The organism is Variovorax sp. OK605 (genome assembly GCF_900115445.1).
Classification (GTDB): domain Bacteria; phylum Pseudomonadota; class Gammaproteobacteria; order Burkholderiales; family Burkholderiaceae_C; genus Variovorax.
In genome coordinates this window covers 279,767-455,364 of record NZ_FOWL01000007.1, presented here as the reverse complement: position 1 = coordinate 455,364, position 175,598 = coordinate 279,767, and the positions used below count along the sequence as shown (strand labels likewise).

Sequence of the window (175,598 nt, the reverse complement as noted above, 5' to 3'; positions counted from 1 at the left end):
AGCGACATCGCGAAGATGCCCGAGGGACGCGCCAAGGCCAGAGCACGCAAGAACGAATATGAGAAGGCCAGCGTGCGGGCAAAGGTGGAGCATCCGTTCCGCGTGATCAAGCGCCAGTTCGGTCTCGCGAAGGTGAGGTTCAAGGGACTGGCCAAGAACACGGCGCATGTGATCACGCTGTTTGCGCTGTCCAACCTGTGGATGGCGCGCAAGAAATTGATGGCGATGATGGGACAGGTGCGTCTGCAAACAGCGTGAGTGCGCTGGATCAGGGGCAGACCTCGCCGATTCGGGGCATCTGGCGGGGCGATCCATTTCCGTGCACGCCATTGACCTTCATCACGCGCCGATTGATGACCTGTTCAGACCTTCCCTTGCGTGTACCGTCCAAGAGTCGGAACGTAGGTTCTGTACCCGTTGTAGAACAACCCCGACTTCTCATCCGCATACTGCCCCGGATACCTCAGATTGAACTTCACTTCGGAGACGTTGGTCGTACCCGGGTTCGGTGTCGCCTCCAGATTCGCAAACCGGTTCTTCACAACCGTCGGCTTGTCTTCCCCGAACGCGCTGTAGCTCCACTGCCAGACCGCCTGGCCGTTCGCGTTCGTCAGCTTGCGTGGCGTGTTCAGGTGGTCACTGTGAATGGCGTAGGTGGCGCCATTGATCACTGCCGCGATCGGCATCGGTCCGTTGGCCGTGGGCAGGTAGATGTACCGACTCTGCCCCGCACTGTTCGTCCCCCCACTGCCCACCTCCGCAATCAAGGTGCCCTGCTCGTCGTATGTGTAGGCATAGCCCAACTGCTCGGCCTGGCTGGTCGAGGGACTCCACAGCTTCGTGAAGAACGCAATCAAGCTCTGCATGAAGGTCGGGTTGCTCTCATCCCCCTGCGCCGGCGGATACAGCGGCTCCGTCTCGAACACCCGCTGCCCCAACGCGTTGTGCGCGTAGCGCGTGGTCGAGCTGACATCCGTTGCGCCGGTCGTCGCCGCGGCCAGCCGCCCTTCGGCGTCGTAGGTGTAGGTGCGCAAGCCATCGTTCACCAGATCGCCGTTGGCGTTGTAGCCGTAGGCGACGCTGGTGTTGCTCGCGCCGTGAACTCAATGGCAGTGAGACGACCTGCGGTGGCAAAAGAATTGGAATCTGACCCCTGTTCTACAGGAGCGGTTAACTGGACGCCCGGCGCGAGCCCTCAATCGTCAAATGGCTTTAGGAGACTTTCCACCTCTGACGTGCGCAGATGGCGCGAGAACAACTCCGTGCCGTTCATCAATTGCTGAGCGTCAATTTGGAACGCTTGAACCACCCGAGAAAACTCCCAGTCCAATTGATCGCCATTTTCCGCTTTGTACGAGATCTTTTTATCTCTAACCAACTCCGTGGCCTTTCTCAAAGCCTCTTCCGCCGAGGAGGCTTCAATCAAGACGATTGATTCCTCCCACAGATTTTCGGGACATAGTTCCCCGTTTCTCAATGAGTGAAAGAGTACATTAACAGCGAAGAGATCATTTTTTGAATCGGTTGTCATTTAGTAACTTCCAAGCTTTTTTCGCGACGCTATCACCCGACTTCGACTGGTCCATGATTTCCTTCAGCGTCTTTTCTCGGAGTTCTCCCGGGAACTCGCGGTTGATTGAACCCCTACAGTTCTTTCCAATCCAGTCCGTCGCGCGTGAACCAAATTTTTCGATTCCACTGCGAATGGTTGCGGCCTGCGATGGATTGGCGGCTTCCAGCAAAGTCTCCAGTTCAGCAATGTCCCCCTTCCCGAGCGCGTTCCGAATAGCCGCGTCAACGGTGGTTTGCAGCCCGAGTGGATCAGTGAAGCTCAACGGATTCTGGTCTACGTACCCGAACCGGTTCCACCCTCCATCCAAGCCGATGGGATCAGGCTGACTGTACCGCCCGGTGGTCGCGTTGTAGCTCCTGAAGTAGTTGTAGAACAGCCCCGACTCCTCATCCGCATATTGCCCCGGATACCTCAGGTTGAACTTCACCTCCGAAATATTGGCTGTGCCCGGATTCGGCGTCGTCTCTAGATTCGCAAACCGGTTCTTTGCAATCGTCGGCTTGTCTTCCCCGAACGCGCTGTAGCTCCACTGCCAGACCGCCTGCCCATCCGAATTCGTGAGTTTGCGCGGCGTGTTCAGGTGATCGCTGTGCACCGCGTACGTGGCGCCGTCGATCACCGCCGCAATAGGCATCGGCCCGTTGGCCGTGGGCAGGTAGATGTACTGCGCCTGTCCCGCGCTGTTCGTCCCCCCGCTGCCCACCTGCGCGATCAAGCTGCCCTGCTCGTCATAGGTGTAGGCGTAGCCCAGTTGCTCCGCCTGCGTCGTGCTCGGGCTCCACCGCTTCGTGAAGAATGCGATCAAGCTCTGCATGAACCCCGGGTTTGGCGGCGAGTCTTTTTCGAGGGTGCTACCGACGGTTTCCGGAAGGGCATTCGTCGATGCTTGCCACGAGCCAAGCTCACAACACTGAGTCAACGAGAGTCAGTCACACCACAAACCGAGCTCCGGCTTAAACCACTCTCTTTGGCCCAATTTAGACAGTGACGACCTCCAGAACTACCCGCAGACAGTGAAGTAGTTTGCCGAGGCGCGTGGTTTGCTCCGCTGTATCGGGAGCGGCCTGCCCCTCTTTACGACTTTCAAAGTTCCATTTCGCGCCAGTCAGGCCTCAGTTCCCAAGACCGAATGCAGCGCCCGAACCGTCGCATCCGCCACCTCAATCCGCCGCAGCAAATCGTCATTCACCACCCCCATCAGCGCCCCCAGTTCCGTCCGACTCGGATAAACCTCCTCCGCGTCGTTCACACGTTGCGGCGCAATGAGCTTCTCGATGCACGCAACCGCGCGCTGCACCACGCGAAGACTCTCGACGTCATCACACGCCTGCAGCGCAAGCGATTCCGCGCTGGCGGATTCAGGAGATTCGGGGAACGGGGGAACGTGAGCCATGAATGGCCTCCAAGGGGTTCGGTTTGCCAAAACCACCGCACCCAACGCCAATTGGAGGCGGCAGCTCGAACAGGTTGGCGTACCGGGAACCCGCTTGCGCGAACCGGCGAGCCTTGCGGCTCCCTGCTCGAGCCGCCTAAAAGGAGGCACGAACGACAAAGCCGCAGAGTCTCTGCGAAGAAATCTGCGGCTTGCGTCGCAGCGGGTTACACGGGACGCCAATCCCGATCACGCCTCTTTTTGACGTGACGGCCGCAGTATAGCCACGCAGGTATCCGCTCTCGCAGGGCGCAAATGCCGCCGATGCCCCCGCAAAAAACCCCGAATCCGGAAGCTGGAACAATCCGCCCACTTATGGACGGCCTCGACCTCATCAAAACCTTCCGCGAAGTCGCGTTCCGGCGCAGCTTCTCCCGCGCGGCGATTTCGCTGGGCATGTCGAAAGCCACGGTGAGCCGCTACGTGGCCGAGTTGGAAACCCGCAGCGGGGTGCGCCTGCTGAACCGCTCCACCCGCTCGCTGAGCCTGACCGACGCCGGCCAGGTGCTGCTGGAGCGCAGCACCGAGCTGGTGACGATGGCCGAGAACACGCTGAACGACCTGCAGGCCCACGGCTCGCATCCGCGCGGGCGGCTGCGCATGAGCGCGCCGCACGGGCTCATTGCGGGCTGGCTGTCAGACGTGATCGCGGAGTTCATCAAGCGCTACCCCGAGGTGTACGTGAGCCTCATGTTCACCAACGAGAACCTCGACCTGATCGAGGAAGGCATCGACATCCACCTGACCGGCGGGCGCATCGACGACATGAACCTGATCGTGCGGCGGCTGGTGCAGTTCGACATGGTGGTGTGCGCGTCGCCCGGCTACTGGGCGCAGCGCGGCATTCCGCAGGTGCCCGACGACCTGGCCAAGCACGAGGTGCTGAGCTACTCGGCGCAGCCCACCACGCACCTGCCCTTCGAGACCAACGGCCAGCCGCACGACGTGGCGGTGCACAGCCGCATGGAAGCCAACGACGCGATTGCGCTGATCGAGCTGGCGCTGCGCGGCGTGGGCGTGGCCTATGTGCCGGAGCCGCTGGCGCAGTCGCACCTGGAACGCGGCGCACTGGTGCCGGTGCTGCGCGAGCACATGCCGCACGAGCACTGGCTGTATGCCGCGTACTCGCAGCGCCGGCACAACAGCGCCGCGATGCGCGCGATGCTCGACTTCCTGGAGCAGTCGACGGGGCCGAACGGCGAGTTCCCGCAGGTGATGCCCGCCGCCCAGCCGGTGGCGCCGCCTACATGCGCCCTTTCCAGGGAACAAGCCGTCTTTCGAGCCACCGCATCAGCAGGTCGAACAGATACGCCACCACGCCAATGACGATGATGCCCATGATGACGATGTCGGTGCGCAGGAAGTTCGACGCGTTCAGCACCATCTGACCCAGCCCCATGTTGGCCGCCACCATCTCGGCGGCCACCAGCGTGGTCCAGCCGAAGCCGATGGCAATGCGCATGCCCACCAATATGTCGGGCAGGGCCGAAGGCAAGATGACGTGGCGAATGACCTGCATGTAGCTCGCGCCCATGGAGTACGCGGCGTTGATCTGCTCCTGCGACGCGCTGCGCATGCCCGAGCGCGCGGCCAGCGCCAGCGGCGCAAAGCAGCTCAGGAAGATCAGCAGCACCTTGGGCAGCTCGTCGATGCCGAACCAGATGATGATGAGCGGCAGGTACGCCAGCGGCGGCAGCGGCCGGTAGAACTCCAGCGGCGGGTCGAAGATGCCGCGCCAGAAGCGGCTCATGCCCATGGCAATGCCCACCGGAATGGCCGTGACGCAAGCCAGCAAAAAGGCCGAGAACACGCGGAACATGCTCGCCAGGAAGTGCTGCCACAGCGGCTTGTCGTTGGCCTGCCCCGTGAGGTATTCGTAGAACTGCTGGAACACGGCCTGCGGCGTGGGCAGGAACAGCGGCTTGACCCAGCCCATGTTGGTCACGATGAACCACAGCGCCACCAGCGCCACCACGGTGACCACGCTGATGGTCACGCTGGAGCCTTCGCCCGGCACCTTGAAGGCGCTGGTCTTGAGCTTGGTGCCGGGGGCCGGCGAAGCAGCTGCAGGTGTCGGCGCGGCGGGCTTGGAAGGAGGCGTCATGACGGCGACGGGCGATGCGATGGTGACGTCAGGCATGGGCGGCCTCGCGATGGTGAATGATCGACAGCACTTCTTCACGCATGCGGATGAACTCGGGCTCCGACTTCACCTTGCGCGAATCGCCGTGCGACAGGAACTGCCGAGAGAACGGCACGTTGTCGTACACATGCGAGATGCGCCCCGGGCTCGGGCTCATCACGATCAGCCGGGTGGCCAGGAACAGCGCCTCTTCCACCGAGTGGGTGATGAAGAACACCATCTTGTTGGACTTGGACCAGGCCTGCAGAAGAATCTCCTGCACCTGTTCGCGCGTGAACGCGTCGAGCGCGCCCATGGGTTCGTCCATGAGCAGCACGGCCGGGTCGCTGGCCAGCGCGCGCGCAATGCCCACGCGCTGCTGCATGCCGCCCGAGAGTTCGTACACCGCGCGGTCGGCGTACTTCTGCAGGCCGACGAGGTTGAGCTTCTCTTCGGCAACGCGGTCGCGCTCGGCCTTGCCGACGCCGGCCAGCCGCAGGCCGAGCGCCACGTTGTCGCGCACGTTGAGCCAGGGCATGAGCGCGTGCTTCTGGAACACCACGCCGCGGTCGGCACCCGGGCCGGCCACGGGCTTGCCGTCGAGCAGGATCTCGCCGGTGGAAGGCGGCAGGAAGCCCGCGATGCTGTTGAGCAGCGTGGTCTTGCCGCAGCCCGAGGCGCCGAGCGCCACGACGAAATCTCCGTCTCGCATGGTGAGGTTCACCGGCGCCAGCGCCTGCAGCGTGCCGCCCTTGACGGCGTAGTTGACCGTCAGGTCGCGAATGTCGAGCGTGGGCATGCGTGGCCCCCGTTCACTTGCCCATCGCCTTGTCGACGTAGGCCGTCGTCACGAAGGCGCTGTAGTCGGGCTTGACCTCCTGCACGCGGCCCTGCTCCTTCAGGAACGCGGCCGTGTTGGCCATGGCCTTTGCCGCGCCGCCGCCCAGCCAGGCCGGCGAGACCTGCTCGGCCATGGTGGGGAAGGTGTAGAGCGACATGGCGGCCGACACGTCCTTCGGGTCGGCCTTGGTCCACTTGGCCATGGCCTTGGTCTGCGGCGAGTCGGGCGTCCAGCTCTTGCCGGAGGCCTTGTACTCTTCGTTGGCGCGGTTCAGCGCCTTCACGAAGGCGACCATGAACGGCTCGTTGGCCGCGGCCCACTTGGCGTTGACCACGATGCCTTCGAACGTGGGCGCGCCGCGCTTGCCGATGCTGCCCGACGTGGCAATGGTCTTGCCGTTGGCCTTGATCTTGGAGAGCACCGGGTCCCAGATGAACGTGGCGTCGATGTCGCCGCGCTCCCAGGCGGCCGCGATTTCCGGCGGGCGCATGTTCATCACGTTCACGCTCTTGGGGTCGACGCCGTCCATCTTCATGCCGGCCATGAGCTGGTAGTGCGCGGTCGACACGAAGGGTGTGGCCACCTTCTTGCCGGCCAGGTCCTTCATGCTGTTGATGCCCGACGCGTTGCGCGCGATCAGTGCCTCGGCGTTGGCGATGTCGGCGGAGATCCAGAACAGCTTGATGTCCTGCCCCTGGCTGGCCGCGGCCGTCAACGGGCTGGAGCCGGTTTCGCCCATCTGCACGTCGCCCGAAGCCATTGCGCGGATCACGTCGCCGCCGCCGGAGAACATGCGCCAGTTGATCTTGTAGCCCGTGGCCTTCTCGACCTCGCCGGACTCCATCACCAGCCGCAGCGGCACCAGCATGTCCTGGTGGGCGAAGGTGACTTCCTTGGTTTGCGCGAGCGCGGCACCGCCGAGCGTGAATGCCGCCACGAGGGCTGCGCACTGGAGGGAAAGACGTCGGTTCATGGTCATCGTTTTCTCCTGGAGGTTGAATCTCGGGGGCGACTTTGCACCGATCCCCTCCAGCCAGGAAGTACCAGCCACCGCATGGCCGTGGAGCCAGTGGATGGGGACTTACCCTCGTTCTGGTGCGTCGCGCACGCGTGAGGTGCGCCGCAAAGTCTCAAGCCGAGCGAAGCAATGGCCCGACCGGTTCCCCCTCCCTTCTGGCCGCGCCGAGGAGCGGAGCGTTTCGCGGATCAGGGCCCACGCTTGTCCGAGCGCAGCGAGTTTGGGTGGGGCCCCGCGAAACGTGAGCACCGCGGGTTGCCCGCAGCGAAGCGCAGGGACGCGGAGGGACGCGGAGGGACGCGGGCAGTGGGGTCGCCTTTCTTTTGCCTACTTTTCTTTGGCGAAGCAAAGAAAAGCAGGTCGCCTGCCGGGGCGAGTCCCGGCCCCGAAAAGTCAAAAGATTCAGTGCGTCCGACCGCCAGCAGGCCTCTTCTCGCCACGCGCCAAAGCCAGCTCTTCCACAGCCATCCCCAAAGCCCGAATCCCCGCAGGAATCTGCGCCGCAGCAATGGAAGACAAGCGCAGCCGAAAGAACGGACAAGGATAAGGAGGCCGCGCAAAAAACACGTCCCCCGCCTCGATCAGCACCCCATGGTTGCGCGCCATCAACGACAGCTCGGTCGCATCCACCCAGGTAGGCGCCTGCACCCAGATGGAGGCCCCGCCGGAAGGCAGCCGAAACTCGAAGTCGGGCAGATGGTCACGCAGCGCCTGTGCCGCCAGGGCCAGCCGTTCCTGCATCGCATGGTTCACCCGCCGCGCATGCGACTCGTGGTGCCCCAGCGAAAGAAACAGCGCATAGGCGTGCTGCAGGAAAGCACTCGGGTGCCGCACCATCGCATGCCGAATGACGCGCAGTTCCTTGATCAGTGCACGCGGCGCCACGATGAAGCCCAGCCGCAGCGCGGGCGACAAGCTCTTCGACACCGACCCCACGTAGATCACCCGCCCCGTCTTGTCCAGGCTCTTGAGCGCAGGCATCGGCGTGCCTTCGTACAGGTTCTCCGCCTCGTAGTCGTCCTCGATGATCACGAAGTCCTGCAGCTCCGCCTTGCGCAGCAGCCACTGGCGCCGCTCCAGGCTCAAGGTGGCCGTGGTCGGGCTCTGGTGCGAAGGCGTCACGAACAGGTAGTCCGCGGCCGGCAGTGCGTCGACCACCAGCCCGTCTTCGTCCACATCCACCTCGACCCACTTGGGTTGGCGCAGCGAGAAGCTGTTGCGCGCATGCGGGTGCCCCGGCTCCTCCAGGCCCACGCGCGTCTGCTCGTCGAACAGCGCCTCGGCCAGCAGGTAGTAGGCATGCTGCGCGCCCATCGTCACCAGGATCTCTTCCTTCAGCGCGAACACGCCGCGCTTGGGCAGCAGCCGCGTGCGTATCTGCTCGATGAGGTCGGGCACGTCGTCGGTCTCGAAGTCCGGCGTCCAGTGCGGCAGCTGCGAGCGCGCCAGGCTGCGCGCGCAGCACTCGCGAAAGTCTTCGGTGGGAAACAGCTGCGGGTCGTAGTTGCCGTAGACAAAGGGGTAGGGGTAGTCGCGCCACCGGTCGGGCTTGGACAGCGTGGGCTTGTCGAGCAGCGAGCGCAGCACGCGCCCCGACCAGTCGGGCGGCTGGCTCGCCTGCCCGCTGCGCCCCACCAGCGGCTCCGCGTGCACGGCGGAGACCGGCCGCGCATTGCGCGCCACGAACACCCCGCTGCGCGGACGCGCTTCAAGAAATCCTTCGTCGATCAGTTGCAGATAGGCCGAGGTGACGGTGTTGCGGCTCAACCCCAGCAACGCGGCGAGCTCACGCGACGAAGGCAGCGGCGCCCCCGGGCTCAGGTGTTCTTCAAGAATGGCCTGCACCACGGCAGACCGCAAACGGGCCTGCAGGGGCAACGCCGGCTGGTCGGGCAGCGCAAAGAGCTGCGCCCATTGGGTGGCTCGCGGGTTGGGCATGGTGCGCCGCAGTTTAGGGCAGCGCGCGCCGTTCTTCACGTTCCGGTTGCGTTCTGGCTCGGTCGAATCCCCGCAACTGGCCCTATCGCGCGGCCAGCGGGCTGCCTACGCTTGCCCCATCAATTTCCGGAGCTTCCGCGTGACCGCCTCTTCTTTCTCTTCCTCGTCTTCCTCTTCCTCTACCTCGGTGACCACCGACACCCTCGCCGCCTTCAGCGACGCCTGGAACCGCCACGACATCGACGCCCTCATGAGCTTCATGACCGCCGACTGCATCTTCCAGACCGCCGCCGGCCCTGACGCCTGCGGCACGCGCCACGTGGGCACCGAGGCGGTGCGCAAGGCCTTCGCCACCGCGTGGGCCGCCGTGCCCGACGCGCAGTGGGTGAACGGCCAGCACTTCGTGCACGGCGACTTCGGCACCTCGCAGTGGACCTTCACCGGCACCGCCGCCGACGGCAGCCGCATCGAGACCGACGGCATCGACGTGTTCACCTTCAGGGGCGACAAGATCCACCTGAAGAACGTGTTCCGCAAGGCCCGCCCCAACCTGCCCGCCGCCAAGTAAGCCCCGGCGCGCACAACCCGCACAGCCCGGCCTTTCTCTTCCTCTCTTGGAGCCCTTCATGACCATGACAGGCACCGTGCCGTTCGCCACCGCGAGCGCGGCCATCGACAGCGCATCGCTCCAGCAGCCATCCCCGTCGCACCAGGCGCCGTTTCGGCCCTACGACCCGCAGTACGACCCGCTGCACGCGCCCGACCCCGGCGCGGGCCGCGCCTACGCGCCCACCTGGTGGGTGGCCAGCGCCGGCGAGCCGCCGGAGGACGACGGCCCGCTGGTGCGCGACATCGATGTCGACGTGGCCATCATCGGCTCGGGCGCCACCGGCATGTCGACCGCGCTGTACCTCGCGCAGGAACACGGCATTCGCGCCACGGTGCTCGAAGCCAACCAGGCCGCGTGGGGCTGCTCCAGCCGCAGCGGCGGGCAGGGCCAGAACGCGAGCGGGCGCCTGAAGCGCTCGCAATGGATCCAGCGCTGGGGCATGGACACCGCCAAGCAGCTCGACGCCGAGATCCGCAGCGGCTTCGAGAATTTTCGCGAGCTCACGCGCCAGATCGACTGCGACGCCTTCGACGGCGGCCACCTCTACCTGGCGCACCGGCGCGAGAAGCTGCCGGTGCTCGCGGCCGAGGCGCAGCTCATGCGCGAGAAGTTCGGCTACGCCACGCGGATGATGAGCGCCGAAGAGGTGCACGAAGGCTACTGCGACGAGCGCGAGACGGTGGGCGCGATGTTCGAGGCCGAGGGCATCGGCATCCACCCGCTGAAGTTCACCTTCGGGCTGATGCAGCGCGCCCGCGCGCTCGGCGTGACGGTGCACACCTCGAGCCCGGTGCAGGGCTGGCACACGGTGGACGGCGTGCACCATCTGCAGACACCGGCCGGCGTGGTGCGCGCGCGCCGCGTGGCGGTGTGCACCGGCGGCTACACGGGGCAGGCGCTGAGCCCGCTGCTGAAGAACCGGATCATGCCGATCCTGTCGAACTCGGTGGTCACGCGCCCGCTGACCGACGCCGAGCTGCAGGCCACCAACTTCAAGTCGCAGACCTTCCTGACCGACACGCGCACGCTGCGCTTCTATTACCGGCTGCTCAAGGGCAACCGGCTGCAGATCGGCAGCCGCAGCTCGGTGAGCGGCGCCGACGCCGAGCACCCGGTGCACCTGAAGCTGCTGACGGACGCCATTGCGCGCAAGTTCCCGCCGCTGGCGGGCATCCGCATCGACTACTCGTGGTGGGGCTGGGTCGACATGAGCCACGACATGATGCCGCGCATCACGCAGCCCGAGGCCGACAAGAAGGTCTGGTACGCGGTGGGCTACGGCGGCAACGGCGTGTCGTTCTCCACCTGGGCGGGCAAGCGGCTGGCCGAGCGCGTGGCCGGCAAGGACACGGGCAAGGACGTGTTCGAGCTGCCCATCTACGGCTCGCCGCTGCCGTTTCCCAACGTGCTGGGGCTGGTGGAGTCGCGCGCGTTCGCGCCGTTCCGGCGCGTGGGGCAGCGCATGCTCTACAAGTGGTACTGGCTGCGGGACGAGAAGTAGCGTTTTCGTGCATCGGGGAAGGCACCGCGCAAGCACCTTCCGCGGGCATTCCCCAAGGCATTCCCCGAAGTGGCGCACCACCCCGCCGCACAACGGGGCAAACCCGCCCCCTCTGGCCCTGTGACTCGCGCCGCGTTGGCTCTTCGCCAGCGGGCCGCAAGCACCTATCTTCGACACCAAGGTGCCGCATGCCGATGCGCACCGAATCCCGATTGCCTGTGTCGAACTCTCCGAGGTCCTGCCATGTCGCTTCCCGTTTTCACGCGCCGCACCACCCTGCTCTCCGCCACCTTCGCGGCGGCGGGCACCCTGCTCCCGCTGCCGAGCTTCGCGGCCGACGAGCCCAAGCGCGGCGGCACGCTGGTCATCGGCAGCACGCAGACGCCGCGGCATTTGAACGGCGCGGTGCAGTCGGGCATTGCCACCGCCATGCCCTCCACGCAGGTGTTCGCCAGCCCGCTGCGCTTCGACGACAAGTGGAACCCGCAGCCCTACCTGGCGGAGTCGTGGAAGCTGGCCGACGACGCCAGGTCGCTCACGCTCAAGCTGCGCAAGGACGCGGTGTTCCATGACGGCAAGCCCGTCACCTCGGCCGACGTGGCCTTCTCGATCATGGCCATCAAGGCCAACCACCCCTTCGCCACCATGATGGGCCCGGTCGAGAAGGTGGACACGCCCGACGCGCAGACCGCCGTCATCCGCATGAGCGTGCCGCACCCGGCCATCGTGCTGGCGATGTCGCCCGCGCTGTGCCCCATTCTTCCCAAGCACATCTACGGCGACGGGCAGGACCTGAAGAACCACCCGCGCAACAGCACCGACGTGATCGGCTCCGGCCCGTTCCGTGTGACCGAGTTCAAGCCCTCGCAGCGCATCGTGCTGGAGCGCTTCGACAAGTTCTTCCTGCCCAACAAGCCCTACCTCGACAAGGTGATCTTCAACGTCACGCCCGACATGGCCAGCCTGGTGCTGGGCCTGGAGCGCGGCGACGTGCAGATGCTGCCCTTTGCCACGCTGCCCACCGACCTGAAGCGCCTGGCCAACGACCCCAAGGTGTCGCTCACGCCCAAGGGCTACGACGGCATCGGCCCGCTCAACTGGCTGGCCTTCAACACCGCGAAGAAGCCGCTGTCGGACGTGCAGGTGCGCAAGGCCATTGCCACGTCCATCGACAAGAACTTCATCACCAAGGCGCTGATGGGCGGCTTTGCCACGGTGTCCGACGGTCCGCTGGTGGCCAGCAGCCCGTTTGCCGTGACCGACCTGGTGCGCTACCCGCTGGACCTGAAGAAGGCCGGCGAGATGCTGGACGCCGCGGGCTACAAGGCCGGTGCGGGGGGTGTGGGCGGGGAGCGCTTCAAGCTCACCATCGATTACCTGCCCGGCGGCGACGACCAGCAGAAGAACGTGGCGGAGTACATCCGCGGGCAGCTCAAGAAGGTGGGCATCACCGTGGAGGTGCGCGCCTCGGCCGACTTCCCGGCCTGGGCCAAGCGCCTGGCCACGCACGACTTCGACATGTCGATGGACGCTGTGTTCAACTGGGGCGACCCGATCATCGGCGTGCACCGCACCTACCTGTCGACCAACATCAAGCCGATCGTCTGGACCAACACGCAGTCGTACGCGAACCCGAAGGTCGACGAGCTGCTCAATACCGCCGGCAGCCTGACCGACCCGACGCAGCGCAAGGCCTACTACGCCACGTTCCAGAAGATCGTGACCGACGAGCTGCCCATCGAGTTCATCAACCAGGTGCCGTACCACACCATCACCAGCAAGAAGGTGGGCAACGTGCCGACCACCATCTGGGGGCCGCTGTCGCCGCTGGACGAGGTGTACCTCAAGTAAGGCGGGCAGCTCATGGCCACGCTGCGTTATGCCGCCTCGCGACTGCTCCAGGCCCTGGGCCTGGTGCTCGCGGTGGTGGTGCTGAATTTCGTGCTCGTGCACGCCGCGCCGGGCGACCCGGTGGAAACCATTGCCGGCGCCAGCGGCGGCATGTCGCCCGAACTCATGGCGCAGCTGCGCACGCAGTACGGGCTGGACAAGTCGCTGCCGGTGCAGCTGGGCATCTACCTGGGCAAGGTGGCGCAGGGCGACCTGGGCTACTCGTACTTCTTCAACCTGCCGGTGACGAGCATGATTGCCGAGCGCGTGCCCGCCACGCTGCTGCTGGTGCTGAGCTCGGTGCTGCTGGCGTTCTTCGTGGGCACCGCGCTGGGCGTGCTGTCGTCGCGCAAGCCGAACGGCTGGCTGTCGCAGTTCATCACGGTGCTGTCGCTGGTGGGCTTCGCGGCGCCGGTGTTCTGGCTGGGGATCATGCTGGTGATCCTGCTGGCGTCGGTGTTTCCCATCCTGCCGGTGGCGGGCATGCGCGCCATCGACTCGTCCGGCACCGGCGGCCTGGCCGACATGCTCGACGTGGCGCACCACCTGGTGCTGCCCACGCTCACGCTGAGCCTGGTGTACCTGGCGCAGTACAGCCGGCTCGCGCGCTCTTCGATGCTCGACGTGCTGGGCTCGGATTTCATCCGCACCGCGCGCGCCAAGGGCCTGGCCGACCGCGTGGTGCTCTACAAGCACGCGCTGCGCAACGCGCTGCTGCCGGTGGTCACGGTGCTGGGGCTGCAGTTCGGCAACGTGCTGGCCGGCGCCATCCTGGTGGAGACGGTGTTCAACTGGCCGGGCCTCGGCCGGCTGGCCTTCGAGTCGGTGCTGCGGCGCGACTACCCGACCATCCTGGGCGTGCTGCTGTTCTCGTCGGTCGTGGTGGTGGTGATGAACCAGCTCACCGACCTGTGCTATCGCTTCATCGACCCACGGATCAAGGCCTCATGAGCAAGGTGATCACGATGCCCCCTGTTGCTGCTGCATCTTCCAAGGCCAAAGCCAGGTTGCCTACGGCACCCATGCCACCCACAGCGCGCGCCGTGCGCGTCGAGCACCCCGGCATGGAGGCGATGCGCATGTTCCTGCGCAACCCCGCCGCCATCGCCGGCATGGTGATGCTGCTGGCGGTGCTGCTGGTGGCCATTGCCGGGCCCTGGCTCTACCCGGCCGACCCGTTCGAGATCAAGGCCGCGCCGCTCACCCCGCCCTTCAGCGAGGACGCCTGGCTCGGCAGCGACTACCTGGGCCGCGACGTGCTCACCGCGCTGATCTACGGCGGGCGCGCCACGCTGCTGGTGGGCGCGGTGGCCGCGCTGCTGTCGGTGGTGATCGGCATCACGCTCGGGGCCTTCGCGGGCTACTACGGCGGCAAGGTCGATGCGGCGCTGATGAAGCTCACCGAGTTCTTCCAGGTGCTGCCCGCGCTGCTGTTCGCGATGGTGGTGGTGACGCTGTTCTCGCCCACGCTGGTGACGGTGACGCTGGCCATCGGCATCGTGAGCTGGACCGGCACCGCGCGGCTCACGCGCGCCGAGTTCATGAAGTACCGCGGACTGGAGTTCGTGCGCGCCGAGCGGGCCATCGGCGCGCGCGACGCCCGCATCATCTGGAAGGTGATCCTGCCGAACGCGCTGCCGCCGCTGGTGGTGTCGGCCACGCTGGCCATCGGCGCGGCCATCCTGTTCGAGGCCGGCCTGTCGTTCCTCGGGCTGGGCGACCCGAACCAGATGAGCTGGGGCCTGATGATCGGTTCGAGCCGGCAGTATGTGCTGTCGTGCTGGTGGGCCGTGGCCTTTCCGGGCGTGGCCATCTTCATCACCGTGCTGGCCGTCAGCCTCATCGGCGACGGGCTGAACGATGCCCTCAACCCCAAGCTGAGGGAACGCTGATGGCCGCGACCCATGCAACCAACGAAGCGCTTCTGCGCGTGCAGGACCTGCACGTCGAGTTCAAGACCCGCCGCGGCCAGGCGCTGGTGCTCAACGGCGTCGACTTCGAGATCCGCGCCGGCGAAACGCTGTGCGTGGTCGGCGAGTCGGGCTGCGGCAAGAGCATGACGGCGCTGGCGCTGCTGCGGCTGATTCCGTCGCCGCCGGGGCGCATTCGCGACGGCCGCGTGCTGTTCCAGGGCGAAGACCTGGTGCAGGCCACCGACGCGCGCATGCGCGAGGTGCGCGGCAACCGCATCTCGATGATCTTCCAGGAGCCGATGACCTCGCTGAACCCGGTGTTCACGGTGGGCGACCAGATCGGCGAATCGCTGCAGCTGCATGCCGGCATGAACGCGCACGCGGCGCGCCAGCGCGCCATCGAGATGCTGCGGCAGGTGGGCATTCCGGCGCCCGAGCGGCGCGTGGACGAGTACCCGCACCAGCTCTCCGGCGGCATGCGCCAGCGCGTGATGATCGCCATGGCGCTGGCCTGCCGGCCCGACATATTGATTGCCGACGAGCCCACCACCGCGCTCGACGTGACGGTGCAGGCGCAGATCTTCGACCTGCTGCGCGACCTGCAGCGCGAGAAGGGCACGGCCATCATGCTCATCACGCACGACATGGGCGCGGTGGCCGAGATGGCCGACCGCGTGATGGTGATGTACGCGGGCCGCGTGATCGAGCAAGGCACCACCGAGCAGGTGCTGTCCGAGCCGGGCCACCCGTACACGCGCGGGCTGATCGACTGCCTGCCCGAACTCGGCAGCAGCGCGGCCTGGGACGGCGACGCGCGCGAAGACCTGGCGGAAATTGCCGGCGTGGTGCCTTCCATCTGGGAGCTGGGCACGGGCTGCGCCTTTCGCGAGCGCTGCCCGCGCGCCATGGCGCGCTGCGCCGAAGAGGTGCCGCCGATGTTCGCGGTGCACGGCCAGGTGGCGCCCGGCCTGCCGCACGGCGCGGCCTGCTGGCTGCATGCCGAGGCGCTGGACGCGCACGGCCAACGCCAAAAGGAGGCCGCATGACGTTCATCGGCAAGACCGACACGCTGCTGGCGGTCGACGACCTGAAGGTGCACTTTCCGCGCGGCAGGGCCGGCTGGGGCCGCACGCCCGAGGTGGTGAAGGCGGTGGACGGCGTCTCGTTCGAGGTGCGCCGCGGCAGCACGCTGGCGGTGGTCGGCGAATCAGGCTCGGGCAAGACCACCACCGCGCTGGCGGTGATGCGGCTCGCGCCCGTGACCTCGGGGCGCATGCGGCTGGGCGACACCGACCTGGGCGCGCTGCAGGGCGAGGCCTTGCGCCAGGCGCGCACGCGCATGCAGATCATCTTCCAGGACCCGTTCTCCTCGCTGAACCCGCGCGAGCGCGCGGGCGCCGCCGTGCGCGCGCCGCTGGACCTGATGCGCGTGGGAACGCCGGACGAGCGCACGCGCCGCGTGGCCGAGCTGTTCGAGGCGGTGGGCCTGCGGCCCGAGCAGCAGCACCTGTTTCCGCACCAGTTCTCGGGCGGGCAGCGCCAGCGCATCAACATCGCGCGGGCGCTGGCCACCAACCCCGAGCTGGTGGTGTGCGACGAGCCGGTGTCGGCACTGGACATTGCCATTCGCGCGCAGATACTGAACCTGCTGGCCCGGCTGCAGCGCGAGCTGGGGCTGACCTACCTGTTCATCTCGCACGACATGGCGGTGGTGGAACACATCTGCGACGACATCGCGGTGATGTACCTCGGCCAGATCGTGGAGCGCGCGCCGCGGCGCAGCTTCTTCGCGCGGCCGCTGCATCCGTACAGCGTGGCGCTGATGTCGGCCGTGCCCACCGTGAGCGGCGGACGCAGGCGCGCGGCGAACCGCATCAAGCTCAGCGGCGACCCGCCGAGCCCCATCGACCCGCCCAAGGGCTGCCGCTTTGCCGGCCGCTGCCCGGTGGCGGAGCCGGCCTGCGCGGCCGAGCTGCCGCCGCTGCGCGAGGTCGCGCCCGATCACTGGGTACGCTGCAGGCGCGTCGAGCTTGTCGACGGCCTGCCGCGCCCGCCTCTTTCGATTCCAGAGTCGCCATGAGCCCAAACAAGACCCCAACCAACACCAACACCGCCGCGAGCACCACGGTCTACACCGCCCGCAAGATCATCACCATGAACCCCATGCAGCCGCACGCCACCCACGTGGCGGTGCGCGACGGCCGCGTGCTGGCCGTCGGTTCGCTGGCGGACATGCAGGCCTGGGGCCAGTTCACGCTGGACGAGCGCTTTGCCGCCAAGGTGCTGATGCCCGGGTTGGTCGAAGGCCACTGCCACCTGAAGGAAGGCAGCATGTGGGACTGGACATACCTCGGCTGGTTCGACCGCCGCGACCCCGCGGGCAAGGTGTGGAGCGGCCTGCGCTCGATGGACGAGGTGGTGTCGCGCCTGAGCGACGTGGCCGCGCAGATGATGGCCGACGGCGTGCCCGACACCGTGCCGCTCATCGCCTGGGGCTTCGACCCGATCTACTTCGGCGGCGAGCGCATGACGGTTCGGCACGTCGACCGCGCGAGCGCCACGCGGCCCATCGTCATCGGCCATGCCAACGGGCACCTGATGAACGTGAACAGCGCGATGCTGAGCATTGCGCAGATCACGCGCGACAACGAGGTGGAGGGCGTGGTCAAGTTCGCCGAGGGCGCTGCGAGCGAAGGCGAGCCCACCGGCGAACTGCAGGAACCGGCCGCCATGTTCCTGGTGCTGCGCAAGATCGGCAACGCCGGCCTGCTGGCGCCGATGACCGAGGCGGGCGTGCGCTCGTTCGCCAAGCTGGCCTGCCTGCAGGGCGTGACCACGGCGACCGACCTCGTCAACAAGCTCACGCCCGAGGACTGCGGCGTGCTCGAGAAGACGACGGCCGACGACGCTTTCGGCGTGCGCATCCTCCCCGCGTTCCAGGCCTTCCACGGCACGCACGGTGCGGCGCAGGGTGCCGAGCACGTGAAGGCGCTGATGCCGCGCAACACCGACCGCCTGCGCTACGGGCTGGTGAAGATGATGCTCGACGGCTCCATCCAGGGCTTCTCGGCGCGGCTGCGCTGGCCGGGGCATTTCAACGGCGCGCCCAACGGCATCTGGGTGACCGCGCCCGCGCAGTACGAGACCGACTTCGAGACCTACCACCGCGCGGGCCTCACCATCCATACGCACACCAACGGCGACGAGGCCAGCGAGGTGGCCATCGACGCCATCGAGCGCGTGCTCACGCGCGCGCCGCGGCCCGACCACCGCCACACGCTGCAGCACGGCCAGATGATCGACGCGCCGCTGTTCCGCCGCATGGCCCAGCTGGGCCTGTGCGCCAACCTTTTCGCCAACCACATCTGGTACTGGGGCGACCAGCATTACGAAATGACCATGGGCCCCGACCGCGCCAACCGGCTCGACGCCTGCGGCAGCGCGCTGGCCGCGGGCGTGCCGCTGGCCATTCACTCCGACGCGCCCGTCACGCCGCTGGGCCCGCTGTTCACGGCCTGGTGCGCGGTGAACCGCGTGACGCCCAAGGGCCGGCTGCTGGGCGAGGCCGAGCGCATCACCGTGGCGCAGGCGCTGCGCGCCATCACGCTGGGCGCGGCCTGGACGCTGAAGCTCGACGGCGAGGTCGGCAGCATCGAGTGCGGCAAGCGCGCCGACTTCTGCGTGCTGGAAGACGACCCGCTCGAGATGGACCCGATGGCGCTGAAGGACGCGCGCGTGTGGGGCACCGTGCTGTCGGGCCGCGTGTTCGAGGCGCAGCGGGGACAGACCGCGTGACCCTGAAGAAGCGCCTGCCGCTCACCGTGATCGGCGGCTTCCTGGGCGCGGGCAAGACCACGCTGCTCAACCGCTGGCTGCGCGAGGCCAACGGCCTGCGCATGGCGGTGCTGGTGAACGACTTCGGCGCGCTCAACATCGACGCCGAGCTGATCGCCGCCACGCACGGCGACACCACCGCGCTGACCAACGGCTGCGTGTGCTGCCAGATCGGCGACGACCTGGGACGCGCGCTGGTGGAGGTGATCGACGCGAAGACGCCGTTCGACGCGGTGGTGATCGAAGCCAGCGGCGTGTCGGACCCGTGGCGCATTGCGCAGATCGGCATGGCGGCGCCGGAGCTGAGCCTGGAAGGCGTGATCGTGCTGGTGGATGCGAGCGCGGTGGCGCAGCAGGCGAAAGACCCGCTGCTGGCCGACACGCTGGTGCGGCAGCTGAAGTCGGCCGACCTGGTGGTGGTGAACAAGGCAGACCTGGCGACGGCCGATGCGCTGGCCGGGGCGTTGGCATGGGTCGAGGCGACGGCGCCCGGCACGCCATGCATCGAGACCACCGAATCGGCGGTGCCGCTGGCGTTGCTGTCGGGCGTGCCGCATGCGGATGCCGCGCCGCACGTGTGCGGACCTGGCTGCCACGATCACCATGGCCACCATGGCCATGCTGCGCCCGACCACGGCGCGCTGTTCGAGACATGGAGCGCGCAGCCCGATGCCGTCATTCCCGCGGCCACCTTGCGCGCCTGGCTGCGCGAAGTGCCACCGGGCGTGCTGCGGCTCAAGGGCCTGTTGCGCACCGGCGAAAGCGATTGGTCGGAGGTGCAGTTCGCGGGCCGCCACGGCAGCCTGCGCAAGGCATCGGCGCCGGCGGGCGATGCGCGTGCCGGCGTGGTCGCCATCGGCCTGCGCGGCCGGTTGCCCGACGCTGCACTCAAGGATTTCTTCGTGCCCTGATCTCGAGGCGGCCCGAGTCATGTTGCAATCGCGCGTTTTCCCTTCAACGCGCAGGCTGCAGACGCATGACGACTTCCACACTCCTGATCCGCCCACCGGTGGCGGACGACTTCGCGGCATGGAAGCCGCTTTGGGACGGCTACAACGCCTTCTACGGCCGCGAGGGCCCGACCGCCCTGCCCGGCGAGATCACGCAGGCCACGTGGCAGCGCTTCTTCGATGCCTACGAACCGATGCACGCGCTGGTTGCCGAGCGCGACGGGCAACTGGTCGGCCTGACCCACTACCTGTACCACCGCAGCACCACGCGCATCGAGCCCACGTGCTACCTGCAGGACCTGTTCACGCTGCCGTCGGAGCGCGGGCGCGGCGTGGGGCGGCAGCTGATCGAAGGCGTCTATGAGCGCGTGAAGCAGGCCGGCGGCCACCGCGTGTACTGGCAGACGCAGGTGACCAACACGGCCGGGCGCGCGCTGTACGACAAGGTGGCGACGCACGACGGCTTCATCGTGTACGGCACGCTGGTCTGAATCAACGCGCGGACCTGAAGCGCGCGTGCACGACGAGCGCTCCGAAGACGATGCCCGCCGCCAGGCTGGTGTGCCCGCTGAAGCTCACGAGACCGAGGCTCCAGCCCTGGCCGCGCACCGCGCAGGCCAGCGCCGCGCTCGCGGCCGGCGACTACGAGGCAGACGAGCAGCAGCAGTGGGAGGCGGTGTACGTGTTCGGCACCGCCCAGGGCGTGGGGCGTCGGAGCGTGCGCGGCGGCACCGCTGGCGCCGTGCCGGCAGCGCCCAGAGCGCCTTTCAATCGAAAGAGTGCCTCATGAGGTCATCACCCATCATTCCCTGGCTGGGAGGCAAGCGCCGCCTGGCTGACCTGCTGCTTGGCCGCTTCCCGCCGCATTCGTGCTACGTGAAGGTGTTCGCCGGGGGCGCTGCCCGGTACTTCCTTCGGCACCCCGCCGAGGTCGAAGTGATCAACGACGTCACGGCGGCCTGGTCAACCTGTACCGGGTCGTGAAGCACCACGTGGAGGAGTTCGTTCGGCAGTTCAAATACGCGCTGTCGAGCCGGCAGATCTTCAAGTGGACCCAGGCCACCCCGCCCGAGGTGCTGACGGACGTGCAGCGCGCGGCGCGCTTCTTCTACCTGCAGCAGCAGGCCTTCGGCGGCCGAGTCCAGGGCCAGACCTGGGCACGGCCACCACGGCACCGGCCATCAACCTGCTGCGCATCGAGGAGAACCTCAGCGCGGCCCATCTGCGCCTGGCCAGCGCCTACATCGAGCAGCTCGACTGGGCCTGGGCCACCACCTGCATCGACCGCTATCGAGTGGTGCCATCGCTTAGAAAATGCGATTCAGCACCTGCGCAACGGCGGAGTAACCGGCAGGCTTCCAAAGCCGTACTCCCGTCGCACCGTCCCTGAGTTTCTAGTTGATCTTCGAAGGCTGGGCCAAGGTGTCGACCAGGATTTTCGGGTGCGGGTGAATCGGCCGCCGTGAGTTGTCCGAACGAAAACACAGCCAGCCGTCAGCCATCGCAGGCCCACTTTGAGCAGCGGTGCAAATGGCGTAATTCCATTTCGAGCTGTGCAACGAAGGGCAACCCGATTTATCACATGCACAGAGCCGGACTTGTCGCGGCGCGCTTCAGGAACGACCAGGAAAGCGGCCCGGCGCCGGCCCTCAGTACCGGATCTTCACGCCGGCCTTCACGCCGTTGTTGTTCTTGCCGTCCGACGACACGCCACCCATGAACGACACGTTGCCGCCCGTGCTGGCGCCCAGCGAATACGTGGGCCGCTGCAGGGAGGTGTCGGTACCGATGTAGCCGCCGCTGCCGTCCTTGCGCTCGACACCGACGATCCCACCCGTGGTGTAGGCCGAGTCTTCCGTGGAGTTGACGTTGGGGGCGACGTAGTACGTGCCCTTCTCGTTGGTTTCCACCGGCACCTTCACCGGTTCCGCATGCACGAGGGGTGCGAAGGCGCAGGCCGCGCCCCACCCCAGCGTCGTCAAGACAATCAATTTACGCATTGCACCCATGCTTGGGGAAGCCACGGCCGGCCCACGTAGGACGAAAGGAGATTCCCGGCGTGAACTGCAACTGCAAATGTCAAAGACTATGCTTTGACAAATTCCAGCAAAGGACAGACCCATGAGCACGCCCACCGCGCCCGGCCCCTCCCCCGACGCCCTCGAACGCCTGCTGGCCGCGGGCCGCGACGGCGCGCTGCTGCGCATGAGCCTCGCGCTGGCCCATCACCGCCGGGACGATCCGCAGACCGCCCTGTTGCATCTTGCAAAGGCCCTGGCCTTCGATGCGGACTTCACCGCGGCGCACCGGCTGCAGGGGTTGATCTCGCTGGAGCTCGGCGACAAGGCCCAGGCCGAGGCCGCGTTCGCCAAGGGCCTGGAGGTGGCGCAGCGGCGCGGCGAGATGCAGCTGGTGAAAGAGCTCACGGTGCGGCTGCGGCGCCTGCGACCCGCCGCGCCGCCCGCGCCGCCCGCGCATTGAGCCCGACAGCCGACCGCGGCCCACCACAGCCGATGGCGTTCAGCCCTGCACCGTCGCCATGTCGATCACGAACCGGTACTTCACGTCGCTCTTGAGCATGCGTTCGTAGGCTTCGTTGATCTTCGGCATGGCAATGGTCTCGATGTCCGAGACGATGCCGTGCGCAGCGCAGAAGTCGAGCATCTCCTGCGTCTCGGCGATGCCGCCGATCATCGAGCCCGCGATGCGGCGGCGCTTGGTGATCAGGCCGAACACGCCGGGCGACGGGTGCGGCGTGCCCGGTGCACCGACCAGCACCAGCGTGCCGTCGAGTTTGAGCAGCTGCACGAACGGGTCGAGGTTGTGCGACACCGCCACCGTGTTGATGATCAGGTCGAAGCTGTTGCGGTGCACGGCCATCTCGCTCTCGTTGCGCGACACCACCACCTCCTTGGCGCCGAGCCGCCTGGCGTCTTCGCTCTTGCCGGGCGAGGTGGTGAACAGCACCACGTGCGCGCCCATGGCCGCGGCAATCTTCACGCCCATGTGGCCGAGCCCGCCCAGGCCGACCACGCCCACCTTCATGCCCGGCCCGGCCTTCCACTGCCGCAGCGGCGAATAGGTGGTGATGCCCGCGCACAGCAGCGGCGCCACGGCGGCCAGCTGCTTCTCGTCGTGCGAGATCTTCAGCACGAACTTCTCGAACACCACGATGTGGTCCGAGTAGCCGCCGAGCGTGTTGACGCGCGACACCTGTTCCTGGCTGTCGTAGGTGCCGGTCATGCCGTTGTCGCAGTACTGCTCCAGGCCGTCCTTGCAAGGCTGGCAGTGCTGGCAGCTGTCGACCATGCAGCCGACGCCCACGAGGTCGCCGACCTTGAACTTCGACACCTCGCTGCCCACCGCGTGCACCCGCCCCACGATCTCGTGGCCCGGCACGCAGGGGTAGGCCGCCGGCCCCCATTCGCTGCGCGCGGTGTGCAGGTCGGAGTGGCAGACGCCGCAGTAGAGGATGTCGATCGCCACGTCGCGCGCGGCGGGCGCGCGGCGCTCGAAGGTGAAGGGCGCGAGCGGCGTGGTGGCGGACTGGGCCGCGTAGGCGTGGGCTGTGGTCATGGTGGTGGTGCGGTGAGATGGATGACGGGGGTGCCGTGAAAGGCTGGTGATGGTCGCAAGGTCAGCCGGCCACCCGGCCTTCGACCGGATAGCCGGGGTCGGAGTAGCCGGGCGTGGAGGCATGCCCCGGCGCCACCAGGCTATCGACGAGCGTCTCGTCGTCCGGACCCAGTTCCAGCCGAAGCGCATCGGCGTAACTGTCCCATTGCGCCTCGGTGCGCGGCCCCGCGATGGTGGCGCTGACAAGGCGGTTCTTCAGCACCCATGCCAGCGCAAACGCGATCGAGGTGGTGCCGCGCGCAGCGGCGTGCGCGGCAATGGCCTGCGCGATCTTCAGCGATTCGGGCCGCCACTCGGTCTGCTGCATGCGCTTGTCCCCACGCCCGGCACGGCTGTCGGCCGGCGGCGGTGCGTCCACCGCGTATTTGCCGCTGAGCACGCCGCGCGCCAGCGGGCTGTAAGACACCACGCCCAGGCCGTAGTGCGCCGCCGCGGGCAACTGCTCGACCTCGGCCGTGCGGTCGACGATGTTGTAGAGCGGCTCGCTGGCCACCGGGCGGTCGATGCCGAGCTGGTCGGCAAGGCGCGCGATCTCGGCGATGCGCCAGCCGCGGAAGTTCGACACGCCGAAGTAGCGCAGCTTGCCCTGGCGCACCAGATCGCCGATGGCGCGCACGCCTTCTTCGAGCGGCACGTCGGCCAGCGCCCGGTGGAAGTAAAGGATGTCGATGTAGTCGGTCTTCAGCCGGCGCAGGCTCGCTTCGACGGACTGCACGATCCACTTGCGCGACTGGCCCTGTGCGTTCGGCCCCGCGTCCGCCGCCGCCGGAAAGCCGAACTTCGTGGCCACCACCCAGCTGTCGCGCCGCGCAGCGATGGCGCGCCCGACGATTTCCTCGGAGCGGCCCGCGTGATAGACGTCGGCCGTGTCGATGAAGTTGATGCCCTGCGCGAATGCCTTGTCGATGATGCGCGCCGAGGTGGCCTCGTCGGTCTCGCCGCCGAACATCATCGCGCCCAGGCACAGCGGCGACACCTTGAGGCCGCTGCGGCCAAGTCTTCGGTAGTCCATGGTGGGTTCCTTGTGTATTGCGTGTGTTGCGTGTGTTGCGTGTGTTGTGCGTTTCGCGCGCGTCGCGCGCATTCCGCTTGCTGGGCAGGATTCTCGGCACAGACTGCTTGCGCGACTAGACACTTGAATGCGCATTCGCTCATGAGCACAATTCATGAATGGCAAGAGAGAACATCAACGACATCCTGGCTTTCCTCGCGGTGGCGCGCGAGCGCAGCTTCACACGCGCCGCCGCGAAGCTCGGCGTGTCCCAATCGGCGCTGAGCCACACCGTGCGCGGCCTGGAGGCCCGCATGGGCCTGCGCCTGCTCACGCGCACCACCCGCAGCGTGTCGCCCACCGACGCCGGCGAGCGGCTGCTGAACACCGTGGGGCCGCGCTGGGACGAGATCGAGGCGGAGCTGTCGGCGCTGGCCGAGCTGCGCGACAAGCCCGCGGGCACCATCCGCATCACCACCACCGACTACGCGGCCGACATGATCCTGTGGCCCAAGCTCTCTCGCGTGCTGCCCGGCTACCCCGACCTGAAGATCGAGATGATCGTGGACTACGGGCTTGCCGACATCGTGGCGGACCGCTACGACATCGGCGTGCGCTTCGGCGACCAGGTGGCCAAGGACATGATCGCGGTGCGCATCGGGCCCGACGTGACCATGGTGATCGTGGGCTCGCCCGGCTACCTGGCCCGCCAGGCGCCGCCGAAGAAACCGCAGGACCTGCTCGCGCACAACTGCATCACCCTGCGCCTGCCCACGCGCGGCGGGCTGTACGCATGGGAACTCAAGAAGGGCAAGCGTGAACTGCAGGTGCGCGTCGACGGCCAGCTGACCTGCAACGGCGTCTACCAGATGATCACCGCGGCCGTGTCTGGCGCGGGCCTGGCCTTCGTGCCCGAGGAGCTGGCGCGGGAGCACATGGCCGCCGGCCGCCTCCAGCGCGTGCTCGCGGACTGGTGCCCCACCTTCCCGGGGCTGCACATCTTCTACGCGAGCCGGCGCGAGTCTTCGCGCGCGATGGCGGTGGTGGTCGACGCGCTGCGGTACCGGCCCTGAGCGGTTGTGAAGGCAGGCAGGTGCGCAGGTAGGCGCGTGTCGCGAGACTCATGAGCCCGGCTCATGAGCTTTTGCGGTTCCAGATGGCTAGTGCGGGCAAGGGCCCGTCGGTAGATTCGTCGGCAACAGATCCGAAAGCCGACACCCATGAAACTGCGCACTGCCCTCCCCCTCACCCTTGCTCTTTGCGGCGCGCTGTTCGCGCCGCTCTGCGAAGCGAACGACGGCATGACGGTCAGCCGCGGCGGAACGCAGGCGTCGGCCAAGGGGCCGGCGCAGAACTTCACGGGCGCCGTGCGCGTCGATCCGCTCTTCGCGCCCCGCGAGCCTTCGCGCGTGTCCGGCGCCTACGTGACCTTCGAACCCGGCGCGCGTTCGGCATGGCACACGCACCCGCTGGGCCAGACGCTGGTGGTGACCGCGGGCACCGGCTGGGTCCAGCAGGAAGGCGGCGCGCGGCAGGAGATCCGGCCCGGCGACGTGGTCTGGACGCCGCCCGGCGTGAGGCACTGGCACGGCGCCACGGCCACCACCGGCATGACGCACATGGCCATCCAGGAATCGCTTGCCGGCAGGAACGTCGAGTGGATGGAGAAGGTCGGCGACGGGTCGTACGGCCGATGAAGGAACCGAAGAAATGAAGCTCTTCTCCACCGCCCTCGCCTCGCTGTCGCTCATGGCCACGTCGGTGGTGCAGGCCGACCGTGCCTCCAGCCTGCCGCGCGTGTCGCCCGCGCTCGAGCGCTACGCGCAGGACACCGTGCTCGGCGAACTCTGGAAGCGCCCGGGCCTGTCGCCGCGAGACCGCGGCATCGTCACCGTGGCGGCGCTCGTGGCGCGCAACCAGACGACCGAAATGGCGATGTACTTCCAGCGCGCGCTGGACAACGGCGTCACGCCGGCGGAGCTCTCCGAGATCATCACGCACCTCGCGTTCTATGCGGGCTGGGGCAACGCCATGGGCGCGGTGGCCGTTGCCGCTGACGTGTACGCCGCGCGCAAGATCGGCGCGGACCAGTTGCCGCCCGCGCGCCCCGAGCTGCTGCCGCTCGACGAAGCCGCCGAGGCGCAGCGCGCGGCCCGCGTCGAACAGGACGCGGGGCCCGTGTCTGCGGGCGTGGTGCAGTACACCGGCGACCTGCTCTTCAAGGACCTGTGGCTGCGCCCCGCGCTCGCGCCGCGAGACCGCAGCCTGGTCACGGTGACCGCGCTGATCGCCGCAGGCCAGGTCGCGCAGATTCCCTATCACCTGAACCGCGCGATGGACAGCGGACTGACGCGCGCCGAAGTGTCGGAAACGCTCACGCAACTGGCCTTCCATGTCGGCTGGCCGAACGTCTTCACGGCGATCCCCGTGGTCAAGGCTGTGCTGGAGAAACGCCCCGCCTGAGAACTTGCGTACTCAACAGTTTCCCTTGGCTGGCAGGTTCTCGCGGCGCGCCCTACGATGCAGCATCGGCAGCTGCATTTCGGCAGCGCCGACGACCACGTCAAACCAGCCAGGAGAACTGCCCCATGCCATCAACCGAAGTCGTCATGCCGGAGCAGTTGCTGAATGCGCTCGATGTCCAGAGCCACATGCCGATCGCCCGGATCGGCGAAGCACTGACCTCGCTCGGCATGGTCACCGACGAGCAGTTGCGCGCGGGCCTGGCCCAGCAACAGCGCCAGCCCGGCGTGCCGCTGGGCGAGACGCTGGTGCGAATGGGTGTCGTCACCCAGGGCCAGCTGCAGACCGCGCTGGTGCGCAAGATGGGCTACCCGCTGGTGAACCTGCACCTGTTCCCCGCTGCCGCCGAAGCGTTGCGCAAGATCAGCCACGGCGTGGCGCGGCGGCTGCAGGTCATGCCGCTGATGCTGCATGAAGGCCGGCTCATCGTCGCGCTGGACGACCCGACGAGCCGGCATTCGGCGCTCGACGAAGTGGAATTCATCGCGCAGATGAAGGTCGTGCCGGTGGTCGGGCAATGCCTCGACCTGGACAACGTGCTGAACGCGGCCTACGAGAAGATCGGCGAGCCGGCTGTCGGCGCCGCGGGCGTCTTCGCCGCCAACCTCGATCCGAGCCGGCCGCTGGAGTTCGACATGGCCGGCACCACCGAGCTGCTGCAGACCCTCGAGCGCGAGGGCCCCGCGTCGGCACCGCCCGCCGAGGCGCCGATCGAGCAGTCGGACAACTCGCTCGTGCGCATGATCAACAGCATGATCCTGGAGGCGCACCGCGAGGGCGCGTCCGACATCCACATCGAGAGCTATCCCGGCCAGGAGAAGACCCGCATCCGCTTTCGGCGCGACGGCCTGCTCTACACCTACCTGGAGCTGCCGCCGAGCTACCGCAACGCGATCGTCGCGCGCGTGAAGATCATGTGCGACCTGGACATCAGCGAGAAGCGCAACCCGCAGGACGGCAAGATCAACTTCGCCAAGTACTCGCCGCAGCACCGCATCGAGTTGCGCGTGGCCACCATTCCGACCAACAACGGCCTCGAGGACGTGGTGATGCGGATCCTGGCGTCGGCCAAGCCGATTCCGATGCGCGACCTGGGCCTGTCGCCCAACAACCTCGCGCAGCTGACCCGGGCCGTGGAGCGCCCCTACGGCATGGTGCTGTGCGTCGGCCCCACGGGCTCGGGCAAGACCACCACGCTGCACTCGGCGCTGATGCACATCAACACGCCCGAGCGCAAGATCTGGACCGCCGAGGACCCGGTCGAAATCACGCAGACCGGGCTGCGCCAGGTGCAGATCAACCCGCGCATCGACTGGACCTTCGCCAAGGCGCTGCGCGCCTTCGTGCGCGCCGACCCCGACGTGATCATGGTGGGTGAAATCCGCGACGGCGAAACGGCCAAGACCGCGGTCGAAGCCTCGCTGACCGGTCACCTGGTGCTCTCGACCCTGCACACCAACAGCGCGCCCGAGACCGTGACGCGCCTGCTCGACATGGGCATGGACCCGTTCAACTTCGCCGACTCGCTGCTGGCCGTGCTCGCGCAGCGGCTGGTGCGCCGGCTGTGCAGCAGCTGCACCACCAGCCGCCCCGCGAGCGCCGAGATGGTCGAGGAACTGCTGGACGACTACATGCATTCGTTCGGCGCGCAGCCCGACGCCGCAAGCCCCATCCCGCAGCGCCAGGCCGTGCGCAGCGACTGGCTGCAGCGCTACGGCCGCGACGGCCACCTGCACCACTACACCAGCACCGGCTGCAAGCAGTGCAAGAACACGGGCTTCAAGGGCCGCGTGGGCATCCACGAGCTCATGACCATGTCGAAGACGCTGCGCCGCCTGGTGCAGACCGGCGCCCGCGCGGAAGAGCTGCAGGCCGCGGCGCTGCAGGAAGGCATGCGCACCCTGAGGCAGGACGGCATCGAGAAGGTACTGGCCGGCAAGACGACCATCGAGGAAGTGCGCGCGACCAGCAACGTGTAAGGCAGCGCGGCAAGGAAGCGAGGGAGCTCGGCCACGGCGCCCGTGCGGCGCAACGAGCGGCGGGCGCTGCTGCGCCGGAAAAGCGCCGTGGAGTGCCGGGGAGTGCCGGGGAGTGCCGGGGAGTGCCGGGGAGTGCCGGGGAGTGCCGGAGAAGTCGCGCCGATGTCAACATTAGTGCAAACACCATGGTCGACAAAACACTTGTCGCACACCATCTGGACGCGTCATCGCACGCCGGACCCGACATCCGGATGGCACGTAATTTGCACAGGGCCCGCCATGACTGCCACTTCGCCTCGCCTGCCCGCCAAAGCCACCAAGGTCACCCGCATCGACCGCGACAACGACAGCACGGTGCAGTCGCTCACGCGCGCCATGCAACTGCTGGAGCTCCTGGCCGAGGACGACGAGGGCTTCAGGCTCGTCGACATCGCGGCGCACAGCGGACTGTCCTCCTCGACGGCGCACCGGCTGCTCACGACGCTCGAGCAGCGGCGTTTCGTGCAGTTCGACCGCGAGACGAGCCTCTGGTATGTCGGCGTGCGCTGCTTTTCCGTCGGTGCCGCGTTCGGGCGCCGGCGACGCATCGCCCACCTGGCCCTGCCGGTGATGCGCAGGCTGCGCGACAGCACCGGCGAGAGCATCAACCTCGGCATCGCCGACCTCGGCGACATCGTGTTCGTCACGCAGGTCGAGAGCCGCGAGCTGATGCGCGCGATCGGCAAGCCGGGGTTTCGCGCGCCGCTGCACGGCACTGCGATGGGGCAGGCGATCCTGGCCGCGATGCCCGAGGACGACGTGCTGCAGTACCTGCGCACCTACGGCCTGCCGAAGCTCACCCACAACACCATCGCGCGCGCCTCGCGGCTGCATGAAACGCTGGGCGAGGTGCGCCGCGCGGGCCATGCGATCGACGACGAGCAGAACGCGGTCGGCCTGCGCTGCATCGCGGCCGCCGTTCGCGACGAGCACGGCCAACCCTTCGGCGCGATCTCGCTGGTCGGGCCGACGCAGCGCATCAAGAGCGCCGACTTCCCGCAGCTCGGCGCCACCGTGCGCGCCGCGGCCGACGAGATCACCGCCGCCTACGGCGGGCGCGCCCGCTAAGGCCTGCGTCTTCCGCTGGCGCGGCGCGCCAAGTACTTGATTTCCAAGCTCTTTTTCCGGCTGTCCCACGCAGCGGGATAGTCCGCTGCGCGCCGCCGCCGCGGGATTCAATGGCACATCTTTCTTTCGATGCCGCCCCGTTCCCTCACCTTCCTTGCTGGAGTCTTCATGCCGTTTCACCTTCGCCTCAAGTCATTCGCCACAGTTGCCCTGGCCGTGGTGCTCGCGTTGCCCGCGGCCCACGCACAGGACCGCACCCGGATGAAAGCCATCGGCCAGCCGCTGGCCACCGGGCTGATCCAGAAGAACAAGGAGCAACCCTTCTTCGAGAACTTCGCGGCCCGCACCGGGCTGCCGATCGACGTCGACTACAAGCCCATCGACACGCTGGGCATCAAGGACACCGAGCAACTGCGCGTCATGAAGGCGGGCCTGTTCGACATCGTCTCGCTGCGCGTGTCGCAGAACTCGCGCGACGAGCCCACCATCCTGGGCCTGGACCTGGTGGGCGCGGCGCCCGACTACGCCACGGGCCGCAAGGTGGCCAAGGCCTACTTCGACACGGCGGACACGCGGCTGCAGGCGCAGTTCGGCGTGAAGCTGCTGGCCGTGTGGCCCTTCGGCCCGCAGATCCTGTTCTGCAAGAAGCCGATCGCCAAGCTGGCCGACATCAAGGGCCTGAAGGTCCGCGTGTACGACCAGAACCTGGCCAAGTTCATCGAGATGGTGGGCGGCACGCCCGTGCCGGTGTCGTTCGCCGACACGCACCAGTCGCTCTCGCTGGGCGTGGTCGACTGCGCGATCACCGGGCCGAGCTCGGCCAACTCCGCGGGCTGGCCGGAAGTGACGACGCACCAGATGGCCATCGGCTTCCAGATGGCCCTGAACGGCTACGGCATGACGATGAAGGCCTGGAACGCGCTGGCACCCGACGCCAAAGCCAAGCTGCTGAAGGCCTTCGACACGCTGAGCGACGACATGTGGAAGTACTCCGAAGAGATCTTCCAGGACGCGCTGAACTGCAATGCCGGCAAGGACCCGTGCACGACCGGCAAGAAGTTCAACCTCGTCAACGTGGCCGTCACGCCGGCCGACGTCGAACTGCTGCGCGGCGCGGTGAACAAGGTGTCGCTGCCGGTGTGGGCGGAGGTCTGCAACAAGTCCAACCCGAGCTGCCTGAAGAACTGGCAGGCGACGGTGGCGCCGGTACTGGGCCTGCAATGAACAGCGGCACCATGACCCGCGACCGGCAGCCCCTCGCGCCGCCCGGCGCCACGGCGTCCCCCTCTGCGCGCGCCGGCTTCAGGGCGCGCCTGGAGACCGTGCTGGCCACGGCGTTCGGCGCGATCTTCCTGGGCCTGGCGGCCGTCGTCGCCATCGAGACGATCTCGCGCAAGCTGTTCAACGTCTCGCTGCAGGGCGCCGACGAACTGGGCGGCTACGCGCTCGCGGTCGGCTCGACGCTCGCCTTCAGCCTGGCGCTGCTGGGGCGCAACCACATCCGCGTGGACGTGTTCCACGACCGGTTCCCGCCGCGCGTGCAGGCGCTGCTGAACTGGATCTCGATCGTCTCGCTGGCGGTGTTCGCGCTGTTCATCGCCTGGGTCGCGTTCAAGGTGATCCAGGACACGACGGCTTACCGCAGCACCGCGCAGACGCCCTGGGCCACGCCGCTGATCATTCCGCAGGGCGTCTGGTACGCGGGCCTGGTGATCTTCGCGCTGGTGGCCTGCGCGCTGGCATGGCGTGCCACGCGGCTGCTGCTGGGCGGCGACACCCGCACGCTGAACAGCGACTTCCATCCGAAGAGCGCGAAGGAAGAACTCAAGGAAGAACTCGACGACCTCAAGGCACGGCAGCACGCCGAAGGAGCCGCACGATGAACATCGCCCTGATCGGATCCGCATTCCTCGCGATGCTCGCCCTGATGCTGCTCGGCATGCCGATTGCCGTGTCGATGGCGGCCGTCGGGATCATCGGCGGCATCGCCGCCTACGGCGCGCCGTTCATGGACTCGATCGCGCCGGTCGTGTGGGGCGTGCAGAACGAGAGCCTGCTGACCTCGGTGCCGCTGTTCGTGCTGCTCGGCGAACTGCTGCTGCGCTCGGGCATCGCCGACCGCATGTACATCGCGCTGTCGGCCTGGCTCGGCCGGCTGCCGGGCGGGCTCCTGCACACCAACATCGGGAGTTGCGCACTGTTCGCGGCGACCTCGGGCTCGTCGGTGGCCACCGCGGCCACGGTCGGGACGGTGGCGCTGCCTTCGCTGCAGCGGCGCGGCTACCCGATGCGCGCGTCGCTCGGCAGCCTGGCCGCCGGCGGCACGCTGGGCATCCTGATTCCGCCCAGCGTGAACATGATCGTGTACGGCTCGCTCACCAACAACTCGATCGGCAAGCTCTTCGTCGCCGGCATCGTCCCGGGGCTGCTGCTCACGCTGTGCTTCATGCTCTGGATCGCGATCTCGAGCCTGGCTGGCGGCAACGCGATGCGCGAGCCCAAGGTGCCGATGGCCGAGCGGCTGCGCGTGCTGGTGCACCTGGTGCCGCCGGCGGTGGTGTTCGGCATCGTGATGGGGAGCCTGTACTTCGGCATTGCCACGGCGGCCGAGAGCGCGGCGCTGGGCGTGATCGCGGCGCTGGGCTTCGTCTGGCAGTCGGGCAAGCTCAACTGGGAGCTGCTGCGCAACTGCTTCATCTCGACGGCGCGCGTGAGCGGCATGATCCTGCTGATCGTCGTGGCCGCCTTCATCCTCAACCTGACGGTGAGCCTCACCGGCGTGGCCGAGTCGATGACGAAGTGGGTCGCGAGCCAGGGCCTGTCGGCCACCGGGCTGATCCTGGCGCTGATCGTGTTCTACCTGGTGCTGGGCATGTTCATGGACGTGCTGTCGATGCAGGTCGCGACGATCCCGATCACCTACCCGATCGCGATCGCGGTCGGCGTCGACCCGATCTGGTTCGGCATCTTCATCGTGCTGATGTGCGAGTTGGGCCTGATCACGCCGCCGGTGGGCATGAACCTGTTCGTGGTGCACGGCATCCGTCCGGACAAGGGCGGCATCCAGGACGCGATCTGGGGCGCACTGCCCTACGCGCTGATCATGATCCTGTTCACGCTGCTGCTGATGGCCGTGCCGCAGCTGGTGACGTGGCTGCCGGCGCACATGTGAGGCCGGCCCGATGAACCGACACACACCGCTCTGGCAACTCGACGCGGCGCAGCTCGCGGCCGGCTTTCGCGAGGCCGCGTTCACGCCGACCGACGCCCTGCACGCCTGCATGGCGCGCAGCGCCGAGGTCAACCCGCGCCTGAACGCGCTGGTCGCGCTCGACAGCGAAGGCGCCGCGCACGCGGCCGGGCAAAGCACCGCGCGCTGGCGCGACGGCCGGCCGCTGGGCGCGCTCGACGGCGTGCCCGTCACCATCAAGGACAACCTGCAGGTGCGCGGCCTCGCCACCCACTGGGGCAGCCGTGCGCTGGCCGGCTTCGTGGCCGAGCGCGACGAGCTGCCGGTGGCCAGGCTGCGCCAGGCAGGCGCCGTGATCTTCGGCAAGACCAACGTGCCCGAGTTCACGATGCAGGGCTACACCGACAACCCGGTGTTCGGCCCCACGGGCAATCCTTGGGACCCGGCGCTCACGCCCGGCGGCTCGTCCGGCGGCGCGGTGGCGCTGGTGGCCGCGGGCGGATGCCCGATCGCGCTGGGCACCGACGGCGGAGGCTCGATCCGCCGGCCGGCCTCGCACACCAACCTGGTCGGCTTCAAGCCGTCGCGCGGACGCGTGCCGCGCGGCGACGGCCTGCCGCCGATCTTTCTCGGCTTCGAGGTCGCGGGCCCGATCGCGCGCAGCGTGGCCGACGCGGCGGCGGTGATGCAGGTGATCGGCGACCGGCCGGTGGCGCAAGACTGCCCGCAAGGCGCGCGCATTCTCTTCATTCCACGTTTCGGCGACCACCCGGTCGACCCGCAGATCGCGCAGCTCACCGAGGCGGCCGCGCGCCGCATGGCCGCGCTCGGCCACGAGGTCACGACGGCGCAGGACTTCGGCCTCGTCGAGGCGGTCAACCAGCGCTGGCCGTTGCTGGCGCAGGTGGGGCTGGCCTGGCTGGTGGCGCACCCGCAGGAGCTGTCCGGCCGGCCCTTCGACGCGTCGCTGTTCGGACCCGCGATGCAGGCGAATGCCGAGACCGGGCGCAAGGCCTCCGGGCCCGAGCTGTTCGAGCTGCTGTTCGAGGCCGAGCGGCTGCGCAACACGCTGTCGCAGCTGTTCGAGCGCCACGACTTCCTGTTGACGCCGGCGGCCGCCGCGCTGCCCTGGCCCGCGGGCCAGACCCATCCGACGCGCATCGACGGGCGCGAGGTCGGCCCGCGCGGCCACGCGGTGTTCGCCGGGTTCGCGAACGCCGTGGGCCTGCCGGCCATCGCCGTGCCCTGCGGCTTTGCCGGGCACCTGCCGGTCGGCATGCAGCTGGTGGCACGCGAAGGCGCGGACGACGCCTTGCTCGCGCTGGCCAGCGCGTTCGAACAGGCCCACCCGTGGCAGCGCTTCCCCGCGCTGTGACGCCGGCCGAGGCCGCGGCGGTGCGGGTCACGCTCACCGAAGCCGCACAGGCGCTGCGCCGCGCGCGGCGCGAAGGCCGGCGGGTGCTGTCGTCGCTGCTGCAGCCGCGGGACCTGGACACGGCCTACGCGATCCAGGACGCGACGCTGGCGGCGCTCGGCCCGGCCGGCGGCTGGAAGGTCGGTGCCGGCGCGCCCGGAATGGAACCGCGCTGCGCGCCCCTGCCGGCCGAGGGCCTGGTGCCCGGCGGCGCCTTGCTGCACGGCACCGGATGGCACCTGCGAGGCATCGAAGCCGAGGTCGCGTTCCGGCTCGGGGCCGACCTGCCGCCGCGCACGGCGCCCTACACGCGCGACGAGGTCGCCGGCGCCATCGCATCGGTGCTGCCCGTGATCGAGGTGGCCGAAACCCGCCTGGCCGACTGGCTGGACGCAAGCCCGGCGGCGCTGCTGGCCGACCTGCTGTGCCACGGCGGGCTGGTGCTCGGCGAGTCCATGCCCTTCGAGAAGGCGTGGCTCGACCTGGCGCAGACCGAGGTCGTGCTGCATTTCGACGAGCAGGTCGTTGCGCACACCGTCGGCGAGCACCCCCACCCCGACGTGGGCGCGCTGCTGGTGTGGCTGGCCAACCGGGGTGCGGCGCGGGGCGAGGGCCTGCGCGCGGGCCAGGTCGTGACGACCGGCTCGTGCACCGGCATGTTGTTCGCCTCGCAAGGCACCCGCGTGCGGGTGGACGTGCGCGGGCTCGCGCCGTTGTGCGCGAGCTTCTGACTTTTTTTGCGATCACTGGAGGAAACCGAGATGTCCCTGTCAAGGATCGATGCCGCGGCCGCGTCGCTGGTTCGCGCGCGCCGCAGCCACGCCACGTGCCCCGCGGCGCAGGTGGCCGAACTGCTCGAGCATGCCGAGGACGCCTATGCCGTGCAGCAGCGCGTGGCGCAGGCGCTCGGCTGGTTCGACGCGCCGCCGCGGTACTGGAAAGCCGGCGGGCCCTCGCGCGAGGCGGTGCTGACCCACGCGCCGCTGCCGCCCCAAGGCGTATGGACCAGCCCGGCACAGGCCGGCCACTGGCCGTTTCATATGCGCGGCATCGAGGCCGAGGTCGCGCTGCGGCTCGGCTGCGCGGTCGATCCGGCGCTGGCATCGACGCTCGACGCCGATCGCGCAAGCGCCCTGGTCGACGCGATGGCCGTGTCGATAGAAATCGTGGACTCCCGCTGGCACGAGGCGATGGCCGCGCCCGCGCTGTGCAAGCTGGCCGACCTGCAATCGCACGGCGCGCTGGTGCTGGGCGCATGGGTGCCGTTTGCGGCGCGCGACTGGCGTGCGCAGGCCTGCACCGTGCGCATCGGCGAGCGCGCGCCGGTCGAGCGCCGCGGCACGCACGCGCTCGGCGATCCCGCGTGGCTGCTGCCTGCGTGGCTGCGCCATGCCACGCGCAACGGCGAGCCCGTCGCGGCCGGCACCGTGGTGACGACGGGCACCTGGGTCGGCATTCTCGAAGCGGCCCGGGGCGAGCTCGTCAGCGCTGAATTTCCGGGCATCGGCCACGCGTCGGTGCAGCTGTAGACCTCTTTCGCAACCCCTGAAGAACGGAGACATCCATGATCGCGCTCGACAACCATCCCAGCGGCCGGCACTTCCTGCAGATTCCGGGGCCCAGCCCCGTGCCCGACCGCATCCTGCGGGCCATCAGCCTGCCGACCATCGACCACCGCGGCCCCGAGTTCGCCATCCTGGGCAAGAAGGTGATCGCCGGCCTGCAGCAGGTGTTCCAGACCCGGCACCCGGTCGTCATCTATCCCGCATCGGGCACCGGCGCGTGGGAGGCGGCGCTGGCCAACGTGATGAGCCCCGGCGACCATGTGCTGATGTTCGAGACCGGCCACTTCGCAACGCTGTGGCAGAAGATGGCGCGCCGGCTCGGCCTGGAGCCCGAGTTCCTCGCGCTGGAGGGCAGCGACGAGACCGGCCTGCCGCGCGCCTGGCGCCACGGCGTGCAGGCCGAGCTGATCGAGCAGCGCCTGCGCCAGGACAGCGCCCGGCACATCAAGGCCGTGTGCGTGGTGCACAACGAGACCTCGACCGGCGTCACCTCCGACATCGCCGCTGTGCGCCGCGCGATCGATGCCGCGGGCCATCCGGCGTTGTTGCTGGTCGACACCATCTCCGGACTCGCGAGCGCCGACTACCGCCACGACGAGTGGGGCGTGGACGTCACCGTCAGCGGCTCGCAGAAGGGGCTCATGCTGCCGCCGGGCATCAGCTTCAACGCGGTGTCGCCCAAGGCGCTCGAGGTGGCCAGAACAGCCCGCCTGCCGAAGGCCTTCTGGGCCTGGGACGAGATCATCGAGATGAACCAGGGCGGCTACTGGCCCTGCACGCCGAGCACCAACCTGCTGTACGGGCTCAGCGAGGCGCTGGACATGGTGCTCGGACAGGGCCTGCCCGTGATCTTCGAGCGCCACCGGCGCTGGGGCCGCGGCGTGCGTGCCGCCGTGCAGGCCTGGGGCCTGCCCACACAGTGCGCGGACGAGCGCGTGCACTCGCCGGTGCTGACCGGCGTCATCACGCCGCAAGGGGTCGATGCCGACGTGCTGCGCCGGCTGATCCACCAGCGCTTCGATCTCTCGCTGGGCGCGGGGCTGGGCAAGCTCAAGGGCCGCATGTTCCGCATCGGGCACCTGGGCGACTGCAACGACCTGACGCTGATGGCCGCGTTGACCGGCATCGAAATGGGTTTCAAGCTGGCGCAGGTGCCGGTGGCAGGCAGCGGCGTGCTGGCGGCCATGAGCTACTTCGCGCAAACGCCGTCGCCGGACGTGCCGCAGACGAAGTAGACGCGGGAGAAACACCTGCCAAGCGCCTCTGCGAGCCGCTCGGCTAGGTGTTTCCACCATCGTCAACATTATTGTCAACATAGTTGTTGACGTTAATTTCGACAAAGCCTAAATTCCGCCGCACAGCCTCGGTGGCGCACTGGTTCGAACCAGCCCGGCCCGCGACTGCAAAGTTCGCCAGCGTGCCGGGTCCTCCTTGCACGCTGGCACCCGTGCCACTGCAAGGAGACAACCCCGATGCAAACCACCATGACGGACGGCGCCAAGGCGACCGCCGCAGCACCAGACGACGCGCTCCAGCCCACCAAGGTGCGCTGGAAGATCTTCCTGATGATGTTGTTCCTGATCTCGATCAACTACATCGACCGGGCCTCGCTCTCGGTGGCCATGCCGCTGATCGCCAAGGAGTTCGACATCGGCCCCGCCGTTCAGGGCCTGCTGCTGAGTTCGTTCTTCTGGACCTACGCGCTGATGCAGATCCCCGGCGGCATGCTGGCCGACCGCTACGGCCCGCGCGTCGTGATTGCCGCCGCCACCGTGGGCTGGGGCTTCTTCCAGGCCATTGCAGCCGTCTGCACAGGCTGGCTTCCCTTGCTGCTGACCCGACTGGGCCTGGGCGCGGCCGAGGCGCCGATCTACCCCGCGGGCGGCAAGCTCAACGGCATCTGGATGACCCAGACCGAGCGCGGACGCGGCGCCACCTTGCTCGATGGCGGCGCCCCCCTGGGCGCGGCGCTGGGGGCGATCCTGATTTCGGCCTTGATCGCCGTGCTCGGCTCCTGGCGCATGGCCTTCGTCATTGCCGGCGTGGGCACCGTGGTGGCGGGCTACTTTGCATGGCGCTACATCCGCAACCATCCGCGCCAGCATCCCGGCGTCAACGAGGCCGAAGCACGCTACATCGAGGCCAGCCACGCCGCCGACGCCGCCAAGGAACCGGCCCATGCGAGCGGCCGCGTGCTCGACTTCTTCCGCTATCGCTCCGTGTGGGGCATGTTCTTCGGCTGGATGTGCTTCAACGCGCTGTTCTACGGCCTGCTCACGTGGATGCCCAACTACCTGTCGAAGGTGCACGGCTTCGACATCAAGCAGATGGGCGGCGCGGTGTTCATCATGTTCTTCTCGGGCTTCGTCGGCGAGATGTTCGGCGGCTGGCTGGCCGACAAATGGCAGGCCGCCGGCGCGTCGCAGAGCAAGGTGCTGCGCACGCTGTTCGGCATCTCGTCGATCATCGCCACCGTGGCCATCTTCATGGTGACGCAGATCAAGGACCCGATCGCCGTGGTCGTTCTGCTGTCGGTGACGCTGTTCTTCCTGCGCTGGTGCGGCCTGTTCTGGTGCGTGCCGTCGATCCTCGGCACGCGCGCCCGGGTCGGCTTTCTGGGCGGCACGATGAACCTCGGCGGCAACGTGGCGGGCATCGGCGTGCCGATCGTGGTCGGCCTGATCGTGCAGGCGACCGGCTCGTACTTCATGGCGCTGATGCTGTTCACGGCGGCCGGTGCCGGCCTGTTCATCTGCTCGACGATGCTGATCGACTACAGCAAGAAGCTGCCGGTCTGAACAGGCGCCACTGCGACCACCATGACCCCACGAAAACTCATCGGCGTGCTGACGCCCTCCTCCAACACCGCGCTCGAACCGCTGACCAGCGCCATGGTCGCGGGCGTGCCCGGCGTCTCGGCGCATTTCTCGCGCTTCACCGTCACCGAGATCTCGATGCGCGACGCGTCGCTGAACCAGTTCGACGACAGCAAGATCCTCGAGGCCGCACGGCTGCTGGCCGACGCGCGGGTCGACACGATCTGCTGGAGCGGCACCTCGGCGAGCTGGCTCGGCTTCGAGAAGGACAGGGCGCTGTGCGCGCGCATCACCGAGGCGACCGGCATCCCGGCCACCACCTCGGTGCTGGCGCTCAACGAGCTGCTGGCCGCGCAGGGCGCCCGCACGCTGGGCCTGGTGTCGCCATATGTCGAGGACGTGCAACGGCGCATCGTCGGCAACTACGCGGGCATCGGCATCGACTGCGTGGCCGAGCGCCACCTCGACCTGACGGTGAACTTCGCGTTCAGCGAAGTCGAGCCCGACACGCTGCGCCGCATGCTGCGCGACGTGGCGCAGCAGCGCCCCGACGCGATCACCATCATGTGCACCAACCTGCACGGCGCGCAGCTGGTCGAGGAGATGGAGCGCGAGCTCGGCATCCCGATCTACGACTCGGTGGCCACCGTGGTGTGGCGCGCGCTGAAGACGGCCGGCGTCGATCCGCGCGCCGTCAGGGGCTGGGGCCGCCTCTTCGACGCGCAAGCCTGAGCGCCTGCAACACAGCCAGATAACAGACAAAGAAGCAGAGAAAGACCATGACCTTCCGCGACCTCGACCTCGTGGTGCGCAATGCCCGCGTTGCCACCGCCAGCGACACCTTCGACTCGGACATCGGCATCCGCGATGGCCGCATCGTGCAACTCGGCCTCGACCTGCCGCCCGGACGGCAGGAGATCGATGCCGCCGGCCGCTACGTGACGCCCGGCGGCGTCGACGCGCATTGCCATCTCGACCAGCCGATGGAGCCGCCCGTGCGCATGGCCGACGACTTCGACACCGGCACCCGCGCCGCGGCCTGCGGCGGCACGACCACGGTGATTGCGTTCGCCGCGCAGCACAAGGGCCAGTCGTTGCGCGCCGCGGTGCAGGACTACCACCGGCGCGCCGAGGGCCGCGCCCATGTCGACCACGCCTTTCACCTGATCGTCAGCGACCCGACCGAAGAGGTGCTGAAGCACGAGTTGCCGCAGCTGATCGCCGAGGGCTACACCTCCTTCAAGATCTACATGACCTACGACGACCTGAAGCTGGACGACGGCCAGATCCTCGACGTGCTGTCGGTGGCCAGGGCGCACGGCGCGATGGCCATGATCCACGCCGAGAACGCCGACTGCATCGAATGGCTGACCAGGCGGCTGGAAGCCAACGGGCGCACCGCGCCGCGCTTTCACGCGCATGCGCGGCCGATGCTGGTGGAGCGAGAGGCGACCCACCGCGCGATCGCGCTGTCGGAGCTGGTCGACGTGCCGATCATGATCGTGCACGTGTCCGGGCGCGAAGCCGTCGAGCAGATCCGGTGGGCGCGCGCGCACGGCCTGAGCGTGTTCGCAGAAACCTGTCCGCAGTACCTGTTCCTCACGGCCGAAGACCTGGGCATCGACGACAGCTACCAGGGCGCGCGCTGCGTGTGCAGCCCGCCGCCGCGCAACCGCGAGAACCAGCAGGTGATCTGGAACGGCCTGTCCGACGGGCTGTTCACGATCTTCTCGTCGGACCACGCGCCGTTTCGCTACGACGCGCCCGAGGGCAAGAAGCCCGGCGGCGAGGAGGTGGCGTTCCGCCACATCCCGAACGGCATTCCCGGCATCGAGACGCGGCTGCCGCTGCTGTTCTCGCACGGCGTGCTCGACGGGCGCATCACGATCAACCGCTTCGTCGAGCTGACGTCCACCAACCCCGCCAAGGCCTACGGGCTGCATCCGCGCAAGGGCACGATCGCGGTCGGCGCCGATGCGGACCTCGTGGTCTGGGGCACCACGCCGCGCCCGATCCGCAACGCCGACCTGCACCACGCCGTGGACTACACGCCCTACGAGGGCATCGAGGTCAAGGCCTGGCCGGCGCTGACGCTGGCGCGCGGCGAGGTCGTGTGGGACGGTGAGTGCTTCCACCCGCGCGCCGGACGTGGAGAATTCCTGCGGCGGGCCGAGCCCACCCTGCTGCCGGCCCGCCGAACCGCCTGAACAGCCTGAACCGCCTGAACCGCACGACCGAGCACACGCCTGGAGACAACGCCATGAACCTGCTGCTGATCAACCCCAACACCTCGCAAAGCGTCTCGGACCTGATCGCGGCCGAAGCCCGGCGCGCGGCCGCGAGCGACACGCGCATCGAGGTCCTGACCGCGCCCTTCGGCGTCGCCTACATCGAGACCCGCTTCGAGTCGCTGATCGGCGCCTACGCCGCGGCCACGCTCGCGGCGGAGCATCACGCGCGGCACGACGCCATCGTGGTCGCGGCCTTCGGCGACCCCGGCATCGACGGCCTGCGCGAGGCACTCGACATTCCCGTGGTCGGCCTGACCGAGGCCGCGCTGATGAGCGCATGCCTGCTCGGCAAGCGCTTCTCGATCGTGGCGATCTCGCGGCGCATCACGGCTTGGTACCGCGAATGCGTGCAAGCCAACGGCCTGGTCGACCGGCTGGCGAGCATTCGCAGCCTCGACGGTCCGCTCAAGGACATCGGGCACGTGCAGGACGACCACGGCCAGCGCCTCGAAGCGCTGTGCATGTCGGCCATCGAGGACGATGGCGCGGACGTGATCATCATCGCCGGCGCCCCGCTGGCGGGCCTCGCGCGGTCGATCAAGGACCGGATCCCGGTGCCGGTGGTCGACGGGGTGTCGAGTGCCGTGTGCCATGCGCAGACGCTCGTGTCGCTGGCACCCGCGCCGGCGCGCCTCGGCAGTTTCGCGCCGCCGCCCATCAAGCCGAACCAGGGGTTGCCCGAGGCCCTGGCGCGCCTGCTGGCGCGCGACACCGCCCGTGTCCGGGGCTGAGGCCGCAGGCCCGTGACGCCCTGCGCTGCGGAGGGTGCGCCGATAGAATCGGCCCCAATGTCCACCAGAGCCCCAGCCCGCAAGACCGGCGCGACCAAAGCGACCCAAGCAAGCAGCGCGACCCGCACGGCCAGTGCCACCGCTCCCCGCGAACACAGCGTCGACGAGATCGCCGAGAAGATCTCGTCCGCCATCCTCGAGCACCGGCTCGCGCCCGGCACGAAGCTGGGCGAAGACAGGCTGGCCGCGATCTTCGCCACCAGCCGCGCCAGGGTGCGCGAAGTGCTGGCCCGGCTGGCGCACGAGCAGATCGTCGAGCTGGTCCCGCAGCGCGGCGCCTTCGTCGCGAAGCCCACCGTCGAGCAGGCGCAGGACGTGTTCGAGGCGCGCCGCCTGATCGAGCCGGGCGTGCTGCGCCGGCTCATCCGCACGCTCGACGAGACCAAGCGGGAGCGCCTGCGCCAGCACATCGCGCTCGAGGGCGAGGCACGGCAGCGCGACGACAAACGCGCCATCGTGCGGCTGTCGGGCGAGTTCCATGTGCTGCTGGCCGAGCTTGCGGGCAACTCGGCACTGGCACGCTCGATGCGCGAGCTGTCGGCGCTGACCTGCCTGATCATCTCGCTGTACGACGCGCCCACCGCCACCAGCTGCCGCGCGGACGAGCACGAGGAAATCGTCGCCGCCGTGAACCGCGGCGACGCGCAGCGCGCCGAGAAGCTGATGCTGCATCACCTCGACCACATCGAGCAGAGCCTGAAGCTGGACGAAAGCGCCGAAGAGGTCGACCTCGAAAGCGTGTTCAGCTGAAGCCGGCGCTTCGAGCGCATGGCGATGAACATTCGGGCTGCGTCGCCGTGCGGCACGCGTGCGTCGCGTGGCAAGCGAGCGTTCAGCGCGATCGCATCTGCGTGAAAAACGGTCCGGTGACGGAGAGCGGCAGCACGCCCGCGCGCTTCGTCGAGCAGACCCGCGTGGCCGCCGCCGCGCAGCTGCTGAAGCAGACACAGTGGACGCAATGGACCCAGGACAACGTGGCGAGCCGCAACAGCTTCGGCTCGGTGGACGCGATGCGGCGCGCGTTCTCGCGGCTGCATGGCATGGCGCCGCAGGCACACCGCGCGCGCTGAACAGGCTCAGTCGTCGAACGCGCGCAGCATCGCCTTGCGCAACCAGCTCCGCGCCGGGTCCTTGTCCGCCACCGCGCGCCAGGCCATCTGCAACGGCCAGGTCGGGCTCTCGGCGCGCTGCAGGTGCGCATCGACCGCACCTTCGCGTTCGACGATGTGGTGCAGGCGCACCGGTACCTGGAGCGCGCGGGCCACGCGGGCAAGGTGGTGCTTACCGTGTAAAGCGTCAGGCTGGTGGTCGGTCCGGTGGTCGGTCTGACAATCTGATACCTGATGTGCCGAAGGGAAAATCCCCCCATGGCATTTCCGGCGCGACGATAGACGACCCATGAAGAACCTTGACGCTCCACTTGACGCCCCCGCCCTCGCACTGATCGACACCTGCACGCGGGCCTCGCTCGAACTGCTCGAAAGCAACCTCACGCCGCACGGCATCCTTGCGGCCAGCCGCACCGAGGCGGCCGTGGCGCGGCGCTACACCCGCATCTTCGGGCGCGACGCCGCCATCTGCGTGATGGCCATGTGCGGCAGCGGCGTGCCCGCGCTGGAGCAAGGCGCCGTGGCCAGCCTCGACGCGCTCGCGGCGCAGCAGGCGGCCAACGGCCAGATCCCGAAGTACGTCGACCCCGAAGGCCAGGACGCCGACTTCTGGTACCTCGGTTGCATCGACGCCACGCTGTGGTGGCTGATTGCGGTCGACCATGTGCGCCGCCACGGCAAGGTCGGCGCCGCGCACTGGCATGAAGAAGTCGCGCGCGCCATTCAATGGCTGCATGCGCAGGAGCACCAGCACTTCCGCCTGCTGCAGCAGAACGAGGCCAGCGACTGGGCCGACATCATGCCGCGCTCGGGCTACGTGCTGTACACCAACGCGCTGTGGTTCGACGTGAAGCGCCGCTTCGCGCTCGACCATGCCGAAGACACGCAACACCACTTCAACCACCTGTTCAACCCCTTCCAGCGCGACCTGCCGGAGTACCACCGCGCGCGCCTGCTGCGGCACTATGCGCGGCGCGGCCGGCGCGACCCGGGGCTGTACCTGAGCTTCGTCAACCTCGCGGTGGTGGGCGACGAGGGCGACGTGTTCGGCAACGTGCTGGCCATACAGAGCGGCCTGGCCGACCCGGCCATGGCGCACCGCATCGTGCAGACCGTGAACGAAGCGCGCGCGTGCGAGCCCTACCCGGTGCGCGTGGTGCTGCACCCGCTGTCGCAGCAGCATCCGCTGTGGCGCGCGTACATGGGACGGCACCAGCAGAACATCGTGCACCAGTACCACAATGGCGGCATCTGGCCCTTTGTCGGCGGGTTCTGGGTGATGGCGCTGGCGAAGCTCGGCCTGCATGCGCAGGCATGGCCGGAGCTGGTGCAACTCGCCCAGTCGAATGCACAGGACGACTGGCGGTTCACGGAGTGGTTCCACGGGCGCACGCTGGCGCCGATGGGGATGGCCGGGCAGAGCTGGAACGCGGCGACGTTCCTGCTGGCGCGGCGGGCGCTGGAGGGGGATGGGGTGGCCTGGTGAGACGCGAGGCCACGCTGCCTTCGCCTCTGTTCCCTCGCACGCTCAGCGCTTGCCCGCCATCTGCATCTTGTTCATGCACCGCAGCTTGCCAAAGTTGCTGCAACCCCAGAACGGCGTGCCGCCGTCTTTCGGCGTTCGCTCGACCATCTTCACGCCGCACTTGACACAGGTCGGACGCCAGTAGTCACCCTCGTATGCCACCGCAAGAAGCGAGGCCTGCTGCTCGGGCGTTCGCCTGGAGATCAGTTGCAGCAGGCCGTGGCGGTCCTGTGCGTTGATGCCGTTGCTCTTTGCAAATGTCGCCGCGTCGGACGTGAACGTCGAGCTCGTGGCGAATGTGCCGTACTGAAGATCGTGCGACTTGAGGACGCCGAAGAACTCGCGCATCTGCTGCACGCCGACGGGCTTGCTGCGCCAATGCTTGCACTGGACGATCATCGGCTTCGGGCTGTTGGCCGAGTAGAGCCAGATGTCGATGCCGCCGTCCGCCCCGTGCGACTGGCTCTCGGTGCGCACGCCCGCCTGTGCGAACAGCGCCTCGCAAAGTGCCTCGAAGCGGCGCCATTCGATGTCGTCGAAAACCTGGGGCGACCACCCTGCCTGGGGCTGCGGCCTTGCATCGCCACCCTCGATTGCCTTTGTCTTCGCAGGCTCTTCGCTCTGCGGCTCAGCCGCGCTCCTCCGCCAAAACCCAGCCATGTCGTGCCTCCTGGGACACGAATGTAACGCGATGTGGCTGAAGTGCGAAGGTCCGGCGCATGGCGGCCCATCTCAGGCGAGCACGGCAACGCCTTCGGGGGCGGTTGCCTCCTGTTCTTCCCGCCACACCACCACCCGATTGCGCCCCTCCCGCTTCGCCTCGTAGAGCGCCTGGTCCGCGCGCATGTAGAGCAGCTCGGGCGAGAGCACGGGCGCCGCCGAGGCGCGATGGCGTTGCTTGAGGGGCGTTGCATCACGCCCGCCCGGCGCGAACATGGCCAGGCCGAGGGACACGGTCAGCGCGAAGACCTTGTCGTCCGGCAACTGCACCGGGTTGGCGGCCACCTCGTGGCAAAGATGATGGGCCACGTTGAGCGCACCGGCCAGGTCGGTGTTCGGCAGCAGCACCGCGAACTCCTCGCCGCCGAGCCGGGCGAACACATCGGCCGACCGCAGCCGCGCCTGCACGCGCTTTGAGAACGCCTGCAGCACCAGGTCGCCGCAACGGTGGCCGTGCAGGTCGTTGACGCGCTTGAAGTGGTCCAGGTCGAGCAGCAGCAGCGCCAGCGGCTGCGCGCCGCGCTGGCTGCGCGCCACCTCGTGATCGCACAGCGGGTCGAAGCTGCGCCGGTTCAGGCAGCCCGTCAGTGCGTCGTGGCTGGCCAGGAACTCCATGCTCTTCGCCGTGCGCTCCAGGCTGGCCATCACGAAGCCCACGCCACTGCCCAGCAGCGCCAGAAAGGCCAGCAGCACGACGATGCCCTGCCCCAGGCTGGACTGGAAAAAGGTCGTGTACTGGTCGGGCACCAGGCCGGCCTGCACCGCGCGCAGCGCATGCGCGAGGCTCAGCATCAGCATGGTCAATGCCACGGCGCGCATGGTGCTTTCCGCATGCCAGGCATGGCGAAATACATGCAGCGCCGGCAAGCCAGCCATCAGCATCAGCACCGCCGAGAAGATCATCGAACGGGTGCTCATGGGCCAGGCCAGCAACACCGGCGTGGCCAGGACGCCGGCGACCACCAGCCCCGTCAACCACGCAGGCACCGGCCCCTTGCCCACGAACAGGTAGACCGCCTGGTTGAAATACAGCATGCCGCACAGCACCAGCGGATTGCCCACCAGGACGGCCAGCCATTCAGGCAGGAACAACCGCGACAACAGGGCCGACATGCCCGCCAGGAGGAACACGCAACCCTTGGTCCAGAGCGCCAGCGCGCGGTCGTCCACCAGGCGACGGCGCACGAGCACCAGTTGCCATGCGAACAACAGATAGCCCAGGCCCAGCGGCAGCATGAGCGAAGGGACGTCGAGTTGCATGGGCGGTGTCGAGGGAGGCGAAAGGAGCCGCATTCTAGGCACGCCCTTCGGGCGCTTTTGCGGCGGCGCCTGTTGCGGCGCCCTCGTTCGGCTCGTCTTGCGACCCGGTCGGCGTGCGCCTTAACATCGCCCCGAAGTCCTGCATGACCATCCTCCGGAACCTCAAGGATCGACCCCATGAAAAAAACAGACGCGACAGATTCGAGCGCCGCTCAGCCGGCGTCGGAACTCATCACTGAAAAAATCGCCACGCTCGGCGACTGGCGCGGCCCGGTGCTGGCCAGGATGCGCAAGCTCATCAAGGAAGCAGACCCCGACGTGGTCGAGGAATGGAAGTGGATGGGCACGCCGGTCTGGTCGCACGACGGGATCGTCTGCACCGGCGAGTCGTACAAGAGCGCCGTGAAGCTCACCTTCGCCAAGGGCGCCTCGCTGGCAGACCCGGGCAAGCTCTTCAACGCGAGCCTGGACGGCAACATGCGCCGCGCGATCGACATCCATGAGGGCGAAGAAGTCGACGCGACGGTCTTCAAGGCATTGATCCGCGAGGCGATCGCGCACAACAGCGCGAGCAAGGCGAAGGCCCCGAAGGCCTCTAAGACAGCGAAGCCGAAAGCGAAAGCCTGAGGGCCGCGAGAGCTACCAGAAGGCGTCGTCTTCACGCGCGCGCACGGCCTGCACGCGCTGCTCGGCGATCTGGCGGATCAGCGCTTCCGGCAAGGGCGCGCTGTAGGGAACCTGGAGCATGCCCTTGGTGGTCTTGTGCTTCTCCAGCGCCTTGCGGAACGGGTCCAGCCCGCCTTCGGTCGGCGTGAAGTTCAGATGCGCCTTGTGCGCGGAGAAGGCGAACAGGAACCGCGGCTCGATGAAGAACGGGGTTCCCCACTTGATGGCCTCTTCGGCCTCGGGTGCGACGCTCTTCAGGAGCGCGTACAGCCGGCGCAAGTGCGGCTGGCCCGCGGGCGGGGCCGCATCGATGTAGTCGGCGATCGTTGCGGGGCGCTGGCTGGCCATCTCGTTCACCTCCTGGGCAGGTTCAGAGATGGGGCCAGACCTGGACCAGCCCCACCAGATGCACCGCGCCGAACCCCAGGCAGATCACCGAACTCCACACCCAGAAGGCGGTGAGCCGGCGACGCTCGAACACGAAGAGCGCCAACGCCACGAGCCCGCGCAGCAGGTACACGGCCGTGATGGCGGGCAGCACCCACGCCAGCAGCGGCAGCGGTTGCAGCACGCCGGCGCCCGACAGCGCATAGGCTGCCCACACGCCCAGCACGCAGGCAATCAGCAGCGTGACGATCGGCGGGTACAGGTGCCCGGCCGCAGCGCCCGAGGCCATGCGTTCACCGGCGCCGAAGAAGCGGTACCACGCGGGGCCGCCGAAGATGATGCAGAGGTGCAGCAGCGCCGCGACGGCGCTGAGCGCGGCGCCGATGATCAAGGGGATGTTGGGCACGAGGTCTTTCAGGAGCGCTCGAAGGGCTGCAGCGCGCGCACCGTGTCGCGGGTCGGGCCGAAGGCGCCGTAGCGCACGGCGAGGCCGCTCAGCGCTTCGACGCGCTCGGTCCACTCCTGCGGCGTGGCGAGGGTGCCGGGCTCGTACAGCGGCTGCGCGCCGTGGAGCTGTTGGGTCAGCGTGTGCTGGTGCGCAAGGTCAGGCGTCGGGCTCAGGGGCAGCGAGGTCATGCGCGAACCATCGGCGGCGCGGTAGCCCGCGCACCAGCGCATGCCCACGCCTTCGACAGCATCGAGATGGCTCGCGACCAGCCCGTCGAGCGCGCCGACCGCATCGAGCGCATAGCGCAGCAGCACCGCATCGGGATGCCCGCGCCGGAACACGCCCTGCCAGCCTTCGTCTGCGTTGTGCGGCTCGGGCAGGCGCGCGTCGAGTGCGCGGTCGTGCGTGGGCAAGGGGCCAGAACCGTGTCGCGTGAGGTAGCTGCGCAGCACGCCCAGGTGCTGCACGCGCGCGCCGATGCCCACGTCGCGCAGCACGGCCTGGACTGCCGCAGTCGAAATCGTGCTCCACGTGGTGTGCGGATGAAAGCCGCGCCACTCGTCGAGCAGCACGCCCTGCGCGCCTTCGAACACCACGGTGCCGGCTTGGCTCAGGCGCTCGGCGATGCGGTCCGCGCTCGCGGGTGGCGACTGCGCCAGGCACGGCGCGACCGCCGCGAGCCAGCGAGCGGGCAGCGTGTCGTCGCGCAGCACCGCCAGTTCCTGCGCGGCATCCGCATGCATGGGCGTCGTGCCCGCGAACTCGCGCAGCAATGCGGTGCGCGAAGCTTCGAGTTTTTCGAACGCGCGCGCGGGGTACGGCAAGTCACCGTAGTGCAAGGCCTCATCGGGCGCGGCGATCGCGTGCCGCACGGTCTCGCCCACACCCACGCCGCAGCTGCCGTGCGCCCCCTGCCCGCGCGCCCATTCGCGCAGCCGGCCCGCGGCCTGATGGAACGGCGTGGTCACGCGGCAGCGCGCGTCGACCCGCAGGCGCGAGAAAGCGTCTTCGACACCCGCGCGGCGCAACGCCGTCTCTTCGACAAGCAAGGCCGTGGGGTGCACCACCACCGGGCTCGCGAGCACGGTGCCCACGCCCGCATGAAAACTGCCGGCGCCGAATTGCGAGAAGGTGTGGTGCCGCCCGCCGGGCAGCACCACGTTGTGCCCGGCCTGCGCGCCGCCGTTGAAGCGCACCACGGTGTGGGCCTGCAGCGCGCCGCACAGGTGATCGGTGAAGAGCCCCTTGCCGCAGTCACCGAAGCCCAGGCCCAGCAGCGAGACATACCGCGTGGCAGCGGCCGTGGTGCTCACCCGGCCATCAGCCGAACAGGCGCTTCCACCACGACGAGCGCGGGTTCGCGGCCACGGTGGCCACCGCCGGCGGCGCGCGGCGCGATGCGCTCGGGTCGAGCAGCGCGGCATAGCCGTCCAGCGCGTGCAGCACGCCGCCCACGCGCTCCTTGGCCATGCCGGTGCCGCTCATCACGCCGGCCAGCGCCTCGAGGCTGGGCACGGCCTTCTCGGTGAGGGCGACGATGCCGGCGGCCACGGCGCAGGCGTCGTCGGGCGAGTCCATGCAGATGACGTGATCGCCCAGCAGCTCGCGCCAGCGGCCTTCGCAACGGCGGCGGCGCTGGGCGTCGGGAATCAGGAAGAACAGGTTGGTCGTTTCGGCCGCGGCGGCGATGACCTCTTCGATCGGAATGTCCTCGTCGAGCTTCTCGCCGATGAGGCCTTCGATCTGGTGGCGCGAGACGGCGGGGTACGGCAGCTCGTCGCCGGTGACGAACAGGTAGCCGCGCTTCTTGCGCTTGACCCAGCAGTCCATGTCGGTGTGCTGCGCCATCACGTAGAAAGCCAGTTCGTAGCTCTCTTCGCCGGAGCCGCCGCCGCCGCCCTCGAGGTAGCTCCAGGTGAGCCACTGGTCCATGAGGTTGGCGGTCGACTCGAACTGGCCGACCTGCAGCGGCGCGCCGTCGGAGTTGGCGTCGCCGATGGCCATGAACATGAGCTGCGGGTCCGGCACGCCGCAGTCGGTCAGCAGCTTCATGAAGTTGGGCAGTTCGCGGCGCGCCAGGGTCTGCGGAATGTCGCCCATCGAACCCGTGACGTCGAGCGCGAAGACGATGCCCAGCGCGTTCGGATGGTCGGTGTTGTCGCGCGACTCGCGCACCTTGAGCCCGTGCGGGTTCATCAGCGGGTGCGTGGAACGTTGCGTGAAGACCTCGGCGCCCGGCTTGGCGGCGCGGTCGGCAATCAGCGCCGTGTGAGCGGCATGCGAGTAGTTTCCGTAGCCCATGAATTTCCTCCTTGATGACTGTTGTGTTCAGGCGCCGGCGCGCGGCGCGGGGTCGAAGTGAACGAACTTCGATGGCCCGAAGGCTTCGCGCGACGCGGCGGACAGCGCCTGCTCGATGCCCTGCGCGCCCAGGCGCTCGCAGGCGGCGGCCTCTTCGCTGCACTGGCGCAGCAAGGCCGCGAGCGCCGCGGGGGTGTGCGCGCCAACGCCGGGCTCGCCGGCAGAAGCACCGTGCAACACGGCGCGCACGGTCCAGGCGGCCTGCATCAGGTCGCGTGCCACGGCGGCGGCGTGCGCGGAGCCGGTGGCATGCTGCGCGCGCGACCAGCCGATGAGCAGCACGCCGTGGTCGCGCGGGTGCACGAGCGCATGCGCGGGCGACAGGTCGCGGTGCGTCCAGCCGGCACCGTGCACGAAGGCCAGCACCTCGAGCATGCGGCGCCATAGCCACACGGCGTGGCGCGGGTCGATTCCTTGGGCGTTGGCCTGCTGCACGTCCTGCAGGCTGCCCCAGAAGCCGGTCGGGTGGCGCAGCACCAGCGCCTGGCGGGCGCCGTCGCCCAGGCCTTCGGCCACGCCGGTGCCCAGCGGCTGCGGCAGCCGGCGCGTGAAGTAGGCCGCGCCCGAAATCGACAGCGCTTGCAGGGCCTGCAACACGGCGGCCTCGCGCAGCAGCACGCTGTTGGCGGCCGAGTCCCGCGCCAGTTTCAGCGTGACGCGTTCAGGCAGCGCGCCCAGCCGTTCGGCCAGCATGACGTCGCTGTGCTCGCCCGTGGCCAGCGGTGCCAGCACGCGGTAGCGCGCACCGCGCCAGGTCAGCATGCGCCCGCCCGGCACGTCGGCATTGGCCCGGCGCAGCGCGGCGCGAAAGCTCTCGCGCTCGACGGTTTCGGTGCCGCGCACGATGGTGGCGCCGCAGTAGCTGCAGTTGACGGTGCGCCAGCGCGCGGCGCGCGGCAGCGGCGCGGAGCATTGGGGGCAGCTGAGTGCGAGCAGCGACAGCATCAGCCCGCGCCCTAGTCGCTCTTCAGCAGCGCCGCCGGATCGGGCGAAGCCAGCACGCGGTCGATGCGCCGGCCTTCCAGCGCGACGATCTCGAAGCACCAGCCGGCGCAGTCGATCTGCTCGCCCACCTCGGGCAGGTGGCCGGACACCGACATCAGCAGGCCGGCCACGGTGTTGTAGCGGCCGCGCTCTTCATCGGGCAGCTCGCGGATGCCCAGGCGCGCGCGCAGCTCCGACACGGGCATGAGCCCGTCGAGCTCCCACACGCCGTCGGGCCGCTCGCGGGCCCAGGCGTCGGTCTGCATGCCGGGCTGCAGCTCGCCGGTGATGGCTTCGAGCAGGTCGCGCGGGGTCATGAGGCCCTGCACCACGCCGTATTCGTCGACCACGAACACCAGGCGGCCGGCGCGCTCGCGGAACTGCTCGAGCAGCTCCATGCCGGTGAGCGTCTCGGGCACGAACACGGCGGGCGTCGCCTCCTGGCCCAGCACGCCGGCATGCGCCGAACCCAGGCGCAGCAGCTGCGCCACGCTGACCACGCCGACCACGTCGTCGAGCGAGTTGCGGCACACCGGGTACCAGGAATGAACCAGGTTGAGCGCGGCCGCGTCGGCCACCTTCTGCAGCGCCTGCGGCACGGTGAACGAGGCGTCGAGCCATTCGATGTCGGCGCGCGGAATCATCAGCGACGACAGGCGCCTGTCATCAAGGTGAAACACATTGCGCACCATCTGGTGCTCGTGATGCTCGATGACGCCGGCGTCCACGCCTTCTTCCAGGCTGGCCGAGATTTCTTCTTCCGTGACATGGCGCGCCGCGTTGGCGTCGATGCGCAGCAGCTTCAGCATGGTGGCCGTGGCGCCCGCCAGCAGCCACACGAAGGGCTTGGCGCCCTTGGCCAGCGCGCGCATGGGGCGCGACACCCAGCGCGCCACCGGCTCGGGGTAGAGCTGGCCGATGCGCTTGGGCACCAGCTCGCCGAAGATGATGGTGAAGAAGGTGATGCAGGTGACCACGCAGGCGGTCGAGACGATGCTGGCGGTGCCGGCGCCCATGCCCACCGACTCCATCCACACCGCCAGCGGCGCGGCGAAGGCGGCCTCGCCGACGATGCCGCTCAGCATGCCGATGGAGGTGATGCCGATCTGCACCGTCGAGAGGAATTGCGTGGGCGACTCCATCAGCTTCAGCGCGGCCACCGCGCCGGTGTCTCCCGTTTCGGCCAAGGCCGCGAGACGTGCGCGCCGGCTGGTGGAAAGGGCCATTTCGGACATTGCGAACACCGCGTTGAGCGTGGTCAGCAAGGCCAGGAGGAAGACATCCATGAACTGAGGGAGAGAATGAGGGAATGTCACTTTACTTGATTGGCGACCTGCAAGGCTGCGACGCCCCCCTTGGCCGGCTGCTGCAGAAGATCGATTTCTCTCCCAGCCGCGACACCATCGTGCTGCTCGGCGACCTGGTGAACCGGGGCCCCGATTCGCTCGCCGTGCTGCGCCGCGTGCAGGGCTACGGCGCCTCGGCGCTGAGCCTTTTGGGCAACCACGACCTGCACCTGCTGGGCGTGGCGCACGGCGCGCGCAAGGCCGGACGCAAGGACACGCTGGCCGAACTGCTGGCCGCGCCCGACAGCGAAACGCTGCTCGACTGGGTGCGCCAGCAGCACATGGCGCTGCACATGCGCATCGGCACCGGCGACCTGCTGATGGTGCACGCGGGCGTGCTGCCGCAATGGACGGTGAGCGACACGCTGGTGCTGGCGTCCGAGGTCGAGTCGGTGCTGCGCGGCCCGGCGCTGGGCGAGTTCCTGATGTCGATGTACGGCAACGAGCCCGCGCAGTGGCAGGACACGCTGACGGGCAGCGCCCGCCTGCGGGCCATCGTCAACGCGCTGACGCGGCTGCGCTTCTGCAGCGCCGACGGCGTGATGGAGTTCGAGGCCAAGGACAGCGCCGCCACCGCCCCCGAGGGCTACATGCCCTGGTTCGACGTGCCGGGGCGCAAGACGGCCAAGGCCACGATCGCCTTCGGCCACTGGTCGACGCTGGGCTGGCTCTCGCGGCCCGACCTGCTCTCGACCGACACCGGCTGCGTGTGGGGCGGCTGCCTGAGCGCGGTGCGCATCGGCGCGACGCTGGACGAGCGCGAGCTGATCCAGGTCGCGTGCGAACAATCGCAAAAGCCGGGCAAGCCCGCCTGAAAAAGGCGGCTTGCACCGGTGCACCGGCGCTCGACGGTAAAGGCCGTCGTCAGAACGGCTGCGTCATCAGCCCGTACACGGTGCGCACGCCGCTCACGTAGTTGCCCATGCGCAGGTTCTCGTTGGCCGCGTGCTGATTGTTGTCGGCGTTCACCAGCGGAATGATCGCGAAGGGCACCGGCAGCACGCGCACGATCTCGGCCGTGGGCACCGTGCCGCCCATCATGCGGATGCGCACCGGCTCGGGCTGAGTGCCGAAGGTGCCGGTCAGCGCCTTGTAGGCCCACTGCCCCACGGGCGAGTTGATCTGCGAGCCCGCCGCGTCGCCGCCCTCGCTCTGGTAGGAGAAGCTGGCGATCTTGTCGTAGCGGCTGCGGTCTTCGTCGGTCGGCTCGCCCTTCACCAGGTGGTAGCCCTGGCGCTCGATGTGCTTCTGGATCTGCTGGCCGAGCCAGGCGGCGTTGGAGTCGGGGGTGGTGCGCAGGTCGAGCTCGGCCACGGCCTTGTCGGGCACGATGTTGGCCACCTTGTCGCCCACCGCCGCCGCGGCCATGCCGCGCACGTTCAGCGAGGGGTACTGCATCGCCTCCTGGTAGTTGGCGCCGACCTTGTCGGTCTGCGAGATGCCCAGGCGGCGCTTGAGCGCGGCCTCGTCGTCGGGCACGGCGGCCATGATCTTGCGGTCGGCCTCGGCGATCTTCACGTGGTCGTAGTAGCCGGGCACGGTCACGCGGCCCTGGTCGTTCTTCATGGAGGCCAGCAGGCTGGCCAGGCGCTGCGCCGGGTTGGGCGCGTAGTTGCCGTAGTGCCCGCTGTGCAGCGGCACCTTGGCGCCGTAGACCGTGAGCCGGGCCTCGGCCGCGCCGCGGTTGCCGAACACCAGGGTGGGCCGGTTGGTGGCGTGCATGGGGCCGTCGTGGATCACGATGGCGTCGGTGCGCAGCAGGTCGCGGTGCGCCTGCATCACCTTGCTGATCGACGGCGAGCCTTTTTCTTCCTCGCTGTCGAGGATCACCTTCACGTTCACCGCCGGCTGGGCGCCCCCGGCCTTCAGTGCGTCGATGGCGGCGAGCATCATCATGATCGGGCCCTTGTCGTCGGCCGACGCACGGCCGAACACGCGCCATTCGGGGTCGAGCGGGCCGCTGAAGAGCGGCGCCGAATCGATCTCCTCCCAGCTGCCATCGGCCGCCTTGCGCTTGAGCACGGGCGTCCACGGGCTCTTCTGCGCCCATTGCGCCGGAATCACGGGCTGGCCGTCGAGGTGCATGTAGAACAGCACCGTCTTGCGCGCCGGGTCGCTGCCCGGGTACTCGGCGTAGAGCATGGGCTTGCCGTCGTTGGGCAGTTGCTGCGTGGTGAAGCCGCGCTTGCGGAAGGCCTGCTCCAGCCACTCGACGTTCTTGCGGATGTCCTCCGGAGAGATGGCGTCGTTGGGCAGGGACAGCAGCTCGAAGTACTCGCGGAAGCTGCCCTGCGCGTGCCGTTCGGCATCGGCCGTGGAGAGTTCGGCCGCGCCAGCAACTCCGGCGCCTACGGCGGCGAGCAGGGCAACGGGGAGCAGTGCGAGCAGGCGGCGCGGGGTTCGAGGCTGGAAGGGCATGGGATGGAAGTCCGGTTTATGACAGTTCCGTGGCAGTCTAGGCAAACCCGTGCTTTTGAACAATTGCTGATTTTTCCGGATATCTTTGCGTTTTTTGCAACGCAGTCCATAGCCCAACGCCCGAACCCATCGCCATGTCATCGCATCGCCTGCAGGAAACCTCGCTGCGCTACTTTCTCGAAGTCGTCCGCAGCGGCTCGCTCACCGAAGCCGCCGCGCGCCTGAACGTCAGCGCCTCGGCCATCAGCCGGCAGGTGGCCATGCTCGAGGAGCTGCTGGGCGTGCCGCTGTTCGAGCGCCGGCCGCGCGGCATGGTGCCCAGCGCGGCCGGGGAACTGCTGGCCGCGCACGCCCGGCGCGGTGCGCTGGAGGCCGAGCGCGTGGTGTCGGACATCCAGGGGCTGCAGGGGTTGCGGCGCGGGCACGTGCGCATCGCCTGCTCGTCGGGCTTCGCGAACGAGTTCCTGCCGCAGGCCATCGTCGCGTTCCGCACGCTGCACCCGGGCATCCAGTTCGACCTGCAGGCCTGCGACCCCACGGACGTCACCAACGCCGTGCTGCTCGGCGATGCCGACATCGGCCTGACCTACAGCCGCGCCGCGGTGCAGGGCGTGCGCGTGGCGCACCGGCAGCGCGCCTCGGTGTTCGCGGTGATGCGGCCCGACCATGCGCTGGCGAAGTTGCGCAGCGTGACGCTGGCGCAGATGCTGCCGTTTCCCATCGGCCTGTCGGGCCCCGACACCACGGTGCGCCAGCTGTTCGACGTGGCCTGCAGCAACCGCGGCCTGGTGTTCGAGCCGGTGCTGGTGAGCAACCGGTTCGAGGCGCTGGCCAACTTCGTGCTGCTCGGTGGCGGCCTCGCGATTGCGGGCGAGATCTCGGTGCGCGAACGGGTGCGGCGCGGCGAGCTGCATGCCGCGGAGATCCGCGAGCGCGGCATGCGCGAGCGCTCGGTCGAGCTGCAGACGCTGGCCGGGCGCACCCTGCCCGAGGTGGTGCGGGCCTTTCTCGACTTCCTGTGCGAGGCGCTGCCCGCGCCTGCTGCGCAGTAGCGACGCCGCTTCGGTCTCAGGACGGCAGCCGGAACTTGTCGAGCGCCATGCGCTGGCGGCCCTGCGCGTCGAAGTTCGCGGGCGACAGCCAGCGCTCGAAGGCGGTGCGCAGCGCGGGCCATTCGGCCGCAACGATCGAGAACCACGCCGTGTCGCGGGTGCGCCCCTTGTAGACCACCGCCTGCCTGAACAGGCCTTCGTACTGGAAGCCCAGCCGCCGCGCCGCCTGCTTCGACGGTTCGTTGAAGTTGTCGCACTTCCACTCATAGCGGCGGTAGCCCAGTTCGTCGAAGGCGAACTTCATCAACAGGTACTGCGCCTCGGTGGACATCGGCGTCTGCTTGAGCAACGGCGAGAAGTTGACGCTGCCGACCTCGATCACGCCGTGCGTCGGGTCGATGCGCATCAGCGCGAGCGTGCCGACGGCGCGGCCGCTGGACCTGTCGATGACCGCGAAGTGCATCGGATCGGCGCTGCGCGCGGCGCGCTCGGCATGCGCACGGGTGCCGTCGAGGTCGGCGGGCCGCTCGGTGCCCAGGTAGGTCCAGTCGCGCCCGTCGGGGGCCTGCGCATAGGCGGCGTGCAGGTCGTCGGCATGCCGCGCCGCGTCGAGCGGCTCGAGCGTGCAGAAGTGGCCCTCGACGGCCCTGCGCGGCGGCAGGACGCGGGGCGTCCAACCGGGAACGTCGGGGCCGATGGACTGGCCGAATTCATTGAGGCGGAGTGTCATGGAGGTCTTTTTTGCAAAGGCTGGAACGGCAAGGCCGGAGGACGTAAAGTACCCGCAACGTGGCTCCAATGAAAGCGCCACGACTCGACAATTTCATGGTGCCACGCCTCGACCTTTCCCCCACTGCCCTGCTCGAATCCCCGCTCGACAGGAACCGCGACGCGGGCTCGATGCAGCGCCAGCTCCACGACCGGCTCAAGCGCGCCATCCTCGACGGCAGCCTCGCGCCGGGCAGCCGCCTGCCGGGCTCGCGCGCACTCGCCGAGGCGCTCGGCATCTCGCGCAACACCGTCGCCGCCACCTACGAGCACCTGGCGGCCGAAGGCTACGTGCAGCCCGACCGCCAGGGCACGCGCGTGACCGCGCTGTCGTCGCCGGCGCCGGCCAAGCGCACGGCCAGGCCGCCCGGCACGCCGGCCACCGCGCAGCGTCTCGCGAAGATCAGGCCACTCGCGTCGCGCGCCGAGACGGACGCGGCGCTGCGCCCCGGTGTGCCCGCCCTCTCCCACTTTCCGTTCGCCGCATGGCGCGGTGCGCTCGACCGCGCCATCCGCGGCGCGGGCCCGGCCGCGCTGGGCTACGGCGACCCGCTGGGCGAGCCGCGGTTGCGCGCGGCCATCGCTGGCCACCTGTCGGTGGCGCGTGGGGTGCGCTGCGAGCCCGGCCAGGTCGTCATCGCCGAAGGCGCGCAGGAGGCCATCTCGCTGTGCGTGCGCCTGCTGTCGAACCCCGGCGACACCGGCTGGGTCGAAGACCCGGGCTACCGCGGCGTGAAGGCCGCCATGCACGCGGGCGACATGCGCATCGTGCCCGTGCGCGTCGATACCGAAGGGCTGTGCGCCAGCGCGGCCGACTGGCAGAAACACCCGCCCCGGCTGGTCTACGCCACGCCCTCGCACCAGTACCCGGTGGGCGCGGTGCTGAGCATCGCGCGCCGGCTCGACCTGATCGCGCAGGCGCGCAAACACGGCGCATGGATCATCGAGGACGACTACGACAGCGAGTTCCGCCACACCGGCGAGCCCATCGGCGCGATGCAGGGGCTGGTGAGCGACGCGCCCGTGCTCTACGTGGGCACCTTCAGCAAGACGATGTTTCCCTCGTTGCGGCTGGGTTTCCTGGTGCTGCCCCGGCAACTGGTTCCGGCCGTGCAGGCGCCGCTCGAGGAGATGCTGCGCGGCGGCCACCGCTACGAACAGCTGGCCATGGCCGACTTCATCGAGAGCGGCCAGTTCAGCCGCCACCTGGGCCGCATGCGCCGCCTGTACCGCGACCGCCAGCAGGCGCTGCGCCTTGCGCTGCACAAGCACCTGAAGGTGCCGCACGAAATCGACGGCGGCTACTGCGGCCTGCACCTGACCGTGCGGCTGCCCGCGCGCTTCGACGACCGGAAGATCGCGGCCGAGGCGCTGCGCCATCGCATCGCGCCGTCGCCGCTCTCGGGGTTTGCGATGCAGCCGACGGAAAGGGACAACGGGCTGGTGCTGGGGTATGGGAACACGGCGGCGGAGTTGTTCGAGCCGCTGGTGAAGCGCTTGTCGCAGCTGGCGCGCGCGGCGCAGCACGGCACGCCGCCTGCATCAGCGCATTGACGGCCGGCCAGCACCGGCGTTTGCCGATGGCTCGTGCGGCAATGCATCGCGGCTTCGTGCCAGGTCTGCCAGCGCCTCGTCGAGCCCCGCGTGGCGAAAGGCGTAGCCGGCCGCGAGTGCGGCGCGCGGCACGGCGTTCTGCCCGTCCAGCAGCAGGGTCGACATCTCGCCGGCCAGCATGCGCAGCGGCGCGTCAGGCATGCGCAGCCGCACGCGCCGGCCGAACGAAGCCGCCACTGCCTGTGCGAACCGCGCCTGTGGCGGCGTGTCTGGCGCAACGGCGTTGACCGGGCCGTCCAGGCTGCCATGCGCCATTGCGAAGCGCAGCATTCCAACGGCGTCGTCCAGGTGAATCCAGGGTGCCGGCTGGCGCCCGGAGCCAAGCACGGCACCGAGCCCCAGGCGCGCGCTGAGCGCAAGCATCGGATAGGCACCATCGCCGCGGCCGAGCACCACGCCGAAACGCATCCGCACAACGCGCACGCCCAGGGCCTCGGCGCGACGTGCCTCGTGCTCGATCGCACAGCAAAGATCCGACTGGAATTCGCCCGGCCGGGCCGGACTCGCCTCGTCGCGCGGCTCGAACGAAGCCTGCGGCGACGCGCCGTAGAAGCCCACCGCCGACGCGCTCACGAGCACGCGCGGCGCCTGCTGCAGTCGCCGCATGAGGTCCACCACCGCCGTGGTCACCGCTACACGGCTGGCGAGCAGGTCGCGCCGGCGCCGGCCCGTCCATGGCATGCCCAGCACGCGGGCGCCGGCCAGGTTGACGATGGCGTCGATGCGCGTCTCCGAAGGAATCGCGTCGAGGCTCTCGACCACCCAGACGCCCGGCCCGAACGTGGCGCGCGCCTGCCTCGCGTCACGCGACAGCACGATCACGCGACGTCCCTCGCGCTGCAGGTCGGCCATCAGCGCACCGCCGACGAAGCCGGTCGCACCGGTGACCAGCACCGCGGGTGCAACGATGCGCTCGTGCTGCAGCACCGTTCGCGCGCCGCTGAGCTTCGCGAGGCGATGCAGTCGCACCACGGCCAGCGCGTTGCGCACGCTCCAGGCCAGCACGCCGACCCCGTACAGAGTGAACAGCCATGAAACCCACCCGTGCGGCGTCAACGACATCGACGTGGGCATGCGCGACCAACCGGCCAGCACCGGCGCGAAGACACCGATGAACAAGCCGTAGCTGATCGTCAGCAGCGTGTGCAGCACGCGCTCGAACGGCGGCAGGCAACGCGTGCGGTCTTCTTCCAGGAAGTCGGCCAGCGTGATGAAGAGCTCGACGACCAGCAGCGCACCCAGAAGCACGGCAAAGCCGCCGCCCCAGGCGAACCACCCCAGCCCGATGAAGACCACGCCGTAGATCGCCTCGCGCGCGGCGTGGAGCGTGAGTTCGTGGCGCGCCGCCACGCGCTGCGGCAGCTTGGCCTCGAGTTCGTGATGCCACAGGTTGTCGAAGGCACCCAGGAAAGCCTGGATCGAAAGCAGGATGAAAACGGTGGTCATGAGGCACTTTCACAAAATGGATCGATGAAGACGCCGGACTGATGGAAGGTCTCGCCCCACAGCGGGTGCGCCATCGTCAGCGTGAAACGGAAGAGGCCGTGGCCCAGGTCGGTGTGCGTCACGCGGCACACGCCGGGTGTCAGCAAGGCCGGCACGCCCACGCGAAGACGGCCCCGCATCAGATGAAAGCGGCGGCTCAGAAAGACCAGCGTGCCGTCTTCCTCGAACACATCGAGCGACATGCTCAGGCCGCCGTCGGTGCGCTCCAGCAAGCCGCCATCGGTGCCGATTTCCTTGGTCGAACGAACGACGCGCTCACCGCCCCCCGCGCAACGATGGAAGCGCCGCTCCCAGACGACGCCGCCGTGGCCATTGGCGTACACGCGCACGCTGGTCGCGACCGATTGCTCGTTCGCACGGGTCAGGGGCCCGCCGAAAAGGCCCGCAAGCCAAGCGTGAAAGCGGCCGACGGGCGAGCAGCGCAAGTCCATGCGGCCGCTGTAGGTGGTGTCCGCATGAGCGACGCCGAAGCGGCGCTGCACGGCGCGCGGCAACCGGGCCCACCCGGCGGCACCCACCAACGCCGGAAGGTCCAGCGCGGGGAGGTCCGGCGGCGCGGCGCTGCGCGTGGAGGAGCGGCGCGGGCGCGAAGAAAAGAGAGACGACAGGGCAAACATGGCGGCTTGTCGGAGTGGCTGATGAACTCCTTATTGCGAAAACCGAGCCAAGCCAGGCGCACCTCATAAGTCATTGATTCAATTGAAAATTGTGTTCTGACCTGCATACTTCGGATACAGTTCGCCGAGCCTGAATCGTCAACTTCGTTGACAGGCAAGCTTGTGCCTCCGCCTTCTTACAGCCCCCCTTTGCCCCGATGCTGATCCACGTCGTTCTCGCCTTCGCCTTGTTCGAAACGCTGGCCCTCAGCGGCGTGTTGCTGGTGTGGGCGGATCGCGTCAATGGCGCCCGTTTGCTGGCCGCGTTCCTGACCGGCATCTCGATCTGGATCACGGGCAACGAGCTGCCCAACTGGTTCGGCCCCGGCGCCGAGCACGCAATGATGTTGCTGCTGGCCACGGCACCGCTGACCTCGTCGTTCTTCTTCCATTTCTGCACCGTGTTCTGTCGTGTCGACATCGGCCGCATCGGGATCACGTGCGCCTATGCGCTCGGCGCCGGGGCCTCGCTCGCGGCAATGGTCTTCACGCCCGGCTACATCGTCGAACACCGCGACATCGGCTGGCTGGCGGTGGCCGGCCCGGTCGGTTTTGCGGCGAGCATGGCGTGGGTCGTCCTTGGCATCGCTGGCGTCTGCGTGCTTCTCACCGCGCTGGCACGTGCGCGCCGGCCGGCATTCAGCCAGATTGCCGCCGTCACCGCCTCGTGCCTCTGGGGCATGCTGTGCCTCACCGGCTACGGGATTGCCGTGCTCGACTTGCCGGTCTATCCGTTTCCATTGCTGGGACTGCCGTTCTACCCGCTGATCCTGGTCTACGGCATCCTGCGCTATGGCGTCTTCGTCGCCAACGCATGGGCACGCCGTGCGCTGGTCTGGGCGCTGTTGCTCGCCCTGGGCGCCGCCATCGTGGCGTTGACGCCGCTGCTGCCCATCGAATCGCGCTGGGTCGGCGGCCTTGCAGTCGCGGCCAGTTGCCTCGCGCTGAACGGACCGGTGCGCCAGTTCGCGGAACGGTTGATCTACCCCGGCGGCGAGGTCTCGGTGGCAGACCTTGGCAACTGGCGCCGTGTATTGCAGTCGGCCGAAACACCGCAAGCGCTGGCACTGCAAGCCTCCGCGCTGCTCAGCGAACGCATCGGAACGCAGGTAGAGGTCCGCGTCGGCGATCCGCTTCCAGCAAGCCACGGCGTCCCTCGCCTGGTCTGCTCACGTGACGACGGGAGCGAGAGTGAAGGCGAAGGCTGGAGCGCGGTGCTCGAGGGCTGGGAGGCCGCGCCGCCGGGGCTGCGCCAGGTAGCGGAACTGTTCGGCACGGTCGTGTCGGACTCGGCCGCGCGCGTCGAGCAACTGCAGCAGAGCGCCGCACGCGAGCGCGAACGCCAGTTGCAAGCGCGGCTGGCCGAACTCGGTTCGCTGGCGGCAACGGTGGCGCACGACATCCGAAACCCGCTGAACATCATCGCCATGGCCGTCGCCGGCGCGCCAAGCGAAACCCGCCGGGAGGTCGCCGACCAGGTGGCACGCATCTCGCACCTGACCCGCGACCTGCTGGACTACGCCAAGCCATGGAAGCTCGCGACCACGCAACTCGACATCGCGGCGCTGGTGCGCGCATGCGCCATGCGGCTGCCCGACGTGAGCCTTGGCGCCGGCCTCGAGCGTGAGCTGATGGTGAACGCCGACGCGCGGCGCGTCGAGCAGGCGCTCACCAACCTTTTCGAGAATGCGCGCACCGCTGTCGACGCCGGGGCATCGGGCGAAGCCAACCTGGCAAGACAGGACAAGGACAGCCGCGTCCACATCGACGCCGAGACGGTCGACCGCACGCTGCTGCTGCACGTCTGCGACAACGGCCCGGGTGTACCGGCGGAGATCCGCGAGCGCCTGTTCGAGCCCTTCGCCTCGCGCAGTGCTGGCGGCACCGGCCTTGGCCTGGCGATCGTCGCACGCATCATGAACGCCCATGGCGGCTCGGTCGCCCTGGGCGCCCGCCCACCCTGGCGCACCTGCTTCACGCTGAGTTTTCCCCTGACACCATGAACGACATTTCTGAAACCGGTCGCGTGCTGCTCGTCGACGACGAGGCGGCGTTCCAGCGGCTGGGCGGCGCGTTCCTGCGCGACATCGGCCACGAGGTCACGCTTGCCGGCGACGGGGAGCAGGCGCTGGCGGCCTTCGACAAGCAGCGGCCCGAGCTGGTGCTGCTCGACCTGGCCATGCCACCGCACATGGACCCCGAGATCGGCCTGGAGCTGATACCGCGTTTTTCGCACGTACCGGTGATCGTGCTCACGGGGCATGGCGAACACGAGCTCGCGCTGCGTGCGACCGAGCTGGGCGCCTGGGACTTCCTGACCAAGCCGATCGATCCTGACATGCTGCGCTTCGTGGTGGCCCGCGCATTGCGAAAGGCGCGCCTGGATGCCGAACTCCTGGCACTGCGCGCGGACCAGGCCACCGACGACCTCGGCATGGTCGGCCAGGCGCCCGCCACCGCGCAGTTGCGCACGCTGGTACGCCGCGTGGCGCGCACGGCCGTCAGCGTGCTCGTGCTGGGCCCGACCGGCACCGGCAAGGAACTGGTCGCGCGCGCGCTTCACGCATGCAGCGCGCGCAGTGCCGGGCCCTTTGTCGCCATCCATTGCGGGGCACTTTCGGCAGAGCTGCTGGAAAGCGAGCTGTTCGGCCACGTGAAGGGCAGCTTCACCGGTGCCTACCGCGACCAGCCAGGCCTGGTGGAGGCCGCGCATGGCGGCACGCTGTTTCTCGACGAGGTCGGCGAAATGCCGCCGCCCATGCAGGTCAAGTTGCTGCGCTTCCTGCAGGAAGGAGCCTTCGTGCCGGTCGGCGGCAGGACGCAGAAGCACGCCGAAACGCGCGTCGTCGCGGCGACGCACCGCGACCTCGAAGCCATGGTGCGCGAAGGAACGTTTCGAGAAGATCTTTTCTATCGCCTGAAAGGCGTGGTGCTGCGCACCCCCGCGGTGGCCGAACGGCCGGCGGACATTCCTCTTCTGGCCACGCGCTTCCTGCACCGCGTGGCGCCGGGTGCCGGCCTGTCCGCGGGCGCCCTGGCCTGGCTCACGGCGCGTGAATGGCCCGGCAACGTGCGCGAGCTGAAGGCCGTCGTCGAATCGGCCGGTGCCCTGCTGTTGCCGGAGCAGCGCGAGGTCGACGCAGACCTCTTGCGGTTGGCCAGCGGCGATGTCGCGGAGGTCTTACGGCCGGAGGCGGCCCTGTCGGCGGCCGGCACGGGTCTTCTCGACTCGGCAATGAACGAACTGGAGCTGCGGCTGGTGCGGGACACGATGGTGGCAACAAGCGGCAATCAATCGGAGGCGGCGCGCCGACTTGGAATTTCCCGGGTCGGGCTGATCAAGAAACTGATTCGCCTCGGCTTGCGCTAGCTAGCCGCGTGCGTTCACCACATGCTCGCGCCGGAAGTTTCTCGGCGTGCTCCCCACCCACTGCCGAAACCGCCGATTGAAATACGCCTCGTCCGTGAACCCGCACTGGTGCGCAATCTCCCGCACCAGCAGCGAGGTCGAGGACAACAGCTCTTTCGCCCGCTCGATGCGCCGCTCGGTCACCAGGTCGGTGAACGTGCGGTCGGTCTCCTTGCGCAGCAGGTTCGCCAGGTAGTTGGGCGAGAGAAACGCGGCGGCCGCCGCATCCGTCAACGACAGCGGCTTGTCGAGGTTGTCGCGCACGTAGCGCACCACGCGCTGCAACGCGTCGCGCTGCGAGGTCTTGCCGTTGTGCTGCAGCGAAAGCCGCATCAGCGCCTGCTCCTGGCGCATGCAGGCCAGCCCGATGATCTGCTGCACGATGCCGCGCATCGCGATCTTGGCGCCGAAGTTGCGGCCGGTGTTCAGCCCGTGCAGCTCGTCGAGCCAGCCGCGCACACGCGCGAAGTCGGCCTCGTCGAAGGCGAAGTCGACGTACTCCTGGAACAGGAAAGGCGCGAGGTCGGGATAACGCGCGAGCGACACGTCGTCGAGGTCGAGCGCATCGACCTCGAGCTCGGGCCACAGGAAGCGCTGGTCGAAGTTGACGATGCAGTACAGCGCGTCGGGCGGGTGCGGAATGACGTGCACCCGGTACGGCAGCACGAAGCTCAGATGGCGCGGGCCGAAGGGCCGCACCTCACCGCCGATGGCCTGCTGCGAGCTGCCCTCGATGCCGATCTGGATCTGGAAATACGCATGCCGGTGCGGCAGCGTGAGCTCGTTGCGCGCACCCTGGAAGCGGATGTCGAAGTCGAGGTGGTCGGCACGCTCGTGCATGCCGTAGGTGCGAACGGACGTGGAGGGAGAGGGGCGCATCGGGGCGGTCGGGTCGGCTGGCGTCTGCCCGCGAGGGTACGCCAACTTGCGCGGCCCCGCGTCGCATGCCTTGGCGTGGCGTGCCGTGGTGCGGTGGCATCGCGTGCCCCAGCGAAGCCCGGCAGGTCCGCCGCGCGGGCGCCCTTCAGGCTCAGACGACCACGACCTCGAGCGCGCCCACGCCCGCCACGGTGCCGCGCATGCGGTCGCCTCGCTGCACGGCCGCCACGCCGGCCGGCGTGCCGGTGAAGATCAGGTCGCCGGGCTGCAGCGTGAACAGCGTCGACAGGTAGGCGATGGTGTCGGGCACGTTCCAGATCATGTCGGCGAGGTCGCCGACCTGGCGTTGCGCGCCGTTCACCTCGAGGCGGATCTCGCCGGCGGCCGGGTGGCCGGCCTTGGCCACGGGCACCACCTCGCCGCAGGGAGCGGAGCCGTCGAAGGCCTTGCCGGTGTCCCAGGGGCGGCCCATCTTCTTGGCCTCGCCCTGCAGGTCGCGGCGCGTCATGTCGAGGCCGACGGCGTAGCCGTAGACGTGTGCAAGCGCGTCTGGTGCGGCGATGTTCGCGCCGCCGGTCTTCAGCGCGACCACGAGCTCGATCTCGTGGTGCACGTCGCTCGACAGCGTGGGGTAGGCGAATTCGCCGCCGTCGGCCACGATGGCGTTGGCCGGCTTCATGAAGAAGAACGGCGGTTCGCGGTCGGGGTTGTGGCCCATCTCGCGCGCGTGCTCGGAGTAGTTGCGGCCCACGCAGAAGATGCGGTTGACCGGGAAGCGCGCGCGTTCGCCCTGGATGGGGAGAGAGTGAACGGGTGCAGGCGAAATGGCGTAGGTGGTGGCGTCGGCGGTAGTCATGCAACGACTTTAGCCAGCGCCACCCCGCGCCCGGCGGACGCATCTACGCGAGTCTTGGACTCAGCTACGTTTTCGGCGCACCGTCATCCAGCCACGCCGAAGCCGGTGTCGAAGGTGCCCTTCACATCCAGCGGCTGCTTGATGAGCCCGACCTGCCGGTAGAAGTCGGCCGTGCCCTGCTGGTCGGCAATGACCTGCGCGTCGATGGCCACCCACTTCTGCTGGCGGCGCTCGAACTGCAGCCTGGCCGCCTCGGGCGGAATGCCGATGATGCGTGCCAGCGCGGCCGAGTAGGCGTCGACGTTGCGGTACGACCAGAGCTGCGCCTTCACCACGCGCTGCAGGAAGTCTTGCAGCACCGGCCGCTTGGCCGCGATGGCGCCGTCGGTTGCCGCGAGGTAGCTCAGCCCCGGCAGCAGGCCGCGCCCGCTGGCCAGCACGCGCGCATGGTGGCTGACCTCGGCCAGCGCGGTGTAAGGCTCCCAGGTGGCCCAGGCGTCGACCGAGCCCTGCGTGAGCGCGAGCTTGGCGTCGGCCGGGGCCAGGAAGCGGATGTTCACGTCCTCGGGCTTGAGGCCCGCCGTGGTGATGGCCTTGAGCGTGACGTAGTGGCCGATGGAGCCCCGGTTCGTCGCGATGCTCTTGCCCTTGAGGTCGGCGGCGGTCTTCAGCGGTGAGTCGGGCCGCACCAGCACCGCGGTGCCGTAGGAGTCGGAGCGGTTCGCGCCGATGGCCTTCACGCGCGTGCCCGCGGCCAGCGCGAAGATGAGCGGTGCGTCGCCGATGGGGCCTGAGTCGACCGCGGCGGCATTGAGCGCCTCGGCCAGCGGCGCAGCGGCCGGAAACTCCGACCACTGGATGTCGTAGCCCAGGCCTTCGAGCCCGCCCGCGGCTTCGAGCAGCGCGCGCAGGCCGCCCTTCTGGTCACCGGCCTTGAGCACCGGCCGGCCCTGTGCGGCAACCGCGCCCGGCAGCGCGACGGCGGCGGCGACCGAAGCGCCCTGGACGAGAAACCGGCGGCGTGAACGATGGAGCGTCATGGAATTCTTGTGGTTCATGCCAGGGGATCGAAGGACACGTGTTCGGCGAACCGCGCCGGGTCGGTGCTCTTCTTGAGCACGCCCACGCCGCGGAAGTCGCGCGCGTAGAACTCGACCTCGTCGCGCAGGCTCTTGCCCAGCGGGTGGTGGTTGTGCGTGAGCGTGCCGAGCAAGGCGCGCAGGTCTTCGACCGGCACGTTGGGCGAGTACCTGGCGAACAGCCTGGCCGACTCGTTCGGGTTCTCGGCCACGTAGTCGGAGGCCTGCGCAATGGCGCGCACCAGCGAGGCGACGGTGGCCTTGTCCTTGCGCACGAGCTCGCCGCGCGCGCCGACGATGCAGCAGACCTTGTCCTTGTATTCGCCGGTGAGGTTGCTCGCCACCTCGACGTAGACACCCTGGTTGCGCTTCTCGATCAGGTAGATGTTCGGGTCGCCGTCGGCAATGGCCTGGATCTCGCCCTTCTTCACCGCAATGTCGAGCAGGTCGGCCGGGTACTGGCGCCAGGTGACGTCCTTGTCGGCGTCGATGCCGTTCTTGGCGAGCAGGATCGAGAAGAAGTTCTTGCCCGGGCTCGTGATGTCCGACACGCCGATGGTCTTGCCCTTCAGGCTCGCCAGGTTGGTGACGCCCGCGCTCTTCGCGCCCACGAGCCGCACGCAGCCCCCGTGCGAGCTGCCGACGATCTTCACGTCGAAGCCCGACTCCAGCGGCTTGAGCCAGCGGTGGATCATGCCCACGGCCGCATCGGCCTTGGCGGTGGCCAGCGACTCCAGCAGCTGGTCGGTCGACCCCGTGTAGTTGATGAGCTCCACCTGCAGCCCGTTGCGCTCGAAGTAGCCGCGCTCCTGCGCAACCACCACGGGCGACAGGCAGAACGCCGCGGCGTTCCAGGCGAAGGTGAGCTTGCGCGACGACTGCGAGAAGGCCTGCGACGCGATCAGGCCACCCGAGGCGACCACGGCGGCGGCGCCGCCTGCGCGCAGCACGCTGCGCCGGGAGAAGGGTCGGTTCACAGCAGCAGCTCGGGTTCGGCCTCGACCAGGCCTTCGTAGAGGCTGTCGAAGGAATGGATGGCGCCTTCGGGTCCGCCGATCTGGCCGTGCGTGTGGCGCGCGGTTTCTTCGTCGATGGGTTGCGGCTTGCCGGCGGCTTCGGCCAGCAACTGCGTGTGGCAGGCGTTGTCCAGCGCGATGTACCACCAGGCGGCGGCTTCCACCGTGGGGCCGGCCGTCAGGATGCCGTGGTTCTTGAGGATGGCGCCCTTCTTGTCGCCGAGTGCCTGCGCGATGCGGTCGCCCTCGCTGTTGTCGACCACCATGCCGGTGAAGTCGTCGAACAGCGCCACGTCGCCGTGGAACACGCAGGCGTCCTGCGTGAGCGTGTCGAGCTTGCGGCCCAGCGTGGACCAGGCCTTGCCGTAGGTCGAGTGCGTGTGGGCGGCGGCAACGATCTTCGGGTTGTGCTCGTGGATCGCCGCGTGGATCGCGAACGCGGCCTTGTTGAGCGGCCTGTCGCCGATGACGGTCTCGCCCTTGGCGTTCACGAGCAGCAGGTCGGAGACCTTGATGCGCGAGAAATGAATGCCGAGCGGGTTGACCCAGAAGTGATCGGTGAGCTCGGGGTCGCGCGCGGTGATGTGGCCGGCCAGCCCCTGCGCGAAGCCGAAGCGCGCGAACAGGCGGAAGGCACCGGCCAGGCGCTCCTGGCGGTGGCGGCGCTCGGCCTGCACGGTCGGGCGCGGCGGGACGGGGTCGAACCAGAACTTCTGCTGGGGGTTCGGGTTGAGCTTCAACGACGCGTGGCGGTCGATGGAAAGAACGGCACTCATGGGGACTCCGGTTGTTCGGTATTCGGTGTTGCTCCTTCCCCTTCCGGGGGAAGGCGGGGATGGGGGCACGACGGCTTCAGGGCCATGACGGTGCTGGAGGCCGTCAGCCCCCACCCCCGCCCTGCCCCGGGAGGGGAGGGAGAAAGACGGGGTCAGGCGGCTTTGCGCACGGAGGCCGCGCGTTGCGCCACCAACTCGCGCGTGCGCGGAATCAGCTCGCGCCCGTAGTCCAGCGCGTCCTCCAGCGGATCGAAGCCACGAATCAGGAAAGTCGTCACGCCCAGGTCGTAGTAGTCGAGCAGCGCATCGGCCACCTGCTCGGGCGTGCCGACCAGCGCGGTGCTGTTCGAGCGCCCGCCGATCTCCTGCGCCACCGCGGTCCACAGGCGCTTGTCCACGCGCGGGCCCTTGTCGGCCGCGGCCAGCAGGCGCTTGGCGCCTTCGCTTTGCTGCGGGCCGCCGCGGTTGTAGCCCTGCACCACGCGCAGGCGCTTGGTCTCCGCGAGGATGCTTTCGGCACGCGCCCACGCGGCTTCCTCGGTCTGCGCCACGATCGGGCGGAACGACACCGAGAAGCGCACGCTGCGCCCATGCCTGGCCGCCTCGGCGCGCACGCGCGTGGTGAGCTCGCGCGCCTGGTCGAGCGACTCGCCCCACAGCGCATACACATCGGCGTACTTGCCCGCCACGGGAATCGCGGCCTCGGAAGCACCGCCGAAGTACACCGGCACATGCGGCTTGCCGTTGCGCGTCTGCAGCGGCTTCACCTCGGAGAACGCGTTCTGGAACCGGTAGTGCGCGCCCTCGTGGTCGAACGGCTTCTCGGCCGTCCACACCTTGTGCAGCACCTCGAGGTATTCGTCGGTTCGGGCATAGCGCTGGTCGTGGCCGAGCCAGTCGCCGTCGCGGCGCTGCTCTTCGTCGGAGCCGCCCGAGATGTAGTGCACGCCAAGACGCCCGCCGCTGAACTGGTCGAGCGAGGCGAACTGCCGCGCGGCCAGCGTGGGCGCCACGAAGCCGGGGCGGTGCGCCAGCATGAAGTGGATGCGCTCGGTCACCGAGGCGGCGTAGGCCACGGTGAGGGTGGCGTCGGGGCTGGTCGAATGGTGCGGCACCAGCACGCGGTCGAAACCGGCCTGCTCGTGGGCCTGCGCGAAGGCGCGCACGTAGTCGCGGTCGAGCGAGGGGCCCTTGGCCGCGTGGATCTCCGAGACCTTCTGGCCCTGGATCATGCCGATGAATTCGACGCCGTCCGGTTGTTGCTGGCTCATGGTGTTGTCCTTTTCGAGTGGGAGGTGGGTCTGGCGTATCAGGCGAATCAAGCGGCCGGCAGGCGCAGCACGTTCTCGAAGCTGCGGTCCCACAGGGGCTTCACATCGGCGGGCCCGTCGAGCACGCCGATCTTCAGAAAGGTGTCGGCCACCTCCTGGTGGCTGCGCACGACCGCGTCGCTCACCGGGCCCAGGCTGTAGTCGCCACTGCGGCCGTTGAAGAGCTCGACGATGTCGCCGACGGGCACGCGCGTTTCCGCCGACTGCGCACGGGCGTAGGCCAGGAAGTTGCCGTTGATCCAGGCGAAGGCGCGCTGCAGGCGCTGCAGCAGGTCGGCCAGTGCGGCGCGGCGCAGGCTGTCGTCGAGCGCGCGCGGGTTGGCGTAGATGGGGAAGTTGCCCGACAGGTAGCCCACGCCGGTCTTGATGGTGCGCGCGCCGTACTGGGTGCGCGCCAGCTGGCCGTTGTAGCCGTAGATGGCCCAGGCATCGAGGTCGCCGCGCGCGAAGGCCGAGAGGCCGTCCGACGGCGTGAGGCTCACGGCCTGGATGTCGCTGAACGACAGGCCCGCTTCGGCCAGCTGCCTGGCCAGGTAGTAATGCGAGGTGGTGGCGCGCACGTAGCCCACGCGCTTGCCCTTGAGGTCGGCAATGGTGCGGATGGGCGCGTCCTTGCGCGCCAGCGTGGCCTGGTTGTTCAGGTCCTCATGCGTCACGGCCACCAGCTTCACGCTGGACTTCTGGCGCGCAGCGAACACCGGCGGGATCTCGCTGCCCGAGCCCAGGTCGAGCGCGTCGCCGTTGATGGCCTCGATGTGCAGCACGCCGTTGTTCAGCTCGCGCCAGTCGATCTTGTAGGGCGTGCCGGCCTGCCCCGAGGCCGTGAGCAGCGGCCGCCACAGGCCCTTGTAGGTGCCCACGCGCAGCGTGACGCCCGACAGGTCGCGCGAAGGCGCGGCGGCCTGCGACCACGCGGCGGTGCCGGTGGCGGCGAGTGCCGCGGCGGCTTGCAGCAGGCGTCGCCGGTCCAAGGGGAAATCTGGTTTCATAGACCGAACCGTACCGAGACGGGGGCCGCAGGCGAACGCAGAAAAACGAGTTTGCATATGCGGGATGCATCGTTTTCCGGCGCGAGGCCGCCCGCTACCGTGCAGGCACCATGAGTGCACTCCCCTTGCGCCGCGCGCCGGCAACGCCTGACATCCTTCCTTCGGCACCTGCCGTGCCCGCCACGGTGGACGCCGCCGTGCTGGCCCGGCTGACGGCCCAGTTCGCCTCCACCGCGGCCGACCACGACCGCAGCGGCGCCTTTCCGCGCGAGAACTTCCATGCGCTGCAGGCGCACGGGCTCATCGGCCTGGTCGCGCCCGCCGAACACGGCGGCGGCGGTGCCACGCTGGCGACCGCGCGGCGCGTGATTGCAGCGGTGGCGCGCGGCGAGCCCGCCACGGCGCTGATCCTCACCATGACTTACCTGCAGCACCACGCGCTGACGCGCCCCGACAGCCGCTGGCCCGCGCATTTGCGTGAACAGGTGACGCGCGATGCGGTCGAGCACGGCGCGTTGATCAACGCCCTGCGCGTGGAGCCCGCGCTGGGCTCGCCGGCCCGCGGTGGCCTGCCGGGCACCGTGGCGCGCCAAGTGCGCGAAGGCCAGGGCAAGAGTTGGAAGATCGACGGCCACAAGCTCTACACCACCGGCATCGAAGGCCTGGGCTGGCTCGCGGTGTGGGCCCGCACGGACGAGGCCACGCCTCGCACCGGCGTGTTCCTGGTGCCGCGCGACGCACCCGGCGTGCGCGTGATCGCGAGCTGGGACCACCTGGGCCTGCGCGCCTCGGGCAGCCACGAGGTGGTGTTCGAGAACGTCGCCATCGACCTCGACCATGCCGTCGACCTGCGCGCACCGGCCGACTGGGCGCCCGATGCGGGCAGCCAGACCGACATCGACGCGCACGCCACGCAGCAGGCCTGGATGACGGTGCTGCTCGGCAGCCTCTACGACGCCGTGGCCACGGCCGCGCGCGACTGGCTGGCGGGCTTTTTGAACCAGCGCGCACCGGGCAGCCTGGGCGCGCCGCTGGCCAGCCTGGCGCGCGTGCAGGAGCACGTGGGCGAGATCGAGGCGCTGCTGCGAACCAACCGCGTGCTGCTCGACGACGCCACGGCGGCGGTCGACGGCGGCCATGCACAACCCGCCGCCGACAGCGGCCTGCTCAAGTACAGCGTGACGGGCAACGCCATTCGCGCGGTCGAACTGGCGCTGCAGCTCAGCGGCAACCACGGCCTCACGCGCGCGAACCCGCTGGAGCGGCACTACCGCGACGTGCTGTGCAGCCGCATCCACACGCCGCAGAACGACGCGATCCTGGTGGCGGCGGGCAAGCGCGCGCTGCTCGCTTCGGGAGCTGCTGCATGACCTCGCTGCTGTTCTCCGCGGCCTCGCGCCGCCACTGGCTCAAGCAAGGCGTGGCGCTCTCGCTGGGTGCCGTTGGCGCCGCCGGTTCGCTGCGCGCGTTTGCGCAGCCGCAGACCACGCTGGTGCTCGGCGACCAGGCGGGCGGCCTTCGCTCGCTGTTCGAGGCATCGAAGGCGCTCGAGGGCGCTCCCTTCGCCTACCGCTGGGCCAACTTCCAGGGCGCGGCGCCGCTCTTCGAGGCGCAGCGCAGCTCGGCCGTCGACACGGCCATGGCGGGCGACCTGCCCGTGCTGGCCGCGGCCGTCGGCAAGACGCCGCTGAAGATCGTCGCCACGCGCGTCGGCAAGGCCGATTCGCTGGGCATCGTGGTCCAGCCCGGCTCCAGGCTGCGCAGCGTGGCCGACCTGCGCGGACAGACCGTGATCGTCTCGTCGGCGCGCGGCAGCATCTCGCAGTACCAGCTGTACGGTGCACTCGAAGAGGCCGGCGTGAAGCGCGAGGAGGTGACGGTGAAGTTCGTGCTGCCGACCGACGCGGCCGCCGCGTTCGCGTTGAAGCAGATCGACGCATGGGCCGTGTTCGATCCGTACTACACGATCGCGCTGCAGCAGGGCGGCCGCATCCTGCGCGACGGGCGCGGCATCAACACGGCGCTGGGCTTCATCACCGCCACCGAGTCGTCGCTGGCCGACCCGGCCAGGCGCGCGGCCATCGTGCAGTTTCTCGAGCGGCTCGGCCGTGCCGGCGACTGGGCCCTGGCCAACCCCGAAGCCTATGCGCAGGCCTACAGCCAGCTCACGCGGCTGCCCATCGAGTCGTCGCGCCTCATCACCGCGCGCGCGTCGGTGGCGGGCCGGCCGGTGAGCGAGGCGGACATCGTCGCGCTGCAGGCCGTGGCCGACCGCTCGGCGCGCGACGGCATCCTGCCGGTGCGGGTGGACGTGCGCGCGATCACCGACACGACCGTGTGGAAGCGCCCGGCGTGACGGGGCCTTCTTCGATCGCGCCGCTGCGCGAATTCGTCGGCGCCTTCGGCCGGCTGCTCGACGGCGCGCCCGACGAGCCCCGCATCCTCTCGGAAGGCGGCGCGCTGCTGCGCACGCTGGTGGCGCGCGACGACTGGCTGCCCGATGCCTTCGCGCAGCCCGACCCGGCGCGCTACCAGCAATTCCTGCTGCACGCGGACAGCACCGAGCGCTTCTCGGTCGTGAGCTTCGTGTGGGGGCCGGGGCAGGCCACGCCGGTGCACGACCACACGGTGTGGGGGCTGATCGGCATGCTGCGCGGGGCGGAGTACAGCCAGGGCTTCGTGTTCGACCCCGAAGGCCACGCGCAGCCCCGGGGCGAGGCGGTGCGGCTCGACGCGGGCGACGTGGAGGCCGTGTCGCCCACCGTCGGCGACCTGCACCGCGTGCACAACGCGCACGCCGACCGCGTGTCGATCAGCATCCATGTCTACGGCGCCAACATCGGCGCCGTGCGGCGGCATACTTACCCGACGGAGGGTGGCCGCAAGCCCTTCGTCTCCGGATACTCCAACACGCTGCTGCCCAACTTGTGGGACCGCAGCGCCGAACTCAGGTCCAGCTCCACACTCGCATGACGACTTCCGCCTTTTCCGTTCTGTCCTTCGCCGCGGTGCGCGAGCGCCTCATCGCGCGCGACGAAATCGCCCTGCTCGACGTGCGCGAGGAAGACCCGTTCGCGCAGGAACACCCGCTGTGGGCCGCGAACCTGCCGCTGTCGCGCACCGAGATCGAAGCCTGGCGGCGCATTCCGCGGCGCGACACCCTGATCGTGCTGTACGGCGAACACGACGGCACCGACCTGGCGCCGCTGGCCGCGAAGACCTTCGCCACGCTGGGCTACACGAACGTGCACCTGCTCGAAGGCGGCCTCGAAGGCTGGCGCCGGGCCGGCGGCGAACTGTTCCGCGACGTGAACGTGCCGAGCAAGTCCTTCGGCGAACTGGTCGAGCACGAACGGCACACGCCCTCGCTCTCCGCGCCCGAGGTGAAGGCGCTGGTCGAGGGCAAGGCCGATGTGGTGGTGCTCGACGCGCGCCGCTTCGACGAATACCGGACGATGAGCATTCCGTCGGCCACCAGCGTGCCCGGCGCCGAGCTGGTGCTGCGCGTGCGCGAGCTGGCGCCCGACCCGGCCACGCAGGTCATCGTGAATTGCGCGGGCCGCACGCGCAGCATCATCGGCACGCAGTCATTGGTGAACGCGGGCATTCCGAACCCGGTGGCGGCGCTGCGCAACGGCACGATCGGCTGGAAGCTCGCGGGGCAGGTGCTGGACCACGGCGCCACGCGCCAGGCGCCTGCCACCGTTTCCGAAGCACACCGCGCCCAGGCGCAGGCCGATGCGCGGCGCGTGGCCGACCTGGCCGGCGTGCGCCGCACCGCGCTCGACGCGTTGCACACGCTCGAGGCGCCGGGGCGCACCGTGTACCGCTTCGACGTGCGAACGCCCGAGGAATACGCGGCGGGCCACCTGCCCGGCTTTGCCAGCGCGCCCGGCGGGCAGCTGGTGCAGGAAACCGACCACCAGGTGCCGGTGCGTGGCGCGCGCATCGTGCTGGCGGACGACGACGGCGTGCGCGCGTCGATGAGCGCATCGTGGCTCGCGCAGATGGGCTGGGAGGTGTACGTGCCCGATGCCGTGCCGACGCTGGCGGACCTCACCGAAACGGCGGCGCCCGCCACTGCGCACCCGCCGGTCGCGGCCGTCGTGGGAGAAGTCACGCCGGCCGAACTGGCTGCGCTGCTGAAGCAGGAGGGCACGGCGTTGATCGACGTGACCACCGGCATCAACTACGTGAAGCGCCACATTCCGGGTGCCTGGTTCGTGATTCGCGCGCAGTTGCCGCATGCGGTGGATGCCGTCATTCCCGCGTCGCGGCGCTACGTGCTGACCTGCGGCAGCAGCCTGCTCGCGCGCTATGCCGCGGCCGACCTGCGCGCGCTGCTCGATGCGCGCGGCCAACGCGGCGTGGAGGTGCTGGTGCTCACCGGCGGCAACACGGCATGGTTTGCCGCGGGCCTCGAAGCGGAAACCGGCGAGACGCGGCTGGGCACGCCGCGCACCGACCGCTATCGCCGGCCCTACGAGGGCACCGATGCGCCCACGGAGGCGATGCAGGCTTACCTGGACTGGGAATTCGGCCTGGTCGCGCAGCTGGGGCGCGACGGCACGCATCACTTCAAAGTGATCTGACCAGAACCGTCAGGCGCGCTGCGCCATCGCCGCGACCACGCACTGGCTGAAGGCCTGCGTGGCCGGCATCACCTCGCCGCCCTTCTTGGTGATCTCGAAGAACTCCAGCGAAACGAGCGGGTCCGCAAGCGGCACGAGGTTCAGCGCATAGCGGGACGCGGCCGCCGCCACGAAGGACGGCAGGATGGCACTGCCCGCGCCCGCCTCCACCATCGCAAGCACGGTGTGCAGATGGTTGAAGGCCCTGCGCGGCTCGTTGCCGCGCCCGATGGCGGTGAGGTGGGAGTCGACCAGCTGCTGGATCGGGTTGTCGATGGGCAGGCACACGAGCGCCACGCCGTCCAGGTCGCGCCAGGCCACGCCGCGCGGTGTGCGAGAGGCGGCGGCTTTCGGGGTCCGGGTGGCCTTCGCGGTCCTGGTCACCTGGGTGGCCTCTCGGCTCACGAGCACGAGATCGGTCTTCAGCAGCGGCTGCCGGCGGATGCCGCTGGCCGCCTGCAGGAACACGCCGTAGCCCACGTCGATCTGCGCTTCTTGCACGCGGTCCTGGATCTGCGCGCGGTCCAGGTCGTGCACCTCGACCATCACGCCGGGGTGCGTGCGGGAAAACGCCTCGCACGCGGCGGGCAGCAGGCAGGACGCCACCAGCGGCGTGGCGCCGACCGACAGCGTCTGCTGGCGCGATTCCGAAAGACGCCCCAGCGCCGCGGCCGCGCCGTCGAGCTCCGCCAGCACGCGCGTGGCCACGGGCACGAAGGCGCGGCCCGCCGGCGTGAGCGAGACCGCCCGGGTGGTCCGGTCGAAGAGCCGGCAATCGAGCTGCGCCTCGACGTCGCGCAGCATGCTGCTCAGGCCGGCCTGCGTGATGTGAAGTTGCTCGGCCGCGCGCGTGAAGCTCTGCAGCCGCGCGATGGCCAGGAAGGCCCTGATCTGGCGCTGGGACAGGTTCATCGGTCGTCGGTCACCAATTGATAAATTCTGCTTGTCAGTTCAGATGGTTTTCAGATTTTACTAATTGATGGGAACGCGCTGGAATGCGGGCATCAGGCAAAGGCCTGCCGCACACCTCAGGACAAACGGGACACCAGATGAGACATACACCCTTCGCGCAGTGCGCACCGCGCGCGCTGACGCGCCTTGGCCTTGCATTGACCGCCTTCGCCACTCTCGGCCTCAGCGCGGCTGCCAACGCGGCACCCACCGACTTTCCCGACAAGCCGATCACCGTCGTCGTGCCCTTTCCCGCCGGCGGGCCGACCGACGCCAGCGCCCGGCTGTTCGCGCGCGCCATGGGCGACAATCTGGGCCAGCCGATCGTCGTGGACAACCGCGCGGGCGCGGCCGGCACTGTCGGCAGCGCCTGGGTGGCGCGCGCCGGCGCGGACGGCTACACGCTGCTCTGGGGCGGCACCAGCACGCTGGCCGTCGCGCCCAAGCTCTACAAGAACCTGAAGTACGACGCCAAGTCGTTCATTCCGGTGGGCATGGCGCTGCGCGGACCGCTCATGCTGGCGGGCCGGCAAGGCCTGGCGCCCAACACGCTGCCCGAGCTGCTCAAGTACGCGAAGGACCAGGCCCTGACCGTGGGCAGCGCCGGCAACGGCTCCATCGGGCACCTGGCCACCGAGTACCTGAAGGAGCGCGCGCACATTCCGCTGACCCACGTGCCGTACCGCGGCGGCAGCCCCGCCATCACCGATGCGCTGGGCGGGCAGATCGACCTGGTGTTCGACACGGCGGCGGCGCTCGCGCCCTATATCAAGAGCGGAAAGCTCAAGGCCTACGCGGTGACGGGCGCGCAGCCCTATGCGCCGCTGCCGCAGGTTGCGCTGATGAAATCGGCCGTCGACGGCTACGAGGCCTATTCGTGGTTCGGGCTGGTGGCCCCCGCGAACACGCCCGCGCCGGTGGTGCAGAAGCTGTCGCAGGCCTTTGCCAAGGCGGCGCAGTCGGACGAGGTGCGGCGCGAACTGGCCGCCACGGGCGTGGAGCCCGGCGTGGCCGGCGCGGCGGAATTTGCCAAGGTCATCGGGGCGGACTTTGCCAAGTGGTCCGCCCTGATCACGCGCGCCAACGTGCGCGCGGACGACTGACACACGCACCGAAGGCAAGACCATGAAGCAAAAGATCCTGATCGCCGGCGCGGGGCTCGGCGGCCTGACCGCGGCGCTGGCATTGATCCGCCGCGGCCACGAGGTGCACGTGTTCGAGCAGGCCCAGGCGCTGGGCGAAGTGGGCGCGGGTCTGCAGCTCAGCGCCAACGCAACGCGCATCTTCGCCGACCTGGGCGTGGCGCAGGCACTGCGCGAGCGGGCCAGCGAACCCGCGGGCAAGGAAGTGAGGCTGTGGAACACCGGGCAGACCTGGAAGCTGTTCGACCTGGGCGCGGAATCCATCGCGCAGTACGGGCACCCCTACTACACGATGTACCGGCCGGACCTGCACCAGGTGCTCGTCGACGCGGTGACAAGCGCCCAGCCCGGCGCCATCGTGCTCGGTGCGCGCTGTGAAGGTTTCGAGAGCACCAGTACCGGCACCAGCACGGGCGTGGCGCTACAGCTTGCCGGTGGCCGGCGCATCGAAGGCGACCTGCTGGTCGGCGCGGACGGTGTGCATTCGCGCATTCGCGCGCAGCTCTTCGGCGGCGATGCGCCCGCGTTCTCCGGCTGCCTGGCATGGCGCGGCGTCATTCCGGCGCAGCGGTTGCCCGAGCGGCTGCGCCGGCCCGTGGCCACCAACTGGATCGGGCCCGGCGGGCACGTCATTCACTACCCGCTGCGGCGCGGCGAACTCGTGAACTTCGTGGGCATCGTCGAGCGCGGCGACTGGACCCAGGAGTCGTGGACCACCGCGGGCACCGTGGCCGAGTGCGCCGGCGATTTCGCGGGCTGGCATGAAGACGTGCAGACGCTCATCCGCAGCATCGAGACGCCGTACAAATGGGCGCTGATGCAGCGCGAGCCCATGAGCCGCTGGTCGGTCGGCCGGGTCACGCTGCTGGGGGATGCGTGCCACCCCACGCTGCCGTTCCTCGCGCAGGGTGCGGCCATGGCGATCGAGGACGGCGCGATGCTCGCGCGATGCATCGATGCCGGCGCGGCCGATGTCGAGCGGGCCCTGGTGCGCTACGAGCAGGCCCGGACCGAACGCACCTCGCGCATCGTGCGCGGCTCTTCGGAGAACGCGCGGCGCTTTCACAACCCGGCGCTGGCATCGGTGGAAGGCGCGGTCGCGTATGTCGACAAGGAGTGGAGCGAAGCGCGCATCCGCGAGCGGTATGACTGGCTCTTCGACTACAAGGTCGATCAGGTGGCGCTGCCCGCCGCATAGCGGGCAAAGTGGGCGCGGTGGGCGCGGTGGGCGAAAGCCGTTCGCTGAAAGCCGCCTGAAAGGCTGCGCGGCGTGCCCGCTTGCAACGGGCCGGTCACACTGTTGCGCGCGGGTAAAGGGCGTCATCCGGCAGGCAGGCGGGGCGTTGGTTGTGCATACCGACAACAACTCCCAGGAGCTTCGCCATGAGATCCCCTCTGCTTCTCGCCTTGTCCGCCGCCGCGCTGGCGGCGACCCTGACCGGTTGCGTGGTTGCACCGGCCCAACCGGTGTACGCAGCGCCGCCCGGCGTGGCCTACGTGGCGCCTACCTATGTGTCACCGGGTGTCGGGTTCGTGTGGGCCTATCACCCGCGATTCGGGTGGGGCTGGCGTCACCCCCAGTCCGGCTGGCACCGCGGCTGGAGGTAATGCCTAGAGCTTGAGAACTGCGGCGCATGACGCCGCGGTTCACCGGGCAGGTCAGCTCGGCTCGGCGCTCTTGAACAGCGCAGCGACCTTGCGCTTGCTCTTGATGTTGCTCGACACGCCGCGTGCGGGCGCTGCCTTTGCGGTGGCTTCCCACGCCGGCGTGGCGTCGGCCGGCGCACCCGGCTCGTAAGGCTTGTCGAAGAACGGGTCGCGCGGCGCCGAAGGCGCGCGGTGCGGGCGTCCGCCACCGCCGCGGCGAGCGTCGCTGCCGCTCAGGCTGCTGCTGCGTTCGCGCGGCTGGTCGAGCACGTCGCGTGCGTCGCCGGCTTCGCCTTCTTCACGCCAGTGGCGGCGTCCGTCGTTGATGCGGCCGCGCGGGCGGTCTTCCTCGAACTCGACCGGCTCGAGCTCGATCTTCTTCTTGATCAGCTTCTCGATGTCGGCCACCAGGCGCGCGTCGTTGCCGCCGCTGGCGAAGCTCACGGCCAGGCCCGAGGCGCCGGCACGGCCCGTGCGGCCGATGCGGTGCACGTAGTCTTCGGCGTTGAACGGAATGTCGAAGTTGAAGACCGCGGGCACGTCCTTGATGTCGAGGCCGCGGGCCGCAACGTCGGTGCACACCAGCAGGTCGACCTCGCCGGCCTTGAAGGCGGCGAGCGCCTTCAGGCGTTCGTCCTGGCTCTTGTCGCCGTGCAGTGCGGTGGTGCGGTGGCCGTCGCGTTCGAGCGAGCGCGCAAGGCGGGCGCAGCCCAGCTTGCTGTTGACGAACACGAAGGCCTGCGTGATGCCGCGCTGCTTCACGATCTGGGAGAGTGCGCGGCGCTTGTCGTCGTCGCTCACGCTGAAGAAGCGCTGCTCGACGGTGGAGGCCGTTTCGTTCGGGCGCGCCACTTCGATGGTGACCGGGTTCTGCAGGTAGCTGCCGGCGAGGCGCTTGATTTCGGGCGAGAACGTGGCCGAGAACAGCAGCGTGGTGCGCTGCTTGGGCAGGTAGCTCAGGATGCGCTGCAGGTCGGGCAGGAAGCCGATGTCCAGCATGCGGTCGGCTTCGTCGAGCACGACGTATTCGACCTGGTTGAGCACCGCGTTCTTGGCTTCGATGTGATCGAGCAGCCGACCCGGCGTGGCGACCAGCACTTCGACGCCCTTCTTCAGTTCCAGCGTCTGCGGCTTCATGTCGATGCCGCCGAACACGACCGTGCTGCGCAGGTTGGTGTACTTGGCGTACAGCTTGACCTGTTGGGCGACCTGGTCGGCCAGTTCGCGCGTGGGCAGCAGCACCAGGGCCCGGACCGGGTGCCGCGCGGGCGAGGTGGAGGCGTTTTCGTGCTTGAGCATGCGCTGGAGCAACGGGAGCGAGAACGCCGCCGTCTTGCCGGTACCGGTCTGGGCGGCGCCCATCACATCCTGGCCCGAAAGCACGACCGGAATGGCCTGCTCCTGGATGGGTGTCATGGTCTCGTAGCCCATTTCGGCCACGGCGCGCGCCAGCGGTTCCGCCAGCATCAGATTGGAGAAGGAGCTTGTCATTGAGCCCGCTATTGTCGCACTGCCGCAAAAAATGGCAGTGACTGCGGCGTGACAACGTCCGCGATGGCGGAATTGCTATTTATTCAATAGCATCAAACGCAGCGCTCATGCGCGCTTCAAGGCCATGCCGCTCAAAGGCTGCGTGCATTGAAGGTGTCGCACGACTTGATGTCGCCGCTTTGATACCCCGCGCCGAACCACCGTTGGCGCTGCGCGCTCGAGCCGTGGGTGAAGCTGTCGGGCACCACGGCACGGCCCGCGGAACGCTGCAGCGCGTCGTCGCCGATCTTCTGCGCGGCGTTCATCGCGGCCTCGATGTCGCCCGGGTCGAGCCACTTCTTCGACTCCTGCGAATGGTGGGCCCAGATGCCCGCGAAGCAGTCGGCCTGCAGCTCGACGCGCACGCTCATCGCGTTGTTCTGCGTCTGGCTCAGGCGGTTGCGCATGCCGTCGACCTTGGCGGTGATGCCGAGCTCGTCCTGAACGTGATGGCCAACCTCGTGCGCGATGACGTAGGCCTGCGCGAACTCGCCCGGCGCGCCGAGTTGGTTCTTCAGGGTGTCGTAGAAGCCCAGGTCGATGTAGACCTTCTGGTCGCCCGGGCAGTAGAACGGCCCCATGGCCGATTGGCCCGTGCCGCAGGCCGTGGGCGTGGCATTGCGGAACAGCACCAGGCGCGGTGCGTGGTACGTGCCGCCGTTCTGCTTGAAGATGCCCGTCCAGACCACTTCGGTGTTCTTGAGCACCGTGGAGACGAAGGCCGCCTCGCGGTCGCCCGACGGCGGCTTGGGCGCCGGGCCTTGCTGCTGTTGCTGCACCTGCGCGGGGCCACCGCCGCCGCTCAACAGGCTCAGCACGGTGAGCGGGTTGATGCCGAAGACCCAGCCCGCGATCAGCGCGACCGCGATGGTGCCGATACCGATGCCGCGACCGCCGATGAAGCCGCCACCACCACCGCCGCCACCGCCTTCACCGCGGCGGTCTTCGACGTTGTCCGATTGTTCGTTGCCTTCCCATCTCATCGCGCTCTCCTTGCCGGCCTGTTTGCAGGAGTATTGGCCGGTGTTCGCAGGATGGTACTTGCCCCGGCGCCCGCCCGGGGTAACCGGGCGTCAGCGCCCGTCAGCGGCCGGCCCGCGGATCCGTCAGGTTTTCGGCAGAGTGACGCCGCGCTGGCCCTGGTACTTGCCGCCGCGGTCCTTGTAGCTGGTCTCGCAGACCTCGTCGCTCTCGAAGAACAGCACCTGCGCGCAGCCTTCGCCCGCGTAGATCTTGGCGGGCAGCGGCGTGGTGTTGCTGAACTCCAGCGTCACGTAGCCTTCCCACTCGGGCTCGAAGGGCGTCACGTTGACGATGATGCCGCAGCGCGCGTACGTGCTCTTGCCCAGGCAGATGGTCAGCACGTTGCGCGGGATGCGGAAGTACTCCACAGTGCGCGCCAGCGCGAAGCTGTTCGGCGGAATGATGCAGTAGTCGCCGTGCATGTCGACGAAGCTCTTCTCGTCGAAATTCTTCGGGTCGACCACGGTGCTGTGGATGTTGGTGAAGACCTTGAACTCAGGCGCGCACCGGATGTCGTAGCCGTAGCTCGAGGTGCCGTAGCTGATGATCTTGTGGCCCGCGGATTCGCGCACCTGGCCCGGTTCGAAGGGCTCGATCATTCCTTCGTTTTCGGCCATGCGCCGGATCCATTTGTCGCTCTTGATGCTCATATGCGCTCGCTGCTGCTGCGGGGGAATCGGGGGCGAATTGTGGCATGGGCGCCCCTGCACCCTCCCCCGGGCGCGGTTCAGCCCGCCTGCGAGATCACCGTGCGCTCGACCAGCCGGTCGTCGCCCAGCACGATCATCGCGAACAGCATTTCTTCCAGCGTGTTCGCCAGCTTCGTCTTGCGCGCCAGCAGCGGCGTGGCCGCCGGATCGAGCACCAGAAAGTCGGCCTCGCAGCCCGGCTGCAGGTTGCCGACCACGCCGTCGAGCCCCAGCGCGCGCGCCGCGCCGCCGGTGTGGCGCCACCAGAGTTCCGAAGGCGCAATGCTCAGGCCGGCCTTGGTCTGGCCCTCGCGGCCCACGTAGTACGCCGCCATCATGGTGTGGAAGGGGCTGAAGCTGGTGCCGCCGCCCACGTCGCTGGCCAGGCCGTAGGGATAGCCCGTGCGGTCGGCCGCGCCGAAGTCGAAGAAGCCGCTGCCCAGGAACAGGTTGCTGGTCGGGCTGACGGCCGCCGCCGTCTTGGTGTCGCGCAGCAGCGCGCGGTCGGTGTCGTCCAGGTAGATGCAGTGCGCGTACACGGCGCGCTCGCGCATCAGGCCGAAGCCGGCGTAAACGTCGAGGTACGAGCGCGACTGCGGATACAGCTCGCGCACCCACGCCACCTCGTCGCGGTTTTCCGCCACGTGCGACTGGATCCAGGTGTCGGCGTACTTCGCGGCCAGCTCGCCCGCGCCGCGCATCTGCGCGTCGGTGCTCGCGGGTGCGAAGCGCGGCGTGATGGCGTAGCCCAGCCGGTCGACGTTGTGCCACTTGCGGATCAGCGCCTCGGTGTCGACCAGGCTCTGCTCGGTCTGGTCGCGCACGCCGTCGGGCGAATTGCGGTCCTGCAGCACCTTGCCGGTGATCATGCGAAGCCCGCGGCGCTGGGCACCCTCGAAGAAGGCATCGACCGAGGCCACGTGCGAGGTGGCGAAGGTCAGCGAGGTGGTGACGCCGTTGCGCAGCAGCTCGTCGAAGAACACGTCGGCCACTTCGTTCGAATGCGCGGGGTCGGCGAACTTGCTTTCGGCCGGAAAGGTGTAGTTCTCGAGCCAGGGCAGCAGCCCCGGCGAGGGTGAACCGATGATGTCGGTCTGCGGAAAGTGGATGTGCATGTCCACGAAGCCCGGCGCGAGGATGCGCCCGGGCAGGTGGGTCACTTCGGCATCGGCATGGCGCGGCGCGACGGCGGCATGGCTGCCGGCATCGAGCACGCGCTGGCGGCCGGTGCTGTCGGGCGCGATCACCAGCAGGCCGTCTTCATCGAAAACGGGCTGGCCGGCGGCGTCGAATCGCAGGAGGGAGGCGCGGTAGGCTTTTTTCATCGTGGATGCGGAGGGTAATCCAGCCCTGCCGCCCCGCAATTTCCATGCGCATATGAGTGCTATATGCCTTGCGCACCCCCTCTGCCTGCGCCCCCTTGCCCCCTGGCCTCAATGCGGCAACGCGCGCGACTGGATGCCGAAGGGCACGCCGGTGGGCACCGGCCCGTCGGTGTCCTTGCGCTTGGTGAGCAGCCCGTACTTCGACTCGATGAAGTAGACGCGGTCGCCCAGCACCGCGCCGGACGACGGATCGTTCAGCCCCGTCACCACGGTCTGCAGCCCCAGCGTGTCGCTGCCTGTGCGTGCCACGGTGATCTGCCCGCCGCAGGGCCCGTCGCCGAAGGCATTGCTCTCGAACAGCACGAGCCGACCGGGCTTCCACGCGCGGATCGCGTCGACGTTCTTCAGCACGCGCGGCGCCTCGATGCGCACCACGTCACCGGCCCGGCCGTCGGCGCCAAGCCCGATGCGCAGCAGGTACGGCGCTGCCGCCACCAGGCTCACATAGACGCGCTGCCCGTCGATGGCGATGCCGTTCAGGCCCTTGTACGGGCCGGCGCCGGCCAGGGCCTCGTCTTCCTTCCACACCGTGAGCGCCTTGGCGCCCGGCACGAGCTTCAGCACGCGCGGGTGATAGGAGTCGGTCACGTAGAGATTGCCGTGCGCGTCCTGCGCAAGGTCGTTGCAGTAGCCGTCGTCGGGCATCGCGTAGCTCGCGCGCGGCGCGCCCGTGGCGAGGTCGTAGCGCTTGAGCGCGCTCGGTGTCTGCGGCACCGTGGTGAACCCGCTGCTGCCCGAGCAGACCCAGAGCGCTGCATGCGTCGCATCGACCAGCACGCCCTGCCCGTTGGCCAGCCCGTTGGCGCCGGGCTTCACCAGCACCTCGGCCTTCGGTGCCCCAGCCGACTTTGCCGGCTTCAGGCGCGCAACCGCCCCCTGGCGCCAGCTGCCCACGTAGAACGCGCCGTCCGGCCCGATGGCGACGCTTTCCGGATACCAGTCCTCGGGCAGCAGCTGGACCGCGGGCGGCGCGGCCACGGTCACGGCCGCAGCCAGCGCCAGCGACGCACCCGCGAACAAGCCCCGCGCGCTCATTGCCACACGCGGTACACCCGCCCCGTTTGCGGCCCTTCCACACTGCGCACGTAGGCCTGTGCAGCCCGCGCGGCCGGCACCGATTCGAAGCCCGGAAAGAACGGCCCGTACGACGGCAGCGACTCCGTCAGCACCGTCGGGCTCACCGCGTTGATGCGCAGGCCGCGCGGCAGTTCGATGGCCGCGCCGCGCACGAAGCCTTCCACCGCCGCATTCACCGCCGTCGCATTGGCGCCCTGCCGAATGGGCTCTTGCGCCACGATGCCGGTGGTCAGCGTGATCGAGCCGCCGTCGGCCAGCACGTGCTGCCCCAGCAGCGCCAGGCGCACCTGGCCGAGCAGCTTGTCCTGCAGGCCGGTGTTGAAGTCGGCCGGGCGCATCTCGCTCACCGGCCCGAAGAACAGGCCGCCCGCCGCCGACACGATCGCATCGACGCGCCCGACGGCCGCGTAGAGCGCCTCGACACTCGCATCGCTCGTGATGTCGACCTGATGGTCGCCGCGCGTGCGGCCCGCGCGAATCACCTCGTGGCCGCGCTCGGCCAGCGCCTGCGCCACCGCGCTGCCAACGGCGCCCGTGGCGCCCACAACCAGAACTCTCATAAGAAACCTCTCCGGATGGATTCAACAAGCGGCCATTGTTTTGCGAACCGTCCGTTTGATAAATTGGCATCCGGTTCTCTCATTCGAAACTATTGGTTCTTAATATGGACAAGCTCCGCGCCATGGAAGTCTTCGTCGCCACGGTGGACGCGGGCAGCTTCGCCGCTGCCGCCGAGGCGCTCGACCTGTCGGCCGTGATGGTCGGCAAGCACATCCGCCAGCTCGAGGCGCAGCTTGGCGCGCGCCTGCTGGAGCGCACCACGCGCCGCCATGCGCTCACCGAGATCGGCGCGGCCTACCTCGAGCGTTGCCGCGACGTGCTGGCCAGCGTGCACACCGCCGACGGCGTGGCCGAGTCGCTGCGCGCCATGCCGCAGGGCGTGCTGCGCGTCACCGCGCCCGTGGCCTACGGCGCGCACCGGCTCACGCCGGTGATCGGCGACTACATCGCCGCCTATCCGCAGGTGAAGGTCGACCTGAGCCTGAACGACCGCGTGGTCGACCTCGCCGAGGAAGGCTTCGACTGCGGCATCCGCTCGGGCGCCGCGGTCGACGAGCGGCTCATTGCCAGGCCGCTCGCGCTGGCGCGCATGTTCGCCGTGGCCAGCCCCGAATGGGTGGCGCGCCACGGCCAGCCGAAGCACCCGTCCGAGCTCGAGGCCTTCCCGCTGCTCGGCTTCGCCAGTTGGGGCCCGAACCACGCGTGGCGCTTCACGCGCGACGGCCGGACCGTGCACGTGCCGGTGCGCGGCCCGCTCACCACCAACAACGGCCAGGCCCTGCTGGCCGCCGCCATGGCCGGCGTGGGCGTGATCGTGCAGGCCGACGCGCTGCTCGGGCCCGCGCTGGCCTCGGGCCAGGTGGTGCAGTTGCTGCCTGAATGGGAACTGCCCACGCGGCAGGTGCACATCATGCGAATGCCGGAGGCGCGGCCGAGCGCGAAGCTGCGGACCTTCGTGGATTTCGTGGTGGAGCGGCTGGGCTAAGTGCGCGGCCTTAAACGACCAGCCCCAGCACTCGCCCCGACAACGGCGCACTCGCCAGCGTGTCGAGCGGCACGCTGTGCCGCGCGGTCGTGATAACCAGCCGCTCGCCTTCTTCATCGTCCTTGGCTTTTCCGCCTTCGACTGCCGGTGCAAACGCCAGGTCGGTCGCGCAAGGCACCGGCAGGCCGATCACGCGGTCGAGCTGCCCGTCCGCCGTGAAGCGCACCACCGACCATCCATCGCACAGCGCCGTCCAGATGCCGCCTTGCGCATCGAAGGCCAGCCCGCTCACGCGCCCCGAACCCTTGGGCACGGTCGCCAGGCGCCGCACCGCGCCCTGCCCCGGCTGAAGCCGCAGGATCGCGCCGGAACCCGGGGCGGTGGCATAAAGCGTCTGGTCCTGCGCGTGCCAGCCCAACGCCTGCACCGCCTCGCCCACGCGCCATTGCACTTCGAGTGTGCCGTCGTCGCGCAGGCGACCGATGGCGGAGCCGGCCTCGGGCAGCGCCAGCGCCGCCCAGATGGCACCCTCTTCGCCGTTGCAGGCCGCAAGCACCTGGCCCGGCAGCCAGGGCGTGAAAGGCGTCGAGCTGCCGTCCGCCGCAATGCGCTGCGCACCGCGCTCGTGCACTGCGAGCACACCGTCTTCGTGGCGCAGCAGCGCGACGACCGGTGCCTCGACCGTCGCCACCTCGCGGTCCTGCCCGTTCGCATGCAGGTGCACCGACGGCGCGAGCGCATCGGCCCACCAGAACTGGCTGCCGTCGGCCGACCACAGCGGGTGCGCCCCATGAAAGGCCCAATGGCCGGGCAGCGCCGTCACCGCCGCTTCCGTGCCTGGCGTCGCGTCGGTGCCGGCGGGCTGCAGCTGTGCGCCCACGCGCCGTGCGGCCTCGGCCACTTCGGGCCCCAGCAGTTCGAGCCGTGCGCGCGTGAGGCGGTACGCCGGGCCCGCCACGCTGATGGCGCCGCGCACCTGCCCCGCCGCATCGACCACCGGCGCGCCCACGCACCGCACGCCGAGCACGATCTCCTCGTCGTCAATGGCGTAGCCGCGCGCCCTGGTAATGCGCAATTCGGCCTGCAGCCGACGCCGGTCGGTGATGGTCAGCGGCGTGAGCGGCTTGAGCACCGCATCGCGCACGATGGCGTCGCGCGCGTCGTCGGGCATGGCCGACAGGATCGCCTTGCCCTGGCTCGTGCAGTGCACCGGCTTGCGCTGGCCCAGCACGGCCGCCGATCGCTGGCTGTGCGCGCCGTCGCAGCGCTCCAGCGAGATGACCTCGCGGCCGTCGAGCGTGGCCAGGTAGCTGGTTTCGCCCGTGAGATCGCGCAGCGCGCGCAGCTCCAGCGCGGCCGCGGCCACGAGGTCGGGCATGGCATAGGCCTGGCGCGCCATCTCGAAGCAGCGAAAGCCCAGGCAGTACACCTTGCGCAGCGGATCGCGCCGCACCAGGCCGCGCGCCACCAGCGTGGCCAGCAGGCGGTAGACGGTGGTGCGCGGCAGCGCGAGCCGGTCGGCCAGCTCGGTCTGGCCCAGGCCTTCGGGCGCAGCCCCGATGGCATCGAGCACGTCGAGGGCTTTTTCGAGGGCGCCGGTGCCCTCACCGAAAGAGGTGGCCATGTGAATGAAGCCTTTGACGAAGCCTGGCTTGCCTGTTTGTCTCAGATGGTGGTACTTGGCGTGCCGCACAGGGCTGCAACGCCGCGGCAGTCCATTCTATTTTTGAGACCGCGTCTCTACAGTCAGGGTTCCGCCGACGCGCTGCCCTGCAGCCTCGCTCATTCCCACCATTTGAGACTAGCCTCATGACCACGCCCACGCCACCCAAGCCGCTGGCCACCGTTCCTCAGCGCGCGCCCGCGCCCTTCGTGTCCGACGCCGTGCTCGACCGCCTGGCCAACGCCACCAGCGGCTCGCTGACCACTCAGCTCTACATCAAGGGCTTTCGCCAACCGGTGCTGCACGGCCTGACGCCGCTCAACAAGAAGATGAAACCCTTCGCGGGCCGTGCGTACACCATGCGCTTCATTCCGGCGCGCGAGGACATCGACGTGTACGGCAACCTCACCACCGAACCCAGCGCCGACAACCTGCAATGGGTGGGCGTGGAGCAGATCGAGCCGGGCCACGTGCTGGTGATCGACAGCAACAAGGACGGCCGTGCCGCGTCGATGGGCAACATGCTCATCACGCGGATGATGATGCGCGGCGCGCGCGGCGTGATCACCGACGGCAGTTTCCGCGACGGCACCGAACTGAGCGCAATGGACTTCCCCATCTGGTGCAACGGCGTCACCGCCACCACGCGCCTGAGCTACCACCACGTGGCCGACCTGCAGGTGCCCATCGGCTGCGCGGGCGTGGCCATCTACCCCGGCGACGTGATCCACGGCGACGGTGACAACATCACCGTGATTCCCGCGCACCTGGCCGAGGAGATGGCCGACCTGTGCGAGAAGCGCGACGACATCGAGGCCTATCTGGCGCTGCGCGTGCAGGCCGGAGAAGCACTGTGGGGGCTGTACCCGCCCAGCGATGCCACGCGCGAACAGCACCGCCAATGGGTGGCCGACGGCCGACCGGCGATTCCGGCCGCGCAGCCCGTGCGCTGACCCGAAAGAAAGACACCGAGGAACACCATGAGCCAATTCACCCCCGAAGACCACGCCGCCCTCATCCGCCGCTACTTCGACGCCTGCAACGCCGCCGACTACGACGCGCTGGTCGCCTGCTTCACGCCCGACGCGGTGCACTACTTCCCTGCCGGCCTGCCCGAGATTCCCTGGCGCACCGCCGACACCATCGCCAGGAAATGGCAGTGGTGCGTCGAGACGCTCGGCTCGCAATGGACCATCGACAAGCTCATCGTGAGCCACGACACGCCCGAGGCCATGATCGAGTGGACCCATTGGAAGAACAAGAGCGGCACCGCATTGCGCGGTGCCGAGTGGTACGACTTCGACACCGAGACCGGCAAGATCAAGGAGATCCGCGCGTACTACGCCGCTCCCGCCGACAAGGAAGTGAAGATCAACGAGCTGGTGGCCTTCGACTACGCCGGCCGCGGCTATCCGCTGAAGAGCAAGTGAACGGAGGCTTGTTGATGCTGCAATCCATCGAAGCACGCACCGGCAACGCCATCGGCGAACGCTGGGAAGAATCCACCGCCGCCGCCGTCGATGCGGCTGTGCAGGCCGGCGCGTCGGCATCCGACGCCTTTGCCGCCACCTCGGCGGCACAGCGCGCGACGCTGCTGCGCGGCCTGGCCACCGCACTCGAAGCCGACCGCGAGGCGCTGGTCGCGCTCGCCGATCGCGAAAGCGGCCTCGGCCTGCCGCGCCTGAACGGCGAACTCGACCGCACCGCGTTCCAGTTGCGCGGCTTTGCCGACGTGCTCGAGCGCGGCGGCGCGCACGCCTTCATCGACGACCACTCCATTGCAGGGGCACCGCCCGCCGGGCGACCGCACCTCACCCGCGTGCGCGTGCCGGTCGGCCCCGTCGCGATGTTCTCGGCGAGCAACTTTCCGTTCGCTTTCTCGGTGCTGGGCGGCGACACCGCATCCGCGCTGGCCGCGGGTTGCCCGGTGGTCGTGAAGGGACACCCCGCCCACCCCGGGCTTTCGCGCCGCACCGCGGCACTCGCGCAGAAGGTCGTCGCTGCGCAAGGCTTGCGGGCTGGCGTGTTCCAGTTCGTCGAGGGCGGCTCGATCGAGGTCGGGGTGGCGCTGGTCAAGGCGCCCGCCATCGCGGCCGTGGCTTTCACGGGGTCTTTCAAGGGCGGCACCGCGCTCGCGAAAGTGGCGGCCGAGAGGCCCCGGCCCATTCCCTTCTATGGCGAACTGGGCTCGGTCAACCCGCTGGTCGTTCTGCCCGCGGCCATCGCCAGGAACGGCGCCGAACTGGCCGGCACGCTGGCCGCATCGATCTGCCTGGGCGCAGGCCAGTTCTGCACGAGCCCAGGCGTGATCGTGGTGCCGGCCGGCGTGGCCGGCGACGGTTTCGTCGAAGCGTTTGCCGCGGCGCTGAAGGCCTCGCGGCCGCACGCCATGCTGTCGGCGGGTATCCGGGCGACCTTCGACCGGGGCGTGGCGCAATGGCGAGCCGCGCCACAGCTCAAGCCGCTGGTCAACGAGGTGGTGGACGCGACCGTGTCGGCGCCACGCCCGTTTCTTGCCGAAACGTCGGCGGCCGACTTCATTGCCAGCGCCCAGTTGCATGAAGAAGTGTTCGGCTCGGCCGCCCTGGTCGTTCGCGTCGCGTCGACCGACGAAGCCACCGACGTACTCAAGGCTGTCGGCGGTTCGCTCACCGTCACGCTGTGGGGCGCGGATGCCGAGAGCGACGACACCCGCAGCCTCGTGCGTGCCGCCACGCAGGTCGCAGGCCGCGTGCTGTTCTCGGGCGTGCCCACGGGCGTGGCCGTGACCGCGGCGCAGCACCACGGCGGCCCGTACCCCGCCTCGACACAACCCTTCACCACGTCGGTCGGCTATGCCGCGCTCGACCGGTTCCTGCGCCCTGTCGCGCTGCAGGACGCGCCCGCCTGGCTCATTGAAAGAAAGGGCGTCCCATGCTGATGCGCCACATCGTGATGTTCCGCCGCAAGGCCGCCGTCGAAAAGAACGCCGCGCTCGAGAAGGAACTCACCGAGCGCATGGCCGCGCTGGGTCCACTCATTCCGGCCATCGAGGGCTGGAAGTTCGCAGCCAACGAACTCGACCGCGCGATCTGCTGGGGCTATGTGCTCGAAGCCGAAGTGGCCGATGCGAAGGCGCTGGACGCGTACCTCTTTCATCCGCTGCACCAGGCGCTGGTGGCCGACCTGAAGCCGTACTTCGAATGGGCGGCGGTCGACTACACGACCGCCTGAGCCCGCCGCGCAAGGCAAGGCATGAGCGAAATCATCGAACTGCGCAGCGGTGTGGCGTTCGCGCGCGTGGCCCCGGCCCTGGGCGCGCGGATCACGCGCTGCGTGCTGCAAAGCAGCGGGGGCATGCAAGGCACCGCAACAGAACTGCTTCACCCCTACCCCGAGGACCACAGCGACCTCATGCGCTGGGCCAAGGGCGGCATCTACCCGCTGATTCCGTACTGGGGCCGCATCTCGCAGGCCCGGCTCCGGCACGCGGGCAAGGTCTTTGCGCTGGCGCCGCACCCCGATGCATTGCCCCATACGCTGCACGGCACGGCGCATCAGGCGTGCTGGGCCGTGACGGCACGCGCCGACGACAGCCTCGCACTCGGCCTGCGCCAGCCGGCAGACGCGCACTGGCCGTGGCCGTACGAGGCCGAACTGGTCTTCACGTTGTCGCCCGGTGCGCTGCACATCGCGCTGGCCGTGACCAACACGGGCTGCGCGCTGATGCCCGCGGGTATCGGCCTGCACCCCTACCTTGCGCGCCAGGGCGACACCGGCATCCAGTTCACCGCGGCCAGGCGCTGGTTGCCCACAGCTGACTATCTGGCAACCGCTGCGGGCGACACGACCAAGGCCGAAGACTTCAGTCGCGAGCGCCGCCTGGGCGACGCGCCTTTCACCATGTTCTACAGCGCATGGAATGGCGAAGCCCGCGTCACGGCCCGTGCCGGTGCCGACGGCTGCGAAAGAAGCAGCACACGCGCCGTGCACATCACCGCCTCGCCGACCCTCGACCACCTGGTGCTGCACCAGCCACCGGGCGCGCCGTACGTCTGCCTGGAACCCGCCAGCCACACCGCCGACGCCTTCAACCTGGCCGCCCACGGAATTCCCGGCACGGGCACCCGTGTGCTCGCGCCGGGCGAACGCCTGTCGGGGTGGGTCGCCTTCCACGCACACTCGCAGCCATGACTCTCTTTGCTTCATCCCAAGCCCGCGACGGCTGGTCGCCTTCGCTGCGCTACCCCGACCCGGCGGTGGCGGTGCTTCACCCTTCCTTCGCGAAGTATCGGCTGTTCGCTGCCAGCATCGAGCGCCTGGCCACCGGCTTTCGCTGGATGGAAGGGCCCGTGTGGTTCGGCGACGGCCGCTACCTGCTCGCGAGCGATGTCGCGGGCAACCGCATCGTCCGCTGGGACGAGGTGACCGGCACGGCCTGCGTGTTTCGCGAGTCGGCGAACTACGCCAACGGCCACACGCGCGACCTGAAGGGCCGGCTCGTGAGCTGCGAGGGCGCGGTCACGCGGCGCATCAGCCGCACCGAGCACGACGGGCGCATCGTCACGCTGGCCGACCGCTTCGACGGCAAGCCGCTGAACTCACCCAACGACATCGTGTGCCAGTCGAACGGCGCGATCTGGTTCACCGATCCGCCCTTCCAGCTCGGCAACGACTACGAAGGCCGCGTCGGCACGCCGGAACTGCCGCATGCCGTGTACCGCATCGACGGCGAGACCGGCGCGCTCACGCAGGTGCTGGACGACCTGACCGGGCCCAACGGCCTGTGCTTCTCGCCCGACGAACGCAAGCTCTACGTGGTGGAGAGCCGCGCCACGCCCAGCCGGCGCGTGTGGGCCTACAACGTCGGCGCGGACGGCCGGCTCTCGCACAAGACACTGCACATCGATGCCCGGGGCCCGGGCGCCTTCGACGGCATCAAGTGCGACGTGGACGGCAACATCTGGGCCGGCTGGGGCAGCAACGGCTCACCCGAGGCCGACCCCGAAGCGCTCGACGGCGTGATGGTGTTCGACCCGCAGGGCCAGCCGATCGGCCATATCCGCCTGCCCGAGCGTTGCGCCAACCTGTGCTTCGGCGGCGCCGACAACAACCGGCTTTTCATGGCCAGCAGCCATTCGCTCTACGCGCTCTACGTGAACACGCGCGGCGCGGAGAAGCGCTGAGACCGCGCCGGTTCACGCCGGTTCACGCCGGCGGAAGCAACGGCGCGAGCGGGCTGGCCGCATACACGCCGCCCACATGGTCGCGACCCGACGCGCTCGGGTGCATCGCCTCGCGGTCGAGAAAGTCCGGCGCCCTGAAATTCTGCGCGTTGTCCTGCGGCCGATAGCCCAGCGCACGGGCGCGCGTGTTGGCGAACATCGGGTGCGGGCTTTCGGAAACACCGTAGACCACCTCGTTGCGCACGTCGGGGTGCTCGAGGCCGATGCGCACCAGCTGCGCCAGGTCGCGCGTGCTGACCCAGATGCGCAGGCGGCGCGCGTCGGACACCTGTGCGTCGGCGTTGCCGATGCGGATCACGAACGCGGCGGCACCACCTCGCAACGCGTAGGCCGCGCAGGCGGCCTCGCCGAACACCTTGCTCAGCCCGTAGTAGCCGTCTGGCGCGGGCGAAAGGTCGTCCAGGTATTCCGCGACGTCGCCCTGGTGCTGACCCAGCACATGGTGGCTGCTGGCGAACAGGAAACGCTTCACGCCGAAGCGCTGCGCCGCTTCCAGCAGGTAGAGCGTTGCGCTGTAGTTGGGCTGCACGGTGGCGTCGAAACCGATCGCCGGGCCATGCGCGCAAGCCAGGTGGAGGATGGCGTCGACGCCTTCGACCGTGCGCGCCACGCAGGCCGGGTCGCACAGGTCGCCCACCATCACCTGCTCGTTGGCCGCGGGGTCGGCCGGTTCGCGGCGGTCGAACAGGCGCAGGTCGTGGTGCTCGCGCAGCAGTGGGCGCAGCGCGCTGCCCACTTGTCCGGCAGCGCCGGTGATCAGCAGGGTCGGCATGGGTTCTCCTCGGTGGCGTGGGGTCGGGTGGCTCAACCGGCGGCCAGCGCAGGTTCGGGTTCGCGGCCGCCGGCCACGACAAACAGCGCCACGATGATCGCGCCCGCCGCGCCGAGCACGCCCGCCAGCACGAAGCCGCTCACATAGGTGCCCGTCGACTGGATGATGAAGCCCGTGACCGTGGGCGCCACGATGCCCGAGAGATTGGCCAGGCCGTGCATGAAGCCACCGGCGGTTCCCACCTGGTGGCTCGGCACGCTGTCCTGAATGAGCGACCAGTAGGCCGGCGCCGTGAGCATCAGGAAGCCGATGGCCACCGTCATCACGGACACCACGGCCGTGACGCTCTGGACCTGCCCCGTGAGGCCGATGCACAGCGACGCGATCAGCAGACAGCTCACCAGCACCACCTTGCGCGAGAACAACTGGCGGCCGGTGCGCTTGTAGATGTAGTCGATCAGCACACCGCCGCCCATGTACCCCAGCGCGCCCACCAGCCAGGGCAGCGAGGTGACGATGCTCATCGACTTCAGGTCGATGCCCTTCGCGTCGATGAGATAGCTCGGAAACCACGTCATGAAGAAGAACAGGATGTAGTTGTAGCAAAAGAGCGAGATGCCGGTGGCCAGCACCGAGCCCTGGAAGATCACCTTGAGCAGCGGCGTGCGCTCGCCATGCGTCGTGGCGACGGGTGTCTCGCGGCCTTCCTCGATGGCCGCGAGCTCGTCGGGCGCCACGCGCGGATGCTCGGCGGGCGTGGCCGTCACCATCCGTGCCCAGGCCACGGCCCAGATCAGCCCCAGCACCGCGATCGCCACGAAGGCAACGCGCCAGCCCAGCCACAGCGCGAGAAAGCCCACGATCGGGCCGGCCAAGGCACCCCCCAGCGGGCCGCCCGCCTGGTTGATGCCGATGGCGCGTGCACGCTCGCGGATCGGAAACCAGTTGTTCACCGCCTTGTTGGCGGTGGTGGAGACCGGACCCTCGCCCACGCCGAACAGCGCGCGAACGATCAGCAGCGACCAGAAGTTGAAGGCCAGCGCCGTCAGCCCGCACAGCACCGACCAGAAGCTCATCGCGCAGGTCATGACCTTCTTGGGACCGAAGCGGTCCGCGAGGTAGCCGCCGATGAAGCAGAACAGCGCGTAGCCCACGAAGAAGCTGCTGAAGATCATGCCTTTCTCGGAGGGCGTGAGGTGGTACTCCTGCGTGATGAAAGGCATCGCGATCGACAGCGCGGCACGGTCGACGTAATTGATGATCATCGCGAGAAAAAGCAGAGTCAGGACGACTCCGCGGTAGCGCGTGCTGGTCTTGTTCATATGTCTCCTTGTGCCCGGCACAGAGACCGGCCGGGAGCGGCGGATTCTGGGACGGCGATCACCGCGCGACAAGGCGCTTTTCGCTCGCGCGTCGCCCCGGTCCCAGCATGTGGGAACGGTGCTGCCGATGCCTCTCGGCGCGGGTTCCTGCGCACCTGATTCCGCTCGGGGTTTTCCCGGCAAGTGGCGCATGCGTCTCAGTCGACGGGATCGCGGTGCCCGCGCTTCTCGCCACGCCGTGCTTCGGCTTCTATCGTGCGTTTCCCTTTCCATGGAGACAGAAGACACATGCAAGCACATCGACAACAGCAGATATCGACAACACCGCGCGGCCGCCGCGATCTGCTCAAGGCCGGGCTCGCGCTGGCAGCAGGCGCCGTGGGTGCAGGCGCGCATGCGCAGCAGCAACCCTGGACACCCTCGCTGCGCTACCCCGACCCGGCCATCGAGATCCTCGATGCGTCGTTCGCGAAGTACCGCCTGTTCAGCGCCGGCATCGAGCGCCTGGCCACCGGCTTTCGCTGGATGGAAGGCCCGGTGTGGTTCGGCGACGGCAACTACCTGCTGGCCAGCGACGTGGCCGGCAACAGGATCGTGCGCTGGGACGAGGCCACCGGCCAGGCGGCCACCTTCCGCGCCAATGCCAACTACGCGAACGGCAACACGCGTGACATGCAGGGCCGGCTCGTCACCTGCGAAGGCGCCGTCACGCGACGCATCACGCGCACCGAACACAGCGGCAAGGTCGTGACGCTGGCCGACAGCTACGAAGGCAAGCCCTTCAACTCACCGAACGACATCGTGTGCAAGTCGGACGGCTCCATCTGGTTCACCGACCCGCCCTTCCAGCTGAGCAACGACTACGAAGGCCGCATCGCCAAGCAGGAGCTGCCGCACGCGGTCTACCGCATCGACGGCAAGAGCGGCAAGGTGACGCAAGTGCTCAACGATCTGCAGGGGCCCAACGGGCTGTGCTTCTCGCCCGACGAGAAGAAGCTCTACATCATCGAAGGCCGCGCACAGCCCAACCGCCTGGTGTGGGCCTACGACGTGGGCAGCGACGCCCGCCTCACGAACAAGACGAAGCACATCGACGCGGGCACGCCGGCCGGTGCGCTCGACGGCATCAAGTGCGACGTGGACGGCAACATCTGGGCCGGCTGGGGCTCCAGCGGCACACCGGGCGTGGACCCGGCCTCACTCGACGGCGTGATGGTGTTCAACCCGCAGGGCAGGCCCATCGGCCACATCCGCCTGCCCGAGCGCTGCGCCAACCTGTGCTTCGGTGGCGCGGACAACAACCGGCTGTTCATGGCGAGCAGCCACTCGATCTACGCGGTGTACGTGAACACGCGCGGCGCCGAGATTCGCTGAAGCAGGAGCGGCCGATGGGGGGCGGTCCATCGGGTCCATCAGGTCCGTCAGGGCCGCTTGCCGAACTCCTGCGTCTCGGTGGTCCAACGGATCGCCTGCTCGCTCAGGCTGAAGCCGAGCCCCGGACGGTCCGACACGTGCATGCGGCCGTCCTTCAGGTGCATCTGCTCGTTGAACATCGGGCCCAGCCATTCGAAGTGCTCGAGCCACGGCTCGATCGGGTACGCGGCTGCCAGATGCAGGTGAATCTCCATCGCGAAGTGCGGCGCCAGCTTGCGGCCCTTGAACGCGGCCAAGTTCATGATCTGCAGGAAGGGCGTGATGCCGCCCACGCGCGGCGCGTCGGGCTGGATGAAGTCGCTGCCTTCGGCCATGATGAGCTGCGCGTGCTCACCGAAGCTGGTGAGCATTTCGCCGGTGGCAATGGCGGTGTCGAAGCGCGCGGCGAGTTGTGCGTGGCCCTCGAAGTCGTAGGCGTCCAGCGGTTCTTCGATCCACGTGAGGTCGAAGCCTTCGAAAGCGCGGCAGGCGCGCGTGGCCTTCTGGCGGTCCCACTGCTGGTTGGCATCGACCATCAACGGGAACGAGTCGCCCAGCAGCTTGCGCACCTCGCCCACGCGCTGGATGTCGATGGCCAGGTCGGGCTGGCCCACCTTCAGCTTGATGCCGCCGATGCCGCTCTCGCGCGAGATGGCGACGTTCTTCAGCACCTGGTCAAGCGGCGTATGCAGGTAGCCGCCCGAGGTGTTGTAGCACTGCACCGAGTCGCGCTCTGCGCCCAGGAGCTTGGCCAGCGGCAGCCTGGCGCGCTTGGCCTTCATGTCCCACAGCGCAATGTCGAAGGGCGCAATGGCTTGCGTCGTGAGGCCGCTGCGGCCCATGCTGGCGCCGGCCCACAGCAGCTTCGTGAAGAGGCGCGAGATGTCGTTGGGGTCTTCGCCCAGCAAGTTGGGCGCGAGTTCCTTGGCATGCGCGTACATGCCGGGGCCGCCCGCGCGCTTGCTGTAGCCGAAGCCGATGCCTTCGTGACCGTCGCGCGTGCGGATCTCCGCAAAGATGAATGCGATCTCGGTCAGCGGTTTCTGGCGGCCGGTGAGCACCTTGGCATCGCTCACCGGCGTGGCCAGCGGCAGGTACATCAGGGAGACCTTGATCCAGTCGATGCGGTCGCCCGCGTCTGCCGCGGTGCGCGCGCCTTCGGCCACCTTGGCATAGGAAACGATGTTGGATTCAACGGCTTTCATTCGGACACTTTCGAGGAGAGAGATGGGAAAAAGGGAAGGGACGCAAGATTCAGTCGAGCTTGATGCCGGCCTTCTGCACCACCTGGGTCCAGCGCGCGGTCTCGTCCTGCACGAAGCGCGTGTAGTCGGCCGCGTGCGAGACCACCACCACGAAGCCGTTGGCTTCCAGCTTGGCACGCACGGCCGGGTCCGCAAAGCCCTTGGCCATGGCGGCCTCCAGCTTCTCGACGACGGCCTTCGGCGTGCCCTTGGGTGCCGACAGGCCGGTCCAGGACACGGCGCTGAAGCCGGGGTAGCCCGACTCGGCCACCGTAGGCACGTCGGGAAACAGCGGGTTGCGCTGCGCGCTGGTCACGGCCAGCGCACGCAGCTTGCCGGCCTTGATGTGCGGCAGCACCGCGTCCTGGTTGGTGAACATGCCGGGGATCTGGTCGGCCAGCACGTCGTTGAGCGCGGGCGCGCCGCCCTTGTAGGGAATGCCCACCATGTCGAGCCCCGCCACCTGCTTGAGGTACTCGGTGGTCACGTGGCCCGACGAGGCGTTGACCTGCCCGTAGCTGAACTTGCCCGGGTTGGCCTTGACCCAGGCGATGAACTCCTTGAAGTTCTTTGCCGGGAACGACGGGTTCACCACCAGCACGTTGGGCCCGGCAGCCAGTTGCGACACGTGCACGAAGTCGCGGGTCGAGTCGTAAGGCGGCTTCGGCGAGAAGCCGTGAATGATCGCGTTGCTGCCGATGCCCGAGAGCAGCAGCGTGTAGCCGTCGCCCGGCGCCTTGGCCGCCTGTTCGGTGCCGATGGCGCCACCCGCCCCGCCCTTGTTGTCGACGATGAAGGGCTGCTTGAGCTGGCGGCCGAGCGCGTCGGCAATGAGGCGGCCCATGATGTCGCTGGTGCCGCCCGCGGGGAACGGCACGATGAGCTTCACGGGGCGCGACGGATAGTCGTCCTGCGCGTGGGCGGCGCCGGCCAGCAGGCCGCTGACGGCCAGGGCGGCGAGAAGGGTTCTGCGGAACATGCGGTTTGTCTCCTGTGCGTGAATCGCTCGTTGGATGCAGGTTTTATGGAAGCGCTTTCATTTTGGCTTTCATGAGGTGTTTGACAAGCCGGGTTGTCCAGCCGATCGCACGAGGAATCCCACTGCCTGGGACGCGGAAAGCAGAGTTGGAAGCGCTTTCATTTCAAGGTGTTTCTGCTGGCCATCAACGCTATGATCGGCAGCGTTTCGCCATGCCCCCAAAGCTCGTTTCCAAGACCGCCCCCTTAGACGAAGACTCGCCGTCGAGCGCTGCCCGCATGAGCGACGTGGCGCGCGAGGCGAACGTTTCGCTGGTCACCGTCTCGCGGGCCATCAACACGCCCGACAAGGTCGCGCCCGACACCCTGGCCGCCGTGCGTGCGGCCATCGAGCAACTGGGCTACGTGCCCAACCTCATGGCGGGCAGCCTGGCGTCGAACCGCTCCCGCATCGTGGCGGCCATCGTGCCGACCATCTCCAACCTGGTGTTCTCGGAAACCATCGAGGCGCTGGCGCAGACGCTGGCCGAGGGGGGCTACCAACTGCTGCTGGGCCAGAGCGCCTACCGCCACAACGATGAGGCCGCGCTGGTCGACACCTTTCTGGGCCGGCGCGTCGACGGGCTGGTGCTCACCGGCATCGCGCAGGCGAGCGCACTGCGGCTCAAGCTGCGCCGCGCCGGCGTGCCCGTGGTGCAGACCTGGGACCTCCCCGCAGCGGGCGCAGAGCCGCCGGTCGACATGCTTGTCGGGTTCTCGAACGTCGGTGCGGGGCGCGCCGCCGCCGGGCACCTGCTGGCTCGCGGGCATCGCGCGCTGGCCTTCATCGGCGCCGAGGAAGAGCGCTCGCGCCTGCGGCTCGAAGGCTTTCGCGCCGAGGCGGCGGCACAGGGCGCGGGCGATGTGCCGGCCGAGCTGATTCGCCCGCCCGTGCAGATCGACGATGCCGGCCCGCGGCTGGCGCAGCTGCTCGCGCGGCGCCCCGACATCACGGCCGTGTTCTGCAACAACGACCTGCTGGCCGCCGGCCTGCTCTTCGAATGCCAGCAGCGCGGCTGGGCGGTGCCCGGCCGTATCGCGGTGATGGGCTTCGGCGACATGCCCATCGCGCGAGCCGCCTCGCCGCGGCTGTCCACCGTGCGCATCCGCCGCGCCGAGATGGGCGAGCGCGCGGGTCAGATGCTGCTGGCGCGGCTGGCCGGCGATGACCCAGGGGCGCGGCTGGTGGACATCGGTTTCGAAGTGATCGAGCGGAGCAGCACATGAGCACCGCGCCGCCCTCTCGCGTTCGCATGACCGACGTTGCGCGCGAGGCCGGTGTGGCGCGCGTCACCGTCTCCCGCGTCATCAGCGCGCCCGAGAGCGTGGCACCCGCCACGCGCGCCGCCGTGGAGGCCGCCATCGCGCGGCTGGGCTTCGTGCCGAATCTCAACGCGGGCACGCTGGCATCGAGCCGCTCGCGCATCGTCGGCGCGCTGGTGCCTACGCTGTCGAACGCGTGGTTCGCGGACACGATGGACGGCCTGTCGGCCACGCTTTCCGCCGCGGGCTACCAACTGCTGCTGGGGCAGACGCGCTATGACACGCAAGAGGAAGAACGGCTCGTCGACGCCTTCATCGGCCGGCGCGTCGACGCCATGGTGCTCACCGGCACGCAGCATGCGAGCGGCGTGCGCGCCAAGCTGCAGCGCGCGGGCATCCCGGTGGTGGAGTGCTGGGACCTGAGTGACTCACCGATCGACACGGTGGTGGGCTTTTCGAATACTGCGGCCGGTGAAGCGGTGGCGCGGCATCTGGTGGCGCGCGGGTGCCGGCGACTGGGGTTCATCGGTGCGCGGGAGCATCGCTCGTCGCAGCGGCTGCAAGGGTTTCACGAGACCGCAAAGGCGCTGGGCTGCGCCGAGGTGGCTGTTCAGCGGGTGCAGCCGCCCTCCTCGGTCGACGACGGCGCGCGCGGCCTCGAAGCGCTGATGGCTGCGCAGCCTGCGCTCGACGGCTTGTTCTGCAGCAACGACACGCTCGCGCTGGGCTCGCTGATGGCATGCCGGCGCAACGGCTGGGCGGTGCCGGAGCGGATCGCGGTCGCCGGCTTCTCGGACCTTCCCGTGGCGGCAGCGAGCGTGCCGGCGTTGACGACGGTACGAATAGAGTCGCGCGCTCTGGGCGAGCGCATCGGCGCGCTGCTTCAGCAACGGCTGCGCGGCGAGCCTGCGAGCGCGCAGCGGGTGCATGACGTGGGGTTCAGGCTGGTGGTGCGCGAAAGCGCCTGATGTATCTCATGCTGGACAAATTTCTCGATTTGTCTAATATGAGATACATAATGCCTTCCGCTTTTCCCCCTACCACCGCCATGGCAAATCGCCGCCTCGAGGCGTTCGGGCGCCGCATACATGCGCGCCGGAAGGCACTTAAAGTCAGCGCCACGAATGCGGCAGAGGCCGCGGGTGTATCTCGCATGACGCTGCACCGCATCGAGCGCGGCGAGCCGTCGGTCACGATGGGTGCCTACATGAATGCGCTGGGCGCCCTCGGGCTCGATGTCGATGTGATCACCGCCACGGAGACGCCCGCCGCGGTGACGCTGCCTGATGGCATTCGCATTGCCGACTATCCGCAACTGCGACGACTGGCATGGCAATTGGCCCCGGCCACGGAACTCACACCGGAAGAGGCTTGGGGCACGTACGAGCGCAACTGGCGCCATGTCGATGCCTTCGCGCTCGGCGCAAAAGAGCATCAGTTGCTGAACGACCTGGCATCTGCACTCGGCAAGAAGCCCCTGCATGTTTGAGCGACCCCATCATCGACGCGTCGCGCAAGCGCTTGCTGCGCTGGACGCCGACCTTCTTGCCAACAACCATTGCCTGTTTGGCGGCGGCACAGCCATCGCGCTTCGGTACGGCGAATACCGTGAGTCCGTCGACATCGACTTCCTTGTTTCAAGCATCGATGGCTATCGGCAACTGCGCCAGTTGCTGACCGGAAGTCAGGGCCTTCGCGCGCTTGCCCGAAAGGGCGCCGAGATTCATCAGGCAACCGAGCTTCGCGCCGATCAGTACGGCATCCGATCGTCGATGCGTGCGAGCGATGTCGACATCAAGTTCGAGATCGTGCTCGAGGCGCGCATCGAACTCGAACCGCCCGGCCCGCAAGACCGCATCGATGAAATCGCGACGCTGACAGCGCTCGACATGGCGACGAGCAAGTTGCTCGCGAACTCGGACCGGTGGGCCGATGACAGCGTCTTCAGCCGCGATCTCATCGACCTGGCCATGATGGCACCGGGACACGCGTTGATGCGTCAAGCGGCGGCCAAGGCCAGGCTTGCCTACGGCGAGAGCATCGATGTCGATCTGGCCAAGGCGGCAGAGGCGTTGCTCACGCGACAGGGTCGGATGGACCGCTGCATGGCCGTGCTGCAGATGACGCAGACCGTCACGCCCGCATTGCTTCGCCAGCGCATCAAGGCCCTGCTCCCTCGGCCTGCGCGCACCAGGGTCGACGTCGTCAAACCTTGACTGGAGCGGGCACCGAATTGCTCTTGCTTGCCCCGCGCTTCGGTTCGAACCGCTCGATTCGCCCCACCAGCAGCCAGTAGCTGGCAACAGCCACAACCCCGTGCAGTCCCACGAACACCAGCGCTTCGTGGAACGACCCCGTGGCGCCCAGGATATAGCCGATGACCACCGGTGTCGTGATGCCCGCCGTGTTGCCGATCGCGTTGAACACGCCGCCCGTGAGCCCGATCATCGACTTGGGCGCCGTGTCGGCCACGACCGTCCAGCCCAGCGAGCCGAAGCCCTTGCCGAAGAAGGCCAACGACATCAGCGCGACCACGACCCAGTCGGTGTCGACGTAGTTGCAGCCGATCATCGCTGCGGTCAGCAGCAGGCCGATGGTGATCGGCACCTTGCGCGCGGTGGTGAGCGAGCCCGTGCGCTTCAGCAGCCAATCGGACACGAACCCCGTGAGCACGCCGCCGATGCAACCCGCAACGGCCGGCACCGAGGCCACGAAGCCGGCCGTGAGGATGTTCATGTGCCGCTCCTTCACCAGGTAGGTGGGAAACCACGACACGAAGAACCACGTGATGGCCGTGATGCAGTACTGCGCGAGGAAGATGCCAGAGAGCATGCGGCTCTTGAACAGGTCGAGGATACCGGGGGCGTCCGGGTCTTTCGCCTTCCTTTGCGCGGCCGTGTCCGCGTTGCCGCGCGCCGGCAGGTCGACCAGCGCACCGCCGCTGCGCATCAACTCGAACTCCTCTGGCGTGAGCTTCGGGTGCTCGCTCGGCACCTGGTACATGCGCCACCACAGCAGCGCCAGCAACAGACCCAGCGCACCCATCACCGAGAACACGTGCGCCCAGCCGAACATGTGATCGAGCCAGCCCATGAGCGGCGTGAAAACGGCAAGCGAGAGGTACTGCGCGCTGTTGAAGATCGCGCCGGCCACGCCGCGCTCCTGCGACGGAAACCATGCCGCGATCACGCGACCCGATGCGGGACCGACAGGCGCTTCGAACGTGCCGAGCAGAAAGCGCAGCATCAGCAATGCGACGAACACCGCCGAGAACCAACCGGCCGCGCCCATGAACATCGTGCAGACGGACCACAGCACCAGTCCGCCGAGCACCGTGCGCTTGGCGCCGAGCTTGTCGACCAGCCAACCTGCCGGAATGTGCGCGAGCACGTAGGCCCACGCGAATGAAGAGAACAGCCAGCCCATCTGCACGGGCGTAAGGCCCAGTTCCTTCGACATGCCTGCGCCCGCAACGGACAAGGTGGCGCGGTCGCCGGTGCTGAAGGCCAGCACGATGGTGATGAGGGCGAGGATGAGGAAGCGCTGGCGCTGACGCAGCATTGCGTTGTCTCCGGGGTGTTGTTGTGAGGCGGGGCCGCAGGAGATCGCATGGTGGCGATGCGCTCCGGCAGCCTGCCGAATGAATGTCCCGGAGTTTGGGCCGGTGTTCGCGTGCGCTCAAGGGCGGAACTTGCGCATTGGGGCTTTGCGTCCCAGCGGGTGGAACGCATCGCTCAAGTCCCGCTGCGCGCGGGCGCTCTGTTCAGAAAATATCCGGCTCCCCCGCACTCTCCCCGAACGCAGTCTGCAGAAAATCCATGTCGCATCCCTGGTCCGCCTGCAGGATGTGCGCTGAAAACATCCACCCGTATCCACGTCCGAAGCGCGGCGCGGGGGCCTGCCATTGCGCACGCCGGCGCGCCAGTTCCTCGTCGCTCACATGCAGGTGGATGCGCCGTGCGGGCACATCCACGCTGACCACATCGCCCGTGCGCACCAGCGCCAGGTTCCCACCCACATAAGCCTCCGGCGCCACGTGCAGCACGCACGCGCCATAGCTGGTACCGCTCATGCGCGCATCGCTGATGCGCAGCATGTCGCGCACGCCACGCTTCAGCAGCTTCGTGGGCACGGGGATCATTCCCCACTCGGGCATGCCGGGGCCGCCCTTCGGCCCCGCGTTGCGCAGCACGATGACGTGGTCTTCGCTGATGTCAGCCTCGGGGTCGTCGAGCATCTTCTTCAGGCCAGGGTAGTCGTCGAAGACGACGGCCGGGCCGCTGTGTTTCAGGAACTTCTCGCTCATGGCGCTCGGCTTGATCACGCAGCCGTCGGGCGCCAGGTTTCCCTTGAGCACGGCGAGCGAGCCCTGGGCGTATACCGCCTTGTCCAGCGTGCGGATGACGTCCTCGTTGTAGACCTGCGCGCCTTCGATGTTCTCGCCCACGGTCTTGCCGCTGACGGTGTGCTCTCCAAGGTGCAGATGCGGTTCCAGGCGCTTCATCAACGCGGGCAGGCCGCCCGCGAAGTAGAAGTCTTCCATCAAGTAGTGGCTCGTGCCGTTGGGCCGGATGTTGGCGATGACGGGAACGGCGCGGCTGATGCGGTCGAAGTCCTCGAGCCCCACATCGGCACCCGCGCGGCGCGCCATCGCGATGACGTGGATGATGGCGTTGGTCGAGCAGCCCATGGCCATGGCCACGGTGATCGCGTTGAGGAACGCGTTGCGCGTCTGGATGCGCGAAGGCCGCAGGTCTTCCTCGACCATCTCGACGATGCGCCGCCCGGCCTGCGCGCTCATGCGCTGGTGGCCGGCGTCCACCGCGGGCACGCTCGACGCACCGGGCAATGCCATGCCCAGCGCCTCGGCGATGGCGGTCATGGTGCTGGCGGTGCCCATGGTCATGCAGGTGCCAGGGCTGCGCGCAATGCCGCTGATGATGCCGTCCCATTCGGGCTCGGTGATGAGCCCGGCGCGGCGGTCGTCCCAGTACTTGAACGCATCGGAGCCCGAGCCCAGCGTGGTTCCGCGAGAGTTGCCCCGCAGCATGGGGCCGGCCGGCAGGAAGATGGCGGGCACGTCGGCGCTGGTGGCGCCCAGCAGCATGGCGGGCGTGGTCTTGTCGCAGCCTCCCATGAGCACGACGGCGTCGACGGGGTAGCAGCGAATCATCTCCTCGACCTCCATCGCCATCATGTTGCGATAGAGCAAGGCCGAGGGCTTGACGATGGCGTCGTTCAGAGAGATGGTGGGCATTTCCAGCGGGAAGCCACCGGCCTGCAGCACGCCGCGCTTCACGTCGTCCACGCGCTGGCGGAAATGCATGTGGCAGGGGTTGTACTCCGACCAGCTGTTGAGCACGGCGATGAGCGGCTTGCCCTCCCAGTCCTTGCGGTCGTAGCCCATCTGCATGAAACGGCTGCGGTGGTTGAAGGTGCGGAAGTCTTCGTTGGCGAGCCAGCGCTGGCTGCGCAGTTTTTTGAGTTCGGCCATGGTGTGGTTGCCTCCGGTGTTCGAAGCTGCACGCAAGGGACAAGATGCTGTCCCTCACCCTAGCCGCTCCCGTCCATATCCTCGAAAGGGGAAGCGACAGCGCAGCAGATCAGTCGGGTTTGATGCCCGCGGCCTTGATGACCTTGGCCCAGCGTTCCGACTCGGCCTTGACGTAAGCCTGATACTCGGCCGGCTTCGATGCGACCACGACGAAGCCCGCGGCCTCCAGCTTGGACTTGACCTCCGGCGCGTTGAACGCCTTCGCCACCTCCTGCTGCACCTTGTCGACGATGGCCTGCGGCGTGCCCCTGGGCGCCGAGAGGCCGACCCACGACGTGGCCTCGAAGCCCGCGAAGCCCGACTCCGCCACGGTGGGCACGTCCGGGTACAGCGGGTTGCGCCTGGCGCTCGACACGGCCAGCGCTCGCAGCTTGCCGGCGCGCACATGCTGCAGTGCCACGTCCTGGTTGATGAACATCACGGGCACCTGGTTGGCCAGCACGTCATTGAGCGCGGGCGCACCGCCGCGGTACGGAATGTGAACCAGGTCGGCGCCGCTTTGCTGCTTGAGCAGTTCCATCGCGAGGTGGCCCGACGAGCCCGACCCCGAGCTCGCATAGCTGAGCTTGCCGGGGTTGGCCTTGGCATAGGCGACGAAGGCCTTGAAGTCCTTTGCGGGAAAAGCCGGGTTCACCACCAGCACGTTGGGGCCGGCAATGAGTTGCGTGATGTGCGCAAAGTCCTTGTTGGTGTCGAAGGGCAACTTCTCGTACAGGCCGGGGTTGATGCCGTTGGAGCCCACGCCCGACAGCGCGAGCGTGTAGCCGTCGCCCGCCGATTGCGCGGCGGCCGCGGTGCCCAGGTTGCCCGCGGCGCCCGAGCGGTTGTCCACGATGAAGGGCTGCTTCAGCGCGCGGGCGAGTTCATCGGCGGCAAGGCGCGCCATCTGGTCCGACGTGCCGCCCGCGGGGAACGGCACGATGAGCTTGACCGGCTTGGCGGGCCAGGCTTCGGTTTGCGCGAAGGCGAAGGAAGGCGCAAGGGCCGCGGCAGCAAGCGCGCAGGCGGCAAGGGAACGACGGGTAAGCCACATGTTGTTTTGTCTCCGATCAGAAAAAGCGAACGCTCAACGCGACGACGTCGACCACACGCCGGCCGCCTGCAGCAGTCCGCGCGTGTAGCCCAAGGCGAACGACATGAAGCGCTCGCGGCCTTCGTCGATCTCCGACACGGGCACGTGGTCGGGGCACAGCGGTCCGGCGTAGCCGCCGCGCTGGTAGGCCTTGACGGCCTGGTACATGTCGACGTCGCCCTCGTCGGGGAACACTTCCTGGAAGTCGAGGTAGCCGCCGCGGATGTTGCGGAAATGGACCATGAAGATGCGCCCGGTAGACGCGAACTCCTCGATCACCGGGATCATGTGCTTGCCCGGCTCCTTGAACATCTCGGCCACCGTGCCCTGGCAGAAGTTGAGCCCGTGGTTCTCGCTCGGTGACAGCGCAAGGAATTTGCGGAGCCCGTCGGCCGAGCCCACCACGTGCTCGATGCCGTTGAGCCCGCCGATCGGGTAAGCCGGGTCGTGCGGGTGGCAGGCCAGGCGCACGCCGGCCTTGTCTGCAGCGGGCACGAGGCCTTCGACGAGGAACTCGATGGCGTCCCAGCCGGCCTGCTCGGTCACTGGCGGCACCTCGCGCGCCATCTTCTGGCCGCACAGCGCGGCGGACGCGGAGCCGCCCTCTTCCTGGTTGCTCGGGTAGCCGACGCCCCAATACGAGTGCTTGCGGTCTTCGTCGGGCGAGTATTCCGCGTAGACGAAGCCCGAGTTCTGCGCGCCGCCGCGGCCGGGCTTGAGGCCGGTGCGCGTGATGCCGACCATCTGCACGTTGTACTTGAGGCAGGTGATGCCGGCGTCCGCCGCCTTCTGGATGTTGGCGGCGAGCATGGCGCGCTGCTTGCGCGCGCCTTCGAGGTCAGTCAGCGAGTCGAGCAGGATGGAGCCGACATCGAGCGCGAACACGTCGAGCTTCAGGCCGAAGCCTTCGATCCACTTGCGGTAGTCGGTGAGCCTGGCGGCGTCCCATTCGCTGACGCCGCCCGAGGCCGAGACCAGTTCGGTGCCACGGTTGTCGAGCACGACGTGCTGCACGCCGAGCTGGGTGGAGAGGCGCAGGCGGCGCTCGTCGGGGTTGAGCAGCTGTTCGCTGATGTACATGGGTTGTCTCCGTGGCGGGGTCGATCAATGCGGGTTCGGCTTGCTCGTGGAGCTGCCGATGGACACGTGTTCATTTTTGAACGGGATGCGCCCTGCCTTCAATGCCGAAGACGTCTCGCGGCATGGGTTCCGGCACCGTTGTCCCAGCCAGTGGGACCCGGTGCGCAAGCGAAGCTGCCGCTCAGCTCAAGGCTTGGCCGCCGGCAGCGCAAGGCTGCACATGCCCGCCTGCTCCATCATGCTGTCCACCGCGGCATGCGACAGGTGCCATCCGAGCGGAAAGTGCACGCCCTTGGGCAGCAGGTCGATGGCGGTCACCGGCTCCGTGCGGGCCGTGGCGGCCTTGCCGCCCATCGCCAGCCGGGCCTGCATGACAGCGTCGCCCTCGCGGGCTTCGGCGAGGCGACCGCCGGCACCGACGCCGCTGGTGTTGATCACCGCCAGCAGCGGGCCGATCAGGTCGAGGTAGGGCGTCTTGCCGCGCGCGCAGACCGGCCGCGCCGGCTGGTAGCGCTCGCCGATGGCCGTGGTGCAGGCGGCGTTGTCCGCCGGAATGACCTGCGCGCGCGTCGGCGGCCCGGTCTCGCCGCAGCCCTTGGCGGTCGCGGCGCCCGGGTCGGACTCGTTGCGGATCATCAGCACGCGCGGCACGAGGTTCTCGCGCAGCCATTTGCGCTGCTCGGCCGGTATCGCCTCGCACGGCCCCAAGGCCGCCGCGGGCCCGCCCTTGCTGACGGTCAGGCAGGCGCTCAGCGCGCGCACCAGATCGGCCGTCGATTGCGCACCGCCGTTGTCGAAGTACCCGCCGTCGGCCAGGTGGCCGCAGATCTTCGTCGCGGCCGCGGGCGAGGTCTTGTCGGGCACCGCGGGCACGTCTGCGCCGCGGTGGTCGCAGAGGTAGGCCGGCGTCTTGAGCCCGCCGATGGCGTTCACGTAGGGAAAGCGCGCCGCGTTGTGCGCGGCGGCGCCCAGCGGCATGTCGGCACCCACGAGGCCAAGCTGGTCCTTGCTGCCGGGGAAGTCGGCCTGCGACACGCGCAGCTCGCTGGCGATGGCGCGTTCGCCGGTCTCGACCCAGGTGGCGTTCAGCAGCAGGTAGGGCACGTGCCTGGCGTCGTTGCCGCTGCCCGCGTCGTCGCGGTGCAGTTCGCGCATGCCCTTGCGCAGCCGCGGCGCGCCGACCTCCATGGTCTGTTCGAACCAGGCGCCGCGCGACATGAAGCCGCACCCCGGCGTCTTGCACACGCCGCTGGGGACCACGCGGCCGAGCAGGTCTTCGAACATCCACGAAGACAGCAGCGGCGAGAGCAGATCGGTCTGGGCGAACCGCATGATGCAGTGCTCGCGCGCGGCGGTGTCGAGCGGCCCGCCGCAGGCCCGGTACACCGCCGCGCCCACCGCGCCGCCGGAGACGCCGGAGATCGCGAAGCTGCGCTGCGCGAAGCCCGGGTCCTGCGCTTCGAGGCTGTGCAGGGCCATGGCCGTCCACATCGCCGCGCGGATGCCCCCGCCTTCGGTCGACACGAAATACACGTCCTGGCCGCCGCTGTCAGGGTTGGCCGGGAACTGCGGGTTGCACGCGGCCTGGTCGTTCTGCGCGTGGCAAAGGCCGCGCAGCCATTGCGCCAGGGCCGCGTCGAGCGCCACCGCCGCGATGACGGGCGCCTGCGCCGCATCGCCGGGCCGGCGCGCGGTGGCGAGCAGGTTGCCGGCCACGATGACGATCGCCAATGCAGGCAAGGTGAGGATCAGCGGCCAGTACACCCTGAGCATGCTGGCGCCGGTCGACGCGCGCACCCGCGCCATGGCCCACCGGTAGGCCACCGCGAGCACGCAAGCCAGCAGCGCCGTGCAGACCAGCATGCGGATGCCGCCCCAGCGGCTGTACTCGCCCGGCAACGGCCCCGGCCAGACGATGTGGTTGTCGGTGAGGCCCGCCACGCCGAGCACGCCGACCCACGCGAAGAACACCAGCACCCACGGCACCGCCGTGCGAACCTCCAGCAGCGACAGCCAGCCGAACACGCACAGCCAGAAGGTCAGCGACAGCAGGATGACCGGAAAGGCCATCGAGGGAAAGTAGTCGCCGCTGCGCCCCGGCAGCACGTCCACCAGCCGGCAGGCCAGCACCAGCGCGAGCGCCGCGAGGGGCAGCAGGTACGGCGTGAGCTTGCCGAGGAAGTTGTACTTCACGATCCTGGGCGCCTCGTACGAAGGTTCACCCGGCCCGGGAGCCTTGGGCGCCGCGTCGAGCAGGCCGAAGCGCTCGCTCCACTCCTTCCAGTCGATGCAGTCGTAGTAACCGCCGGTGGACGCCTTCTCCGACCGGCGCCAGATGAAGCCGCCGCCCGCGAAGACGGCCAGCACGGCGAAGGCCACCACGCCGAGGCTCGGCACCAGGCAGCTCGGCCAGCCGGCATGGCCGCCGCCGTGCGCGGCCGTGCCCACCTGCGCCTTCGAAAGGTCCTGCAGCACGTTGGCGCACAGCACCACCACCAGCAGCACCGGCACCAGCGCCAGCACACGGGCCCAGTCGCGCGCGAAGAAGTCTTCGTGGCGCTTGCCGACCGGCACGTACCCCAGCCCGTCGTCGTGCCGGATGCGGCCGGTGGAGCGCCGCAGGTGGCACACGCTGCGCGTCCACAGCCAGCAGGCGAACACGAGCATCGCGAGCGCCAGCACGGAGACCGCGAAGACCGTGACCGAGCCCGCGAGCAGCCAGGCGGCGGCGCCCCAGTCGATCGGGGTGCCGGGCGGCGGCATCGGCGCGCCGCCCCAGTCCACATGGACCATCGTGAGGAAGCGCGGCACGAAGGAAGCGGTCGAGGCGATGATGTCCCGCGACTGGTCCATCACCACGGTCAGCCCCGCCAGCAGCGCGAGCGCGGCCAGCACGTAGCGGCTGCGCACGATGCAGTCGAAGATCGCTGCCCGCAGGTCGGCGCGCAACTCGCAGCGGTGGGCATTGTTCGGGCGGTCCGGAAGAATCGACAGCACCACGCCGAACAGCCAGCAGGCGCCGCCGGCCGCCAGCACCAGCAGCACGGCACCGGTCAGCGGCCACTTGGCCTGGTGCGCGGCGCAGCCCAGCCGGCCGCGCCATGTGGCGCCCTCCGCAGCGGCGCAAGCATCGGCGCTGAAGTACATGGCCGCCACCAGCGCGACGAGCGCCACCACCCCCACCGCAACGGCCCGCGGGTGCGCGCGCACCTGCCACGCGTCCAGGTTGGCGAGCCGCCCGACGCCGAGCAGCCCGAGCAGCATCACGCCGACACCGATGCTCGGCCCCCAGCCGCCCGTGCGGCCGAGCGCCATCATGTTTTCCAGCAGGTCGACGGCCACCAGCATCAGCACCGGAACCCAGAAGAGCACGAACCACCGGCGCCCGGCCGCGCTGGCCTGGCCCGTGTCCTCGTCCAATGCGGTGGCGATCACGCGGCCGGTCTTCAGGAAGAACGCGGCATACAGCGGCACGAACAGCGCGCTGTCGAGCGCGAAATAGGCCTGGGCCAGCCAGACCAGCTGGCAGCGGCGCCACAGCTCGAGCAGTGCGGCGGCCGGCCCCGCGGCGCCGTCGTCGGCCCAGCCCGCGAAGTCCTCGACGCCCCAGCCGGTGCGCACATACAGCATGGACTGGATCAGCAGCAGGATCGCCGCGGCGCCGACGAGCACCAGGCCGAGCACCCGCGCGCTGCCGGAGACGAAGCGGGCGCCCTTGATCAACCTGTCGACCGTGATGGCCGGGAAGCCGCGATGGTCGTCGCCGGGGATGGTTACAGCCGTCGTACTCGCCATGGGAGCCTCGCTTTCTGCGTGCATCCGCACGGGCCGCGATCTTGAACGCATCGAAGCCGCACGTCATCCCCTGAACAGGGGAACGCGCGCGGGGCAGCCTCGCGCGCCATAGGCCACAGGTCAGCCCCCTGCGATCGCGGCGGTCAGCGGCAGTTCACCAGCGCACCTTCATGCCCACGCTGCCCTGCACGCCGCCCTTCGTGCGCGTGTCGCCGCCCGAGGCCCACAGCTTGCCCACTTCCGCGTACAGGCTCGTGCTCTCGGTCAGCTGCAGCGTGGCACCGCCGGCCAGCTCGGTGCTGGTGCCGCCGGTGCGCGTGGCGATGTCGGTGTACGCGGCCGCGCCGACGAAGCGGGTGATGTCCGTGCCGCTGCCGCTGCGGTACACGTTGAAGCGCACGTAGGGCTGCAGCAGGCCGGCGCCGGTGGCGATCTCGCCCTTGACCCGCACGCCTGCACGCACCAGCCAGCCGTTGTGGCTGTTCTGCTGCACCAGCGCGCCGGCGATGCCGTTGTCGTCCAGGTTCACGCGCTGGTGCACCAGTTGCAGCTGCGGCTCGATGGTCCAGTTGGGCGCGATGGCGAAGGCCTGGCCGATCTCGACGGAGGCCAGCAGGCTGTTGCCCTTGCCGGAGGTGCCGAAGCCCAGCGCGGGTGACACGGTGTAGCGGTGGCGTCCGGCCTGCAGCACGCTGTCGACGTACAGGCCGTCGTCGTTCTTCCAGGTGGCGTAGGCGCCCAGGTACTGGTTCTTCAGGTTGTTGGTGCCGACCGCGAGGTTCTGCACGCCGCTGGCGAAGCCGGTCACGCGCATGTCGCCGTCGAGCTGGCCCACGTACACGCCCACGCGCCAGTGCGGATCGGCCCACAGGTCGGTGCCGGCCTGGAAGCCGGTCAGGCGGCCCTCGCTGGTGGGGCTCACGGTGCCGCTCTGCGAGATGGTGCGGTCGACGCTGATGATGCGGCCCCAGGCCTGGCGGTAGCCCTGCTCGGGCGTGGCGATGTTGGCCCCCGAGGGGCCGTCGTCGCCCACGCGCTGGTGCAGGTTGCCCACCATCGCGAGGTTGGCCTGGCGCAGCTGCTCGGGCAGCGCCGCGTACAGCGGCACTTCGGCGCGGTAGGTGGGCACGACGATGGCACCCACGGCCACTGCGCCGGCGCCCGCGGTGACCGCGACGTTGCCTGCGGCGTCCCTGGTGCCGGTGCCTGTTCCCGGGTCGGTTCCGGTGCCCGTGCCGCCCCCCGGCGGCGTGACAGTCGTGGTGGTGGTGGAGCGCAGGTACCAGTTCTCGCCCGCGCCGCTGGCGTCGGCCGCGTACAGCCGGTACTCATAGGCGCCCGCATCGACGTGGCCGCCCGCCAGGACGAAGGCATTCCTGGTGGTCTGCGCCGTGGTGGTCGCGCCGCCGATGGCGCTGATCACTTCGATGCCGTTGCCGGCGGTGAGCGCGCCAAGGCCGCCCATGTTGGTGATCTGCACGTTGGTCGTGCCGCTCGCGATGGCGGTGGCGCCGCTCAGGATGAGCCGGTCGCTCACGCTCGCGCTGGTGCCCAGCGAGGTGCCCAGGCGCAGCGTGCCGCCGTTGCCGACCCAGGGGCCAGTCACGGTGAGCGTGGTGCCGGGCACGGTGCCCAGCAGCGACACGGTGCCGCTGTTGGCCATCGACGCGATGGTCTGGTTGTGGCCGGCCAGGTCGAGCGTGGCGCCCGCGGCCACGTTGAAGGCGCTGGCGCTGCTGAAGGTGTTGGCCACGCCGGCGCGCAAGGTGCCCGCCGCGACGCTGGTCGCACCGCTGTTGGTGTTGGCGCCGCTGACCATGAGCACGCCCGCGCCGGCCTTCACCAGGTCGCTGGCGCCGGAGATGGTGCCGGTCCAGGCCAGGTCGTGGCCGTTGGTGTCGATGGTGCCGGCGCCGCCCAGGATCAGCGCGTTGGGCACGCTCAGGCCGTCGTCGCCGGCGATCACTCGGCCGGTGGCGCCGGGGTCGATGGCAATGGCGCCGATCAGCACGCCGCCGGTGTTCAGCGTGAGGCTGTTGCTGCCGGCGGTGAACTCGACGGCCGGCGCGCGGGTCACGCCGTCGCCGCCCAGCCCGCCCGAGATGGTGCCGGTGTTGGTCACGGCCAGGTTCGAGCCCCAGACGCCGACACCGCCTGCGCCGTTCGCACCGTTGGCGCCGCCGTTGTTGTTGACTCCGCCCGCACCGCCGGCGCCGCCCGTGATGCTGCCGGTGTTCGCGATGCCGGCCGCGCTGCCGGTCGACGACACGCCCGCGCCGCCGCCGCCACCCGCGCCCGGTGCGCCCGTGCCCGTGGCGCCGCCGCCGCCGTTGCCGCCCGCGCCCCCGGCGCCGCCCGTGATCACGCCCGCGTTGCTCGCGGCAATCGAACTGCCGACCAGCGTGAGCCCGATGCCGCCCGCACCGCCCCCGCCGCCCGAGGCGTTGAGCTCGCTTGGCAGCAGGCTGGAACCGCCGGCACCGCCCGCGCCCCCGGTGATCGTGCACATGTTGTTGAAGGCCAGCCCCGGCGTGACGGCGTTCAGGTAGAAGCCGCCCCCGCCGCTGCCGCCACCGCCGGCCTGCGAGAAAGCGTCGCCGCCCGCCCCGCCCGCGCCGCCGACCGACGGCGCGAAAGACGTGTAGTTGCCGAGCGGGCCATCGAGGATCGCGCCGTAGCCGCCCGCACCGCCGCCGCCCGCGGCCCAGTAGCCCTGCCCGCCCGCGCCGCCGTTGCCGCCGGTCCGGCTTTCGTTGGACGCGCTGACGTTGTTGGCAATCGCCCCGCCCCGGAAGCCGCCACCACCGCCGCCGCCATAGCCGTTGCCGGCCCCCGCGCCGCCGGTCTGCGACTGGCCCGCAAGGCCGTCGTCGCCCCGGAACGCGCCCGGGCCCACGAGGTTGCTCGTGGTGCCCGCCGCGCCGCCGGTGCCTGGCGTGGCGCCTGCGAAGCTGCCGATGGCAGCGTCGCTGCCGGCCGTCGCGCCGGCGGGTGTCGAGGTGCCGCCGCTGCCGCCGCTGGCACCCAGGTTCGAGTCGTTGAGCCCGCCGCTGCCACCGTTGCCGTCGCTGCCGCCGGCCCCTGCATGCAGCAGCGGATCGCCCACCGGCTGGCCGCCCGCGCCGCCGGCCGCCATCGCAGGTCCTGCGGACAGCAGCGCCGCCGCGATGACGACCGCGACGGCGCTGCTGCCGACGCCGCTGCCGGCACGCGTGCTCGAAGATGAGCGCGCGTGGCCGCGCGAGGTTTCAGGGGCGGCCACCCACGTGCCGAACGTGGGATTCCAGAGTGTCTGAAAGATCTTGTTCATCGCCTCTACCTGTTGCTTCGTTACCTGACCGGGCAGGCGCCCACATGCGGTGGCACTGGCGTGCCCTCCGCATACCGTGATTTGCGAAATGCAAGGTAAAAATGTAAGTACGCGTAGCAACTGGCGATATGCCTGATAACGGGTACCTAACGCAGGTCTTGGCAATGGCTTTTCACCAGCGTGGGGCCGTGAAAGCGCGCGATGACGTCGTCAGCCGCGAACTGCATCGGGGAGTAACCGATGTTTCGGAGGTAGGCTCAAAGTACTAGGGTTACCCGCAGGCGCGCGCCGGTCCACGGGAGCGCCAAGGCAGAGGGGCCGACGCGTGGTCGATCGCCCGCTCAAAGGACGGAGATCGGCGGGACCATCGGCCACCGCACGTTCGCCAAGATCGCCAAGATCGCCACGGCCGCCGTGGCCGCCGGCGCTCTTCAGTTCACGCCGATGCCGGGCCCTGCACGGCCAGCACCACGCCTTCCAGCGCCCCCAAGGACAGCGGCTCCGCCTGAAGGCCCTCTCGCCCTTCATGGGTGCTGGCGAGCACGCTGACCACCCCACCCAACACCGCGCTGCCGATGTCTCTCCGCGCATCCGCGAAGTTCAGCAGCACCACCAGCCGCCGCTGCCCGAGCGTGCGTGCATAGGCCAGGATGTCCGCGCCAAGGTCGAGCGGCGCCCACGCGCCGGCATGCAACGCCGGCTCGGCGCGCCGCAGCGCGATCAACCGGCGGTACAGCGCGAGCATCGACGTCGCATCGCCCTGCTGCCGTTCGACATTGCGGGTGGCCCAGTCGTCGCCCAGCCGCAGCCAGGGCTTGCCCTGGCTGAAGCCCGCGTGCGAGGCGGCGCTCCACTGCATCGGCGTGCGCTGCGGGTCGCGGCCGAGGCCCTTGCCCGGTTCGTTCTTCTCGAACGGGTCCTGCACTTCGCCGGGCGGAATGACTGCATCGGTCATGCCGATCTCGTCGCCGTAGTACAGCGTCGGCGTGCCGCGCAGGGTGAGCAGCAGCATCGCCGCGAGCCTGGCGTGCAAGGGGCCGACGCGGCTTGCGATGCGCGGCTTGTCGTGGTTGCCGAGCACCCAGTTGGGCGCCGCGCCGGGCGGCAGCGCGGCTTCGTAGTCGCGCACCAGGCGTTCGATCACGCCGGCCTGCCATGGCGCGCCGATGAGCTGGAAGTTGAACGGCAGCTGCACGCCCTGCAGCACGCCCTGGCTGTCGAGCCCGTAGTACGCCACGAGGCGCGCCAGCGGCAGGTAGAGCTCGCCGATCAGCACGCGGTCGCCCTGCGCGTCGCTGAACGCGTCGACCACGCCGCGCATCTGGCGCACGATCTCCTGCACCTCGGGGAGGTCGGCCGTGTACAGCGGCAGCAGGCTGTGCGACGGGTCCCCGCCGGGCACGAACGCCGGATTGGCGGGGTTGTCGCGGAACGCCGCGTCCTTCACGAGGTGGTACAGCACGTCGATGCGAAAACCGTCGGCGCCACGGCGCAGCCAGAAGCGCAGGGCCTCGTACATGGCGGCCCGCACCTCGGGGTTGCGCCAATTGAGGTCGGGCTGCTCGCGCAGGAAGGAGTGCAGGTAGTACTGGCCGGTGCGCGGGTCGAGCGTCCAGGCCGGGCCGCCGAAGTTGCTGAGCCAGTTGTTCGGCGGGCCGCCGCCGGGCGCGGGGTCGCGCCACAGGTACCAGTCGCGTTTCGGATCCTGGCGCGAGGAACGGCTTTGCGTGAACCAGGGGTGCCGCTCGGACGTGTGGTTCGGCACGAAGTCGAGGATGACCTTCAGGCCGCGCGCATGCGCGCTGCGCACCAGTTCATCGAAGTCCGCCAGCGTGCCGAAACGCGCGTCGATGCCGCAATAGTCGGAAATGTCGTACCCGAAGTCGGCCATCGGTGAGGGGTAGATCGGCGAAATCCAGACAGCGTCGACGCCGAGCGACACCAAATAATCGAGCCGTTGCCGGATGCCGCGCAAGTCGCCGATGCCGTCTCCGTCGCTGTCCTGGAACGAACGCGGGTAGATCTGATAGACGATGCCGTTCTTCCACCAGCGGTCGGGCGGTGCGGGTTGTTGTTGTCTGGTGTCCATGTGTGCGAGTCCTTCCCTGAAAGCAGGAATGCATGATCAAAGACCTTTGGTATAAGAACGCGGTCGTCTACTGTCTGTCGGTCGAGACCTTCATGGATGCGAACGGCGACGGCTGCGGCGACTTCGAAGGCCTCACGCGGCGGCTCGACTACCTCAACGGGCTGGGCGTCTCCACCATCTGGCTGATGCCGTTCCAGACCTCGCCGGGCCGCGACGACGGCTACGACGTGGCGGACTACTACAACGTCGACCCCCGCTTCGGCACCTTGGGCGACTTCGTCGAGTTCACCCACGCCGCGGCGCAGCGCGGCATGCGCGTGCTGATCGACCTGGTCGTGAACCACACCTCCGACCAGCATCCGTGGTTCCAGGAGGCCAGGCGCGACCCCGGCTCGAAGTACCGCGACTGGTACGTGTGGGCGGACCGCAAGCCGGCGCGCGCGGACGACGGCGTGGTGTTTCCGGGCGTGCAGAAATCGACCTGGACCTACGACAAGCTCGCCAGGCGCTGGTACTTTCATCGCTTCTACGACTTCCAGCCCGACCTGAACACCAGCCACCCGATGGTGCAGGCCGAGATCCTGAAGATCATGGGGTTCTGGACGCAGCTGGGTGTGTCGGGCTTTCGCATGGATGCGGTGCCCTTCGTCATCGCCAGGAAGGGCGCCGACGTCAAGGGCGCGCCCGAGCAGTACGACATGCTTCGCCAGTTCCGCGAGCTGATTCAATGGCGCAAGGGCGACGCCGTCATCCTGGGCGAGGCCAACGTGCTGCCCAAGACCGACATGCAGTACTTCGGCGACGAAGGCGAGCGGCTGCACATGATGTTCAACTTCCAGGTCAACCAGAACCTGTTCTACGCCTTGGCCAGCGGCGACAGCCGGCCGCTGGCCAAGGCGCTGGCGGCCACGCGGCCGCGCCCCGCCACGTCGCAGTGGGGCATGTTCCTGCGCAACCACGACGAGCTCGACCTCGGGCGCCTCACGCGCGCGCAGCGCGAGCGCGTGTTCGCCGCCTTCGCGCCCGACAAGGACATGCAGCTGTACGACCGCGGCATCCGCCGCCGCCTCGCACCCATGCTCGGCAGCGACCGGCGCCGGCTCGAGCTTGCCTACAGCCTGATGCTCACGCTGCCCGGCACGCCGGTGCTGCGCTACGGCGACGAGATCGGCATGGGCGACGACCTGAGCCTGCCCGAGCGCAACTGCGCGCGCACGCCCATGCAGTGGTCGACCGAGCCGCACGGCGGCTTCACCGCGGCGCGCAAGCCGGTGCGCCCGGTGATCAGCGGCGGCGCCTACGGCTTCGAGCACGTGAACGTGGCGGCGCAGCGGCGCGACCCCGAGTCGCTGATGAACTGGATGGAGCGCGCGCTGCGCATGCGCAAGGAGATTCCCGAAGTGGGCTGGGGCGACTTCGAGGTGCTTGCGCACCCGTCACCGCAAGTGCTGGTGATGCGCTACGACTGGCGAAACAACTCGGTGCTGTTCGTGCACAACCTGGCGCAGGAGCCGCTGGAGTTCGAGTTGCCGGCACGCGAAATCGGGACCGAGGGCGCGCGGCTCATCAACCTGCTGACCGAGGCGCACAGCGAGGCCGACAAGAAGGGCCGGCATTGCATGCTGCTGGAGCCGTACGGCTATCGCTGGTTCAGGGTCGGCGGGCTGGGCTACCTGTTGCAGCGCAGCGAGATCTGAACCGCGGCAGCTGGCGCCGTCATCGGCCGCAGCGCCTGCAGGCTGGCTAGCGGCTCACCCGCCCCTGGACGCCCTCGACCAGCCAGTTCATCTTCAGGATCTGCTCGTCGCTCAGCTGCGCGCCCTTGGCGATCACCACGTGCCCTTCGTTGTCGCGCACGTCGGCGGCCAGCGCGCGAAACGGTTGCAGCTTGCCGGCGGCGATGTCGTTCTGCCGCGCGAGCACTTCGTCCTGCACGGCCTTGGGCACCTTGGTGCCGAAGTCGCCGACGCGGATCATTCCTTCCTTCACGCCGCCCCACACGTTGCCGCTCTTCCAGCTGCCGTCGAGCACGGCCTTGGCGCGCTGCGTGTAGTAGCCGCCCCACTGGTGCGTGACGGCCACGAGCTGGGCGTCGGGCGCGATCCTGCGCATGTCGGAGTGGTAGGCAATGGCCATCTTGCCGCGCTCCTGCGCGGCCGCCATCACGGCCGTGGAGCCGGTGTGGAAGGCCACCACGTCGGCGTTCTGGTTGAACAGCGCCATGGCCGCATCGCGCTCCTTGGGCGGATCGAACCACTCGTTGAGCCACACCACGCTGACCTTGGCGTTGGGGTTCACCGAGCGCATGCCGAGCGTGAAGGCATTGATGCCCTGCAGCACCTCGGGGATCGGAAAGCCCGCGACATAGCCCGCCACGTTGGTTTTGGTCATGCGGCCGGCCGCGATGCCCGCGAGGTAGCGGCCCTCGTAGTAGCGCGCGTTGGCGGTCGCGACGTTGGGCGCCAGCTTGTAGCCGGTGACCGACTCGAACTTCACGTCGGGAAAGTCCTTGGCCACCTTCATCGTCGGCTCCATGTAGCCGAAGCTGGGCGTGAAGATGAGCTTGTTGCCTTGCTGCGCAAGGTCGCGGATCACGCGCTCGGCGTCGGCGCCTTCGGCCACGTTCTCGACGTAGGTGGTCTTCACGCGGGCGCCGAGCGCCGCATCGACGGCCTTGCGGGCGTCTTCATGCTGGCGCACCCAGCCGGCATCGGTGACCGGCGTGACGTAGACGAAGCCGATCTTCAGCGGCACCTGGGGTGCAGAAGTTTGCGCGAACGCGGGAGATAAAAAACAGGCGGTCACCCACGCCAGAACGGCGCGGCCCACGAGGTTTTTGTACATGGTGTTCCTCTACATGGTCTCGGGCAATGACAACTCGCAGCTGGCCGAGACATCCAACTTGTGCGGCGAAGAATTTTAAGTCGCGTTGCCGCGCGTTTCCGGTGACGCCCGAAGCTATTTCTCGTGGGCTCGACACAGCCTGGCTGCCTTGTACAGGGCAACCAGGTGTGAAGCTCCAATAGGTTGTATCCGGTGTTCATCCGGATTGGGTTTGAGAGACTGGAAGTCGCCAAATACCCAATCCACTCAGGCGCATGTGGTCACGCTGTTTGCGCTGTCGAACCTGTGGATGGCCAGACGGAAACTGATTGCGATGATGGGACAGGTGCGTCCGCAGGCAACCTGAGGGGCGCTGCAGGAGCGCTCAAACACATCGAATGCCAGTGCAACGAGCCTGCGAGCGCAGCGGGGCAACACCCACTCTCGTCATCAAGCCAATTTACGACCTGATCAGACGTTCCTTAGTACTGTGCGCGCGCACGCCAGGAAAGGCTTGATAAGCGGGCTGTCCCAATCGCTGCGCCAGCACGCGGCAATGTCCATCGTCGCGTTGACGTTGCGAAAGGGCCGGAACACCACGCCCGGAGGCCGCCCGATCTGAGCGCAAGCAGGCAGGATGGCCACGCCCTTGCCCGCCAGTACCAGCGCCAATGCAGACACCATGGTCTCGACCCGCTGCGCAACGGGCATGCTGACGTCGTGCCGCCGCAGCATCGACGTGACGACGGATTTGTCGATGTCGCCTTCCGGAACCGGGAGGCCGATCAGAGGCATGCCCGAGAGTCGCGCCAGCGGAATGCTGGACATCCGCGCCAATGGCGAATCCGACCGCACGGCAAGCAGCAACGGCTGGGTGCCGATGCGTTCGACCGCAATGCCGGCCTGGGCAATCGGCGGGATGCAGATCGCAACCGACACGTCCGAGTCGGTGATGGCCGCTACGTTGTTGACGGCATTCAGCTCCACGTATTGGATCTCCACGTCCGGGAGCTTGAGCCGAAGCTCGTTTTCCAGCCGGGGCAGCACGAGGTAAGACAGCACGACCATGGTTCCGATCGTGAGTCGCCCCCTGCTGCCCGATCCGACGGCACGCGCGGCGTCGAAGCCTTCGTTGGCAAGCAGCAATGCCTCCTTGGCACGTTGGAAGAGCGCATTTCCCGCGTCGGTGATTTCCATGCCGCGCGCCGCCCTGCGAAACAGGGGCGCGCCTATGGCCGCTTCGAGGTTCTTGATGTGAACCGACAGCGGCGGCTGGGCCATGTTGAGCCGCCGCGCTGCCTTGCCGACGCTGCGTTCCTCGGCGACGGCCACGAAGTAGCGAAGGGATCTGAGGTCGGGTGTAGCCATACGCTGTGCATATGCCTTTTCAAGAAAACAGTATTGGACGCCATATTGGAGCCCCTCAATCATCTGCGCATGAAGAACTTTCCGCGCCTTCCAAAATCCGAAATCTGCGAGATGACCGCGGCGACGATGCGCACGCTGGTCGCGCAACGCGAGCTCTCCCCGGTGGAGATCGTCGAAGAGGTGCTGCGCCGCGCCGATGCGCTCCAGCCGCACCTGAACTGCTTCATCACGCTTTGCCACGAGCAGGCGATGGAGCAAGCCAGGCAAGCCGAGCAGGCGCTCATGAGAGGCGAGGCCGTGGGCATGTTGCACGGCTTGCCGTTCACGGTGAAGGACATCGTCGACACCGCGAACGTCAGGACGACCTACGGATCGCTGCTGCATCGCGATCACGTTCCCGCGCACGACGCCCTGGCCGTGGCGCGCGTGCGCCAGGCGGGCGGCATCCTCATCGGCAAGACGACCTCGTCGGAGTTCGGCGCCAAGTGCATGACCGATGCGCCGCTTTTCGGCAGCACGCGCAATGCATGGGACCCGGCGCGCACCAGCGGTGGCTCCAGCGGCGGGGCGGCGGCGGCGATGGCGGCTGGCATCGCACCGCTTGCCATTGCGACCGATGGGGGCGGCTCCACCCGGATTCCCGCCGCGTGCAACGGCGTGGTCGGGTTGAAGCAAAGCCTGGGTGTGGTGCCGCACAGCCAGGTGCAGGACGCGTTCGGCAACTACACCTACGTGACGCCCACCACGCGCAACGTGGGAGACACGGCGCTCATGCTGCAGGCAATGACCGGTGCCCATGGGTCCGACCCCTGGTCGTTGGGCGTACCGGCCCAGCGCTACTTCGACGACCTGCAGCCCGGCGGCGACCTGCGAGGCAAGCGGATTCTTTTCAGCGCAACGCCGGCGGGGCGGCCGATTGCCGCCGACGTCGCCGCCGCTTTCGAGGCCGCCCTTGCAACCCTGCGGTCGATGGGCGCAGAGCTGGAGGAGATGTCGGGCGAGGGCTATGACGTCGAGCCGGTGTGGCGCGTGATCAACCACACAAGCTGGCGTGGCCGGTTCGCTCCGCTGGCTGAGGCGCATGCCGATCAGTTGAGTCCTTCGCTGCTGCAACAGCTCGCGCTGGTGGAGCACGTCGACGGGGTCGCCTTTCAGCAGGCGATGTTCGCGAGGACAGCGCTCTTTCGCAAGGTCCAGGCGCAGCTGGAGACGCACGACTTCATCTTCACGCCGACTTTGTCGCGCACGGCGCTGCCGATCGACCAGGACCTCTTCGGAAGCATCGAGATCGACGGCCAGGCGTTTGCCGAGGTGCGGCCCAACTGGTTCCCCTGGACGATGCCGTTCAACCTCACCGGGCATCCGGCCATCAGCCTGCCGTGCGGCGCAGGCAGCGACGGATTGCCCATCGGCATGCAGCTCGTTGGCAGGTTCCGCGAAGACTTGCATCTGCTGCAGGCCGCGTCGGCTTTCGAAGCCAACCACCGGCCGGCGAACCCGCTGCCGGTCCTGGCCTTCTGAGCACGCGTTGTCCCTTCCTTTTTTTCGTCAATCAACCTTGCAGGTATCTCACCATGACCTCGTTCCTAAAGACATTCGTGCTCAGTGCGCTGGTCGCACTGAGCGCAAGCTTTGCGCATGCCGACAGCAACACGCCCATCAGGCTGATCGTGGGATTCCCGCCGGGTGGCGCGCTCGACAACCTGGCGCGGGCGGTGGCCGAGGACTTGCGCACGACGCTCAAGGAACCCGTGCTGGTGGAGAACCGGCCCGGTGCGTCCACCCGCATTTCCATCGAAGCGGTCAAGACCGCACGGCCTGACGGGCGCACGATCCTGATCGGCGCGACGCCGCCCTTCGTGTTCTTTCCGATGACCTATGCGCGGCTGAACTACGACGCCGACAAAGACTTCATTCCCGTCGCCCATCTGGCAAACGTCCCCAGCATCGTCTCCGCCGGCGCGGGCCAGCCGTACAAGACGATTCCCGAATACGTGGCCTGGATCAAGAAGAACCCCGGCCAGGCCAGCGTGGGCATGACCAACCTGGGGGGCGGGCTTCACTTCAGCGTGTTGCAACTGTCCAAGGCCATCGGCGTGCCCCTCACGGCTGTCACTTACAGGGGCGGGGCGCCGCTTGCGACGGACATCATCGGCGACCACGTGCCGCTCGGCACCGACGCGCTGGCCAGCCAGTTGGAGCTTCACCGCGCCGGAAAGCTGCACATCCTGGGCGTCGCGGGAACCAGGCGGCTGAGTTGGTTGCCCGATGTTCCGACGATCAAGGAATCGGGCTACGACGCGTTCGATCGGGCCAACGCCGCCTATGCTGCGTTCGTGCCGGCGGGCACACCGAAGGACGTGGTGGCGAAACTTGAAAGCGCATTCCTGGCCGCCATTCGCAGCCCTCGGGTGCGCGGACAACTCGATCGCATGGGCCTTGAGCCGACCGGGCTTCCCGGCGCGGAAGTGACCCGGGTCATGAACGAGGATCGCGAGTATTGGCGCCCCATCGTCAAGGCTTCGGGATTCAAGAGCGAAGACTGAACCGGTGGCGGCCACATTCATCGCCGGCCATCCGGGCACCGAGGCGGCCGCCGATGACGAGGACAAGGCCGGGTGGGCCGTGCTCGTTGCGGCATGCCTCGGCGCGCTGTTGTGTTTTCTGAATCTCAGCGCGCTCAACGTGGTGCTCCCCGCGGTAGGGCGCAGCCTGCAGGCGTCGCCAGCGCAGGCGAGCTGGATTCTGCTGTCCTACATGCTCGTGAGCACGGTGTGCATTCTCAGCTTCGGCAGGCTTGCCGACCTGTGGGGGCGGCGGCACCTTTTCCTTGCGGGGTTGGGCCTCTTCGTGGTGGCTTGCGCAGCCTGCGCGGTCGCGACAAGTGCCGAGACGATGCTCGTCTTCCGGGTTTGCCAGGCCGTGGGCGCTGCGGGCGTCATGGCGAATACCAGCGCCCTGGTGGGCGACGCGTTCGGCCGCCGCAGGATGGGGCTTGCCCTTGGCGTGCTCGCGATGGTGGCCGCGCTTGCTCAGGTCGTTGGCCCGCTGGCAGGCGGGTTTGTCGTCTCGTGGTGGGGATGGCGGGTTCTCTTCATGCTCAACGTTCCCGCCGGCCTTCTCGTTCTGGTGTGGTCGTGGCGGATTCTTCCGAAGACGGCAGTGGTCCAGGTCGAAAGCTTCGACCTGGTGGGCGCCGTGCTGTCCCTTGTCGGAATCGGGTGCGTGACCTACGCGCTGTCGATGGCCGGGAGCCACGGGTGGGCAAGCATGTCCGTGTGGGCCTTCCTGCTTGCGGGTGTTGCAGGAATCCTGTTGTTCGCCTGGGTTCAAAAGCGCGCGGCGAGCCCGCTGGTCGACCCGGAGCTCTTCAGCGATCCGCGACGCCGCACTGCTTACGTCTGCATCCTGCTTCTGTCGATGACGCAGGCTGCACCCCTGTTGCTGATTGCGCTGTATCTGCAGGCTTGCACGAGTCTCTCCGCTTCGGATGTCGGGCTGCGCATTGCACCTGTGGCCCTTGGGATGCTGACGGCTGCGCCGGTTTCGGGCAGCCTGCTGCACCGTTTCAGGCCGGAATCGATCTGCGTGGCGGCGATGCTGCTTGCCGGATGCGCGCTGGCGCTCCTGGCCGCGCTGTTGCAGCCAACGATCAGCGCGGGGCAGCTCGCCGTTTGCCTCTTGATGCTGGGCTGGGGCATAGGGGGGTTCGTGACGCCCAACAACGCGTCGATTCTGCAGAGCGTGCGCCCTCAACGTCGAGGCATTGCGAACGGTGTGCGTTCGACGCTACAGAACGCGGGAATCATGGTGGGAACCGCGTTGACGCTGAGCGTGGCCATGATGCAACTGTCCGAGGGCTCGCAGCGCATGGTCCTGGGGCACGGTGGCTCAGGGCTTTCGGCGTTCGATGTTGCGCTGTTCACACAGGGTGCGAGGTATGCGCTGTTCATGCTCGCGTTGCTTTGCCTGTCGGGGGCTGCGCTGCTCGCGAGGACACGCCTTCTGCCCGAAGGGCCGAAGTCAGCCTGAGGTCAATGCTGGTGGTCACAAGGCAAGGCCGACTCCTGGCCGGACCCTGCCCTGCCCCATGTCCATGGAGACAAGCCTCTGGTGTGCGTGTCCATACCCGCCAGTTCCGGGGCAATGGCGCTCCTCTGCATGGCGCCGGGAAGCAGAACCCCGAAGCTGGCCGGACCGCCCTGCGCGACCCGCGCCCACCCTCTCGCGGGTTTGGCTGCGCGGCACCGGGTACCCAGGCCATGTCGACGGGGTAGTACGTTTCCGCAAGGAATTTTTCTCGATGTAACGCCCTCGCTAAGTAGTACATCCTTCGTATCAAACACCCTACGATGCGAAAAAACGAGGGAGCGACACGACGACGCGTGTGCTCAAGACCCCACCCCGGTTTCTTCTTGTCCACCCGCATGGAGGATCAGTCTGTGTCGATCGCAAGCGGTTTCAATGAGAGGGCGGGCGCATGAGCGCCGTTCCACACCCCACCCCCATCGCCACGGAACTCCCCGTGCTCGAACTGCCGCTGGACCGCCCCCGGCCCGCGGTACCTACTGCCGACGTACGGCGCACGCAACGCGCGCTCGACCCTACCCTGGCGGCGGCCGTGCACGCGGCAAGCGGCCCGTCGAACAGCTTGTTCACCGGCCTGCTCGGCGCCTTCGTGGCCACGCTGTACCGGTTGACGGGGCAGGACTTCGTCGTGGTGGGCATTCCCGCGGCAGGGCCGCCAGCGCAGGGCTCGCCGCCCATGCGGCCTGTGTGCATCGCCACGCATGCGCAACTGCCATTCGACGCGCTGATGGCCGCATGCCATGCGGCGGCAAGCGACGCGCTTCCAAGCCGGCCGTCGCCGATGAGCGTGCGCTTCAGCCTCGACGCGGACGTCGATGACGGCGCGGGCTTCGAGCTCTTCCTGGACCTGCGGTCGTCCCATGCCGGCCTGGTGGCCGAGGCGCACTACGACGCCGGCCTGTTCGACGAGGCCAGCGTGCAGCGCTGGCTCGAGATGTTCGAGTGCGTGCTGCGCTCGGCCGCGCAAGACCCGGCGCAGCCCATCGGCCGGCTCGACGTGCTGTCGCAGGACGCCGCCTTCGCATTGGCCGCGCTGCAGCCGCCGCGCACTGTGCTTGTGGGCGAACCCTTTGCGCATGCCGGCTTCGTGGCACGCGCCGCGCTGGCGCCCACGCACCCCGCCGTGCGCGACGGACAAAGCAGCTGCAGCTACGGCGAGCTCGACGCGCTGTCCAACCGCCTGGCGCATGCGCTGCGCGAACGCGGCGTCGGCCGCGGCCAGCGCGTGGGGCTGTGCCTGGAGCGCGGCATCGACATGTTCGTGGCACTGCTGGCCGTGCTCAAGTCGGGCGCGGCCTATGTGCCGCTGGACCCGAGCTTCCCGCAGGCCCGGCTCGACTACTACGCCGAGGACGCGGGCTTCAGCCTGCTGCTGACCGCCTCGGGCGTCGTGTCCGCGCCGCGTTCGTGGTGCGCCGACGCGGCCGCCCGCCTGTTCGAGATCGACCGCGAAACCGGCTGGCGCACCGCACCCGCCGTTGCGCTCGCACCGGGCGAGAAGGACGCCCAGCCCGGAGACGCCGCCTACGTCATCTACACCTCGGGCTCCACCGGCAAGCCCAAGGGCGTGTGCGTGCCGCACCGCGCCGTGGCCAACCTGATGCAGTCGATGCAGCAGGCGCCAGGCATCGGCCCGGGCGACCGGCTCGCGGCCGTGACCACGCTGTCGTTCGACATGGCGGTGCCCGAAGTGCTGCTGCCGCTGGCGGCCGGCGCGCAGATCGTGCTGGTGCAACGCGAAGTGGCCATGGACGGCCACCGCCTGCGCGCGATGCTCGAGCAGGAACGCATCACCATCCTGCAGGCCACGCCTGGCATGTGGCAGTTGCTGCTCGAGGCGCAATGGCAGGGCGTGCGTGACGGCGGCCCGGCGCTTCGCGGCTGGATCGGCGCGGAACCGGTGCGCGCGCGCCTTGCGCTCGAACTGCTGGAGCGCTGCAGCGAACTCTGGAACCTCTACGGGCCGACCGAGACCACCGTGTGGTCGACCGCATGGCGCATGCAGCGCGACGTGGTGGCGACGCGCGGCGTGTCGATCGGCCAGCCCATTGCCAACACCGGCGTGTGGGTCCTCGACGCCGCGCTGCAGCCCTGCCCCATCGGCGTGCCGGGCGAAATCTGCATCGGCGGCCAGGGCCTGACGCTGGGCTACCTGGAGCGCCCGGAGCTCACCGCGGAGCGCTTCATCAGCGTCGACATCCTGGGCACCGCCACGCAGGTGTACCGCACCGGCGACCGTGGCCGCTGGCGCAACGACGGCCTGCTGGAGCACATGGGCCGGCTCGACTTCCAGCTGAAGGTGCGCGGCTACCGCATCGAGCCCGGCGAGATCGAGGCGCGCTGCAACGAGCATGCGGGCGTGTCGCGCAGCGTGGTCGTGGCGCGCGAAGACCACCCCGGCGACGTGCGCCTGGTCGCCTACCTGGCGCTGGTGCCCGGTGCCGCGCTCGAGCGCCGCGCGCTGATGCAGCACCTGCGCGAGCGACTGCCGTCGTACATGGTGCCGCAGCATGTGGTCGCCCTCGCGGCGTTGCCGACGCTGCCCAACGGCAAGGTCGACCGCGCCTCGCTGCCCGCGCCGCATGCGGCGCCGCGCGACAGGTCGATGGCATCGCACGCGCAGCGGCCCTCGCCCACCCATCGCCCCGGCCGCCAGAGCGCGCCGCTGACACCGCCGCAGGAACGCATCCGCCTCAAGGAACAGCAGCACCCCGGCCGCGCGTTCCACAACCTGCCCCTGGCGCAGCGGCTGCTGGGCACGCTCGACGCGGCGCGCTTCGAGCAAGCGTTGCGGGAAGTGATCCGCCGCCAGCCCGCGCTGCGCACCCGCATCGCGGTCGATCCGAGCAGCGGCATGGCGATGCAGTCGATCGCGCCGCACGCGGAGTTCTCCCTGCCGGCGTTCGACCTGCGCGGCCTGCCGGCCGACCAGCGCGAGGCCGAGCTTGTCGACCGCATGCAGGAGCTGGCCGACCGGCCCATCGACATCCACCGCGCACCGATGGCGCATGCGGCGCTGTTCCGGCTCGGCGAGGAAGACCACGCCTTCGTGTTCGTGCCGCACCACCTGGTGTGGGACGACGGATCGTTCGACCTGCTGCAGCGCGAACTCCCGGCGCACTACGACGCCACCGGGCACGCGCCGCCGATCACCCTCGCGCCCGGCGACCATGCGGAATGGCTGGCGCGGTGGATGGCGGAACCGGCCTTCGAGGAACAGCTCGGCTTCTGGCGCCGACGTGCAGCTGGCGCAACTGGCGCAGCTGGCACGGACGGCGCGGCCCGCACCCCCCCGCCCGAGCCCCGCACCGACATGCCCCGCCGCGCAGGCAGGAACGGCCAGGGCGGCACGCAGCCGATCGACATCGGCCTCGCCACCACGCAGCGCCTGCGCGGCGTGGCCCAGGGGCTGGACGTGACGCTCGGCGAGCTGGCCTTCGGCATCTACGCGCTCACCCTGGGCCAGGCGATGGGCGCCGACGCGATCGCCATCGCCCACCCGGCGCAAGGGCGCGTACAGCCCGAGGCACAGAACGTGATGGGCCTCTTCGACAACGTGCTGCCGGTGTCGCTGAACCTCGACATGCGCCAGTCGCTGCCGCAGTTCGTGCGCGGCGTGAAGCAGGAGCTGCTCACGCTCGCGAACTACCAGCACGCGCCGGTCGAACAGTTCATGGCGCCTAGCCCGTGGAAGTTCTCGTTCCGGGCGGCGAGCGACCCGACGCATCGCTTCGCCGGCCTGCAGACGCGGCAGATGCACCTGATGCAGCGCGGCGCCACCGAGGACATCGCGCTGCGGCTGGTGGAAGGGCCGCTCGGCCTCGAAGGCGCGCTGGTCTACAACGCGGGCCTCTACCTGCGCGAAACCGGCGCCCAGCTGCGCGAGCGCTACCTCGAGCTGCTGCACCGCGCCGCCGACCGGCCCGAAGCCACGCTCGCCTACATCGCCAGCGCCGAGGGCTCGGCCAGCGCGGCATACCTGCAGCGGCTCGCGCCTGTCGATTCAACGAGCGTGGTGGGCGCTCAGAACGTGCCGGCCTTCGCTGCCGAAAAAACGCTGCCGTACCTGGTCCAGCCCGAGCAGGCGAAGCTGGCGCAGGTGTGGGCCAACGTGATCCGCATCGACGTCTCGGACATCCGCGCGAGCGACAACTTCTTCGAGCTCGGTGGCGACTCGCTGCTGGCGCAGCGCGCGGTGCAGCAGACCGAGCTGCTGCTGGGCTACCGCGTGGCGCCGCAGCGCTACCTGTTCGAGACCCTCGGGCAGATCGCCGCCTCGTCGATGGCGGCAGCGGTGCGCACCATGCCGCCGGACGACGGCGCGCAGGCACCGCAAGGCCTGCGGGACATGCCGGAGGCACGCGCCCCGCGCAGCCCCGGCCTGCTGGGGCGCACGCTGGGCGGCTGGTTGCGCAGGACCGAAGGGCCCAGCGACTGAAGCAACTGAAACGACCGAAAGACGAGCCCCGCGCCGGGCTCAGTCGATCTCGGGCGCCTGCAGGCTGGCCGAGATCTGGTATTCCACCCAGCCCCAGTAGTGGTCGAGCGTGGTGCCGTCGCGCACGGCCTTTTCCCAATTGGCGAGGGCGAAGGCCGGATGCTCCGCGGCGGGGGCGTATTTGTCGCGCAGGGCGGCGGCGTCCAGGGCGACCTCGTCGGCATAGGCACTCAGCGAGAAGAGCGTGGTGTTCGAACCCGGCATGTCGGCAAATGCATGCTCGCGGCCCGTCGTGGCACCCTGGCCCGCGAGTACCACGCAGTCGCGGCCCCGCGCCTTGGCCCGCAGCAGCGCCATGTCGGCTTCCTTGAGCGACGCGCTCGAGTCGCGGTCGGCCCTCAACGGCGCAATGCCGATCGACATGGTCAGCGGCATCGTTTCCGCGCCGGTCACGAACGGGTTGTCCGAAAACGCCTGGCGCAGCGCCTCCACGCAGGCATGGGCCTCCGCCAGCGGCATCGCCTCGAACACCAGCCCGAATTCCTCGCCGCCCAGCCGTGCGATGGGCACCTGGCCGGGCACCAGCGCGCGCAGCCGCCGGGAGACCTCCACCAGCGCCACGTCGCCCACGTCGTGGCCGAAGCGGTCGTTGATCGACTTGAAATAGTCCAGGTCGATGATGGCCACGGACGCATGCGCACCGCCGCGCACCACCGCCTGGGCCGACTGCATGGCCGTGTTGAAGCGGCGGCGGTTGGGCAGGCCGGTCAGCGCGTCGGTCTCGGACAGGTCGATCAGCCGCCGGTTCAGCAGCGACAGCTCCCGGTGCGCGGCACGCAGGGCGTTCTCGCGCTGGATCAGCTCCGTCACGTCGGTCCAGACGCAGGCGGTGCCGCCCGCGTCCCAGGCCTGCTCCTGCACCCGGTAGAAGCGGCCGGTGCGCGCGCGCATCGTGAGCGGCGCGGGAATGGGGCCGTGCTCGGTGCTCAGGCACAGCTGCTCGTAGGCCTCGTCGTCGCCGAAGATGTCCGCGAACTTCTTCCAGTAGCTGCCCTGCTCCGCGCCGCGGCGCTCGAGCGCCGGCACCCGCCGGATCAGGCTCATGAAGTGCTCCGAGAAGAACCTCGAATTCACGTAGCGCAGCACCCCCGCGGCGTCGTGCACGATCAGGCCCACGTTGGCCACGGCCATCAGGCCCTGCAGCAGGCTGCCCTCGGCGCCGGGCGCCTTCTGCGCGGACACGTCGGACCAGACCTTGAAGCGCCCGCCGTCCGGCTGCGGGAACATGCGCAGCTCCAGCCAGCGCCCGTCGGCACGCTGGTACTGCACGGGACCTTCCTCCTGGCTGTGCCTGAAGACGGCGTTGGTCATCGCGTCGGCGCGTTCCTGCGCCGAGGCCTGGGGCTGCTGCAGCGCCAGGAAGGGCTCCAGCGTTTCCAGGAACGGGGTACCCACGCGCAGGAAGGGCGCCACCTCGGGGAAGAAGGCCAGGTAACGCTCATTCCAGAACGTGACTCGGTCCTCGGCGTCGTAGCCGCACACGGCCGATGCGCCGTGCGCCATCAACACCTGCGCCAGAAATTCTGTGCCGGAAAACATCTGATTCGTCCACGCCTAGCTGTTTGGAGCCGCGCGCCATGCACGTCCCTTCCTGACCAGATTGTTTCACGAGTTGACAATTGCACATCAGAAATCGGAGCAGCAAGGCCGCTGCGGGCCTCCAATTGGCCTGAAACGAGCCGAAACGGCCTGCTTTATGGCCCTTACGCCACAGCCGGTGCGGCCGGTGCGGCCGGTGCAGCCGGTGCAGCAGGCGCACCGGCCACGCCCGGCGCGGCGGCCACCTCGGCCAGCGCCTTCGCAAAAAGCTCGTTGCGGTGGTGCAGGCCCATGCGCTCGAACGCGCGGTTGCGGTAGGTCTTGACCGTGCCGGCCGAAATGCCAAGGTCGGCCGCGATGCCGTCGTAGGTCCAGCCGCGCAGCAGCCGCTGGCACACCTCGCGCTCGCGGCGCGGCAGCTCGGACAGCGCCGAAGGCTCGGGGCTGAGCGCCACCACGTCGTCGGCCGGCAGCTCGCCCACGTGCTGCGGCGCCGTCAACCGCAGGTGCAGCTGCACCGTCGCAAGCAGCGGCGGCGCCAGGCTGCACAGCAGGTCGACCTCGTCGTCGCGGAACGACGACTGCGCCATGCCGCGGTACAGGTTCACCGCCAGCACCCCGCCCGACGGGTCGCCTTCCACCAGCGACACGCGCTCGCGCAGGCCGTGGCGGATGTAGATCGCCTTGCGGTGCTCCAGCGGGATCTCGCGCGCATGCCAGCGCGTGACGACCGCGTCGCCGCCTTCGGTGACCTCGCGCGCCGCGAGAAAGGTGCGGTCCCGGCTGTACAGGCCGCGGCGGTACACGCGCCAGGAATCGCGCGTGCCGTCGGCAATGCCGAAGGCGCCGCCGCCGTAGCTCTCGGGCGGCGCGTGCGGGTACAGCTTGTAGATCGACATCCAGCACATCGGCAGCATCTTGTTGAGCTCGGCCAGCGCCTTGGCGCTGAAGTCGGGCTGGCCGGTGCAGCCGATCACGCCGGCCAGCGCGAGGCTGGCGCGCTCGGGCGCGCCGCCGCCCGGCGCCGCGTGCGTGCGGTGCGCGGGTGGCTGCTTGAGGGGAATCAGGTCCATGCGCTCAAGCTACCGGCGGCGGGGCGATCTTCCATCGGGGTTGACCCTGTTCAGGCCGCTTCAATTGCAACCGAAGCTGGCCGCATCGTCGATGCTGCCGCTGCCCTTGTAGCGCGGCTGCTTCGGCCAGGCGCACAGCGGGCGCGTGCGGCCCGGCGTGGTCACGTCGCGGTTCTCGGGCCGGGCACGCGCCACGATGCGCTCGGGCGGCTGGCCTTTCTCGACCCAGTTCACCAGCGCGCTCAGGCCGTCGTACTGGTCGGTGGCCGGGCCGCCCGAACAGTGCGCCATGTTGGGCACGGTGAACAGGCGCGCCACGGCGTCGGTGCGCTCGCCGTAGCGCTCGCGCAGCAGGCCGAGGTAGCGCACCGTGTCCTTCACCGAGAACACCGGGTCGCTCACGCCGTGGAAGAACAGCATCTTGCCGCCGTGCCGCGCGAAGGCATCGACGTCGGGCGAGTCGGGCACCTCCCATTGCATGGCCGACTGGGGAAAGGCGGCGTCGACAGCCGACACCTTCGCGCTGTCGCGCGCCACGTCATAGCCGAGCGCGTGGCCATAGAAGTCGGCGGTGACCGTGGGCGGCGTGCTGAAGACCATGGCCAGCGCGCCGGTCATGAGCGTGATGTTGCGCGCGTTCGGCGCAGCGCCCGGAGCGTCGCCGAACTTCCACCGCGTCCACTCCGCGGAGTGCAGGCCGGCGTCGAAGGGCCAGTCGCTGTAGATCGCGCGGCCGTTCGCATCCTTGGGGCCGGCGAACGACTTCGCCAACGCATCGACCTGCGTGCCCGTCAGGCACTGGGCCGTCTTGGCGGTCTGCGCGGTCTGCGCCATCTTCGCGGTCTTGGCGGTCTTGGCGGTCTTGGCGCCGGTGCAGCGCAGCGCCTCGGGCCTGAACCTGCAGGCGGGCCAGTTGTCGACGATGCCGTCCTTCAGCCCGTCGAGCGCGTCGCACTGGTTGAGCACCTCGGTCGTCAGCAGCTTCATGTCGGCCGGCGAGAAGGCGGCCGAGAGCACGGGCCGGCCGCCGACCAGCGGCGCGTTCTCCGCCGCGGCTTTCGCATAGAGCTGCGTGTCGTACACGGCCTGCACCGAGGCCAGCGGCACGCGGTACGCCGGTGCGGAAGCGATCACGCCGTCGAACATGTCGGGGTAGCGCTGCGCCATCATCATGGCCTGCCGGCCGCCGTTGGAGCAGCCGACGAAGTAGGAGCGCTCGGGCGCCTTCGCGTAGTGCGCGGCAATCAGCGCCTTGGCCACGCGGCCGGTCTGCGCCATCGAGTTGTAGCCGTTGTCCAGCCGCGCCTGCGGGTCGAGGCCGAAGCGGTACGGCCCATCGGCGCCCGGCTCGTCGAGGTGGCCGGTGTCGGTGAACACCACCGCGTATCCCTGCAATAGAGCGTTGCCGGTGTTGCCGCCGCCGGTGAGCTGGCCCACCGCATCGCGCAGCGTGCCGTCGGTGCCGCCGCCGCCCTGGAAGAAGAAGCGGCCGTTCCACGCAGTGGGCATGCGCAGGTCGAAGCCGATGGCGTAGGGCTTGCCGTCGATGCCGGTGCGCTCGTCGATCTTGCCCTGCACGTGGCAATGCGCGGGCACCGGCGCCTTCGAGCCGGGCGCGCCGGGCTGCACGCCGGTCAGCTGGATCTCGCCCGCGGGCACGCTCTCGCTCAGCGTGAGCCGCGTGCCGGCCGGCACGGCGGAGGCCAGGCCGGCGCAGGCCAGCGGCGTGCCCGCCCGGCCTCGCGGCACAGGCTCGCCGCGGTCGACGCTGCCGCAGCCGGCCGCCAGCCCGGCGGCCACAACGAGCGCGGCGAGCGCGACGGGACGCCATGACAGGTGCATGCGGCGCGCCACGCTCAGTCGCCCTTGAAGCCGGTGGAGGCCACCACCTTCTGCCAGCGCACCGAGTCGGTGGCGATCATGCGGCGCGCATCGGCCGCGCTGGTGCCCAGGATGCTGAAGCCGGCCTCCTCCAGCCGGCGGCGCACTTCGGGCGACTGCACCGCGGCCACCACCTGCGCGTTGAGCTTGGCAACCACGCTCTCGGGCGTGCCGGCCGGCGCGAACAGCACGAACCAGGCGGAGAAGTCGGCCTTGGGGAAACCCGTTTCCGCGAACGTGGGCACGGCCGGCAGCAGCGGCGAGCGCTGCGGCGCGGTGGTGGCCAGCGCGCGCATCTTCTCGCCCTTGACCTGCGCCATGGCCAGCGCGGTCGACACGAAGGCCGCCTGCACATCGCCCGCGATGATGGCCGTCACCGCGTCGCCGGTGGCGCGAAAGTGCACCGGCTCCACCTTGAAGCCGCCCTGCTCCGCGAACATCTCGGCGCCGAAGTGGCCCGGCGTGCCCGCACCGAAGGTGCCGAAGTTGACCTTGTCCTTCTCCGCCCTGGCCATCTTCACGAACTCGGCCACCGACGTCGCGGGCGAGCTGTTGGGCACCACCAGGATGAAGTCGGTGCGCACCACCTCCGACACCGGCAGCAGTTCGCGTGCCGGGTCGTATGGCAGCCTGGAGAACGCGGCCGGCGCGATGCTGATGGCGCCCACATCGGCGATGAGCAGCGTGTAGCCGTCGGCCGCGCTCTTGGCGACAAACTGCGCGGCAATCTGCCCGCCCGCGCCCGCGCGGTTCTCGATGACCATCGGCTGGCCGATGGTCTCCCCCAGCCGCTGGCCGAGCACGCGCGTGAGCACGTCGGGCCCGGTGCCGGGCGCGAAGCCCACGGCAAGCCGCACCGGCCGCGAGGGGTAAGCCTGCGGCGAGCCCTGCGCGAGGGCGAACTGCGGGCAGGCCAGCGCCAGGGACGCCGCGGCGCCGGCAGTGAGGCAGCCTCTTCGGGTCATCTGCTTGTCGGTCATGGGTTTGTCTCCGTTGGTTTCGAATCGAATGCGTTTGCCGGTGCGCCTGTCACCGGGTCCTCACTGCCCGGTGTAGCCGGGGCTGCGCTTTTCCATGAAGGCCCGCGGCCCTTCGCGCGCATCGGCGCTGGCGAACACGGCCTTCTTCGCGCGGTCTTCGAGCCGGTAGCCCACGTCGAGCGGCACGCCGTTGGCCTCCATCACCGTCTGCTTCACGGCCTGCACGGCGAGCGGGCCGTTGGCGGCAATCTGCAGCGCGATCTCCTCGGCCCTGGCCATCAGCTGCGCGGCCGGCACCACGTGGTTGACGAGGCCGCACTGCAGCGCGGCCTCGGCCTTCATGGGCCGCCCCGTCAGCATGAACTCCATCGCGCGCGCATGCCCGATCTGCCGGGGCAGCCGCACCATCGAGCCGGCGAAGGGAATCAGCGCGCGCTGCACCTCGGGCAGGCCGAAGCTCGCATGCTCGGCGGCAACGCGGATGTCGGTGCCCAGCATGGTCTCGAAGCCCGCGGCCATGCAGGCGCCGTTGATGGCGGCGATCACCGGCTTGTGCAAGGCAAAGTCGCGCAGCGACGACGCTGCCAGCACCAGCGGGTCGTCGAGCATGCGCTGCTCGAAAGCGTCGGCCGGTGCGCGCGCGCCGGTCATCAGCGGGAGCGTGGTCGCGAGGTCGCCGCCCGCGCAGAAGGCGATGTCGCCCGCGCCGGTGAGGATCGCCACGCGCAACGCGGCGTCGGCGCGAAAGTCGACGAAGGCATCGGCCAGCAGGCACAGCATGCGCGGCGTGAGCGCGTTACGTGCCTCGGGCCGGTCGAGCGTGAGGATGGCGACGTGGCCGCGCTTCTCGTAGCGGATGGGGTCGCTCATGGCATCGCTCATGCACTCGCTCCTTCGGCCGCACCGACACGGCAGGTCAGCGCGAACACGCCAAGCAGTTTTCGCACTTGCGCGGCGGTGTCGGGGTCGTCATCGGTCGTCGCGCAGTGCACCACCAGCCCCTTGCCTTCCGCGCGCACATCGACTGTCACCTTCCACGCCAGCGTGCTGCGCGCAATGCGGTCTTCCACCACCCAGCGGATCGCCATGGCGCGCAGCGTGGGCTTGTAGAGCTTGCCGATCGCGGTGACCGGCAATGCGTCGAGGATGAAGATGGCTTTCGGGAACGCGGGCCGCTCGGGAATGCGCGCCTGCGCGAACTCGGCCAGCTGTTCGATGCCGACCGTGCGCCCGGGGCGCAGCGACACATAGGCCACCGGCACTTCGCCCGCGTACTCGTCGGGTGCGCCGACCGCGGCGGCCAGCAGCACGTCGGGGTGCGCCATGAGCGCGTCCTCGATCACCACCGGGTCGATGTTGTGGCTGCTGCGGATGATCAGGTCCTTCGAGCGCCCCGTGACGAACACGCGCCCCTGCGCGTCGATGCGGCCCACGTCGCCCGTCACCAGCCAGCCGCCGCCGATCAGCACGCCGGCGTTGTTGTCCGCATCGGTGTAGCCCGGCCCCACGTTCGGGCCCTGGATCTGCAGGATGCCCTCCTCGCCCGCCGCCAATGCCGTGCCGGTTTCGTCGGCCACGCGCACGCGGGTGAACGGCAGCGGCCAGCCGACCGAGCCCGCCACGCGCGGCGCGCCCGCGGCTTCGATGGCGATCACGCCGCCGCACTCGGTCATGCCCAGGATGTTGCGCACCGCGATGCCCAGGCGCTGCTCGAAAGCCTCGGCCAGGTCCGACGGCAGCGGCGAGCCGCCGGTGAGCAGGCAGCGCACGCGCGACAGGTCTTCGCCATTCGGCGCTACGCCCAGCAAGGTGGACATCACCGTGGGCACCGCCGCCAGCAGCGTCACGCGGTGCAGCGCCACGAACTGCCAGTAGGCCTGCATGAAGGCCGTGTTGCGCAGGCCCAGCAGCGTGGGCAGCACCACCTCGCCGCCCGCGAGCAGCGTGGACAGGCCGTACACGAACGAGCCCGCCACGTGGAACAGCGGAAAGCCGTTGAGCACCACGTCGCGCTCCGACGTGCCGTACATGCGCGCCGCGCCCCAGGCCGCATGCAGCTGGTTGCCGTGCGTGTGCTGCGCGAGCTTGGGCCGGCCGGTGGTGCCGCCGGTGTGGAACAGCGCCGCGATGCGGTGGGCATCGGGGTGCCGCGCGCGTTCGAGCGGTGCGTCCGATTGAGCGGCGAGCAGCGCATCGAAGTCGAGCGCGCCTTCCACGGCGCCCCCGCCGGCGTTTACGGCGCTTATGGCGTTCACGGCGTTCACGGCGTTCACGGCGACGACATGCGCGAGCGACTTGCAACGCTGGCGCAAGCCCGGCACGCGGCGCCAGATGTCCAGCTCGGCGGTCGGCCCCAGTGCCACGAGCACGTTGACCCGCGCGGCGTCGATCAGCTCGGCGATGTGCTCCTCGCCAAGCAGGTAGTTGATCGGGCAGGCCACGCCCACGGCCTCGGCGCCCCACAGCGTGAAGTAGGCCTCGGGAATGGCCGGCAGCAGGAACGCGACGCGCGGCTCGGCATCGCCGCACAGGCGCTGGAATGCGCGCGCGGCGCGGCGCACCTGCGCCACCATGTCCGCGTGCGTCCAGCGCGCGGGCGGCACCGACGCGTCGGCACTGCGGATGTAGGTGATGGCGGGCCGCGCCGGGTGGCGCCGCGCCGCGTCTTCCAGCGCGTCGAGCACGTCCGCATGCGGCATGAAGCCTGCGTACGGCGCGGCTTCGATCGCGCGGATGTCCTGCAAATCACCGATGCCAGCTGCTGCTTTCAAACGCGCGCTCCATGTCAGGGGAAGCCCGTGGCCGGGCGAAGTTCTGACAGGGAGCGTAAGCAGGCACGGCGGCGGCGTCTGTCCGCCGCGATGGGGACAGGCTTACCCTGAGACGGCCACGCCGGCGCCCACGCTCACGCCGTACCGGGCGGCCGGCCTGGTGCTCGACAGCCGGCCCGACATCGCGCGCCGCGCGGCCTCGAAGGCGTTCCATTCGTCCTGGCTGGGCAGCGACGGAATCGTCACCTGCTCGCCCAGGTCGAGCCCTGCCAGCGCGGCGTCGACCATGTCTTCGGCCGTCATGACGATCTCGCTCGGCAGGTGCTGCACCGGCAGGCCGGCGATGCCCCAGAACTCGGTGGCCGTGGCGCCCGGCAGCACGGCCTGCACGCGCACGCCCTTGCCGGCGAGCTCGTGCTGCAGCGACTGGCTCAGCGCCAGCACGAAGGCCTTGCTCGCGCCGTACACGCCGTTCAGCGTCTCGGGCGAGACCGCCACGATGGAGGCGATGTTCACCAGCGTGCCCGCGCCGCGCGCCACGAAGGCCGGCACCGCGGCATAGGTGAGCCGCGTGAGCACGTTCACGTTGAGCGCGATCATGTCTTCCATCTTGTCGATGTCCGACGCGAGCAGCGGCGCGGTGGCGCCCACGCCGGCGTTGTTCACCAGCAGCGTGATGCCGGCGTTGGTGCGCAGCACCGCCTCGACGCGCGCGAGGTCCTTGGCGTCGGTCAGGTCGGCCGCCAGCGTCTCGACCTTGCGGCCGGTCTGCGTGACGAGCCGGTCGGCCAGCGCGCGCAGGCGTTCGCCGTTGCGCGCCACCAGCACGAGGTCGTAGCCGCGGCGGGCCAGGCGGTCGGCGTACACGGCGCCGATGCCCGAGGATGCGCCGGTGATGAGGGCGGTGCCCTGGGTCGTTGCAGTCATGAAAACTTCCTTTGTCGCCACGTCGTTGTATGGCATGGGGGAAGTTTCCTCCTGGGAGCTTATGGCGTAAATGTCAGATAAGCCACCTTTCAGGACACAGCGCCACGCGCCCCGCACTCAGCGCCTCAGGCCGCGGCCACCTGCTGGCGCGCCACGCGGCGCACGCTCTGCGGCGGCTGGCCCAGCGTGCGCAGGAACGCGCGGCGCATGCGCTCGGGGTCGCCGAAGCCGGTTTCGCGCGCCACCACGCCCAGCGCGAGGCGGCCTTCGTCGATCAGCCCGCGCGCGGCTTCCACGCGCAGGTTCTCCACGGCATGCGCGGGCGACTGGCCCGTCTCGGCCTTGAAGGCGCGGCTGAACTGGCGCGGGCTCAGGTGCGCGACCTCGGCCAGCTCTTCCACCGAGAGCGTGTCGCGCAGGTTGGCGCGCGCATGCACCAGCGCCTGCTGGATGCGGTCGGACTTGGGCTCCAGCTCGAGCAGCGCCGAGTACTGCGACTGCCCGCCCGCGCGCCGGTGGTACACGACCAGCTTCTTCGCGATGAAGCGCGCCACCTCCACGCCCATGTCTTCCTCCACCAGCGCCAGCACCAGGTCGATGCCCGCGGTCATGCCGGCCGAGGTCCACACCGGCCCGTCGTTGATGAAGATGCGGTCGGGCTGCACCTTGATGCCGGGGTGGCGCTGCTGCAGCTCCTGCGCAAAGGCCCAGTGCGTGGTGGCGCGGCGGCCGTCGAGCACGCCCGCGTCGGCCAGCCCGAAGGCGCCGGTGCAGATGCTGGCCACGCGGCGCGCGTTGCGTAGCCCGGCGCGCAGGAAGCGGCACATCTTCTCGGAGGTGGGCGCGACGCTGAGCGCGCCAGTCATCAGCAGCGTGTCGAACTTCGCCGCACTGAAGCGCCTGCTGTCGGTGGAAACACCCGATGAACTGGGCACGAGCCCGCCTTCCTCGGACAGCAGCTCGACCTTGTAGACCGGCTGGCCCGCATGCATGTTGGCCAGCTCGAACGCGGCGATGGCGGCCAGGTCGAGGATCTGGAAGCCGGGGAACACGAGCACGCCGATGCGCTTCATGACGATGTCCTGAAAAGAGGTTTCTGCTGAATGGCGGACGCAAGGCTAACCGCCCCGGCCTGACCGCGCGGGCGCCAGGGGCTCCGCGCGGCCCTTGCGCACAATCGCCCCATGCCCGATCTCCGCGAATTGACCCGCCGGTTCCCCCGCCCCGGCCGGCTCGACACCATCCTGCTGCGTCCGGCGCGCCGTGCCCCGGTGCAGCCGGTCGACGAGGCGGTGGTGCTCGAAGGCCGCGGCCTGCAGGGCGACCGCAGCAGCAGCGCGGCGCGCCCCGGCGGGCGCCGGCAGGTCACGCTGCTGCAGGCCGAGCACCTGCCCGTCATCGCCTCGCTCTGCGCGCTGGCGCAGGTCGAGGCGCACGTGCTGCGCCGCAACCTCGTGGTGTCCGGCCTGAACCTGATCGCCGCGCGCCCGCTGTTTCGCGACCAGCCGATGGTGCTGCACATCGGCGCCGACGTGGTGCTGGAAATCAGCGGGCCGTGCGAGCCGTGTTCGCGCATGGAAGAGGCGCTCGGGCCCGGCGCGTACAACGCTATGCGCGGGCACGGCGGACTGACGGCGCGCGTGCTGCAGGGCGGCGTGGTGCGCGTGGGCGATGCGGTGGTGTGCCGGCCTGCGGTAACTTCCACATCCACCGGCTGAATCCGCCAGCCCCCTCAACCCCACTGCAGCCACTGCAAGCACTGCAACCCATGACGCTCAACCTGAACCTCGTCTTCACATCGCTGCCGAACACGCCGCTGCTGCATGAATGCCTCGTCATGAGCGCGGCCGGCTACGGCTTCTTCCGGGAAGAGAAGGTCACGCTGGGTCTTGGCACCACCTGCCTGGTCCTGATGGTGGAGGGCCGCGAGCCGGTGCCCGTGCCCTACTTCGAACTGGCCGAGTTCACGCTGTCGAACTCCGCCGTCACGACCACCGGCCACACCATGCCCGACTTCGGACTCTTCGGCGGCCTGCTTTCCGGCCAGTCCACCAACAAGGAGTTCTCCACCTCCACCACGCAACCGGCCGCACAGACCTTCATCTCGCTGGTCACGCACCTTGGCGAACTGCATCTCGTCTACACCGGCCTGGCGCCGGCGATGCTGCGCATGGTGCTGGCCGAGGCTTTTGCCGTCTGGCGGCAGCACCAGCCGGAGTGGCTGGAGAAGCGGCGCAAGTCGGTCGATGCCTATGTGGAGCGCGAAGGCCTCGACGAGCAGACGCGCGTCGCGTTGAGGGCGCGGCTGCTCCAGCCGCTGGTGCCGGAGGCACCGGCCCCTTCCCCTTCGTCCTTCGGCGCGTTCACCGGGCTGCCCGCCGACCCGTCGACGGCCAGCGCGTTCAAGGCACCGGTGCGCATGGGCGTGTGCCCGGCCTGCAGGAAGGAGATTCCGTTTTTCTCCGAGGAATGCCCGAAGTGCCAGGCGCTTTTCGGGCCGGATTCGGCGTGGCAGGTGCGGGCGGTGTGAGGCGCCGAGTGGCCGGCAGGGAGGTGGCAGGCCCCGAGGCCTCCACGGCGGTCCAGGACTGAGCGCGCAGGGTCGCCGTTCATGCCCGCCGTTCAGCCCACCGCTACAGGCCACCGTTCCTGGCCGTGCGGCCCGCGCCAGCGGCGCCCCAAGGTGTGCCGCTAAAGTTGTACACCATGAATCTGCGTCAAATCGAAGTGTTCCGGGCCATCATGGCCACCGGGTCGGTCAGCGATGCCGCCCGCCTGCTGCATGTGTCCGTTCCCGCCATCAGCCGCGTGCTCTCGCACACCGAGACCCAGCTGAACTTTCCCCTCTTCATCCGCATCAAGGGCCGCCTGTCGCCCACCGCCGAGGCACGCCGGCTGTACCACGAGGTCGAGGACGTGTACCAGGGCGTGCAGCGCATCAGCGACCTCACGCACGAACTGATGGCGCGCCGCTCGGGGCTGGTCAGCGTGGTGTCGAGCCCCGGCATCGGCCACATGCTGGTGCCGATGGCCATTGCGCACTACCACCAGGCCAACCCCGAGACACGCGTGCACTTCAAGTGCCTCAACCAGGACCTGCTGCGCGAGCGGCTGCTGAGCCGGCACTTCGACCTGGGCATCTCGCTGGAGGCGGTGGACCACCCGAACCTCATCACCGTGCCGATCGCGCGCTGCCGCATCGTGTGCATCTGCCCGCGCACGCATCCGCTGGCCGCGCGCAACGCGGTGGGCGCCGAAGACCTGCTGCCGCACGACCTGATGTCTTACCCGCGCGGCACGCCCTTCGGCGAACTGGTGCGCAACTTCTTCGCGCCGCTGGAAGACGCGCCGCGCATGACACTGGAAGTCGGCTCGCCGCAGAACGCCTGCGCGCTCACGCACCTGGGCGCGGGCATCGCGCTGGTCGACGAGTTCTCGCTGCAGGCCTGGCCCGACGCGCGCTTTCGCATCCTGCCGGTCGAAGGGCTGGAGCCGCTGGTCGCGCACCTGGTTCACCTGCGCACCGACCCGCTCTCACCGGCCGCCGAAGCCTTCGTGCGCACCCTGCGCAGCGTGCTCATGCAACGCGGGCTGGCCGCGCCGCAACCGCAGGAAAGCTGATCGCGCGGCCGGGGCTTCGGCCGGCCCGTCTTACCCGGGAATGCCCCAATAGCATGCGTTTCGCACCACGGATAGGCATGCACCGACATGGCGCACCAGCCCGGGGCCAGGTGTTAACACACGCGTAACGACGCCGCACAAAGCATCAATCGACGCGGCTTTTCTCCCTCGAAATAATTCATCGCATCGCCGCAGCACACCACTGCGGTGCGGGCCGCCCCCCGGGGCCGCCTCCATCCGCCTTGCGATTTTTTCTGGAGAAATGCCCATGTCCCGTTCCCTCAAGTTCCTGCTGGCGCCCCTGGCCTTCGCCATGGCCCTCGGCACCGCCGTCGCCGAGACCGCGCCGCTGCGCACCGGCATCGACCCCAACTTTCCGCCGCATGCCTTTCCGAAGCTCAGCGGCGGCTACCAGGGCTTCAACGTCGAGCTGGGCGAGGAAATCGCAAAGCGCCTGGGCCGGCGCATCGAGATCGAGGGCGCGCAGTACTCGGCGCTGATTCCCGCGCTGAACGCGGGCAAGTTCGACTTCCTGATGGCGCCGACCACGGTGTCGCCCGAGCGCGCGAAGTCGGTGCTGTTCACCGAGGGCTACCTGGAGAACAACTTCACGCTGGTCATGAAGAAGGACCGCAACGACATCCAGCGCCTGGAAGACCTCAAGGGCAAGACCATTGCCGTGAACAAGGGCTCGGGCCCCGAGGAGTGGGCGCGCAACAACCAGGCGACGTACGGCTACGAGATCGCCGTGTACGGCACCAACGCCGACGCGGTGCAGGCCGTGATCTCCGGGCGCGGCGACGCCAACCTCGCGGGCGTCACGCCCTCGGCCTGGGCGGTGAAGAGCACGCCGGCCATCAAGACCACCTTCACCATCAAGACCGGCTCGGTCTGGGCCATTCCGTTCCGCCTGGACGACAAGGCCGGGCGCGACCAGGTGAGCAACGTGCTCAAGTGCATGAAGCTCGACGGCTCGCTGCAGAAGATGCACACCAAGTGGTTCGGCGCCGCGCCCGCGGCCGACTCGGCGACCGTCGTCTCGCCGGCCGGCCACGGCATTCCGGGCCTGTTCGGCTACGAGGCCACCGCCGCCAAGCCCGTGTGCCAGTGAGCGCCGAGCGCCGCCGCCCAACGCCCTTCCCAACCCACCGATGACCGCCGTGACGCCTTCCTCGCTCCTGCAGGTGCGCAACCTGCACAAATCCTATGGCAGCGTGCCCGTGCTCAACGGCATCGACCTCGATGTGCAGGCGGGCGAACTGGTCTCGGTGATCGGTCCCTCGGGCTCGGGCAAGAGCACGCTGCTGCGCTGCTGCAACCGCATGGAAGACGCGACCCGGGGCGAGGTGCGCGTGGAGGGGCACGACATCTATGCGCCGGGCGCCAACCTGAACCGGCTGCGCGAACGCGTGGGCATGGTGTTCCAGGCCTTCAACCTCTACCCGCACCTGGACGTGCTGGGCAACGTGACGCTGGCGTTGCGCAAGGTCAAGAAGATGGCGCGCGACGCGGCCGAGCACACCGCCATGCAGGCCCTGGCGCGCGTGGGCATGGAGCACAAGGCGCGCGTGCGCCCCACGCAGCTGTCGGGCGGACAGCAGCAGCGCGTGGGCATTGCGCGCTCGATCGCGCTGAAGCCCGCGCTGGTGCTGTTCGACGAGCCGACCAGCGCGCTCGACCCCGAGATGGTGGGCGGCGTGCTGCAGGTCATGCGCGAGCTGCGCACCGACGGCATGACCATGGTGGTGGTCACGCACGAGATGGGCTTTGCCAAGGCCGCCTCCGACCGCGTGGTGTTCATGGACGGCGGCGCCATCGTCGAGCAGGGCTCGCCCGCGCAGGTGTTCGAGGCGCCCACGCATGCACGCACCGAAGCCTTCATTGCCAGCATCGGCAGCCGCGCGCTCTGAGCGCCCGAACGGAAACGCCGCATGCAGCTCGACAAGCTCGTCTTCACTTTCTTCAACGGCGACATCGCCGCGCGCTACCTGCCCCAGGTGCTGGACGGCGCGCGCGTGACGATCGAGCTGGGCCTGGCGGTGATCGCCGCCGGCCTGGCGCTGGGCATGCTGCTGGCCTACCTGCGCAGCCTGCCCATTCGCGGCTTGCCGCTGGCGGTGTCGACGCTGGTCGACATCTTTCGCGCGCTGCCGCCGCTGGTGCTCATCATCCTGCTGTACTACGCGCTGCCCTTCCTGGGCCTGTCGCTGGGGGCCTTCGCCTCGACCTGGCTGGCGCTCACGCTGGTGCTCGCGGCCTTCTCCGAGGAGGTGTTCTGGGCCGGCATCGAGTCGCAGCCGCGCGGCGTGATGGAGGCCGCGCGCTCCACCGGCCTCACGCACACGCAGGCCATGGTGCATGTGCTGCTGCCGCAGTCGTGCCGGCTGATGGTGGCGCCGCTGACCAACCGCGTGATTGCCATCACCAAGGGCACGGCCTACGGCTCGGTGGCCGCGCTGAATGAAATCCTGAACCAGGCCACCTCGGCCACCAGCTTCGCGGGCAACCCCACGCCGCTGATGCTCGGCGCGCTGGGCTACCTGATCATCTTCCTGCCCGTGGTGATTGCCGGGCGCTACATCGAACGGCGCCACGGCGCGGGCCGCCACTGAGGCCGCCGAACGGAGCCCCCCATGGAACTCATCCTCCAGTATTTCTTCAACCTCGGCGTGGTGCGCGAAGTCACGCCGTACATCCTGCGCGGCCTGCTCAACACGCTGCTGCTGTCGGCCTGGGTGATCCCGCTCGGCCTGGCGGCCGGCATGGTGCTGGCGGTGGCCGGCTTCGTGATCCGCAACCGGCTGCTGCGCGCGCTGCTGGTGATCTACATCGACTTCTTTCGCGCGTTCCCGCCGCTGGTGCTGCTGATCTTCCTGTACACCGGCCTGCCCTACCTGGGCGTGGAGCTGTCGCCCATGGCCTGCGTGGCGCTGGGCTTCATGCTGAACAACTCGAGCTACTTCGGCGAGATCCTGCGCGCCGGGCTCGAGTCGGTGCCGCGCGGCCAGCGCGAGGCGGCGCTGTCCACCGGCATGGGCCGCGTGGCCAGCCTGCTGCACGTGGAAATTCCGCAGGCCGTGCGCAACGTGTTCCCCGACCTGGTGAGCAACATGATCGAGGTGGTGAAGCTCACCACCATCGCCAGCGTGGTCTCGGTGCCCGAGATGCTGTACGCCGCGCGCTCCGCGCAATCGATGCTCTACAACCCCACGCCCATCGTGCTGGCCGCGCTGATCTATCTCGCGCTGCTGTGGCCGCTGGTCGTGCTGCTGGGCCGGCTGGAAAAACGCCAGCGCCGCGCCCAACCCAAGGCCGCCTGATCCATATCGCATGACGCATGCAGCAGGCCGCCCCCCCAACAACCACCAACCCTGATTGAGGAAGCAAAGATGACAACCAAACGTACCTTGGGCCTGGCCGTGGCCCAGATGGGCCCGGTGCACCTGTCGGACACCCGCGAGGCGGTCGTGCGCCGCCTGGTGGAGATGATGCGCGACGCCAAGGGCCGCGGCGCCGAGATGGTGGTGTTCCCCGAACTCGCGCTCACCACCTTCTTCCCGCGCTACTGGATGGAAGAGGCCGAGGCCGAGGCCCGCTTCTTCGAGGCCACCATGCCCAACGCCCAGGTGCAGCCGCTGTTCGACGAGGCGCGCAAGCTCGAAGTGGGCTTCTACCTCGGCTATGCCGAGCGCACGCCCGAGGGCACGCGCTACAACACCTCGATCATCGTGGACCGCACCGGCGCCATCGTCGGCAAGTACCGCAAGATCCACCTGCCGGGCCACTCCGACCACAAGCCCGACGCGCCCTTCCAGCACCTGGAGAAGAAGTTCTTCGAAGTGGGCGACCTGGGTTTCCGGGTGTTCGACACCATGGGCACGCGCTTCGGCATGTGCCTGTGCAACGACCGCCGCTGGCCCGAGACCTACCGCGTGATGGCGCTGCAAAGCGCCGAGGTGGTGGTGCTCGGCTACAACACGCCCTCGCTCAACATCCACTGGAACGAACCGGTGCACCTGCGCACCACCACGCACCTGGTGTCGCTGCAGGCCAATGCGTACCAGAACGGCATCTGGGTGGCGGCCGCGGCCAAGTGCGGCTCCGAAGACGGCCACCACATGATCGGCAGCTCGGCCATCGTGGCGCCCACGGGCGAGATCGTCGCGCGCTCGCTCACCGAAGAAGACGAGGTGATCAGCGTGAAGGCCGACATGTCGCTGGGTGAGTACTTCCGCCAGCACGTCTTCAACTTCGCCAAGCACCGCCGCCCCGAGCACTACCGCCTGATCGTCGAGCGCACCGGCGCCGGCGAGCCCCTGGTCTGAACGCACGCACGGAGCCCCGCATGGACACCACCATCGCTTCGCTGATCGGCGAGGAACGCTTCGACCTGACGATCCGCGGCGGCCGCATCGTCACCGACGGCCGTGTGATCGAGGGCGACCTCGGCGTGCGCGACGGGCGCATCGCGGCCATCGGCGGCTCGCTGCCGCCGGGCCTGCGCGACGTGGACGCCACCGGCCGCTGGGTGCTGCCGGGCGGCATCGACAGCCATTGCCATGTCGAGCAGCGCTCGGGCATGGGCATGATGTGCGCGGACGACTTCTACTCGGCCACGGTGTCCGCCGCGTTCGGCGGCACCACCACCATCGTGCCGTTCGCGGCGCAGCACCGCGGCATGTCGGTGCCCGAGGTGCTGGCCGACTACAGCCAGCGCGCGGCCGAGAAGGCCGTGATCGACTACGGCTTCCACCTGATCCTGGCGAACCCCGACGCCACCACGCTCTCGCAGGACCTGCCCGCGGCCATCCGCGACGGCATCACCTCGCTGAAGGTCTACATGACCTACGACCGCATGAAGCTCGAGGACATCGAGCTGCTCGACGTGCTGGCCCTGGCCCGCGCCGAGGGCGCGCTGGTGATGGTGCACGCCGAGAACAACGACATGATCCGCTGGATCGCGCAGCGCCTGATCGACCGCGGCCACACGGCGCCCAAGTTCCACGGCGTGGCGCACGACCCGCTGGCCGAGACCGAGGCCGCCTACCGCGCCATTGCGCTGGCGCGCCTGGTCGACGTGCCGCTGCTGCTGGTGCACGTGGCCGGCGGCGACACGGTCGAGGTGATCCGCCAGGCCCAGTTGCTGGGCGCCAACGTGCTGGCCGAAAGCTGCCCGCAGTACCTGTTCCTGACCGCCGACGACATGGACCGCCCCGGCCTGGAGGGCGCCATGTTCTGCTGCTCGCCGCCCGCGCGCGACGCCGATGCGCAGGAGGCTATCTGGCGCGGCCTGATCGACGGCACGCTGGCCACCTACTCGTCGGACCACGCGCCCTACCGCTTCGACGAGACCGGCAAGCTGCCCAAGGGAGACGCCACCACCTTCAAGGAAATGGCCAACGGCGTGCCGGGCATCGAACTGCGCATGCCGCTGCTGTTCAGCGAAGGCTTCCTGAAGGGGCGCATCGACATCCACCAGTTCGTGGCGCTCACGGCCACCAACCATGCGAAGCTGTACGGACTGGCGCCACGCAAGGGCGCCATCGCCCTGGGTGCCGACGCCGACATCGCCGTGTGGAACGCCGAACGCGAAACCACCATCACGGCCGCCATGCTGCACGACAACGCGGGCTACACGCCCTACGAGGGCCGCACCATCCAGGGCTGGCCCGAAGTGGTGGTGAGCCGCGGGCGCGTGGTGGTCGAGGACAACACCCTGCACGCCGAACGCGGCAGCGGCGCCTACCTGCGCCGCGGCGCGCCCGACCTGCCGCGCCGCGCGCCGGTCCCGGGTACAGACCGCCAGAACCGCTCGCATGGCCGCGTGCTGAAGGCGCTGATCGGCCTCGGGGAGGACACGCCATGAGCACCCCGCATGTTCCTCCGCGCGTGCGCGTGCTGAACCCCAACAGCAGCACCAACGTGACCGATGCCGTGGCGCGCGCCTTTCGCGCGACGGTGCCGCCCGCGCAGTGCGAGTTCGACTGCGTCACCGCGCACGACGGCCCGCCGGGCATCGTGACGCAGGCCGACTTCGAACAGGGCGCGCGCATCGCGGCCGACGACGTGGCCGCGCATGCCGCGCAGGCCGACGCCTTCGTGCTCGCCTGCTTCAGCGACCCCGGCGTGGCCGCGGCGCGCGCGCGCTGCGACAAGCCCGTGGTCGGCCTGGGCGAGGCGGGCATGCGCGCCGCCCTGGCGCGCGGCCAGCGCGTGGGCGTGATCGCCATTGCCAGCGCGGCCATCGCTCGGCACCTGCGCTACTGGGAGGCGCTGGGCGTGCGCGAGCGCGTGGCGGCCGAGCGACCGCTGGACCTGCCGGTGCACCTCTCGGGCGACGCCGCGCATGCGCTCGAACCGATGATCGCCGCGGCCCGACTGCTGGTCGACGTCGACGGGGCCGACGTCGTGCTGCTCGGCTGCGCCGGCATGGCCGACCTGCGCGCACCGCTCGAGGCGGCGGTGGGCGTGCCCGTGATCGACCCGTGCGAGGCAGCCGCCGAACTGGCGGCCCGGCTGGCCCGCGCGCACCGCGACGGGCTCGCCTCATGAGCGCCGTGCCGCAACGCCTGGGCGTGCTCGGCGGCATGGGCCCGCTGGCCGGCGCCGCGTTTGCGCTGCGCATGGTGCAGCTCACGCCCGCCGACAGCGACCAGCAGCACATTCCCGTGCTGCTGTGCAACGACCCCGCGATTCCCGACCGCTCCTCCGCCTGCATGGGCGACGGCCCGAGCCCCCTGCCCGCCATGCTGCGCGGCATCCGGACGCTGGTGGCCGGCGGCGCCGACTGCATCGCGATTCCCTGCAACACCGCGCACCTGTGGTTCGACGAACTGCAGGCCGCCAGCCCGACGCGGTTGCTGCACATCGTCGAGTCGGTCGTGGCCGACCTGCGCCGCCAGGGCGTGATGCACGGCAAGGTGGGCATCCTGGGCACGCCCGCCACCATTGCCATGGGGCTGTACCAGCGCCACCTGCGCGCCGCGGGCTACGAGCCGATCGAGCCTTCGCCCGACGACGTGCAGCGCCTGTGCGTGCCCGCCATTGCCGCCGTGAAGGCCAACTGCATCGACGAGGCCTTCGCGCCGGCGGCCGAGGGCATTCGCCTGCTCGTGCAGCAAGGTGCCAAAGCCGTGGTACTGGGCTGCACCGAACTGCCGCTGGCGGTACCGCCGTCACGGCGCGCCGCGCTCGGCGTGGTGCTGACCGATTCGATCGACGCGCTGGCGCTGGAGGCGATCGGACTGATGCGGCCCGGCGCGGCCTGAGCGCCGCCTGGCGCGCGGGCGATGTGGTGGCTAGCCTGCCGGCCTCCGCTTCCCGCAGCGCTGGACGAGCCCGCTTCATCCGCATTCGTGAAGAAATTCACGAAATGTGACTCCCTGTTTTGGTGCATTTGCATCAGTTCAGAGACTTTTTGCTGACATTTTGAAACGAGAAGTTACGATTGTGTGGTCAGGCTTCAGTCAGTTCGGCTGCGCGGCCTGCGATTCCCAAAGCACAACAAATGGAGTTCTCGTGATCGCTGTCAGCAGCGCCTTGCCGCGCAAATCTGGAAAGTCCCTCAGCCAGCAAGGCGCGGTCGCGCGCAACACCTGTTGCCTCGTGGCGCTCGCGGTTCTCGTCAGCGGCTGTTCGACGACCATCGCGTACACGCCACGCGCCAATCCGGAAACTCAGCAGACGCTGAAGTACACCGACGGCGTGGGCACGCTGTCGGAAAAAGACGAAGCGCGCGAACTCTTCGTGTACTCGCGCTTCAAGACGCAAGGGCCGACGCAGCCGACCTTCACCATCGGCTACGCCAACAACACCGCCGAGCCGGTGAACTTCAGCACCGACAACATCAAGGCCTACTTCCGCGGCGCGCCGGTGCAGATCTACACGTACACCGAACGAATCGCGGAGATCCAGTCGGAGAAGCAGGCCAAGCAAGTCGCGCTGGCCATCATCGGCGGCCTTGCCGCTGGTGCGGCCGCCTACGGCGCCTCGCGCCAGACCTACCGCTCGAACTACTCCGGCGCCGTGGTGGGCCGACGCGGCGTGACGACCTTTGCCGGCTCGAACACCGTGCGTGTGTACGACCCCGTCGCCGGCATGCTGGCCGGCGCGGCCGTGGGCGGTGCCACCGTGCTGGGCATCCGGCAGATCGAATACAACGCCGAGAACCAGGAGCAATCGGCCAATTCCATCCTGCAGCTGAACACGGTGGAGCCGCTGCAGATGGTGACGGGCGACCTGGTGTTGAAGAACTGCTGCGACCCTTATCCGCAGCCCAACGACCTGGTCCGGCTCGAAGTCACGGCGAGCGGCAAGACCTCGGTGTTCGAGTTCGCCCGCACGCAGATCAAGAGCCGCTGAAGCAGGCCCCTGCAGAGGAGCGGCCGGCACCGGTCACTGCCGCTCCAGCTCCATCTCGTACGTCTCCAGCGGCTGCGGCAACCCGAACAGGTAGCCCTGCCACACGCCGCATCCGTTGCGCTCCAGGAAGTCGCACTGCTCCTGCGTCTCCACCCCTTCGGCCACGATCTCCAGCTCGAGGTTGCGCGCCATGCCGATGATGGTCTGGATGATCAGTTCGACCTTCTGGTTCAGCCCGATGCTGTGCACGAAGAACTTGTCGATCTTGATCTGGCTGAGCGGCAGCTGCGTCATGTACGACAGCGACGAATAGCCGGTGCCGAAGTCGTCCATCGAGAACTGGATGCCCAGCCCGGCCAGCGCCTCCATCTTGCCGATGGTGTCGATCACCTTGTCGTGCAGCAGGCTCTCGGTGAGCTCCAGCTTGAGCTTGGCCGGGTCGGCACCGCTGCGCTTGAGCACCAGGCGCACCTGGTCGACGAAATCTTCCTCGCGGAACTGCCGCGCGCTCACGTTCACCGACAGCTGCAGCGCGCTGCGGCGCGGGTCGCCGCTCCACGCGGCCAGCTGCATGCAGGCGGTCTCCAGCACCCACAGCCCCAGCGGGATGATGAGCCCGGTGTCTTCCGCCACGTCGATGAACTCGCGCGGCAGCAGCAGGCCGCGCACCGGGTGGCGCCAGCGCACCAGCACCTCGGCGCCGATCACGCGGTCCGCGCAGGTGATCTGGCTCTGGTAATACAGCACGAACTGCCGACCGGCGATGGCGGTGTGCAGCTCGCTTTCCAGCGCGGCCCTGGCCGTGATGGTGGTCTGCATGCCGGTCTCGAAGAAACGCAGCGCGTTGCCGCCGTCGGTCTTGGCGTAGTACATCGCGATGTCGGCCTGCTTGAGCACCTCTTCCATCGACGCGTCCTGCGCGTTGAAGAGCGTCGCGCCGATGCTGCAGGTGCTGTGGTGCTGCTGCGAGCCGAGCTGGTAGGGCTGGTTGAGCCGCGCCAAAATGGCCGCGCCCATGGTCTCGGTCTGCGAGGTGGCAATGACCGATTGCGCGCTCAGGTCGTCCAGCATCACCACGAACTCGTCGCCGCCCAGGCGCGCCACGATGTCGCCGTCGCGCAGGCAGTCCTTCAGCCGCTGCGCGACCTGCTTGAGCATCACGTCGCCGATGTCGTGGCCCAGCGCGTCGTTCAGCGTCTTGAAGTTGTCCAGGTCGAGGAACAGCAGCGCGCACAGGCGCGAGCGCCGCACGGTCGAGCCGATGGCCTGGTTCAGGCGGTCCAGCAGCAGCCGCCGGTTGGGCAGGCCGGTGAGCGTGTCGTAGAAGGCCAGGTGCTCGATCTCGCGCGCCGCGAGCTTGCTCTCGGTGATGTTGCGCAGGATCACGATGAAGCGCGCATCGATCTCGCCGCCCACCGACTTGCGCGACACCGAGATCTCGAACCAGGCCTTGTCGTGCAGGCCGCGCCGCTCGAACTGGCGGCCGCTGGAAGAGCCCGTGACATGCGCCTCGTGCAGCGCGCTCATGACTTCGGCCGCCGCGTCGACCGGCAGCAGCTGCGACAGCATGCGCCCGACCGGGTCCTCGTTGCCGATGCCGATCTCGGCACCCGGGAACGGCGCGCGCGGCGAGTGGTAGCCGTGGCAGCAGCCGTCGAGCCCCACTTCGAGCAGCAGGTCGGGCAGCGCGTCGAGCGTGGCCTGCAGCTGGGCCTTGCTCTCGACGATGGCGGCCGTGTGGCGGCGCTTCTCGGTGATGTCCTGGTAGACGCAGACGGTGCCGCCGTCGGGCGTGCGGCTGCGCGTGGCGCGGATCACCTGGCCGCTTTGCAGCAGCGCCTCCTGCTCGGAGTGCGGCTGGCTCATCTGCGGCATGTTCAGGGCCGTCCAGTCGGCCGGGCCGCGGTGGTGCACCACGTGCTGCGCGGTCTCGTCCATGATGCGGCTGAACGGCACGCGCGGCGCGATCAGGGGCTCGGTCCACGGAAACATCGCCACGAAACTTCGGTTCCAGGTGAGCACGCGGGTGTCGGCGTCGAGCAGGATGAAGCCGTCGATCATCGACTCCAGCGCCTGGTCGAGCGTGGCCTTGGAACGCACCTGCGCCATCTGCGCGCGCCATTGGCGGCGCAGCTGCACGTGCGTGAAGCGCGCCACCGCCAGGATCATCAGCCCGATGGCCAGCGCGGTCCAGGCGATCAGGTCGCGCTCGCGGCGCCAGTCCTGCAGGGCGGCACTCAGGGGAATGCTCGCCACGATCAGCAGGTTGCGGTGCAGGGTCGGGCGGGCCACGACGATGGCCGGCAGGCCGCTCAGGCGCGCGGCCATGCGCGAGGGCCTTCCGTCGCTGGTCTGCTCGCGCAGGGGCGGCTCGATCTGCCGGCCGATGAGGTCGTCGCGCGGCGGAAGGCTGGTGAGCATCGGGCCGGCGTCGCGCTCCAGCGTGACCTCCAGCCCGCGGATGCCGGCGCCCTGCGTCATGATGGTCGTCAGCAGCGACAGCTGCACCTCGGCCACCGCCAGCACGCGCGCGCCGTCCGCGAGCGTCACGGCGCGCGCGAAGAACAGCACTCGCTGCGAGGTGACGAGGCTGGAGGCGGGCGGGCTGATCGCCAGCGTGGACACCGGGCTCGCCAGCACGCCCGCCACGAAGCCGCTCGGCAGTGCCAGCGGCAGCTGTGCGCCGCGCCGGTCGGTCGAGGCCATCACGGTGTCGTCGGCGTTGACGAAGGCGACGTGGCGCACCAGCAGGTTCTGCCGCACCACGTCGTCCAGCACCTGGTGGATCTGGCGCTGGCCGGCTTCGGTGCCCATGCTCTCGCGGGCGGCGCTGCGCAGCGACTCGTTGGCGCCCGCCAGCAGCATGTCGATGCTCAGCAGCGCGCGGTTGAGCGCCGCCTCGGAGCCGCCGACGAAACGCACCGCCTGGCTCTCGTGGTCGCTGATCGCCTTCTGGCGCGCCTCCCAGATGATGGCGCTGGCCACGGCCGCCACCGTGGCGAGGAACAGCACGGCCACGCCATACACGATGGCCGTCACTCGACGCGGAAAGTGCGATTTCACCGGGTTGTCTGGGCGCGCAAGCCCACCACCGGTCCCAGCGTCTGGTTCCACACGGTGGCGCAGACCGGGCCGCAGCGCTCCACCCAGCCGGGCAGCACGCGGGTGGCGAAGATTTCCCGGCGGCGGGCGTCGTCCTGCGGCGACGGCCGCACCGCCACCATGCGTCCCTTGATCGGCCTGGTGCAGGCCGCCGCGCCCGTGTTGCAGGCAATGCCCTCTTCGGTCTCGGACTCCGACTGGGCCCACACCGCGGCCTCCAGCCGGGGCAGTTCCTTGCGCAGCAGGGCCTGCAGGTCGGCCGGCAGCGCGTTGAGGCTTTCGCGGTTGGCCGCGAACACGGCCACGCCCCAGCTCACCGGCATGGCGTAGATGGCGCTGGTCACCTCATGCAGGCCCAGCGTGTGGCCCGACATGGTGCCGGTGATGACGCAGTCGGTGTTGCCCGACTTCATGTTGGCCATGATCTGCGAGAACTCGGTGTAGACCGGCGTGCCGCCCAGGGCCGAGACGAAGTCGGCCTGCGTCGCGCCGGACACCCGCGTGCGCCGGCCCGACAGGTCGGACAGCTGGCGCATCGGCTTGTTGCAGAACACCTCCTGCGCCGGGTAGATGTAGACGGCCAGCAGTTCCACGCCGTAGCGCTCGCGCAGGGCCTCGCTCAGGTAGGGGCGAAAGGCGCTCACCACGCGGCGCAGCGTGGCGACGTCGGGGTTCAGGCCGGCCATGTCGGGCGCGCCCAGTTCCGGGAATTGCACCGACATCTGGCTCATGAGCGCGGTGCCGAAGGGCACCACGCCCAGCTGCATCAGGTTGAGCATTTCCTGGCCCGGCACGCCCGCGCGGTCGAAGGGCACGATGCTGGCGGTGTAGCGCCCGCCGCTCAGCGCGGCCAAGTCCCGGGTCCAGAACTGTTCCTCATGCCGGGTGTATTGGGTCACGCCGCCCAGCCCGCCGACGATGCGCAGGCGTTGGACAGGCGTCGTCTGCGCATGGCACAGCGATGCAAAAAACATCAGGAGGCCGATCAGATAAGCCACGGTTGCTACGGTCTCGCCGGTCTGGTATTGCGCCAAAGCGCAAAAAATTTCACAAATTTCATCATTACACAGGATCGGTGCGCCCCGGCCCGTGAAAGTGCGCATCCGTTGCGTGGCCGACACCCCCCGTGGCCTGCCAGCCCTTCCCCCTGTCCACACCGTCGCCGCGGCGACACCAGGCTGCTTGCGGTTCGAGCCATGTCGTCGAGACAGGCCTGTCCGAACCGAGCGACCTGGTTCCCGTGGAGCCGGTCGTGCGTTGCGAGCACGAAGCCCCGGTGACCTGCTGCACATCGGCACCAGGGGCTACCGAGACACCGCCGGCGCGGCCGCTGACCACTGCTTTCTTGACCGGAAGGCGCCCAAACCTGGAGTTGCCGGCGCTGCCAACCGAACTGGTAGACATTAGACCAATCTGGTGTACTATCGGTTCAAGCAAATTGATTCACCCAGGCAGGTCCGTTAAAGCGCCGCGCCGTGATGTTTTGCGGCAATAACACCGGAGGTTTTCATGCGCTTCAGGCTAGCTGCCGTTTCACTCAACCTGGGTACGGCCTTGTTGCTTTCCAGTTGCGCTTGCGTCGCGGGCCATGGAGAAGGCATGCAGCGCAATGTCGGGCAGTACTACATCCAGAGCGGCTATATCTATGGGCCCAGGATGTCGGGCAAATATTACATACTGAATCGGCACATCTACGGGCCGAGGAACAATGGCGCCTATTACCTTCAAATAGACTACGACCCGAAAAAATTCGGTCCCTTCTACATCTGGGGACCCAAGAAGGGCGGCCAGTTCTATGTCCAGGGAAACTACATTTTTGGGCCGCCCGGGGACCTTCCGTGGCTGGATGATGATGAGTGACGCCATGAGCTTTCAACCCATGAAAAACTTATCTCGTTCGAGTTGCAAGCCAGACGACACCCAAATTCTCAATATGAAGAAGACGAAAAGCCAGTATGGGTGGCCATTTCTAGCATTTTTTACATGGCTTGCTGCTTTGGGCTGGGTCTGGACAAAGATTGGAACGACCGGAATGGGATGGGGGTTTCCCCTCTCTGTTCTGGTCACGCTTCCAACAGCAGGGACATTCCTGTGGCTTGGCCGCTGGGTGCAAGGCAGACCGGGACTGCTGTTCTCGGCTTTTGCGTGGGGCGCTTCCGTGGCCGGCTTTTGCGCCATCTGGTCACAAGAGGGCTTGCAACTCCTGGTCGACACCCAGGTCGGGAACGATTTCGGCCATTGGTTCGGCCCCCTGGTTATTACGCCAGTGACCGAAGAGTTGTTCAAAGGCCTCTTTCTCATCTGGATGTTGGTATATCGGCGTACTCAAATCCGTGGACTGCTCGATGGCATCGTTTATGGTGGATTGATCGGCGCAGGATTCGCATTCAGCGAGCAGATCATGTATTTCGGAAAAATAATGGTCACTTATCTCGCGAGCGACCCGGCAAACGGTGCTGCAGGTGCGACGCTGGTCATGAGTTTTCTGTTGCGAGGACTGATGGTTCCGTTCATGCACTCCTTTTTCGTCGCCTTCATTGGCTTGGGGGTTGCTGCGGCCGCCGGCATGCGCAATCTCGCCATTCAGATGGCTTCTATTTTTCTGGGATTTATTTTCCCGACAGCTTTGCATGGCGTATGGGATTGGGCTGGCCTGGCCAGCGGCGACCCTTTCATGATCTACAAGATCTACGTGGCCGTCATGCTCCCTCTTTTTTTCGCGATGGCAATCCTGGTGCTGAAAATGCGCCAGCTCCGGAAAAAGGCAATAGTCGCCGCGTTGCCAGGAATTGCCGAGGAGGGGCATGTCGCTCGACACGAGGTCGCCTTGCTTGGGAGCCTGAAGAAACGGCACGGTTGGCGCCACGAGGCGCGTCAACGTGCGGGCCGGGCAGCGGCTCGATTGACCGGCAGGTACCAGGCCGAGGCCAGCGCGCTCGCCATGCTGACCTTGCGCTCGTCCGCTGCGGGCAGGCACGAAGAAGTCAAAGAGCAGGTGCAAGCGGTGCACCTTGCTCGAAGCCAGATGGAAGCTGCGTTCGTTGATTGCGCCAGGAAACCGCTGATCGATTCTTTGTGAAGCCAGGGCGGCTTCGATCGGCCCGGAGAACAGCTGCGCGCTGATTTCCATCCGGAAGTCACTCGGTTGGCGCGGTCATCTGGAACGAGCCGCGGTGGTCGGAAAACTGTTGCCGCCGCAGGCAGCCCTTCCTTCCCGCCCATCTTCTCGCTCGCCGCGCCCTCCACGCCCCCGCTCCCCGCGATGGCCGTCACCGCCAATCGGCAGGCGCGGCTTCGGCCCCGCCGCCACACAATGGCCGGCCCCATGACGCATCCCACACCCAGCACTGCCCCGCAAGCCGAGGCGGACACCCCTGCCCTCACCCCTGCCGCCGCTCCTGCGCACCTCCACTGGCAGCGCAACCTCGCCGTGTGCATGTTCGGCTCCTTCACCACCATCATCGCGATGACGCTGCTGCTGCCCTTCCTGCCGCTGTACGTCGAGCAGTTGGGCGTGAAAGACCACGCGGCCATCGTGCAGTGGTCGGGCGCGGCGTACGGCGCCACCTTTCTCAGCGCGGCGCTGGTCGCGCCGCTGTGGGGCCGGCTGGCCGACCGCTACGGGCGCAAGCCGATGCTGATCCGCGCGAGCCTGGGCATGGCGGTGGCGATGGCGCTGATCGGCCTCGCGGGCAACGTGTGGCAGCTGGTGGGCCTGCGGCTGCTGGCCGGGCTGCTGGGCGGCTACGCCTCGGGCTCGATGGTGCTGGTCGCCACGCAGACGCCCAAGGCGCGCACCGGCTGGGCGCTGGGCACCATGTCGTCGGCCATCATGGCGGGCAACCTGGTCGGGCCGCTGGTGGGCGGCGTGCTGCCGCCGCTCATCGGCATCCGCGCGACCTTCTTCGCGGCGGGCGCCATGATCTTCGTGGCCTTCCTGGCCACCGCGTTCCTGATCCGCGAAGAAAAGAAGGCGCCCGCCGACAAGGCCAGGCTCCAGGCCGCCGGCGCCGGCTGGGCCGCCGTGCCCGACAAGCGCCCGCTGGTCGCCATGCTCTTCACCGGCATGCTGCTGATGCTGGCCAACATGTCGATCGAGCCGATCATCACGGTCTACGTGGCCACGCTGGTGGAAGACCCGAACCGCGTGACCATGATGGCGGGCCTGGTGATGTCGGCCGCCGCGCTCGGCAGCATCCTGTCGGCCTCGCGGCTGGGCAAGCTGGCCGACCGCGTGGGCCACTGGAACGTGATCGTCGGCTGCCTCGCGGTGTCGGCGCTGCTGCTGGTGCCGCAGGCCTTCGTCACTTCGGGCTGGCAGCTGGTGGTGCTGCGCTTCCTGATGGGGCTGTCGCTCGGCGGGCTGCTGCCGTGCATTGCCAGCGTGATCCGCCACAACGTGCCCGAGCGCGTGGCCGGCAACATGCTCGGCTACTCGACCTCGGCGCAGTACACCGGCCAGGTGGCCGGGCCGCTGCTGGGCGGCTTCGTGGGCGGGCACATCGGCATGCGCGCCGTGTTCCTCGGCACCTGCGTGCTGATGGCCGCTGGCGCCGGGTGGAACTGGCTGGCGAAGCGGCGCTGAGGCACCGCCTTGCACCGCCTTGCCCCGCCCCGCCCCACCATCCCACCTCAACCCTGCTCGCCTACTCCCGGATGGTCACGCTGCGGTACGCGGCGTCGGCCTTGATGTCCGGCTCCGAGAACGGCACCTTGAGCCATTTCCCCTCGCTGTAGGCGCGCGTGTAGTCGCCGTTGTGCGCGGAGGCCGGGTCGTCCGACAGCGAGAACGTGAGGAAGGTATGCGCTTCCACACCGCCCGCGGGGAAGCGCACGACCTGCATGTAGCTGTTGCCGTTCGGGTTGCCGTCCATCGTGTAGCCGCCCTTGTCGAGCCGGTTCTCCGAGCAGAGCACCGTGAAGTAGCCCTGGTTGTCGCAGCCGCCCGACAGCGGGATCCTGCGGCCGTTGCGCGTGGCGAACAGCACATCGCCGCGCGGCGCGTCGGGCGCGTAGCCGCTGGCCTGCACGCGCAGCACCGCCGCGCCGAAGGCCTGCCGCAACTGCGCCGCGGCCGAGGCCTTCAGGCCGCGCGGCGTGCCGACCGGGTCGCTCGCGCTGAAGGGCACGGCGTAGAGCTGCCCGGCGGGCACCAGCAAGGCGCGCGCCCAGAACTCGTCCCACACATGGGCACCGCGCGCCGAGGCCACGCCGGTGTTGTTCCATGCCCTGAGCGCGGCACACGCCGGGCCGGTGTCGGCGTTGCGCGGCGGCGAGAAGGCCTCCTTCGTCTGCGGATCGCCGTTCACCGCGATGCGGCGCACGCTGCACACCATGGCCAGCGCGCGGTCCTTGAACAGCTCGGCGGTGTAGGCGCGGCTGCCGAGCGTCGCGCGCTCCACCGCATCGAGCGTCGCGCCCTTGCCCAGGCCCTGCGCGATCAGGTGGCCGAGCCGCGTGCGGAAGGTCTGCGCCTCGCTGCCGGCGGGGCCGAAGATGGCCGGGTAGCCCGTGAGCGGCGCCTTCGGGTTGGCCAGCCAGTAACTGTCGTTCATGTTGGCCACGTAGTCGCCGCGCAGCAGGCTCGGCATGCGCGCGGGGCCGACGGCGCCCTTCTGCACCGAGTCGGCATCGGTGCGCCAGTCGCAGTCGCTGCGCGAACCGTCGAACACCGGCACGCGCGGCATCACCGCGGCAATGGCCTGGCCGGCGGGCGTGGTGCAGCGCGCGACCTGTTCGGGCGACACGTTGGGCACCGCGCCGATGTCGGCATACCAGGCCTGCGCGCTGCCGCGGCCCACGGCCACGGTGTTGACCCAGGGAATCGAGGCTTCCTCGCGCTGCGCGGCAATCAGCTGGTCGAGCGACTTCGCCTGCCCCCAGCGCAGCCAGGTGCGAAAGGTGCGGAAGTTGTCGGCATTGACGTCGCGCACCGCAAAGGCCGTGGCCTGGCTCCAGGCCAGCGCCGGGTCGAGGGTGCCGAGGTTCAGCAGCGGCCCGTACTCCGAGGTGTAGAGCGTGCGCGTCACCGGCTCGACCGCCCCTGAGGCCTGCTTCACGTTCACGGTGACGGTGCGCGCCTGCATCTTCACGGGACGGCCGTCGCGCATGTAGCTGGTCGGGTCGTTCGGCGCGAGCTGCAGCTGGTAGAGGCCGAAGCGCCGCGCCGCCGACACGGTGTGGCTCCAGGCCACGTTCTCGTTGAAGCCGATGAGGATCACCGGCACGCCGAGGAACGAGGTGCCGCTCACATCGAGCTGCCCCGGAATCGTGATCTGCGCCTGGTAGAAGCGGTCGATCCCGCGCCAGTACCAGTGCGGGTTGCCGAACAGCAGCGGGCTCGCGTCGCCGGTGGCCGCGGTGCCGAAGCCGATCATGTTGCTGCCCACGCCGGCCTTGCCGCCGACCTCCAGCGCGAACGGCTGCGCGCCCTGTTCGCCGGCCGAGGAAACCTTGGCCGGCGCTGCCGCGTTCGGCGGCACCGCATTCGCGATGTTCGCGACGAAGTTGCTGTAGCCCGCGGCCAGGTTGGTGGCGTACATGCGGCGGTAGATGTCCACCGCGGTGATCGGCCGCACCCACGCTTCGCCGCGGCAGGCGGCATGGGCGTTGCCTGCGGCGCCGTCGGCCTTCATGTCGCGAACTTCGCGAAGCTCTCGCACGTCGCGCACGTCGCGCACGTCGCGAACCTCTCTCACGTAGCGGTTGTAGCCCGCGGCAAAGCCCTCGGCCATGCGCCGGATGCTGTCGGGCTGCGCGTTCGCGAAGGCCTCGACCACGTCGGGCGCCATCGCGTGCCGGTGGAAGAAGTCCGAGTCGATGTTCTTCGGCCGGCCGATGGTGCTGTTGGCCGGCAGTTGCGCGTCGCCACCGAAGAACTGCGAGCGTTCGCCGCGGAAGGTGAGAAAGCCCTCGGCCATGGTGCAGAGGTTGTCCTGCGCCTGGGCATAGCCGTAGCCGTAGCCGGCGCCGGCCCAGTCGTCGGCCTTGATGTGCGGCACGCCCATGGCGGTGCGGCGGATCTCCGCCTTGTACGGGCCCTGGCCCTGCGATGCCTGCCGGTCGGCGGTGCCGGCGCAGGCCGCGAGGGCCATGACGACGGGCACAAGAAAAAGCGGCCGAAGGCCGCCCGAAGATTTCGCGCGCATGCTGTGTTCCTGTTGGGTTGGAGGAACGCAGCTGCGTGGCGCATGGCGTGCGTGGCGCGTTCTGCGCCGATCTTAAAAGACCGGCGCCACGGGCGCGCCGCGCACCGCGCACCGCCTCGTCTTTGCCTTTGCCTTTGCCTTTGCCTTTGCCTTTGCCTTTGCGCGCTATTCGGCGATGGCCGTGCTGCTGAAAGCCGCGTCGGCCTTGATGTCCGCTTCCGAGAACGGCACCTTGAGCCACTGGCCCTCGCTGTAGGCGCGCGTGTAGTCGCCGTTGTGCGCGGAGGCCGGGTCGTCCGACAGCGAGAACGTGAGGAAGGTATGGGCCTCCACACCGCCTTCGGGGAAGCGCACGACCTGCATGTAGCTGTTGCCGTTCGGGTTGCCGTCCATCGTGTAGCCGCCCTTGTCGAGCCGGTTCTCCGAGCACGAGATGGTGAAGTAGCCCGGCCCGCCGCAGCCGCCGTACAGCGGGATCTTCTTGCCGCCGCGCGTGGCGAACAGGTACTCGCCGCGCACCGCGTCCACCGCATAGCCGCTGGCCTGCACGCGCGCCACGGCGGCGCCGAAGGCCTCGCGCAGCAGCGTGCCGGCGGTGCTCTTCAGCTCGCGCGGGGTGTGGATCGGGTCGGCCGCGCTGAAGGGCACGTTGTAGAGCGAGGCCGCCGGAATCCGCGACGCGCGGCTCCAGAACTCGTCCCACAGGTGCGCGCCCCTTGCGCCAGTGACACCCGTGCCGTCCCATGCCGTGAGCACGGCGCAGGCGGCGCTCACGTCGATGCTCGGGCCGATGTCCTCGTTGGTCAGCGGGTCCTTGGCGACCGCGATCGGCGTGCCGTCGCAGACCATCGGCAGCGCCTCGGCCCTGAACAGCTCGGCCGTCAGCACGCGGCTGTTCAGCACCATGCGCTTGACGGTGTCGGGCGTCGCGCCCTTCGCACCGTAGCTGTCGCTGCCGTCGACGCGGCCCTGCGCCAGCACGTTGCCCATGCGGGTGCGAAAGCTCACCGCCTCGGTGCCGGCCGGGCCCATGATGTCCGGGTAGCCGGTCATGGGCGCCTTCGGGTTGGCCAGCCAGTAGCTGTCGTTCATGTTGGCCACGTAGTCGTCGCGCGTCAGGCTGGGCATGCGCGACGCGCCGATGGCGCCCTTCTGCGCGGAGTCGGCGTCGGTCTGCCAGTCGCAGGCGCTGCGCGAGCCGTCGAAGATGGGCACGCGCGGCAGCGTCGCCTGCATCGAAGCGCCCACGGCCGTGGTGCAGTCCGTCACCTGGGCCGGCGACACGTTGGGCACCGCGCCGATGTCCGCGTACCAGGCCTTGGCGCTGCCGCGGCCCACGGCCACGGTGTTGACCCACGGAATGGCGGCTTCCTCGCGCTGGATGGCAACGAACTCGTCGAGCGACCTGGCCTGGTTCCAGCGCAGCCAGTTGCGGAAGGTGCGGTAGTTCTCGCCGTTGATGTCGCGGATCGCGAAGGCCATGGTCTGGCTCCACGCCAGCCCGCTGTTCAGCGGCGCCAGGTTGACCATGGGTCCGTATTCGCTCTTGTAGAGCGTGCGCGTGACCTGTGTCGTGGCGCCGTCCGTGCCCTTCACCTTCACCGTGATTTCCGAAGGCTGCATCTTCACGGCCGCGCCGTCGCGCATGTAGCTGGTCGGGTCGCCCGAGGCCAGCTTGAGCTGGAAGAAGCCGAAGCGCCGCGCGGTCGACACCGTGTGGCTCCAGGCGATGTTGTCGTTGAAGCCGATGAGGATCACCGGAATGCCCAGGAACGACGTGCCGCTGATGTTCAGCTCGCCCGGAATGGTGAGCTGCGCCTGGTAGAAGCGGTCGGGCCCGCGCCAGTACCAGTGCGGGTTGCCGAACAGCAGCGGGCTCGCGTCGCCGGTGGCCGCAGTGCCGAAGCCGATCATGTTGCTGCCCACGCCCTCGTGGCCGCCCACCTGCAGCTCGGGCGCCTTGACGTCGAGCGCCGCGAGCTGCACCGCGGCCGCCTTCCTGCGGCCGCGCGCCGACACCTTGAGCGGCCCCACCGCGGCGGGGGCCTCGGCGCTGGAGATGTTCGCCAGGAAATTGCTGTACCCGCCCGCGAGGTTGGCCGCGTACATGCGGCGGTAGATGTCGTCGGTGGTGATGGGCTGCACCCACGCCTCGCCGCGGCAGGCCGCGTGGGCCGTGGCGCTGGCCTTCACGTCGCGCACGTAGCGGTTGTAGCCCGCGGTGAAGCCTTCGACCAGCTTCTTCAGGTTGTCGGGCTGCGCATCGATCATCTTCTTCAGCACGTCGGCCGAGATCACGTGCCGGTGGAAGAAGTCGGACTCGAGGTTCACCGGCTGCCCGATGGTGCTGCCGGCCAGCAGCTTGGCCGTGGCGCCGAGGTACTGCGAGCGCTCGCCGCGGTAGGTGAGGAACGAGTCGGCCATGGTGCACAGGTCGTCCTCGGCCTGTGCGTAGCCATAGCCGTAGCCCGCGCCGGGCCAGTTGTCGGCCTTGATGTGCGGCACGCCCATGGCCGTGCGGCGGATCTCGGCCTTGTAGGTGCTGTCGGGCGGCGGGTTGGCCGGCGTGGCGGGCGGAAGGAAGGTGAAGCCTGCGTTGCCGCCGCCTCCTCCTCCGCAGGCGGTGATGGCGGCCGCGGTGGCGAGCGCGAGCAACGACAGCGGCAGCACGCCGCGACGGATCGAATGTCTCATTGATGTGTCTCCAGTTGATGCTCTCTTGGCGGAGCAATCGGGAGCTTAGGCAGCGCGTCGGGCCGCGGCTTGTACGCAGCCGCTGCGATGACCTAGGGTTGTTGCCAGTGCGCGCTGGAGTGCACCAACGTGTGTGCCCACGTGTGCGCCTTCATGTGCGTCTAGTGCAGCGGCGCGTGCTGCCCCCACGCATGCGAAGCGTGCTCGTCCGCCGTCACGCACACCTGGCTCGCGAGGAACGAAGGCGGCAGGCCGAAGTAGCGCTGGAAGGTGCGGCTCATGTGCGCCGCGTCGGTGAAGCCGCTGACCAGCGCCACCTCGGTCAGCGAACTCTGCCCGGTGAACTGCTGCACCGTTCGGCGCACCTTGGTCCACAGCGCATAGCGTTTCACCGACACGCCCACCTGCTCGGCGAACAGGTGCGTGAGCCGGTCGGGCGACAGGCAGGCCACGGCCGCGAGATCGGGCAGCGCGATCTGGCCCGCGTGCGCACGGATGGACTGCAGCACGCGCTCGATGCGCGGGTCGATGGCCGGCTGCAGCTCGGGGCATTCGGTGATGGACTCGACCAGTTGCGCGCTGAGCGCCTGCAGCCGCTCGTCGGGCAGCACGCCGCATTGCGCGGGCTCGAAGTCGTCGCGCAGCCGGCCGAAGCGCCGCGCGTCGATCGGCTGGATGCCGTGGCCGCCCATGCGCCTGGCCAGCATGCGATAGGCGCTGGATGCCGGGTCGAGATTGAGCGAGAGCAGCCCGCAGCCGTCGACGTCGAGCCGGCGCGAGACGTGCGGCGCGATCAGCGCGGCGGTGCAGCGCACGCGGGTGCCGTCTTCGGCCTCGAGCGTGAAGGGGTGGCCGCTGACCGAGGCCAGCAGCGTCGCCGACGAACGCGCCGTCAGGCCCGACTGGATCGCCGGCGTGATGTACAGGAACCTGTCATCCCACAGATGCAGGAAGTTGTGCGTTGCCGTTCCCGTGCTCGTTCCCGTGCCCATGCTGTCTCGCCTTTTCTTTTGCTCTTGCCTTGGTCTCCAGCGGCGGATTCTCACGCATCGGCATCGCCACGGGCTGCACATGCTGGCGCACCGCCTCCAGCAGCAGCGTGGCGAGCCGGCTCGCCGGCGCCTCGGAGTGCGCCTGCGCGCGGTAGAGCACCAGCGAGATCTGCGGCAGCGCCGGCAGCGACAGCGTGGCGCGGTCGAGCGTGCGCACATGCGAAGGCAGCCCGAACGGCGTGCGCACCGTGAGGCCCAGCCCGGCCGACGTGGCGGCCCACAGCGCCGCCAGGCTGGCGCTGCCGAAGGCGCGGCGCCACGGCAGGCCGGCGCGGTCGAGCGCGGTGATGACGATCTCGCGCAGCGGGCACGGGGCGTCCAGCATGATGAGCGGCAACGGCTCCTTGCTTTTGGGCAGGCGCACGCCGGGGGCGCGGTGTTCGCGCTCGGTCCACCACGGCGCATCGACCCGGTCGGGCGCCTTGGGCCCGATCCACAACAACGGCAGCCGCGCCACGCGCTCTGCGTAGGGAGACAGCGGCTGGTCGCCCGCGTCCCATGCCAGCGCCAGGTCGAGCTGGCCGAGTTCGAGCCGCTCGCGCAGTTCGCCGCTGCGCGCCACGCACGCCTCGATGCGCACCTTGGGGTGCGCGCGCGCGAAGCGCCCGAGCACGGCGGGCAACAGCGTCTCGCCGAAGTCTTCCTGCAGCCCGAGCCGCACCCAGCCTTGCAGGTCGACGCCGCGCATCGCCGCGTTGGCCTCTTCGTTGAGCTCAAGCATGCGGTGGGCATAGGCCAGCAGCGTCTCGCCGGCATCGGTGAGCTCCAGCCCGCGGCCCGCCTTGCGGAACAGCACCGTGCCGGCCTGCGACTCCAGCTTCTTGAGCTGCGCGCTCACGGCCGACGTCGAGCGGCCCAGCTTGTCGGCCGCGCGCGCATAGCTGCCCAGCGCCATGCCGGTGGCAAAGCTGCGCAGCACGTCGAGATCGAACATCACCTGGCTCATGGCATTTCCTTTGGTTCAATCGTCCTATTTTTCAGGACGATTCTCTCATTATTTTCTGATTTTCAAAACCTTGGCAACGGCGGAGACTGCACCGCAACATGACACGTTCGCCCACTTCCTCATCTCGTTCCTCTCCTGCTTCCACGGCGCTTTCGCCGCGCCACCGCTGGAAGGTACTGGCCGCCGGCGTGGCCGCCAATGCCGCTTTCTCGGTGGCCTTCAGCGGCATCCCCATGACCGCCGTGCTGATGCGCACCGGCTACCAGCTCGACAACGCCACGCTCGGCCTGGTGCTCGGGCTCATGGGCCTGGGCATCGCGGTGAGCGAGCTGCCCTGGGGCCTCTTGACCGACCGCTGGGGCGACCGGCCGGTGCTGCTGATGGGCCTGGGCAGCACGGCCGTCGCGCTGGTTGCCATGGCACTGTGGGCTGCGCCGGCGGCGGGGCACATCCCCGGGCTCGGCTGGCTCGGCGCGGGCCTGCTGCTGGTGGGCCTGCTGGGCGGCAGCGTGAACGGCGCGAGCGGGCGCGCGGTGATGACCTGGTTCGACGCCAGCGAGCGCGGCCTGGCCATGAGCATCCGCCAGACGGCCGTGCCGCTGGGCGGCGGCATCGGTGCGCTGGTGCTGCCCTTCGTGGCGCTGCATTTCGGCTTTGCCACGCTGTACGGGCTGCTCGCGCTGCTGTGCGCACTGAGCGCGGCGATGAGCTGGGCCTGGGTGCACGAGCCGGCCATCGCGCCGGTCGCATCGCACGCCAAGGCTGCAGGAGCCATGGCGCCCGAGTCCGGCCCGCTGCGCGACCCCCGCGTGTGGCGCATCGTGGCCGGCATCGGCATTCTTTGCGCGCCGCAGTTCGCGGTGCTGTCCTTCGGCACGGTGTTCCTGCACGACTTCGGCCACGCGGGCCTGGCGGCGATCACCGCGACGATGGTGTCCGTGCAGGCCGGCGCGATGGTCATGCGCGTGTGGAGCGGCCGCTGGACCGACCGGCGGCGCAACCGGCCCGCCTACCTGCGGGCCTGCAGCGCGCTCAGCGTGCTGCTGTTCGCGGGCCTCGCGGCGCTGGCCATCGCCGCCGGCGCGCACGCCGCCGATTCACTGGCGCTGCGCGTCGCGCTGGTGTTGTTGCTGGGTGCGAGCGGGGTGTGCGTGTCGGCCTGGCACGGCGTGGCCTACACCGAGCTCGCCACGCTGGCCGGCGCGGCGCGCGCCGGCACCGCGCTGGGCATGGCCAACACCAGCGTGTTCCTGGTGTGCTTCATCACGCCGTTTTCCATTCCGCACCTGCTGGCGCTGCAGGGCTGGCCGCTGGTGTGGCTGGCGGCCAGCGCGTGCGCGCTGGTGGCGATGCCGCTGCTGGTGCCGCGGCCCGTGGTTTCAGATCAGAAGCTCGCGAAGACTGCGTTGAGCCGGTCGACGTAAGCGCGCTTGGCGGCCTCGTCGATGAAGCTGCCCTCGAAGCTGTTGGCCGCGAGCTGCCAGGCGTGCCGCACGCCCAGGCCGGTGGCCGCGAAGGTCTCGAGGAAGTTCTGGTTCATGTAGCCGCCGAAGTAGGCCGGGTCGTCCGAGTTCACGGTGGCAACCAGGCCTGCGTCGAGCAGCGTGCCCAGGTTGTGCTGCGCCAGGTCGGGGAACACGCAGAGCTTGAGGTTGGACAGCGGGCACACGGTGAGCGGAATGCGGTCTTGCGCGAGGCGCTGCATCAGCGCCGGGTCTTTGGCGCTCTGCACGCCGTGGTCGACACGCTCGACCTTCAGCACGTCGAGCGCGCTCCACACATAGGCCGGCGGGCCTTCTTCGCCCGCGTGCGCGACCAGGTGCAGGCCCAGCTCGCGGCAGCGCGCGAACACGCGCGCGAACTTCTCGGGCGGGTGGCCGACTTCGCTGGAGTCGAGCCCCACGCCGATGAACTTGTCGCGGTAGGGCAGCGCCTGTTCCAGCGTCTCGAAGGCCTCTTCCTCGCTCAGGTGGCGCAGGAAGCACAAGATGAGCGAGGCGCTCACGCCCAGCCTGGGCTGTGCATCCACACACGCGCGGTGCAGGCCGTTGACCACCGTCTCCATCGCCACGCCGCGCGCGGTGTGCGTCTGCGGGTCGAAGAACATCTCGGTGTGCACCACGTTGTCGGCGGCGGCGCGCTCCAGGTAGGCCCAGGCCATGTCGTAGAAGTCCTGCTCCTCGAGCAGCACGCTGGCGCCGGCGTAGTAGATGTCCAGGAAGGTCTGCAGGTTGGTGAAGGCGTAGGCCTTGCGCAGCTCCTCGACGCTGGCGTACGGAATGGACACGCCGTTGCGCTGCGCGAGCGCGAAGATGAGCTCGGGCTCGAGCGAGCCTTCGATGTGCATGTGCAGCTCGGCCTTGGGCATGGCGCGCAGCAGGTCGGGCAGGCGGTCGGCGGCGATGCGGTCGAAGCGCGTGTCGTAGGTGGGGCGGAAATCGGTCATGGTGGGGAGCGGCGGATGCTGCTGCGTTGTGATCCCGCAAAGCATAAGGGCTGCCGCCGCCCGCGCGATGCGCGAAACCTTATGGGCCTGATCGGCCGTCAGTCGATGCTGCGCGCCGAGCTGGTGAGCGAACGCGCGCACAACAGCAGCGTGGGCGCCAGCTTGCGCACCGCCTCGTCCATCGTCCAGCGGCTGGTCGGCGCCACCACGTGCACCGAGGCCACCGGCCGGCCCTGGCTGCCCAGCACCGGCGCGGCGATGGTCATGTCGCCCAGGAACAGCTCCTCGGCATTGGTGGCGAAGCCCTGCTGCCGCGCCTGGCGCAGCGTCTGGAGGATCTCGTCCACATCGGTGCAGGTGTGCATGGTGTGGGCCACGCGGTCGGAGGCCTCGATGAGCGCGCGCGCTTCTTCTTCGGGCAGCGCGCTCAGGAAGGCGCGGCCCGACGCGGTGCAGTACATGGGGATGCGGCTGCCGATGGGCATGTGCACCGGCACGAACTGCGCGCTGACGAAGCGCGCCACGTAGACCATGTCCAGCCCGTCGGGCTCGGTGAGGCACGAGGTCTCGGTCGTCACCTTGGTCAGTTCCGACAGGAACGGGTTGGCCACGTCGATCAGCGAGTGGGCCGCCAGGTAGTTGAAGCCGATTTCCATCACGCGCGGCGTGAGCTGGTAGCGCCGCGTCTTGGGGTGCTTGCGCACGTAGCCCAGCTTCTCCAGCGTGAAGACCATGCGCTGGGCCGAGCTCTTGGTGATGTCGGTGGCCTCGGCCACGTCGGCCAACGTCATGGTGCGGCGCCGGGCGCTGAAGGCGCGCAACACGGCCAGGCCCTTCTCCAGCGACTGGTTGAACAGCAGGCTCTGGCTGTCCTCGGGGGCGGTGTCGGCGGGGGTGTCGGCGGCAGATCGGGGTGTGGCGTCCATGGCCGGGAAGTATAGCCATCTCGAACTGAAATATCGAATATCGATTCTTTCAATTCGATTAGTGGTTTTCATTTATTGAAAGAAGATTCGATTGAATCGATTATTGGCATGCATGTTGCATCGCCGGATGCAGCCGCCCGCTTCGGGTTTTCTTCGTTGCCTTGCCCTGTCTTCAACGTTTCATCTTCTTTCCTCGAGGAGTGCTTCCATGAACCGCATCGTTCGCCACCTTCATCGCCTGGCCCTGGGCCTGTGCATCGCGGGCACCGCCTCGCTGGCCGCCGCGCAGGCCGCCGCGCCGAGCTACAACGTGGGCGCCACCGCCACCGGCGTGCCCTTCACCTTCCTGGACGTGAAGACCAACAGCATCCAGGGAATGATGGTCGACACCGTCACCGCCGTGGGCAAGGCCGGCGGCTTCAGCGTGAACGTGCAGCAGACGGTGTTCTCCGCGCTCATTCCTTCGCTCACGGCCCGCAAGATCGACATCGTCTCGGCCGCCATGCTGAAGACGCCGGCGCGCCAGGAGGTGGTCGACTTCAGCGACCCGGTGTATTCGTACGGCGAAGGCCTGCTGGTGAAGGGCGACGACACGCGCGCCTATGTGTCGCTCGACGAGCTCAAGGGCGAGGTGGTGGGTGCGCAGGTGGGCACGGTGTTTCTCGACATGCTCACCAAGAAGGGCATCTTCAAGGAGGTGCGCAGCTACGACTCGGTGGCCGACATGACGCGCGACCTCTCGCTCGGGCGCATCAAGGCGGGCCTGGGCGACCAACCCATCATGGCCTACCAGATCCGCCAGAACACCTTCCCCGGCGTGAAGCTGGTCGACAGCTACAAGCCGGTGAACGTGGGCGACGTGTGCCTGGTGGTGCGCAAGGGCGACACCGAGACGCTGGCGCGGCTGAACAAGGCCATTGCCGCCGTCAAGGCCGACGGCACGCTGGCGAAGATCGTGCAGAAGTGGGGCATCTGAGGCATCGCATCCATGGCTGCCTCCTTTCTCCAGAACGCGCAGGACTTCCTGCCGATCCTCCTGCAGGGCGCGGTGGTCACGGTGCAGGTCACCGTGCTCGCTTTCGTGCTCAGCAGCGTGCTCGGCCTCGCGCTCGCGCTGATGAAGCTCTCGCCCGTGCGCGCGCTCGCATGGACGGGCACGGTGATCGTCAACGTGATCCGCGGGCTGCCGATCATCGTGCAGCTGTTCTACATCTACTTCGTGCTGCCCGAGTTCGGCATCCAGCTCTCGGCCTTCCAGGCCGGGGTGATCGGCCTGGGCATCGCCTACTCGGCCTACCAGGCGGAGAACTTCCGCGCCGGCATCGAGGCGGTCGACCCGGGCCAGCGCGAGGCCGCGCAGGCCATGGGCATGCGCTCGGCGCTGATCATGCGCCGCGTGATCCTGCCGCAGGCCTTTCGCATCGCGCTGCCGCCCTACGGCAACACGCTGGTGATGATGCTGAAGGACTCCTCGCTGGTCTCCACCATCACGGTGGCCGAGATGACGCGCGCGGGCCAGCTCATCGCGTCGTCGACCTTCCAGAACATGACGGTCTACACGCTGGTCGCCCTGCTCTACCTGCTGATGAGCCTGCCGCTGGTGTACGGCCTGCGCCGGCTCGAACGGCGCTTTGCCGCCGGGAGAAAACAACCATGATCCACGTCGAAGGACTGGAGAAACGCTTCGGCACGCACCGCGTGCTGCAGGGCGTGAGCCTGCGGGTGGACAAGGGCGAGGTGGTGTGCCTGATCGGCCCGTCGGGCTCGGGCAAGTCGACCGTGCTTCGCTGCATCAACGGGCTGGAGTCGTACGAAGGCGGCGAGGTGCGCGCCTTCGGCGAGCGCGTGGACCGCGGCTCGCCCGCCATCCACCGGCTGCGCAGCCGCATGGGCATGGTGTTCCAGCGCTTCAACCTGTTCCCGCACCGCACCGTGCTCGAGAACGTGATGGAAGGCCCGGTCTACGTGCTGCGCCACAACGCCGCGCAGGCGCGCGAAGAGGCGCTCGCCTTGCTGGCCAAGGTGGGCCTGGCCGAGAAGGCGCAGGCCTTTCCGGCGCAGCTCTCGGGCGGCCAGCAGCAGCGCGTGGCCATTGCCCGCGCGCTGGCCATGAAGCCCGAGGCCATGCTGTTCGACGAGCCCACCTCCGCGCTCGACCCCGAGCTGGTGGGCGACGTGCTGGGCGTGATGCGCGCGCTGGCCGACGAGGGCATGACCATGATCGTGGTCACGCACGAGATGGGCTTTGCCCGCGAGGTGGCCGACCGCGTGTGCTTCCTGCACAGCGGCAGCATCGTCGAGGAAGGCCCCGCCGCGCAGGTGCTGGGCGCGCCGCGCCAGGCGCGCACGCAGGACTTCCTGCGGCGCGTGTTGCACCCCTCCGGTGCCGTCGCGTCCGTGGAGGTGCGCCCATGAGCGGTGGTGCATGGCCGCCCTCGCTCTGGGCCGACACCGCGCCCCCTGCGCCGCCGACGCCGCCGCTGGCCGAGTCGCGCAAGGCCGACGTGCTGATCGTCGGCGGCGGCTTCACCGGCCTGTCGGCCGCGCTGCACCTGGCCGAAGCCGGCGTGCAGGCCTGCGTGCTCGAGGCGCACGAGCCCGGCTGGGGTGCCTCGGGGCGCAACGGCGGGCAGGTGAACCCTTCGCTCAAGCACGACCCCGACCAGCTGCTGCGCATCCACGGCGCGGAGCGCGGCGCGCGGCTGATCGACGCGGTGTCGCGCTCGGCCGACCTGGTGTTCGAGCTGATCGCGCGCCACGGCATCGACTGCCAGCCGGTGCGCAACGGCTGGCTGCAGGTGGCCTATGCGCAGAAGGACGTGGCCGGCCTGCACGCGCGCGCCGCGCAATGGGCCCGGCTGGGCGTGCCTACGCAGCAGCTGGACCGCGCCGCCGTCGGCGCGCGGCTGGGCACCGGGGCTTTTGCCGGCGGCTGGCTCGACGGCCGCGCGGGCAGCATCCAGCCGCTGGCCTACACGCGCGGGCTGGCGCGCGCCGCACAGGCCGCGGGCGCGGCGGTGCACGGCGGCACCGAGGTCACGGCGCTGGAGCGGCGCGGCACGCAGTGGCATGCCACCACGTCGACCGGCGCCAGCGTCACGGCCGACCAGGTGCTGATTGCCACCAACGGCTACACCGGCGCGCTGTGGCCCAGGCTCTCGAGCACCGTGCTGGCCGCCAACAGCTTCATCGTCGCGACCGAGCCGCTGAAGGGCGCGGCGGCCGACGCCATCCTGCCCGGCGGCGAGACCGCCTCCACCTCGCAGCGGCTGCTGCTGTACTTCCGCAAGGACGCGCAGGGCCGCCTGCTGATGGGCGGGCGCGGCCACTTCGCCGACCCGTCGGGGCCCGCGGACTTCGCGCACCTCGAACGCTCGCTCGAGCTGCTGTTCCCGCAGCTGGGCCCGCTGCGCTACGCGTACCGCTGGGCCGGCCGCATCGCCGTCACGCGCGACTTCATGCCGCACGTGCACACGCCCGCGCCGGGCATGACGATCGCGCTGGGCTACAACGGCCGCGGCATCGCGCTGGCCACCAGCATGGGCAAGCACGTGGCGGCGCGCCTTGCCGGTGCGCAGGCGGATTTTCCGTACCCCGTGACGCCGATCCGGCCGATTCCCATGCACGGCCTGCAGCGCTTCTACGTGGCCGGCGGCGTGGCCTGGTACAGCCTGCTCGACCGGCTCGCCTGAAGGCCAAGGTGAATGCGCAAGGGTGTAAGTACGTATTTCCTCAAAGAAACTTCAAGAAAACGTGCAAAACTTCTATCCATAATCGCGCCCAGCATCGCCAATCGGATGCTCGACCACTTCGCTTTTCATCCGCCAGTTCATGCGCGCCGAAACCAGGCCCCTTGCAACCCCAGCTGCTGGCATACCGGCCTGCGCGCTCGCGCGGCCCCTGCCGGCCGCGCCGCCCCAGGACACCCTGGGCTGCTCGGCCGGCGCGCTGCACAACGACCAGGAACTGTCGGCCAACGGCGTGCGCGTGTACCGCAAGACGGTGGACACCCAGCAGCGCCAGCATGTGGAAACCGACGCCAGCGGGCGCGGCGTGCTGGTGGGCATTTCGCTGCGCGACGGGCACCGCCGCAAGGTGCTGCACGAGCACCACGCCGAGTGCCATGACTTCGGCAAGGGCGCGGTCTACATCCGCGACTTCTGCGACCGCTACCGCGCCGACATGCAGACCGGTTTCGACTTCGTGCTGCTCGAGATCTCGCACGCCGCGCTGCAGCGCGCCTTCGACGACAAGCAGGGTGCGCGCATGGGCGGCATCGCCCCGGCCACGGCCGTCAGGGACGACGTGCTCGCCCACCTCGCGGGTGCGCTGACACCGGCGCTGCAGCGCCCCAGCGAGGCCAGCATGCTGTTCGTCGACCAGGTCTGCCTGGCCATGACCAGCTACCTGGTCGACGCCCACGGCCAAGCCGCGCCGGCGGCCGAGCCCCGCACCCACCGCGTGCTCTCGCGCTCGCACGAGGCGCGCGCCAAGGAGATGCTGCGCAGCAAGATGGACGGCGGCATTTCCATTGCCGAGATCGCCGACGCCTGCAACCTGTCGCGCAGCTACTTCATCCACGCCTTCCGCGAAACCACCGGCCAGACCCCGCACCAGTGGCTGGTCGCGCAGCGGCTGGAGCGCGCGCAGGCGCTGCTGATGGACTTCGAGCGCCCGCTGGCCGAGGTGGCCGCGGCCTGCGGCTTCTCCGACCAGAGCCATTTCACGCGCGTGTTCTCCCAGTTCACCGGCACGCCGCCGGGCACCTGGCGGCGCAAGATGCGGGTGGACAAGTGAACCGACGAACCGACACCCCCAACACCCCTGACACCCCTGACACCCCCGACGACCCCCCTACCGAACCGGAGCCTTCCATGAGCGCAGCCCCCCAAGCGAACACCCTTCTCCAGCTCTTGACGCCCGACCGTGCCACCGAGCACGTGGTCGGACCCGACTCGGCCAAGGTCACCTTCATCGAGTTCGGCGACTTCGAATGCCCGTCGTGCCGACAGGCCCACCCGGCCGTGCAGATGCTGCTGTCGCACTTCGGCTCGCAGGTGCGCTATGCGTTTCGCCACTTTCCGCTGCGCGAGGTGCATCCGCACGCGGAAATGGCCGCCGAAGCCGCCGAGGCCGCGGGCGCGCAGGGCAAGTTCTGGCCGTACGCCGACCTGCTCTTCAACCACCAGAACCACCTCGACACCAGCCACCTCGACGGCTACGCCCGGCAGCTCGGCCTGGACATGGCGCGCTTCGAGAACGAGCTCAAGGACAACGTCTACCGCCAGCGCGTGCAGGAGCAGGTCGAGCTCGGCCGCCGCCTGAGCGTGCGCGCCACGCCCACGTTCTACGTGAACGGCGTGTTCACCGACGTGTCGTTCGGGCTGCAGCAGCTGCGCGACGCGATCGAGCGCGCGCTGAAGTAAGCGAAGCACGTGAAGCAAGTGAAGCACGTGAGGTAGGGCTCGCCCCCTGCCTCAGGTCGCCTTCACGGCCTCGACCAGGTAGCGCACGAAGGCCTTGCCCGCATCCGGCAGCGAGCGGCCCGCCATGGTCTCGACCTCGAGGTGGCGCTCGTTCATCTCGCGGTCTTTCAACGCAATGGCGACCAGCGCCTTGCTCTGCAGCAGCGTGCGCATCGACAGCGCACCGTAGAACGCGATGCTGCCGCCGCCGGCCGCCGCAAAGCTCAGCAGCGCGTTCGCGTGGTTGCTCGACATGGCCTGCGCATAGCGCAGCCCCTGCCGCGTGCAGCTGGCGTCGAGCAGCCGCCGGATCGAGCTGTCCTCCTGCGGCAGCCCCAGCGGGTACGCCACCACCTGGCGCAGCGAGA

154 protein-coding genes and 1 pseudogene (1 of these 155 cut by a window edge) are annotated in these 175,598 nt (G+C 69.0%); 87 read left to right on the top strand and 68 right to left on the bottom strand.

Annotated features, from left to right (window positions below; translation table 11 throughout):
* Positions 1-258 (top strand): transposase (locus BM013_RS20825; protein ID WP_143098313.1); only part of this gene is annotated, 258 nt, incomplete at its 5' end.
* 104 nt (positions 259-362) lie between these two features.
* On the opposite strand, the gene BM013_RS20820 is transcribed toward BM013_RS20825, so the two are convergent.
* The 4 genes from BM013_RS20820 to BM013_RS20805 form a co-directional block, all read right to left on the bottom strand.
* Positions 363-1,034 carry an RHS repeat-associated core domain-containing protein gene (locus BM013_RS20820; protein WP_143098312.1) on the bottom strand — a complete coding sequence of 224 codons (672 nt, stop codon included), beginning with the start codon at positions 1,032-1,034 and terminating at the stop codon, positions 363-365.
* A gap of 161 nt (positions 1,035-1,195) precedes the next feature.
* Positions 1,196-1,531 carry a DUF4288 domain-containing protein gene (locus tag BM013_RS20815; RefSeq protein ID WP_093129525.1) on the bottom strand — a complete coding sequence of 112 codons (336 nt, stop codon included), beginning with the start codon at positions 1,529-1,531 and terminating at the stop codon, positions 1,196-1,198.
* Positions 1,509-2,387, bottom strand: coding sequence for an RHS repeat domain-containing protein (locus tag BM013_RS20810; protein WP_093129524.1), 879 nt, complete (start codon positions 2,385-2,387; stop codon positions 1,509-1,511). Before BM013_RS20810 ends, BM013_RS20815 begins: the two co-directional genes overlap by 23 nt.
* Before the next feature lie 291 nt (positions 2,388-2,678).
* Positions 2,679-2,966 carry a hypothetical protein gene (locus tag BM013_RS20805; RefSeq protein WP_177225524.1) on the bottom strand — a complete coding sequence of 96 codons (288 nt, stop codon included), beginning with the start codon at positions 2,964-2,966 and terminating at the stop codon, positions 2,679-2,681.
* Positions 2,967-3,320: 354 nt separating this feature from the next.
* On the opposite strand from BM013_RS20805, the gene BM013_RS20800 reads away from it, so the two are divergent.
* Positions 3,321-4,331: a LysR family transcriptional regulator gene (locus BM013_RS20800; protein WP_093129523.1), complete on the top strand. Its 1,011-nt coding sequence runs from the start codon at positions 3,321-3,323 to the stop codon at positions 4,329-4,331.
* Here BM013_RS20800 and BM013_RS20795 read toward each other — a convergent pair.
* The 4 genes from BM013_RS20795 to BM013_RS20775 all read right to left on the bottom strand — a co-directional run bounded on the left by BM013_RS20795 (position 4,249) and on the right by BM013_RS20775 (position 8,924).
* A complete protein-coding gene (locus BM013_RS20795; protein WP_093129522.1) occupies positions 4,249-5,145 on the bottom strand; it encodes an ABC transporter permease subunit in 897 nt (298 codons plus the stop codon). The genes BM013_RS20800 and BM013_RS20795 overlap by 83 nt on opposite strands.
* Positions 5,138-5,926, bottom strand: a complete 789-nt coding sequence (locus BM013_RS20790; RefSeq protein ID WP_093129521.1) for a taurine ABC transporter ATP-binding protein — start codon at positions 5,924-5,926, stop codon at positions 5,138-5,140. Before BM013_RS20790 ends, BM013_RS20795 begins: the two co-directional genes overlap by 8 nt.
* A gap of 13 nt (positions 5,927-5,939) precedes the next feature.
* Complete coding sequence (gene tauA / locus BM013_RS20785) at positions 5,940-6,947, bottom strand: taurine ABC transporter substrate-binding protein (protein WP_093129520.1); 1,008 nt, start codon at positions 6,945-6,947, stop codon at positions 5,940-5,942.
* Between the two features lie 441 nt (positions 6,948-7,388).
* The gene (locus BM013_RS20775) at positions 7,389-8,924 is read right to left on the bottom strand and encodes a MocR-like pyridoxine biosynthesis transcription factor PdxR (protein ID WP_093129519.1); all 1,536 of its coding nucleotides are present in this window, start codon (positions 8,922-8,924) and stop codon (positions 7,389-7,391) included.
* A 139-nt stretch (positions 8,925-9,063) separates the two neighbouring features.
* Here BM013_RS20775 and BM013_RS20770 point away from each other — a divergent pair, with 139 nt between their 5' ends.
* From BM013_RS20770 to BM013_RS20720, 12 genes and pseudogenes are all read left to right on the top strand, one after another.
* Positions 9,064-9,492 carry a nuclear transport factor 2 family protein gene (locus tag BM013_RS20770; protein ID WP_093129518.1) on the top strand — a complete coding sequence of 143 codons (429 nt, stop codon included), beginning with the start codon at positions 9,064-9,066 and terminating at the stop codon, positions 9,490-9,492.
* Between the two features lie 58 nt (positions 9,493-9,550).
* Positions 9,551-11,035: an NAD(P)/FAD-dependent oxidoreductase gene (locus BM013_RS20765; protein ID WP_256221582.1), complete on the top strand. Its 1,485-nt coding sequence runs from the start codon at positions 9,551-9,553 to the stop codon at positions 11,033-11,035.
* 243 nt (positions 11,036-11,278) lie between these two features.
* Complete coding sequence (locus tag BM013_RS20760) at positions 11,279-12,886, top strand: ABC transporter substrate-binding protein (protein ID WP_093129517.1); 1,608 nt, start codon at positions 11,279-11,281, stop codon at positions 12,884-12,886.
* A gap of 12 nt (positions 12,887-12,898) precedes the next feature.
* The gene (locus BM013_RS20755; RefSeq protein WP_093129516.1) at positions 12,899-13,876 is read left to right on the top strand and encodes an ABC transporter permease; all 978 of its coding nucleotides are present in this window, start codon (positions 12,899-12,901) and stop codon (positions 13,874-13,876) included.
* A 71-nt stretch (positions 13,877-13,947) separates the two neighbouring features.
* Positions 13,948-14,817, top strand: coding sequence for an ABC transporter permease (locus BM013_RS20750; protein ID WP_093129515.1), 870 nt, complete (start codon positions 13,948-13,950; stop codon positions 14,815-14,817).
* Positions 14,817-15,884 (top strand): ABC transporter ATP-binding protein, encoded by a 1,068-nt coding sequence (locus BM013_RS20745; protein WP_093129514.1) that lies wholly within the window; start codon positions 14,817-14,819, stop codon positions 15,882-15,884. The genes BM013_RS20750 and BM013_RS20745 overlap by 1 nt, the downstream gene beginning before the upstream one ends.
* On the top strand, positions 15,881-16,918 hold the full coding sequence (locus BM013_RS20740; protein ID WP_093129513.1) for an ABC transporter ATP-binding protein: 1,038 nt from the start codon (positions 15,881-15,883) through the stop codon (positions 16,916-16,918). Before BM013_RS20745 ends, BM013_RS20740 begins: the two co-directional genes overlap by 4 nt.
* Positions 16,915-18,633, top strand: coding sequence for an amidohydrolase (locus BM013_RS20735; RefSeq protein WP_093129512.1), 1,719 nt, complete (start codon positions 16,915-16,917; stop codon positions 18,631-18,633). The genes BM013_RS20740 and BM013_RS20735 overlap by 4 nt, the downstream gene beginning before the upstream one ends.
* 2 nt (positions 18,634-18,635) lie before the next feature.
* Complete coding sequence (locus tag BM013_RS20730; RefSeq protein ID WP_093129566.1) at positions 18,636-19,583, top strand: CobW family GTP-binding protein; 948 nt, start codon at positions 18,636-18,638, stop codon at positions 19,581-19,583.
* A 65-nt stretch (positions 19,584-19,648) separates the two neighbouring features.
* Complete coding sequence (locus tag BM013_RS20725; RefSeq protein ID WP_093129511.1) at positions 19,649-20,113, top strand: GNAT family N-acetyltransferase; 465 nt, start codon at positions 19,649-19,651, stop codon at positions 20,111-20,113.
* Positions 20,114-20,163: 50 nt separating this feature from the next.
* Positions 20,164-20,412: a hypothetical protein gene (locus BM013_RS41270; protein ID WP_177225523.1), complete on the top strand. Its 249-nt coding sequence runs from the start codon at positions 20,164-20,166 to the stop codon at positions 20,410-20,412.
* A pseudogene (locus tag BM013_RS20720) lies at positions 20,409-20,913 on the top strand (DNA adenine methylase); the annotation flags it as partial. The gene BM013_RS41270 and the pseudogene BM013_RS20720, both read left to right, overlap by 4 nt.
* A gap of 358 nt (positions 20,914-21,271) precedes the next feature.
* On the opposite strand, the gene BM013_RS20715 reads toward BM013_RS20720, so the two are convergent.
* Positions 21,272-21,622 carry a hypothetical protein gene (locus BM013_RS20715; RefSeq protein ID WP_093129510.1) on the bottom strand — a complete coding sequence of 117 codons (351 nt, stop codon included), beginning with the start codon at positions 21,620-21,622 and terminating at the stop codon, positions 21,272-21,274.
* Between the two features lie 121 nt (positions 21,623-21,743).
* Between BM013_RS20715 and BM013_RS20710 the strand changes: the two genes are divergently transcribed.
* Positions 21,744-22,103: a tetratricopeptide repeat protein gene (locus BM013_RS20710; RefSeq protein ID WP_093129509.1), complete on the top strand. Its 360-nt coding sequence runs from the start codon at positions 21,744-21,746 to the stop codon at positions 22,101-22,103.
* 39 nt (positions 22,104-22,142) lie between these two features.
* Here BM013_RS20710 and BM013_RS20705 read toward each other — a convergent pair whose 3' ends face one another.
* Both BM013_RS20705 and BM013_RS20700 read right to left on the bottom strand, forming a co-directional pair.
* A complete protein-coding gene (locus tag BM013_RS20705; RefSeq protein ID WP_093129508.1) occupies positions 22,143-23,198 on the bottom strand; it encodes an NAD(P)-dependent alcohol dehydrogenase in 1,056 nt (351 codons plus the stop codon).
* A gap of 61 nt (positions 23,199-23,259) precedes the next feature.
* The gene (locus tag BM013_RS20700) at positions 23,260-24,270 is read right to left on the bottom strand and encodes an aldo/keto reductase (RefSeq protein WP_093129507.1); all 1,011 of its coding nucleotides are present in this window, start codon (positions 24,268-24,270) and stop codon (positions 23,260-23,262) included.
* 158 nt (positions 24,271-24,428) lie between these two features.
* Here BM013_RS20700 and BM013_RS20695 point away from each other — a divergent pair, with 158 nt between their 5' ends.
* The 20 genes from BM013_RS20695 (at position 24,429) to BM013_RS20600 (ending at position 44,520) form a co-directional block, all read left to right on the top strand.
* Positions 24,429-25,322 carry a LysR family transcriptional regulator gene (locus BM013_RS20695; protein WP_093129506.1) on the top strand — a complete coding sequence of 298 codons (894 nt, stop codon included), beginning with the start codon at positions 24,429-24,431 and terminating at the stop codon, positions 25,320-25,322.
* Between the two features lie 228 nt (positions 25,323-25,550).
* The gene (locus BM013_RS20690) at positions 25,551-25,946 is read left to right on the top strand and encodes a (R)-mandelonitrile lyase (protein WP_218153677.1); all 396 of its coding nucleotides are present in this window, start codon (positions 25,551-25,553) and stop codon (positions 25,944-25,946) included.
* A gap of 13 nt (positions 25,947-25,959) precedes the next feature.
* Positions 25,960-26,712, top strand: coding sequence for a carboxymuconolactone decarboxylase family protein (locus BM013_RS20685; protein WP_093129504.1), 753 nt, complete (start codon positions 25,960-25,962; stop codon positions 26,710-26,712).
* 125 nt (positions 26,713-26,837) lie between these two features.
* Positions 26,838-28,751, top strand: a complete 1,914-nt coding sequence (locus BM013_RS20680) for a GspE/PulE family protein (RefSeq protein ID WP_093129503.1) — start codon at positions 26,838-26,840, stop codon at positions 28,749-28,751.
* 279 nt (positions 28,752-29,030) lie between these two features.
* Positions 29,031-29,858, top strand: coding sequence for an IclR family transcriptional regulator (locus BM013_RS20675; protein WP_093129502.1), 828 nt, complete (start codon positions 29,031-29,033; stop codon positions 29,856-29,858).
* A gap of 168 nt (positions 29,859-30,026) precedes the next feature.
* On the top strand, positions 30,027-31,082 hold the full coding sequence (locus BM013_RS20670; protein ID WP_093129501.1) for a TRAP transporter substrate-binding protein: 1,056 nt from the start codon (positions 30,027-30,029) through the stop codon (positions 31,080-31,082).
* A complete protein-coding gene (locus BM013_RS20665) occupies positions 31,079-31,741 on the top strand; it encodes a TRAP transporter small permease subunit (protein ID WP_256221581.1) in 663 nt (220 codons plus the stop codon). Before BM013_RS20670 ends, BM013_RS20665 begins: the two co-directional genes overlap by 4 nt.
* Positions 31,738-33,030 (top strand): TRAP transporter large permease, encoded by a 1,293-nt coding sequence (locus tag BM013_RS20660; RefSeq protein WP_093129500.1) that lies wholly within the window; start codon positions 31,738-31,740, stop codon positions 33,028-33,030. The genes BM013_RS20665 and BM013_RS20660 overlap by 4 nt, the downstream gene beginning before the upstream one ends.
* A gap of 10 nt (positions 33,031-33,040) precedes the next feature.
* Positions 33,041-34,423 carry an amidase gene (locus BM013_RS20655; RefSeq protein WP_093129499.1) on the top strand — a complete coding sequence of 461 codons (1,383 nt, stop codon included), beginning with the start codon at positions 33,041-33,043 and terminating at the stop codon, positions 34,421-34,423.
* A complete protein-coding gene (locus tag BM013_RS20650) occupies positions 34,399-35,193 on the top strand; it encodes a 2-keto-4-pentenoate hydratase (RefSeq protein WP_256221580.1) in 795 nt (264 codons plus the stop codon). The genes BM013_RS20655 and BM013_RS20650 overlap by 25 nt, the downstream gene beginning before the upstream one ends.
* A 30-nt stretch (positions 35,194-35,223) precedes the next feature.
* A complete protein-coding gene (locus tag BM013_RS20645) occupies positions 35,224-35,991 on the top strand; it encodes a fumarylacetoacetate hydrolase family protein (protein WP_093129498.1) in 768 nt (255 codons plus the stop codon).
* Between the two features lie 35 nt (positions 35,992-36,026).
* The gene (locus BM013_RS20640; protein ID WP_093129497.1) at positions 36,027-37,262 is read left to right on the top strand and encodes a pyridoxal-phosphate-dependent aminotransferase family protein; all 1,236 of its coding nucleotides are present in this window, start codon (positions 36,027-36,029) and stop codon (positions 37,260-37,262) included.
* Between the two features lie 237 nt (positions 37,263-37,499).
* Positions 37,500-38,825 carry an MFS transporter gene (locus BM013_RS20635; protein ID WP_371280498.1) on the top strand — a complete coding sequence of 442 codons (1,326 nt, stop codon included), beginning with the start codon at positions 37,500-37,502 and terminating at the stop codon, positions 38,823-38,825.
* Between the two features lie 21 nt (positions 38,826-38,846).
* Entirely contained in the window at positions 38,847-39,575 is a 729-nt protein-coding gene (locus BM013_RS20630) for a maleate cis-trans isomerase family protein (protein WP_093129496.1), read from the top strand.
* 47 nt (positions 39,576-39,622) lie between these two features.
* Positions 39,623-41,050, top strand: coding sequence for a dihydropyrimidinase (gene hydA, locus BM013_RS20625; RefSeq protein ID WP_093129495.1), 1,428 nt, complete (start codon positions 39,623-39,625; stop codon positions 41,048-41,050).
* 53 nt (positions 41,051-41,103) lie between these two features.
* The gene (locus BM013_RS20620) at positions 41,104-41,865 is read left to right on the top strand and encodes an aspartate/glutamate racemase family protein (RefSeq protein ID WP_256221579.1); all 762 of its coding nucleotides are present in this window, start codon (positions 41,104-41,106) and stop codon (positions 41,863-41,865) included.
* A 57-nt stretch (positions 41,866-41,922) separates the two neighbouring features.
* Positions 41,923-42,675: a GntR family transcriptional regulator gene (locus BM013_RS20615; protein ID WP_256221578.1), complete on the top strand. Its 753-nt coding sequence runs from the start codon at positions 41,923-41,925 to the stop codon at positions 42,673-42,675.
* Between the two features lie 101 nt (positions 42,676-42,776).
* Positions 42,777-42,995, top strand: coding sequence for a helix-turn-helix domain-containing protein (locus tag BM013_RS20610; RefSeq protein WP_177225522.1), 219 nt, complete (start codon positions 42,777-42,779; stop codon positions 42,993-42,995).
* A gap of 123 nt (positions 42,996-43,118) precedes the next feature.
* On the top strand, positions 43,119-43,217 hold the full coding sequence (locus BM013_RS20605) for a zinc-binding dehydrogenase (protein ID WP_371280494.1): 99 nt from the start codon (positions 43,119-43,121) through the stop codon (positions 43,215-43,217).
* 106 nt (positions 43,218-43,323) lie between these two features.
* The gene (locus BM013_RS20600; RefSeq protein WP_093129494.1) at positions 43,324-44,520 is read left to right on the top strand and encodes an amylo-alpha-1,6-glucosidase; all 1,197 of its coding nucleotides are present in this window, start codon (positions 43,324-43,326) and stop codon (positions 44,518-44,520) included.
* 42 nt (positions 44,521-44,562) lie between these two features.
* On the opposite strand, the gene BM013_RS20595 is transcribed toward BM013_RS20600, so the two are convergent.
* Positions 44,563-45,219: a restriction endonuclease gene (locus BM013_RS20595; protein WP_093129493.1), complete on the bottom strand. Its 657-nt coding sequence runs from the start codon at positions 45,217-45,219 to the stop codon at positions 44,563-44,565.
* 72 nt (positions 45,220-45,291) lie between these two features.
* The gene (locus BM013_RS20590) at positions 45,292-46,539 is read right to left on the bottom strand and encodes a GGDEF domain-containing protein (protein ID WP_177225521.1); all 1,248 of its coding nucleotides are present in this window, start codon (positions 46,537-46,539) and stop codon (positions 45,292-45,294) included.
* Positions 46,540-46,716: 177 nt separating this feature from the next.
* Here BM013_RS20590 and BM013_RS20585 point away from each other — a divergent pair, with 177 nt between their 5' ends.
* On the top strand, positions 46,717-47,166 hold the full coding sequence (locus tag BM013_RS20585) for a DUF1801 domain-containing protein (protein WP_093129491.1): 450 nt from the start codon (positions 46,717-46,719) through the stop codon (positions 47,164-47,166).
* A gap of 12 nt (positions 47,167-47,178) precedes the next feature.
* Here the strand turns inward: BM013_RS20585 and BM013_RS20580 are convergent, their stop codons facing one another.
* Genes BM013_RS20580 through BM013_RS20555 form a run of 6 tightly spaced genes read right to left on the bottom strand, consistent with a single transcriptional unit; the run spans position 47,179 to position 52,671 of the window.
* Complete coding sequence (locus BM013_RS20580; RefSeq protein ID WP_093129490.1) at positions 47,179-47,553, bottom strand: iron chaperone; 375 nt, start codon at positions 47,551-47,553, stop codon at positions 47,179-47,181.
* A gap of 22 nt (positions 47,554-47,575) precedes the next feature.
* Positions 47,576-47,998, bottom strand: a complete 423-nt coding sequence (locus BM013_RS20575) for a hypothetical protein (RefSeq protein WP_177225520.1) — start codon at positions 47,996-47,998, stop codon at positions 47,576-47,578.
* Positions 47,999-48,006: 8 nt separating this feature from the next.
* Positions 48,007-49,353, bottom strand: coding sequence for an adenylosuccinate synthetase (locus BM013_RS20570; RefSeq protein WP_256221577.1), 1,347 nt, complete (start codon positions 49,351-49,353; stop codon positions 48,007-48,009).
* Positions 49,354-49,360: 7 nt separating this feature from the next.
* On the bottom strand, positions 49,361-50,341 hold the full coding sequence (locus BM013_RS20565; protein ID WP_093129488.1) for a hypothetical protein: 981 nt from the start codon (positions 50,339-50,341) through the stop codon (positions 49,361-49,363).
* A gap of 27 nt (positions 50,342-50,368) precedes the next feature.
* Complete coding sequence (locus BM013_RS20560) at positions 50,369-51,346, bottom strand: lipopolysaccharide kinase InaA family protein (RefSeq protein WP_093129487.1); 978 nt, start codon at positions 51,344-51,346, stop codon at positions 50,369-50,371.
* An 11-nt stretch (positions 51,347-51,357) separates the two neighbouring features.
* A complete protein-coding gene (locus BM013_RS20555) occupies positions 51,358-52,671 on the bottom strand; it encodes a hemolysin family protein (RefSeq protein WP_093129486.1) in 1,314 nt (437 codons plus the stop codon).
* Positions 52,672-52,694: 23 nt separating this feature from the next.
* Here BM013_RS20555 and BM013_RS20550 point away from each other — a divergent pair, with 23 nt between their 5' ends.
* Positions 52,695-53,546 (top strand): symmetrical bis(5'-nucleosyl)-tetraphosphatase, encoded by an 852-nt coding sequence (locus BM013_RS20550; protein ID WP_093129485.1) that lies wholly within the window; start codon positions 52,695-52,697, stop codon positions 53,544-53,546.
* 49 nt (positions 53,547-53,595) lie between these two features.
* Here the strand turns inward: BM013_RS20550 and BM013_RS20545 are convergent, their stop codons facing one another.
* The gene (locus tag BM013_RS20545) at positions 53,596-55,149 is read right to left on the bottom strand and encodes a M20/M25/M40 family metallo-hydrolase (protein WP_093129484.1); all 1,554 of its coding nucleotides are present in this window, start codon (positions 55,147-55,149) and stop codon (positions 53,596-53,598) included.
* A 134-nt stretch (positions 55,150-55,283) separates the two neighbouring features.
* On the opposite strand from BM013_RS20545, the gene BM013_RS20540 reads away from it, so the two are divergent.
* A complete protein-coding gene (locus BM013_RS20540; RefSeq protein WP_093129483.1) occupies positions 55,284-56,201 on the top strand; it encodes a LysR family transcriptional regulator in 918 nt (305 codons plus the stop codon).
* Between the two features lie 16 nt (positions 56,202-56,217).
* On the opposite strand, the gene BM013_RS20535 is transcribed toward BM013_RS20540, so the two are convergent.
* Positions 56,218-56,931: a GNAT family N-acetyltransferase gene (locus BM013_RS20535; protein ID WP_093129482.1), complete on the bottom strand. Its 714-nt coding sequence runs from the start codon at positions 56,929-56,931 to the stop codon at positions 56,218-56,220.
* A 95-nt stretch (positions 56,932-57,026) separates the two neighbouring features.
* Between BM013_RS20535 and BM013_RS20530 the strand changes: the two genes are divergently transcribed.
* Entirely contained in the window at positions 57,027-58,523 is a 1,497-nt protein-coding gene (locus tag BM013_RS20530; protein ID WP_093129481.1) for a MocR-like pyridoxine biosynthesis transcription factor PdxR, read from the top strand.
* Here the strand turns inward: BM013_RS20530 and BM013_RS20525 are convergent.
* Together BM013_RS20525 and BM013_RS20520 are read right to left on the bottom strand one after the other, a co-directional pair.
* Positions 58,512-60,029, bottom strand: a complete 1,518-nt coding sequence (locus tag BM013_RS20525; protein WP_093129480.1) for a TIGR01777 family oxidoreductase — start codon at positions 60,027-60,029, stop codon at positions 58,512-58,514. The genes BM013_RS20530 and BM013_RS20525 overlap by 12 nt on opposite strands.
* The gene (locus BM013_RS20520; protein ID WP_256221576.1) at positions 60,026-60,571 is read right to left on the bottom strand and encodes a DUF4166 domain-containing protein; all 546 of its coding nucleotides are present in this window, start codon (positions 60,569-60,571) and stop codon (positions 60,026-60,028) included. The genes BM013_RS20525 and BM013_RS20520 overlap by 4 nt, the downstream gene beginning before the upstream one ends.
* Positions 60,572-60,903: 332 nt before the next feature.
* On the opposite strand from BM013_RS20520, the gene BM013_RS20515 reads away from it, so the two are divergent.
* Both BM013_RS20515 and BM013_RS20510 read left to right on the top strand, forming a co-directional pair.
* On the top strand, positions 60,904-62,748 hold the full coding sequence (locus BM013_RS20515; RefSeq protein WP_093129478.1) for a sensor histidine kinase: 1,845 nt from the start codon (positions 60,904-60,906) through the stop codon (positions 62,746-62,748).
* A gap of 23 nt (positions 62,749-62,771) precedes the next feature.
* Positions 62,772-64,115 (top strand): sigma-54-dependent transcriptional regulator, encoded by a 1,344-nt coding sequence (locus tag BM013_RS20510; RefSeq protein ID WP_256221575.1) that lies wholly within the window; start codon positions 62,772-62,774, stop codon positions 64,113-64,115.
* Here BM013_RS20510 and BM013_RS20505 read toward each other — a convergent pair whose 3' ends face one another.
* The 7 genes from BM013_RS20505 to BM013_RS20475 all read right to left on the bottom strand — a co-directional run bounded on the left by BM013_RS20505 (position 64,116) and on the right by BM013_RS20475 (position 71,080).
* Positions 64,116-65,033: a helix-turn-helix transcriptional regulator gene (locus tag BM013_RS20505; RefSeq protein WP_093129476.1), complete on the bottom strand. Its 918-nt coding sequence runs from the start codon at positions 65,031-65,033 to the stop codon at positions 64,116-64,118. It lies immediately after the preceding gene.
* Between the two features lie 151 nt (positions 65,034-65,184).
* A complete protein-coding gene (locus BM013_RS20500; protein WP_093129475.1) occupies positions 65,185-65,889 on the bottom strand; it encodes a fumarylacetoacetate hydrolase family protein in 705 nt (234 codons plus the stop codon).
* An 83-nt stretch (positions 65,890-65,972) separates the two neighbouring features.
* Positions 65,973-66,929 (bottom strand): ABC transporter substrate-binding protein, encoded by a 957-nt coding sequence (locus BM013_RS20495; protein ID WP_093129474.1) that lies wholly within the window; start codon positions 66,927-66,929, stop codon positions 65,973-65,975.
* 14 nt (positions 66,930-66,943) lie between these two features.
* Entirely contained in the window at positions 66,944-67,945 is a 1,002-nt protein-coding gene (locus BM013_RS20490) for an ABC transporter substrate-binding protein (protein ID WP_093129473.1), read from the bottom strand.
* Positions 67,942-68,760: a class II aldolase/adducin family protein gene (locus BM013_RS20485; protein ID WP_093129472.1), complete on the bottom strand. Its 819-nt coding sequence runs from the start codon at positions 68,758-68,760 to the stop codon at positions 67,942-67,944. The genes BM013_RS20490 and BM013_RS20485 overlap by 4 nt, the downstream gene beginning before the upstream one ends.
* A 152-nt stretch (positions 68,761-68,912) precedes the next feature.
* The gene (locus tag BM013_RS20480; protein WP_093129471.1) at positions 68,913-70,031 is read right to left on the bottom strand and encodes an LLM class flavin-dependent oxidoreductase; all 1,119 of its coding nucleotides are present in this window, start codon (positions 70,029-70,031) and stop codon (positions 68,913-68,915) included.
* 47 nt (positions 70,032-70,078) lie between these two features.
* Positions 70,079-71,080: an ABC transporter substrate-binding protein gene (locus BM013_RS20475; RefSeq protein WP_093129470.1), complete on the bottom strand. Its 1,002-nt coding sequence runs from the start codon at positions 71,078-71,080 to the stop codon at positions 70,079-70,081.
* A gap of 110 nt (positions 71,081-71,190) precedes the next feature.
* Here BM013_RS20475 and BM013_RS20470 point away from each other — a divergent pair, with 110 nt between their 5' ends.
* From BM013_RS20470 to BM013_RS20455, 4 genes are read left to right on the top strand one after another with little or no spacing between them, the layout of a single operon-like run.
* Positions 71,191-72,450 carry an acyl-CoA dehydrogenase family protein gene (locus tag BM013_RS20470; protein WP_093129469.1) on the top strand — a complete coding sequence of 420 codons (1,260 nt, stop codon included), beginning with the start codon at positions 71,191-71,193 and terminating at the stop codon, positions 72,448-72,450.
* On the top strand, positions 72,447-73,436 hold the full coding sequence (locus BM013_RS20465; protein WP_093129468.1) for an ABC transporter substrate-binding protein: 990 nt from the start codon (positions 72,447-72,449) through the stop codon (positions 73,434-73,436). The genes BM013_RS20470 and BM013_RS20465 overlap by 4 nt, the downstream gene beginning before the upstream one ends.
* Positions 73,433-74,053: a cysteine dioxygenase family protein gene (locus BM013_RS20460; protein ID WP_093129559.1), complete on the top strand. Its 621-nt coding sequence runs from the start codon at positions 73,433-73,435 to the stop codon at positions 74,051-74,053. The genes BM013_RS20465 and BM013_RS20460 overlap by 4 nt, the downstream gene beginning before the upstream one ends.
* Positions 74,050-75,672: a rhodanese-related sulfurtransferase gene (locus BM013_RS20455; RefSeq protein ID WP_093129467.1), complete on the top strand. Its 1,623-nt coding sequence runs from the start codon at positions 74,050-74,052 to the stop codon at positions 75,670-75,672. Before BM013_RS20460 ends, BM013_RS20455 begins: the two co-directional genes overlap by 4 nt.
* 9 nt (positions 75,673-75,681) lie before the next feature.
* Here BM013_RS20455 and BM013_RS20450 read toward each other — a convergent pair whose 3' ends face one another.
* On the bottom strand, positions 75,682-76,623 hold the full coding sequence (locus BM013_RS20450; RefSeq protein WP_093129466.1) for a LysR family transcriptional regulator: 942 nt from the start codon (positions 76,621-76,623) through the stop codon (positions 75,682-75,684).
* Between the two features lie 137 nt (positions 76,624-76,760).
* Here BM013_RS20450 and BM013_RS20445 point away from each other — a divergent pair, with 137 nt between their 5' ends.
* The 3 genes from BM013_RS20445 to BM013_RS20435 all read left to right on the top strand — a co-directional run bounded on the left by BM013_RS20445 (position 76,761) and on the right by BM013_RS20435 (position 79,412).
* On the top strand, positions 76,761-77,765 hold the full coding sequence (locus BM013_RS20445) for a Bug family tripartite tricarboxylate transporter substrate binding protein (protein WP_093129465.1): 1,005 nt from the start codon (positions 76,761-76,763) through the stop codon (positions 77,763-77,765).
* Between the two features lie 22 nt (positions 77,766-77,787).
* On the top strand, positions 77,788-79,002 hold the full coding sequence (locus BM013_RS20440; protein WP_093129464.1) for an FAD-dependent monooxygenase: 1,215 nt from the start codon (positions 77,788-77,790) through the stop codon (positions 79,000-79,002).
* A 185-nt stretch (positions 79,003-79,187) separates the two neighbouring features.
* The gene (locus tag BM013_RS20435; protein WP_093129463.1) at positions 79,188-79,412 is read left to right on the top strand and encodes a hypothetical protein; all 225 of its coding nucleotides are present in this window, start codon (positions 79,188-79,190) and stop codon (positions 79,410-79,412) included.
* A gap of 51 nt (positions 79,413-79,463) precedes the next feature.
* Here BM013_RS20435 and BM013_RS20430 read toward each other — a convergent pair whose 3' ends face one another.
* The 6 genes from BM013_RS20430 to BM013_RS20405 form a co-directional block, all read right to left on the bottom strand.
* Positions 79,464-80,942: a DEAD/DEAH box helicase gene (locus BM013_RS20430; protein ID WP_093129462.1), complete on the bottom strand. Its 1,479-nt coding sequence runs from the start codon at positions 80,940-80,942 to the stop codon at positions 79,464-79,466.
* A gap of 131 nt (positions 80,943-81,073) precedes the next feature.
* Complete coding sequence (locus BM013_RS20425) at positions 81,074-81,964, bottom strand: KPN_02809 family neutral zinc metallopeptidase (protein WP_093129461.1); 891 nt, start codon at positions 81,962-81,964, stop codon at positions 81,074-81,076.
* Between the two features lie 123 nt (positions 81,965-82,087).
* Complete coding sequence (dcd, locus tag BM013_RS20420) at positions 82,088-82,654, bottom strand: dCTP deaminase (protein ID WP_093129460.1); 567 nt, start codon at positions 82,652-82,654, stop codon at positions 82,088-82,090.
* Between the two features lie 77 nt (positions 82,655-82,731).
* Complete coding sequence (gene guaD, locus BM013_RS20415; RefSeq protein ID WP_093129459.1) at positions 82,732-84,018, bottom strand: guanine deaminase; 1,287 nt, start codon at positions 84,016-84,018, stop codon at positions 82,732-82,734.
* Between the two features lie 108 nt (positions 84,019-84,126).
* On the bottom strand, positions 84,127-85,113 hold the full coding sequence (locus tag BM013_RS20410; RefSeq protein WP_093129458.1) for an SMP-30/gluconolactonase/LRE family protein: 987 nt from the start codon (positions 85,111-85,113) through the stop codon (positions 84,127-84,129).
* The gene (locus BM013_RS20405; RefSeq protein WP_093129457.1) at positions 85,110-85,715 is read right to left on the bottom strand and encodes a short chain dehydrogenase; all 606 of its coding nucleotides are present in this window, start codon (positions 85,713-85,715) and stop codon (positions 85,110-85,112) included. Before BM013_RS20405 ends, BM013_RS20410 begins: the two co-directional genes overlap by 4 nt.
* Before the next feature lie 104 nt (positions 85,716-85,819).
* Here BM013_RS20405 and BM013_RS20400 point away from each other — a divergent pair, with 104 nt between their 5' ends.
* Positions 85,820-86,701, top strand: coding sequence for a LysR family transcriptional regulator (locus BM013_RS20400; protein ID WP_093129456.1), 882 nt, complete (start codon positions 85,820-85,822; stop codon positions 86,699-86,701).
* 10 nt (positions 86,702-86,711) lie between these two features.
* Here the strand turns inward: BM013_RS20400 and BM013_RS20395 are convergent, their stop codons facing one another.
* A complete protein-coding gene (locus BM013_RS20395) occupies positions 86,712-88,325 on the bottom strand; it encodes an IclR family transcriptional regulator domain-containing protein (RefSeq protein ID WP_093129455.1) in 1,614 nt (537 codons plus the stop codon).
* A gap of 185 nt (positions 88,326-88,510) precedes the next feature.
* Here BM013_RS20395 and BM013_RS20390 point away from each other — a divergent pair, with 185 nt between their 5' ends.
* The 6 genes from BM013_RS20390 to BM013_RS20365 are packed head-to-tail and all read left to right on the top strand — an operon-like array spanning position 88,511 to position 93,529.
* Positions 88,511-89,317 (top strand): RraA family protein, encoded by an 807-nt coding sequence (locus BM013_RS20390; RefSeq protein ID WP_093129454.1) that lies wholly within the window; start codon positions 88,511-88,513, stop codon positions 89,315-89,317.
* 27 nt (positions 89,318-89,344) lie between these two features.
* Positions 89,345-89,794 (top strand): nuclear transport factor 2 family protein, encoded by a 450-nt coding sequence (locus tag BM013_RS20385; protein ID WP_093129453.1) that lies wholly within the window; start codon positions 89,345-89,347, stop codon positions 89,792-89,794.
* A 14-nt stretch (positions 89,795-89,808) separates the two neighbouring features.
* On the top strand, positions 89,809-91,284 hold the full coding sequence (locus tag BM013_RS20380; protein ID WP_093129452.1) for an aldehyde dehydrogenase (NADP(+)): 1,476 nt from the start codon (positions 89,809-89,811) through the stop codon (positions 91,282-91,284).
* Positions 91,278-91,577: a Dabb family protein gene (locus BM013_RS20375; protein ID WP_256221573.1), complete on the top strand. Its 300-nt coding sequence runs from the start codon at positions 91,278-91,280 to the stop codon at positions 91,575-91,577. The genes BM013_RS20380 and BM013_RS20375 overlap by 7 nt, the downstream gene beginning before the upstream one ends.
* Positions 91,578-91,598: 21 nt before the next feature.
* Positions 91,599-92,537, top strand: coding sequence for an aldose 1-epimerase (locus BM013_RS20370; protein ID WP_093129451.1), 939 nt, complete (start codon positions 91,599-91,601; stop codon positions 92,535-92,537).
* A complete protein-coding gene (locus BM013_RS20365) occupies positions 92,534-93,529 on the top strand; it encodes an SMP-30/gluconolactonase/LRE family protein (protein WP_093129450.1) in 996 nt (331 codons plus the stop codon). The genes BM013_RS20370 and BM013_RS20365 overlap by 4 nt, the downstream gene beginning before the upstream one ends.
* Positions 93,530-93,551: 22 nt before the next feature.
* Here BM013_RS20365 and BM013_RS20360 read toward each other — a convergent pair whose 3' ends face one another.
* Positions 93,552-94,361 (bottom strand): NAD-dependent epimerase/dehydratase family protein, encoded by an 810-nt coding sequence (locus tag BM013_RS20360; RefSeq protein ID WP_093129449.1) that lies wholly within the window; start codon positions 94,359-94,361, stop codon positions 93,552-93,554.
* Between the two features lie 32 nt (positions 94,362-94,393).
* Positions 94,394-95,683, bottom strand: a complete 1,290-nt coding sequence (locus tag BM013_RS20355; protein WP_093129448.1) for an MFS transporter — start codon at positions 95,681-95,683, stop codon at positions 94,394-94,396.
* Between the two features lie 288 nt (positions 95,684-95,971).
* Here BM013_RS20355 and BM013_RS20350 point away from each other — a divergent pair, with 288 nt between their 5' ends.
* On the top strand, positions 95,972-97,057 hold the full coding sequence (locus BM013_RS20350) for an SMP-30/gluconolactonase/LRE family protein (RefSeq protein WP_093129447.1): 1,086 nt from the start codon (positions 95,972-95,974) through the stop codon (positions 97,055-97,057).
* A 47-nt stretch (positions 97,058-97,104) separates the two neighbouring features.
* Here the strand turns inward: BM013_RS20350 and BM013_RS20345 are convergent, their stop codons facing one another.
* Both BM013_RS20345 and BM013_RS20340 read right to left on the bottom strand, forming a co-directional pair.
* Complete coding sequence (locus BM013_RS20345; protein WP_093129446.1) at positions 97,105-98,301, bottom strand: L-talarate/galactarate dehydratase; 1,197 nt, start codon at positions 98,299-98,301, stop codon at positions 97,105-97,107.
* 49 nt (positions 98,302-98,350) lie between these two features.
* The gene (locus BM013_RS20340; RefSeq protein WP_093129445.1) at positions 98,351-99,319 is read right to left on the bottom strand and encodes a Bug family tripartite tricarboxylate transporter substrate binding protein; all 969 of its coding nucleotides are present in this window, start codon (positions 99,317-99,319) and stop codon (positions 98,351-98,353) included.
* Between the two features lie 212 nt (positions 99,320-99,531).
* Between BM013_RS20340 and BM013_RS20335 the strand changes: the two genes are divergently transcribed.
* The 4 genes from BM013_RS20335 to BM013_RS20320 all read left to right on the top strand — a co-directional run bounded on the left by BM013_RS20335 (position 99,532) and on the right by BM013_RS20320 (position 102,836).
* The gene (locus BM013_RS20335) at positions 99,532-100,584 is read left to right on the top strand and encodes a LacI family DNA-binding transcriptional regulator (RefSeq protein ID WP_256221571.1); all 1,053 of its coding nucleotides are present in this window, start codon (positions 99,532-99,534) and stop codon (positions 100,582-100,584) included.
* Complete coding sequence (locus BM013_RS20330) at positions 100,581-101,588, top strand: LacI family DNA-binding transcriptional regulator (RefSeq protein WP_093129443.1); 1,008 nt, start codon at positions 100,581-100,583, stop codon at positions 101,586-101,588. Before BM013_RS20335 ends, BM013_RS20330 begins: the two co-directional genes overlap by 4 nt.
* Before the next feature lie 80 nt (positions 101,589-101,668).
* On the top strand, positions 101,669-102,109 hold the full coding sequence (locus tag BM013_RS20325) for a helix-turn-helix domain-containing protein (protein ID WP_256221570.1): 441 nt from the start codon (positions 101,669-101,671) through the stop codon (positions 102,107-102,109).
* A complete protein-coding gene (locus BM013_RS20320) occupies positions 102,102-102,836 on the top strand; it encodes a nucleotidyl transferase AbiEii/AbiGii toxin family protein (RefSeq protein WP_093129442.1) in 735 nt (244 codons plus the stop codon). The genes BM013_RS20325 and BM013_RS20320 overlap by 8 nt, the downstream gene beginning before the upstream one ends.
* Here the strand turns inward: BM013_RS20320 and BM013_RS20315 are convergent.
* The 7 genes from BM013_RS20315 to BM013_RS20285 all read right to left on the bottom strand — a co-directional run bounded on the left by BM013_RS20315 (position 102,826) and on the right by BM013_RS20285 (position 117,520).
* The gene (locus BM013_RS20315; RefSeq protein WP_093129441.1) at positions 102,826-104,181 is read right to left on the bottom strand and encodes an MFS transporter; all 1,356 of its coding nucleotides are present in this window, start codon (positions 104,179-104,181) and stop codon (positions 102,826-102,828) included. The genes BM013_RS20320 and BM013_RS20315 overlap by 11 nt on opposite strands.
* Before the next feature lie 202 nt (positions 104,182-104,383).
* Complete coding sequence (gene araD, locus BM013_RS20310) at positions 104,384-106,114, bottom strand: L-arabinonate dehydratase (RefSeq protein WP_093129440.1); 1,731 nt, start codon at positions 106,112-106,114, stop codon at positions 104,384-104,386.
* A 109-nt stretch (positions 106,115-106,223) separates the two neighbouring features.
* The gene (locus tag BM013_RS20305) at positions 106,224-107,207 is read right to left on the bottom strand and encodes a Bug family tripartite tricarboxylate transporter substrate binding protein (protein WP_093129439.1); all 984 of its coding nucleotides are present in this window, start codon (positions 107,205-107,207) and stop codon (positions 106,224-106,226) included.
* A 33-nt stretch (positions 107,208-107,240) separates the two neighbouring features.
* Complete coding sequence (locus tag BM013_RS20300; RefSeq protein ID WP_093129438.1) at positions 107,241-108,326, bottom strand: mannonate dehydratase; 1,086 nt, start codon at positions 108,324-108,326, stop codon at positions 107,241-107,243.
* Positions 108,327-108,512: 186 nt separating this feature from the next.
* On the bottom strand, positions 108,513-112,121 hold the full coding sequence (locus BM013_RS20295; protein ID WP_093129437.1) for a hypothetical protein: 3,609 nt from the start codon (positions 112,119-112,121) through the stop codon (positions 108,513-108,515).
* 154 nt (positions 112,122-112,275) lie between these two features.
* Positions 112,276-115,431 carry an autotransporter outer membrane beta-barrel domain-containing protein gene (locus BM013_RS42145; protein ID WP_093129436.1) on the bottom strand — a complete coding sequence of 1,052 codons (3,156 nt, stop codon included), beginning with the start codon at positions 115,429-115,431 and terminating at the stop codon, positions 112,276-112,278.
* Between the two features lie 436 nt (positions 115,432-115,867).
* Positions 115,868-117,520: an alpha-amylase family glycosyl hydrolase gene (locus tag BM013_RS20285; protein WP_093129435.1), complete on the bottom strand. Its 1,653-nt coding sequence runs from the start codon at positions 117,518-117,520 to the stop codon at positions 115,868-115,870.
* A gap of 32 nt (positions 117,521-117,552) precedes the next feature.
* On the opposite strand from BM013_RS20285, the gene BM013_RS20280 reads away from it, so the two are divergent.
* A complete protein-coding gene (locus BM013_RS20280) occupies positions 117,553-119,217 on the top strand; it encodes an alpha-amylase family protein (protein ID WP_093129434.1) in 1,665 nt (554 codons plus the stop codon).
* Positions 119,218-119,263: 46 nt separating this feature from the next.
* Here BM013_RS20280 and BM013_RS20275 read toward each other — a convergent pair whose 3' ends face one another.
* Together BM013_RS20275 and BM013_RS20270 are read right to left on the bottom strand one after the other, a co-directional pair.
* Positions 119,264-120,364, bottom strand: a complete 1,101-nt coding sequence (locus tag BM013_RS20275; RefSeq protein WP_093129433.1) for a BMP family ABC transporter substrate-binding protein — start codon at positions 120,362-120,364, stop codon at positions 119,264-119,266.
* 450 nt (positions 120,365-120,814) lie between these two features.
* Positions 120,815-121,711, bottom strand: a complete 897-nt coding sequence (locus BM013_RS20270; RefSeq protein WP_093129432.1) for a LysR family transcriptional regulator — start codon at positions 121,709-121,711, stop codon at positions 120,815-120,817.
* Positions 121,712-121,780: 69 nt separating this feature from the next.
* On the opposite strand from BM013_RS20270, the gene BM013_RS20265 reads away from it, so the two are divergent.
* From BM013_RS20265 to BM013_RS20250, 4 genes are all read left to right on the top strand, one after another.
* Positions 121,781-123,232 carry an amidase gene (locus tag BM013_RS20265; RefSeq protein WP_093129556.1) on the top strand — a complete coding sequence of 484 codons (1,452 nt, stop codon included), beginning with the start codon at positions 121,781-121,783 and terminating at the stop codon, positions 123,230-123,232.
* Positions 123,233-123,285: 53 nt separating this feature from the next.
* Positions 123,286-124,257, top strand: a complete 972-nt coding sequence (locus tag BM013_RS20260; protein WP_093129431.1) for a tripartite tricarboxylate transporter substrate-binding protein — start codon at positions 123,286-123,288, stop codon at positions 124,255-124,257.
* A gap of 4 nt (positions 124,258-124,261) precedes the next feature.
* On the top strand, positions 124,262-125,743 hold the full coding sequence (locus BM013_RS20255; protein ID WP_256221569.1) for an MFS transporter: 1,482 nt from the start codon (positions 124,262-124,264) through the stop codon (positions 125,741-125,743).
* A gap of 448 nt (positions 125,744-126,191) precedes the next feature.
* Positions 126,192-130,238: a non-ribosomal peptide synthetase gene (locus BM013_RS20250; RefSeq protein ID WP_093129430.1), complete on the top strand. Its 4,047-nt coding sequence runs from the start codon at positions 126,192-126,194 to the stop codon at positions 130,236-130,238.
* Between the two features lie 39 nt (positions 130,239-130,277).
* On the opposite strand, the gene BM013_RS20245 is transcribed toward BM013_RS20250, so the two are convergent.
* The 8 genes from BM013_RS20245 to BM013_RS20210 form a co-directional block, all read right to left on the bottom strand.
* A complete protein-coding gene (locus BM013_RS20245; protein WP_093129429.1) occupies positions 130,278-131,837 on the bottom strand; it encodes a sensor domain-containing diguanylate cyclase in 1,560 nt (519 codons plus the stop codon).
* Positions 131,838-132,001: 164 nt separating this feature from the next.
* Complete coding sequence (locus BM013_RS20240) at positions 132,002-132,910, bottom strand: helix-turn-helix transcriptional regulator (RefSeq protein ID WP_093129428.1); 909 nt, start codon at positions 132,908-132,910, stop codon at positions 132,002-132,004.
* A gap of 60 nt (positions 132,911-132,970) precedes the next feature.
* Positions 132,971-134,752 carry a tannase/feruloyl esterase family alpha/beta hydrolase gene (locus tag BM013_RS20235; protein WP_093129553.1) on the bottom strand — a complete coding sequence of 594 codons (1,782 nt, stop codon included), beginning with the start codon at positions 134,750-134,752 and terminating at the stop codon, positions 132,971-132,973.
* Positions 134,753-134,766: 14 nt separating this feature from the next.
* On the bottom strand, positions 134,767-135,771 hold the full coding sequence (locus BM013_RS20230; RefSeq protein WP_256221568.1) for a Bug family tripartite tricarboxylate transporter substrate binding protein: 1,005 nt from the start codon (positions 135,769-135,771) through the stop codon (positions 134,767-134,769).
* Between the two features lie 60 nt (positions 135,772-135,831).
* Positions 135,832-136,653 (bottom strand): enoyl-CoA hydratase-related protein, encoded by an 822-nt coding sequence (locus BM013_RS20225; RefSeq protein ID WP_256221567.1) that lies wholly within the window; start codon positions 136,651-136,653, stop codon positions 135,832-135,834.
* A complete protein-coding gene (locus BM013_RS20220; RefSeq protein WP_177225519.1) occupies positions 136,650-138,542 on the bottom strand; it encodes an acyl-CoA synthetase in 1,893 nt (630 codons plus the stop codon). The genes BM013_RS20225 and BM013_RS20220 overlap by 4 nt, the downstream gene beginning before the upstream one ends.
* Before the next feature lie 102 nt (positions 138,543-138,644).
* The gene (locus BM013_RS20215) at positions 138,645-139,469 is read right to left on the bottom strand and encodes an SDR family NAD(P)-dependent oxidoreductase (RefSeq protein ID WP_093129426.1); all 825 of its coding nucleotides are present in this window, start codon (positions 139,467-139,469) and stop codon (positions 138,645-138,647) included.
* A 125-nt stretch (positions 139,470-139,594) separates the two neighbouring features.
* The gene (locus BM013_RS20210) at positions 139,595-140,542 is read right to left on the bottom strand and encodes a GlxA family transcriptional regulator (RefSeq protein ID WP_093129425.1); all 948 of its coding nucleotides are present in this window, start codon (positions 140,540-140,542) and stop codon (positions 139,595-139,597) included.
* Positions 140,543-140,653: 111 nt separating this feature from the next.
* On the opposite strand from BM013_RS20210, the gene BM013_RS20205 reads away from it, so the two are divergent.
* The 12 genes from BM013_RS20205 to BM013_RS20150 all read left to right on the top strand — a co-directional run bounded on the left by BM013_RS20205 (position 140,654) and on the right by BM013_RS20150 (position 151,451).
* On the top strand, positions 140,654-141,187 hold the full coding sequence (locus BM013_RS20205) for an MOSC domain-containing protein (RefSeq protein WP_093129424.1): 534 nt from the start codon (positions 140,654-140,656) through the stop codon (positions 141,185-141,187).
* Positions 141,188-141,237: 50 nt separating this feature from the next.
* Positions 141,238-141,999, top strand: a complete 762-nt coding sequence (locus BM013_RS20200; protein WP_093129423.1) for a hypothetical protein — start codon at positions 141,238-141,240, stop codon at positions 141,997-141,999.
* Between the two features lie 176 nt (positions 142,000-142,175).
* A complete protein-coding gene (locus tag BM013_RS20195) occupies positions 142,176-143,090 on the top strand; it encodes a LysR family transcriptional regulator (protein WP_093129422.1) in 915 nt (304 codons plus the stop codon).
* A 268-nt stretch (positions 143,091-143,358) separates the two neighbouring features.
* Positions 143,359-144,201 (top strand): transporter substrate-binding domain-containing protein, encoded by an 843-nt coding sequence (locus BM013_RS20190; RefSeq protein ID WP_256220066.1) that lies wholly within the window; start codon positions 143,359-143,361, stop codon positions 144,199-144,201.
* A 40-nt stretch (positions 144,202-144,241) separates the two neighbouring features.
* Complete coding sequence (locus BM013_RS20185) at positions 144,242-145,000, top strand: amino acid ABC transporter ATP-binding protein (protein ID WP_093129420.1); 759 nt, start codon at positions 144,242-144,244, stop codon at positions 144,998-145,000.
* Between the two features lie 21 nt (positions 145,001-145,021).
* A complete protein-coding gene (locus tag BM013_RS20180; RefSeq protein ID WP_093129419.1) occupies positions 145,022-145,702 on the top strand; it encodes an amino acid ABC transporter permease in 681 nt (226 codons plus the stop codon).
* Positions 145,703-145,723: 21 nt separating this feature from the next.
* On the top strand, positions 145,724-146,410 hold the full coding sequence (locus BM013_RS20175) for an amino acid ABC transporter permease (RefSeq protein WP_093129418.1): 687 nt from the start codon (positions 145,724-145,726) through the stop codon (positions 146,408-146,410).
* Between the two features lie 69 nt (positions 146,411-146,479).
* Complete coding sequence (locus BM013_RS20170; RefSeq protein WP_093129417.1) at positions 146,480-147,415, top strand: N-carbamoyl-D-amino-acid hydrolase; 936 nt, start codon at positions 146,480-146,482, stop codon at positions 147,413-147,415.
* Positions 147,416-147,435: 20 nt separating this feature from the next.
* Positions 147,436-148,956 (top strand): dihydropyrimidinase, encoded by a 1,521-nt coding sequence (hydA, locus tag BM013_RS20165; RefSeq protein WP_093129416.1) that lies wholly within the window; start codon positions 147,436-147,438, stop codon positions 148,954-148,956.
* Positions 148,953-149,642, top strand: coding sequence for an aspartate/glutamate racemase family protein (locus BM013_RS20160; RefSeq protein WP_093129415.1), 690 nt, complete (start codon positions 148,953-148,955; stop codon positions 149,640-149,642). The genes hydA (BM013_RS20165) and BM013_RS20160 overlap by 4 nt, the downstream gene beginning before the upstream one ends.
* Entirely contained in the window at positions 149,639-150,358 is a 720-nt protein-coding gene (locus tag BM013_RS20155; protein WP_093129414.1) for a cysteate racemase, read from the top strand. The genes BM013_RS20160 and BM013_RS20155 overlap by 4 nt, the downstream gene beginning before the upstream one ends.
* 250 nt (positions 150,359-150,608) lie before the next feature.
* Positions 150,609-151,451 (top strand): hypothetical protein, encoded by an 843-nt coding sequence (locus BM013_RS20150; RefSeq protein ID WP_143098310.1) that lies wholly within the window; start codon positions 150,609-150,611, stop codon positions 151,449-151,451.
* A gap of 33 nt (positions 151,452-151,484) precedes the next feature.
* Here the strand turns inward: BM013_RS20150 and BM013_RS20145 are convergent, their stop codons facing one another.
* Both BM013_RS20145 and BM013_RS20140 read right to left on the bottom strand, forming a co-directional pair.
* Entirely contained in the window at positions 151,485-154,514 is a 3,030-nt protein-coding gene (locus BM013_RS20145; protein ID WP_093129412.1) for a bifunctional diguanylate cyclase/phosphodiesterase, read from the bottom strand.
* Positions 154,511-155,527 carry a TRAP transporter substrate-binding protein gene (locus tag BM013_RS20140; RefSeq protein WP_093129551.1) on the bottom strand — a complete coding sequence of 339 codons (1,017 nt, stop codon included), beginning with the start codon at positions 155,525-155,527 and terminating at the stop codon, positions 154,511-154,513. The genes BM013_RS20145 and BM013_RS20140 overlap by 4 nt, the downstream gene beginning before the upstream one ends.
* 535 nt (positions 155,528-156,062) lie before the next feature.
* Between BM013_RS20140 and BM013_RS41265 the strand changes: the two genes are divergently transcribed.
* The 3 genes from BM013_RS41265 to BM013_RS20130 all read left to right on the top strand — a co-directional run bounded on the left by BM013_RS41265 (position 156,063) and on the right by BM013_RS20130 (position 159,138).
* The gene (locus BM013_RS41265; RefSeq protein WP_177225518.1) at positions 156,063-156,413 is read left to right on the top strand and encodes a hypothetical protein; all 351 of its coding nucleotides are present in this window, start codon (positions 156,063-156,065) and stop codon (positions 156,411-156,413) included.
* Between the two features lie 4 nt (positions 156,414-156,417).
* Positions 156,418-157,632 carry a PrsW family intramembrane metalloprotease gene (locus BM013_RS20135; RefSeq protein WP_177225517.1) on the top strand — a complete coding sequence of 405 codons (1,215 nt, stop codon included), beginning with the start codon at positions 156,418-156,420 and terminating at the stop codon, positions 157,630-157,632.
* Positions 157,633-157,989: 357 nt separating this feature from the next.
* On the top strand, positions 157,990-159,138 hold the full coding sequence (locus tag BM013_RS20130) for an MFS transporter (protein WP_093129410.1): 1,149 nt from the start codon (positions 157,990-157,992) through the stop codon (positions 159,136-159,138).
* Positions 159,139-159,199: 61 nt separating this feature from the next.
* Here the strand turns inward: BM013_RS20130 and BM013_RS20125 are convergent, their stop codons facing one another.
* From BM013_RS20125 to BM013_RS20110, 4 genes are all read right to left on the bottom strand, one after another.
* Positions 159,200-161,701: a penicillin acylase family protein gene (locus BM013_RS20125; protein WP_093129409.1), complete on the bottom strand. Its 2,502-nt coding sequence runs from the start codon at positions 161,699-161,701 to the stop codon at positions 159,200-159,202.
* 165 nt (positions 161,702-161,866) lie between these two features.
* The gene (locus BM013_RS20120; RefSeq protein ID WP_093129408.1) at positions 161,867-164,395 is read right to left on the bottom strand and encodes a penicillin acylase family protein; all 2,529 of its coding nucleotides are present in this window, start codon (positions 164,393-164,395) and stop codon (positions 161,867-161,869) included.
* Positions 164,396-164,556: 161 nt separating this feature from the next.
* A complete protein-coding gene (locus BM013_RS20115) occupies positions 164,557-165,387 on the bottom strand; it encodes a helix-turn-helix domain-containing protein (protein WP_093129407.1) in 831 nt (276 codons plus the stop codon).
* Positions 165,329-166,393, bottom strand: coding sequence for a LysR substrate-binding domain-containing protein (locus BM013_RS20110; RefSeq protein WP_256220064.1), 1,065 nt, complete (start codon positions 166,391-166,393; stop codon positions 165,329-165,331). The genes BM013_RS20115 and BM013_RS20110 overlap by 59 nt, the downstream gene beginning before the upstream one ends.
* A gap of 98 nt (positions 166,394-166,491) precedes the next feature.
* On the opposite strand from BM013_RS20110, the gene BM013_RS20105 reads away from it, so the two are divergent.
* Complete coding sequence (locus BM013_RS20105; protein ID WP_093129406.1) at positions 166,492-167,817, top strand: MFS transporter; 1,326 nt, start codon at positions 166,492-166,494, stop codon at positions 167,815-167,817.
* On the opposite strand, the gene BM013_RS20100 is transcribed toward BM013_RS20105, so the two are convergent.
* Together BM013_RS20100 and BM013_RS20095 are read right to left on the bottom strand one after the other, a co-directional pair.
* On the bottom strand, positions 167,778-168,839 hold the full coding sequence (locus BM013_RS20100; RefSeq protein WP_177225516.1) for an adenosine deaminase: 1,062 nt from the start codon (positions 168,837-168,839) through the stop codon (positions 167,778-167,780). The two genes, BM013_RS20105 and BM013_RS20100, sit on opposite strands and share 40 nt — an antisense overlap.
* A gap of 98 nt (positions 168,840-168,937) precedes the next feature.
* Complete coding sequence (locus BM013_RS20095) at positions 168,938-169,765, bottom strand: IclR family transcriptional regulator (protein ID WP_093129404.1); 828 nt, start codon at positions 169,763-169,765, stop codon at positions 168,938-168,940.
* Positions 169,766-169,973: 208 nt separating this feature from the next.
* Between BM013_RS20095 and BM013_RS20090 the strand changes: the two genes are divergently transcribed.
* The 6 genes from BM013_RS20090 to BM013_RS20065 all read left to right on the top strand — a co-directional run bounded on the left by BM013_RS20090 (position 169,974) and on the right by BM013_RS20065 (position 175,191).
* Positions 169,974-170,741, top strand: coding sequence for an ABC transporter substrate-binding protein (locus BM013_RS20090; RefSeq protein ID WP_093129403.1), 768 nt, complete (start codon positions 169,974-169,976; stop codon positions 170,739-170,741).
* A gap of 12 nt (positions 170,742-170,753) precedes the next feature.
* A complete protein-coding gene (gene ehuD, locus BM013_RS20085) occupies positions 170,754-171,422 on the top strand; it encodes an ectoine/hydroxyectoine ABC transporter permease subunit EhuD (RefSeq protein ID WP_093129402.1) in 669 nt (222 codons plus the stop codon).
* Complete coding sequence (locus BM013_RS20080) at positions 171,419-172,180, top strand: amino acid ABC transporter ATP-binding protein (protein WP_093129401.1); 762 nt, start codon at positions 171,419-171,421, stop codon at positions 172,178-172,180. Before ehuD ends, BM013_RS20080 begins: the two co-directional genes overlap by 4 nt.
* Positions 172,177-173,457 (top strand): NAD(P)/FAD-dependent oxidoreductase, encoded by a 1,281-nt coding sequence (locus tag BM013_RS20075; protein WP_093129400.1) that lies wholly within the window; start codon positions 172,177-172,179, stop codon positions 173,455-173,457. Before BM013_RS20080 ends, BM013_RS20075 begins: the two co-directional genes overlap by 4 nt.
* 139 nt (positions 173,458-173,596) lie before the next feature.
* Entirely contained in the window at positions 173,597-174,562 is a 966-nt protein-coding gene (locus BM013_RS20070; protein ID WP_093129399.1) for a helix-turn-helix domain-containing protein, read from the top strand.
* Positions 174,563-174,639: 77 nt separating this feature from the next.
* Entirely contained in the window at positions 174,640-175,191 is a 552-nt protein-coding gene (locus BM013_RS20065) for a DsbA family protein (RefSeq protein WP_093129398.1), read from the top strand.
* A gap of 51 nt (positions 175,192-175,242) precedes the next feature.
* On the opposite strand, the gene BM013_RS20060 is transcribed toward BM013_RS20065, so the two are convergent.
* Positions 175,243-175,598, bottom strand: the final stretch of a protein-coding gene (locus tag BM013_RS20060; RefSeq protein WP_093129397.1) for a LysR family transcriptional regulator. 556 nt of this gene lie beyond the right edge of the window; only the last 356 of its 912 coding nucleotides appear in the window; the start codon falls outside the window, past its right edge — the gene reads right to left on this strand; its stop codon occupies positions 175,243-175,245.

Bases quoted from the DNA above. Each gene is read 5' to 3' on its own strand.
- BM013_RS20230 (WP_256221568.1), bottom strand. From the start codon at position 135,771: ATGACCGACAAGCAGATGACCCGAAGAGGCTGCCTCACTGCCGGCGCC.
- BM013_RS20125 (WP_093129409.1), bottom strand. From the start codon at position 161,701: ATGCGCGCGAAATCTTCGGGCGGCCTTCGGCCGCTTTTTCTTGTGCCC.
- BM013_RS20390 (WP_093129454.1), top strand. From the start codon at position 88,511: ATGACCACGCCCACGCCACCCAAGCCGCTGGCCACCGTTCCTCAGCGC.
- BM013_RS20760 (WP_093129517.1), top strand. From the start codon at position 11,279: ATGTCGCTTCCCGTTTTCACGCGCCGCACCACCCTGCTCTCCGCCACC.
- BM013_RS20330 (WP_093129443.1), top strand. From the start codon at position 100,581: ATGAGCACCGCGCCGCCCTCTCGCGTTCGCATGACCGACGTTGCGCGC.
- BM013_RS20090 (WP_093129403.1), top strand. From the start codon at position 169,974: ATGAACCGCATCGTTCGCCACCTTCATCGCCTGGCCCTGGGCCTGTGC.
- BM013_RS20775 (WP_093129519.1), bottom strand. From the start codon at position 8,924: ATGCCCAACCCGCGAGCCACCCAATGGGCGCAGCTCTTTGCGCTGCCC.
- BM013_RS20455 (WP_093129467.1), top strand. From the start codon at position 74,050: ATGACGACTTCCGCCTTTTCCGTTCTGTCCTTCGCCGCGGTGCGCGAG.
- araD (WP_093129440.1), bottom strand. From the start codon at position 106,114: ATGGCCGAACTCAAAAAACTGCGCAGCCAGCGCTGGCTCGCCAACGAA.
- BM013_RS20725 (WP_093129511.1), top strand. From the start codon at position 19,649: ATGACGACTTCCACACTCCTGATCCGCCCACCGGTGGCGGACGACTTC.
- BM013_RS20545 (WP_093129484.1), bottom strand. From the start codon at position 55,149: ATGCCCTTCCAGCCTCGAACCCCGCGCCGCCTGCTCGCACTGCTCCCC.
- BM013_RS20515 (WP_093129478.1), top strand. From the start codon at position 60,904: ATGCTGATCCACGTCGTTCTCGCCTTCGCCTTGTTCGAAACGCTGGCC.
- BM013_RS20340 (WP_093129445.1), bottom strand. From the start codon at position 99,319: ATGTTCCGCAGAACCCTTCTCGCCGCCCTGGCCGTCAGCGGCCTGCTG.
- BM013_RS20260 (WP_093129431.1), top strand. From the start codon at position 123,286: ATGACCTCGTTCCTAAAGACATTCGTGCTCAGTGCGCTGGTCGCACTG.
- BM013_RS20195 (WP_093129422.1), top strand. From the start codon at position 142,176: ATGAATCTGCGTCAAATCGAAGTGTTCCGGGCCATCATGGCCACCGGG.
- BM013_RS20280 (WP_093129434.1), top strand. From the start codon at position 117,553: ATGATCAAAGACCTTTGGTATAAGAACGCGGTCGTCTACTGTCTGTCG.
- BM013_RS20270 (WP_093129432.1), bottom strand. From the start codon at position 121,711: ATGGCTACACCCGACCTCAGATCCCTTCGCTACTTCGTGGCCGTCGCC.
- BM013_RS20105 (WP_093129406.1), top strand. From the start codon at position 166,492: ATGACACGTTCGCCCACTTCCTCATCTCGTTCCTCTCCTGCTTCCACG.
- BM013_RS20485 (WP_093129472.1), bottom strand. From the start codon at position 68,760: ATGAGTGCCGTTCTTTCCATCGACCGCCACGCGTCGTTGAAGCTCAAC.
- BM013_RS20795 (WP_093129522.1), bottom strand. From the start codon at position 5,145: ATGCCTGACGTCACCATCGCATCGCCCGTCGCCGTCATGACGCCTCCT.
- BM013_RS20070 (WP_093129399.1), top strand. From the start codon at position 173,597: ATGCGCGCCGAAACCAGGCCCCTTGCAACCCCAGCTGCTGGCATACCG.
- BM013_RS20320 (WP_093129442.1), top strand. From the start codon at position 102,102: ATGTTTGAGCGACCCCATCATCGACGCGTCGCGCAAGCGCTTGCTGCG.
- BM013_RS20755 (WP_093129516.1), top strand. From the start codon at position 12,899: ATGGCCACGCTGCGTTATGCCGCCTCGCGACTGCTCCAGGCCCTGGGC.
- BM013_RS20410 (WP_093129458.1), bottom strand. From the start codon at position 85,113: ATGAGCGCGCGGGGCTTGTTCGCGGGTGCGTCGCTGGCGCTGGCTGCG.
- BM013_RS20745 (WP_093129514.1), top strand. From the start codon at position 14,817: ATGGCCGCGACCCATGCAACCAACGAAGCGCTTCTGCGCGTGCAGGAC.
- BM013_RS20235 (WP_093129553.1), bottom strand. From the start codon at position 134,752: ATGCACCTGTCATGGCGTCCCGTCGCGCTCGCCGCGCTCGTTGTGGCC.
- BM013_RS20370 (WP_093129451.1), top strand. From the start codon at position 91,599: ATGAGCGAAATCATCGAACTGCGCAGCGGTGTGGCGTTCGCGCGCGTG.
- BM013_RS20540 (WP_093129483.1), top strand. From the start codon at position 55,284: ATGTCATCGCATCGCCTGCAGGAAACCTCGCTGCGCTACTTTCTCGAA.
- BM013_RS20445 (WP_093129465.1), top strand. From the start codon at position 76,761: ATGAGACATACACCCTTCGCGCAGTGCGCACCGCGCGCGCTGACGCGC.
- BM013_RS20710 (WP_093129509.1), top strand. From the start codon at position 21,744: ATGAGCACGCCCACCGCGCCCGGCCCCTCCCCCGACGCCCTCGAACGC.
- BM013_RS20675 (WP_093129502.1), top strand. From the start codon at position 29,031: ATGACTGCCACTTCGCCTCGCCTGCCCGCCAAAGCCACCAAGGTCACC.
- BM013_RS20680 (WP_093129503.1), top strand. From the start codon at position 26,838: ATGCCATCAACCGAAGTCGTCATGCCGGAGCAGTTGCTGAATGCGCTC.
- BM013_RS20325 (WP_256221570.1), top strand. From the start codon at position 101,669: ATGGCAAATCGCCGCCTCGAGGCGTTCGGGCGCCGCATACATGCGCGC.
- BM013_RS20550 (WP_093129485.1), top strand. From the start codon at position 52,695: ATGTCACTTTACTTGATTGGCGACCTGCAAGGCTGCGACGCCCCCCTT.
- BM013_RS20400 (WP_093129456.1), top strand. From the start codon at position 85,820: ATGGACAAGCTCCGCGCCATGGAAGTCTTCGTCGCCACGGTGGACGCG.
- BM013_RS20300 (WP_093129438.1), bottom strand. From the start codon at position 108,326: ATGTACATCAGCGAACAGCTGCTCAACCCCGACGAGCGCCGCCTGCGC.
- BM013_RS20250 (WP_093129430.1), top strand. From the start codon at position 126,192: ATGAGCGCCGTTCCACACCCCACCCCCATCGCCACGGAACTCCCCGTG.
- BM013_RS20480 (WP_093129471.1), bottom strand. From the start codon at position 70,031: ATGAGCCAGCAACAACCGGACGGCGTCGAATTCATCGGCATGATCCAG.
- BM013_RS20395 (WP_093129455.1), bottom strand. From the start codon at position 88,325: ATGGCCACCTCTTTCGGTGAGGGCACCGGCGCCCTCGAAAAAGCCCTC.
- BM013_RS20110 (WP_256220064.1), bottom strand. From the start codon at position 166,393: ATGAGCCAGGTGATGTTCGATCTCGACGTGCTGCGCAGCTTTGCCACC.
- BM013_RS20170 (WP_093129417.1), top strand. From the start codon at position 146,480: ATGACAACCAAACGTACCTTGGGCCTGGCCGTGGCCCAGATGGGCCCG.
- BM013_RS20430 (WP_093129462.1), bottom strand. From the start codon at position 80,942: ATGACAAGCTCCTTCTCCAATCTGATGCTGGCGGAACCGCTGGCGCGC.
- BM013_RS20405 (WP_093129457.1), bottom strand. From the start codon at position 85,715: ATGAGAGTTCTGGTTGTGGGCGCCACGGGCGCCGTTGGCAGCGCGGTG.
- BM013_RS20670 (WP_093129501.1), top strand. From the start codon at position 30,027: ATGCCGTTTCACCTTCGCCTCAAGTCATTCGCCACAGTTGCCCTGGCC.
- BM013_RS20735 (WP_093129512.1), top strand. From the start codon at position 16,915: ATGAGCCCAAACAAGACCCCAACCAACACCAACACCGCCGCGAGCACC.
- BM013_RS20565 (WP_093129488.1), bottom strand. From the start codon at position 50,341: ATGGGCTACGGAAACTACTCGCATGCCGCTCACACGGCGCTGATTGCC.
- BM013_RS20630 (WP_093129496.1), top strand. From the start codon at position 38,847: ATGACCCCACGAAAACTCATCGGCGTGCTGACGCCCTCCTCCAACACC.
- BM013_RS20525 (WP_093129480.1), bottom strand. From the start codon at position 60,029: ATGACCACCGTTTTCATCCTGCTTTCGATCCAGGCTTTCCTGGGTGCC.
- BM013_RS20425 (WP_093129461.1), bottom strand. From the start codon at position 81,964: ATGAGATGGGAAGGCAACGAACAATCGGACAACGTCGAAGACCGCCGC.
- BM013_RS20275 (WP_093129433.1), bottom strand. From the start codon at position 120,364: ATGTACAAAAACCTCGTGGGCCGCGCCGTTCTGGCGTGGGTGACCGCC.
- BM013_RS20560 (WP_093129487.1), bottom strand. From the start codon at position 51,346: ATGCTGTCGCTGCTCGCACTCAGCTGCCCCCAATGCTCCGCGCCGCTG.
- BM013_RS20335 (WP_256221571.1), top strand. From the start codon at position 99,532: ATGCCCCCAAAGCTCGTTTCCAAGACCGCCCCCTTAGACGAAGACTCG.
- BM013_RS20210 (WP_093129425.1), bottom strand. From the start codon at position 140,542: ATGAAGCGCATCGGCGTGCTCGTGTTCCCCGGCTTCCAGATCCTCGAC.
- BM013_RS20295 (WP_093129437.1), bottom strand. From the start codon at position 112,121: ATGGCGAGTACGACGGCTGTAACCATCCCCGGCGACGACCATCGCGGC.
- BM013_RS20385 (WP_093129453.1), top strand. From the start codon at position 89,345: ATGAGCCAATTCACCCCCGAAGACCACGCCGCCCTCATCCGCCGCTAC.
- BM013_RS20265 (WP_093129556.1), top strand. From the start codon at position 121,781: ATGAAGAACTTTCCGCGCCTTCCAAAATCCGAAATCTGCGAGATGACC.
- BM013_RS20790 (WP_093129521.1), bottom strand. From the start codon at position 5,926: ATGCCCACGCTCGACATTCGCGACCTGACGGTCAACTACGCCGTCAAG.
- BM013_RS20315 (WP_093129441.1), bottom strand. From the start codon at position 104,181: ATGCTGCGTCAGCGCCAGCGCTTCCTCATCCTCGCCCTCATCACCATC.
- tauA (WP_093129520.1), bottom strand. From the start codon at position 6,947: ATGACCATGAACCGACGTCTTTCCCTCCAGTGCGCAGCCCTCGTGGCG.
- BM013_RS20640 (WP_093129497.1), top strand. From the start codon at position 36,027: ATGATCGCGCTCGACAACCATCCCAGCGGCCGGCACTTCCTGCAGATT.
- BM013_RS20690 (WP_218153677.1), top strand. From the start codon at position 25,551: ATGACGGTCAGCCGCGGCGGAACGCAGGCGTCGGCCAAGGGGCCGGCG.
- hydA (WP_093129416.1), top strand. From the start codon at position 147,436: ATGGACACCACCATCGCTTCGCTGATCGGCGAGGAACGCTTCGACCTG.
- BM013_RS20645 (WP_093129498.1), top strand. From the start codon at position 35,224: ATGTCCCTGTCAAGGATCGATGCCGCGGCCGCGTCGCTGGTTCGCGCG.
- BM013_RS20695 (WP_093129506.1), top strand. From the start codon at position 24,429: ATGGCAAGAGAGAACATCAACGACATCCTGGCTTTCCTCGCGGTGGCG.
- BM013_RS20620 (WP_256221579.1), top strand. From the start codon at position 41,104: ATGAACCTGCTGCTGATCAACCCCAACACCTCGCAAAGCGTCTCGGAC.
- BM013_RS20470 (WP_093129469.1), top strand. From the start codon at position 71,191: ATGAGTGCACTCCCCTTGCGCCGCGCGCCGGCAACGCCTGACATCCTT.
- BM013_RS20115 (WP_093129407.1), bottom strand. From the start codon at position 165,387: ATGGGCACGGGAACGAGCACGGGAACGGCAACGCACAACTTCCTGCAT.
- BM013_RS20715 (WP_093129510.1), bottom strand. From the start codon at position 21,622: ATGCGTAAATTGATTGTCTTGACGACGCTGGGGTGGGGCGCGGCCTGC.
- BM013_RS20435 (WP_093129463.1), top strand. From the start codon at position 79,188: ATGAGATCCCCTCTGCTTCTCGCCTTGTCCGCCGCCGCGCTGGCGGCG.
- BM013_RS20450 (WP_093129466.1), bottom strand. From the start codon at position 76,623: ATGAACCTGTCCCAGCGCCAGATCAGGGCCTTCCTGGCCATCGCGCGG.
- dcd (WP_093129460.1), bottom strand. From the start codon at position 82,654: ATGAGCATCAAGAGCGACAAATGGATCCGGCGCATGGCCGAAAACGAA.
- BM013_RS20160 (WP_093129415.1), top strand. From the start codon at position 148,953: ATGAGCACCCCGCATGTTCCTCCGCGCGTGCGCGTGCTGAACCCCAAC.
- BM013_RS20440 (WP_093129464.1), top strand. From the start codon at position 77,788: ATGAAGCAAAAGATCCTGATCGCCGGCGCGGGGCTCGGCGGCCTGACC.
- BM013_RS20190 (WP_256220066.1), top strand. From the start codon at position 143,359: ATGTCCCGTTCCCTCAAGTTCCTGCTGGCGCCCCTGGCCTTCGCCATG.
- BM013_RS20495 (WP_093129474.1), bottom strand. From the start codon at position 66,929: ATGACGCTCCATCGTTCACGCCGCCGGTTTCTCGTCCAGGGCGCTTCG.
- BM013_RS20225 (WP_256221567.1), bottom strand. From the start codon at position 136,653: ATGAGCGATGCCATGAGCGACCCCATCCGCTACGAGAAGCGCGGCCAC.
- BM013_RS20345 (WP_093129446.1), bottom strand. From the start codon at position 98,301: ATGAAAGCCGTTGAATCCAACATCGTTTCCTATGCCAAGGTGGCCGAA.
- BM013_RS20355 (WP_093129448.1), bottom strand. From the start codon at position 95,683: ATGAACAAGACCAGCACGCGCTACCGCGGAGTCGTCCTGACTCTGCTT.
- hydA (WP_093129495.1), top strand. From the start codon at position 39,623: ATGACCTTCCGCGACCTCGACCTCGTGGTGCGCAATGCCCGCGTTGCC.
- guaD (WP_093129459.1), bottom strand. From the start codon at position 84,018: ATGAAAAAAGCCTACCGCGCCTCCCTCCTGCGATTCGACGCCGCCGGC.
- BM013_RS20475 (WP_093129470.1), bottom strand. From the start codon at position 71,080: ATGAAACCAGATTTCCCCTTGGACCGGCGACGCCTGCTGCAAGCCGCC.
- BM013_RS20555 (WP_093129486.1), bottom strand. From the start codon at position 52,671: ATGGATGTCTTCCTCCTGGCCTTGCTGACCACGCTCAACGCGGTGTTC.
- BM013_RS20660 (WP_093129500.1), top strand. From the start codon at position 31,738: ATGAACATCGCCCTGATCGGATCCGCATTCCTCGCGATGCTCGCCCTG.
- BM013_RS20380 (WP_093129452.1), top strand. From the start codon at position 89,809: ATGCTGCAATCCATCGAAGCACGCACCGGCAACGCCATCGGCGAACGC.
- BM013_RS20800 (WP_093129523.1), top strand. From the start codon at position 3,321: ATGGACGGCCTCGACCTCATCAAAACCTTCCGCGAAGTCGCGTTCCGG.
- BM013_RS20600 (WP_093129494.1), top strand. From the start codon at position 43,324: ATGAAGAACCTTGACGCTCCACTTGACGCCCCCGCCCTCGCACTGATC.
- BM013_RS20095 (WP_093129404.1), bottom strand. From the start codon at position 169,765: ATGGACGCCACACCCCGATCTGCCGCCGACACCCCCGCCGACACCGCC.
- BM013_RS20185 (WP_093129420.1), top strand. From the start codon at position 144,242: ATGACCGCCGTGACGCCTTCCTCGCTCCTGCAGGTGCGCAACCTGCAC.
- BM013_RS20635 (WP_371280498.1), top strand. From the start codon at position 37,500: ATGCAAACCACCATGACGGACGGCGCCAAGGCGACCGCCGCAGCACCA.
- BM013_RS20200 (WP_093129423.1), top strand. From the start codon at position 141,238: ATGACGCTCAACCTGAACCTCGTCTTCACATCGCTGCCGAACACGCCG.
- BM013_RS20180 (WP_093129419.1), top strand. From the start codon at position 145,022: ATGCAGCTCGACAAGCTCGTCTTCACTTTCTTCAACGGCGACATCGCC.
- BM013_RS20240 (WP_093129428.1), bottom strand. From the start codon at position 132,910: ATGGACCTGATTCCCCTCAAGCAGCCACCCGCGCACCGCACGCACGCG.
- BM013_RS20535 (WP_093129482.1), bottom strand. From the start codon at position 56,931: ATGACACTCCGCCTCAATGAATTCGGCCAGTCCATCGGCCCCGACGTT.
- BM013_RS20590 (WP_177225521.1), bottom strand. From the start codon at position 46,539: ATGCAACTCGACGTCCCTTCGCTCATGCTGCCGCTGGGCCTGGGCTAT.
- BM013_RS20285 (WP_093129435.1), bottom strand. From the start codon at position 117,520: ATGGACACCAGACAACAACAACCCGCACCGCCCGACCGCTGGTGGAAG.
- BM013_RS20305 (WP_093129439.1), bottom strand. From the start codon at position 107,207: ATGTGGCTTACCCGTCGTTCCCTTGCCGCCTGCGCGCTTGCTGCCGCG.
- BM013_RS42145 (WP_093129436.1), bottom strand. From the start codon at position 115,431: ATGAACAAGATCTTTCAGACACTCTGGAATCCCACGTTCGGCACGTGG.
- BM013_RS20740 (WP_093129513.1), top strand. From the start codon at position 15,881: ATGACGTTCATCGGCAAGACCGACACGCTGCTGGCGGTCGACGACCTG.
- BM013_RS41265 (WP_177225518.1), top strand. From the start codon at position 156,063: ATGCGCTTCAGGCTAGCTGCCGTTTCACTCAACCTGGGTACGGCCTTG.
- BM013_RS20175 (WP_093129418.1), top strand. From the start codon at position 145,724: ATGGAACTCATCCTCCAGTATTTCTTCAACCTCGGCGTGGTGCGCGAA.
- BM013_RS20810 (WP_093129524.1), bottom strand. From the start codon at position 2,387: ATGCAGAGCTTGATCGCATTCTTCACGAAGCGGTGGAGCCCGAGCACG.
- BM013_RS20655 (WP_093129499.1), top strand. From the start codon at position 33,041: ATGAACCGACACACACCGCTCTGGCAACTCGACGCGGCGCAGCTCGCG.
- BM013_RS20585 (WP_093129491.1), top strand. From the start codon at position 46,717: ATGAAAAAAACAGACGCGACAGATTCGAGCGCCGCTCAGCCGGCGTCG.
- BM013_RS20140 (WP_093129551.1), bottom strand. From the start codon at position 155,527: ATGTTTTTTGCATCGCTGTGCCATGCGCAGACGACGCCTGTCCAACGC.
- BM013_RS20120 (WP_093129408.1), bottom strand. From the start codon at position 164,395: ATGAGACATTCGATCCGTCGCGGCGTGCTGCCGCTGTCGTTGCTCGCG.
- BM013_RS20100 (WP_177225516.1), bottom strand. From the start codon at position 168,839: ATGACCGATTTCCGCCCCACCTACGACACGCGCTTCGACCGCATCGCC.
- BM013_RS20685 (WP_093129504.1), top strand. From the start codon at position 25,960: ATGAAGCTCTTCTCCACCGCCCTCGCCTCGCTGTCGCTCATGGCCACG.
- BM013_RS20595 (WP_093129493.1), bottom strand. From the start codon at position 45,219: ATGGCTGGGTTTTGGCGGAGGAGCGCGGCTGAGCCGCAGAGCGAAGAG.
- BM013_RS20805 (WP_177225524.1), bottom strand. From the start codon at position 2,966: ATGGCTCACGTTCCCCCGTTCCCCGAATCTCCTGAATCCGCCAGCGCG.
- BM013_RS20815 (WP_093129525.1), bottom strand. From the start codon at position 1,531: ATGACAACCGATTCAAAAAATGATCTCTTCGCTGTTAATGTACTCTTT.
- ehuD (WP_093129402.1), top strand. From the start codon at position 170,754: ATGGCTGCCTCCTTTCTCCAGAACGCGCAGGACTTCCTGCCGATCCTC.
- BM013_RS20375 (WP_256221573.1), top strand. From the start codon at position 91,278: ATGCTGATGCGCCACATCGTGATGTTCCGCCGCAAGGCCGCCGTCGAA.
- BM013_RS20765 (WP_256221582.1), top strand. From the start codon at position 9,551: ATGACCATGACAGGCACCGTGCCGTTCGCCACCGCGAGCGCGGCCATC.
- BM013_RS20130 (WP_093129410.1), top strand. From the start codon at position 157,990: ATGTTCGGCTCCTTCACCACCATCATCGCGATGACGCTGCTGCTGCCC.
- BM013_RS20365 (WP_093129450.1), top strand. From the start codon at position 92,534: ATGACTCTCTTTGCTTCATCCCAAGCCCGCGACGGCTGGTCGCCTTCG.
- BM013_RS20155 (WP_093129414.1), top strand. From the start codon at position 149,639: ATGAGCGCCGTGCCGCAACGCCTGGGCGTGCTCGGCGGCATGGGCCCG.
- BM013_RS20350 (WP_093129447.1), top strand. From the start codon at position 95,972: ATGCAAGCACATCGACAACAGCAGATATCGACAACACCGCGCGGCCGC.
- BM013_RS20360 (WP_093129449.1), bottom strand. From the start codon at position 94,361: ATGCCGACCCTGCTGATCACCGGCGCTGCCGGACAAGTGGGCAGCGCG.
- BM013_RS20215 (WP_093129426.1), bottom strand. From the start codon at position 139,469: ATGACTGCAACGACCCAGGGCACCGCCCTCATCACCGGCGCATCCTCG.
- BM013_RS20615 (WP_256221578.1), top strand. From the start codon at position 41,923: ATGTCCACCAGAGCCCCAGCCCGCAAGACCGGCGCGACCAAAGCGACC.
- BM013_RS20580 (WP_093129490.1), bottom strand. From the start codon at position 47,553: ATGGCCAGCCAGCGCCCCGCAACGATCGCCGACTACATCGATGCGGCC.
- BM013_RS20705 (WP_093129508.1), bottom strand. From the start codon at position 23,198: ATGACCACAGCCCACGCCTACGCGGCCCAGTCCGCCACCACGCCGCTC.
- BM013_RS20075 (WP_093129400.1), top strand. From the start codon at position 172,177: ATGAGCGGTGGTGCATGGCCGCCCTCGCTCTGGGCCGACACCGCGCCC.
- BM013_RS20505 (WP_093129476.1), bottom strand. From the start codon at position 65,033: ATGCGCCCCTCTCCCTCCACGTCCGTTCGCACCTACGGCATGCACGAG.
- BM013_RS20065 (WP_093129398.1), top strand. From the start codon at position 174,640: ATGAGCGCAGCCCCCCAAGCGAACACCCTTCTCCAGCTCTTGACGCCC.
- BM013_RS20665 (WP_256221581.1), top strand. From the start codon at position 31,079: ATGAACAGCGGCACCATGACCCGCGACCGGCAGCCCCTCGCGCCGCCC.
- BM013_RS41270 (WP_177225523.1), top strand. From the start codon at position 20,164: ATGCCCGCCGCCAGGCTGGTGTGCCCGCTGAAGCTCACGAGACCGAGG.
- BM013_RS20245 (WP_093129429.1), bottom strand. From the start codon at position 131,837: ATGTTTTCCGGCACAGAATTTCTGGCGCAGGTGTTGATGGCGCACGGC.
- BM013_RS20530 (WP_093129481.1), top strand. From the start codon at position 57,027: ATGGTGCCACGCCTCGACCTTTCCCCCACTGCCCTGCTCGAATCCCCG.
- BM013_RS20080 (WP_093129401.1), top strand. From the start codon at position 171,419: ATGATCCACGTCGAAGGACTGGAGAAACGCTTCGGCACGCACCGCGTG.
- BM013_RS20750 (WP_093129515.1), top strand. From the start codon at position 13,948: ATGCCACCCACAGCGCGCGCCGTGCGCGTCGAGCACCCCGGCATGGAG.
- BM013_RS20135 (WP_177225517.1), top strand. From the start codon at position 156,418: ATGAGCTTTCAACCCATGAAAAACTTATCTCGTTCGAGTTGCAAGCCA.
- BM013_RS20205 (WP_093129424.1), top strand. From the start codon at position 140,654: ATGCCCGATCTCCGCGAATTGACCCGCCGGTTCCCCCGCCCCGGCCGG.
- BM013_RS20465 (WP_093129468.1), top strand. From the start codon at position 72,447: ATGACCTCGCTGCTGTTCTCCGCGGCCTCGCGCCGCCACTGGCTCAAG.
- BM013_RS20500 (WP_093129475.1), bottom strand. From the start codon at position 65,889: ATGACTACCGCCGACGCCACCACCTACGCCATTTCGCCTGCACCCGTT.
- BM013_RS20700 (WP_093129507.1), bottom strand. From the start codon at position 24,270: ATGGACTACCGAAGACTTGGCCGCAGCGGCCTCAAGGTGTCGCCGCTG.